The following is a 230686-nucleotide window of genomic DNA, read 5'->3' as shown; positions in this document are numbered from 1 at the left end:
ACATGTTCAACTGGATCAGATACAGTCACACGTGTAGCAGGTAAACCACGACTCAATAAACCGCCAATTAAGGCTTGAGCCATATTACCACCACCAATGAAACAAATATTACAATTTAAAGCAGTATTCATGAATCACACTCGACCTAAAATCTTTTTATAACGAAGAGATTAACTTTGGTTGCCATCCGCCCACTTCACAATATTCGGATTGAGCCAACCAAAACCCTTTTGGCGTAAAAACACCAAGCATAACATTATCTATGCTTAATATTTGAATTGTATGACGAGTCCAAGGAAAAATTTGTGCTTCTTGAATCGCTTTTTTCAACGGCCATGCGCCGACTCGACCATAGAGATGAATTTTTTCCCCACCTTGTCGCAGGGTTAAAGTCAGCTGTTGATTTAACAATGCAAAATTCAAACCCATTGCAGCACTTTCAATTTGAAAATTACCACTCTCAACCTTTATAGATTGATTTAAACTGAATTGAATCTGTTGATTCAGTTTTAAATTGTGCTGATCTGCTAAATATGTTGCGTTGTCTAATCGATATAAGACGTTCTGAAATCTGACATAGTAAAATCCATTCCAATGCAATGCAGATTGCGCATCCTTTTTAGACTCAATAACTTCATCCACAAGACGTTGTACCATTTCAAATGCAGGACGGTAACTAGACTCACCTCGCATCCATGAAGAAAGTAACTGACGTTGACGTGCTTTGGACAATTGATTTAAAGCATCTATTTTAAGATTTTGCGCATTTCCGCATTGGGATAAATCTTGTGCTAAGACTTCATTTAAGATTTCATCCGCATCCTGCATCAAATAACTGGTTCGACTGACAGCCTGCTGCATTTTTGGGAAACGACTTTGCAAAATATGCCAAAGTTCTTCTCGGCACCAAGCTCGGTCATAGTGCGTATCGGAATTGGTTGGATCATCCACATAGGGAATATGAGCCTGCTCCACCCATTGGCAAATCTGCTCACGTGACACGTCTAAAAGTGGTCGCCAGAGCGTCAAATGATCACGCTGATCAATTTTCTTCATGGCACTTAAACCTTGCACTCCAGCACCTGAAAATAGACGAAGCAACACGGTTTCAGCTTGATCTTGTTGATGATGCGCAAGCACTAAAATTTCATGCGATTGAATATGTTGCTGATAAGCTTGGTAGCGGGACGTTCTGGCTTGATTTTCGACATTCCCCTCAGCCACATTCACTTTTTGAATCACGAAAGGAATATTAAGAAGTTTGCATTGCTGAGCAATAAACCCAGCCCAATCATCACTTACAGCTTGAAGCTGATGATTGACGTATATGGCTCTAATTTTTTGAGGGAAAATTTCAGACATCAGATATAACAACAGCATGGAATCCATGCCGCCGCTACATCCAATCAGGAAGGTTGTATCTTCACTAAATTGTGAACTTTGTTTTAAGAAGCTAGCCCTAAATTGTCGCTGCCAAACTTCATTAAACGCTGGTAACGTGCTTCGCATCGCTCGCTAGCATCCATTGGAGTTAATTCATCAAGTGCTTGTTGTAAAACATCTTTCAATTGTTCCATCACTTCATATGGATGTAAATGTGCGCCTTCGCCTTCATCCACTACATATTCCACGATTCCCATTGCTTTCAGCTTGTCAGCAGTCAAAGCCAATGCTTCACTCGCTTGCTCAGCCTTTTCAGCGGTTTTCCACAAAATGGAAGCACAGCCTTCAGGTGAAATCACAGAGTAAATACTGTGAGACAACATGATCACACGGTCAGCAACACCGATACCGAGTGCACCACCAGAACCACCTTCACCCAATACTGTTGTAATCACAGGTACTTTTAAACGTGAAAGTTGTGCCAAGCTTGTTGCAATCGCTTCAGCTTGACCACGTTCCTCGGCACCTACACCTGGATAAGCACCCATCGTGTCAATGAAAGTAAATACCGGCAAATTGAATCGTTCAGCCATATCCAATAGACGTTGTGATTTACGATAACCTTCAGGATTACTCATCCCAAAGTTATGTTGAAGTTTTTCACGTGTACTGCGTCCGCGATGCTGACCAACCACCATCACAGCTTGACCATTGAAACGTGCTAAACCACCAACCATTGCACCGTCGTCACCATAGAGACGGTCACCATGTAAGGCATCAAATTCAGTAAAAATTTCACCGACATAGTCCAAAAATTGTGGACGTTCTGGATGACGTGCAATTTGAACCGTTTTCCATGCTTTAGACTGAGCAGCTTTATTTTTCATAAGTCGATGAATATCCCTAAATTAACTCATGGAGTTAGGAGTTAACCAATAAAATTCTGTTTTTATCGATGCAATTAAGCATCAATAAATTTTTCCGACTGAATATTTAAAACAATATCCCAGTTTTTAAATTGCACTTGCTCATCATGCAAATCTGCAACCAACAAAGGCCATTGTTTCGAATCTCCGGAAACACTAAGTTGCCATTGTTGCTCATTCTCAATGGTTAATTCAATGGCAGGAAGCATCTCATCGCTACGGCTATGATTGAGTAAAATTGCGAGACGAAGTAATAAACTTAAGTGTACAAGCTTAATTCCACCGACTTTTTGCACATCTGTTTTAGCTTCAGAACGTAATTTTCGACGATGATGAGCGACCAAATGTGACAAATAATTCTGATCAATTTGAGAGAAACCTGGAATATCGGAGTGCTGTAATAAATAAGCACCATGACGATGATAACCCGAGTGACTAATAGCCAATCCAATCTCATGTAAATAAGCAGCGCGACGTAATAAATCACTATCATCACTGTTCATCTTTAAAGATTCGGCAACGCTATCAAACAATTTCTGAGCTGTTTCAACTACACGTTCAGCTTGTTTAGGATCAGCACCATAGCGTCCCATTAAGGCATGTACACTGCGATCACGTACATCTTCATGTTGGAAACGACCCAGTAAGTCGTACATCACGCCTTCACGCAACGCTCCATCTGAGTACACTAATTTATCAATATTCAGTAATTCAAATACAGCATAAAGAATTGCAACCCCTGCTGGTAGTACAGCACGACGATCTTCTTTTAGACCATCAAATTCAATTTCTGCAATGTGCTTATACTTAAGAAGTTTATCTTTTAGTTTCTCGAGACCTTCGCGTGTCAAGTTTTCTTGATCATCACTCCAGCCCATATTCACTGCAATTTGGCGGCAAGCCTTAATGGTTCCACTAGATCCAACAACAGTGTCCCAACCTGCTGACTTGTAAGTATTCACTAGGCCAGACATTTCTTTGCGAGCAGCAGTGAGTGCTTTATCAAAAGCTTTTGCGCTAATTTCACCGTCTGCAAAATAAGCTTTGGTGAACGCTACACAGCCCATTTGAACCGACTCAGTATGGATCGGCTCAAATTCCTCACCGATAATCAACTCTGTTGATCCACCACCAATATCAATCACCAAACGACGACCGCTATTCGCCATCGTATGTGAAACGCCTAAATAAATCAGACGTGCTTCTTCACGACCCGCAATAATTTCAATAGGCTTCGGTAAAATTTCAGCCGCTTTTTGAATAAATTCATGACCATTCTTTGCTTGGCGTAAGGCATTGGTTGCCACAATACGTAAACGATTACTTTGAACTGAACTCAAACGCCCCACAAAACGAGCTAAACACGCCAGTCCACGCTGTTGCGCAGCTTCGGTTAAATTTTTATTTTCATCTAGCCCTGCAGCCAGTTGAACTTTTTCTGACATTGAAGCAACTTTTTTTACTTCACCATGATCAACACGTGCAATCGCCAAATGGAAGCTATTCGACCCCATATCAATGGCAGCAAGTAATTCTTCATCAATCAAAAAATCTGACATTATCTTCGACAAGTTCAACCGGAATTGTTGCTTAGATTAATTCACACGCTCCTTTTTTAAAAGCCATTTGTTCTGACAAATGATGCAAATTGAGTTTTTTAGTCATTCTGATCATGTTTAAGCCTCCGATTGTGAATATCGTGAGCTTCAATTGGACAATTGCATAAATTAGGATGAAAATTTATGCATTCCCCTACTTTGTTAAAGTGGTCTATGTAATACTTATATTCATAGATAGACCATCTTTAAAATATTTGGAGCAGATTCCATGTCAGCTAACATCGTAAACACAACTGATGCTAACTTTGAAGCAGATGTTTTAAACTCAGATACACCTGTACTTGTCGATTTTTGGGCAGGCTGGTGCGCGCCTTGTAAGGCAATTGCACCTGTACTAGAAGTCCTTTCTAACGAATATGAAGGTAAAGTTAAAATCGTTAAAGTTGATGTGACTGCTTGTGAACAAACAGCTGTGAACTATAACATTCGTAACATTCCAGCATTGTTAATGTTCAAAAATGGTGAAGTTGTAGCAACTCAAGTGGGTGCTGCTCCAAAATCTAAATTAACTGCATTTATTGAAGAAAATATCTAAGCAATTATTAGATTTAAACCCTAAAGCGCTATAAATTTATAGCGCTTTTTTTCAAGCTTAAATTGACAAAGACAGCGCTGTCACTTATATTGCTAAATCAAGAAACCCTTGGGCAATTTATCCTCGTTTCTTACAAAGACACAAAACATAAGATCGCCGCTCGGCTCAAGAAATTGTTCATACATTTCTCCTCGAAAGAACTAACTAGATTTAGAGTTTGTTATTGTGCAAGTTCAATTGCGATTCTTTTCTTGCATTGCGGATATCTTTTGCTTCTATTTTATCTGTACACCACACACCTTTATTCAATCTGACCATTTATGAACTTAACTGAACTCAAGAAAAAACCGATAGGCGAACTCATCAAAATTGCTGAGTTTATGGGCCTTGAAGGAATGGCGCGTAACCGCAAACAAGATATTATTTTTGCCATTTTGAAACGCCATGCTATGAATGGTGAAGAAATTTTTGGTGACGGTGTTCTTGAAATTCTTTCTGACGGTTTCGGCTTTTTACGCTCTGCTGCGGGTTCTTACCTTGCAGGTCCAGATGACATTTACATTAGCCCATCTCAAATTCGTCGTTTTAACCTACGTACAGGTGATACGATTACAGGTACGATTCGCCCACCAAAAGAAGGTGAACGTTACTTTGCACTTCTTAAAGTGAACCAAATTAACTACGACACACCAGAAAACTCACGTAACAAAATCCTTTTTGAAAACCTCACTCCACTTTTCCCGACTGAACAGCTTATCATGGAATTGGGTAACGGTTCTTCGGAAGATTTGACTGCACGTGTTGTCGATCTCATTGCTCCAATTGGTAAAGGTCAGCGCTCAATTATTGTTGCTCCGCCTAAAGCGGGTAAAACAATGTTGATCCAAAACATTGCACAATCGATTGTTCGTAATAATCCTGAAGTCTTCCTCATCGTTCTTCTTATTGACGAACGTCCAGAAGAAGTAACGGAAATGGAACGCACTGTACGTGGTGAAGTTATTGCATCAACATTTGATGAAGCACCTGCACGACACGTTCAAGTTGCTGAAATGGTGATTGAAAAAGCGAAACGCCTTGTTGAACATAAAAAAGATGTTGTCATCTTATTAGACTCAATTACACGTTTAGCTCGCGCCTACAACACCGTTATCCCTACCTCTGGTAAGGTATTAACAGGTGGTTTAGATGCCCATGCATTAGAACGTCCAAAACGTTTCTTCGGTGCTGCCCGTAATATCGAAGAAGGTGGTTCATTGACCATCATTTCTACTGCTCTGATTGAAACAGGCAGTAAAATGGATGAAGTCATTTACGAAGAATTCAAAGGTACAGGTAACCAAGAAATTACGCTTGATCGCCGTATTGCTGAAAAACGTGTATTCCCTTCTATGAACATTAAGAAGTCTGGTACACGTCGTGAAGAACGTTTAATGTCCGAAGACAATCTACGTAAGGTATGGATTTTACGTAAGTTATTACATCCTATGGATGAACTTGCTGCGATGGAATTCTTACTTGATCGCATGAAAGAAACCAAAACAAATGATGATTTCTTTGACCAAATGAAACGTAAAGCGTCAAACTAATTATTCTTTTTTGCAAAAAAAGCCATCTATTAAGATGGCTTTTTTATGTGCGTTGACAATATTTACATAAAAATACAATTGATGATTTTTTGTGTAAACTTAAATGTAAGTTTGTGATTTATTTCAATTAATATTCAAAAAACCTTTTTAATTTAAAAGCTTACCCTACCTTTACCAATATAAAATCGAAAATCAATTGTAAATATCTGTTAAAAAACCCCCTTTTTTTCACTAAATTAAGCACTTTTTTTTATCCACCCAGTAGTATTTCAAAAAGCGCAGTGATAGCATGTCCGCATACCAGTTAGGCTGCTCCATGCGTTATTTACCTTTCTAACGTTAGGAACAATAAAAGCACACAACAGACTAACCGGGTTTTTTGTCTCTATATATTTTAATGAGAGTGATGCCATGTTATTCAAAAAAATCGCTATTGCTGCTGCCGTTGCTACTACTTTAGCTTTCGTTGGTTGTGCTAAAAAAACTGAAGAAGCTGCTGCTGACGCTACTGCTGCTGCATCTGAAGCTGTTGAAGCTGCATCTGAAGCTGTTGTAGCTGCTGATGCTGCTGCTGTTGAAGCTACTTCTGAAGTTGCTGTTGCTGCTGACGCTGCTGCTGCTGACGCTACTGCTGCTGCTTCTGTAGCTGTTGAAGCTGCTGCTGACGCTACTGCTGCTGCATCTGCTGCTCAATAATAATCGATTCGATTATTATCTGAAAAAAAGAGAACCTTTGGTTCTCTTTTTTATGTCTGCATTTCTTAGCAGTTGATCCCTATATAAAATTCGCAATACTTAGATTCTATTGGTTCATCTACAACATTAAAAATAACATATAACTCACAGCCATAAAAAAACCCCGAATAGTCAACTACTCGAGGCTCTTTAATCAAAAATGATTAATCAACTTGTTCTGTTCCAACACGTTGTCTAAATTTCTGACCTGCACGGAATGTTACAACACGGCGTGCTGAAATTGGAATTTCTTCACCAGTTTTAGGATTTCGACCTGGACGTTGACGCTTGTCACGTAGTTCAAAATTACCAAAACCAGAAAGTTTAACATGTTCGCCTGCAATTAATGCTTGGCTAATTTCATCAAAAAACAACTCAACCATTTGCTTAGCTTCACGACGGTTTAAACTCGTAAGCTCGCTCAAATGATCAGCCATTTCTGCTTTTGTTAATGCTGTCATGAGGCCCTCAATGTCGCTTGGTAAGTGTCTTGCAACACTTGAATAATGTGATCCATACCGGATTTGATTTCAGCATCTTCAAGTGTTCGTGATGGATGTTGCCAAAGAATTGCAAACGCTAAAGAACGCTTACCCTCTTCAACACCTTGACCCGTGTACACATCGAACAACCAAGTAGAGTCTAAAAGCTCACCACCCGTTTTTTCGATAAGTTGCTGAATTTCACTAACATTAATCTTATCATTAATTAAAAGCGCAATATCACGTCTAACTGATGGAAATCGTGATAATTCTGTAAAATTAGATACATAAGTTTGCAAAACAATCGATTGATCGACTTCTACCACCCAAGTTGGGGTCAAATCGAGACTTTCTTCAAGTGAAGGATGTAGACGACCTAGATAACCTACTGATTCACCATTAACTAAAATTTCAGCAGACTGCCCAGGATGCAACCAAGTACGCTCCGAACGCACATATTCAACATCAACACGTGCAGAAGCAAATATTTCTTCAACCTCACCTTTCAGATCAAAGAAATCCATCGGTTGTGATTTGCCATGCCACGACTCAGTGGTTTTTCCACCCGTTGCGATCATTGCCAAAGTTGGAATTTGCTTCAAATCATGAATATTCGCCGCATCTTGATAATCAAAACGCAAACCCAACTCAAAGAACCGCACACGGCTTTGCTGACGATTAATGTTGTATTGAACACATGGAATTAGGCTTGAAAGTAATGTTGAACGCATCACTGCTAAATCACTTGAGATTGGGTTTGCCAATGCCAAAGGATTTACAGCTGAGTTTAATTGCTTTTCAAGCTTCAAGTCTGCAAAACTAAAACTGATTGCTTCTTGATAACCCAAAGTCACCAAAGTTTGACGTAACTGTGGTAATTCAAACTGGTCTTGATGTTTTGCCAATTTCACATCAATCACAGGCAAGCTGATTTGAATATTGTCATAGCCGTGAATACGTGCAACTTCTTCGATCAGGTCTTGGTAGATTGCCATATCATAACGATGTGATGGAGGAACAACAGACCACTCACCTACTGCTTTCACAGTCACCGCACAACCTAAGCGTTGTAGTGCATCAGTAATGAAATCTGATTCAACCTGATAACCCAACAACTGATCGACTTGAGCCTGATTCAATTCAATTGCTTCACGCGTAGGAAGCACTGTTTGATTTTCAGCAATCGTAATCGGACCAAATTCACCGCCCGCAAGTTCTTGAATCAACTGTGATGCACGGTGCATCGCAATGATTGGTAATTCAAAGTCCACACCACGTTCATAACGCTGAGAAGCATCTGTGTGTAAACCAAACTTGCGCGCACGACCCGCAATTGTAAGCGGTGCAAAGAATGCTGACTCTAAGAAGATTTCCGTAGTTTCATCGGTTACAGATGACGATAAACCACCCATGATCCCTGCGATTGCTAGCGCTTTTTTATCATCTGCAATAACCATCACATCTTCAGAAAGCTCAACGTCTTGTTCATTCAATAACGTTAGTTTTTCAGCAGCCGTTGCTTGACGAACCTGTACTGAGCCTTCAACTTTTCCACCATCAAATGCATGCAGTGGTTGACCAAGCTCCATTAGTACATAGTTGGTAATATCAACCAAAATACTGTGCTGGCGGATACCTGAACGAGCTAAAGCACGCTCCATCCATACAGGCGTAGGGGCTTTGGTATTTACATTTTTAATTACACGACCTAAGTACCGCGGGCAACCTTCTGTTGAAACAACAACTTTCTTTTCATCAGAGATTGTTGCTGCAACTTCTTTAATTTCAGGCGCTGTTACAGGCAATTGGTTAATCACACCAATTTCACGGGCAATACCGCGGATACTGAAACAGTCACCACGGTTCGGTGTAATACTGATGTCAATTACATTGTCATCAAGTTCTAAGTATTCACGGATATTCATGCCTACAGGTGCATCCGCAGGCAATTCTAATAAGCCATCAATCTTATCTTCTAAATCAATTTCAGAAGCACCGCACAGCATCCCTTGTGATTCGATACCACGAAGTTTGCCTTTTTTAATTTTAAAATCACCTGGTAATACAGCACCAATGGTCGCAACAGGCGCTTTCATGCCAACACGTACATTTGGTGCGCCACATACAATTTGTAATGGCTCACCTGAACCAATATTCACTGTTGTTACACGTAAACGATCCGCATCTGGATGTTGTTCAACTGTGAGTACTTCACCAACAACCACACCTGTAAATGCTTTTGCAGCAGGTGCAAGCTCATCGACTTCAAGACCTAACATCGTCAATTGATCAGACAGAGTATCGCTATCAATTGCAGGGTTTACCCATGTACGTAGCCAATTTTCGCTAATTTTCATTAATAAAAACCTATATATCTAAATTCTTAAATTCCTCTGCTCCGCCTTTAATAAGGAAGATAACCCTGTGTCCTGTAGTGACGCCCACCTTCGTTTAGAAGAGGTCAGGGAGAGGTTTTATAAATAAATTCTTTAAGCAAACTGGCGTAAGAAACGCACATCGTTTTGGTAGAACATACGCAGATCATTGATGCCGTAACGTAACATTGCAAAACGCTCTACACCTAAACCGAATGCAAAGCCTTTGTATTTCTCAGGATCAATGCCAGCAGCTTGAAGTACGTTTGGATGTACCATACCGCAACCCAATACTTCTAACCATTTGCCACGCTCATCCATAATATCGACTTCAGCACTTGGCTCAGTGAATGGGAAGTAAGATGGACGGAAACGTACTTTCAAATCTTTTTCAAAGAATTCATTCAACAAGTTAACCAACAAACCTTTCAGTTCTGCGAAGCTGGTGTTTTCAGCAACATACAAACCTTCAATTTGATGGAACATTGGTGAATGTGTCTGATCTGAGTCACAACGATATACGCGACCCGGACATACGATACGAATCGGCGGTTGAGTTGTTTCCATAGTACGTACTTGAACACCAGATGTATGCGTACGAAGTAAATGGTTCGCATCAAAATAGAAGGTGTCATGCATTGCACGTGCAGGGTGATGCCCCGGAATATTCAATGCTTCAAAGTTATGATAGTCATCTTCAACTTCTGGACCAGTTGCAACGGTAAAACCCGCTTTAGTAAAGAACTGACAGATACGCTCTTGAACTTGAGTAACTGGATGAATACTTCCCACAGTCTGACCACGACCAGGTAACGTAATATCAATTTGTTCGCTTGCCAATTTTTGTTCTAAGGCAGCTTTTTGTAATGCTGTTTGACGCTCGGTCAAAGCTGCTGTAATCGCTTCACGTACAGCATGAATTTGAGCACCGAAAACTTTACGTTCTTCAGGGTCCATTTTACCCAGTGCTTTCGATTGTTCAGCAAGCTGGCTTTTCTTACCCGTAAACTGCACTCGTACTTGATCGAGTGTAGCAAGGTCTTGAGCTGCTGCAATGGCAGCGAGCGCTTCAGTGGTCAGGGCTTCCAGTGACATAGTAACTCTCAAAGCAACAATATAAGAAAAATAATATAACTGCACATTCTAACAGTTTTTATGCAGTAGGATGAAGCCTACTCTTCAGTAAATCTACAGGAAAAATAGATAGTGAATTTGATTAGTAATTTGATTTATAAAAAGGATAAGATAAACGTATTGTCACCAAGAAGATGAATAATGGCACTTGATCCAATTTGGAAGCAACAGCTCACACTTGTCACTTATGGGAATGAGTTCCTCAGTCAAAAGTTGAATTTTAACCAATGGGTGAATCACTCGATTTTCAATCAGCACTATTTGGCATTTCGTGACCTAAATTCACAACATTTACTTGCACAGCATTTTCAAGTCTGGCTCGAAGGTTTAAAACATCAAGGGGTTACTCAACTGAGCTTGCACAACTCTAGCTTGCTTTTAGATGAGAAAAATCCAAATCCAAATGTTGAACTATTGCCTTATGCACATTTCATCGTAAGTCATGTTAGTAGTAATCACAAAACAGCATGGATTTGCGGTAAAGAGTTAGCATCTTGGTACACCGCAGACAATGATTATGATGTTCCATCTACTCAAAAGATCCCAACACGTGTCGAAACCATGTGGCGTCATGAACTGAATGCAAGCCATGCTAAACGTGTGGAGACTGATTTAGTCCAACCGAATTGGGAAGATATTCACGTCTATACGGACAATGAACTCTTTGATCGTCCTCTCGCTCAAGGACTGATTCCACCTGTAGAACTTGGACAATCTTACTTTGGCTATCACAAACAAACAGAATTACTCGATTCTTCATCTAAAAGTTTAGATCTACCATTATTGCCTGATGCATATAATGCCACCTATGCACATGAAACACTGATTCGCTTAGAAGCACTAGATCAAGCTTTAGAGAAAAAGCTGAAACAACCGTTTAATGATCTTGGTGAGGCTATGACTTCTGAAGAGATTCTGAATATCCGCCATTTCCGTCAAAAACTTGAAGATTTAACTGCCAAATTTGTGACTAAAGTTGCCAATCATTATAAAACTGCACGACTCACACCGATTGCCGTTACTTCACCTTTTGATACTCCTACTGAAACAAGTAATCAAAAACGTTTCTTTCAAAATGAAGCTGAGAACTCAAGTCAAAAAAATGCAGCTCCCTCAACACCTAAAGCAGGCAAAACGGGCGTGCTTACTCTGATTATCATCACTGCAATCATTTGTATATGTGCATATTATTTTGGGCTTTAAAGGGATTTTAGAAAATTTTTAATTTCTGAACGAGAACATAATCGAATCCAGTGAATATGAGCGTATTCATTGGATTGCATCATTTGTAGATATTTGTGTTGATTTTTCTTATGGGTTTTAATCATCCACCAAATAATAGAATCTTTCGTCAATATCATCCTCAAACTTTCCCGATTATTTGAATTTGGCCATAATTTCTGCTTTGAAATTACACGAAGAAGCGCCCTTTTAACTGAACGAAACAAATTGATATGAAAGGGTAAATCTAGCCAAATAACAGCATCAATCTCTTTCCATTTAATGACATGCGAACGAGTATCATAGTTTCCATCGATAACATAACCTCCCACCGCCCGATCCATTTCTTTTTGTATTTTCTCAAGAAATAGTTCGTCTGTAGACTCAACCCAATCATCTAACCAAAATAAATCATCGAGTTCGATATAACTTAGACCTAATTTCTGAGCAAGTGCTTTAGAAAAAGTACTTTTCCCTGATGCAGATGTTCCGACTACATTAATTCTTTTCACACCATCCTCTACACATGAGTCTTCTTTTTTATTGAATTGCTCACACTACTTCAATCGTAAGATAAGTCATCTTCATCAACATTGATAAAATCTGGTTCTGGCATCACTTCAAATCTCACCGCTTTTACTGCATTCAAATTCGTCATTTTTGCTTTCGCCACTCGATGCATTCCATCCATAATCCGCCCTTCAGGACAGAGAATAATGGGATAACTTAGATCAGCTTGTTGTACCAATTGGAAGTGATTTATCAAGTCCTGCGTCGTTGGATAATGATTTGGAAACCAATAGGGTTCATGCAACTCTTTAATTTCATCTAAGCAAACTTGGATTACTGGCAAATTTGAGCTTTGAAGAATGAGCTGATCTACATCCCAAATATAAGTATCTTCACCGACCTTTCTAAAATGATACTGTTTTCGCATTTACAATACCCTCAATTTAATTTGAAGATTTTTTATTTAAATAACTATTGTTTGGTGCAGCAAATATAAACCACAAAAAATAAAAAAGACCGCTAAAAAGCGGTCTTTTTTAAGTCATAAAGACTTATGCAGCTAACGCATCTTTAGCTTTAGAAGCTAAAGCTGTGAATGCAACTGCATCATGCATAGCGATGTCAGCAAGAACGCGACGATCGATAATTACTTGAGCTTTTTTCAAGCCAGCAATCATACGGCTGTATGACAAACCGTTTAAACGAGCACCAGCATTGATACGTGCAATCCACAAAGCGCGGAATTGACGTTTCTTTTGACGGCGGTCACGGTAAGCATATTGACCTGCTTTGATTACAGCTTGGAACGCTACGCGATATACGCGTGAACGAGCGCCATAGTAACCTTTAGCACGAGCAAGAATTTTTTTATGACGACGATGCGCCTGTACACCACGTTTTACACGAGCCATTTATAAATCTCCTTAGATGTATGGGCACATACGGCGAACTGAAGCAACGTCACTTACGTGAACCATTACACAGCCGCGTAATTGACGAATACGCTTAGCAGATTTTTTGGTCAAAATGTGGCGTTTGAACGCTTGTTTACGCTTAAAACCGTTAGCAGTCGCTTTAAAGCGTTTAGCTGCACCACGGCGAGTTTTCATCTTAGGCATAACAACCTCTTTTGAACACCTGTTCGGAACGTCTGCACCATTGCAAAACGACCTGCAGGTAAGGGAACGAATATTCTAAAGCATATTTGTTTAAAACAAAAGCACAAACACCACTTTCTCTCATGCATCGGACAGAAGACTTAAAGGCTACTTGATCATCACTTTTATTCAATTTTCAAATTAAGCTTTCATGCAAGTAATCAATAATTGCATCTAGACTCTCACTCTTTCCACGGTTTACGTTAAAATGCATCACAACTTAAAATCATTCACATCTAGCTGTACACACAGAAGACTTAAAACTATGAAATCACTTGCCTGCATCACCTTTGCTCTACTGTGTGCAAATACTATAGCTCATAGCCAAACAGCAGAAACAGTTGCAAAACTGGGTGTGCAAACCATGATGGCTGAGCCTGCTCATTTAACCACGCGTATAGAATGGGTTAAATTTCCCAAAGTCGATTTCCAAGACTCAGATCTATCAGGTCGTGATCGTGTTGCGATCGTTCGTGTAAAGGCCAATGAGTCAGGTAAAGTTGTTGAGGCTTCCATTAAAGAAAGTACAGGTTTAGCTAAACTTGATCAAAAACTTGTAAATGCGGTATTTAAAAGTAAAACAAAACCTTTTGTAAAAGAAGGCAATGAGCTTGCCATTATCGGTTATCAAGTCTTTAGCTTAAACTTAAGTGAAAATGATGGATCAGCATGTATCTATACATTTGATTCAAAAGTATGGAATGCCCAACAAGCAGATCAAAAAGTTCCTTTTCAATACCTGACTCAACCCAAGTTAAAGATCAATACTGATGATTTAAATGACCACAATCGCAAAGTTAAATTCAGCTTCAAAGTCAATAAACATGGTGAAGTGAAAAGCTCGAAGATTACAAAAGGCTCAGGGCTATATCGTTTAGATCAACAGATACTTTCTGCTGTGAATCAAGCAAAAGTGGATGTTCCTAGAAAATACTGGATTTATAAAAAATCTAAACTTAAAGATGAAATTATTTTCGACATCAGTCATTGTAATTAAAATGGTCAAACAAGGTTTTGTTATAAATTTCTATTTCAATGCAAAACCTTTTATATCTTAGGTTAATAATTAACTACTCAACTTAAAGCACTTAGAACAATGAATAAAATTTTAATTTTCACTTTAGGCTTATCTTTGACACCTGTGGTGATGGCAGAAAAAACAACTAAAGATTTAACAACTATAGATCAATACAGTGGAATAAGTTGGGTCAGAAAACCTCAGGTGAGAGTCACAGATCGGGAACTTGAGGGTAAAAGTCGTCAAATTATAGTACGCGTTCATGTCAATACTTTCGGTAACATCGAAAGAACAGAAATTACTAAAAGCTCAGGTCTTGTTTCTTTAGATCATAAAGTTGAACGTGCAGTGATGAATTCTAAATTTAGACCCTATAAAAAAAAATGGGATTGCAATGCCTTTTATTGCAAAGCAACCTTTTCAATTTAGCGTAACTGAAAGTCCTCGAGCTTCAGCTTCCAAGAGTGAGACACCTTCATGTACAGTTGGCTTTAACTCCGATCAATGGCAAGCGCAGCAAAAATCTGAAAAATTTGCATTTCGCTATATATCAAAGCCACAAATTTATTTCCTCCTCTCAGAACTAGGACATCAAAATCGTTCTGTTCATGTGGCTTTTAAACTATCTAAGAAGAATAAAGTCTCAGACTTACAAATCATCGAGAGTTCTGGAAAAACACATCTAGATACTCAGGTTTTAAAATCTCTTCAAAATGCAAAATTTGATGCACAAAGAAAATTTTATCAATTTTACAAATTAAAATTTACAGATCGAGTTTATTTTAATATCGAAGATTGCGTATAAACACAGCGCTGACAACCCTTCAAAAAACACCTTTAAAGATCAAATATACACACATATATCTTCCGATTTTTGCAATGGACACAACCCATAAAAATCGGATGAAATTTTCCTTCATCAATCCTGCAATCAAAGTAATTGGATCACCAATGATTGGCACCCAACTCAATAGCAAAGACCAAAATCCATATTTATGATAAATATTCTGCGCTTGATTCAGCTTAACTTCAGAGACAGGAAACCATTTCTTATCTTTGAACTGCTCGACCTTCAATCCAAGATACCAATTCACGCAAGAGCCTAAGATATTCCCCAGACTTGCGACAGCAATCAGGATGAGCGCAGAGTGTTCAGCCTGAATCAACAATCCAACAAGAACCGCCTCAGACTGTAGAGGCAGCAATGTTGCCGCCCCAAAAGCAGAAAGAAAAAGAAAAAATAAACTCAGCATTAAAGCCCTAGCTTTTTCTTGGTGGCTTTATATTCATAGATCGACCATGCAATTGCCACAATCAGAAGTAAGTAGCGACTAAAATCATAACGCTGTGTCAAAGGACGAATCACCTCTCGTAACATTGCCTGATCTTCGGTCGCTAAACGCGTAACGACAGATTGAATATGAACTGCCTCAGCAATCAACAGTACTAAACATCCGACCAATCCCACAATAATTCCCGCATAAATTCGTGGATTGGTCTCGATCATCTTCGTGAGATTTAAAATAAATGTTTTCATAACCAATTTACTCAATAAAAAACCACCATGGCGGTGGTTTGATTCTTCACTTTTATCTTATCACAACTCTATGCACACTGTTATTTCACACTGATGTTCGATAATGCTTTATGAACTGCTGGGCGTTGTTGTAATCGTTCCATGTATTTTTGAACATTTGGAAATTCATCAAGTTTAACCCCCTGCCATTCGTAGCGCATTAACCAAGGGAAAATCGCCATATCTGCAATTGAATAATCACCTGCAACATAATCCTGCCCAATCAACTGACGATCAAGCACGCCATATAAACGCTTCGTCTCAGCTTGATAACGCTCAATCGCATACGGAATTTTTTCAGGCGCAAACTGACTAAAGTGATGGTTTTGTCCCAACATTGGTCCTAAACCACCCATTTGCCACATCAACCATTGTTCCACTTCGACACGCTGTTGCTCATCTTGAGGATAAAACTGTCCAGTCTTACGTCCTAAATATTGAAGGATTGCACCTGATTCAAAGATAGAGATCGCTTCACCGCGAGGACCTTGCTGATCGACAATTGCAGGAATTTTATTATTGGGAGAGATTCTTAAAAAGTCTGCTTGAAATTGATCATTCTCTAAAATATTGATTGGAAAAATTTGATAGTCCAATCCCATTTCTTCTAATGCAATCGTAATTTTAAGTCCATTGGGCGTACCCCAATAATATAAATCGATCATATGATTTTTATACTCCGCTCACCATTTCGGTGCTTTGCTACACAACATAATAGAACTCCACCTAAACAACAAGATCGTTTTATATGCATATTCTTAAATCAGTCATGTTTTTTATTTCTTAATTTTAAATACTGACCAAAACCATATTTTTTATTTTAAATATGCTTATGCGCAATTGATCTATAGTTTATGGAATAACATACCCATCCGTGACTCCAAATGTGTTGCTCTTAAAGAAAAAATAACTCCATGAATTGTTATTAAGAGATTTTTTCGAAAGAAGCTGAGCAGACTAAAAACACTTCAAGCCAGTTCATTTGAACATAATAATGAATTCAAACTATCTTCTTCTCCATAAAAAAAGCCCTGCAATCGCAGGGCTTTTTTTATGTCAGCAACGTATGTTATTTTTTCTTTTTCGGTCCAATTAACATACCCATTTGACGACCTTCCATTTTTGGCGCTTGTTCAATGACACCGAATTCAGCAACGTCAGCTTCAATTTTTTGTAATTGAGCTAAACCTAACTGTTGGTGAGCCATTTCACGACCACGGAAACGTAGAGTAATTTTAACTTTGTTACCTTCTTCTAAGAAACGAAGAATGGCACGCAGCTTGATGTTGTAATCACCAACGTCTGTACCAGGACGTAACTTAATTTCTTTCACCTGAACTTGATGCTGCTTTTTCTTCGCATCTTTTTGCTTTTGCTTCAGATCAAATAAATGTTTGTTAAAGTCCATGATTTTACAAACAGGTGGCTCTGCATTCGCTACGATCTCTACAAGATCAAGCTCAACTTCTTCCGCAGCACGCAATGCTTCAGCTAAAGAAACGATGCCCTTTTGCTCTCCTTCAGCACCAACGAGACGTACTTCTTTTGCACGGATCTCGTCGTTTAATGCAGGACGATTGCTTTTAGCACCTTGTTGTTGGTTACGGTCAGGCTGTTTAATCTTTCTTACTCCACAATATACCGGCCACGTTCGGCTACGGCTGCTTTCACTAGGTCAACGAAGGCATCAATTGACATAGTACCTAAATTTGTTCCAGAGCGAGTACGTACGTTTACTGTACCTTCCTCAACTTCACGGTCTCCAAGAACCAATAAGTAAGGAATACGCTCTAATGTACGCTCACGAATCTTAAAGCCGATCTTCTCATTTCTCAAGTCTGAAATCGCTCGAATGCCATTTTCTTGCAGTTTAGCGACCACTGACCCACATGCTTCCGCTTGAGAATCGGTAATGTTCATGACGCATGCTTGGACTGGAGCCAACCATGGTGGCATAAAGCCTGCGTAGTGTTCAATTAGTATACCAATAAAACGTTCGAAACTGCCAAGAATCGCACGATGTAACATCACAGGATGATCACGATCGTTATCTTCAGTGACAAATGACGCATCTAGACGCACTGGTAAGTTAAAGTCACACTGTATTGTACCGCACTGCCAGATACGACCTAAACAATCTTTTAAAGAAAATTCAATTTTCGGACCGTAGAATGCACCTTCACCTGGTTGAAGATCCCATTCAAGACCTGCAGCATCAAGAGCATCTGCCAAAGATTTTTCAGCAACATCCCAAAGTTTATCATCACCCACGCGTTTTTCAGGACGTGTAGACAATTTCATTTGAACTTCTTCAAAGCCAAAGTCTTTATAAACATCTAAAGTCAGTTTAATGAAGTCTGCAACTTCTTGACCAATCTGTTCAGTGGTACAGAAAATATGTGCATCATCTTGAGTAAAGCCACGAACACGCATAATACCGTGTAAAGAACCCGATGGTTCGTTACGGTGGCATGAACCAAACTCAGCCAAACGAATCGGAAGATCACGGTAAGATTTTAAACCTTGGTTGAACACTTGCACGTGACAAGGACAGTTCATTGGTTTGATTGCGTAGTTACGGTTTTCAGAATGCGTCGTAAACATGCCATCGGCATAGTTTGCAGCATGACCTGACTTTTCCCAAAGTGTAAAATCTACAACCTGTGGTGTACGAATTTCTTGGTAACCATTGTTTTGCTGAATTTTACGCATGTATTGTTCTAATACTTGGTAAATCGTCCAACCATTTGGATGCCAAAACACCATACCCGGTGCTTCTTCTTGCATATGGAACAAGTCTAAAGCTTTACCAATTTTACGGTGGTCACGCTTTTCAGCTTCTTCAATACGTTTTACATAAGCAGCAAGTTGCTTCTTGTCTGCCCAAGCAGTACCGTAAATACGTTGTAGCTGTTCATTTTTCGCATCACCACGCCAGTAAGCACCTGACATCTTAGTAAGCTTGAATGATTTTAAGAATTTAGTATTGGGTACGTGTGGACCACGACACATATCTACATATTCTTGATGATAGTAAAGACCCATTTGAGTCTCATTCGGCATATCATCAATTAAACGTAATTTATAATCTTCGCCACGTGATTTAAACACTTCAATCACTTCAGCGCGTGGTGTCATTTTTTTAATAACATCATAATCTTCATCGATCAGCTTTTTCATGCGTGCTTCGATGGCTGCGAAATCATCTAATGTAAATGGTTTTTCGCTGAAGATATCGTAATAGAAACCTTCCTCAATAACAGGACCAATGACCATTTTTGCTTCAGGGAACAATTGTTTAACAGCATGACCCACTAAATGCGCGCAAGAGTGGCGAATGATTTCGACACCTTCATCATCTTTAGGTGTGATGATTTGAACTGTTGAATCTTCTGTAATTAAGTCAGAAGCATCAACAAGACGATCATTAACACGACCTGCGACTGTATTTTTTGCAAGACCTGGTCCGATGCTGAGCGCAACGTCCATAACTGAAACCGCTTGATCAAATTGCTTTTGATCACCGTTCGGCAAAGTAATAATTGGCATAAAAAATCCTTAAGGAGTGATGCCCCGTACCATAGGGCATGTCACCGCGAGATTATGATCGAGGAAACCCTCAAAAGATAAAATCGGTGCAACCAAAATAATGTGCGAAAATTTTACACCCTTATTTAATTTTTATAAACCATTCACCAAAATTTAACAGCGATCTTATTAAAAATGTGACAAAATTCTCAAAATTTCATTTTTTATAACAATAACTTTTTTGAGATTAACATGAGAATTAAAGCAAAAATTCGATCGAATGTACTGATTACATCTGTTGTAACAGCATCTGTATTACTGAGTGCATGTGGCGGTGGTGGGGATGGTCTTTCCATTACCGATAATATTGATCAAAACCAAGCAATTCAATGTTTGAATGGTATCCCTAAAAATTTAAAAACGAAGGGCGACGGCGTTCTTTCACAGGAACTGTTTGGGCTTGAAACTGATATTCAAAACAACCAATCCATTCTATTCTTTACCTCAAACGTTCTTGAACAAGGCGTGTGGTATGAAAGAATCAGTCAACTCATTCCGAATAATGTGCCAAGCAGTTTTAGTGAGTTTGATTCAGGCTACCAAATTTCACCAAAGTTACTCACAACTCAGTTTAAACAGCAAGTTGGATCAACCGGTTTTCCTGCTGGATACGTTTTATCGCAAAATCAAGAAGCGTTTCAATTTGTTTCTTTTAGCGATAATTGCAATATGCAATCGGAACGTCAAATTGCTACGCATTTGAAGACGATTGATCTTAGTGGTAAAAAAATCTCTGATTTGATTGCTTACTATGAACTCAATGCGACTCAAAAAGATCGCTTAATTCCTTCATTTCTTTATCAAAACATCGTATCAAATCAAGTGCTTTATCAAAAACTTTCTACAAGCACAGCAACATTCCCTGTCAACTCTAAAATTTACTATGTTAATCAGATGATTTACACACAACCCATCATCGACTTTTTTGATAAGAAACTTACTTCATTTAATAATTTAGATGCATATAGTAGCCATCCAGATAATACACTTCCAAGCGGTTATAGCTGGAAGAGGGATCAATTCGCAGGTCAAAATGTCGTGTATCCAGTAGATATTAAAACTGGGAAATATGCTTATTTGCAAAACAAAGGTATATATCCAGCAATTCAATACAACGGAAAGATTTATGAAGGTGAAGGTGTGATTCCGGGTGATTTCATGGAATACAGTAAAAATGATCCTGCTGATGACTTTGAAATGGACACTACATATTTTAATAAAATAGCAGCTCAAACTTTCGCTGAAGTGATTCGTTGAAGTAAAAAATAAAATTTAGTTTTAGTTTTATCTAGTGAATGACATTCCAATATGACTTTGAAATGGCTCATGAGATGTTTAACCATGTCATGAGCCACATACGTTGAAGTACTCTCGACTTATTTTACGTTTAAGGTTTTAACTCAAGTAGTAAATTTTTAAGGTTATAAGCTCAATTATCTCACACATAGAATTCTGCAAACCATAATTTTAACAACTGTCGATTATGCTTATGTCATACTATTTCAAAGATTTTATTTGAACGATTTAAAACAAAAAATCATTAAAACTTCAATTCATTAACCCACCCAAAATATATAGGCAGGTGACATGCAATCTCATCCATTACTTTCGTTTAGCCAACTTGAACCGTTAAAACCAACTTATGCACTCGCAGCCAATGTCGATCTCGTTGTTTTAAGACTTGAAGAAAATGATCCCGAGAAAGTTGTAGTCATGTATGGGCGGTGTCAACATCGTGGCGCATTGATGTCAGATGCCCACATTCAAGGTGATAAAATCGTCTGTGGTCTACATGGCTCACATTACAATTATAAGACTGGGATTAACCCTCGCTATATCACCCATAATCTTCAAAAATTTAAAGCATGGATTGAAAATGATACGGTTCATGTTGATCTTGAAGAAATTGCAGCTTGGGAAGAAAAGCATCCACAAAACTTTAAACGAGATCAATATCAAGGACTTTATGCAGACTCACAAAGTGCACCTGAAGAGCCACATAATAAATTTATTTTAGATTTAGCTAAAAATGGTTTAACTAAGTTTGGACATCATGGTCCAAGTGCTGCAATGGGTGTTCCTTTTGATAAGTTACCAAAATGGGAAGATATCCAAATGGTCACGGCTCAATTGTGGAAAATTCCCTTGTTAGATGATGCTCATGTATCTACCGAAGTCATTATTGGACCCAATGCTAAAAAACCACTGAAATTAGATATTCCTCTGTTTGTATCTGACATGAGTTTTGGTGCATTGTCTCAAGAGGCAAAAGTTGCATTGTCTCGTGGCGCTGAGCTCGCTGGCACAGGAATCTGTTCAGGTGAAGGTGGCATGTTGGATGATGAACAAGCTTCGAATTCTAAATACTTTTATGAACTGGCTTCAGGTCGTTTCGGCTATGACATTGAAAAAGTTAAAAAGTGTCAGGCTTTCCATTTTAAAGGCGGGCAAGCAGCGAAAACAGGTACAGGTGGTCACTTACCTGGTCATAAAGTCGTCGGTAAGATCGCTGAAGTTCGTGGCTTGCCTGAAGGTCAAGCTGCGATCTCTCCTGCAACATTCCCAGACTGGACTGATCTTTCTCAATATAAAGCTTTTGTAGACTATGTCCGTGAAGAAACAGGTGGTATTCCTATCGGTTTTAAACTTTCAGCTCAGCATATTGAACGTGATATTGATGCAGCTTTAAGTATAGGTGTGGACTACATCATTCTAGATGGCCGTGGTGGTGGTACAGGTGCTGCTCCTACATTGTTCCGTGACAATATCTCTGTACCCACTATTCCAGCTTTAGCACGAGCACGTCGTCATTTAGATCGCTTAGGTCGTCGTGACATTAGCCTAGTCATTACAGGTGGGCTTCGTGTTCCAGCCGATTTCATTAAAGCCTTGGCACTTGGAGCAGATGCAATTGCCGTTTCAAACTCAGCGATGCAAGCCATCGGTTGCCTAGGTATGCGTGCATGCCAAACCAATGACTGCCCTGTCGGTGTTGCGACTCAGCAAGACCATTTACGTCGTCGCTTAGAAATTGAAAAATCAGCACAACAATTGGCAAATTTCTTTAATGCATCAACCGAACTTATGAAAGTCATGGCACGTGCATGTGGTCATGATCATTTAAATCAGTTCAATCTCAGCGATCTGACCACTTGGAAAAGAGAAATCAGTGAATTAGCAGGGATTGAATACGGTGGTATTCGATAAAATTACTTTTAAAAACTAAAATTAAAAAAGCCTATTCATCAATATGAGTAGGCTTTTTTAGTTTGGGATGTTCAATCTCCTGAACTCATCCATGCATTTATGAATGGCTGATACAGAACCTCACTAAAAAATACAATTGATGAAATAACACACGACTAAAGCCTAAAGGACTTTTTCAGAAAAAATTCTTATCTTGTAGTGAGGAAGAATAATTATAGTTTTGGAGAAAGACCATGGTCAGTGCTTATGATGAATTACCGCGCACACCTGCAAATTTTGTTGCTTTATCGCCTTTGCGTTATTTAGAACGTGCTGCATACATCTACCCTGACCAAGCTGCCATTATTCATGGACAACGTCATATTACATGGCGTGAAAAATACAATCGTTGTCGCCAATTTGCTCACCAACTGCAAAATCTTGGCATTAAAAAGAATGATACAGTCTCCGTACTTCTTCCAAACGTCCCTGCCATGTTGGAAGCGCACTTTGCTGTTCCAATGTCAGGCGCTGTTCTCAATACATTAAATACACGATTAGATGCTAAAACCTTAGCATTCATGCTCGAACATGCAGAATCAAAAGTTCTGTTGGTTGATCCTGAATTTTCCGGACTTGCACAAGAAGCTTTGGCACTACTAGATCAAGATATTTATGTGATTGACGTTGCTGATACTGAATATGAAAATCATGCAACTACCGCTTTAATTGGTCAAATCGAATATGAAGAATGGCTCAAAGGTGGTGACGCTAATTTTGAATGGCATCTTCCACAAGATGAGTGGGATGCAATCAGTCTAAGCTACACTTCAGGTACAACAGGCAACCCTAAGGGTGTGGTTTATCACCACCGTGGCGCTTATATCAATGCAGCCAGTAATATCATTGCCTGTGGCATGACACCTCGTGCAACTTACCTCTGGACGCTCCCATTATTCCACTGTAATGGCTGGTGCTTTGGCTGGACGATGGCTGCTAATGGTGGTACTAACATTTGTTTACGTAAAGTTGACCCTGAATTAATTTTCAAATTGATTGCCGAACATAAAGTTGATTATTTCTGTGGTGCGCCTATTGTCCTTTCTATGATGATCAATGCACCGAAAGAAAAACAGATTCCAATTGAGCATCGTGTAGAAGTCATGGTTGCAGGTGCTGCACCTCCAGCAGCAATCATTGAAGGTATGCGCAATCTTGGTGTCAACGTGACTCACGTTTACGGTTTGACTGAAACCTATGGTCCATCTGCACTGTGTGCTTCTCAAGCAGGCTGGAGTGAGCTTTCTATTCAAGAGCAAGCTCAACTACATTCACGCCAAGGTGTACCTTATCCTCTTCAAGATGGCATGAAAGTCCTTGATCCAGAAACGATGCAACCTGTACCAAATGATGGCTCAACCATGGGCGAAATTATGTTCCGTGGCAACATTGTCATGAAAGGCTATTTAAAAAATAAACAAGCCACTGAAGAAGCATTTGCGGGTGGATGGTTCCATACAGGTGACTTAGCAGTATCTCAACCTGATGGTTATGCAAAAATCACTGACCGCTCTAAAGATGTGATTATTTCAGGTGGTGAAAATATTTCCTCTCTTGAAGTTGAAGAAATCCTTTATCAACACCCTGCCGTGATGACCGCAGCTGTGGTTGCAAAACCTGATCCACGTTGGCAAGAAGTACCATGCGCATTTATTGAACTCAAACATGGTGCTGAGGCAACACCTGAAGAGATTATTGAGTACTGCAAACAACATCTTGCACGCTTCAAAGTACCTAAAGATATTGTCATTACTGAAATTCCAAAAACATCGACAGGAAAATTACAAAAATTCGTACTTCGTGAATGGGCAAAAGAGCGTGCTGTCGGTGAATTCACCTAAGTATTAAAAAGCTTTCAGCTATAGACTTCCTGAGATATAAAATAAAAAAGCGATCCAATTGGTCGCTTTTTTATTTTAAAATTTTGCATGCATTTGTTTACGAATAAATAACCGATTCAACTTCAAAATGAGCATGTGGTCTAATTACAATCGCCTGACGACAAATACCCTCTTCCGCACGTTGCCGTTCAAAAATATCAGCCGGCATCGCTTCAAAAGAATCAAAAAATTGAACTTCAAACTCATCTATATCATAGATCAATGAGTGGTTACCGACTCCGTCCAAAGTGTCGTAATAGACAATGACCCATGCACCTTGTTGAACTTCATTGACAAGTTCTGCATAACTGAGTGCAGACTGAACTTGTATATTTAGGCTTTGTGCAGCTTGATACAGTGCGGGTTCATTTTCATGTTGATCTAAATCTTCATCCGTATGAAATGCCACATCAAAACCCAATCGTTTCAATCCTACAGCCAATCCTATACCAAAGGTTCCAACCTCTATTTCATAGCCTAAAATCTCAAGTAGTTGATCTAAGGCGATATTAATTTCACAATGCTGTAGCACCATCCATACAGCAAATACACCACAATTTGACTCAAGATTCTGCAATTCTTCAGGTACGACTAAACTCATGTGAGGACTCATATGGACGATGTAACATCATTACTTAGTCCAAGTATTTAATAATCATTGGATTTAGCTTAGACACAGATCCAAATCAACATCTTTAAACTAGGCTTGATAAAGCTTTAAATACACAAAAATGTGATATCTAAAATGTAAAAAAGCGACCAAGGTCGCTGAATTACAGTGCTCAAAATGCTTAAAACTTTAAGCATTTCAGCTCTATTAACACATTATGAATTTTCAGAAATCAATGCAACTTGCTGAACATAATTGGTTAAATTCAATTTTGATTGTGCAACTGCTTCTTCGCCCAACTGCTGCTTAATATCACGTTCAATACGCAAAATATGTTGGCGAATAGGGTGATGTTCGGCTGCATTATACATCTTCATGAATTCTTTAATCGCAGGATCACCTTGAGCAATCATACGATCAACCCAACGATGTAATTGTGCGGTCTTCTTTAAACCTTGTTGAGGTGTTAAATAAGACAAGATCACCGTTTCATCTTCATTACGCAATAATTTACCAATACGTAAAAATTGACGACGGCGAGCCTCACCCGAAGTGATCAATTGCACATCCAAAAGCGCTTCAATTAAACGCTCTTCCACGGGCAGACTCATGATTTTCTTTTTTGGCAACTCAGCGAGTTGCGCACCTAAAGCAGCCATACGTTGTACAGCTTTCTTTTGTTCAGTTTTACTTGCACGCCCTTCTAAAGACTCAAAATCATCTTCAGTAAAACGTTGCGATCGACGTGCCACGATTATTCAGCCTCGTAAAATTTTGCTGCGAATAGTGCTTGAACCTCAGACAAAGCTTTTTCTTCGTCTGCCCCATCAACCACTAATCGTAAAGTTGTACCTTTGCCTGCACCAAGCATCAGCAATGACATGATATTTTTGGCATCAACTAATTTATCGCCCTTACCAATTTGAATCGAACTACGAAACTTGGTAGTAACTTCGATGAGCTTGCCAGATGCACGCGCATGTAATCCTAATTTGTTAATAACGTCAACAGTTGTGTCAATCATGACCAGTGCTTCATTTCTCTATGCAAGACTTGAATAGACCATTTTGCCTCAAGAGCCTTTTTCAGTCTATCAACAATATATACAGAACGATGTTGACCGCCCGTACACCCAATAGAAACCGTAATATAATGACGATGCCCTTCTGCAAAGGCAGGTAACCATTTATTTAAAAATTGATGTAGATCATTGTACATTTCATTGGTTTGCTCAAATGAGTCCAAGAAGATTTGCACCGGCTCATCTAAACCAGAATATTTTCTTAACTCATTATCCCAATGCGGATTTGGCAAATGACGCACATCAAAAATAAAATCTGCGTCTAAAGGAATGCCATGCTTATATCCAAATGATTGTAAAATCACGATCAGATTATCAACCTGACCTAATTTGGATAATAAAGTATCTTTCAGGTCATGAACACTTTTATCTGAAGTATCGATCTGAACCGTTGCTTTATGCTGAATCGGGCGCAACAATGTTTTTTCTTCTTGAATACACTCATTCAAACTTTTAAAACGACTGGCTAAAGGATGTGGACGGCGAGATGCACTAAAACGTGCAATCAACTCCTGATCCTTGGTTGTTAAATAAATAACATCGACCGCACCATGTTTTTGTAACTGTTCAAAAACCTGATCGAATTCTTGCAAATCAGCACGAGTACTCCGGACATCGACACCTAAAGCCAATTGTTCTAGATTATTTTCTTGATCTAACTTACCAACAATTTCAGGGAGTAGAGCCAAAGGCAAATTATCAATACAGTAATATCCAAGGTCTTCAAGTACCTGCAAAGCAGATGACTTACCTGAACCCGACTGTCCTGTAACAATAAGAATGCGCTTCATGAAATCTCCATAAATGATGCCTTAGGCTTTAAAGTTCACCTGTAAATTATCAATCAAACGTGTTTTACCAATTTTAGCAGCAACAAAAAGCACTACATTTTGGTCAAAATTTTCAACTGTTTGAAGCATCGGTGTACGTGCTTCAACATAATCAACAACAAAACCTGCGGTTGTTAACTCTGCTTTGATTTTAGCCAAAACATGATTAAGGTCTTCGCCCGCACGAAGATTTGCTTCAGCCGCTTTTAATGATTGATAAATCACGGGTGCTGTTTGACGATGTTCATCAGACAAATAACCGTTGCGCGAACTCAATGCCAAACCATCTTCCGCACGCGCAATCGGCACACCGATAACTTCAATTGGCATGTTCAAGTCTTGAACCATTTGCTTAATCACAGCCAATTGTTGGAAGTCTTTTTGCCCAAAGAATGCAAAGTTAGGTTGAACAATATTAAATAACTTGGTCACAACGACAGCAACGCCATCAAAGTGCCCTGGGCGCTGTGCACCACACAAATCATCAGTAATCGTACTCACGCTAATGGTGGTTAAGCGAGGTTGCCCTGTACCATACATTTGTTCAACTGAGGGCGCAAAAACAATATCACACCCTACATCAGCTAAAAGATTACTGTCTTGTTCCAAAGTTCGAGGGTAACTATCAAAATCTTCATTTGGACCAAACTGAATGGGATTAACAAAAATACTCACCACAACAACATCACATAATTTACGTGCCTCACGAACAAGGTTCAAATGCCCCTGATGTAAGTTACCCATCGTGGGTACAAACCCAATGGTTTTACGCGCTTGACGAGCACTACTGAGTGATGCAGTTAATCCATGTATTGTTGTTTCAGTTTTCATTCTTTACAGCTCAACTTCTTAGCATTAGACGACTTAGAGTTCGACTTGAAATGTATGTTCTTTCGCAGGGAAAGACTGATCTTGTACGGCAACATGATACGCTTTAATCGCATCTAAAATCGCCATTTCACCTGATTGTTCTTTCATAAAGTTGCGAACAAAACGTGCCACTTTACCAAAGTTCAATCCCAACATATCTTGTACAACCAACACCTGACCATCTGTTTCAGCACCAGCGCCGATACCGATTACAGGCACATTTGGAAACAGTTCAGTGATTTCTTTACCCATTTGTGCAGGTACACATTCAAGTAAAAGTACGGCTGCGCCTGCTTCAACGACAGCTTTACAATCTGCAATTAATTGATCCGCAGCATCGCGTGTCTTCGCTTGTAATTTATAGCCACCAAATACATGAACAGATTGAGGCGTTAAACCCAAATGAACACATACAGGAATGCCATTACGTGTCAAGGTTTGAACGGTTTCACTTAACCAAGCACCACCTTCAATTTTCACCATTTGAGCGCCAGCTTGCATCACCGTTTTTGCATTGATTAATGCATCATTCAATGTTGCATAACTCATAAATGGTAAATCAGTCATGATAAATGAATGTTGATTAGTACGTCGCACTGCAGCCGTATGGTATGCCATATCTGCAACATTCACAGGTAGCGTTGAGTCATGACCTTGAATGGTCATACCCAAAGAATCACCAATTAAAATCGAGTCAATTTCAGCAAGTTCCATTGCCTTTGCCATGCTTGCGTCATAACACGTTAGACATGAAAATCTGCGACCTTGCTGTTTGAATTGTCTTAAATCGCTTAGACTAATCATGACGATGTCCTCTAAAAGTGTTCTTTCGAACATTTGAAAATTAAATATTTACCCAAGATTCATTTGCAAGCACAGTTAAATCACTCTGCTGCACAACATCTAAATCTTTGATCAATTGATCATTTACAACCAAATTTGGATCAAGGTCTAACAACGGAATCAAAACAAAATCACGCTCTAAAACACCAACATGAGGAACGGTTAAACGTTCATTCTGAATCTGCTGTTGACTATATATCAACAAATCTAAATCTAAAGTTCTTTCCCCCCAATGACGTAGGCGTACTCGACCTGATTCTTGTTCAAATTGCTGTAATTTATCAAGCAACTCAAGTGGTGCTAATGCTGTGGTTAAGGCAACCACAGCATTATGATAATTGGGTTGATCCTGCGGTCCCATAGGTGAACTTTGATAAAGCTTCGATGCCTTAACCGTTCCTAAGGTAGCAAGTTTATGGTAAGCCTCAGCCAAAATTTGCTGAGAGTCTCCCAAATTACTGCCTAAACCAATGTACGTAAGCTGACTCATTGTGTCGGACCAAAAACCACTTCTTTCAAATCACGTTGAACACGACGACGCTTTAAAATTGGGTGATCTGCATGAATCGTCCCTGGTGCAACAGCCGCTTGTAGTGCTGAACGTCCTTGCCCATTACGATTATTTTCATAAGGTTGATTTGCGGGCTTACGCGGACGACGAGTTCTAGACTCAGACTCTTTCACCAAAGGTTCAATACGTGCAGAAACATGCTCTTCAGGAACCTGTTCTACAGTCGATGCTTTGCGACGACTCTTAGTACGTTGACGATTATATTGTGCAATCACACGCTCTTTTTCATCACGTGACATGACCTGATAAGCATCCCACCAAGATCCCATGCCTTGCGTCGAATCATCACCTGATTTTTCACGTAGTAACATAAAGTCAAAACCCGCACGGAATCGTGCATGACTTGATAATGCTTCGATTTGCTGTGGTTTTGGATTCAATAAACGGGTTTGCATTTCCCAGACTTCACGAATAAAAGTTTCCGCGAAGCGCGGAATAATAGTGCGAGTCGCTTGTAGCTTCAAGACGTCTAATCCCGCTTGGGCTCTAGCTTCAGCTGCGACCATACCTTTGCTTAAATTCGCGGTACAACGTTCTAAGAAAGGTTGCCATAACAGCACTGCATAGAAAAATGCAGGGTTAATGGTTTTACCCACTTGAATACGTTGATCGGTATTTTTAGCTGCACGTTCGATAAATTGATTGGTTTTCGGAGGTAATTCCGCAAACAACTGCTTCCAAATACCAAACTCAATCAACATCGCTAATACACGATGTAAATGCCCCATCGTGAATAATTTTTGTGACTCATCGTACAAACGGTGTGGTGAAACATCACGTAAAAGTTGAGTCAACTCAGGTGTAAAGACTTTAAGAATTTCAGGTGCAATTTTAAAATTCAATTTTGCTGCAAATCTTAAAGTACGCAACATACGTACTGGATCTTCTTCAAAACGCAGTAAAGGATCACCTAATAATCGTAAAGTACGAGATTGAATATCTTCTATTGCATTACAAAAATCGAGCACAATGCCTTTACGTGGTTGGTAATACATTGCATTAATAGAAAAATCACGGCGAACAAAATCTTGCTCAATCGTACCCCAATTATTATCGCGTAAAATCATCCCTGCGGCTGAAGTCACTGCTTTCTTAGGAGGTGCACGAAATGTCGCAACTTCAATCAGTTCACGTCCAGAATAGACATGTGCCAATTCAAAACGACGACCAATAATACGGCAACGACGTCCAAAGACTTCTTTAATTTGTGAAGGAGTTGCGTTGGTTACTGCATCAAAATCCTTAGGTTCAAGCCCAAGCATTAAGTCACGCACGCCACCACCGACTATATAAGCGTCATAGCCAGCTTTCGTTAATGAGTCGATGACATCTAAAATGGAAGAAGGTAATTGGGTGGTGGATAATCCACACTTTGACGCGTGCAAAGTTTGCAAAAGACGCTGTCTCCTACGTCAGGACGTAAAAATCATAATTGTGCTAATCATATCTCTAACACAATCAAAGGGCAATTTGATTATCCCGATCTATAGTATATTCTTCAATCGCAAGCTGAAAAATATATGGCGTAAATTACAATGTTTTACCTTATAAACTTAAACGCGCTTTATTCTTTTCTAAAAGCTTAGGCCCTATTCCTTTGACATTTTTAAGATCATCAATACTCTTAAATCCTCCATTTTTTTGTCGATACTCAATGATCGCCAATGCTTTTTTCTCACCTACGCCATGAAGTTGTTGAAGCTCCATCACTGGTGCAGAATTCAAACGCACTTTCCCACCCACTGCATATTGCGCAGAGCTTGAAGAAGAACCTTTACTTGAAGTCGTGGGTCTGGATAAATAATGATTCGGCTGGCTTTTAGCGAGTTTAGCATCCTTCGCTTCTTGCTCCGCTTTCCACTGTAAATATTGGCGATCAAATTGCTGGGCATGCCCAAATACCGGAATACTCAAAGCCACAATAATAGAAAAAAGCGTCAATAATTTAAGTTGGAAGATTCTCATAAGATGCCTGTAAAGGATTGTGTTTATTTTTAAGTTCAGCTTGTTGTTTTAAATATAGTTTCGCTTGATCCCAAAGTTGATCCATTTCTTCCAAACTCATCTGTTCTAAGTTTTTATTTTGCTGGATCGCTTGATCTTCAATATAACCAAATCGGGATTTAAACTTGTGAATTGTGCTTAATAACGACATCTCACTGGATACATTAAGTTTACGACCAACATTAATTAAAGAAAATAAACAATCACCAAATTCATCCTGTATTTCATCGGAATTATTTTTCAGCACAGCTTCACGAAGCTCACTCAACTCTTCTTCTAATTTTTGATAAGCATCATCAACACTCTCAAAATCAAAACCAATCTTTGCGACATTTTTTTGAATCTGTTCAGCTTGCGTCACAGCAGGTCCATGCTTCACTTCATCCAATCGAGATTGAGGCTGATCCTTTTTTTCATCTGCTTTAATTTTCTTCCAAAGCTCAGCAACATCAGTCTCATTAAGCTGATCAAATTTTTCAGACTGAAATACATGAGGATGTCGACGAATCAATTTTTCAGAAATGCTTTCAACCACATCATTAAAATCAAATACACCTTGCTCACTATACATTTGTGCCTGAAAAACCACTTGTAATAATAAATCACCTAACTCTTCTTTAACGTGTTGTGCATCGCCTGATCGCACAGCATCTTCAACCTCATAAGCCTCCTCAATCGCATAGCGGGTTAAACTCATCGGCGTTTGAGCTTGATCCCATGGACATTTTGCTCTTAATATTTGCATGATACTTAATAACTTTTCCATGGAAAAAACCTCGAATAAAACCAATAAATACAGTGTTTAAATCATTTGCTTAAAGCCAGTGCTCGTTTTATGCTCAGAAGAACAATTTAAAAAAACAGTGTAATAACAAAGGATCTTTTAAATGACACAGAGTATTTTCATAAGTGGATCAGCACAAGGTATCGGTGCGGCTGTAGCAAAATTATTTTATGCGAAAGGTTATAAAGTTGGTATTTATGACATCAATGCGGTTCAAGCACAAAAGTTAGCATCTGAACTCGGTGTGAATGCAAAAGCTGGATTACTTGATGTCGCCAATTATGAAAACTGGCAAAAATCTTTAAAAGAATTCAGCGATTGGGCTGGTGAAATTAATATTCTCGTCAATAATGCAGGGATTCTCTATTCAGGTGCTTTTGAAAACACTGATATTCAAGCACACCACCGAACTATTAACATCAATGTAAATGGCGTTCTCAATGGATGTCACGCTGCTTTTCCTTATCTTAAAAATGCGTCTTTTGCTCGAGTGATTAATCTTTCTTCCGCTTCGGCAATATATGGTCAAGCAGATTTAATTTCTTATTCAGCGAGTAAGTTTGCTGTACGTTCGATCACAGAAGGTTTAGATGTCGAATGGGAGAAATATGGAATCCGTGTTTTAGATGTGATGCCACTATTTGTTCAAACAGCAATGGTGACAGATATGGATGCAGGAACGATTCAAAATATGGGGGTCAATCTCACACCTGATGATGTTGCTGAGCAAATTTTTAAAACTGTCACACTTAAAGATTCAATTTTCACAGCAACACACCATACCGTTGGTCTGAAAGCTGAAGTTATGTTTCACCTATCTCGTATGAGCCCACAATTTATAAACAGATTAAGTAATTTATTTCTAAGTAAAAAGAAATGACAACTTCGTCACATTTATGTAATATTCTCTTGCCCTCCAGGGCTTTTAATAACAATGCGTTACTTATGAGAATATAAAATGAAAAAAATGATTACTTTGGCTCTAGCTACAGCGCTTACATCTACAGCATTTGCAAACTCTACGAGCGAAACACAAAGTTTGACAAAACAACTTACCACTGCTGAACTTAAGGCAATGGACTGTGCAACACTTGCAGTTGAAAAAGCAAATGCAAAACGTAGTCTAGAATCTGCGGATAAAAACATTGCTGCTGCTGCGACTCAAACTCCAGGTAAGTCTTTAAGCAAATGGGCTGGCATGGCAGGTAGTGCTTTATCAACTTTTGGCGGTAACTCTGAAAAAGCAACAAAAATGGGGCAAGTTGCGAACAGTGTAGCAGGTGAGAAAGATACTTCTGAAGCAGGTAATGTTCAATTGCAACAGCAAATCAAAGCTGCATCTCAAGCGAACTTTGACAATATTGGTATTTACCAAGGTTCTAAGAAGTGCAAAATCTAAGTCTCAATTCAATTTTTTGAATTAGATGAGAATTAAAAAAGCCTGCAATTGTAGGCTTTTTTAATTTCATTTTTTGATTTAGCGCAAAGAAATTAAAATTAATTACCCTGAACTAACCGTCGAGCACTAATAATCCCAGGCTGTTGCTCCAAACGAGCTAACAAACGAGATAATTGCGCTAAGCCTTTTACTTCAATCAACAATTTCATATTCGCAATACCATCCATTTCTGAAATCGTATTCACCTGACGAATATTAATTTGATCGGAGAAAATCACCTGCGTTAAATCTTTAAGCAAACCACGTCGATCATATGCTTCAACCACAATTTGAACACTTTGACCACGAGTGGGCTGCATTTCCCAGTCTGCCTCAACTGCACGCTCAGGCTCTTGTGAAATCATGCGTACATAATCAGGGCATGCAACTTTATGAATACTGACACCACGATTCAAGGTGATATACCCTGCAATAGATTCACCATGCACTGGTTGGCAACATTGTGCTATGTGCAATTCAACGTTATCTAAACCATCAATTAAAATTCCATGTGCCGACAAGGTATGACTTGCACGTGGGTTTAAGGTTGGTTTCAACACCAGCTCAGGTTCATCCTGATCCAAGTGCATGTGACGATTCACTTGATTCATCAGAGCATGCAAACTAATGTCGCCACTCACCAATGAAACCAGAATATCTTCACCAGTTTTGACATTGAAATGATTACAGTAATCATTCAAATCAATACTTTTCGGATGAATTGCAAGGCGAGAAAGTTCTTTTGCGAGCAACTCGCGCCCTACTTCTAGGTTCTTACTACGATCTTGTTGTCTGAACCAATGACGTAATTTATCTCTCGCACGAGCAGTTTTGATATAACCTAAAGAATTTACCAACCAATCACGATTCGGCTCACGATCCTTCTTGGTTAAAATTTCGACCTGCTCGCCCGTTTTCAGGGTATATGTGAGCGGTACATAGCGTTGGTTCACTCGTGCCGCGTAGCACTTATTCCCAACTTCAGTATGTACGTGATAAGCAAAATCTAGAACGGTCGAATTACGTGGTAATTCCTTAATATCACCATCACGACTAAACACATAAATTTTTTCAAAATCTTCAAAATCTTGAAGCTGATCAAAACTTTCTGTTTCATCTTCATTCGGATGACCACTTGATTCATTACGCTCTTGATAATGTTCAAGCACTGAACGTAAAGAATGTAAGCGATGATTAAATGAATAATCGGTTGCTTTAGAACCTTCTTTATAATTGAAATGTGAACACACACCAAGCTCAGCTTCGTTATGCATTTCATGCGTACGAATTTGAATCTCTAAGGATTTATTTTCTGCAATCACAGCTGTATGCAATGAACGATAGCCATTGGCTTTCGGATTGGTAATGTAATCATCAAATTGATGTGGAATATGACGCCAAATCTGATGAACAATACCGAGTGTGTGATAACACTCAGGGACTTGTTTGACCAATACACGTAAAGCTCGAATATCATAAAGCTGATCAAAGCTTAAATTCTTGCTTTTCATTTTTCGATAAATCGAATAAATGTGCTTCACTCGACCAGAGATTTCAGCTTCGATACCGTGATCTAAAAGCTCACTCTTGAGACGATCAACCACAAACTGAATATATTGTTCGCGTTCTAAGCGCTTTTCATTCAGTAATGATGCAATTTCTTTATAACGTTCTGGCGCAAGATAACGAAATGCTAAATCTTCAAGCTCCCACTTTAACTGAGCAATGCCCAAGCGATGAGCCAAAGGTGAATAGATCGTCAGAATCTCACGAGCAACACGCTCTTGGCGTTCACGAGATGCATCTGCAAGCTCACGAAGTGCTAAAGTACGTTCAGCCAACTTAATCAATACAACGCGAACATCTTCAGTCACTGAAATCAGCATCTTATAGATACCGGTCAAATGTTCACGTTGGTTGTTATTAAAATGATCTTCTAAACGTTTATTTTTCTCAATTAACTCCGACAGTTTACCCATCGCCAATGTACCTTTGACGAGGTTATAAACATTTTCACCAAATGACTTTTTAATCTCTTCGAGCGAGGTGATGCCTTCACGCACACTACGATAAAGCATCGCAGCCGACAGCGTGTCTTCATCTACGTGTAAATGCGCAAGAATATCCGCCATACCTAAGCCTGTGGCAAAGGTATTCGTCTTGTGATTCAGCGTCGACTCAAGTTCCTTTTGTAGTACCGACTGAGCTACTTTTTCTAGTTGTTTAAGTTCTATACCGTCCAAAATAACACGCGCACGGTCTAGCCAAGTTGCTAGTCCCAATTGCGCTTCAGCGGCATGTTCTACAGACGTTTCCTCAGACAACTCAGTGAGTCGTCCAGGCAACTGTTCACGTACTGTGACCATACCCTTCTCCTATCAATCTACTCTTCATTATTCTCAATCAAATACTTAACTTTTTTCAAATAAAGCAATAGATTCAACATGTCCCGTATGGGTAAACATATCCATCACACCCGCTTTCTTTAGTTCATATCCATATTGAACCAAAATACCCGCGTCTCTTGCTAATGTAGCAGGATTACAAGAAACATAAACTATTCTTTTTGCACCAAAATTTGGCACATAGTTCATAATTTCTTCTGCCCCAGCACGCGGAGGGTCAATTAATAGTGCATCAAAGCCTTGATTCGCCCAAGAATGTTGCGAAAAATCTTGTGTTAAATCTTGCGAATAGAATTTAACATGGGTGATGCCGTTTTTCAGTGCATTTTCTGTACCGCGACTCACCATTTCTTCGCTACCCTCAACCCCGACTACAAGCCCTTCCGCACCGACTTTACGTGCCAATGGTAGTGAAAAATTACCCAACCCACAGAACAAGTCTAGAACTCTTTCGCCCTGTTTTAACTGTAGCAATTCACATGCCACCTTTATCATTTGAGCATTAACTGTTGGATTAACTTGAGTAAAGTCTGTTGGCTTAAAAGAAAATTTAACGTCAAATTCATGTAATTGATAATGCAAACGCATCTCTGCTTGTGCATCATCTACACGATGTAAACTATCTATACCTTTAGGTTGCAAATACAATTGCCACTGTTTATCTAACGCGAATTTCTTTAAACGGTTGACATCATCTTGGTTCAATTTATTGATGTGTCGAACCAAAAGTGCAATATCTTGATCGCCTTTTGCTAATTCTATATGACCAATGTCCGATTTGCCTTTTAGACTTTCGAGTAATAAGTGAATTTCTGGTAAGGCCTGATCAAGCTGCGGATCTAAGATTTTGCAGGTTCTAATCTCTGTTAAACGGTTGCTCTGTGCTTCACGAAAGCCCATTAAAAGCTGATTTTTATTTGGTAAATAACGAATACCGATACGGGCTTTATGACGATAATCTGAACGTAATGAAAGAATTGGCGCTAACCATTCAAGTGGTTGAATTCCAGCAAAATGCTCTAAATGTGATTTAAGCACATCTTGCTTGACACGAATTTGCTCATCCGCATGAATATGTTGCATGCTACAACCACCACATGTTCCAAAATGCGGGCAAATTGGCTCTACGCGATGTGGACTAGGATCACCCACCAACTGAACGCAATCTGCTTCTTCTAATTTTTTGGCTTGATGCGTAATTTGAGCTTCGACAGTTTCACCAGGCAACGCGTAACGGATAAATACTTTTTTACCTTGCTTATCCTTTGGATGATCCGTTCCTTCGGTATAGTGTGCGATCCCTCGCCCCTCATGTGAGATTCTCTCAACTTGAAAGGTATAACGTGGAAGTTGAGATGGGCGAGATGGAGCTCTATGTTTCAAAGGATTACCTAATGCTGATCAGTGGACTGAGTCGAAAAATCTGATGATGTAAAATCAGTATGGAGTGAGTTAGTCTTCCAAATTTGCAAGAACTCTGCTTGCTGTGGTTGACCCTGTAAATAATGAATCGTGGCTTGAATCCATAAACGATGATCTTCAGGCGACATTTGCCCTTTTAATAAAAGATAGCGTAAATAAACCAACCAAGTATTGAGTACATCGCCTTCACAATAACTGGTCATATCCTGCCACTGTTGATTGCGTACATACTCTGGAATCAAATAACCTGATGGTCCACGTTTACCCGGAAAACCAAGTAAATGTGCAATATCATCTAGCTTTTGAAAATGACGACCGTTAAACATCGCCATAATGTCCATCAGATCAATATGACGGTGGTGATAACGGTTCTGATAGTTATTATAACGCTTTTGCGTATCAATTTCGCCTTGATCGAACAGACTTGGCGCAGATAAGCCGTGATACATAGCACGAAACAAAATCACAGGTAAATCAAACTGTGATCCATTCCAACTCACCAAAGTTGGGTTTCGCTTATCAAAGATGGACAAAAACTTTTTCAAGATTTCAGCTTCAGTGAGATTTTCTCGGCTAAATGAAAATAGCTTCATTGCTCCATTTTCATCAATCCAAAGCCCAGAAATACAGACAATCTCATGCAAAGGCAAACGCTGAAAATCCATGCCTGAATCTTGACGGCGCAGTTTCGTTAGCGCACTTTCAAGATCTGCTTCAGGTAAATCTAAGCCGTATAAATGCGCTCCCGATTTTAAATCAGTCAAGGTTTCTATATCGAACACTAAAACTGGAAGACGCATATATACTCTCTTTTTAATCGTTTCGATTAATCTTCATCAACAACAGAGAATAACCCTGTTGAAAGGTAACGGTCACCACGATCACACACAATACACACAATCACAGCATCTGGGTTCTGTTCCGCAATTTTAATCGATGCCCAAACTGCTCCACCAGAAGAAGTCCCAGCACTAATTCCTTCCTGACGTGCAAGACGGCGTGCTGTTTTTTCTGCTTCAATTTGTGGAATATCCATGATTTGATCAACACGTTTCGCATCAAAAATCGTTGGAAGATATTCTTGAGGCCAACGGCGAATTCCAGCAATATTCGAACCTTCAGAAGGTTGTAATCCAATAATTTGAATGTCTGGATTTTGCTCTTTTAGGTATTTTGAAATCCCCATAATCGTGCCTGTCGTTCCCATAGAACTCACGAAATGAGTGATTTTCCCACCTGTTTGATTCCAAATCTCTGGACCCGTAGTCAAGTAGTGCGCCTCAACATTATCAGGATTACCAAATTGGTTTAAGACTAAGCCTAAGCCATCTTTTTCCATTTGTAGCGCCATATCACGCGCTTGTTCCATATTTTCAGCGTCAATCAATTCAGCCCCATAAGCACGCATTGCATCTTTACGCTCTTGGCTTGAACTCGCAGGCATAATGAGTTTCATATTGTAGCCATGCATTGCAGCCACCATTGCCAAAGCAATGCCTGTATTTCCGCTCGTCGCTTCAATCAACGTATCGCCCGGTTTAATTTGTCCACGCTTTTCAGCTTGCATGATCATATTGTATGCAGGACGATCCTTCACAGAACCTGCCGGGTTGTTGCCTTCCAATTTAGCTAAGACTGTCGCTTGAGTATGATTCGCAAGACGTTGCAACCTCACCAGTGGGGTTTTTCCAACATAGTGGTCTAACAAAAATTCGTCTGCTAAGAAATCAGGTTGTGTATTACTCATTATTCGCACCTAGATCGAGGTGCGGCTATTGTATGAAAAAATGAATGCAACTGCATTAACTTCACAGGCTTTTTATCGAAAGTGATTAAAGCTCAAGCATTTTTGTTAAAGCGTGCTAATATCCTGTGCATGGGGAATGAGCCGCTCAATACATGTCGAATTTCAACAACAAACTCTTCAAACGCCTAAAACTCAACCATGCTTATGGTCAACTAATCGCACTGATTTTTGTACCTATTGCGGTACTTGCCAGTGTCGGCTCTGCTTTGGTTTTATCTGAAACCAATAACTCAGCCAAATCAGAACAAAAGTTCGCTGCCAATGCGATTTTAAGTCGTTATAAATATACGGCTGAACAGGTTGTTGTGGTACTCGAATCCTCTCCATCCATACAGCAACAAGATCGTGCGAAAACCATTTTGCAGAATATGTTCAATGAAAAATATTTATTGAGCGTTTCCATTATTGATCAGTATCAAAAAAACTATTTGGGTCTCGGCTATCAAAATCAAAGGACTTGGCCGAAACCTCCGTCCAAAGGCAGTTTTTTCGGACCCATCAGATCAGACAACAGTAATCTCTATGGCCTTCAACTCAATGGTACACATCCTGACAAAAAATGGTTAGTAATTGAACTGGATAATCAACCACTTGCGATCTCTCAATACCGTGTTTTTATTGTGTTGATCACAACAGGTTTATTAACTCTACTCTTGTTATTGCTATGCCTTAATTTCTATTCAAGACGTTGGATCGCTCCAATGTACGAAATTCGCATGCAATTACAACGCTTGAATGCTGATACGCTTGATCAACACATGGTGATTAACAGTACAGGTGAGTTAAGACTGTTACAGCGCGATATTGCCAACGTTGTAAAACGATTACATTTCAGCTTCTTAGAACTTAAAGAACATACAGAACAGACTGAAGATGATTTACGTCGCACACTCGACACACTTGAAGTACAAAACATCACCTATAAACAAGCACGTGACCAAGCGATTTCATCGAATCAGGCTAAATCTGTGTTTTTGGCCAATATCAGTCATGAGTTAAGAACACCCCTCAACAGTATTGATGGCTTTATTCATTTGTTATTGCGTCAAGATAATTTAAGCAATGATCAAAGCCTGTATTTGCAAACCATTCGTAAATCCTCTGCACACCTATTGGCATTGATTAATGATGTGCTGGATTTCAGTAAAATTGATGCAGGCAAGCTTGAACTGGATAAAGCTTCTTTTGATTTAGAAGAAGCCATCTTTGATGTGATGGACATGTTGTCGCCTTTAGCAGCACAAAAGCATATCAATATGGCTTTTTATTTTGCTGACAATGTCCCACCACAAGTCATTGGTGATGCCTTACGCTTTAAACAAATTTTGACCAATCTGATTTCTAATGCCATTAAATTCACTCCAGATGGCGAAATTATTGTTCGTGCGCGAATGGAACATGATGACATCGGACAATGTCATCTACATTTCAGTGTGCAAGACAGCGGCATTGGTTTAAGCGGTACAGACCGTAAGCGCTTATTCGAATCCTTCTCACAAGGAGATGCATCAGTAACACGTCAATTTGGTGGTACAGGTTTAGGCTTAGCCATTTCCAAGCAATTGGTCAGCTTAATGCATGGTCAAATTGGTTTTGAAGACAATCAAGAACGTGCACCTACAGAAAAAGGTTCAACTTTCTGGTTTACTGCACAATTTGAAGTGGATGAAGAAGAGATTATCCACCCACAATATCCTGAATTAAAAGTCATTTCGTATTTAGCACACCCTGCAACAGCCAATGTATTACGCCATTATCTTGAAAATTATCAAGTTGAGCATGTTGAGTCGGCATCTATTTTAGATCTATTTAGCCGTCTCAATTCATCAGACATTGATATCGACAACACCTGGCTGATTGTCGATCATAGTGGTGATACACAAGCTTTATTACGTGAAATCCGTGGTCGCTATCAAGGACATATTGCCATCTACGGCTATCAAATGTCGCTCGATTTAAATATGTTAAATGAATATAAAGCACGTCCTTTGTATCAGCCTCTGAGCCGTTCTTCGCTGATTCAACTCTTAGAAAACAAGCCAATCTTTGAAGCTGAAAAACATGATGATTTCAAAGCCCTTGATTTGAATATTTTGGCCGTGGATGATCATTTACCAAACCTGATCGTACTTGAAGCACTTTTAGGCGATATCAATGTCAAAACGACCAAAGCGCAAAGTGGACAAGAAGCATTACAAATTATTCAAGATCGCATCCAACAAGGCGCTGAACCATTTGATTTGATCTTTATGGATATTCAAATGCCAGTCATGTCTGGTATTGATACCACACGTGCTATTCGCTCTTTGGAATCCACCATTGAGGGCATGAAGATGCCGATCATTGCGCTCACCGCACATGCCCTGGCCGATGAAAAAGAAAAATTACTCAAAGTCGGTATGGATGACTATGTAACAAAGCCAATTCAGATGGATCAAATTATTCAAATCTTGACCCACTGGACCAGTGATAATTTTGTTAAACCGTCAAAATCACAAGAGAAGACCAGTCGTTTAGACACACTTGATCCCAATATTTTAGATTGGAAACAATGTATTCAATTGGCAGCCAATAAAGAAGATTTAGCACAAGATTTATTAAAAATGTTAGTAGATAGCTTTCCAACGGAGCTCAATGAGATTGAACAACTGATTGAAATGGAAGACTACCCACAACTAGAACATGTATTACATCGTTTATATGGTGCAACACGTTATGTAGGTACGCCTCAATTACAAGTGATCACTGGTGAGTTTGAACAATTCGTTTCTACCTTGAGAAAAGAACGACGTAAAGCCGATGAAAAATTTATCGCTGAAACTATGCAACGCTTAGAAAAAATGAAACATGCGATCCATGCTGTTGAAATGGCTTATAAACAGATTTTCTAAACACTTTAAAACTAAGACTGAAATGAGTTTGAAAGTCGCTGATCTTGTTGTTTTATAAAAGGCTAATACACGCTAAAAATGAGATGACTCTGCTGTCATGTATGCCAATCAGACACATGCTATGCTTGAGCAATAACACAATAATCACGAGTAGAGATCATGGATTTATTACGTATTGAAAAAAATAATGGTATTGCGACGGTTTATTTAAACCGTCCGGAAAAACGTAACGCAATGAGCTTTGCCTTACTTCAAGCATTGGTCGATAGCGCTAAAAAGATCAAAAAAGATCGTACTATTCGCTGTGTAATTCTTACAGGTGAGGCTTCAGTATTCAGCGCAGGCATTGACCTTGCTGACCTCAACAATCCTAAAAATCGTGCTTATGCCGCTTGGGAGTTAATTAAACCCGGTCAAAGTTTATTCCAAAAAGCATTTCTCATTTGGCAAGAACTTCCTGTACCTGTGATTGCAGCGATTGAAGGCTATTGCTTTGGCGCTGGCATGCAATTGGCACTGGCAGCAGATATTCGTATAGTGCACCCTAAAACGCAAATGTCGATTATGGAAACTCGTTGGGGACTTGTACCTGATATGGGATTAACACGTTCAATTAAGGGCGTGATCGGTATTGATCTAGCTAAAGAACTGTCATTAACTGCTCGTATTTTCGATGGCAACTATGCAAAAGAAATTGGACTAGTGACACATCTAGATGAGCAACCACTGGTTAAAGCTCAATGTATCGCAGAAGAAATGCTACAACGTTCTCCAGATGCATTAGCAGCGGTAAAACAAGTACTCGATGCGATGGAACATCAGCCTAAAAAATCACTGCGTTTAGAAAAAATTTGGCAACTCAAATTACTTTTAGGTAAGAACAGCCAAATTGCACGTAAGAAGGATAAAAATCCGGATGTTCAATTTTTACCACGCCAATTTAAATAAAATGGCTAGAATATTTAATATTCTTTAACCCAATATCACTCAGCTAGAATCAGATAAGAGTTGCTATGAGCTATACCAAACAGACTAAAATCGCATTTCTAGGCATGGGCTTAATGGGAAGTCGTATGACAACTCGATTGCTTCAAGCAGGTTTTGAGGTTGCCGTGTGGAATCGAACAGCAAAAGCATGTGACTCACTTTTAGCTCAAGGTGCCAAACTCCTTAATTTGGAAGCAATTAGCGACTACCCTATTGTGCTGATTTGCTTATCTGATGATGATGCTGTGCAAAATGTATTTGATTTCATCAAGCTCAATTTAGCTACACATCAAGTGATTGTGGATTTCTCAAGTTTATCTGTGGATAAAACCAAAAGCTTAGCTGAAGAATCCAAATCTAAAAATGTCATTTGGATTGACTCCCCTGTTTCAGGTGGAACAGCAGGTGCTGAAAATGGTTCTTTGGTAATTTTCGCTGGTGGTGATGCAGATGTGATTGAAAGTTTAAGCAACATCTATGCTGTACTCTCGCAACGTGTGACCCGTATGGGCGATACAGGTACAGGACAGGCAACTAAAATCTGTAATCAATTGATCGTTGCGGCAAACAGCACATTGATCGCTGAAGCTGTAGCACTCGCAGGTCAAGCAGGTGTCGATACACGTTTACTTGCTCCAGCACTTGCCGATGGATTTGCTGACTCAAAACCTTTTCAGATACTTGCCCCACGTATGGCAACACATCTTTTTGAACCAGTGCAATGGAAAGTCAAAACTTTATCTAAAGATTTAAACAATGCTTTGAAATTGGCTGAACAGTTTGACTTAGACATTCCTGTTGCCAAACAAGCATTTTCGCAGTTGTCAGCACATCAACAACTTGGTCATGCTGAAGAAGATTTGGCAACAGTGATTCAACACGTTGAAAAATAGGCACAGCCTCCATCCATTACTTATTGCTTTTATGATTTTAATGCTTTGATATAGAAATAACGAAAGGAACGCTTCCATGATGCAACTGGCTGTAAATTTGTCGATGATATTTACTGAAGTTCCTTTGGTTGAACGTTTTGCTTTGGCAAAAAAACATGGTTTTCAAAATATCGAAATTCAATTTCCTTATGAATTAGATATTGCCACCATTCAACAACAATTAGATGAACACCAGCTGAGACTCTGCTTGATCAATGTTCCCGCAGGTGATCTGATGCAAGGTGGAAATGGAATCGCTGGGATCCCTGGGCAGGAAGTTGCATTTGCACAAGCTGTAGAACTTGCGATTGAGTACGCAAGTGCTTTAAAAGTATCTACGGTGAATATCCTTGCAGGAAAACAGCCAGAAGATGCAGATCTCCTCCCTTGCTTGACGACTTTGGCTGAAAATTTAAAATTTGCTGCAATCAGACTTTCTGATAACAGTATTCAGCCTGTTTTTGAAATGATTAATGGCATAGATATGCCACAGTTTTTAATTCAAAATATTGCACAAGCTCAAGAAATGTTAGAAGCCGTGAATCATCCTTTCCTAAAAATGCAATTTGATTGCTACCACATGGCAATGATGAATGAGAATATTCTCGAGGCTTTACATGAAAATATTCAAGATATTGGTCATATCCAATTTGCTGATTGCCCTCATCGTCATCAACCAGATACAGGGAATATCAACTATGCGGAGATTTTTGATTATTTAAATCAAAGCAACTACAAGGGTTTTGTGGCGGCTGAATATAAACCCCAACCCTCATCTGAAACTTCGTTTGATTGGAAAGATAAATACTTTTCAATTTAAGTGAGTAACTGAATGGCTTGATTGTTTTATCCACTAAATTTGAAATTTTAGCGTAAAAGCGCTATAGTGAAAGATGAGTTATAGTCAGGACAAAACACTTCTCATGAATTTAGAACCATCGCCCGGCGCTTCTAATTCTCACGAACTCTCAATGAATTCTCAAAATCAATCTGTTCAACAATGTTTGGCTGTTGTTAAAGAAGCATTGCTAGACGTTAAAGCGAAAGAAATTACTACGATTGATGTTTCAGCAATTAGTAACGTTGCTGATGCTATCGTGATTGCATCAGGTACTTCTACACGTCATGTGAAGTCTCTAGCAAATAACGTGGCTGATGAAGCACGTAAAGCTGGCTTCCGTCCGATCGGTATCGAAGGTGAAAGCGATGCAGAATGGATCCTTGTGGATTTAGGTCTGGTTGTTGTTCATGTCATGCTTCCGACAGCGCGTAAATTCTACGACTTAGAAAGCTTATGGCGCAATGCCGCTGCAGAACCTGTAGCATAAATAAAAAAGCGACTTTTAAGTCGCTTTTTTATTGGATAAATTTTTAAAAATAAATTTAATACCCCCCTGTATTACATTAAATGAGTTGGTGTAAATCTACCTGAGGAAATTCATTCTTGACCTCATTTTTTAATCTTGCATACAACGAGTCTGCTTTGGCAGGTCCATAATAAATACAATAATTTTCATAAAGCACCGTGATTAAAACAGGATAATTTAGAGCAGTAATCACATCTAAAAACTCGAAATCTTGTAGATTCCGATCCGCCCTTACCCTTAAGCCTTTTGAACTCAATTGCTGTTTTACATCACTGCTAAAATCATAACGATCTGGAGCAGGAATATTCGCGACCACAGCCCTCACAAAGTAGAAAAAAGCATTCGATAAGTTGGTTTTTAGCTCAATATTTTCAATCAAGTCTTGTTCTATAACTTGTTCTACGGAATGGCTTTTGATTTGCTTTTCAACTTTAGACATTTCATTCAAGACTGTTTTTAAAATGTCTTTACGATGCGTCTTTAATTCCTCTGTATCGCAAATTTCATGTATGAAACGATTTAAAACAAATGAAGGTAAATCTCCATACTTACTCTCCCAATTTTCAAGTGCTTGTTCAATATGTCGATGATTGAGATAACCCCTCAGACCACGTTCAATCGCCTCACGTTTTTGCAGAATACTTAATGTTTCATTCGTCATATCCAGTCCTCAATGACGTTTAGTTAAATCATCAGTTTCAAAAGTAATGTCCTTTTGAAACTCTGGATAAGACAACTCTGCATGTTCTGTATAATCCAAACCACGCTGTTCATGTTGAGCACTGACACGTAAACCACCTAAAACAACGTGTAAAACTTTAAACACGATAAATGCAATCCCAAAGCCCCAAACGAAGCCCATGACTACACCAATTGCTTGCACTCCCACAATTTCAGCATTGAACATATTGGTTTCATAAAACAACCCTGCCGCAATTGTTCCCCACGCACCACAAAATCCATGTACAGTTACGGCGTCCACCACATCATCAATCCGCATTTTTTCAATCAAACTTGGTAAAATACTGACAATCAGACCTGCCATTAAACCTGTAAACACCGCAAATACAGGACTCATCGTTGCACAACCCGCAGTGATACCCACCAAGCCACCTAAAGAAGCATTAATCGTGGTACGGATCAAAATGGCTTTTCGCATAAGCAACGCAAATAAGAAATAAGCAACAGCTGCTGAACAAGCTGCCAAATGCGTATTCAGTGCAATACGACCAATGCTGACATTTGCATTCACTGTGGATGCGGCATTGAATCCAAACCACGCCAACCACAGGATGAAACCACCTAAAGCCACCAATGATAAATTATGTCCAGCAATATAGTGTGGCTCACCATTGCGTCCGAAACGCCCTAAACGAGGCCCAAGTACAATAATCCCTGCTAATGCAACCCAACCACCAATCGAATGCACGACAGTTGAACCAGCAAAATCAATAAAGCCTAATGCTTTTAACCAACCTTCTCCATCGAATAGACTGCCCCATGCCCAACTACCAAAGATCGGATAAATCAAACCACTGACCACCGCCGCACTCACCACATAAGCCACAAAATGGATACGCTCTGCCATCGCGCCACTTGCAATGGTGGTTGCAGTTGCTGCAAACATCATTTGGAAGAACAGCAGATTCCAATTCCAGCTTTCCATATCATTCGGTGCAAAATGACTCCAACCGAACCACCCTGTGGTATTCAAACCAAACATCAACCCAAAACCAACTAACCAAAATACCAACCCACCCAAGCAGGCATCCATATAGTTCTTCATGAGTACATTGATGGTATTTTTGCTTCTCACAGAACCACTTTCGACCAATGCAAAACCTGCTTGCATAAAGAACACCAAGATGCCCCCCATAACCACCCACACACTATCGAGTGAAATACGGATTTCCTGAATATTCTTTATAGCAGTGGCTTGTTCATTTGCATACACAGGCAAACTAACCCATGTAAATAACAACCCTACCATCAACCAAAACGTTTTACTTATTTTCATACTTCCCCCAAATTTCACTCAGGGTTTGCAAAAATAGTGCCATCTTGTTTATTATTTTCAATCTATCTGATTCATTTTTATCACTTAATAATAAAATATTAGAACTTTAATCTAAATTCTATAATCAGCCATGCGCTACGAATAAGATCGAAAAATCTAGGACGAGCCATTTGGATGATTAAGAGATCCATAGGAGATAAAAAACCACCCGAAGGTGGTTTCTTATCACTTTGCAAAATCGTGAATTAGTGACCTGTACCATTAATGGCTTTAGTCATATCCTCCACCACTTTTTTCGCATCACCAAAGATCATCATGGTCTTGTCGTTATAGAACAAATCGTTGTCCAAACCTGCATAACCTGTTGCCATTGAACGCTTGATCACCATGATCGTACGTGCTTTGTGCGCTTCAAGAATTGGCATCCCATAGATTGGAGAACTTGGATCATCTTTTGCAGCTGGGTTCACCACGTCATTTGCACCAATCACTAAAACCACATCTGTTGCTGGGAAATCAGAGTTGATCTCATCCATTTCCAGAATATCTTCATAAGCAACATCCGCTTCAGCAAGGAGCACGTTCATGTGACCAGGCATACGACCCGCAACAGGGTGAATTGCAAAACGAACCGTTACACCTTGTTCTTTAAGCATATTTGCGAGCTCTTTCACTGCATTCTGTGCACGACCTTGCGCCATACCATAGCCCGGTACAATCACAACGCTGTCCGCATTTGACATCAAGAAGCCTGCATCATCCGCAGAACCTGAACGATGATTACGTTGAACTTTATCACCACTATCTGCTGCTGCAACTGCTGTTCCGCCCATCGCACCACCAAACAAAACGTTGATGATTGAGCGGTTCATTGCTTTACACATGATATAAGACAGAATCGCACCAGATGAACCCACTAGAGAACCTGCAACAATCAACATATTGTTTTCTAAAGTGAAACCAATACCTGCCGCAGCCCAACCTGAAAATGAGTTAAGGAGCGAAACGACCACTGGCATGTCACCACCACCCACAGGTGCAATCCAAACCCAACCGAATGCAAGTGCAAGACCTGTCATCGCCCAGAAAGAATTCATGTTACCTGTCAGGAAGAAATGAGCGCCGAAACCTAACATCGCAATAAAGATAATCGCTTGAACAGGTTTTACCCATCCACCTGAAATGGTTTTCGCCCATTTCTTAGCGGCTAACTTACCATAGGCAAAGACTGATGCTGTAAAGGTAATCGCACCGACAAAACAGCCAACAAACAGTTCAAATAAATGAACTCGACTCATTTCATGGAAATTTACACCATTTGCAGCCAGCAGGTCTGGGCCTAATTCGATGAGTTTGTTGTTGTGAATAATTGCAGCAATCGCAATCAATACTGCAGCCAAACCGACCAATGAGTGCATCAATGCTACCGTTTCTGGCATTTGCGTCATTGGTACTGTACGTGCACGTGCAATACCAACAATTGCACCCAACACCATTGCACCTACAATCATCCAAACGACAGGTTTATCTGCAACAAAGAAAGTCGTCAATACAGCAATCGCCATTGCGATCATACCGTAGCGGTTACCTTGAATTGCAGTTTTAGGACCTGACAAACCACGCAAAGTTAAGATAAAAAGTACGGCACCGATCAGGTAGAACCAATCCGCATATTCTCGAATCATTTCCATGAATTAACCCTCTTTTTTCTTTTGCTTAGGTTTAAACATTTCTAGCATTCGAGCAGTTACTGCAAAGCCACCAAAAATATTAATACTTGCCAAGAACACAGCAATCGCACCTAGGACGCTAACCACATTGATGGTTTGGAAATCGACACTGCCTTCAACGCCCATGATTGGAAGTCCGACAGTTTGAATCATCGCACCGACAATAATGATTGAAGAAAGTGCATTGGTCACAGCCATAAGCGGTGTATGAAGTGCAGGTGTAACGCCCCAAACCACGTAATATCCTACGAAGATTGCGAGCACAAAAATTGTAATTGTTTCAACCATGATCAGTCTCCTTAACCACGTTTTAACAGCACTTGGCCGCCGTGCGTGACAAGCAATGCTTTTTGAATTTCATCTTCTTGATTGATTTTGAAGTTTTTATCTTGATCAAAAAGTGTTTCAACGAAATTGAATACGTTACGTGCATAGAGCGCGGAAGCTTCTGTAGCAACAGTGGCTGGAATATTGGGAATACCCAAAATCTTCACGCCATTTTCAGTGACAACATTTTCACCATTCACAGAGCCTTCTACATTACCGCCAGACTCAACCGCCATATCTAAAATGACAGAACCTGGTTTCATCTTGGCAACTGTTGCAGCACTGATTAAACGTGGTGCATTACGACCTGGTAACAAAGCAGTCGTAATCACGATATCGGCATTCGATACAGCTTTATCCACAATTACAGCTTGATCTTGAATGTACTGTTCACCCGGCATCCAGCCATAACCATTTTTAGCAGCATCAGCAGCTTTTTGTTTTTCTTCGTCAGACATTGGCACGTCTAACCATTTACCACCCAGTGATTCTACTTGATCACGCGCAGTTGGACGTAAGTCTGTTGCTTCAACAATTGCACCAAGACGCTTCGCCGTTGCAATTGCTTGAAGTCCCGCCACACCAACACCCATGATCACCACACGTGCAGGTTTTACAGTACCCGCAGCCGTCATGAGCATTGGGAACATACGTTGATATTCAGCAGCAGCAAGTAATACTGATTTATAACCAGATAAGTTTGCTTGAGAGGACAATACATCCATGTTTTGCGCACGAGATAAAGTACGAGGCAAAAGCTCCAATGCAAATGCAGAGATCTGTTTAGTCGCAAACTGATCTAAATCAGGATTACGATAGGGATCAAACATTGCAACAACAGATGTATTCGCTGATAATTTATCAATTTCAGACGCTTGTGGCGCGCGAACTTTCAAAATTAATTGGCTACCTGTATATGCATCGTCGGTCATTGTTGCACCAACTTGTTCAAAAGCACTGTCAATATAAGCAGCTTTTACACCTGCTCCTCGTTCAATAACGACACTATGACCTGCGCCAATTAATTTTTTTACTGTTTCTGGCGTCGCAGCAATACGAGTTTCACCGACGACAGTTTCAGTAGGGATTCCGATCTGCATGAGCATTCCTCAAGCTAATTTTTCTTAAGTAAACATCACAACCTGTGATGCTCCCCTCTGGATACAATTCATACGAATTTTTTGATTCTAATTGAACTTTTTTAAAATACCACCCAATATTTATTTAATAAATGGGGATATTTCGAACGATGAGTTCACACTTTTTTATCTATAAAAATATTTATTAATAGATTAAAGTCGAAAAAATTGTCTCAAATCGACTTAAATTTGATTGTTTTTCACACAAAGTAAAATCAATGCACATTTTTATAGAAAGAATATTTAAATTTCGAATGCCGAATTGATCTTTCTGACATTTTTTTCGATTTTTTCGACAAAAATACCAATTCTAAAAAATGACCTAAAATCATATGTACTCGAGCTTTCAAATTCAGTCAAACTATCCATTTGCTTTAATGACATTTCTTTGATCATTGTGAGTATTTCGCATGACCTTTAATTAATTTTTTCGTTGTCAATTCGGTCAATACTTTTATTCATATATATTTAAAATGCACTTCGCATAAGAAAAATGCTTAAAACGCACAACAAACAAGCATTTTAATTAATCACAAATATCACAATTTGATGCATTTAATTTGTATCTGCATTTTGTTTGATGATGTCTTAACACTAAAATTCTAATTTTGAACCAAATTGGTGCACAAAACCAATAGCGATTGAAATGAGTTGATCTACTCGAATGCTAAAACCTTTATTCTTAAACTGACAATATTTAAACGACTTAAATGTACAAGATTCAGATTTGAAAGAGATGCCTGGTTGCTATCGACTAAATCAACTTTTATTATTTTATTCATTGGTCAAAATTCCATATACTGAACAGCCACTCTGCGGGTAATCATTTCATTCCACGCTTAAAAATTTTATATAGAGAAACTGTAGATCCAAATGAAAGTCACCTTATCAGGCACTCAACTGGGCTCGGTCTTCGCTCTATCTGCCGCATTCCTTTTTAGTACCAAAGCTATTTTCATTAAACAGGCTTATGAGTTATCAAGTTTAGTTGATGGCACAGTCCTGATGGCTTTACGAATGCTGAGTGCTTTACCCTTTTTTTTATTGATTGCATGGTTCTATCGGCATCATAATAAAAATTTAAGCAGTCAAGATTGGCTACTTCTCATCTTTGCAGGCTTACTCGGTTTCTATATTTCGAGTTGGTTGGACTTTGCAGGCTTGATGTATATCAGTGCTTCATTAGAAAGAATTATTCTATTTCTCTATCCAACCTTAACGGTCTTAGCATCAAGCTTTATTTATAAACAAGCATTAAGCTTAAAAAGTATGATTGCGATTGCACTCAGTTACGGCGGAACCGTGATTGTGATGTGGCAAGAGCAAAGCAATGTACCGCATGAAAGTAATTTTTGGCTCGGTGCAAGTTTGGTTTTTGCAAGCGCGGTGTGTTTTGCGATTTACCTCCTATTCACACCTAAACTGATTCAAAAATTTGGCTCTTGGAACTTCACAGGTTTGGCGTTAAGTGTTGCTTGTATCGGAACACTGGCTCATTACGTCATTGCAACACCCAACCCTGTACAACTTCTCATGCAACTTCCCGATGTCGTGATTTGGTATGGCATTGCTTTAGGTATTGGCGTGACCGTGATTCCAACCTTACTGGTGGCTCAAAGTATTGCGCGAATTGGAGCTTCACAAACAGCCATGATTGGTTCTATCGGACCGATCCTAACGATTATTTTAGCTACTTTATTTTTGGGTGAATCGATGAATATCATCCAATGGTTTGGTTGTGCACTGAATATTGTTGGCGTGATGATCATCTCGTTGTCAAAAAGTAGATTAGGTCGTTAAAAGCTCGACTTAAATACACTCTTATTTTAATCAAACTATTCGCCGCATAATGTTGAGCATTTATTTAATGATCAAGTGCTTGTTATCAAACTCAAATAATATTTGATTAAAATGTGCTCCTGCGGATTGCTCTCCTAGCTGATCATTTGGATTACGGAGCGGACATTCATTCATAGATAAACAGCCACATCCAATACACCAATCCAATTGCTGACGCAGTTGTAGTAATTTGATAATTTTTTCATCTAATAGCGCATGCCAGCTCTTCGACATTTTCTGCCAATCTTTTTGACCAGTCACACCTTGTCTCGGTAAATTTTCAAACTCTTGTTTGATATCAGCAAGGCTAATTCCAACTTGCTGGGCAACTTTTATAATCGCAATTCGACGTAACATCGATCGCTGATAGCGTCTTTGATTGCCTTCAGTTCGTGTACTCCAAATAAGCTCCTTATCTTCGTAGAACCTTAGTGTTGCGACTGAAACGCCACTACGTTGTGCTAATGCACCAATACTTAACCACTGCCCTAAATTTTCTACCACAGCACTTGACCTCAAGTTAACTAGAGCTTTGATAATCCCTCATAATCTTTTAAATGTCACCTTGTCATGTCAAATTCTAATCACAATACACAAGATCCCATTCTGAATATTTACAACCCATCGGCTTTATATGACCCTATTCCTTATGGCTACAGCCATATTGCAGAAGTAAAGAATTTCTCACGGATTATTCATATCGCAGGTCAAGGTGGTGAGAATATTCATGGTGTTTGTCCCGTTGATTTCAATCAACAACTCATTAATGCATTTCATCATATTGAAATTGCATTGAAGCATAGAACAGCGCAATTCTCAGATATCGCAATTTTGCGAATACTGATCGTGAAGCATGATTCACAAAAACATCAGCTTTTAATTCACGAAATGAATAGAATATGGAAAGATAAGAAATTTCCTGCTTGTACTCTCATACCTGTTCCTTGTTTAGCAACTACAGATATGCTGATTGAGATTGAAGCAACAGCTTATTGTGCTTAAGGTGATCACAAGGATGTTAAAAAATGCAGTATGACCTCGACCATCTGAATCAGAAGGATATTAGTCAGGACAAAGCACTGTTGTTATTAATGGCAATTGCATGTGGTATTTGCGCAGGTGCAAATTACTACTCACAACCCTTAATTAATTCTATTCAACTTTACTTTCAAGCACCTGCTTCTGATGTAGCATTGAATGTGACATTTGCCCAAGTATCTTATGCACTGGGTTTATTGTTCATCGTCCCGATGGGCGACATTCTCAATAAAACTAAATTTATTCCCTTGCTGATGTTTTTGGCATCTGTAGGATTATTTATTTGTGCTTTTTCAGTCAATCTTGAAATGCTTTGGATAGGAACAATCATCACAGGTTTGTTTTCTGTTGCGGCTCAGATTCTGATTCCTTTTGCGACCATGGCAGTGAAACCTGAAAAAACTGGTGAAGTGGTTGGTTTACTCATGAGTGGATTACTTGTCGGTATTCTCATCTCAACAAGTCTAGCTGGCTTACTGTCAAATTTATTCAATTGGAAACTGATTTATATTGTGAGTGGCATACTCATGCTCATGGTAGCCGTGGTTCTGAACCTTCGACTGCCTTATATCAAAAGCAGTAAAATGAGTTATGCCAGTATCTTCCGTTCGATGGGGCAATTACTCAAAGATGAACCGCGTTTGATCTTTCGCTCATGCATAGGTGCTTTTGCATTTGCCACGATGAGTATTTTGTTTTCCACTATCGCGATACTACTCAGCTCATCTTTCCAACTGTCCGATGTCATGATCGGTCTACTCACCTTAGTCGGTATCTTCGGTGCATTATCAACTAAAAAAATTGGACAATTTGCAGATCGCGGTTATACCCAAACCATCACTTGGAGTGGGATTGGTATTCTAGCGACCAGCTGGATCTTCTTATATTTTGGTCAGGTGTATCTAATCAGTTACATCATTGGTTTTGGTCTGATCAATCTCGGGCTCGCTTCAGTACATAGCAGTAATCAAAATATTATTTTCAGACTTAGTCCAGATGCGAAATCTCGAATCAACTCGATTTATATGACCTCTTATTTTATCGGTGGTGCTGCAGGTTCTGCTTTAGGGATCTATGCGTGGCATCATGGTGGCTGGGCAATGTCATGCCTCGTCGGCGTAGGCTTAGTGATATGTGCTGCTTTTTTTGCATTACTTGATTTACGTTTTATCCGTCGTCAAAATATCGCATAACAACCTAGATTTACTCAAAAATATCACAAATAGAAAAGCCCCTCTTAGGGGCTTTTTGCAGTTACTTTTATAGAAAGATATTTGATACAGAATCTTGCACTATGAAACTTGTACCACAGGATAGTGTGGTTTTAAGAAGTGCCATTTTTGTGCATTGTTAATTAACAATTCTAAAATTGCAGGGATCAATGCGATTAATATTTCACAACACTGACTGATCAAAGGTCGGTTAATACTGCTGTTATAGCTTGAACCGCCTTGTAAAATTTGATGTTCAATCGTCAACATTCGATTCAATACTACAGACAGGATTTCATTCAAATTTTTAGTCTCGAATACATCGTGAATAAGCTTTTTCTCATGTTCAAAGCTTTCCTTCCATGTCACTTGAGACACAACCTGATTGCGATAGTCCCAATAGGCTTGATAAGAATAAGGGTTAGCGAGTATTTTTTGAATCGGCTCGAATAACTTCCCCCAAACCATTTGAGATAAATGCTGTGTTTGGTCTTGTCGTGAGATTAGCGCTAAAAATTGACTGATATGATCTTTTTGCTGATTTTTACGCTCTACATCTTCTGCATAGATTGCATTAAAAGAAACCCTCAAGCTTAAAAACTGAAGATCTTTATCTTGTTCCATCAATACTGCTTTCTTAAGCCAACTCAGTGAACGCTGAACCCTCAAGTTGAATCGTTCAGAATTATTATTTTTACTGCTTTTAAAAATTTCTTCGAGTACATAGATCATCACGACCTCTTATTTTTACATCTTATTGAATCAACATACTTAAATTTTAAAGATTTCACAATTTTGATTTTGTTATGTCGCTTACATTCAATGTATGTCTTTTTCTAAGACTGTCGATTTCTGTCGAAAACTCGTATAATTCTGCGCTCTTTATGTTCTTCGCCTCGGATCTCGTCTATGTCATCAATCCAATCTTTAACGCCTCGTATTTCGGTCGCACCGATGATGGATTGGACGACACGTGACTATCGTTTCTTTGCTCGTCTATTTAACCCGAACATTATCATGTATACCGAAATGGTCACGACAGGCGCGATTATCCATGGCGGGGCAAATCGTCATTTAGACTATAACAACGAAGAACATCCCATTGTTTTACAGCTTGGTGGTTCTAATCCGAAAGACCTTGCGACCTGTACTCGAATGGCACAGGACTGGGGCTATGATGAAGTCAACCTCAATGTTGGTTGCCCGAGTGATCGTGTACAAAACAATAAAATCGGCGCTTGCTTGATGGCAGAACCAGATTTAGTTGCTGAATGTATCGCAGAAATGCGAAATGTGGTTGATATTCCTGTGACGGTAAAACATCGTATCGGTATTGATGACATGCATTCCTATGAAGAAATGCTACATTTTGTCGATACGGTAGCAAAGACAGGCTGTGATAACTTTATCGTCCATGCACGTATTGCATTACTTCAAGGCTTGTCACCAAAAGAAAACCGTGATGTTCCGCCTTTACGTTATGAAGATGTATATCGCTTAAAACTAGACCGCCCAAATCTTTTGATTGAAATCAATGGTGGCATAAAAACCTTTGCCGAAACTCAAGAACATTTAAAGCATGTTGATGGTGTGATGATTGGTCGTGAGGCTTATCACAATCCTTACCTTTTAGCAGAGTTGGGGCAGTTGTGGAATTTAGACATGCCAAATCGCTTTGATATTATGGATCAAATGATGCCGTATATTGCGAAACGTATGCAAGAAGGCGCACCACTTTCAATTATCACACGTCATATTTTAGGGTTATTCCAAAATCTACCCGGTGCTCGTAAATGGCGTCAGGCTTTAAGTGGTGGTAATGCCAAAACATTTGCTGATGTTGAAAATGCAATTACCAATATCAAAGAAGCGATGCAACGTACTGAAGACTATTTAAAAGAGAATGAACTTAAAACAAGTGAACTGAAAGCAAATCAAACCGAAGCTTAAATGTAAAAAGCCCCGATTAAATAGGGGCTTTTTTATGAAATTGAATTGATCAACTCATTTTAAACATTTTGATTGCTGTGCTTTTTTCTGATCTAGCTTTTTCAATACTTCTGAAACTGCCACCATAGCAAAGCTCGACGTAACCACAACTGCTGAGCCATAACCTCCACAGCGCAATCCTGCACTTGGGCAGACTTCAGCACTTGAGAATGGATTATCAATCGAGTACACGCAAGTAATACCAAACTTTTCCTTCGGTTTTTTACAAATCCCTTTGCTACGTAATTGTGTACGAAGCTTTGCAAGCATGGGGTCTTGTTCAGTTTTAGATAAATCTGCTACGCGAATTTTCAACGGATCAAGTTTGCCCCCAGCGCCTCCAGAGACAATCAAAGGAATCTTGTTAAAACGACAATGTAACATCAATGCAAATTTTGCTTTCACATCATCAATACAATCTAAAATCAAATCAGGGGTATTCGCTAGAACATCTTGAATATTGTCAGGTGTGAGGTAGTCATCGATCAAATTAATTTTAATTCTTGGATTGATAGCACGGCAACGCTCTGCCATCACTTCAATTTTTTCATGACCCAACGTTGTGGTCATGGCAGGTAATTGACGATTAATATTTGATGCAGCAATGACATCCATATCAACTAATGTCAACTCACCTAGTCCTGTACGAGCCAAGGCTTCGACAGCCCAAGACCCTACACCACCAATGCCGATGACCATGACATGACTCTGCTCATAATGATTAAAACTGTCTTCTCCATAAATTTTGGCTACACCTGCAAAACGGCGCTCATATTCATCATTTTGGAGAACTTCAGTCATAACTCAAATCGATCTTAAAAATACAAATTTCATTTTAACAAATTCAGCCACGAAAAATGCATTTTCGATCTGATGATCGTATCTGAATAAATGGATCAATAAATCACAGTTAAAAAAAAGCCCCACTGCTTTTGGTGTGAGGCTTGGAGAACTGAGTATTTTTTAGAAATAGTTTTAGCAATAGATTTGGAATTAAATAAATTCATTAGAGCTACATTTCATTCTGACATTAACATATGTCAGTTCGATTAAACATTCAAGCAAACATAACACTTTGAAACGAAGCAACTCACTATTTGGTTAATCTAAGTACATTTCGATCTGTCTTGTTTGTTCAATTCGAGCTTTACCCTAAGGCTTCAAATGCAATGCCTCTATGGAATTCACCCATAACTGATTTGCCATTTGCTCACGATCACCACCTAACACGTCAACCAATCCATCCAAAACAAAGGGTAAATTGACAGGTGTATTACGCGTACGATGTTCCGTTGAAAGCTGACAACACAATGGCGTCATATCCGGGCAATCCGTTTCCAAGACCAAATGCTCAATACCTACTTCTTGAACCACAGTATGTAATTTTTTAGATTGAGGATTCGTGATTTGGCCTGTGACTCCCAATTTAAATCCCAATTTGATAAAGGCTTTCGCCTCTTCCACACCACCACCAAAAGCATGCGCAATTCCACCCTGCTTAAACTGATGCTTTTTGAGTATCGCTAACGTTTCAGCATGCGCCTTGCGAATATGCAGTAAAATGGGTTTATCGAAATGTTGTGCCATTTCAATTTGTCGTGAAAAGTAGCGTTTTTGCTTCTCCAGCATATCAGCTTGCTTATGTTGCTTTAAAAAGGTGTCTAAACCAATTTCACCAATAGCAACGCAATCATTTTCCATTAATACCTTTTCTAATGCATCCAAATGTTGAGTTTGATGTTGCTCAATATAAAAAGGGTGAAGCCCAGGGGCTAAATAACTTTTCGGCGCATCTTTCAATTGATTCAATGCAAGATGCGTTTGAATTAAGGTATCAAAACGCTCTTGCAGAAAACCTATTAAGATAAGTGCATCCACCCCTGCCTGTTTTGCTTTGAGGGCAAGCTCTTCTCGATCGGCATCAAAATCTGATACATCAAAATGTGTATGCGTATCAAACAAAGGAACAGGACTTAAAAAACTCATCAGGGCTATTTCGTAGTCTGAGCAGTTGCGGGTTGCGTTGATGACGTTTGATTAGCCACGACTTCTGAACTTGCCTGCTGCTCTTTAAACGCCTCAGGAAGATATTGTGGTTTCAAAACCCCTTTAAGCTGATCATAAGGAATGGTTAAACGAGGCAAACCCACGACATAAGGACCAATTTCATATTCTTGGTATTGTAAAATCAAACCTTGTTTACCCAAGTAATAGTTTTGACTCAGCTCAAACTTCCAAGCTTGTTCATAGTCTTGAACATTTTCCGCCAATTTATTATCCATCACCCATGCTTTAAATTGATCATGCGCCAATTGTTTAAGCTCAACCAATTTATTTGCTTCAAGTAATTGATTCAACTCAACCAACTTTTTCGCTTTTAAATCATAATTGTAATAATGCTGTGCTGAAGAACCATGTGCACCACCTAAATAGTGGCTTGAATTGATCACGACAGTGGCTAAAGGCTCTTGAGAGTTTAAAATTTTCGGACTCACACTAAATGTAATTTCGTGATTGACACCCAGTTTTTTCAGCTCATCATCTAATTTTAAAAAGTTATTTACATAAGGTTGTATTTGCTGTGCCAAGGTCTGAGCAGCAGTACTCTGTGGCTTCGCTTCACTTACAGACGTTTGCGCATTTGCCTCAGATACACTACTTAAATCAGGCAATGCTTTTTCTTCTTTGGTATCGACTTCAATGGTGGTTTTAAGAATTTGTATAATCGCTGCATCAATGACTTTGTCTAATTCAGGCTGATTGGTACTTAAACGATCAATACGGATTTGTGGACAACCATTACCACGACAGGGTTCAATTTCCACAGGAATCATTTGCGTCGAACCAATGAGTTTAATTTGCTCGACTACAGGTTCGGATACTGAGCCTTGGTCAATCGGCGACTTATTGGCATCTTTGTCTTTATCGACTGGCTGACAGGCACTCATCAATGCCACTACGCTAAGCATCGGCATTAAACTTAATTTATTAATTTTCAACATCTCTTGATCCCAATCAGGCAATCGCTTTATCTAAAATCCTAGCCTAGCGCTGTCACTTTGCATGCTCAAGCTTCATTTGTATAGGTTTAGATACCTTTGTTTTAAATCTGTCTGAATATTTTTTATAGAATATTACAGTGCCTATCTTTATAAAAAGTTAAAACATTTTTTCAAGCACTTCTGGGCGCAACACCTGTGCAGTTTGTTCTTTGGTCAGATAAATATCCAACTGAGTTCCATCTTTTACAATTTCATTGGCACGATAATGTAGCCCAACACCTTCACCATCAAAGAACCAATCGCTTTGTCCCCAATACAGTTTTTTAGGCGCTGCTTTCTGCACATCTGAACTTTGATCCGCTTGCCACTCAGTATATTTCACTTGAATCATTTCATTTAATGCATTTTGTTGATTGTTTTGAATTACATCCAGTAGGCTCAATTTCTTTTGTAGCTTACGATCAGCCACAAAAAAATAACCCCGGTCTTTAACCGTAATACTCTGCTGTTTGCTATTCACAATCACCTGTAATAATACATATTGATTCCGTTGCGAAGCAATCCGAGTATTCAAATGCAATTCATAAGCATGATTGGTTTTAAACTCAGCTTGCCAAGCATCTGATTTTTTCACATATGCATTGATCGCTTGTTGTAATGTCATCGCCTGATTCAAACCAATCTGATTTTGAATGACGTGTGACTGACTTTCTGCAATCCATTGATTCATCCATGCATCTTGTGTCTGAATGGTCTGAATATCCATCTCAATACAATTTTTCTTTTCACAAAAAGGCAGCGCATATTTAGCAGGTTGTTCTTGAATATTTAAAAATGGAAGAATCTCTGTTTGCTGCTGTTTTTCCGAATCAATATTAGATGAGGCATCGTGCTGTTCTTTATTTTTAGAATCACAAGCCACCAGACTCGAAACGCATAAGCTGAATAAACATACTTTAAAAAATGTAGCTATAAATTTTGAATTGTTCATTTCCATTTTCACAGCAGACGGTCCTTGAATACATCCCAAAGATCATAAGCTATTTTGAAATAAAAACAGCTTCCTAAAGAAGCTGTTTTTATGAATATACGTATTTAAACTGTATTAGTGTTCACGTGTTGCACGGAAATTGATATCAGGATAACGTTCTTGCATCAACTGTAAATTCACACGACTTGGCGCAAGATAAGTCAAATGACCACCACCATCTAAAGACAGTTGATCATGTGCTTTTTTCTTAAATTCGTTAAACTTTTTCTCATCATCACAAGAAACCCAACGAACCGTATTGATACTGATCGGCTCGTAAATACAATCCACTTTGTATTCTTCTTTCAAGCGATATGCAACCACTTCAAACTGGAGCACACCAACAGCACCCACGATTAAATCATTGCTGTTCTGTGGCATGAATACTTGCGTTGCACCTTCTTCAGAAAGCTCTTTCAAGCCTTTTTGAAGCTGTTTTGATTTCAATGGATCTTTTAAACGTACACGGCGGAACATTTCGGGTGCGAAGTGAGGAATACCTGTGAACTGAAGTTTTTCACCAGAAGTAAAGGTATCACCAATCTGAATCGTACCGTGGTTATGCAAACCAATGATATCACCAGGCCAAGCTTCTTCTAAGTGCTGACGATCACCCGCAAGGAAGGTTAATGCATCACTGATACGTACATCTTTATCTAGACGTACATGTTTCATTTTCAAGCCCTTTTCATAGCGACCTGAACAAATACGCATAAACGCAATACGGTCACGATGCTTAGGATCCATATTCGCTTGGATTTTAAAGACAAAGCCTGTAAAACCTTCTTCAGTTGCTTCAACTTTACGGGCTTCAGTTGGATGTGCTTTTGGCTCTGGTGCATACAAACTAAATGCATCAAGTACATGATCAACACCAAAGTTACCTAAAGCAGTACCAAACAATACAGGTGTTTGGCGACCAGCAAGAAACTCTTCAGCATTTAACGGCTCATTCGCCATTTCAACCAGCTCAAGTGATTCTTCAAATGCAGCCCAAGCCAAGTCACCTACTTTTTCACGTAGATCTGGATAATCATAACCATCACGAACTTCAATATCTGTAATCGTTGAACCAAAACCCGCTTTATAAACATAAAATTTCTTTTCGATGATGTTGTAAACACCTGCGAAATCACGCCCTGTACCTAAAGGCCAAGTCAAAGGTACGCATTTGATTTTGAGGACGTTTTCAATTTCATCTAATAATTCAAGCGGTTCACGAATCTCGCGGTCCATTTTGTTAACGAATGAAATGATTGGCGTGTCGCGCATACGACATACTTCCATCAATTTAATCGTACGATCCTCGACACCTTTCGCACCATCGATCACCATCAACGCAGAGTCTACAGCCGTCAAGGTACGATACGTATCTTCCGAGAAGTCTTCATGTCCCGGTGTATCGAGTAGGTTGATCATTTTGTCTTTAAATGGAAATTGCATCACCGAGGTCGTAATCGAGATACCACGTTCTTTTTCCATTTCCATCCAGTCAGATGTTGCTGCACGGTCAGACTTACGGCTTTTTACCATACCAGCAACCTGAATCGCTTGCCCCCATAACAGTAATTTTTCTGTCATGGTGGTCTTACCAGCATCGGGGTGGGAAATAATAGCGAATGTACGTCGTTGAGCGACTTGCGCCGCTAATTCATCTGTAAAGCTCATGGTTAATACCTGCCGCAGAAGAGCAGCTTCAAGATCAAGTGCTGATCAAATTTAAAAATTGGCAGTATTGTATCAGATTTATCATTATTATTTTCTGATCATCATCGGCAAATTGTGATGCTGAATATTAAAAAATAATGGTTGAGAATATGGGTATGAGGAGTCTTTTTTTTGAGGTGTTAACTATCTATAGATAAGTACTATAAATATTTGATTGAGATTTAATTTTAGAAAAAATAAAAGGTTTATTCGAAGGTAAGAATTTATAAGCAAATTATTGAAATGATAGCTTTACACATTTTCAAAAGTACTTTCTAGACGATCCACTGGCAATGGCATCCCCAATAAATACCCTTGGAACTGTTGGCAACCCAATGACTTAAGAATATCAGCTTGTTGTTGCGTCTCCACTCCTTCTGCAGTAACCACTAAACCTAATCGCTTCGCCAATTCAATAATACTGCGAAGGATAATCTCATCCTTCGAACCAACCGATAAATTGCGAATAAACTCACGGTCAATTTTTAGTTCATCTACAGGTAAATCTTTCAAATACAAGAAACTTGAATGCCCTGTACCAAAGTCATCAATCGCAAGAGAAATACCTAAATTACGTAAATTTTCAAAAGTACGAATACTGACATCAATATGATGCATGGCTGTAGATTCAGTAATTTCAATAATTAAATGATTTGGATCGACATTATATTTTTTAATCAGATTGGCTAAGGTATCAATCAGTTGCTTATGTTCAAATTGAACTGCTGACAAGTTGACAGCAATCGGGGCAAATGCACGCCCTTGTGCTGTCCAAAGCTGTAATTGCTTACAAGCTTGTTCAAGTGCCCAATAACCCATTTTAATAATAAGCCCAGTCTGCTCAGCCCCTTCAATAAACATATTCGGTGCAAGTAAACCTAGACTTGGATGCTTCCAGCGAATCAATGCTTCTACACCACAGATTTTAAGATCCGCAGTAAATTTGGGCTGATAAAATAGGACAAATTGTTGTTCTTCTACAGCTTTGTACAGATCATTGATTAACTTAGATTGGCTTCGAGCAATCTCTTGCTGATCAAGTGAGTAATTGAAAATGCTGAACGTATTACGACCTTGCTCTTTCGACTGCAACATCGCTGCATCTGCGTTGATCAATAGGTCATGTAAATTGGTGCCGTGATCTGGATAATAAACCACACCCAAACTAGCAGATACATTGATATCTTTACCCGCAACATTAAAACCGTCTTGGATATTTTTTAAAATTTCATCAGCAACAGCTTCAATTCGCTCTGATTTAAAATCCTCAAGAACCATTAGAAACTCATCACCACCAATGCGAATCAACTTTTGATCAGGCTCTAATAATGCATGCAACCGCTGAGCGAGCTTCACCAACAATTCATCACCAATGTGATGTCCAAACGCATCATTTACCGCTTTAAAACGATCTAGATCGATATAGATAAATGCGATTTTTTTATTGGAAAATTTATACAGAGAAAAAAGCGATGTGGTGTAATCAATCAAGAATAAACGATTTGGAAGTTTGGTCAGATTATCTTGTAAGGCTAAGCTTTCGAGTTCTTTATTGACGCGTAGAAGTTGTAAATTTCGGTCTTCTAATCTTAATTCCAAAATCGCTACTGCAAATGATGCAACCAAAATCAGACAAGTAATGGCAATAATCACAAAGAGCATTAGCCCTGGACCTTCTTGCACTGCCATTGCACTAATACTTTCTTGAATGGTATGGAAGCTTGCAGCCGCCATGCCTGTGTAATGCATTCCCACAATACTAATCGCCAACAATGCGGCAACCGTAAGTTTTAAGATGAAATGATTCGAATTTGTTTGTTTAACTTTAAAATACAACCAGAAGGTTAGACCTGTACCGCAGATTGCAATCAAGACTGAAAGTATGACTAATATTGTATTGTAATGAATCACATGGCCTGGAATGATTAATCCCACCATTCCTGTGTAATGCATTCCCGATATACCAATACCCATCACAAAAGAGCCAAGCACCAAACGACTTAAAGGCAATGTTTCTCGTGTCGTGAGCCAAACGGCAAAGATAGAAGCAGCAGCACCAATGACATAAGAAAAGAAAGTCACACTTGGAGAGAATTTATAGCCTTCAGGTAAATGACAGGCAAGCATGCCGACAAAATGCATCACCCAGATGGCAAAACCTAGAACTAGACCACTAAAGAATAAGAGCGTTTTTTTACGTGATAAATTAGAATTTGAGAATATGAGTTCTTGTAATGAAATAGCAACATAACAGGTAATTACTGCCGCCACGACAGAACCTGTTACAAGTGCGTAATCATAACTCATATGAATCATATAAAGACTATTCCATTCCTGAACCTAATTATTCTTTTATTTAAACCCCAAAAATACAGCCTATAAATGTAAGAAGGTTCAACTTTTTAATGAGCGTTTATCGCTTACAACAATATCACCATCTCATTGAAGGTCAAGTTCTTTTTATGAGATCGCATAAAAAATGGCATATAAAAATATGCCATTTTTTAACTAAACTAAAGAGCAAATTTAGTTATTTTTTCAAGTGATTTAAGTCCAATAAAACATTTGCGGCTTCCGTCACAAAAGTTTCTTCCTCTGGAAGTGCAGGTCTTTGATTTGCTTTGATTTTAGATCTTGATTCAACCAATGCATCCATTGAAGCCTGATAACTTTCCCAGTTCGGATAAGGCTTTTTACCTGTTTCCGTACGTCGCTTATTTTCAGCATCTAAAGTTTTCTGTTCAAGTGCAATCAGTTCAGCCTTCCGTTTGTCTATATCTAGAACAATTTTCTTTTGTTCCTTCGCCACTTGAGCGATCATTTTACGTGCTTCTAAGTATTCGAACTGTGCATCTGCATCAACACGCTGCTTAGATTTTGCGCTTAGACTAGGAATATAGCTTTCAATTTCACCTTCACGCTTAAATGGTGTTGTTGCAATAGTATCCCATACCAATGCATTTTTAGCCTTACGCTCACCAAACTCCTCATCATAAATATCGACGAGTTTGATGTCTGGAATCACCCCTTTATTTTGAGTACTGCCACCAGTCACACGATAAAATTTACGCTGTGTGAGCGTTGCTTGCCCATGAGCTAGAGTATCAAGCTGAACTTGAGCTGTTCCCTTACCTGTCGTCGTACTACCAATCACAATTCCACGACCATAGTCTTGAATCGCAGCAGAGTAAATTTCACTTGCAGATGCTGATGCCAAATTGATCATCACAGCTAGAGGGCCAGCGTATGTCTGTTTGCCACCATCGGTATCTTCAAACACACTTACATTACCATTACCATCACGGATCTGTACTACAGGCCCAGACTTAATGACTTGTCCTAGCATTTTGGCCACTTCTTCCAGTGAACCGCCCGGATTATTTCGAAGATCAATAATAATGCCTTCGACATTTTTATTGGCCAAAGCCTGTAATGCTTTGTTGGTATCTTCAGACACAGAACGATAATCTGCCCCTGCTCTACGCGCACGATAGTTCAAATAGAACGATGGGATTTCCACCACACCAAAAACATGCTTTTTACCATCACGGGTAATTTCAACGGTACGTGAACGCACACCAGCATCTTCTTCTTGAATCACGTCTCTAACGATAGTCACTGATCGTGCTTGGCTCATGGCAGCACCTGCACCAAGCAATTTAACCGTCACTTTAGTACCACGTTTACCACGAATAAGCCCTACAATTTCAGAACTTGGCCAACCGATGACATCGACCATTTTCTCGCCATCTTGTGCAACGCCAATGATGCGATCACCTGATTTAACCTGTCCTGTTTTACTTGCAGGACCGCCATCAACGATCGTTTCAATTTTGGTGTAGTCTTCATTACCACGATCAGGGCGAATCGAAACACCAATACCTTCTAACTGTAGCGTTGTTTGGCGGTTCAATTCCATTGCATCTACGGGTGGAAAATAGTTGCTGTGCGGATCATAAGTCGCCAACATTGCATTTAATGTTTTATCTAAGACATCATCACTTTTAATACGCGCCATACGTTCAAGTTGACGTGTATAGCGCTTTGTTAAGGTTTGGACAGGCGTCAAATCTTCTGCCGCGGTTAAGTCTTGCCCATCAGCCAAACTTGGATCATTTTTTAAAGCCAACTGTTTAGCCGCTTCTTCTTCTTTGGTGATGGTCAAGTTAATCAGCTGAGACACCAACATTTTACGCCATTGTGCTTCTTGTTCAGTGCGCTTATCGAAATACGGTGCTTTTTCACGATCAGTTTCAATATAAACATCAGTTTGTTTTAAGTTCTGAGGTTTTTTCAACTCAGCCAGCATAAATTCGTAGAATTGTTTCAGGCGCTCACGATATTGCTCATGAATGGTATATGGACCTGACAAATCCCCAGCTTTTAAAGCTGCTCCAAAAGTTGAGCCATACTTCTTTTTATATTTATTAACTTCATCTGCGAGAAATAAACTGTGATCTGGATCTAGACTATCCAAATACATATCTAAAATACGATTCGATGTATTAGCATCGAGGCGCATATTTAAATAGTGTTGGCGATCAACCAGTGTTGCAAGCTGACGTGAAACTAAGGCTTGCTCTCTAGATGGCTGAATACTTTGAGCTGTCGAAGTTGCAGGCTCACTCGCCGCAATCGCATCATTCATCGCATGAGTAAAGAATAAACCACCTGTTGCAATCGCAACTGCGCAAGCTAATGTTTGTAGTTTCATAAATACTTTGTGTTTCCTTGGATTAACCAATTTCAATACTGTTTTTCTGATATGAATGCTTGATATTCAAAATCTTAAACAATTTTTTATGTATATGCCGTGTATTTTTATCATACTCTCTAATGAGAAAATGTAGCAAATCATTGCAGAATTCGGGTATTGTTTTCTCTTTTAAAAATACAATGACGGACTCTACGATGATTGGCGCATTGATGCTCGATATTGCGGGCACAGAACTAAATCAAGAAGATATTCAACTCTTACAAGCTCCGCAAGTCGGTGGCATGATTCTATTTAGCAGAAATATTGAATCACCTCAACAAGTTCGCGCACTCACCGATCACATGCGTCAAGTTCGACCAGATATTTTAATTGCCGTTGACCAAGAAGGTGGTCGAGTTCAACGTCTCAAAAATGGTTTTACCTTACTTCCAGCAATGGGTAAGTTTGGAGAACTTTACTTAAAAGATGCTGAAAAAGCTATTGAACTTGCTGAAAAATGTGGCTGGCTCATGGCGACTGAAGTTCTTGCTGTCGGTATTGATTTTAGCTTTGCACCTGTTTTAGACATTAATGATGTCAGTGATGTGATTGGCGACCGAGCTTTTGCCAAAAATGTAAAGGATATCGTCCCTCTAGCTCGTGCATTTATGCAAGGAATGAAACGTGCAGGCATGGCGAATACAGGAAAACATTTCCCAGGTCACGGCTCGGTTAAAGCTGACTCGCATGTAGCAGCTGCAATTGATCACCGTCGTTATGACGAAATCTATAATAATGATATGCAGAGCTTCATTCAGCTCCAACCTCAACTTGATGCACTCATGCCTGCGCATGTGATTTATCCAAATATCGACCCAAATCCAGCAGGCTTCTCGCCATACTGGATTCAAAAAGTACTCCGCGAAGAACTTCAATATGATGGCGTTCTGTTTTCAGATGACCTTACCATGCAAGCGGCATGTGTTGCTGGTGGTGCTGATGCACGAATTCTAGCTGCATTGAATGCAGGCTGTGATATGGGCTTGGTCTGCAATCAGCGAGAAGCTGCATGCTTAGCGCTGGATGCGATTACTGAGCTTCCGTTACCAAATCAAGAGCGATTGGAACGTATGCGCGGTCGTATTCCTGAAATCAGCATTGGAGAGCAACTCGACTTAGGTGATGAATGGCAAGCGGTCAAAAAAGTCATAGAAGAATTTAAAAATTCTATCTAAACAAAAAAAGGAACATCAACAATGTTCCTTTTTTTTTATACGATAAACATGATAGAAATAAGACAACTAGAATAAAGAATCACATAACAAGGATAACTATGTCTAATTTAAAGTCTAATTCACGATCCAAATCTAACTTATCTAAACATCGACATATTTCATTTACTGCACATTATACAGGTTATATCTGGTTTCAAATGGGCATATCACATCCTGCCCTTGCGACAGCCAAAGGTAAGTCTTTGGCAATGATTGCCAATCCAGTGGAAACACTTGCGGAGAAATATATTGGTGGAAGTATGCGTACCACTTTAAAAACCCGCCACACCTTACTTGATGAACATCTAACTCAACTCATCGAAAAACATCCAGACCTTCAAGTCTTAGAAATCGCAGCAGGACTATCACCACGCGGTTGGTGGTTTAGACAACATTTCCCACAGATTGATTATCGCGAACTCGACTTACCTGATATGGCTGCAACCAAACAAGCTGCCTTGACACAAATAGATTCTCTCAGTCCTGCAATGTTATCTGCTGATTTATTTACAGAAGATTTTCAAAATGCATTTGCTGTTTTTGATCCACAACGACCATTAGTAATTATCAGTGAGGGTTTGATTAACTACTTTGATAAAAAATTATTACAACAGTTACTTAAATCAATTGTGCAATATGGTTCGCCTTTTAAAGCATTACATTATTTGACCGACATCTACCCAGAACCCGTTAAAAACAAACTGGCTAAAGTGATTTGGTCGAGTAGTAAATTACTGAAATTAATGTCTCGAAGTGCTTTTAGCTTTCATTTTATTGATCCAGTTGAAGTCAGATCATTCTTTCAAAATGCCGGTTTCACGCAGATTAATGTCGTTCAGCCAACACCTTACTTTAATCAAGAAAGTAAAAGACCTGATCAAATCGAGTCAAATGAGCATTTAGGTGATTTAGTCTGGATGATTCATGCACAATTGGCTTAATGAAAAGCCACTGTTTTTACACCTCATTATTTTTAGCGCGGAAATAGAATCTTTTAGCGTTTAGAAGTGGCTTAAACCACTTCTGCGATACGATTCTTTTGATGTGTAATAAATTTGAGTAATCGATCTGCCACTTCAAAATATCCATGCTTAAATAAAGCACGCACACCTTGATTAGTCGCTTCAAAGATTAAACATTCGACTTTAAATTCACCGTCTTCATCTTCTAAATGAAGTGCCAAATCACGAGCATGTTGATTGATATATTCAATTTCAGAGGATGATGCATTGAATAGCACTCCGAAATAGTTAATATCAACAACTTCAACATCAATCACTTTATTTAAAAGACGATGCGACATACGTGTTTTCGGATGTGATACCAGAATTCGCTCTTCACCACGTCGTTCTAAATCTTGCATTTGTTGACGATTAAGTGGAATAATCCCATCAATATCTTGAATCGACTGTTCTTTTAAAAATGCCGTAAACAGATTCATGGTTTCTTTGCGACGTTGCAGTTGCGGTACATGATCTGCATTAGCAATCATGGCAAATTCAACATCTGGACATTGCAACGCAAAGTTGGCATTTTCATAGGGCAATGTAAAACTATCAAACTGCCCACATGCCACCAATGTTTTGCATGTCGGAATCGGAACATCATCTAGTCGAAGTAAACGATTGCAGTTAATTTCATAACGCTCTTGCTCAGTATTACTAAACTCAGCCATTTGTTTAAAGAAAAGACGCTTTGCCGTGGGTGACATTCGAGTTCGATCCAATTTAGCGTGATTCACTAAATACAAAATCACAGCTTGTCCAAACTCATCCATACGCTGTTCTTTCATCAACATGAGCGATTCTTCTAACAGCATGCGCCAACTTTTACGGGTCTTTTGCATCACCCCCATCAAAATCATACGATCCATCAGTTCTGGACGTTGAGCCGCAAAGCAAGATGCAACCACGGAGCCTAAGGACATTCCCATAACCGATACTTTTGAAATTTCGACAATATCTAACCAAGTACCGAGCATGGTTGAAAGTTGTGAAATTTCCAAACTTCCTGCCGATAGACCTGTATCACGATTATGAATTTGCTGATTTGAACCCAAAGATGGCAAATCAATTAAAATCACAGGTCCTTTTTCAAAAAGCTGTTCCACACAATATTTATAAGAACTAAAGGTTTGAAATGCACCACCAACAATCAAAATCGGGGTGTTGTGTATCGTTGCAGGATCAGCAATCGCCATATACTCAACTTTCCAACCATCAATCCAAGTGATACGTGGTGGTTGTTTGAAGCTATTTTTATTGTATATATCGAAAAAATTAAACCCTGATGTATTCGGGTACATTTCCGAGTCCATTTGTATAATGGAATTCATTTCCCTATCTCCATTTGGCCTTATAGTTTTAATTTGCAAGCCACATATTTAGACGACGTTCTCAAATATCTTTTATTGTGCAACTTATTCAGCATTCACTATTCATTCTATACAAATGAATGAATAGTGCGCAATCATCGGATCAACCATTTATCTTTTTTACACAACCTTGCCACCACAAAATGGTTACAAGTTTTATCCATTGCCGATTTTTATGGAATAAACATAGATTGTTATACCATCGACTGCTACTATTTAAGTGAGATTTTTAAGTAACCATACCGCTATGCACGAGTCTATCGAACAGTATATGCAAATGTTGGGTCAAAATGCTCGAGAGGCTTCTCGCTTCTTGGCTGCTGCTTCTACATTTGAAAAAAATCATGCTTTATCTGCTATTTACACTGCTTTGCAAAATAGCGAATCGCAAATTTTAGCTGCCAACACTATCGACATGACCAAAGGTCGTGACAACAATTTGGACAGCGCATTACTGGATCGCTTAGAACTTACCCCCACACGCTTTCAAGGGATGCTTGACGGTTTAAAAGACGTCATGAATTTGGTCGATCCGATTGGCGAGATTACGGATTTGGCTTACCGTCCATCAGGCATTCAATTGGGTAAAATGCGTGTACCACTGGGTGTGGTTGGCATGATCTACGAATCACGTCCAAACGTGACATTAGAAGCTGCATCATTAGCGATTAAATCGGGCAATGCCATTATCCTACGTGGTGGTTCTGAAGCATTAGAATCAAATAAAGCTTTAGCTGCTGCGATTCAGCATGGCTTAGAAGCAGCAGGCATGCCTGAAAATGCAGTGCAAGTGATCAATACATCTGATCGTGCTGCTGTGGGACAACTGATCACCATGTCTGAATATGTAGACGTGATCATTCCACGTGGCGGTAAAGGCTTAATTGAACGTATTACCAATGAAGCGACGATTCCTGTGATTAAACATCTAGATGGTAATTGCCACGTATTTGTTGAAGCGCAGGCCGATTTACAAAAAGCCCTTCCAATTGCACTAAATGCTAAAACTCATCGCTATGGCGTATGTAATGCGATGGAAACGCTTTTGGTCGATGTCAAAGTTGCGGATGAGTTTTTACCGCTGGTTGCTGAGCTGTATGCTGAGAAGCAAGTTGAGTTACGTGGTTGCCTCGACGTACAACGTATTTTAGGTAATTCAGTTACCGCAGCGACAGAAGAAGACTGGTATGAAGAATACTTAGGTCCAATTCTGGCGGTCAAAATTGTCAGTGGTTTGGAAGAGGCTATTCTTCACATTAACAAATATGGCTCACACCATACCGATTCTATTATTACTGAAAATTTCACTACGGCGCGTAAGTTCTTAACCCGTGTCGATTCAAGTTCAGTGATGGTGAATGCATCAACACGCTTTGCAGATGGTTTTGAATATGGTTTAGGTGCTGAGATTGGTATTTCTACCGATAAAATCCATGCTCGTGGTCCAGTTGGTTTAGAAGGATTAACGTCTCAAAAATGGATCGTATTGGGTGATGGACAAATTCGCCAATAAATAAACCATTAGCACTATACAAGCATGAAATGCGTCATAACTAAATTTATGGCGCATTTTTCATTTAAGCTTAAACAGTTCATATACACAGCTATCCGCAGTTCGATGTAACATTCTGCTTATAGTATCCTCAAGCTCTATAGCACCACCCAATAACCATAATTAGCAACGATTATATTAGTAATAACAATATTAGGATGTCTGTATGTTCTACTACCTCATTATTACCACTTTTGTTTTAGCACTTAGTGTCTCACTCTTGGTCATGTGGCTGTTTTCAGGCTCGATCAATAGTATTCTTGCACGTATTATCCATGATCCGATTCATAATGCGTGGGCGAAATACACCAAGTTTGCAGGTATGGTGGTCGGAACATCATCAGGTATTCGTATTTATGACATGGAAAAATACATTAGTCCGCTAACCTATACAGGGACAGGTGAAAATCAAAAAAGTGTGATTATCGAGTTAACTCAAGAGCGTTGGGTTTTAGAAATTTATCGAACCATCATCGAAACTTTACAGGGTCTGGCTTGGATGATGTTATTGTTTTTTATGGTGTCTTTATTTGCTTATGTGATCGTACGCTGGTCTGAAATAAAATATAAAAAAGAATAATTTGATCTGTACTATTTGTTCAAAAAACAACAAGCATGTTATGTTGTACGCGCTATAAAAAACATGCCATACAAAAATTGAGTCGCAGATAAAATTTAACCTAGGTAGACACCCAGTATTTAGATAATAAATGAAAACTGTTAGCCGATAAATTCTAATTATTATTATGATTTGGGTCGATAATGCTTAAGTCTAATCACCTAAAGTCTATCTAGGACAAAAAAATACTGCGTGATACAAATGCAACCAGATCAAGAATACAGCATTTATGATCATTGGTACGACAACAAGCTAATACTAAAATCGCCAGTCAAGGAATACGCCATGCCTAACTCAGTTCTTATCATCAATTGCGGATCTTCTTCAATTAAGTTTGCTTTATTACTCAAAGATCAAAACTTCCGCATTCATGGACTTGCTGAAAATTTAGGTACGCCAAATGCACGTATTAAAGGTGTGACTTTAGGCAATGAGCCTGTCGATATTCATATCCCAAATGCTGATCATAAAGAAGCATTAGAAGTTGGTTTATCTCGTTTAGCGAATCATAAACCAGATGCAATCGGTCATCGTATCGTACATGGTGGCACACTGACTCAAGCTGAACTGATCACTGAAGATATTATTGATATTATTCGTGATGCAACACCACTTGCACCACTGCATAACCCTGCACACTTAGTGGGTATTGAAGCAACGCGTCGTTTATTCCCAGACCTGCCTCAAGTTGCTGTTTTTGATACCGCATTTCATCAAACCATGCCTGCTCATGCTTATCGCTATGCAGTACCTAAATTCCTGTATACAGAACATAACGTACGTCGTTATGGCTTCCACGGTACAAGTCATGCCTATGTATCTGAACGCGGTTCAGAACTTGCTGGCAGCTACAAACAAGGTGGTTGGTTAACAGCTCACTTAGGCAACGGTAGCTCGACTTGTGCAATTTGGAATGGTCAAAGTGTAGATACCTCTATGGGCTTAACGCCATTAGAAGGTTTAGTCATGGGTACACGTAGTGGTGATGTAGATCCAAGTCTTCATAGCTTCCTTGCGAAAAACTTAGGCTGGGATATCTATAAAATTGATAAAATGCTGAATAGCCAATCAGGCTTACTGGGTTTATCTGACCTATCAAATGACATGCGTACTTTAATCGAAGCATCAGAGCAAGGCAATGAAGATGCAGCATTGGCAATTGAGGTATTCTGCTACCGTTTAGCTAAATCTCTTTCTGCTTTAAGTTGTGGTTTACCACGTTTAGATGGTTTGTTCTTCACTGGCGGTATTGGTGAAAACTCAGCATTCATCCGTGAAAAAACCATGTCTTACTTACCGCATTTCGGTTTCAACTTCAGTAAAGAAAAAAATGACAACTTGAAACGTGGTACAGAAGGCCGAATTGATGCAGGTACTGGACCACAAATTTGGGTAGTTCCAACAGATGAAGAAGGTCGTATCGCGCAAGAAACCTCAAATGTTGTAGCACGTGGGGTTGAAAATTCAACGACAAAAAAGCCTGAAGCAGCAACTGTATAAGTTGCCTTCAATTCAGCATTCCTCTCATTTAAACTTTTGAAATAGATGTTATGAAAACGATTGTACTTGTACCGACTGGAGAAGGCGTAGGACTTACGTCAGCATGCTTAGGTTTAATCTTTGCGCTAGAAAGCCAAGGAATCAAAGCAGGATTTTTAAAACCCTTTTCTCAAGAACAGTACGATACAACGGCTGATCGTACAACCGCATTATTTCGCCATGTTTCAAAAAACGAAACAGTAGAGCCAATTGCTTACAGCAAGATCATTCAGCAGATTAATGCTGATCAAAGTGATGAGTTACTTGAAGCTGCTGTACATCTACACCGTCAAATCGCCAAAAATCATGATGTGATTATTGTTGAGGGATTAGTTCCAAACGGTCGTGATGCTTTCGCTTCAGAGCTCAATGCTCAATTGGCTCAAGCATTAGATGCTAAAGTCGTTATTGTGAGTAATGCTGATATTCAAAATCCTGTTGCAGCTGCTGAAAAAGTAGAAGGACAATTGCGTCATTTGGGCGGTGCATCGAATAGCCGAACTGCTGGCGTATTGTTCATGCGTACTAAAGGGTTATCTGAAGAGTCAGCTCAGATTCCTGTCACCATGGATCCGAATTTACGTTTAGTGGATGACACCAGTAACTTTGTACAGGCGATTCAAAAAACACATCCTCAAATTGGTTCTGAAAAGCTCCCTGTGATTGGTCTAGTACCATTCAGCAACACTCTCAGCGTACCGCGCATGTCTGATATTGCTCAGCATATTCAAGCTGAATGGATTAACTTAGGTGAAGCACAACAGCGCCGTGTTTTACACAGCAGTTTAATTGCATCAAACATTGCACACGAGTTGCATAAGTTTGTTGCAGGTGAATTGATCATTAGTGCTTCAGATCGTATTGATGTATTACTCGCAGGTAGTCTCGCAAGTAGCAATGGCATTCCACTGGCTGGTTTAGTATTGACTGAGCAATATGCGCCAAATCCACAAGTCATGGATTTCTGCCAAACTGCGATCAAACAAGGTTTACCGATCTTACATACACAACTGAGTACATTTGATACTGCTCAAAAGCTATCAAACCTCAGCAATGAAATTCCTGTTGATGATACTGAACGCGCTGAACAAGTGACTCGTTTTGTATCAAGCCATATTAATCTGGATTGGATTGCCCAACTCATTAATGGTTCATATCAACCTCGTTTATCCCCTTCTGCGTTCCGTCACGAATTGGTTCAAAAATCAATTGCTGCGAAAAAACGTATTGTTTTACCTGAAGGTGATGAACCACGTACCATTGAAGCAGCATCGATTTGTCAGTCTCGTGGCATTGCACACTGTATTTTGCTTGCTAAACCAGAAGCTGTCATTGAAGTTGCTAAAGCGCGGAACATCACCCTTCCTGACAGTTTAGAGATTATTGATCCCGACAGTATTCGTGAGCAATATGTCGAAAAAATGGTTGAGCTACGCAAAGGTAAACTCTCCGATATTCAAGCACGTGAACAGCTACAAGACACAGTTGTCCTTGGCACAATGATGCTTGCATTAGATCAAGTTGATGGCTTAGTTTCAGGTGCAGTTCACACCACAGCAAATACTGTTCGTCCTGCATTCCAGTTGATTAAAACAGCCCCTGACTACTCATTGGTTTCTTCAGTATTCTTTATGCTGTTACCTGATGAAGTCTATGTTTACGGTGACTGTGCAATTAACCCTGATCCAAATGCAGAACAACTGGCTGAAATTGCGATTCAATCTGCTGACTCAGCAAAAGCATTCGGTATTGATCCACGTATCGCAATGATTTCATATTCTACGGGTACTTCAGGTGCAGGCGCAGAAGTTGAAAAAGTGGCTGAAGCGACTCGTATTGCAAAAGAACGCCGTCCTGATCTATTGATTGATGGTCCATTACAATATGATGCAGCATCGGTTGAAAGCGTTGGTCGCTCTAAAGCTCCAGACTCTAAAGTCGCTGGTCGTGCCAATGTGTTTATCTTCCCTGATTTAAATACAGGAAACACAACCTATAAAGCAGTTCAACGTTCTGCCAATGTGGTGAGTGTTGGTCCAATGCTTCAAGGTCTAAATAAACCAGTAAATGACTTATCTCGTGGTGCTTTGGTAGATGACATTGTGTTTACCATTGCTTTAACAGCGATTCAGTCTGAACAACAATCTGCATAAAAACGTTCATCGCTTGAAAAAACCACCTTTCAAGGTGGTTTTTTATTTTATAAAATTCAATTAAACTTTTAATTTTAATCATTTTTTATTTTAATTTAGCACAACAAATACTATACTTTTCAATTTTTAAATCCTTTCCATTTTAACGGTTCTATACGCGCGATGATTTTAAAATTAATCGGTTTTCTTTCTATTTTCACAGCATCATCTTTTGCAGTTTCAGCTCCAATCGATCCTTTGATCGGCACTTGGCAAATTATTGATCAACGTACAGGCTACTACGTTTCAGATATTATTATTCGTAAAGAGAGCAGCTCACAACAGTACTTGGGTGTCATTAATAAGGCGTATCCACGCCCTAATACACAATCGTCTGACCTTTGTGTTGCATGTGAGGGAGCATTTAAAAATCAGCCGTTGTTTGGCATGCAAACACTAAAAGCGCTTAAAAAAACCAAACAAGCTCGTCAATATTCTCATGGCGTTTGGTTGAATCCTCAGAATGGAATAGTGTATGAAATTGATGCCACACTCAATTCCAATCAAGATCAAATGAGAGTCAATGCGAAGTCTCAATCAGGTCAAAATTCAACGTCACTGATTTGGAAAAAATTATAATGTGAAAAATGATAGCCACCTTTGAAAATTGATGGCTATCAAATTAAATATTTCAATTGCATTACATCGCTGTTCCCCTCCAATAAGCTTGAGTGGAAATGTAGAACATTAAACTTTCGCCCAAATCCTCAGCAAAAAAACCACAATTGAATCATTTTGTCTTATAATTTAGCCCGCTAGCTATCAGCCCGCTCAAGAGATATTTGTATGACAACTATTATCAAGCAAGATGACTTGATCACATCGGTTAAAGATGCGCTTCAGTTCATTTCTTACTATCACCCACAAGACTTCATCCAAGCGATGAGCCGTGCATACGATCGTGAAGAGAACAAAGCAGCGAAAGATGCGATCGCGCAAATCTTAATTAACTCACGTATGTGTGCCGAGGGTCACCGCCCTATCTGTCAAGATACTGGTATCGTAAACGTATTCGTTGAAGTGGGTATGGACGTTAAATTTGATTTAACGATGGGCTTAGACGATGCAATTAACGAAGGTGTTCGCCAAGGTTACTTAGAGAACTCAAACGTGCTTCGTGCATCTGTATTAGCTGACCCTGCATTTGGTCGTAAAAATACAAAAGACAATACCCCTGCTGTGATCTATCACAAACTGGTTCCTGGTAACAAAGTAGATATTACTGTTGCAGCGAAGGGTGGTGGTTCAGAAAACAAATCTAAACTTGCTATGCTTAACCCATCTGACTCAATCGTGGATTGGGTACTTAAAACTGTACCAACTATGGGTGCAGGCTGGTGTCCGCCTGGTATGTTAGGTATCGGTATTGGTGGTACTGCTGAAAAAGCCATGATGCTTGCGAAAGAAGCATTGATGGAAGAAATCAACATGGACGAACTCCTTCGTCGTGGTCCTCAAAGCAAAATGGAAGAGCTTCGTATCGAAATCTTCGAAAAAGTAAATGCTTTAGGTATCGGTGCACAAGGTCTTGGTGGTTTAACGACTGTTTTAGACATCAAAATCAAAGATTATCCATGTCATGCAGCTGGTAAACCAGTAGGTATGATTCCTAACTGTGCTGCAACTCGTCATGCACACTTCACATTAGATGGTTCAGGCGTTGCAAATATTATTGCGCCTAAACTTGAAGATTATCCTGAAGTAACTTGGGATTCTTCAACTTCTAAACGTGTTGACTTAGACAACATTACTCAAGAAGAAATGAATGCTTGGCAACCGGGCGATACATTATTGCTTAACGGTACAATCTATACAGGTCGTGACGCTGCGCACAAACGTATGGTTGACATGTTAAACAATGGTGAAGAGCTTCCTGTAGATCTTAAAGGTAAGTTTATTTACTACGTAGGTCCTGTAGATCCTGTTGGTGATGAAGTGGTTGGCCCTGCTGGCCCGACAACAGCAACGCGCATGGATAAGTTCACTCGCCAAGTCTTAGAAGCAACTGGCCTTTATGGCATGATCGGTAAAGCTGAACGTGGCCCTACGGCAATTGAAGCGATTAAAGACAATAAAACAACCTATTTAATGGCTGTTGGTGGTGCTGCTTACTTAGTATCTAAAGCGATTCGTGAAGCTGAAGTTGTTGCTTTTGCTGATTTAGGTATGGAAGCGATCTACAAATTCGTTGTAAAAGATATGCCTGTATCTGTTGCTGTTGATGTAAACGGAACTTCTGTTCACGCAACTGCACCAAAAATCTGGCAAGCGAAGATTGGTAAAATTCCAGTTGTGGATGCCGCTGCCAACTAATTTAAAAGCTATCTGAAGTATAAAAAGCACTCTATGATTAGGGTGCTTTTTTATGAGAATAATTCGTATTTATACGTGTTTCGATATAATATGAGATGGTTTTAGCAACCGTTACAATTCTTTATATCTATACAAATTATTAAATTCCATAAGAGAAAATACAATGAGAAATCGCCTACATAACTTTATAGGTTCAACTTTACTGATAACAACAAGTTTATTTACAATCTGTACAACTCACGCAGCTCCAGCTCAAGATAAAACCATTGAACGCTTAATGCTACTTTCCGATGTAAAGGGTGTTATTTCAGCAACCAATAAAGAAATGAAGCCTATGTTTGATGAACAAGCAAAAATGATATTGAAAGATGCTTTTGGTTCAGAACAGCTCAATGCTAAACAATTAGTGGCAGCTGATAAAATTTCAGCATTAATGGCAAAGATGACCAGTGATATTACTGAAGATCCCAAATTCTATGACATGCTTAAATCAAGTTTTCAAAACACTTTTACTGAAGAAGAAGCGCTTGCCAATATTGCATTTCTAGATACACCTCTTGGACAATCTATAAATAAAAAAAGTGTTCAAGTCATGTCAGATGTCATGAAACAATCACAAGTTTTAGCTGAACAAATGCTACAAGATCCGAAGAAAAAAGCGCAATTTATGGAAGACTTCAAAAAAGTCATGGAGCCTCTTATTGAAGAAGAAAATAAATAATCTAACTATCTCTTAATCATTAAATAACTGAATCACCATGTCCGTGGATCATAAATCTTAAAGGGTTGTGTTAAACGGACATCATCACTGGCTTTGTATTTACCAATGTCAATTTTTTCACTGGTTTTAATCACTTTACCAGCTGGACTCACTTGAGCGACATAATTAAGACCCGGAGATTTTAGCTGAGTCATGCCAATTTCTTTGAGTGCTTGACGCGTAGGCATTTGCATCAAAGGCCCCACTCTTAATAAATCTGCATCGCCATTTGGTCCACCACGGAACTGCTCTTCTTCATATTTGAGAAAGTATTGCTCACCAGCTTTAACCGTAAAATTTGCTGCCAATGGCTTTTGAAAATGCACAACAGTTAAAGGACGGCTAATACTCAGGCGATAATCGCCTTCAGCCAACTCAATCCAATAATGGTGGTTACTAATCAAACTTGGAATTTTCTTTCCATTTAAAAAGAAACTTGGCGCAACGATTTCTTGACGGTTCCATTTACTGTCTGGACGGTACAAATACAACACAGCAGCATTTTCATTTTGCGGTTTAATTAATTTAAAATACTGTCCCGGCTCCTGATTAACCCAAGAACCTAATGAAAATCCAGCAACTTTATATTGATCTAATTTTGAAGCAATAAAACTGGGTTTTTCTGCAAAATTTACAGGATCTAAAGTCGAAATAATCTGAGTTTCAACAACTGTATCTTGACTTGGTGAATGACTACACGCAGTTAAGCCACTGCTTGCCAGAAGTATAAATGCCAAATAACGCATGATTTTCCCTCATCACGTATTTCTTATTTTGTTTGATTGTAAATTATTTTATGTTTTGAGCTTAACATTTAGACTCGAGATAAAAAATAAAAAAGGTGGAAAACGTCGCACTTTTTCCACCTTTCAGATGAAATACATTTGATCCTTAGATCATAAACAGCACTTATGCTGATTTACTGTCTAAAATTTTCAAATCTACTTTTTCTTCAACAACTTGTTCAGTCTTAGGTTGACGCTCTGCTTTGTATTCAGGTTCTGCGTTATCATTGATAACTGCATCATTAATAACAACAGTCCCGATATCAGTACGACTTGGCAGGTCATACATGGTTTCAAGCAGTACATTTTCCAAAATTGAACGCAAGCCACGAGCACCTGTATTACGCTCTAATGCCTTCTTCGCAATGGCACGCAATGCAGAGTCTTCAAACACCAAATCAACATCTTCCATTTCGAAAAGGTATTGATATTGACGTGTTAATGCATTTTTAGGCTCAGTCAGAATCTGCATCAACGCTTCTTCATCCAACTCTTCAAGCGTTGCGATTACAGGCAAACGACCAATGAATTCTGGAATCAAACCAAATTTCACTAAGTCTGCAGCTTCAACTTGACGGAACAATTCTGATACTTTCTTGGTATCGTCTTTGCTCTTCACATCAGCTGTGAAACCAATACCGCCTTTCTCTTGACGCTGTTGTACTACACGCTCAAGACCTGAGAATGCACCACCACAAATGAACAGGATATTCGAAGTATCAATTTGAATGAACTCTTGTTGCGGATGCTTACGACCACCTTGTGGTGGAATAGATGCAACCGTACCTTCGATCATTTTAAGCAACGCTTGCTGAACACCCTCACCTGACACATCACGTGTAATAGAAGGGTTTTCAGACTTACGTGTGATCTTGTCGATCTCATCGATATAGATAATGCCTTTTTGAGCTTTCTCTACATCATAATCTGCTTTTTGCAGTAACTTTTGAACGATGTTTTCAACGTCTTCACCTACATAACCAGCTTCAGTTAATGTAGTTGCATCCGCCATCGCAAAAGGCACATCAAGTAGACGAGCAAGTGTTTGTGCAAGTAAGGTTTTACCTGAACCTGTTGGTCCAATCAGCAAAATATTACTTTTCGCAAGCTCTACACGCTCTTCTGATTTATTTTCAGATTGAGTCACTTTCAGACGTTTGTAATGGTTATATACCGCAACAGAAAGCGTTTTCTTTGCAGTATCTTGACCAATCACATACTGATCGAGTGCAGCACGAATTTCATGTGGTTTAGGAAGTGGACGCGTTGCCCACTCACCTGTTTCAACTTGTTGACTCGTCTGAACCAAATCTAAGCATACATCTACGCATTCATTACAAATGTAAGCGTCCTCGCCTGCAATGAGCTTACCCACTTCAGACTGCGTTTTACCGCAAAATGAACAATGCTTTTGTCCTTGAGGATTTTCAGACATTTTCACTCCAAATTTCTTAATCTATGCTTTTAAAGCTTAATTTTGTGGACGTTTTGACAGAACTTCATCAACCAAACCGTATTCTTTCGCAGCTTGAGCTGTCATGAAATTATCACGATCTGTATCACGTGCAACAGTTTCATAGTCTTGACCGCTGTGTTCTGCCATCAAACGGTTTAAACGTTCTTTGATGAAAATAATCTCACGTGCATGGATTTCAATATCAGATGCTTGACCACGGAAACCACCTAGTGGCTGGTGAATCATCACACGAGCATTTTCCAAGCAATAACGCTTACCTTTAGCGCCGGCATTTAATAGGAATGCACCCATTGATGCTGCTTGCCCCATACAGTAAGTCACCACATCTGGTTTGATAAATTGCATGGTATCGTAAATTGCCATACCTGCAGTCACAGATCCACCTGGTGAGTTGATATATAAATGAATATCTTTTTCAGGATTTTCAGCTTCTAAAAATAACATTTGCGCGACAATCAAATTCGCCATGTTATCTTCAACTTCACCTGTTAGAAAAATCACACGTTCACGTAAAAGACGTGAAAAAATATCGAAAGAACGCTCGCCACGAGAAGACTGTTCAACCACCATTGGCACGAGTGCGTTATCAATTTGTGGAACATACATACGTTATTTATTCCTGAATTCTTGTTACTCAACACATAATCACAATATGAGGGATAATGAGTGAAAATGCAAAATATTCCCCATTAATTATCAGAATTATTTTGCATATACTATGTGATTAAAGGACATCTTATCGATCATCAAGATATAAAAAAAGGCGCTTGTTAGCGCCTTTTTCACAACGAAGAGGAATTAACCTTGTTGTTGACGAGCTTGTTGCTCTTTTAACAATTCTTCATAGCTTACAGTTGTATCAGATACTTTAGCTGAAGCTAAAATGAAATCAACAACCTGATCTTCTAACACAACGCCTTCGATTTGAGCACGTTGCTTTTCATCATTTTTGAAGTATTCGATCACTTCAGTTGGATCTTCGTAAGAAGAAGCCATATCTTCGATGTACGCTTCAACACGAGTCGCGTCAACTTCAAGCTTAGCATCAGTTAATACTTTGCTTACTAGCACGCCTAATTTAACTGATTTTTCAGCTTGTTCTTTGAACAATTCATCTGGAAGCATGCTTGAATCAAATGCTTTAGCACCTTGAGCACCAAACTGTTGAGTGAACTGTTGAATCATTTGTTGACGTTGACGGTCAATTTCTTGAGACAACATAGATTCTGGAACTTCGATTTCATTTGCAGCTACAAGCGCATCAAAAGTTGCACCTTTCACTTGGTTACGAAGACCATTTTTCACTTCACGTTCCATGTTTTTACGAACGTCAGCTTTTAATTTCTCAACGCCTTCTTCTTCAGTTAGACCGAAGATTTTAAGGAATTCAGCATCAATTTCTGGAAGTTTTTGCTTTTCAACAAGTTTCACAGTGATTTTGAATTGAGCAGCTTTACCTGCTAAGTTTTCAGCTTGGTAGTCTTCTGGGAAAGTTACATCAATAACTTTCTCTTCGCCTTTCTTCATACCAACGATGCCGTCTTCGAAGCCAGGGATCATACGACCTGAACCAAGTACCAGTTTGAAGTCTTCAGAAGAACCGCCTTCAAATTTTTCGCCATCAACTGAACCTTCGAAATCGAAAGTAACTTGCATGTCTTTTTTAGCCATGCCTTTAGTTTCAGCCCAACCTGCACGTTGCTTTTGAAGATTTTCGATCATTTGATCCACATCTTTATCGCCAACTTCAGCAGTTTTACGTTCTACTTCTAAACCTTCGAACTTAACTTCAACTTCTGGATAAACTTCAACAGTCGCTTCAAATACTAGAGTGTCGTCTTTGTTTTCAACTTTATCAATGTTTGGCATACCAACAGCATTGATTTTTTCTTGTTGAATCGCTTGGAATACTGAGTCACGAATAACATCATTCACAACTTCGTTGTAGATACCAGCACCGTACTCACGACGTACAACGTCTAGTGGCACTTTACCTGGACGGAAGCCGTTGATCTTAACAGTTTTAGATGTGCGTTTTAAACGAGCTTCAAACTGCTCATTCACACGGCTCGTCGGTACAGTTACAGTTAAACGACGGGCAACGCCCGAAACCGCTTCAGAAGTTACTTGCATGGCTTCCTCGATATAGAAATAGTGATTGCAATTTTTTAAGTGCCACATTATATGACAACAATCAAAGATATACAAAATACCTTTTTTTAACCACTGTTTTATTAGCTTTGAGCCTGATTAGCCATAAAATAAGTTTCTTATTCTATTCATACTTAGTTAATTTTGTATTATTTTTATTGCAAATGATAAACTTTATCATTAATATTTGCATCAAATTTAATCAGCTCTCTCAAAGCTTACTCATACCTTTAGGATCGAATCTATGAGTCATTTCAAGTTGCAGCCTCTAACACTTGCTCTTTTAGCAGTGACAAGTACTTCTGTTATTGCCAATACAACAGAATCAGAAGTAAAAAATGCACAACAGCTTTCTACAATTGTTGTTTCTGCGGCAGGTTTTGAACAAGATATTAAAAATGCACCTGCTTCGATTAGTGTTGTTACAACAGAAGATATTGAAAAGAAAAATGCGACCAGCATTGCAGATCTTTTAGCTGATGTTCCAGGTATTGATGTCAGAAACGGAGTTGGTAAAACTGGTGGCTTGAACGTCAGCATGCGAGGGATGAAAGCTGATGACACGATGATTCTAATTGATGGTCGTCGCCAAACAACTGCTTCTGAAAATATTATGCCAAATGGCTTTGCAGAAGCATCTACTAGTTTTATGCCTCCACTTTCGGCAATTGAGAGAATTGAAGTTATTCGTGGTCCGATGTCTACACTATATGGTGCAGATGCTATGGGCGGTGTCATTAATATCATCACCAAAAAAGTAAGTGATGAATGGAATGGTAATATAACCATCAGCGGCAATCTGATGGAAGATAAAAGTGAGTCTGACTCATGGAAAACCAGTTTTCTTCTCAATGGCCCAATTGTTAGTGAGAAAGTAGGCCTACAACTTCGTGGTAGCTATTATGACCGTAACCGCTCTGAGCGAATTAATGATGGTACAAGCCGAGATCCACGCCCGACAGAGGCTGAAAACTATGATCTTGGTGGAAAGTTAACCTTCAACCTTAACGATGAAAATTCACTCTGGTTAGATAGCTTCACATCAAAGCAAAGCTACTCAAATGATGATAATCGCTTGGGTAACAAGGATACTCCTGCAAAAGCAAATGGCTATAAAGATGAGTTAGAGTTTTCACGTACACAATTTGCTATAGGTCATGATGGTGACTATGACTTTGGTGTATGGAAATCATATGTAAGTCATTCCGAAACCGAAACTGATGGTCGTACTTTGCCAACTGAAGCTTTTCCTAAAGGCAGTATTAATCCACTGATTGGTACTGACCGTACTTTAAAAAGTACAGACTTAATTGCAGACAGTCATATCATTTCAGAAATTGGTGCACATAAGCTAACGCTTGGGGCAGAATTTAAAAAAATGGAAATTGAAGACAATATTGCTGAACATATTACTGGTAAAAATACCTTTGATAAAAACTCTTGGTCAATTTACGCTGAAGACGAATGGCGTCTTACAGAAAGTTTAGGACTGACATTTGGTGGACGCTACGAAGACCATTCAGGCTTTGGCGGTCATTTTAGCCCGCGCGCATACTTAGTATGGAATACCAATGATATCCTCACCATCAAAGGTGGAGTAAGCACAGGTTATAAAGCGCCAACACCTAAAGACCTTGAAAATGGTTTAGTCGATATGAGTGGCCAAGGTTCAACTTATATCTTTGGCAATCCCGATTTAAAGCCTGAAACGTCTACAAACTACGAGCTTGGTTTCAACCTTCAACCTACTGATCAAATCAACTTTACAGCAACTGGTTTTTACAATCAGATTGAAGACGCGATTATTAGTAATGATCTTTCTGGACAAGCGATTTGTCCTGTTGCCGACTGTTCACAAGATATAAATGCTCAAGAAGCGAAAGTTTACGGCGTAGAAACTTCACTTCAATATAACGTTTTACCTGAATGGGATATTAAAGCGTCTTATACCTATACGAAAAGTGAAGTCACCGATGGTGAAAATGAAGGGTTGTACTACAACAACAATCCACGTGATGCCTTTAACTTAACATCCACTTGGCATGTGAACCCTGATCTTGATCTATGGTTGCAACACGAATACAAATCTAGTCGTACTCGCTTCACAAGCACACCGACTTCTGGCGATAACTTAGAAATTTACAAGATGTACGGTAACCAATTTGCAGGATATAACCTGTTTAACTTTGGCGCTAGTTATACGATGAATGACCAAGTACGTGTCAATATGGCTGTAAATAATTTATTGGATAAAGACTTTACAGAAAATACGACTTTAAATGATGTTACAGGCTATAAATACCTTTCTACTGGCCGTAGTACAACAGGTACATACCTACCTGGACGCAATTACTGGTTATCAATTTCTTACGATTTCTAATTAAACAAGTTAGAGCTTTTAAAACCCTGCTTCGGTAGGGTTTTTTATTTTCTCATTTAATAAATTACTAAACAAAAAATCCTTTTAAATCCATATTAAAAATAGCCATACAAAATCATCAAAACAATGCTTTTTCCTATATGTAGGAAATTCATTCACTTAAATATATTCTGTTACACCATTACATTCATAGAAACTTTTCATTTAAGACAAAGAATCGAGATTACCAATATCCCTCTCAACAAATATCAAATAAGAATCATTATTATTCTGATCCTCTTCTCTCGATAACTTCAGGTTCGAAATGGACTTTATCAAAACTCGTAAAAAAATCGTTTCTTCCGCGATTGTTACCTCCTTAACAGCCATTTCTGGACATACGATTGCACAAGATCAAGTAACCCAACTGGACACCATTAAAAGCCAAGCTCAAACCGAAAAAAGTTTAAAAGTAAACCAATCTTCTAATAAAAAATTTGTTGCCCCCCTGCTCGATACCCCTAAATCCGTTTCTGTTATTTCAAAACAACTTATTCAAGACACTCAAGTAACGACACTAAGCGATGCATTACGTAGTGTTCCTGGGATTACGCTTGGTGCAGGTGAAGGTGGCAACCCAAATGGTGACCGTCCATTTATTCGGGGTTATAACTCTGAAAGTTCGATGTATGTTGATGGCATTCGTAATGCAACTTCACAAAACCGTGAAATGTTTGCCGTAGAACAAGTTGAAGTGACCAAAGGTTCTGCTTCTGCAATGGGTGGTGCGGGTACTTCTGGTGGTAGCATCAACATGATTTCTAAAGTTGCCAAATCAGGTGACTTTTTAGAAGGTTCAGTTGCAGGTGGTACTGATGCTTACGCACGTATCACTTTAGATGGCAACAAAGATTTCGGAAATGGTGTTGCTGCGCGTGTCGCAGTACTGGGCCATCAAAATGAAAAAGCAGGCCAAAAAGATGGTGCTGAATATAAACGTGCAGGTATTGCACCAAGTATTAGTTTTGGTTTAGACACCCCTACTCGTGCCACGCTAGCTTATTACTATTTAAAAACAGATGACATTCCAGATTCAGGTGTGCCGTATAACAATCCTTTTTCGAAGCCAAGCAAAGCAACAGACCCTGATTACACTAGTTTAAATGGCAATGGAAAACCGATTGATGTTGAACAAGGGGTTTACTATGGTTGGAAAGATCGTGATTTCCAAAAACAAGAAAATCAATCAGGTACGATTAAATTAGAACATGATTTAACAGAAAACCTGACTATTTCAAATACTGCCGTTTATAACAAATCTAAAAATGATTATCTGTGGACCAATCCAGATGATTCAAAAGGGAATATCTACGACAAGGTTTCAGGAGCATTAACAGGTAATGTTTGGGCTCGTGCTAACTCTCGTATAGCAGACACGGATACATTTACCGATCAGCTTGCATTAACAGGAAAGCTGAATACGGGTAATTTAAAACACAGTTTTAATCTAGGCGCTGAATATTCAAATCAAGAAACTGATCGCACGCAATACATCATCAATGGTAAAGATGCGACAGGCACAGCATATGCATGTTCTAGTGCTACAAGTTCAATAGGTCCAGGCTGTATTGCTGTAAACAATCCAAATCAATATCCGTTTACAGGTACATTAAGCACTCAAGGCGCTGACCAATACAATATTGAGTCTAAGTCTACTTCGGTCTACTTCCTAGATAGCATTGAATTCAATCCACAATGGATACTTGATCTAGGCGTACGTTGGGATAAATTTGAAACCGACCAAGTCATGACTTATGGTGCATTAAATTCAAATGTGACAAGTAATAAAGTTCAAGCAGGCGACACGCTTAAACTTGACAGCGATACAGACTTTTTCAACTACCAAGCAGGCTTAACGTTCAAACCTGTTGAAAATGGTTCAATTTATGCAAGCTTTGCAACATCTGCCAACCCTGTCGGTGTAGATGGTGGTGATGGTTCAGAAGGTATTGGTGCTCCAGGGCGTAATACAACAGAAGAACAAGCACGTGCTATGAACAACCTGAAGCCTGAAGAAGTAAAAACTTATGAAATCGGGACAAAATGGGATGTATTGAACGATAAATTAAACCTAACCGCTGCAATCTTCCGCACTGAAAAAGAAAATACCCGTGCTGTTACGACTGATGGCTTTACCCGCAATATCGGTGAAACCAGTGTTGATGGTCTTGAGCTGGGCGTGAACGGTAACATTAACGAGAAATGGGCAGTTTCAGCGGGATATACCTATTTAGACAGTGAATTGGTTGATGATGGTCCAAAAGAAACAAATGAAGGTAATCAAGTTCAAAACGTTGCTAAAAACTCTGCAACACTTTGGACAACTTATGCATTAACTCCGACATTTACCTTAGGCGCAGGTGCAGTGGCGATGGATAAAGTTTATGGAAATGCTGCAAATACCAAATTTGTTCCAGGCTATGTTCGCTATGATGCAATGGCACGTTACAACGTGAATAAGAATGTTGATCTACAACTTAATGTAAACAACCTCTCAGATGTACGTTATTTTAATAAAGCGTATTCTTCTCACTATGCAACAGAAGCTGAAGGTCGTAGTGCTGTACTTTCTGCAAACTTTAAATTCTAAAGTTTAAAGTCAAACTACAAAGCTAAAAGCAAAACCATAATATATTTATGGTTTTGCTTGAATAGCCTCAAATTTGAGGCTAGTTTTATCTTAAATAAATGACAAACCATTGAAAGGCTGTAGATCGTGATTCATCATATTCCGAATGTCCTGACCAAAGAACAAGTTCAATATTTCCGTCATGAAATGGATCAGGTCTCTTGGATCAATGGTAAAGTCACCGCAGGCACACTTTCTGCGAACGTCAAACAAAACCAACAATTACCCGAAGATCATCCGCTTACGCAACATTTAAGTACGATTATTTTGGAATCGCTCGGGCAACACCCTCTATTTTTATCTGCCGCTATTCCACTCGATATCATTCCGCCTCTTTTCAATCGCTACGAACAACAAGAATCATTCGGCTTTCATGTCGATAATTCGATTCGACGTATTCGGGGCACCAATGAAAGGCTTCGTACTGACTTATCGTGCACTGTATTTTTAAGTGAACCTGAGGAATATGACGGTGGTGATTTGGTCATTGAGGACACTTATGGGTATCACGAAGTCAAACTCCCTGCAGGCGATATGATTCTCTACCCATCAACCAGCTTACATGAAGTCACTGCAGTGACCGCTGGCTGTCGCATTGCTTCATTCTTTTGGGTGCAAAGCATGATTCGGGATGAAGCCAATCGTCATATGCTGTTTAACCTCGATCAAAGCATTCAAAATTTACGAATAGAATTAGGTGATCAACATCAAGAAGTCATGAAATTGACCAATCTCTACCATAACCTCATGCGTAAATGGGCGGAGTTATAATCGCCATATTTTCAATTATCTTGAAATTCGATATTCTTGATTGCTGCAATTTTTGGATTCCAGTTTAGTTCTGTGATCTGTCAACTAAACTTACTTAAATCTCTTTCGTCGTTTCTTGGTAGATTAGATCAAATTAGAAAATTAATGGCATACACATTACAAATCTGAAAAATATTTTCACATCTGTATTTATATAAGAAAATCTTTATTGTTATACGACTAAAATCCATAGAAATAGGGAAAACATTTCGAAGGATCTCGATTAAACTTTAAGTTATAGATTTACAAGGTTTTGAGAATATATCGAGTCAGTAAATACAAAAATATTTTACGAATTCATATATTTATTTATATAAGACCCTTGTGAAAAACATATATAGACACAATCTATTTAGTAGAACGATTGCCTTTTATAAAAGAGTTGAGCAATCCACCCTACGCAAGGAGTTACCTCATGATGTTGGCTGATCCAAGTAAAAAATATCGTCGCATGTATCAACGTGTTGACTTGCCAGACCGTCAATGGCCGAATAATGAAATCAATAAAGCGCCGATTTGGATGAGTACCGACCTCCGTGATGGTAACCAAGCGATTTTTGAACCGATGGATATCGATCAAAAATTCAAAATGTTCCAAATGTTGGTAAAGATTGGTTTTAAACATATTGAAATTGGCTTTCCTTCTGCATCTCAAGTGGATTTCGATTTCACACGTAAATTGATTGAAGAAAATCACATTCCTGATGATGTTTATATTGAAGTATTGGTTCAAGCACGTGATCATTTGATTCAACGTACGTTTGAATCTTTGGCGGGTGCAAAACGTGCCATCGTGCATATTTACAACTCAAACTCTCCAACATTCCGCCAAAAAGTATTGAATGTAGATGTGGCAGGTGCGAAAAAACTAGCCATCAATGCTGCTGAGAAAGTCAAAGAATATGCTGCTCAATATCCTGAGACAGACTGGATTTTCCAGTACAGCCCTGAATGTTTTACTGCCACTGAATTAGAAGTTGCGAAAGACGTTTGTGATGCTGTGACTGAAATTTGGGAAGCATCTCCGACCAATAAAGTGATTTTAAACTTGCCTGCAACGGTTGAAGTTTCAGGCCCACACGTGTATGCCGATCAAATTGAATGGATGCACCGTAATATTCAACGTCGTGATGGTGTGATCATTTCTGTTCACTGTCACAATGACCGTGGCTGTGGTATTGCTGCTTCTGAGTTGGCAATCATGGCGGGTGCTGACCGTGTCGAAGGTTGTGTGTTTGGTAATGGTGAACGTACAGGTAACGTCGACGTTGCAGCAATTGCCTTGAACATGTACACCCAAGGTGTTGCTCCTGAATTAGATTTCTCGAACATCAACGAAATCATTGCAACGATTGAAGAGTGCACAGGCTTGCCTGTACACCCTCGCCATCCATACGCAGGTGATTTGGTCTTCACAGCATTCTCAGGTTCACACCAAGATGCGATCAAAAAAGGTTTCGAGTTCCAAAAGAACGAAGAAATTTGGGATATGCCTTACTTACCAATCGATCCTAAAGATTTAGGACGTGATTATGACGCGGTAATTCGTGTGAACTCACAATCAGGTAAAGGCGGTATCGCTTATTTGTTAGAATCGAACTACAACGTCGTTTTACCACGTCGTTTACAAATCGAATTCTCACAAGTGGTTCAGCAAGTTGCAGATGACGAAGGCGTTGAAGTGTCAGCTCAACAAATTTGGGATCTATTCAAAACCACTTATGTTGAAGCAAAAGATACCCATTATTCTGCGAAAAACTATCGTTTATCCGATGAAAATGGTAATCAAGTCATTGAGCTTGAAATGGATTTAGATGGCCAAATCCAACAACTTCGTGGTGAAGGAAATGGCCCGATCTCTGCCATCTTAGACGCACTTCAGTTACCAATTGATGTTGTGAACTATGAAGAGCGTAGCATCGGTTCAGGTGCAAATGCAAAAGCATTGGCATTGATTGAACTTCAAGTGAAAGGTACAGGCAAATCTGTATTTGGTGCAGGCATCCATGACAACATCGTGACCTCTTCAATCGAAGCGATTCTTGCAAGTACCAACCGTTTGATCGATCAAGGTTTGTTAAGTGCTGATCAAGTGATTGCTGCTGCAGTATAAGTTTTCACACTATCAATTAACATTAAAATGACTTTAGAAGGATACCCTCAAGTGGTATCCTTTTACTATTCAATATAAAGATTTAAGGCGAATTGCTCCGGTGTCTTTTCCAGCTGATTCAGTGGGTATCGTTACCCCAGAAAAATTCCAATTTGAAGAACCTCTCTCCTTAGAATGTGGACGTATTCTTCCTCGCTTTGAGTTGATGGTCGAAACTTACGGTACTTTAAACGCCGATAAATCCAATGCGATTCTGATTTGTCATGCATTGTCAGGTCATCACCATGCCGCAGGTTATCATCATGAAGATGATAAAAAAGCCGGTTGGTGGGATGCATGTATCGGTCCAAACAAAGCGATTGATACCTCTAAATTCTTCGTGGTCGCATTGAATAATATCGGTGGCTGCAATGGCTCAACAGGTCCAACATCTCCGAACCCTGAAAATGAAAACCGCCCTTATGGTCCAGACTTCCCACTTGTCACTGTTCGTGACTGGGTGAAGACTCAAGCGATGCTTTCGGATCGTTTGGGTATTGATGTTTGGTATTCGGTGATTGGTGGATCATTGGGTGGGATGCAAGCTTTACAATGGTCGGTAGATTACCCTGATCGCTTAAAAAATTGTGTCATCATCGCCAGTGCGCCAAAGCTTTCCGCGCAGAACATTGCGTTTAACGAAGTAGCACGTCAGTCGATTTTATCTGATCCTGATTTCCATCATGGTCGTTACTTAGAGCAAGATAGCTATCCTAAACGTGGCTTAATCTTGGCACGTATGGTAGGTCATATCACCTATCTGTCTGAAGAAGCGATGAAACAAAAATTTGGTCGTGACTTAAAGTCTGGCAAATTTATGTATGGTTTCGATGTCGAATTTCAGGTTGAGAGCTATTTGCGCTATCAAGGTGAACAATTTAGCCGTAACTTCGATGCCAATACGTATTTGATCATGACCAAGGCATTGGACTATTTCGATCCTTCACGTGAATATGAGTTATCACTCAATAAAGCGATGATGAATACCAAGTGTCGTTTCTTAGTCGTTTCATTTACCACGGATTGGCGTTTTACGCCGCAACGTTCTCAAGAGATTGTTGATTCATTGATTACGTGTCAAAAGCCTGTCAGCTATATTGATGTCGATGCGGAACAAGGTCACGACTCGTTCTTATTCCCTATCCCATTGTATGTCAAAACATTAAGAGCTTTCTTGGGTGGCCCTGACCATCTTGCTTCAACACCTAAGGAGACTGTGTAATGCGTATTGATCAACAATTGGCAGATAAATGGATCAAACCGGGTTCAAGCGTGCTCGACCTCGGTTGTGGTGATGGCGAATTGTTATCACAAATGGGCAAAAAACACCAAATTCGTGCTTACGGCCTCGAAATTGATCAGGAAAAGATTGCAATTGCCGTCAGTCGCGGGTTAAATATCATCCAACAAGACTTAAACCTTGGTTTGGGACGCTTTGCCGACCAGTCTTTTGACTATGTCGTTATGGCACAAGCTTTGCAAGCTGTTGATGCGCCTGATGTTCTTTTAAGAGACATGGTGCGTGTAGGTAAACAAGCGATTATTACCTTTCCCAACTTTGCACATTGGAAGACCCGTTCTTTCTTAGCTTTGAAAGGAAAGATGCCTGTTTCGGAAGCATTACCGTATATGTGGTATAACACACCAAATATCCACTTATGCACATTTAAAGATTTTGAAGCACTCTGTGCTGAAAATCAGATAAAAATTATTGATCGACTTGCCGTAAATGGTGATCAACAAGGCACTATGCTGAGTAAGCATTTGCCTAATTTGTTCGGTGAAGTCGCTATATATAGAGTGAGCGCTATATGAAAAATTTCTTCTTAGGTAGTACATTATTTTTGGGGATGCTGAGTGTTCAAGCTCATGCTGATTATGTACCTCAACAACAATCAACATCTGCTCTTGCAGCGCAATATGCCCACATGAATGTGGCAGATCTACAAAAAGCAGCAAAAGCAGGTCAAGCTGCTGCTCAGTTTTACTTAGCAACCCATTATCAAAAAGGTACGACAGTTGCTAAAGATGCGAAGCAAGCATTTACTTGGTTTAAAGCAGCTGCTGACCAAGGTATTGCTGCAGCTCAGCTAAATGTGGGTCGTATGCTCGCAGACGGTACAGGTACTGCTAAAAATGAAACTTTAGCGCGTTCATATTTTGAGAAAGCAGCAAGTCATGGTGATAACCGTGCCAGCTTCAATCTTGCCATGATGGAAGAGAAGAAGAAAAACTATATGGGTGCATACCAATGGTATGAACTCTCTACTCGTGATGGCATGTTAGACAACCGTGTTGTGAATATGTCTGAAACCAAGAAAACAGCCTTGGCTGCAAACTTGACGCCAGATCAAATTCGTACTGCGCGTGACCGTGCAGATCAATGGATTCAAGCACAGTAATCACAATAAAAAAGCACCTTCGGGTGCTTTTTTAAAATCTGTCTAAAGTAAAAATTTAGTCTTCATCTATACCATAGGGATGCCAGCTTTTTTGCAATCTTGATCCTCAATGATTTTCCATTTGTCTGCTTCAGTTTGATTATTCGCCTGAGTATAAGCAGCGGTCACCATACCTGCATAAACACAAATTTCAATTTTATCATCAGTTTTTTTGATATTTTCATACTGAGCAATCGCATCTTTAATCACTTGCTGATGAATATCTTGCAGCTCTTTTTCTTCAGGACTGGTACACCCAGTTAGCATCACTACTGAGACCATAAGACTTAAATAAATTTTCACGTAATAACCTATAATTCTTGTAATCAATTAATTGTAATCAATCCGTATCATAAATTCGGAATAACTATTTTTTCTAAATTTTTATCTCTTTAAATCATACCGATTTGAATCATAATGATCTAAACGGCACTCATTTTATTGAACATTATTCTTGGTATTCAGCATACATCAAATTAGCTAGGCTAATCCTAAATTGCTGAAAATAAATACTGAAAGATACCGCTTCAATCTAAAAGTTTAAATATCAAAAGATAAAAGAATTAAAACTGAATTCGATTAATGAATTAGAACATCGATAATCGGCTGATAAATACGCTTATCCCAATAGGTTTCATCGCGTTGTTCTAAACATTGCAATAAATACTGCTTCGCTTCAGAGCTCACTACCAGCTGACAAATGACTTGTGATTGCTGTTTTAGCTCTTGCTGAGATAATGCTGAATCACAAGCAAGCTCAATTAATAATTGCTCTACATGCTCAATAATATAAAGCTGATTACGGTCCATCAGGTGGGTATCATTCATATCCATAAAATCGACCTATTTTCTCATCATTATTGAAGCACTGCCCATAGTTAAATCTACCAAATATATTTAATTTTCAGCAGTCTATTTTAATTTATTTTTGAGAATTGCAACCCATTATTCTCAATCTTTAAAGTCGTAATCGTCATATTCAGAAAGCTCGAAATTCAGTTAGAATGAACTTTTAAAATTTTAGAGTTTTCAACATGTCTGCACAAGATTGGCTGTCTCAAGGCACATTGGTTTTAGCCAGTAATAACAAAGGTAAAATCGCCGAATTCGAAAAGCTTTTTGCAGAGTTCAACCTTCCTGTAGATGTGATTCCACAAGGTCAGTTGAACATTGAAGATGCGATTGAAGATGGTTTAAGTTTTGTTGAAAATGCCATTATTAAAGCACGCCATGCCTCTAAAATTTCAGGTAAACCAGCAATTGCTGATGACTCTGGCATTTGCGTGCCTGCTCTAGGTGGAGCGCCGGGTATTTATTCAGCACGTTATGCAGGTGAACACGGAGATGATGCTGCGAATAATCAAAAGCTATTGGCAGATTTAAAACCTTTACGCAAGAATGGTGAACCGATTGAAGGTATGTTCGTCTGTGTTCTTGCGCTTGTTGAACACGCTAAAGATCCACTCCCACAAATTTTCCAAGGCATTTGGACAGGCGAAGTTTTAGAACAGGCTCGTGGTGAAAATGGCTTTGGCTATGATCCTTTGTTTTGGCTTCCTGAGCTGAATATTTCCAGTGCTGAAATGTCAAAAGAAGAGAAAAACAAAATTAGCCATCGTGGACAAGCTATGCAGTTGTTCAAAGCAAGTTTAGCGAAATAATGTGCTTTTAAAGCTTTTCTATATGCTAAATATGGAAGAACTTAAAACTTGAATATGGCATTGACTACAATGCCATATAAACCAATAAAGAGAATACTCACCACCGTACCAGAAGCAATATATCGAGCCGACTCCCCTGTGCCTCGATAATGCGTCTCAAGGGCTACAATATTTGCAGCAGGCGGCAATAAGAAAAACATCAGCATCACTGCAAAAGTCATGAGATCTTTCGGTATAGGAAATAGATAAATAGCAATGATGCAAAAGGCAGTGCCCAAACACAGTTTTTGAATGGTAGTCGATACACTTTGAATTAAGTCAGCTCGTTTAATTTTTACATGACTGAGCCACATGCCCAAAATACACATGCCGGTGAACGTCATCAGCCACTTATCCCATTGATAAACAGACTGAACGATTACATGATTTTGATAAGCTGAAAAATCCCACAATGAAAGTACAGCAGCAATACCAAGCGCAACCACAGGTGGTGATAAACTCACTTTTTTTATTATTTCTTGTAGCGATTGAGGATTAGGACTCAGCGCTGTCACCGCACAAATATTACCAAATATAGAGCCTCCGATATAAAGCGCAACCATCACACTACTTGCTTGCGAACCAAAGATTGCTAATGCAAAAGGAAATCCTAGCCAAGCCATATTGAGATAACTTAAACAAAGTGCTGTTAATTTATTTTTATAGAAATATTTGAAGATAAGATACATCAACAAGGAGCAACTAAAACTAAAAAAGATCAGCCAAATGCTTCCCTGCTGATAAAAAACCATATTGTAAATAATCACAAATGGAATCAGAACTTTCGCAAGAATCATCGCGAAAAATGCTCGGAATCGAGTGAGCTTTCGAACAGCGAAAAAGCCAATCAAAAAAGAGATTAAAGGAAGTAGAAGTACCATGCTAATGATGCGATTCGCAATCAAAGTTGAAAAGTATGCTAACACAGCCTAATAAAAAGCACCCCAAAATGATGGCACCAAATATGCAAAAATTAAATTACACTAAACATACAATATCGTTAAATTGAAATATTAACTTCAACTGAATGTCACATTTAGCTGTTCAAATCAATGATTATAAATTTTATGAGTAATTGATCATGGCTGGACTTTCAATTTGGCACGTTCTAATTTTTGCGATCGTTGTGTTACTTCTTTTTGGTACAGCTAAACTTAAAAACTTAGGCAAAGATGTCGGTGGTGCAGTGAAAGACTTTAAAAAGTCAATTAAAGATGATGATGCCCCCCCTACAGCGCAGCTGAAAGAACCACGTACGCTTGATCATGACCAAACGCGCACTGATCAGCAAACCACGATCAAAAGCTAAGAGACGGACATGCTCAATATTGGAATGACTGAGCTATTGATCTTCGGGATCATAGCACTCTTAGTTTTAGGACCAGATAAGCTACCTGAAGCTGTACGCTTCGTTGGCAAATGGTATGGCAAAGTCACTAGGACTGTGAGCAATCTTCAAAATGACTTTGACCGTGAGTTACGTCTCTCAGAACTGCGAGAACAAATGCAATCTGAGATGAAACGTATCCAAGAACTTGAAGCCAAAATGCAAGCACAGATGTCAAATTTGCAGAAACCAATAGAAACAATGCCCTCTGATTTGCCCCCAAAGCAGACCTTACAGGCTTTGAACTATCAGCTTATTCAGGTATCTCATCCCAAAAACTATGTCATGCATCCAAATAAAATTACCATGCCGACTCCACAACCATATTTAGATAATAAATATACAGAAATGAAGGTGGCAGTATGAGTTCATTGCCAACAACGCAATCATCGAATGATACTGATCCCATTCAACTCGATGAGATGCCAATCACCAAACATTTGGTGATTTTACGTAAGCACTTGTTCAAAATAGTCGGCATTTTGATTGCACTATTCTTCTGTTTACTACCCTTTGCCAATCAAACCTATCAGTTATTGTCTGCACCACTTAGAGCCCAACTTCCCGCTGCATCGACCATGATCGCAACGGATGTGACTGCCACTTTTATGGCACCATTTAAGTTAAACTTTTTTGTAGCACTGATGATCGCAATGCCGTTTATTCTTTATCAGCTTTGGTCTTTTGTAAAACCAGCTTTATATGAAAAAGAAAAGAATCTTGCGATGCCATTATTAATTGGCAGTATTGTGCTGTTCTATACAGGCATCAGCTTTGCATATTTTGTAGCACTGCCATCAATTCTACATTTCTTTATCAGCGTAGCGCCTGAAACTGTTGCACCAATGACCGATATTAATAGCTATCTCAGTTTCTGTTTAAAGCTATTCCTAGTCTTTGGCTTTACCTTTGAAATCCCAATTATTACGTTAGTATTAATTTTGATTGGCGTAGTTTCTACTCAAGCCTTAGTTGAAAAACGTCGCTTTATTATTGTGGGTTGTTTTTTTGTCTCGATGTTTGTAACACCACCCGATGCACTATCAATGATTATGTTAGCCATCCCTATGTGGATGCTATTTGAACTTGGTTTATTTGCAGGAAAAATGATAGAAAAAAGAAGAGCGACTAATAACTAAAATTTAGTTCTCGATAATTTTTTATTACAACTTAATTAGTGACTTACAATCTTTAAATTCAGCAATAAGGGCGATTTTTATCGCCTTTATTTTATTAGATGCATTAAAAATATTATTTAATTTTATTGAAATATTTCCTTCACCTATTTGTCATGCAGACTGATTACTTTGTTATCAACTTTCTAAAAACGACCAAGCAAGAACGCTAGGAAAAGATGATGACTGATTTAACTCCATTCAATGATGATTACGATAGCAACAATTCTGGTAATGCTGAATTTGTAGATATCTTCAATAAAAATATTACACGTCGTGACCTTATTACTAAAACAGCAGGTGGTGCAGCAGCAATTACATTAGCAGCCTCTTTAACAGGCTGTGGAGATGACAATGACTCTCCAAATACTACTCCACCTACGACACCCGATCACAATAAAACACCTGCTTCACTTAAATTTAAAACTGTAGATAAAAATATACGTGACCAATTCACTGTCCCTGAAGGCTATGAAGCTCGTATTCTGTATGCTCTAGGTGATCCGATTTCTGAAGGTTTAAGTGAATGGAATGAGAGTCAAATTCCAACAGGTGCATCTTTTCTGCGTCGTTCAGGTGAATGCCATGATGGCATGACCTATTTTGGTATGACTAACAGTCGATTTGATGCCAATCAGTCTGCTACAGGTTTACTGGTGATGAACCACGAATATGTCGATGACAAGACTGTGCTACATCCCGTTGTTAATACGATAGGCGATGCCGTTCGCTCAGAAGATGAAGCATTACGCGAGATTAACTGTCACGGTGTTTCAATCATTGAAGTGCATAAAAACAATATGACACAGTTGATGAATATCAATAAAGCGTCTGTATTCAACCGAAGAATTACAGCAGCATCTCGTATTCATTTTGCAGGGCCTGTGAAAGGTAATAACCTACTTAAAACCAAGATTAGTCCAAATGGTGATTTTACTTTAGGGACGATCAATAACTGTGGTAATGGTTATACACCTTGGGGCACATACTTAACCACTGAGGAAAATTTTAATCAATATTTCTCACGTGATGATACAAACCGCGATAACAATGCTTTGGAATCTTTGGCACGTTATAAAATCCCTTCAAACAGCTCGTATAAATGGCACACTGTAAAAGCCACTGAAGACTCACGTACCGCTGATATTCAGGGTCTTGCCATTCAAGACGTTTATGACCGTTGGTTAACCAAAGTTTCAGGTGCAACGGGTGCTGAAGACTTCCGTAACTCAACCAATACCTTTGGTTGGATCGTTGAAATTGACCCATTTGATAACCGTGAATATCCTGTTAAACGTACTGCTTTAGGTCGCTTTGCCCACGAAGACTGCCGTGTAAGCCGAGCGATTCCAGGTCAACCTCTTGCCTTCTATATGGGCGATGACTCACAAGGCGAATATATTTACAAATTTGTATCCGATGCAAAATGGGATCCAAAAGATAACAATGCCGGCTACAAAGCAGGTGATAAATATATGAACTCAGGCAAACTCTATGTGGCTAAGTTCAACTTTAACGATGCGACACAAAAGAGTTCGGGTGAATGGATTGAATTGAACATTAACAATCCACAGATCGCAGCTTATGCAAAATACAAATTTGCAGATCAAGGCGATGTACTGATCAATGCACGTCTAGCAGGTGATGCTGTGGGTGCAACCAAAATGGATCGTCCTGAATGGGTTGCAGTCAATCCGAAAAATGGTGAAGTTTATGTCACGTTGACCAATAACTCTCAACGCGGAACAAATCATACGATTGATGCAGCCAATCCACGTAGCTATTTTGACAATGACAAAGGTGGTGCGGATAAAGGCAACATCAACGGTCATATCATTCGCTTCCGTGAAACAGGTGATACCGTTACTGCGCTGAATTTCGTTTGGGATATTTTCCTGTTTGGTGCAGAAGCGGACTCCCTGCCGAACGTTAACTTATCGAGCTTAAGCAATAACAACGACTTCTCAAGCCCAGATGGCATGTGGTTTGACCCACGTGGCGTATTGTGGATTCAAACCGATGATGGCGCCTATACCGATGAGACCAACTGCATGATGCTTGCAGCACTCCCAGGTAGCATTGGTGATGGTAAAATCAATAGTGCAAAAGCTGGTGCTGGGTCTCAATTAACCCCAACGGGTGCTGTGCTTGACGATACAAAATTACGTCGCTTCTTAACAGGTCCTGCAGGATGTGAAATCACGGGCGTGACCATGACACCTGATTACAAAGCGATCTTTGTCAATGTTCAACATCCAGGTGGCGTATGGCCATCGAATCACCCAACAGGGTTGAACTTAAGTAAAGGGATCAGTCCAACCCGTCCACGCTCAGCAACAGTTGTGATTACCCGTAAAGACGGTGGTACGATTGCAGGTGAAGCACTTGAAGAATCAAACCAACCAAAAACAGTTTCATGATTCGACCCTAATCCTGTTTTAAACCCTAAAAAGTTTAAAACCCCAAAAGTGCCGACAATGTTGTCGGCATTTTTTATTGAATGCCTATCTCCATTTCTAGAACTGTACCCTGCACTTCACCTTGTTGCGTTTTTTCAAGCCATGTCCAATTCTCGTTCTTCATCATCAGTAAATTTGAACATCGTGTGCCATAGATGGGACTCTGAATAAAAGTGGAAGACAGCAATTCTTCCATCTCCTCGGCTATACCTGTACTTGGCAGTAAGGCTTTACTTATTTTTCGTTCATCTTGCAAAATATCCCATGCTGCAAATTCAATCTCTTCACGAGATGTTGAACTGATTTGCAACATCGGTAAAAATTCTTGGGTAAAGCGCTTTCTTAAATGTTTGGTTTTTTCCCAATGCTCGGTCATGAGGCCATTTGAGGTGACATACACGCCTTTTGCCAAGACTTGAGGTGCTTCACCACGATTGCTCATATACACCGCTTGATCACGATCCCCAATAAATAAATTAAAACCTGCATAGTCACATTGCGTGGCTTCAATTTTCTGAGCAAAGCGAATCGGTGCTAAATCAGATTCTAAAAACTGTTGAATCAAATGCCCACGTGAAGTGGGATAGCTTTTCTTGTCTTGCCCATCTCTAAAATTAGTCACAACTGCCCAACGACCTGTTTTAGTTACCCCCATCCATGTACCACCCGATTGCAAATCCTGTCCTGCAATAATCGGACTGTGCGCCCATGCATGAATCTGAGATGTTGGTCGTTGGTAAAACTCATCACGATTGGAAATCAAACACAGTGGTATATCATCCAAAACGTGCCACGCCAGCGCTACGATACACATAGTTGATTCTCTTTAAGATTACACACTGAATGTACAACATTTTTTATATCTTTCAGCTAAAATCTGTTCAAAACACAATATCAAGGAACAGGAATGCTGACCTACCCATCTATTGATCCAGTGGCAATATCGCTGGGTCCACTGCAAGTCCATTGGTATGGACTGATGTATTTGCTCGCATTTTTATTTGCTTGGGGACTTGCGACTTACCGTGCTAAACAACGTGGTTGGACGCCTGACATGGTTTCTGACCTGATCTTCTATGGCGCCTTAGGTGTCGTGCTCGGTGGTCGTGTTGGTTATGTATTCTTTTATGGATTTGATCAGTTCCTCGCAAATCCACTGTGGTTGTTCCAAGTATGGACTGGGGGGATGAGTTTCCACGGCGGTTTCTTGGGTGTCATGATTGCCATGTTACTGTGGTGTAAAAAATACAAAATGACCTGGTTCCAAACGCTCGATTTTATCGCACCTTGTGTCCCTACAGGTCTAATGTTTGGACGTATTGGTAACTTTATTGGAGGTGAGTTGTATGGTCGTCAAGTTGCCGATCCTAACTTTGCTTGGGGCATGATTTTCCCGACCGATCCGCTTCAATTGGTTCGCCATCCTTCCCAGCTTTACCAAGCGCTGTGTGAAGGTCTCATTTTATTTATCGTGCTGTGGTGGTTCAGTTCTAAACCGCGTCCACGTTTTGCTGTATCGGCATTGTTCTTAATCGGTTACGGTATCGCACGCTTCGTAGTGGAATTCTTCCGTGAACCAGACAACGGACAACTCTTCATTGGTTGGATGAGTAAAGGTCAATTCTTGACAGTGCCAATGATTCTGATTGGTTTATGGATGCTGTGGTATGCCTACCAAAAGAAAATCTATGATTGGGGTCCGCTTAAAAATAATTCATAAGCAACGTCAAATCATTCTGTGATTTTAATTAAGCGAGGCTCATCCCTCGCTTTTTTTATGTGTTTTAAAATAACAATAAAGCATAAGGTTTAATGCAATACAGTGTCGTTTCCATAGCACTCTCACACTCAAATTACCGCTTCATTTATGCTAAAGTGACTATAAATTTATATCAGCCTCACATCTAATATGCTCGAATTTTGGTTTAATCCTCAAGTTTCTGTTATTCAAAAAGTGGCATTTTTTATTGCTGTGGCTACTGTCACAGCGATCCTGTATTGGATGGATCCTTTAGCACTTGAAGCGATTTTGATGTTTCTGGGCACAGGTGTCATTTTTCTCATTTGTCGTTACTGTAAAATAAACTTTGCAGCAACGCAGCCAACAGGATTACTGTATCGACTCCTGACATGGATTCCAATTGCCTTACTGCTTGCACTGATGTTTATGCATATGAAAAATGGTGAAATTCTTTTACCTGGCGCACAAGGTTTAGGCTTTATGGCATTAGCCATCTGTCTGTTTTCACCACTCTCTTTACTCAATCAAAACAACTCAGAGCATACTCAAAAATGATCTTGGATTTTTGGTATTCAGAACGTTGTACACGACAAATTAAGCTGATTACTTGTATCAGTACCTGTGTCATGATTTATCTCAGCACTCAAGCTGCTGAACTCTCCATCTGGTTTGTCGGTTTTGCACTTTTGATTGGTGTTAGTTTACATTTAACCCGTGAATGCATGCTAAAAATTAAAAGCCAAAATCCAAGTAATAAAGCGATTCAATGGCTCATCGTTGCACCCATTTTTGCACTCTTGCTCCTCATCCTGAGTCTTCCTGAAAGTCATCAGTTTTCTTTAGCACTCCAGAGTATCGGTTTTGCAGCATTAGGATTTTTTATCGTGACGCTTTATGAAAATAGAGCACCACGCTAAATCATTCAATCGCGTAAACAAATGAAAATAAATATGTATTTGTAAATATAGAGCAACGCTTTGCAACACAATTCCATCACTTCATTTCGATTCAAATCTCTATACTCAAATGACGTATCTAATGAAATCAGTTGGAGAAAGTACAATGAGTCAAGATTTAACGACCGTTTCAAATTTTAATTTAGAACAATATTTAGGTACTTGGTACGAAATTGCTCGTTTGCCCATGAAATATCAACCAGAAGACAGCACTGATATTTCGGCTGTATATAGCTTAAATGAAGATGGTAAAGTTCGCGTTCAAAACCGCTGTTTAGATAAAAATCAACAACTCGATGAATCTATTGGAGAAGCATCTATTGTTGATGCTGAAAATGCAAAACTAGAAGTCAGCTTTTTACCAGAAGGTTTCCGTTGGATTCCATTTACCAAAGGCGATTATTGGGTTTTAAAACTTGACTCAAACTATCAAACTGCATTGGTCGGTGAACCCAATCAAAAATATTTATGGATTCTGCACCGTCAACCGACTTTAGATGAAGCCACTAAACAAGAATTTCTAAGCTATGCTCAATCTATTGGTTATGATCTGACAGATTTGATTCATACTGTTCATACAGGTCAACCAACAGCATAATGCAAATTGAATCAAATAATTGAAAGAAAAGCATCCTTATTGGGTGCTTTTTTTATAGAAATTAAGCCTTTGATTATTTAAAAATGAGCGGCTATTCAAAAGCCCGTTCTTCAGACAAATCTCTTTAAACACATGTCTTCAAACCAATGTCTTAAAAATAATGTCAGATTAGTATAAACTGAGCCCAATGAAATTTATGATTGGATCCTTAGTCAAGCTATCCCATCACATCAAATGAATCAGGAAATTTATGAAAACGTATTTAGACCTACTACAACATATCCTCGACAATGGCGGCGATAAATCCGACCGTACAGGTACAGGTACACGTTCGGTATTTGGTCATCAAATGCGTTTTGATTTGTCGAAAGGTTTTCCTTTATTAACCACAAAAAAAGTTCATTTTCGCTCTATCGTGATTGAACTGTTATGGTTTTTAAAAGGTGATACCAATGTTCAGTACCTCAAAGACAATAAAGTCTCGATTTGGGATGAATGGTCTACCGCAGAACAGACCGCTCGTTTTGGACGTCCTGAAGGTGAACTTGGTCCTGTTTATGGTCATCAATGGCGTAACTTCGGTGCAACTAAAAAAGAAAATGGGTTGTATGAACAGGACGGTTTTGACCAAATTCAATGGTTAGTCAACGAAATCAAAACCAATCCGAATTCACGTCGCTTAATTGTGTCTGGTTGGAACCCAAATGAGGCTGGCAATGTTGCATTACCGCCTTGTCATACGCTATTCCAATTCTTTGTCCATAACGGCAAATTATCTTGTCAGCTCTATCAACGTAGTGCGGATGTATTCTTAGGCGTACCCTTTAACATCGCGAGTTATGCCCTTTTAACCCATATGATTGCACAAGTGTGTGGCTTAGAAGTTGGCGATTTTGTGTGGACTGGTGGTGATACTCACCTCTATGCGAACCATTTTGAACAAGCTCAGTTACAACTAAGCCGTGAACCGCTCGCACTGTGCCAACTTAAGCTTAATCCTGAAATTAAAGATTTGTTCGATTTCAAATTTGAAGATATTGAAATCATGGGTTATGAATCACATCCAGGCATCAAAGCACCTGTTGCGGTTTAAAGTCAGCATCTATTTTAAAATCCTCCATCATTGGAGGATTTTTTTAAAGGATTCGCTTGGCTTTCGATACAATAGCTATTGTGCAATTCATTTATTAAAGATCAATATTGAGTAAGTTATGGCATTTCAAAATTTAGAAGTCGTTCACGTGGTTGCAATGGATCAGAACAACTGCATTGGTAAAGGCAATGACTTACCATGGCACATCTCAGCTGATTTAAAACACTTCAAAGAAATCACCCAAGGCGGTGTGGTGATCATGGGACGTAAGACTCTAGAGTCGATGGGTCGTACTCTACCAAAGCGCGTTAACTGGATCATTACACGCGATACCTCTTGGTCATTTGAAGGTACAAAAGTCGCGTACACTATTGAAGATGCACTCACTCAAGCAGTTGCAGATGTAAAAGCATCTGAAAAACCTGAAAGTATTTTCATTATTGGTGGTGGTGAAATTTTTAAACAAACCATTTCAATTGCTGACCGTTTAGAACTCACTCACGTTGAACTCGATGTACAAGGTGATGCACATTACCCTGCTGTACCTGCTGAGTTTAAAAAGGTCGCTTCAGAACAACATTTAGACGACAAAACTGGGATTGCTTTCGAGTTCGCAACTTACCGAAAATAAGGCCTATACAGACTTAATAACAATACCTATGCACAACATTGGAAAGAAAGAATTTTTAACAGCGCTCGGTATGGGGTTACTCCACGTCGTCTTTAGTGCATTTGTGATTCTTTCTTCGATTTGGCTGTGCTTTGCAGTCTGGATTCAAGAACCATTGGGTTGGCTGTTTAGCCGTGTTCTTATTGGAATCTGGATTGCATTTGCCCTGAGTGTCCTCGGGATTTATATCAGCCAACATTTTTTCAGTCGCCGTAAAGACGTCATTATTTATATTATCGCCTTTATTCTGAGTCTATTTTGGTACTTCAGCCTTGAAGCTAAGCAAGACCGCCAATGGAACCCTGAAGTCGCTCAAGCACTGCATTACGAACGCCAAGGCGATGTAATCACCCTACACAATGTGCGTAATTTCAAATGGAATCCTGATGGCAGCTTTCAAGAAAACTGGGAAACTCGTCAATTCAATTTAAATGACATTCAAGGCGTCAATATCATCACTTCGTATTGGATGGGACCTCAAATCGCACACACTTTAGTGAGTTTTGATTTTGCCAATGCGAAACCTCTGACATTTTCAATTGAGATTAGAAAAGAAGCGACTGAAGACTTTTCAGCGATTGGTGGATTCTTTCGTCAGTTCGAACTCAGTTTAATCGCCTCCGATGAAAAAGATATCATTTACACCCGCTCTAATATTCGCGGTGAACAAGTCTATTTCTTCCCCATCAATATGGCGAAACCTGAGATGAAGGCGCTATTTGAAGAATATTTGTCAAAATCAGATGAACTTCGTAAGCAAGCAAAATGGTACAACACACTCACCAGTAACTGTACCACTTTGGTTTTTGACATGGTTCAAGCCGTTTCTAAACAACCTTTACCTTCTGATTATCGCTTATTGGCTTCAGGCTACCTACCGAACTATTTGAATGACTTAGGTGCAATCGATCAAAACTGGGATATGAAAACGTGGTATCAAAAAGCTCATGTGAATCCGAGAACCCAAGAATTTTCTAAATTTGAACATCAAAGCAGTGAAAACTATTCTCAAGTTTTAAGATATGGTTTACCGCAAAGTAACCCTGCTCTTGCACCATAGAGGCTCACAGTCGTTCTTCGATAAAAATGTAGCTAATTTGCAATTAAATGCATCATTATTCTAGAGATTTTTATTAATATTTGTTTATATAGATCAAACGAACACCAACAACATTGGGGAAAATCATGCTAAAAAAATTACTTACAACGAGTCTTATCGCAGTGGCTTTAACTACAGTAGGTTGTGCAACGACTCAGACAACAACAAAACAGCAAGAGACTTTGAATCAGCTCCAAAATAAAACGTGGATTTTGACACATATCGGCGCAACAGAATTTAAAACCGATCCTTCTGCACACAATGTCCCAAGTATCCAATTTGATGCTGCTACACAACGTGTGAGTGGCGCTGATGGCTGTAACCGCTTAATGGGTGCGTATGCCATCAATAAAGATAAAATCAGTTTAAGCCAACTCGCAGCTACACAAATGATGTGTATGAATACGACTGAGCTTGCAAATCAATATAATTCTGCACTTGCCAAAGTTGCAGGCTTCCAAGTGTATGACAAAACTTTACGTCTACTAGATGAACACGGCAATCCCGTACTCCAGTTTGAGAGTGTGATTCAACCGCGTTAATCTAAAGTCACTCCATACTGTTTAGAAGAGCATTTGGCATGCGCATTGCAATCATGCCATTTGCCCCAATATTAGAATGAGAAAATATCATTAGGGTTTAGTCATGCAACAGGCTTTATTTGGCGGTGGATGCTTCTGGTGTGTCGAAGCTGTATTCCTTCAACTCAAAGGCGTAAATAAAGTCGTGAGTGGCTACGCTGGGGGCAATACCTTACAGCCGACTTATGAAGATATTTGTACTGGAGAAACCAATCATGCCGAAGTGATCATGATTGATTTTGATGAATCTCAAATTAGTTTTGAACAATTGCTCAATGTTTTCTTTGCCATTCATGATCCAACGACTTTGAATCGTCAAGGTAACGATGTAGGTACACAATATCGCTCTGTAATTTATTATCTCAATGAAGAACAGCATCAACAATCTTTGAAAATGATTGAAGCATTGAAAGCGGATGGATTGAATATTGTGACTGAGCTTAGCCCTGTCCCGACCTTCTACGAAGCTGAGGAATATCATCAAAATTTCTTTGCACGCAATCCAAATCAAGGTTATTGCAACTTCTCGATTCCACCCAAGCTTAATAAGCTTCGTAGCGTATTTCAAAATCTACTGAAAGATTAAATTCGTTATTCTTAATATAAAAAAGCGACCACAATGGTCGCTTTTTTATATTAGAAACAAATTAATTATCCGTTGCAAAAGCAATGTCTGAGAGCCCGGCTTCGCTCGCACGTGACATGACTTGAGCTACAGTGTCATAACGTGATTCTTTATCTGCTTTTAAAATAATCGTTGGTTGCTGTGCTTGTGTACCCGCTTGATCAAATCGCTTTTTCAATTCATCAAGTGTAATCACTTCTGCATCCCAAGCCACTTCACCATTCGCATTAATACTCACTTGAACAGATTCAACTGGCGGATCAATAATTTCAGCAGTGGTTTTTGGTAAACTTAATGGAATTGATGGGTTAGCAACGGTTGCTGTCACCAAGAAGATGATCATCAATACCAACATAATATCGATCAACGGGATGAGGTTCATCTCCGTCATACCAGTGTCGTTGTCTTCACCCAATTGAAAAGCCATTAAGCTTGACCTCCAACTAAACCTTCTTGATTCACTTTCACTGGTGCAGCTTGAGCAGATGAATCTTGTTGCAACATCGTATCAATCAATAAGCTGTGTGCATGGTCTTGCAAATCATTGCTTAAAGTACGATTGATACGAACACATACGTTGTAAGCAATTACAGCAGGAATCGCAACTGCCAAACCAATACCTGTCATGATCAGTGCTTCACCGACAGGCGTCGCGACTTGAGCCAAACCTGCTTGCCCGCTTTTACCAACAGCGACAAGCGCATGGAAAATACCCCACACTGTACCAAACAAACCCACAAATGGTGCAAGTGATGCAATCGTACCCAATACCGCAATGCCTTTTTCAGCAGATGCTTTTTCAAGTGCAATTTGACGAAGTAATGCTTGTTCAGCAACAGCTTTACGCTGTTCGAAGCCTAAAGGTGCGAGTTTAGCCTTTAAGCCATTGATTGCTTTTGAGAGTTGAGCATAAGCAATTTGTTTAAGCTGACGTGTGCCCATGATGCGTAGAACCACAATCGTCCATGTCGCAATCGACATTGCCAGTAACACAAAATAGAGTGTTTTACTGACTGCATCAGCATGTTGCCAATAAACTGAAAAGTTCATACTCGAACTCCTATAAATAGTTAGCCGTTAGAATTCAACTTAAGTTCAAATGGTTGTTCCGCTTTAAACGGATATGCCACACCATTTTCCTTATAAGGTCTGAATTTTGCATTTTGCACTGCACGTACAACTTTTTGATCCAGCGCAGGAACGCCACTTGATCGAATCACTCTGACATCTGTTACTTTACCCGCTGCATCTGCCGTGATTGAAACCACAACAGTACGGTCTGCACCTTGTAAATCACGGTTGGTATACGCAGGTTTTGGAGAACGTACCCAAGAAATCTGACCTTGTGTCAAATTACGTGGGGTATTTCTTGCTTCTTGCTCACGGCGTTGACGTTCAGCCTGCTCTCTGGCTTGCTGATCACGTTGAGCCTGTTCACGCTGAGCTTGTTCTCGTTTCTGTTGTTCAATACGTTCTTGATTTATTCTTTCTTGAGTCAGACGCTCTTGTTCTAAACGCTCTTGCTCTTTCTTCAATTTGTCTTTGCTGTCATCAACCACAATCGGTTTAGCCGCTTCAACTTTAGGTTTAGGCTTTTCAGCAATAATTTTAGGTTTGACTACAGGGGTTGGCTCAACCACTTTCGGCTCAGGTTTTGGCTGTACTTGAGGTTTAACAGGTTCAGCGGGAGGCGGTGGTGGTGGCGCATCTTCAGTAATTTTAACAAATCGGACTTTAAGTGGTTCTTTCTCAATTTTTTTAAGTTCAGGACTTTGCATGTGACTGACTGCAAATAAAACAGCGACGTGTCCAATGGCAACAGCAATCAATGCTGCAAGGACTTTCTTTTTCATCGCGTTTGGATTTTGCATTGTAGAAACAGGAGACTGACTCATTAAAATTTATGACCTAATAAAAGCGACGACACATCAAAAAGGATGAATCAATCAAGCTCATCGGTTAGCACAATTAAAGCACGCTAATAATAAATGAGAAGTGTTTTCATTTGCAACTATTAATTTGGCGCTTTTAGTAAGTTTTCTTTATCCTACTCTAATCAGAAAATAAAAGGCATACTAAATGTATGCCTTTTATTTAAATTATCCATGATTAACCTTTAAGAGTGATCAATTATTGAAAAACAACCGTTTTATTACCATCTACGATAATACGATCTTCAAGATGCCATTTTACAGCGCGAGCAAGAACATTACGCTCAACATCCTGACCCAAATCACGTAGTTGTTCAACCGTAAAGTCATGACTGACACGCTCTACATCTTGCTCAATGATTGGACCTTGATCTAGATCAGCTGTTACATAATGTGCAGTTGCACCGATCAACTTCACACCTTTCTCATGTGCTTGTTTGTATGGATTCGCACCCACAAATGCAGGTAAGAATGAATGGTGAATATTAATCACTTTCATTTCCCACTTCGCAACGAAGTCTTCATCTAAAATTTGCATATAACGCGCAAGAACCAATAAATCATTGCCTTGCATCAATTCATCGATTTTTGCATAAGCTTCACGTTTATTGTCTTTGTTCACAGGTACAACTTCAAAAGGAATACCGAAGTTCTCAACTGATTCGCGTAAATCTTCATGATTTGACACGACTTTCGTGATTTCACATGGTAAACCACCACGTGCATGACGCCACAATAACTCAAGTAATGCATGGTCAACTTTAGAAACCAAGACACCGACTTTTTTCACATCACTGACCAATGCTAAACGCCACTGCATTTCATAGCGTTCTGCAACATTGGCAGCAAAGGTTTGGGTGATATTTTCTTTACGGCTTTGCAAACTATCAAGTTCAAATTCAACACGCATGAAATAACGTCCGCCCTGAGCTTCAGTCGCGTATTGATCAAGCGCAGTAATGTTCGCCCCTTGATGATACAAAAAGCTCGATACAGCTTGCACGATACCTGGCTTGTCTTCACAAGTAATCAGCAGACGTGCTGTGTTGGCAGTAGTCATGTTCATTTTGATTTATATCACTTAACAGTTAAATTGAAAAACAGCCGAGTATTCTAACGCTTTTTCTAAAGCTTTCAAATTTTCTTGGCTGTTAATTGTTCCACAATTTTTTTAATCAGGACGATCCGCAGATAAACTTGCAAAAAGTTCGGATGTTCCTAAGGTTTCAAGTAGACGCTCATAGGTCTGACGGCTTTCACCTCTCAAATATGGTCCTTCCAAGAACACCATTTGACGCAACGCCTGCCAAGCCCATTTCTGATCCAGATTGTTTGAATCTTTTAAATGTCCTGACATATAAAGGAAGTTGGTCCAGTTGGTCAGCACGATCCATAAATTGATAATCAATGCTTCAATTTCTGAAGGTGTCATTTGCATCAGTCCAGCATCAACAAAGGCTTGATAAATATTCTGCCCCTGTTGCATCACTTTACCTGCGAATCTTGGATAGATTTTACGGAAATCATCGTTATTTTCGACCAAGTGATATACATCACGATGTAAAAAACGATAATCCCACATTTGGCTACTAAGCACTTGGAAATAACGAATTTTATCATTCGCATTGACTGCACGGTCATCAGGTAGAGCCAACAAATTCAGCGTTTCTTGCTGATATTGCTCCATAAGTTCTTTAATAATTTCTTGCTTATTACGAAAGTGATAATACAGATTGCCTGGGCTGATATTCATTTCAGCTGCAATATGATTGGTCGTAACAGTACGTTCGCCACGTTCATTGAAAAGTTGCAAACTGATTTGCAAAATTCGGTCTTTCGTTTTTAACGTTTTGGAATGCGACATCCTAATACCATCTATAACCAATAAAAATGTTAGCAAGTGCTAACACAAAAGAGACTTGACTTTTAGAGTAATTACTCTAAAAATAAATGTACATTAACCCTTACATTAGTGGTACTGGTCATGAACAGTCAAACAAAAACAAATTTTATGACGACTGATACACCAGAAGTTCAACAAATACATGATCTTCTAGCTCTTCAACAGAGTGCCTATCGACGTTATCCCCTACCTACTGCCAATGAGCGTATCGAACGTTTAGCACGTTTGAAGAAAGTACTCATCAAATACCAAGACGATATCGCTGAAGCAATCAATAAAGATTACGGCAACCGCGCTATTTCAGAAACTAAAATTGGCGAATTACTCACGTGTTTAGAACAGATCAAATACTACAGCAAAAATCTGACCACATGGATGAAACCCTCTAAGCGTCATATCGGCATCTTACATCAACCTGCAAAAGCTTGGGTGGATTATCAACCGATGGGCGTGATTGGGATTATCGCCCCTTGGAACTATCCTTTATTACTTGCACTTAGCCCACTCATTTGTGCGCTGGCAGCAGGTAATCATGCCATGATCAAAGTTTCAAGCTCATCCCTTCATTTTGGCTTTGTTCTTAAAGCGGCTTTAGCTGAAGCATTTCCTCAAGAAATCGTTGCAGTAGTCACAGGTGGCGGCATTATTTCTGACACGTTCAGTCATCTTGCTTTTGATAAATTGGTTTTCACTGGCTCGACCAATGTCGGCAAAACAGTGATGAAAGCCGCTGCTGAAAATCTAGTTCCTGTAATTTTAGAACTAGGTGGCAAATCACCTGTCATTGTTCATCCATCGATTAACCTGAAAGATGTCGCTGAGCGTGTCGTGTTTGGTAAATTATGGAATGCAGGTCAAACATGCGTTGCACCTGACTATATATTCCTACCGCGCGGTAAAACCAATGAATTTATTCGTTGCTTTAAAGCCGTAGTGAAATCAATGTACCCAACGCTACGTGACAATCAAGACTACACATCTATTATCAACGATAAACAGAACAAACGTATTAAAGGTTATCTTGAAGATGCATTGCAAAATGGTGCAAAAGCAACTGAGATTAACCCTGCGAATGAAGAGTTAGATTCAGTACGTAAAATTGCACCAACACTGTTAACCAATGTCACAGCTGACATGGAAATCATGAAAAATGAAATCTTTGGACCAGTATTGCCAATCATAGAATATGATCAAATAGACGAAGTTATTGAGTTTATTAATGACCGCCCACGTCCTCTTGCATTATACTACTTCGACTTTAACGATGCTCGCGCAGAATATGTCGCTCACCGTACCCATTCAGGGCACTTTGGGCAAAATGCTGTCGTGACCCACGTTGCACAAGATGACTTACCGTTTGGGGGTGTCGGTGCATCGGGTATGGGACGTTATCATGGTCCTGAAGGATTCTTTAGTCTATCAAATGAACGTTCGGTGATGTCCGTACCTAAGCTATTTAGCTTAAAATACGTACTCCCTCCATTTAATAGACCGATTCCGAGTATCATTCGTAAAGCCTTTCTTCGTTAAATGATCAAGGCATGATCTATCACACTAGTTCATGCCGCGTTTTTATCAATTCCGCTTGTCTTTTAAGCGGAATTTTGGTATAAAACGCCCCTTGAATGAATTCAATCCGTTTTATTTTGACTGGCCATACAGGTTTGCTGTTGGCTGAATCAATGGAGTTACACCATGTCTAAGGTTTGCCAAGTTACCGGCAAGCGTCCAGTCGTTGGTAACAACGTCTCACACGCCAACAACAAAACTAAACGCCGGTTCGAGCCGAACCTGCACCACCACCGTTTCTGGTTAGAAAGCGAAAAACGTTTTGTACGTCTTCGTCTAACTACTAAGGGTATGCGTATTATCGACAAATTGGGTATCGAAAAGGTTGTTGCTGACCTACGTGCTCAAGGTCAAAAGATCTAAGGAGTCTGAACCATGCGTGATAAAATTCGCCTAGTTTCTTCTGCTGGTACAGGTTATTTCTATACCACAACTAAGAACAAACGTACTATGCCGGAAAAAATGGAAATCAAAAAATTTGATCCAAAAATCCGTCAACACGTAATCTTCAAAGAAGCTAAAATTAAATAATTTTAGTTTTCTTGAAAAAACGACCCTTTTGGGTCGTTTTTTTTGCCTTTTTTTTATTCAGCTTGTTAAACTTCTTTGCGGTATTTGGCATTAATCGTGCTTTTTTAAATTTTGTTTGTCTCCTCTTCACAAAAAAAGGAGTTTTTAGTGCCTCATGATGTAGATCTCATTATTTTACTCGCAGTCGGTTTTGGTCTAGCACTGATCTTTGGCTATATTGCTGCGCGTCTACGCCTTCCGCCTTTAATCGGCTATCTTATTGCCGGCATTATCATCAGTCCAAACACCCCTGGTGTGGTCGCTGATCTCGCTCTCGCCAATCAACTTGCTGAACTTGGTGTCATGTTCCTCATGTTTGGCGTGGGCATGCATTTCTCCCTAAAAGACTTATTACAAGTTAAACGTATCGCGTTACCAGGTGCAATTTTACAGATAACTGTTGCAACACTCCTCGGTATGGCAGTTTCATTTTATTGGGGTTGGAGTTTCGGTGCGGCGCTTGTCTTTGGTTTAAGTTTGTCCTGTGCAAGTACTGTCGTCCTGCTTAAAGCACTTGGAGATCAAGGATTACTTGACTCCGTCAACGGGAAAATTGCGGTCGGCTGGCTACTGGTCGAAGACCTCGTCATGGTTTTGGTATTGGTTCTCCTACCCGCAACTGCTGTACTTTTGGGTGGTCATGCGTTAGAAGGTCAAAGTGGCGATCAGAACATTTGGGCAACACTAGGGATTACCTTACTTAAAGTTGCTGGCTTTATTGCCTTCATGCTCATTATTGGTAAACGCCTTGTACCCATGATCATGCAATATGTCGCACGCTTAGGCTCTAGAGAGCTGTTTACGCTGACGGTGGTTGCTGCAGCAGTTTCGATTGCATACGGCTCATACGCGATTTTTGGCGTTTCTATGGCACTCGGCGCATTCTTCGCAGGGATGGTGGTTAAAGAGTCTGATTTCAGTCACCGCGCAGAAGAAGAAACACTACCTCTACGTGAAATCTTCTCGATCTTATTTTTTGTTTCCGTTGGTATGCTATTCGACCCACGGATCATCATTGAAGAGCCACTACATATTCTTGCGGTGATTGGCATCATCATGATTGGTAAGACTATTGCCGCAATGGCATTGGTCTTATTTTTCCGCTACCCACTGAATACAGCATTGACCGTTGGAGCAAGCTTAGCGCAAATCGGTGAATTCTCATTCATCCTAGCAACACTAGGTCTATCCTTAGGATTACTCACACCTGAAGCACAAAACTTAATCTTAGCCGGTGCGCTATTCTCAATTACACTTAATTCATTTTTGTTCTCCGCTATTGAGCCTGTACAAAATTGGATTCGTGAGCGCTCGCATTTAGCACGCTTACTGGAACGTAGTGGTGACCCATTAGCCATGCTTCCAGATGAAGTCTCTCAAGACTATCTACGCGATCAGGTGGTAATTGTTGGTCATGGTGAAGTTGGTCGTCGTATTACCAAAACACTCATGGATGATGGCATTCGAGTCGTCATTGCTGAAGAGAATCGTGAAATCGTTGAAAATCTGCGTGAAAAAGGCATTGCTGCTGTTTCCGGTCGTGCAACTGAACCAAGTGTCTTGATTCAAGCACACATTCAACATGCACGCCTATTGGTGATTTCCCCGATGGATATTTTAGATATTCATAAAATTGTGGATACAGCAAAGATTCTTAACCCACAGATTCAAGTCTTGGTCTGTGCTGAAAATCGACAAGAGGCTGAAATCATTCGTGAAGACAATATTGGCGAGGTGTATTACGCAAAAGAAGAAATGGCAAAAAATATGAGCAATCATATTCTCAACCAAATTCAAATTGCACATCACACGACACCTTCACATTAATGTAAATGGTTTAAAATAAAAAACCGCACATGATGTGCGGTTTTTTATTTTCAGAATTCATTAACTCATATATTTTGGTTTTTCATCAACCACTTCTGCTTCCCATTCACTGGTTTGCTTTTCCATTAATGCAAACAGTGCAGCTTGAACCATGTGCTGTGCAACCACAGGAAGTTGATCACCAATCAATGCTTTAATTTGATCATTGAATTGAATTTTCACCAAAGGGTCATTTTCAGAGTCAGCATTACGCAAAGCCAGCTCACCACCTTCTAGCTGAACCAATTCAAGAATGGATTCTTGAGTTCCAAAAATTTCTTTTAACTGCTCTATAGACATATACCCTCCATGATTCACATGGTCACAAAATGCGAATGCACTTTGCTTCGCTTAGACTATCTTATATGTGATCGATGAACCACTATTTCAAGTCCTATAACGCACCATCACAATTTAAACTGACACGGTTAGACTTAAAACTCAACCATTTCATTGCGAAAGCCATCAATCAGATGCGTTAAATCACGATGCCATTCACGCAATATCTGAGTATCAGGCAACCATGCTTGTGGCGTCTGCGTTACTTTAATAATCAGGTTTGAAGATGTTTCATCTTCAGGTTCAGGCGCACTTGGCTCTGGTGCGTACTGACACATACGATAAGCACGTTTTAACTCAGCGATAAAACCATGCTTTGCAAGCTGTTGTAGCACATTGACCTCAGGTGAAACCTGCCCTTTCGCCGCCATCAAATCTTCAATTGACTTCAGTGTCGGTGCAGTATCATTCAACCGATAGTAACGAACGAGTTCTTGCAAAAATGCCAATACAGCACCATGCAAATGAAATACCGCAGCTTCACGATGAGACTGCGCCTGCTGAATATGCTCTGTTTGTTCTGATTGCTGGCACGATAGACGTGCAAAATATAATTTTTGATTGGTGCGATCAGCATGAAAACGAGCAACGCGGGACATGAGAGATTTCCTAAATAAAAATATGAGTCTTGGCTGTTATAAGTTAAAACGTGTTGTTTGTTTACGCAATCCACAATTTTCATAAATCCAAGGTTTCTACAGATCACCATAACTAAAAACCATTAAATAAGCGTTTCAATCCAACTCTGAAATCACTATCTAAGCTAACGTAAATTACTTGAATGCAATTCAATATGCAGATTACCTAATACATCTCTTAAAACTTATTCATCCCAATAAAATCTAAATTTTTGCTCAACCCCTAAAATTCAAAAACTCTCTAGCTAAGAGTAATCAGAAATTATTAAGTTTTAATTAACAATAGTTACTTAACATCTAACACCTCTTAATCAATCCACTTATATACTTTTAAATTAATAATCAGAACAAAAAGATCAATCCAAAGCAAACCCCCATAAACAAAAAAATCAGTTATGCCAAAGACATAACTGACTCTTCAATCATTAAATAAGATTTTATTTCATCAGAAACCACATCTGAATCATAAACACCTCATACTTAATGTTGAATTAACGCTTAGACAATGCGCCTAAGAAACCAGCTGGATTATATACACCATTGGCTTTTTCTTCTTGATAGTGGAATTTCACTTGTTCTTGTGAACCACCTAAAGCCTTACCAAGACCATAAGCACCTTCAGCACCAGCTAAAAACAACATATCAACAGCATTGTGCACTGCACCCATACCTGGGATCACACTTAATGGTGTCCAGATCGGTGCCATAGCATTAATTGCAGATGAAAATGTGTTTGCACCCATCTGGAATATATCACCGATGAACGCACCAGATACTTCTTCAGCTTCTACTTGTGTAAGTTCTTGAATAGCCATTCTTATTTTTCCTCATAATTTTTGGTTAAGTATGGAAACATAATGATAACTGCGTCACACTTTTAAAAGCAACCTATTGTTAATTTATTCTTAATAGTTCATCTGAAAAATCATTTTTAATGATTCAATTTAAAATGAGACCCATCGATAAGACTTGATAATGGAGAACTAAGTCATTGCACAGACAATACGCTCACGGAAAAAAATCAAATAAAAAGGAGCTTTACGCTCCTTTAAATTCTATTGCTTTAAAAATGATGTTTTCCCATCAAATTTTAAACATTCATTATTTAGCTTCAGACTTGTCTTCTGGCTTGTCTTCAGCTTGTTTTACACGAATCCCTTGACCGTGTAAGCGTAAAGTATTTAAACCTTTAATCGCTTTGACAGCTTCACGACCATGAGGCATTTCTACAAAAGCAAAACCTTTCGATTTTTTAGTAACTTCATCCATCACTAAAGTACACGAATCAACAGTGCCATATGCTTGAAATAGTTTAAGTAATTCAGCTTGTGGGACAGTACGATCTAAATTACGAACTAAAATTTTCATCTTAAAACCTTAAAATAGGCAAATTCATCAAAAAGCGCTCGCCTAATCGACTTTTTGAATTTCGCAAATAAATATAAACAGCGCAATCATTCTAGTTTAATCGAGATCGATACCAAAATCTAAATTAATCGTCTTTCGTTCGATTAACGCACTTTTTACGGTCTGCTGACGGGTTTTATAATGAGTTTCGGTGGTACATAAATTTCGGGTTAAATCATTTAAGAAGTAACTTTCGATCTTACGACCTTGCTCATCCACTTGATCACGCGCCCAAATACTTAGATTTTGTTTCGTCAAAATCAATTCATTTTTGGCACGTGTCAAAGCCACATACAAGACACGGCGCTCTTCTTCTACTTCATCAAAGTTACCTTGAGCACGTGCATGTGGATATTGCCCTGCTGTTACATTTGCCACATAACATACTTTTTGCTCTGTACCTTTCGCAGAGTGAATGGTAATGAGGGTCACCACATCATCTTCAGACTGACGCTCTATCTCTGAAATAGAGACTGGATCTAGGACATACTCTTCTAAAAACTCACTCAGCTGATCATGTTTGGCTGCCAATTGTTTGACCAAATCAAAATCACCAATCCGTTTTGACCAATCCTTTTTGGCATAGTTTTCTTCAAGCTGAGCGATTAAGGCTTCCACACCCAAAGTCACACAGGCTTGCACCTCTGTTTTCAGCACCAACATTTGCTTCATGATCAGCAAAGTATTTTCAGGAATACGCCCAAATTTTTCTAACTTATCAAAAATCTCAGCTTCAGTAGGTTCAACCAATAACTGTTGCGCGAGCTTGCTTGCACCAACATCACCAACGCCATTCCAAAGCGTGAGGAAGCGCATCCAAGCAATATCATCCAATGGATTGGCAATCACGCGCAATAAGCTCAATAAGTCTTTCACATGCGCTGTTTCAAGCAGTTTCATCCCACCAATAAAACGGTACGGTACATTGGCTTGAATGAAGGCTGCTTCAATGTGACGTGCTGCAAAACTTGAACGCACCAATACCATATGTTCATGCCATGCTGAACCTTCTAAAAAATGACGCTCTTTAATATCAATGGCAATCCATTTGGCTTCATCAAACTCATTTGGGAAAATGTGCATTTTGGGTTTAATGCCATCCCCACGATATGCCTCAAGTTTTTTATCATACTGAATTGCACTTTGATCAAGTAACCAATTCGACAGGTTTAAAATTTCCTGAGTAGAACGATAATTTTTTTCCAGTTTGAAAATCTGTGCATCTGGTACACGATCTTTAAAGTGATGAATATTTTCAAAATCTGCACCACGGAAACCGTAAATCGACTGTGCATCATCACCTACACAAAACAGTGAGGTTTTATCTTTTAAGGGTTCAAGTAAAGCCCATTGTAGTGGATTAGTATCTTGCATTTCATCAACGAGCATATGCTGACAAAGCGATGCAACATAATCTGTGAGTCCTTCGGACTGTGCTAATCCCGAAGCCACTACAGCTAAAATATCGTCATAATCAAGAAAAGTACGCGCACGTTTACGCGCTTCATACTCTTTCATGATCTCTGCAATTTGATCTTTGTATTCTAAAAATTCAGGGAGCTGTTTTTCTAAAGCCAAGCTCAATTTCTGACGCGTATTTCGAGCAAATGAATATAAATCACATAGCTGTTGAGGTTTAGGCAATGAATTGGGATTTTTCTTATCATCTTTGCCGCGAATCAAACGAAACATCATCAATTGATCATCACGATCAATAATTGAAAATTGCTCTAAGCCAAATGCTTTGGGTACACGGCGTAAAAGGTACATACAGAACGTATGGAAAGTCGATGCACGTAGTCCTTTGGCTTGATCCCCAAGTGCTAATTCTACACGTGCCACAATTTCACTAGCTGAACGACGGGTAAAGGTCAAAATTTGAATTTGATTGGCAGGAACACCTTGATCGATGAGATAGGCAGCACGAGCCACAATGGTTTTGGTTTTACCACAACCAGCCCCTGCTAAAACCAAACTGTGCTTGGATTCAGTTGTCGCAGCTTGTTTTTGTTGAGGGTTTAGTTCATCAATGAGCTGTGCAAGTGACATACCAATTCATATCTCGAAAAATCAAACTGCGATATTATCACAAGCACATCATGAACATAAAAATTAGACTATTTGTAGACTCTGATCGTTTTAGGATCAAGCACTTCATATCTCAAATTAAGCCTCTTTGTTATGAACTCTAAAAACTAAACCCAATAGATATTTTTTCACATCTTCCACATTTTAAATTATCAATTTTAATAAATGATTTCTAACCTAATCATATGAAGTAATACCGTTATTTTTTCAATGAACATACAACTTGCTCAACGGTATTGGCTAAATTGATTTCCGCATTTTTTAGAGCAGTACTCAAATCAGTGTTAGGTGGATTGATCGAAATAATCTGATTAAAACCCTCATCATACAAAACATCAATATCATCTCCAACTCGCCCTGCAAAGGCAATCACAGGTTTATTGAAACGCTTTGCAACTTGTGCCACAGCCCAAGGCGTCTTCCCAAACTTAGTCTGAAAATCAATACTGCCTTCACCTGTAAACACATAATCTGCTTGAGCAATTTTTTCAGCCAATCCTGTTTCTTTAATAATTAACTCAGCACCTGATTGTATGGTTGCACCAGTGAAAGCCATCAGTCCAAAACCTAAACCGCCAGCAGCCCCGGCACCTGCTTGATGTTTCACGTGAATCCCTAGAGTTGACTCAACCAAATCTGAAAAATGATTCAGGTTCGCATCTAAGATTTCCACCATTTCCGCAGATGCTCCTTTTTGTGGTCCAAATACGGCTGAAGCACCATTTTCACCGCATAAAGGATTGCTGACATCACTGGCAATGATCATCTTCGTCTGCACTAAACGTGAATCAAGTTGAGAAAAGTCAATGCTTTTGACTTGATTGAGTTGACCACCACCCAAACCAACTTCATTTTTATTTTCATCTAAAAAGTGAACACCCAATGCTTGAGCCATGCCTGCGCCTGCATCATTGGTCACACTCCCACCTAAACCGATGATGATTTTCTCTGCATTTAAATTTAATGCAGCTCGAATCATTTCACCTGTACCAAAAGTTGACGTGTTTAATGGATTCCTTAAGTGAGGCTGCAACAGTTGAATACCATTGGCTTTTGCCATTTCAATGATTGCGGTTCGACTCCGTTCTACCCATCCAAAATAAGTGTGAATCTTTTGATGTGAAAGAGGTCCTGTTACTTCACATTCAATACGTACACCGCCTAATGCTGCAATCAAAGCATCTACTGTACCCTCACCACCATCTGCCATGGGCACATGAATACAAGTCGCATCTGGCATGGACTGGCGTATTCCTTTCTCCATTGCCTGACATGCTTGTTTTGCTGTCATACTTTCTTTAAATGAATCAGGTGCAAGAATAAAAGTCTTTGTCATACCATCTCTATTCAGGTAAGTTTTAAATACAACATAACCATAATTTCTCTTTCTATAAATACCTCTCTAGTATTCTCAAAAGTGGATCAAACTATGCAACGCATTAACCTTGGAAAAACAGCGCCTGATCTTTATAAAAAAGTTGCAGAACTTGATCAGATTGCGACAGCAAAAGTGTATCAATCTGGAATTGATGAAGGATTTTCACACCTCCTTAAATTACGTGCGTCACAAATTAACCAATGTGCTTTCTGTATTCGAATGCATACTCAAGATGCACTTAAGACAGGTGAAAGCATAGATCGGATAACCCTACTCAATGCATGGCGTGAAACTGAATATTTTAAAGATGATGAACGTGCTGCTTTGACCTTAATTGAAGAGCTTACCCTCATTTCTAATCAACAAATCTCTGATGAAGTGTATGCAGAAGCTCAAAAATATTATTCAGAGGAGCAATTAAGTGCCATTGAGTGGCTGGGTATTGTCATCAATGCATGGAATCGTATTGCAATTAGCAGTCGCTATGTAGTGAAACCTTAAATAAGGCAATAAAAAAGAGCATTCTAAATGCTCTTTTTATACTTACGAGACCTATGTTTTTCAGATTTTAAAATAATCTTGATTTATACATCTGCTGAACTTTTAGGGAGTTGGTACTTAATATAAGATGCCAAAGTCAGATAATTAATCCCTTGGAATAAAATATCAATTGCAAGAAATAAACCTAAGACCCAAAACGGTGCATCTGGTGTCGTTAGGATTAAGACACCTGCAACCAGAGTCAAAATACCCGAAAGCAATGTCCAGACCCATCCACCAAACTTACGAAATAAGATTGAATTAAAGATTCGAATCGCCCCTGCAATGACCAATACAATACCCAGTAAATGCGTCAAAACAATTGCCGTACTTGCAGGTGTTGTAAAAGCATAGTATCCCGCAACGAGATACAGCACACCAAATAAAGCCCATAACCACCGAATCATGCCATCAAATATTTTAAAGGCAGCAATGAAATGCAAAACGCCACCGATCATCATTAAAACACCAAAGATGAATACCACAGACAAGGTGGCAAGTTGCAACGATGCCAACAAAATCAATCCAAAAATCACCAATAAGATGCCAAGACCCAAATACCATTTACGATTTTCATGTAATTGATGGCGGACTAAATCATTCCCTACCGTTCTCATATTCTTCTCAAGTGATTGATCGTTTCTCTCATTATGACCAAAAAATGGCTTTTATGTGTATTAAATCTAAGCATCATTTTTTTATACACATATAATGACTGTGGATAAATTCACCTTTATCCACAGTTATTATAAAAAGGAATAATTAAGCTCAACGTGATTTTTTAACATAAGTTTTAAGACCCTTAATCCACCTGATTTAAAGTTAAATCTTAAATTTCACAGATAAAAAATGCCGACTTAAGTCAGCATTTATATTCACGTTCAACCACTATTTTTCCCAACCCAGCTCTTCGGCTGTTTTTGGGTTAATCACGGTCTGATTTAAGAATTCGGGCATTACTGATTTGGTTTGAGAATATGCAATATGCCCACCCATCAACTCTGCTTTAAGCTGAGGATACAATGGTTTCTGATTAGGATTAGCATAACCATCTGGATATTTAGGTAAACCTGTCAACAAGTCATACTTATCACTTGCACCTAATGCATGTAATAACTCATGAACCAAAATAATTCGGTTCTGTTCAGATTGTCGTTTGGATGCAAACACATTAATTGAACCAATTCGACCATTTTGCAAAGCTGTGGAATGCTTTAATGATGAGGTGGTTTTAGGATCATAATAATTCAGAAATAGCGTGACCGATGGTGCACCATCCTGTCTAGTTTGTTGTTTCCAAGCATAGTAACGGAATTTTAAACTCCAAATGATCGTCTGCAACACGGAATCTGTTTCAGGGACTTTAGGAGGCGCTTGCGTAAGTTCACGACCTAACTGAAAATACACAGAGACAGGCTGATGACGGTACATCGCAGACATGTCACGGATATAATCTTGAGCATAACTAAGATCTTGGCTTGAAAGGCTTTGGATATAGTTTTGAGTCGATTGTTGCCCATCCGCATTAATCGGATGTAAAAGTACAATAATCGGCTTATCCCAATTTGGATTATAGTCACGCCAAACATTGATACTTACGATAGCAAGTACAATCAGTAGTATGAAGACTCTCAGCTTTTTCCACATCGCCATTTATCTCTTGAGTGTATTTTTCTTTAGATCAATTAGAATGATCCACCCTCGGCATCACGCAAATAAAATGATAACTGGTTCACATTATTTCACAGTGCAAATATAAATACTCTATATTTTCCTATTTAGTTACAATTATTTAGAGCAATCATTTTATTTAATCGATTATTAATAAAACAAACTTAACAACTGTTTATTTTTTTAAACTTAGATTAAATAATCATCATTTTCATAACGAATTTTTTAATTGCTTGATATCGGTATTTGATAGTTTCGTCTCTATAAAATTTGAGCAAAAAAAATGCCGACCGAAGTCAGCATTTTAAAAAATTTTAAGTCTTAAGCTTCAGCCCATTTTCCATCTTGATAAACCAAAGACCATTTGGTTTGTTTACCTTCAGGCGTTTCTGAACCAATGTATTGCGCTTGGTTCTTACGACTGAATTTAACCAATGTTGGATTACCATCAGGGTCTTGATCTGGTGCATTTAAAATAAATTGATACTTAGGATCCAGTTGTTCTGCAACCGAACGTAATTCCGCAACTTTTGGTGCACGTGTTTCACGTACTTTCGGGAACTTACTTGCAGCTAAGAATAACCCTGCAGCGCCATCACGAAGTACAAAGAAATCATCATGCTTTGTAGAGCGCAGATGTTCCATCTTAATCGGATCTACACGTGGTGGTGCAGGCTGACCGCTCTTTAACACTTTACGTGTATTATCACAGCTATTACATGCGAAGTAAGGACCAAAACGACCGGTCTTCAACTGCATTTCACCATCACACTTGTCGCATGGAATAGTTGGGCCGTCATAACCTTTGATTTTGAACTCACCTTCTTCAAGTTCAAAACCAGCACAGTCTGGGTTATTACCACAAATATGTAATTTGCGACCACCATCAATGACATAGCTGTCCATTGCCGTTTCACAAATAGGGCAACGTTTTTTCGACATCAAATCTGCTGTTTCAGCTGAATCATCATCTGATAATGCAGCCAACGACTCGACTGGTGTTAAGTTCAGTGTGCCTTTGCAACGCTCTTTTGGCGGTAAGTTATAGCCTGAACACCCTAAGAATACGCCTGTCGTCCCTGTGCGAATCTGCATTGGACGGTTACATTCTTTACAGTGAACTGCATCGACTTCTACAGGTTGATTACGGCGCATGCCATTTTCACCCTGAGCTGTCGTTAGACGTTTCTTGAAGTCACCATAGAAATTATCAAGTAACTCTTTCCAATTACGTTCGCCGTCAGCGACTTTATCGAGCTGGCTTTCAAGGTCAGCAGTGAACGCATAGTTCATCAAGTTATTGAAATTTTCATCGAGACGATCTGTCACGATTTCCCCCATCTTCTCTGCAAAGAGACGACGGTTATCAATTTTCACATAACCACGATCTTGAATGGTTGAGATAATCGCAGCATAAGTCGATGGACGACCAATACCCTTCTTCTCAAGTTCTTTGACCAAAGATGCTTCAGTAAAACGTGCAGGCGGTTTCGTGAAATGCTGTGATGGATCAAGCTTCTCAAGTTTAAGTACTTCACCGACCTTTAGCGCGGGCAATAGCACATCGTCATCCGCTTTATTGGCACCACGAACTTTGGTAAAACCATCAAAAACTAAAGTACGACCTTTGGCTTTGAGTTCAACACCATTGGCATCCACTAAAATCGTTGAAGATAAATATTCTGCTGGTGTCATTTGACATGCAACAAACTGACGCCAAATCAATTCATACAAACGCTGAGCATCACGGTCTACACCCACCAATTGATCGCCACTCAGTGTCACACTTGATGGACGAATGGCCTCATGGGCTTCTTGCGCACCTGCTTTATTGCCGTAACGATTTGGTTTCGCTGGAATGTATTTTTCACCAAACTCAAGCTCAACGTAATTGCGCGCCATATTGACCGCATCATCACTTAAGAAAGTTGAGTCTGTACGCATGTAGGTAATATAACCCGCTTCATACAAACGCTGAGCCATGGTCATGGTTTTCTTCACAGAAAAACCTAAACGCGTACTTGCCGCTTGTTGGAGCGTTGAAGTGATATATGGCGCGCTTGGATTAACCTTGGTTGGCTTATCTTCACGAACTGAAACCTTATATTCAGCATCATTTAAAACATTCAATAAAGCATCCGTTTGTGCTTTATTTTGAAGTTTTAAAGTCTTACCGCCTTGCTTAACGGCTTCTAAGCGAATCTTATCTTTTTTAGATTGCGTGTCTGCAAATACTTGCCAATATTCTTCTGGAATAAATGCACGAATTTCACGTTCACGCTCAACCACAAGTTTTGCAGCAACAGATTGCACACGACCTGCTGATAGACCACGCGCAATTTTTTCCCATAATAAAGGGGAAATCATAAAGCCCACAATGCGGTCTAAAAACCGACGTGCTTGTTGTGCATTCACTTTATCGGTATCTAGGCGAGAAGGTTGTTTAAAAGCTTCTTGAATGGCATTTTTGGTAATTTCGTTGAAGACTACACGTTGATAACGTGAATCATCACCGCCAATCACTTCTTTTAAATGCCAAGCAATCGCTTCCCCTTCTCTGTCCATATCCGTTGCCAGATAGACTTCATCGACTTGCGATGCCAGTTTTTTCAGCTCAGCAACGACACCTTCTTTACCTGGAAGTACTTCATATTTTGCTTTCCAGTCATGTTCAGGGTCGACACCCATACGATTAACCAATGCATTTTGTGCTTTTTCAGCTTTTTGTTCATCGGTTAATTTGGTACGGGTTGCAGGCTTCTTTTCTGTAGATTTTGATGAACCACCTGTAGGTAAGTCTCGTACATGACCGACAGATGATTTAACGATGTAATTAGAGCCTAAGTACTTATTGATTGTTTTCGCTTTTGCAGGCGACTCCACAATCACTAAGGCACGTTTTTTCCCAGCGTCAGGAGAGGTCGCTGTGGTGCTTTTGGATGTGGACCGAGGAGCGTTCGCCATAATGAACCGTTATTCCTATTAGATTGGTGTGTATATTAAAGTTCAGCTAATGAATGCAAATAGGCTTTCATGTCTTCTAACTGCGTCGCTCTAAGGTCTGTTTCTTCGTTCCAATAGAGTCCTACACAGTTTGACTGCATATCAATAGCATAAATGCCCTTTAATGTAATCGGTAAATTATTAAATTTTTCATCGCCATGAATGACTTTTAACTTTTCATCTTCGACGATGGCACGCATCAATAACAAGCGTCCTTCAGGGATGATTACACTATAGTAGGCAACCATACTGGCACGGCTTTCGGTTGCTTTTGGAATTTTTGTCCAGTCAGGTGCAACCACAAGTCGTGGATGTAACGACATCTTTCTTGCTTTTTCACGCATGATGCCCAGTGCTTTTTCACGTGGATTCACACGTAGTCCAAAAATAGAGCCCAGCACGAAAATCACAATAACAACTGTGACCCAAATTCCAACATTATCCATAGTTCAACCTTTTTGTTCCTATATTAGAGTTGCATAAGCGCAATATAAAACGCAAGTCTCAAAAAAGAAATTAATTACCTAATAAGGTTGGACTATAAATAACTTGTCGTTTATCGATCTGAATCAAGTCGTATTTTTGCAGTAAAAATAATGCCTCTTCAATTTGTGCTTTAGGAAGGCATCGTTCGAGCAAAACAGTAAAACCTGCCAAATATTTAGGCCGTGCATAATTAGTGGTATTTAAAAACGGCATTAATCTTAAGCGTAAAGCTGTCAATTTTTTCTCTATTTCAGCAGTTTCAGCAGTTTCAGCAGTTTCAGCAGTTTCAGCAGTTTCAGCAGTTTCAGCAGTTTCAGCAGTTTCAGCAGTTTCAGCAGTTTCAGCAGTTTCAGCAGTTTCAGCAGTTTCAGCAGTTTCAGCAGTTTCAGCAGTTTCAGCAGTTTCAGCAGTTAATATCTTGATTGCTTTTATAATTGAAGGATTATTATAAGAAATTTTATTTTCATTAACTCTGATAGCCTTAACGACCTTTAGCTCATCAATAACTACTTTTGCCACATCATTTTCAATTTTAAGATTTGCCTTTACTGAATTAATTAAAGAATCTAATTTGGCTGGTCTACTAAACGTTTCTTTAGCTAGGTTCTGGCAATAATTTAACACCAATAATTTAACATCAATTTCAAGCTTTATATCCTTAGCTATCTGCTTAGATACCAAGGGTTTTTCATTGATAATTTTTGCTTCAAATTGAGCAATTTTCAACAAATCAACCACATATTCCATTGAATGATCATTTGACATTACCTCAAATGAATACTCTTTCGCTTTTACTTGCGTTGAGAGTTGTCCAGCTATAAACGTTAATCCAAAATCAGCTGCATCTTTCCCAATCTTTGGCATTTTAAGAACTTTTAATTTGCCATTTACAATATATGGGGAAATTTTAACCAAACCATCTAATGAAAAATTCACAGGTGATTTAGCATAAACTAAATAGATAAAATGATAATGACTTAAGTATTTTAATAATTCATTTTCGCTTTTATGTACATTTTCTATATCTAGCAATAATATTTTTTTCATATTTTCCCCCACAAAAATATTTAAAAACTCAATTCAAGAACATTTCATGACTATAGATAACATCGTGACCATTCCAATAAATATATCCCTTATCAATCATCTCTTTAAGTAACAATCGAACATCAGATTTAGGAAATAATTGCTCCAATAAATCTCTCAAAGCATAGATATCTTTAGGTTTTCGAGATTTCATTTGATTCAATTTACGAATCACTTCCATTTGTACAGGATCAATTTTTTCAAAGTTTTTGTGCAAATCACTTTGTACATCATTCACAACGTCGCTTTGCTGAAGTTGCGCAAGCTCTTCAATCATCTGTGCAGGATTAATCTGTAATTTTGACAAAAGTGCATCCACTTCAGCCAATTTGCTACTGCCTAAAATCGAATGATTTTGCTGATCCGCATCACTTTGGTCGAGATCAATCTGCTGCCATTGCTTTAATATTTTTTTGCGAAATGAGATTTGATCATCTTCCGATTTAACTATTTTCAAATTAATCAACATACCAATCAATTGCTTGGTTTTCGCTACATCGACTTGCAAAATATTCATGATGGAATTTTTGAGCTTCGCCATAGAGCTTGGTTTACCCGATGCAATTGCGATCACATCACAATATTTCTTAATCAAATGCAAATCTGGATTAGCCAAAATAGTGTGCAATGGCGGTAAGCCTTTTTTAGTAGTCGTCGTATTTTTTTCAGTTTCGACTTGAATAAGACGGCATGGAAAGCCCGATGCAGCTAACATATCTGCCAAAATCTGACTGCCGCTAGCAGCAGAAACCACTTCAACATGTGACTCTGGTTCAATCAAAGCTAAAAGCTGTCCAACCACCACTGCATATTCATACTCTTGTTCTTTGGCTTGCAAAGTATCTAAAATCACGATTTGACCACTGCTGACCCAACTTGAAAATTCAGTTAAATCTGTGAGTGGGAATTCAAATTTGTTTTCTCTGCTGAAAATATACAAAGTTGCATAATGCTCAAGAATATCGCGATAGAATTTTACTGTCGGAATATTGCGCTCAAGATCCAAAAGTACAACTTTATTGTTCATAGTCATTTTTCAAAAAAATAGATTTAGAATGAAGCTATTACATCGATCTTTACAAAAAAGGTCAAATATAATGCGGTGTCTGCTCAAAATAGCAGTTTAATAGCGGCTGTTTCAGTTTAGCTTTTGCTTAAATGCAGTTAAATCAATGAATCATTAACTCAGTAATGCGGCGGACGATCACTATTTGGATCGAATGGCTCTACGCCATCGGTTAAATGAGATACCTCAAAACGTTGGTACAAAATTTTCATTTGTTTCTTTAAATCAGTGATTTCACGGTCTTGTATCGCAATTTGAGTATTCAGTTGATCAACTAATTCATCTAAAAATGCAATTCGGACTTGCAAATCTTCTATGGGTGCGGAAAATGGCGCCTGCTCATCTAGATTTTTTTGATTCGACATTATAAGTCCTCATTGGGGGATTTCAGGAAACATTATGGCCTATATTACTTTAAGGGACGTCCAGCTTGCATTTGGTGGACCCTTCCTACTCGACGGTGCCAATTTCAGTTTAGAACGTGGCGAACGAGTGTGTTTGATCGGCCGTAATGGTGAAGGTAAGTCTACTTTACTCAAGCTGATTGATGGAAGCCTCTTACCTGACACAGGTGAAGTCTCTTTGCAAAATGGCATTACCATTTCCATGCTTGCTCAAGATGTACCGATGGACTCGGGTCGTGTTGCAGATATCGTGGCAGATGGCGCAGGTGAAGCAGCAACGGTGATGCGAGCTTATCACGAAGCAAGTGAAGCTTGTGTACTCGGTGATATGGATGCATGTGACCGCATGGGCGAGTTACAACACAAAATGGATCAATTGGATGGTTGGGCACTTGAAACTAAAGTGAACTCTATCCTCAGTAAAATGGGCTTAGACCCTGATGCTGATTTGGCTGATCTGTCTGGTGGTCGTAAACGTCGTGTACTACTTGCTCGTGCCTTACTCACTCAGCCTGACGTTTTACTACTAGACGAACCAACCAACCATTTGGACGTTGAAAGTATTGAATGGTTAGAAAAATTCTTACTTGACCAAAACAACTTAACGCTTCTTTTCATTTCGCATGATCGTTCATTTGTAGACAGTATTGCAACGCGTATTGTTGAGCTTGATCGTGGTATTTTGCGCAGTTACGACGGTAACTATTCACGTTATCTTGAGCTGAAAGCCATGCAAATGGAAGCTGAAGAAAAGCAAAATGCTTTATTCGATAAAAAATTGGCTGAAGAAGAAGTTTGGATTCGCCAAGGCATCAAAGCACGCCGTACCCGTAATGAAGGCCGTGTACGTGAATTAAAAGCGTTACGTGAAGAATCAAAAGCACGTCGCTCACAACAAGGTAAAGTGAGCATGGCAACTCAAGATGCCAACCGCTCTGGTAAGCTTGTCTTTGATATTGAAAATCTAAGCGTAGCCTTTGGTGACAATGCTCCTATTATTAAAGATTTCTCTACCCTTGTTCTTCGTGGCGATCGTATTGGTTTAGTCGGTGACAATGGTGTAGGTAAAACTACGTTGATCAAAGCCATTTTAGGTGAGCTTGAACACGGCGGCACGGTTAAAACAGGTACTCAGTTGGAAGTTGCTTACTTCGACCAACTCCGTAATGCACTTGACCTTGAAAAATCAGTAAAAGATAACGTTTCTGAAGGTTCAGATTTTGTTGATATCAATGGCGGACGTCGTCACATCTACAGCTATTTACAAGACTTCCTGTTCTCTCCTGAACGTGCTCGTACGCCTGTAAAAGCACTTTCTGGTGGTGAACGTAACCGTATCTTATTGGCGAAATTATTGCTTAAACCATCGAACTTAATCGTGATGGATGAGCCGACAAACGACTTGGATATGGTGACTTTAGAGTTGCTTGAAGAAATGCTTGGCGGTTACAAAGGCACATTACTTTTGATCTCACATGACCGTGCATTTATGGACAACGTCGTGACATCGACTTGGGTATTTGATGGTAAAGGTCATATCGATGAATACATCGGTGGTTACCAAGACTACCTAGAACAACGCCCAGATCAGACTGCTGTTGATCAAAAAAGTGATGTGAAAAAAGCATTAGCCAAAGCTGAAGCAAGTGCTGCCGCAGCTGCGCCTAAAAAAGCAAAATTAAGCTACAAAGATCAACGTGCTTTAGAGCAACTTCCTGCTGAAATGGAAGCGTTAGAGAAAGAACAAGCTGAAATTAATGCCAAACTGGCTGATGGTTCACTTTTTGTTTCAAACAATGATCAAGCGATGAAACTATCTGCTCGTCTTGCTGAAATTGATGAGCAATTGCTTGAAAAATTAGAGCGCTGGGAAAGCTTAGAAAATTTGTCTAAAGGCTAATTTTCATTATTCCAATAAAAAACTCCGCATTACGTTATTCATAGTGCGGAGTTTTTTTACATATGTCACTCAAAAGCTTAAGCTAAACCAATACATGCCACGACAGCGGCAATCGTACCAATGATCTTCTTCCCATGCGGTACGTACTTAGAGATCAATTTACCTAAAGCTAAACCTGCACCATAAATCACAGCCATAGCTGAAATCATCCCTAGAATTTGCACAGCAACATTGCCATTCATTGCCAGCTCAGTGCCGTGTGCAACGCCATGGAAGGTCGCCAACAACGTCGCTGCCACAGGTAGAACTTGATTGGACTTCGTCCATAGTGCCACAGCCAAAACCAATAACGATGCCACAATGCCATATTCAGCAATACTATTGTTCAACAAGCCTTGAGCACCCAATGCAAAACCCGCGACCAATGCCGTCACTAAACCCAAGGCACCGATCACTTTCCATTGCTTGGTCATGGTCCACATCAACACACCAAAACTGATCGCCATGATCAAATGATCTAGCCCTGTAAATGGATGAACAAACCCCGTCCAAAAACTAGCTTCATGGTGATGATGACCTGGATGTGCCATGGTCAAAACTGGTGCTAATGCAGCTATGAATATGCCTATTATTTTCATCATTCGCATTTTAATTCTTCCCAATATTAAGCTTTGAATAAACCTTGTTTTTCAATGAATGAAATAATTTCGCTCAAACCATCTTCCGTTTTCATATTGGAAAAGATAAACGGTTTTTCGCCACGCATACGTTTTGCATCTTGATCCATCACATCAAGATTTGCTCCGACCATCGGTGCCAAATCTGTTTTATTAATAATGAGCAAATCCGACTTAGTAATACCTGGTCCACCTTTACGCGGGATCTTTTCGCCACCTGCAACATCAATCACATATAACGTTAAATCTGACAATTCAGGGCTAAACGTTGCAGCCAAATTATCACCACCACTTTCAATAATAATTAACTCTAAGCCTTCAAACTTTTCACACAGATCATCAATCGCAGCAAGATTAATCGAAGCATCTTCACGAATAGCGGTATGTGGACACCCCCCTGTTTCCACACCGACAATGCGGTCTGGACTCATCGCTTCATGACGCGTTAAAAAGTTAGAGTCTTCTTTGGTATAGATGTCATTTGTGACCACGGCCATATTGTATTTATTGCGTAGTTCACGACATAAATTTAAGGTCAATGCTGTTTTACCTGAACCCACAGGCCCACCGATTCCAACACGTAAGGGAGAACGCTCTGTCATAACAACTTCCTATTTTTCAATAATTTTTTAAGATCTAAATAATCGTGAATATTGTGTTTCATGTGACATGCTAAGCATGGCGTACTGGGGCAATGCGCTACTGAGCTGATGATCCTCAAGCATTAATGCTTTTTCGATGGCTTGAGGGATGAGTCCATGTAGGTGCCATAAAATTCGCTGTCCGCTCATTTGACCTAGGGGGACTGTTTTGACCGCGCCGAGCACCTGATTTTCCAATACTGTGAAGGTATATGCCGTCAGCACATCGGCTTCGTTCAGTTCTAAACGTCCACAAAGCTGTGCATAAACTGGAACAAAACCGAGCTGCTTTTTGACGATAACATCCATTTTCAGCACATCACGAATCCAAGCATTCATAGAAAATGCCAACTGCTGTGCTTCTGCCAAAAGCTCACGACTTTCTCGGCTGGCACGATAGATATTTGCCCACTCATTAAACTGAGCTTCATCATCATGAAATTGCATCAGGCGTTTTAACACGGGTAATTCAAAGCGTACCAACAGCATTTCCAAGACTTCTTCAAAATATGCCATGCTAGATGTTTCATCATGAATCAAGCCTTGCTCAATCGCACTCTCCACACCTTGCGAATAACAATAAGCCCCGACAGGCAATGCCGTTGAAGACAGTGTCAGTAGCTTAAGTAAATGCGTTGCATTAGTGATGGGCATGCGCATGAATCGCTTTGATTGGACTGAGGCGATGATCGTGGTTGTGCTGTGCATAAGCGCCACTTTCAGGCTCAAAAGGATGATTCACTTCATCAACACGCAGTCCTAGCCCTTCGACCATTTCAGCCAATACATGATCCGGTTCAAAATATAGAGCAGTTGGTGTCAGCATCAGTGGAACATGGCGATTACCCAAGTGATAGGCTGCTTTTAATAAATCAAAATCAGTTTCTGCACACACGCGCATTAAGCGCTCTGGCTTCGCATCAACTCGTAAAACGTCGCCCTGCGCTGTAGCAATAAACGACCCACTACGCAATATTCCAGTACGCGGTAAGTCTGCACCAATATCTGTACCTGAGTTTAATGTTGCACGAAATCGGCTCTTTTGACGGGTATCGAAGCTCAGTTCTACCGTATCAAAATCGCGTCCCTCTGAAATGTGTTCTATTCTTTGAGTGTAGATTTTCATGCTGTTCCTTTTGTCACGATTCAATTTAAAGTTGAATAAATTTACGCATCAAAAGTAAGCATTTTTCATGCCAAAGTAGTGTTTTATTGGTGCACTTTTCTTATTATAAAAGGTTTAAATCTTGAAAATAATCAATCACTTTTTAGATTTTATCTTAAGCCCAAATTACGAGAATCGCAGCAATCACGACCAATCCCAAGCCCCAATGTTCTGCCTTTGCCAACTTTTCTTTAAAGAAATAAGCGGAGATTAATAGACTAAATAGGATCTCAATCTGCCCTAAAGTTTTTACCACAGGCACGCTCATCATACTCATAGCGGTAAACCAGCCCAGTGATGCCATAAAACTACAGACACTGACTTTAAATGTAAGTCCTACTCTTTGCCACATCGCGATCAAAGTCTGTCGGCTAAACAAGCTGAGATAAATCAACATACTGATGCATTGAAATCCAATCACTGACACCAAGACCCATGCCGCACGGTGAATGGTGGGAAGCATGGTGAGTTCTAAACTCGCTTCACGAACCAACAATGAGGTAATTGCAAAGCACAATCCACTGCCGATACCAATCGCGAGCGTTTTCGGTGAAAAGTCTGTAAAGCCATGCCCACGACTGAGTAGAAATACTGCAAATGCACCCAGTAATACCCCAAACCATGCCAATAATGACAAATGATCAGCGAGAAATACCACACCAATAATGGCAGCGAGAATCGCTTCACTTTTAGCAAGCCCCACCCCAACGGCATAGTTTTTTTGCTTAAACAGCTTCACCATTAATGCCGTTGCTAAAATCTGACTGATCCCTGCAATCAAAATATAGATCCAATATTTTGTCGTAAAAGTCACAGTCTCAGTGACAGGTGAAAAGTGATACAAACTACTCAGATAGATCACTGCAAATGGTAATGCAAAGATAAAGCGCGCAAGGGTGACACCCCAAACATCAACAGTCGTGCTCAGTTGTTTTTGAAATGCATTACGCCATGCCTGCATAAAGGCAGCCATGAGGGTAAAGAGAATCCAACTGAACGCCATACGAGTTTCGCTTTAATTTGGAAAAGAGCTTTATTTTATGCCTTTGAAAATAGGATGACTAATCAAAAAACGATTCAAGATAGATAGCAGAAAGTTTGTTGAAACAGTCATCCATCTAAAACAATTTATATATTTTAAAAAATCATTTTAAGAAATAGGCTTTCTCAACCGCTCTGCGATTGACCAGCCCTTGCAAGGTTTGACCGCCTGCTTTAATCCATACATCGAACTGCTGACTCGCTCCTGCATAATCGCCTTGATTGAGGAGTCTGAGTAAAGTCGAATTTTTAAATGCACCTGCCCCGATGTTATAGGTCAATGACACTAGAGCATCGAATTGGTTTTGTGTCAGTGCAACTTTGACCGCTGAGCTGACTGCTTTTTCAAAACGTGCTAAGTCATGATGCATATAGCGTTTAGCTTGCTCGACGGAACATTGATCATCACTTTGAACTGGGACACCATTCGGATATATCGTTGTTCCAAACCCTATGGTACATACGCCTGCTTGATCATAATAGGCTTCGAGTTTAAGCCCTTCAAAATTGCTGATCAGGTCGATGCCTGCTGGACTGAGTTTTGTGATTTGGTCTGATGCAAAACCGTAGTTTTGATGAGATGCGTCTTGATCGACCGCAACCCCAATGTTTGAGTCAGATGGATTGTTATTGTCACGAGCACCCTTCGCTTTTGAAAATTCTTTCAGAAATGAGGTGATGAAATTTTTCAAGAAAGAGTTCATTATTAATTCAAAATATTTAGGCAAAACATTGTAAACAACTTAGGCCATTTAAATAAATTAAGGTTTAGTATCATTGCTTTCTAAATTCACTTACTAATATTGCCAGTTGTTCAACTCCATCAAATGTTCTGGATATTTTGTCACATGTTTAAACTAAGGGTGTTAAAAAACATGTCCTAGAAAAATTGATATAAATTATTTCAGATTAAATACGTATTAATCTTATGCCTTTACAGATAAGATGACTAATTAAAAAAGGTTAGTAATTGATAGAAGAAAGGTTAAGATTTATCTACTTATTGAAAATATATTTTTAATAAAAAAGACATCCTGAAGGATGCCTTATTCTAAGAGTAAGATCTATTTTAAGTTTCGATCCATATACTTCAGCAGTCTTGGATCGTTAGCTTTTAATACCATGATGTCTATTGGATCAAACCAATAAACATACTCATATGTTACCTTACCAACACCTGAAGTAGTTGTTCGAGACTTTTGCTTCAGGTAATTCTGCCAATTGTATTTGATCCTGATTTTACTCATTACTGCTGCGGCATGAGGACAATCTATATAGTCCATCATTTCAGCATTTGTAATATGCGCCCCGCTTAGCAATTTTGCCAAGATTTTAGATGCATAAGAATCAGATTCAGGAAGCTTATACGAATAAGCAGGTACTGTTTTTGACATACGTTTAACTCCTCTAGTTTGTCGAATTAACGGTTCAAACAGTGGAGTAGTCACTTCATCAAACTGATCAGTCATCGCTCAAGTGCGTCACTGTTACACTTTTTTCATTGCGTAAAGCAAACTTTACTATTACAATTCCATACCAGATTAAAGAAGTCGGCTAGCTTATGTGAGAGTTTGCTATCCATAAAAGACTACTTTCATCCACCTTATTAGTTTGCTTAGTTAGCTCTAAGTTTTTCAAAATTGCTCTAGAATATATTCTGGGGCTTTTTTGCGTCTACTATAAAAGCTAGTTCACAGTCTTCAATAATATATACACAAAAAAACATTGTCAAGACAAACATGCTCTTATTTTTAATTCTAAGGCGTTTTCAGCTGCTTTTTCTGTTTGATACCAAATCATACCCAACAACACCTAATGAGCCGAAATAATCGAAATGGATGCACTTTGATAGCATATTATTAGCATATGCTAACTTTAGTTAAATTTTGAGCTTTAGAACATCATGTCATCTAATTTTAAAACACTATATATAGTGTTTAGGTAGAAAACCATACACAAGTCAAAGAAGCGCGTTAAATACTGTCGCGCTAAATCATCTAACTTTAAAAATTTACATTATTTTTTAAAGCTACCTTTACAGCATTAAATTAATTAGGAACTTTCTATATAGAGCTATATAAATTATTTTAGTTCTAAAATATAGCTAATAATTCTAAATTTATGGAGAAGATACCAAAACCTCCCTTTTAAAAGAGAGGTTAGCCTTTTAGATACACTTAGGTGAATTGTTAAAACAAAAAATACCGCTGCGCCATGGGCAATACTTCCGCAGGCTCACAGGTCAAATGTACTCCATCCGCTCGCACTTCATAGATCTCAGGATCAACCTCCATCACAGGACAGTAGGTATTGAGCTTCATATCCGCTTTAGAAATATTGCGGGTATTTTTTACAGCTGAAATGAGCTTTTTCAAACCGAGTTTTTCAGCCACACCATTGTCAATCCCCGCTTGCGACAAGAACGTAATACAGGTGTTATGCACACCACGCGCATTTGCCCCAAACATCGGACGATAATGCACAGGCTGAGGTGTTGGAATTGAAGCATTAATATCACCCATAGGTGCAGCCGCAATCATCCCACCTTTAATAATCATCGATGGTTTCACGCCAAAAAAGGCAGGCTTCCACAACACCAAATCAGCAAGTTTACCCTCTTCCACCGAACCAATTTCATGGCTTAAACCATGTGTAATTGCAGGGTTAATCGTATATTTGGCGATATAACGCTTCACACGATTATTATCATGACTTGGGTTATCTCCCTCTAAAGGCCCACGTTGTATTTTCATCTTATGTGCCGTTTGCCATGTACGAATCACCACTTCACCGACACGCCCCATCGCTTGCGAGTCCGATGACATCATCGCAATTGCGCCCAAGTCCTGCAAAATATCTTCCGCAGCAATGGTTTCACGGCGAATACGACTTTCGGCAAATGCTACATCTTCTGAAATTGCAGGGTCTAAATGGTGACAGACCATCAGCATATCCAAATGCTCATCAATGGTATTGACCGTATATGGACGGGTTGGATTGGTTGAGGATGGCAATACATTCGGTTGACCAATCGCTTTTAAAATATCAGGTGCATGTCCACCACCCGCACCTTCAGTATGGTAAGTGTGAATGGTACGGTTTTTAAATGCCGCCAAGGTTTCTTCCAAAAAACCGCTTTCATTTAATGTGTCAGTATGAATCGCCACTTGAACATCAAACTGATCTGCCACGGTTAAACAATTATCAATAACTGCTGGAGTTGAGCCCCAATCTTCATGCAGTTTTAAACCGACCACGCCTGCTCGAATTTGTTCGGCAATTGGTTCAGGCTGACTCAGATTCCCTTTACCCAATAAACCAATATTCATCGGCAAATCATCAATCGCTTGAAGCATCGTCGAAATATGCCAAGGGCCTGGTGTCACTGTTGTTGCCGATGTTCCTGCCGCAGGACCTGTACCGCCACCGATCATCGTGGTGACCCCAGACATTAGTGCCGTTTCCACTTGCTGTGGGCAAATCCAATGAATATGAGTATCAACACCGCCTGCCGTTAAAATCTGCCCTTCGCCCGCAATCACTTCAGTCGCAGCACCGAGTGGAATGGTAATATTCGGTTGAATATCAGGATTGCCTGCTTTACCAATTTTCCAAATACGTCCGTTTTTTAAACCGATATCTGCTTTGATAATGCCCCACCAATCGACAATTAAAGCATTGGTAATCACCGTATCGGCAACGTCTTCCGCTAAAAGTTGCGATTGCCCCATTCCATCACGGATCACTTTACCACCACCAAACTTTACTTCTTCTCCATAGGTAGTGAGGTCTTGTTCCACTTCAATAAACAGCTCAGTATCGGCTAAACGAACACGGTCACCCACAGTTGGACCAAACATTTCCGCATAGGCACGGCGTGACATTTTCATAATTATTCGACCCTATACAATGTACTTATGCATTTTGATAAAACGTAAACCATATGCTTCGATAACTTCACTCACCGATTCAAAGCCCATTTTTTTATAAATTTTTTCTGCATAACAACTTGAATTAACCGTGATCAATTTAATTCCACTAGATTTCATCATCGATTCAACATGTTGCCAAAGGCATCTTCCAATCCCTTTCCCTTGATGATTTTTACTCACAAAAAAATGTACGATATGGGCTGGCTCTCTATATGCAATAACACCAACAATTTGATTCGATTGTTGATATGCAAAATAATGAATATCTGGATTTTCAATCAGACTCTTAAGCATTTGGGTACTGAACTTTTCACGACCAGTATTATCAACTGCGAAATCATCGACATAAGGATCAATCAAATCAACAATATGTATTAAATCTTCAGTGACTACCTTTCTAATCATTATTTTAGTCCAACTTACCCATGACACGCCCTGCAAAGCCATAAACTTCACGCTTACCTGCAAGTGCCACCAATTCAATATCACGACGTTGACCTGGTTCAAAACGCACTGCCGTACCTGCTGCAATATTCAATCTATAACCACGCGCCAGTTCACGGTCAAATAGCAATGCATCATTGGCTTCGGCAAAATGAAAATGCGAACCCACTTGAATTGGGCGATCTCCTGTATTTGCAACGTTCATCTTTAAAAAAGTACGCCCAACATTCATTTCAATATCAGTTTCAGGAGTAATCACTTCACCTGGAATCATAAGATGCTCCTATACGATGGGCTGATGTACGGTGACCAATTTAGAACCATCTGGAAAAGTCGCTTCTACCTGAACCTCAGCAATCATTTCAGCAATGCCATCCATCACATCTTCACGTTTTAACAAAGTCGTGCCGAAGTGCATCAGCTCACTCACACTCATGCCATCACGTGCGCCCTCAAGCAAAGCAGCAGAAATATAGGCAATAGATTCTGGATAATTCAGCTTTAAACCACGTGCTTTACGGCGTTCAGCAACCAAGCCAGCAGTGAAAATTAACATTTTGTCTTTTTCTGTCGGATTAAGTTCCATATCGCTTTCCTAATATTCTTCAATGTATGTCATGCAAGATGTGTGCAAGATCGCTCTAATAAAAGTTCCCCCTCCCTTTGGATGAGGAATATCGTTCCACAGAGAGGGAAATTAGAAATAAATAGCCTCTCTCTAACCTTCTCCTAAAAGGAGAGGAAAGTTGAGCTACGTCCGCCAAATTCGTGGAAATTCTTCTTCTAATTCAAACCATAAACGACGTAATTTGGCACGGATCGCAGCGAAGGCATCATGACATTCACGCACATCATCTCCGAGATAACGTGCACAAACCACATGATCGAGCAAGGTCAAAGTGACGTTGACTTTCATTCGCATGATCAACTCACGAATTTGATCAATCTGCTGATCTAAAAAGTGATTAGAGCGAAATGCCTCAGGTGCAACTGCCCAAAAGCTTGCCATCACAGCATGACCTCGCATACCTAGACATGAAGTCAACCAACGATCATTACCTTCAAAGCGTAAAACATCAGTGACTAGTAGTCTGTCATTCTGATATAGCTGAAATAAATTTTGATACACGCCTTCGACAAATCTCTCTTCACACGCTTGTCGCCCAATGACCAACATATCCCAACCGATGAAGCTTGAAGACACATCCAGTATCACAGTCGTTTCAGAACTTGCATTCGCACCATTAAAGAGCATTGTTTCTTGTGGAAGCCACTCAAATATAGATTGATCTTTAACTGTGATATCAATATGTTGAAACGCTTTTTTCTGATTGGTTTTATACCATTTACCCGCACCCGGCGTAGTGACTAAGGCATGTGCCTTTTGACTTGCAGTCATACTAAAGGTCAAGTGATCCCCCCCTGCAATGCCTGCGGGTGGATGCACGATAATCGCATGACAAACACCTGTTTTTTCAGGCCAAAGCATCTTTTGCACTCGAACAGGACCATGATGCTTTCTGTGCGCTAAAATTGTGCGCACTTCATTTCCAATAAAGCCCAATTCAAGCTGAGCAAACCAGTATTTCTGCGCTTGATCGACTGATTTCATCACGATTTGATTCATTTTCTATCAATCTGTAGTCATTATTTTCTCTTATAATCATGGTTGCAAAAATTGCACCAATTTTTTGCATCTTTTATTTTCTATTTTTTGCTTAGATGAGTTGGGCAAAACCTGATTGCTTGTTATCGTACTTCACTATTACTTATGGAAATGATGCGATGCAAATTCGTGAACAAATCATCTTAGTTACAGGTGGGGCACGTGGACTCGGTTTAGCAATTACCCAAGCTTTAGTTGCTGAAGGCGCACGTGTCGTAGTGAATTATTTTTCAAGCGAACAACCTGCACTACAATTACAAAAACAGCATCCTGATCAGATTTTCACTTTTCAAGCAGATGTTCGTGAGCGTGATCAAATCCAAGCGCTCTTTGACGCTGTAAAAGCTCATTTTGGTAGCGCCATCACGTCTGTGGTAAATAATGCCTTAATCAATTTTGAGTTTAATGGCGATGCCCGACCTCAAATCGAAGAGTTAACTGCAACCACGATGCAGCAACAATTTGATGGGGCTGTGATTGCATCTTTAAATACGACACAAGCAGCTCTAGCGGATATGAAACAAGCGCAGTTCGGTCGGATCGTAAATATCGGAACCAACTTGGTTCAAAACCCGGTCGTGCCTTATCACGACTACACTTCCGCAAAAGCAGCGCTACTGGCATTTACTCGCACTGCTGCACATGACTTAGGTCAGTACGGTATTAATGTAAATATGCTGTCTGGTGGATTATTACAAAAAACCGATGCCAGTAAAGCTACACCTGATTTTGTATTTGATCTCATTGCTTCATCAACACCATTGCGTCGTGTCACTACACCTGAAGAGTTTGCAGATGCGATTTTAATGTTTCTCTCGCCATATTCACGTGCAGTCACAGGACAAAACTTGATTGTAGATGGTGGCTTAGTCAAAGGCTAAGATACATAAGACTCATTAAAATCAATGCTGTGGAGACAAATATGCTCTCCACAGCCTCTAGCTTAAATGGGTTTAACGCTTTGAAGTCATTTTTAAATAAGGCGTCATCAACCACTGTGAAAGTAGCCTTAAGCCTTGATCGAACACTTTTAATTGTAGAATTGCACAGGTCGTAATCGCTAAAAATAAAGACAATAAGATCATATTAAATGGTGACAAATTTAAAGCACTAGAATAAATTTTCATGATATGCGCGACACCCATCACCACCAATCCATGTAAAAGATAAACGGGTAATGTATATGTCCCTAGTGCTGTCCAGCGGTTTCCAAGTCGTTTGATTACACCCAATAAAGCATAGATTCCCAAACTCGCTAAGCAAATACATAACAGCCTTAACCCCACGCCAACCCATGGTTCGACCTTCAGTTGCTGATAACTTAAACTGCCATAGAACCAATATTGCGAAAGATCAATTTTGATTAATACCCCAAGTATCAGAAAGAGTATTCCTATTCCAATCAGCGTTAAAAAGCGTTGTTTTTTAATCACCATGATCCATGCTTTACCATAGACCGCTCCCGCCACAAAGAAAGGTAGAAAAACCAAGATTCGCCCAATTGAGTAATTGTAGTTATTCCACGGTGAGAACCCGATCAAGAGCGATAACCCAAGTGCGATCCACACAGGAAATTTTGTTTTTATCAAAATATGGGTCAGTACTGTCCATGCCACCATGCCCATCAGATACCATAAAATCCAATAAGGACGCTGAAATACATTGAATCCACTCCACTTCATCTCACCCGACAAAAAAGATGTAAATAAGGGATAAATAATTTGAAAAGGCAGATAAAGAGATAAAAAGAAAACAATATTTTTAATATAGTTTTGATCCTTGAATAACATCCCCGAAATAAAGATGAAAGCAGGCATATGAATCAAATAAATGAGGCTCAGTAATGATCTACTCGTCTCAAACTGCCACCCAACAAGACGCTCAAGAAAGTGACCGAATACCACAAGGAAAATCAAAACCGCTTTACTGGTGTCCAGATAATGATCACGCATGGTAAGAACTGAGTTAAAGATTCAATTCTATCTTAAACCAGACTTCATTCGATGATAAAACTAGACCACTGATTTTGAATTTGATCTAATCATTGAGATCTGTTTTATATCAAAAACAGCTTCATGCTAAACTCAGCCACTACATATTTCTAGATTTTTAAACGATATGAGTCAAGAGCACACCTATACGCCTGGTGAATTTCAATGGTCATTTCTATTGCCAAAGTATTGGGGCGTTTGGATTGGCATTATTTCTCTCATGTTGTTGGCAATTCTACCGTGGGCGATTCAGCATCGTTTAGCACGTGCATTGGGCAATACTGCTTTTAAATCGTTAAAGTCACGTCGTAAAACGACTGTACGTAATTTAGAAGTGTGTTTTCCTGAATGGTCTGCTGAACAAGTTCAGGACAATGCTCGCTTGGTATTTGTCGATCAAATGCTTGGTGTTTTTGAAACCCTTAATGCATGGTATAGCCCGAAATGGTTTAAAGGTCGTGTCAGTATTGAAGGACTTGAACATCTCCAGAAAGCACAAGCTGAAGGTCGTGGTGCATTACTCCTTGGTACACATTCAACATTACTCGATGCGGGTGGTTATGCCTGTGCTCAATTCTTTGATCCAGATGTGGTTTATCGTCCGCAAAATAATCCTTTACTGGATATGCTGATTTATCGTTGCCGTGCCACGATCTATACCCATCAGATTGATCATGATGATATGCGTGGCTTGATCCGTCATTTAAAGAATGGACGGGCGATTTGGTACAGCCCTGATCAAGACTTCGGCTTAAAACAAGGTGTGATGGCACCCTTCTTTGGCACTCCTGCTGCTACAGTTACAGCTCATCGACGTTTATTAAAAATGACTAAAGCCGCAGCGATTCCTTTGTATTTTTATCGTGATGGTGACATTTCAAATCCACAATACAAAATATTGGTAGAACCAGAATTAGACAATATGCCGAGCGATGATGAGCTTGCGGATGCAACGCGCACCAATTTAATTATTGAACGTCAACTTCGCATCGCACCTACACAATATATGTGGTTTCATCGTCGTTTTAAAACGCGACCTGAAGGTTATGACAAAATTTATTGATGCTGTATTTCAAAATCAATCTAGAATAAATCATACAAAAATATAAAAGCTAAAATCATAAAAGCCCACGCAAGTGGGCTTTTTTTTATCACAATCAATTTGAGTCAAAGTCTCTTTCTAAACGAGAACGGACTGAGTTACTTTATAAAATATTTTCTATAGCTAACATCATTTTCAATACTACAAATAAGTTTAACCCGAGTTCTACTCCCTGTAAAACTCGGGTCAATGGGGTTGTGCTTTTCAAAACATATTGTTATTTTTGGCTTTCCATTCCTGCATCATATCCATGATGACTCTTCCATCGGCTTCGTCTTCCATATTGGGATTTTCCTTTCCCACTCCTTGTGCCGATGATTAAAGATTAGCCTCATTTCCATTTTAGCTCTAGCCGTCAGAGCCTAAATCCATGTGAGCATATGCTTACAACACTCTTTATTTGAACTAAACACCTCAATAAGATGATTTGCATTTTTGAAGTCTTGATTAAGTTTTCTTATAGTCTTGTGCAATTTCATCCGTCACGATTTTTTCTTCACGCTCTGCTTTTTCAATACCTTCTTGAATCGCCTCTTGAGCTTTTTGTTCATCCTCTTCAGTCTGTTCAAGTTCTTCCTGTATTTGCTCAAACACACGTCCAGTTTGCAGTACAACATAGACAGGGAAATGGTCTGATCCCATATGTGGTAAACGCTTCATCTCCACCAAAGCAAAATCAGTACTGTGGAAAACATGATCTAGCGACCATCTTAAAAGTGGATAGTCTGCATGAAATGTATTCACATAATGACGACCTACGCGTGGATCGAGTAAACCACTAATGCGTTGAAATAAGCGTGTTGTCCGTGACCATGCGACATCATTGAGATCGCCCATGACAATACAACTTTCATCCAAATCCTTAATTTGATCACCTACGATGAGAAGCTCAGCATCACGTAATGTTGAATCTTTAGCTTCAGTTGGACTTGGTGGTTTCGGGTGTAAGCAATACAGCTGCACAGATTGCCCTGAGCGCAAGGTGACTGTCGTATGAATCGAAGGAATTTCATCACTGAGAATGAATTTGACCTCAGTATCTTGCAACTTCAACTTACTATAGAGATGCATACCGTAGAGATTATCTAATGGTACAGGGACACGGTATGGATACTCTTTTTCAATCACAGAAAGTTCATTTTGCCATGTTTGATCGGTTTCTAAGGTCAGCACCAAATCAGGTTGATACTTCTCAATTTCATCAATCAGCAAATGATATTTTTCATTTGGTGTAAGCACGTTGGATACAATTAAAGAAATCTGTTTATTTGGATCTAACTGTTCAGGTTTAACCTGCTTGACTTGCTTTTTCCAGATCAAGGTATAAGGCAAAACCATTTTGAGTTGATATGCCAATGCGCCAATCAATAAAATGAAGATAATCTGACGTCCTAAATCCCAAGGCTCTTGCCAGAAAATCATCAATATAAAAGCGACAATCCCCAAAGCCAGAATTTGTAAGCGTGGAAAATCTGCACCACGGAACCACCATTCATCTCGTGGTATTAACGACCAAAAACTGAGCCAAATCACCAACCCTGCTAGAATTTCCACCCAAATCATATTATCTACTCATCTTTATCTTTTTAATTTTCTATCAGGTGTAACATAACTTTATCAATTTTGTATGTATCATAAACAAGTTATTTCGCTCAATAATATTGATGTTTTGATTATGTAGCTATTGCAGTAAATTGCTCTTTTGGTACACTCGAACCCCCTTTTGATTTTTTAACGCACCGAGGCAAAGTGACATGAAAGTAGGTCTGGTCGGTTGGCGCGGGATGGTTGGTTCCGTCCTTATGCAACGTATGGTTGAAGAAAATGATTTCGCTCACTTTGAGCCATTCTATTTCTCTACCAGTAATGCAGGTGGCGAAGCGCCTGCGTTTGGCGGTAAGACTGCTCCTGCACTTATGGATGCATCAGACATTAGCAGTCTGAAGCAAATGGATGTCATTATTACCTGTCAAGGTGGCGACTATACTTCTGAAGTTTTCCCTAAACTGAAAGCTGAAGGTTGGAATGGTTACTGGATTGATGCTGCATCGACATTACGTATGGATGATGAAGCAATTATCGTACTTGATCCAGTCAACATGAACGTGATCAAAGACGGCTTAGTGAAAGGTACTAAAACTTTCGTCGGCGGTAACTGTACAGTATCATTGATGCTGATGGGCTTAGGTTCTCTATTCCAAAACAATTTGGTGGAATGGGCAACTTCAATGACTTATCAAGCAGCTTCTGGTGCTGGCGCGCAAAACATGCGTGAATTGATCACAGGTATGGGTTATTTATATAACAATACTAAAGATTTACTTGATGATCCGAAATCTCCAATTTTAGATATTGATTCTAAAATCGCAGCGCTTCAACGTGGCGAAGGTTTCCCATCTTCAAACTTTGGTGTGCCTTTAGCGGGTTCTCTCATTCCGTACATCGACAAACAGCTCGAAAGCGGTCAATCGAAAGAAGAGTGGAAAGGTCAAGTTGAAACCAACAAGATCTTAGCCAACCAACAAATCGTGCCAATTGATGGTCACTGTGTGCGTATCGGCGCAATGCGTTGCCACTCACAAGCGATTACATTGAAACTGAAGAAAGATGTTCCTTTGAATGAAATCGAAGACATGATTCGTCAGTCTAGCCAATGGGCGAAAGTTGTTCCGAACACACGTGAAGCATCTATGACGGATCTTACACCTGTAGCGGTTACTGGTACATTAACTGTACCTGTCGGTCGTTTACGTAAAATGAACATGGGTAAAGAGTATCTTGGCGCTTTCACTGTAGGTGATCAATTGCTATGGGGTGCTGCTGAGCCTTTACGTCGTATGTTACGTATTTTGATTGAATATAAAAATGCTTAATTTTTAGAAGTCAGCTTCTAAAAACTGAAAAGCCGATCACATTTGATTGGCTTTTTTTTGTAACCCTAATGTTAAGATTTTACATTCTTATTACAACTAGGTATTGTATAACATATTGCCCTGAAATCTTGTCAGAACAATGGATCGAGATGCCTGTATATAACAAACTAAAAATTGCCATTCTAGCTATTATAACAACTCCTACTGCTTATGCTTTAACCCTTGATCCGATTGAAGTCCAATCAGGAGCGGGTAATTTACTTTATGCAGAAATGAAATTTCATAATGCTGACCCAAATGCTCGTATAGAAGCAAGTCTAGCTGAATCTAATGACCTCATTCGTCTTGGAATCGGTCATCAACCACCTGGTCATCTTAATTTTTTTACACGTAAATCCAGCGATGGTTCTGGGGTCATTGTTATTACGTCCTCTCGACCAATGGTGGAATCTGAACTCAATATTCTGGTCAAGATTAAGGAAGGCAGTGCAACGCATATTCAACAAATTAAAACCAGATTGAATCGTCCAGCAGTTGCTGCGCAAAAACCACAAATGACCAATAAAGAAACGTCATTGATTCCACAGACCGTTGTCAGTGATAAAGATATTGCGCTCAATTTACCCATGAGTACGCAATACAATGTGACACCAAATACCTCTCAAGCAAGAGTAGCCACTGATTCAACTCCAAAATCAGCACCACAAGTCTCTTACTCTTCAGCGAATACGATGAGTGTTCCGCTTGCGATCAATGTTTCACCTGCACCGCCTTTAAATAACCAAACGTCAACGCAGGTCATGCCTGCGCCAGTCAATACTGTTCAACCCGCTAATCATCAAACACCTGATCCTGTAAATAGTGCAGTTGCACAATCATATGAACAACCGTCGATCGCGATGGTTCAATCACTCCCTTCGACGCTGACTATCTCGGAAACATTAAGACCTGCTTCAACGCAACCTACTCCTGCGATTTCAGTACCCAAACAAGCGTTATCTGCACAGCAGAACCTATCTAAGCCGGTAGACTCTCCATCAAAAGTGGAAGTTAAAGCTCCAGTACCTGAGACAGCGAAAACATCTGCTAAAGTTCGTCCGGAACCTAAACCAATGCATGGTCCTGCTTTAGAAAAAGCACATGTGGTTCAAAACAATGAATCTTTATGGAAAATTGCTTCGCGTGTTGCAACCCAAACCAATCAAAGCATTCCTGAAGTAATGCAACAAATTAAGGCCAATAATGAACATGCTTTCATTGGTGGCAATATCAATCGTATTCGTCGTGGGGTAGCATTAAATTTAGCAGCTGCAAACAGCATGCCTGCACCTAAAGCTGCTAAAGCTCGCCCAATGAATACAACCGCTGGTCAACCTCAGTCGGGTAAAGAGAAGTATAAATTGAGCCAAGCAGAAATGAAGCTTGTCACTGGAACTAAACAAGATTCAGCTCAAGGCGCTGCTAAAGAAAAAACGTCTAAAAATCAGACAACTCCAGAATTATCTTCAAAAGTTATGACAGCTCGACAAAAAACAGTTAAATTACAGCAGAATGTCTCTCAACTCAGCTTGGCTATTCAGCAGAAAGATCAGAGAATTCAACTATTAAATGCGAGACTTGCTCAATTACAGCAACAATTGCAAAAAAAGAATCAAGCAAATAAGCCAGCTCACTAAATTTAATTTAAAGGAATAATTTTCATTGGTTTCAATGAAGGGGTAAAAATATGTTGTATATACTAATTCCTTGTTTGTTATTGCTTATTGTTGCAGTCGTTTTAAAAAAACGTGAAAGTGCGAACAATGAGTCATCATCTGATAATGGCAAGAAGACGGCAAACAAAAAGGTCAGTAAAACTGCTACGACCCGAACCAGCCGTGCTTCAACCACTCCAACCAAAGTTGCTACTACCCCTGTAGCAACAGAAGCAGCTCCGACAACACTAGATACTGAAGTTCGCACAAGTATTGAAAATCTAATCAAAGCTGAAAATTATTTTGCTGCTGAGGCAAAAATCAACCAAGCATTGAATCAAGATAATTCACAACACGAACTTTATTTATACTTGCTTGAAATTCATGTTGCGCAAAAAGATGATTTTGCAATTAAGCAATTAATCAACTATTTACGCTCTCTAGGCCTACATGATATTGCGGATCAAGCTGAAGCTAAACAACAACGTGCTCAAGCAAATGCGCCGACGGTTTCAGAAGCTGTCCTTCCAACACCATCACCAATGAGCACTCCTGTACAAACTCAAAGTTTGAAATCAGATGCGGCATTTGATGAACTGATCAGCACACCAGTACGTGATAGCAATGCTGTAAAAGCATCTTTTGACAGTCTACAACCTGATTTCAATACAACTCAGGCTGAGAAAAAAGATCTAGAACCGATTGAATATTCTTTTGAGCCTAAAAAACCTGTTGAAGCACCTCAAACTGTTGAATTTGAATTGAATTCTGACACTGTTAGCAACAGTGTAGATTCCGCTCCAAATACAGTAGAAAAACCGCTAGAAGATACCTCAAAAGTAGATGTTGCTCCTCTCGAATTTGACTTTTCAGCACCTGTTGAAAATAAAATCAAAGAAGAACCTGCAACACCTGTAGAAGACTTTGTTTTTAGCACACCTGCGACTTCTAAAGAAACAAGCACACAACCTGCTGCTGAGTTTAAATTAGATAATGAACTGCCAATCAGCCCGGCGACTGATTTTCACTTTAGCTTAGATACTCCAATTTCAGCTGACCCAACGTCACTTGCTTTTGAAACTCAAAAAATTGAAATTGCACCAGCGTTTGTTGAACCAGAAGTCGATACGAGTACCTTAGCAGACTTAAATGATCCATTGGCTCAATCATTCCCTGAATTGTTAAAGGTGAATGAAATCCAACTTAATTTAGATCTTGCTAGTCGTTATATTGAACTAGGTGCTTATGATGCCGCTAAAAAACTACTGAGTGCGGATGAAAATACTTTCTCTGCTGAACAGCGTGACCGTTCGCAACAGTTACTCAAGCAAATAGCTTCTTAAGCAAATTGCGCTTAACATAAGCAGTCATTCATGGCTGCTTTTTTATGGGCATTACTTTATGAAAAAAATTGCACTCATTTATATGGGCGGGACTTTTGGCTGCGTAGGCGAGCCTTTGAGCCCAATGCCAGAAATTGATTTTAGACCACAGTTAAAACGAATTCTGCCACAGCATGTCCACATTGATTTTTTCACCGCACATACGATAAAAGACAGTAGTGCCTGTACAGCATCTGACTGGTTACAGCTGACCCAACAGATTCAGGATCTACAAACTCAAGAATATCAGCATTTCATCATCATTCATGGCACAGACACCTTAAGCTATGCTGCTGCGACGTTAAGCCAATTTTTACAGCACAGCACCCATGTGATATTCACTGCAAGTCAATACCCTTTACTGAATGTTGAGGGTAATGATCTACGGACATTTACCGATGCATTAGAAAACCTTAATACAGCAATTGAGGGAATCGTTCACGTCAATCCTGGCGTATATGTCGCTTTTCACCATAAGATTATGCATGCAAACTCAGTGCAGAAAATCCATACCACTGAACTTGATGCTTTTTCAGGTATAGATTATCAGCAACATTCCTTGCAATTTGAACAAGATCCTTTTTTAATTGAAAATCAACATATCCAGAAAATTCAAAAACTCAATTTAATCAATTGGACAATGCAGCCGATTGAACTTGAACAATTCTCAAAAAACTTAAATTTACTCATTGATCAAGCACCTCATATTCTGATTTTACAAGGATATGGCACAGGTAACATTGCAGTAAATGATGAAATTATTCAAAAACTGTTCGAGCTTCAAAATCATAATTGTGCTGTCATTTTAGATACCCAAGTACCCTTTGGTGGTCTAGATCAACGCTATGCGGTAAGCCAATGGGTAAAGCAAGCCAATATTCTGATCAACAATACACAAAGTCATGCTGATCTTTATGCCAAAATTTTAAAAATGTATTTACAATACCCCTCCGCGCATCAATGGCATGACCATTGGTATCAACATTGAAGATAGAGGTCGTTATGCAGCGTTTGGCAGTCGGTATTGAGTTTAACGGTATGAATTATCGTGGCTGGCAAACTCAACAAGCGGGCGTGATTTGTCTTCAAGAAACCATTGAACATGCGCTATCAAAAGTTGCCAATCAACCGATTCAACTACAAGGTGCGGGTCGTACTGATGCAGGGGTGCATGCAACTAATATGGTGGCACATTTTGATACTGCGGCAATCCGTCCAATTGATGGCTGGTTACTCGGCTCAAATAGTCTATTGCCCAAAGATATTTCGATTCAATGGGTTCGACCAATGGATCCTGAATTTCATGCACGCCATAAAGCACAAGCGAGACGCTATCGCTATGTGGTATATAACCACCAAGTACGCCCTGCTTTATTGCATAAGCAAGTGACTCACTTCTACGCGCCTCTCAACATTGAAAAAATGATTCAAGCAGCTTCAAAGTTTGAGGGTACTCATAACTTCGAAAGTTTCCGTGCAGCCGCATGTCAGTCTAACCAGCCCGTTAGAACGGTGTCGCATTGCAAACTGATTCAACACGGAGCGTATTTAGTTTTAGATATTCAAGCAGATGGTTTTTTACACCACATGGTGCGCAACATCATGGGATGTTTACTTGAAATCGGGCAAGAGATGTACGAAATCGACCATATTGACGCTATATTCGCCGCTGAAGATCGAAAAGCAGCAGGTGTGACTGCACCACCAGATGGACTGTATTTTATCCATGCTGACTATCCTGAGCGATTTGAGCTACCTAAGCGACCTTTGGGTCCACATTGGCTCAATATGCCCGAATAAGCTTTTTGAATAAGCTCTGTAAATTAGTTCTGAAAATTAGACATAAAAAATCCCTCATTGAGAGGGATTTTTAATTTGTTCTAACGCTGTTTACGTTTTCGATATTCAACTGGGGTCTCATTGGTCCAGCGTTTAAATGCACGATAGAACGTACTCGGCTCTGAGAATCCTGTTAAATACACAATGCGCTCAACGCTTTCATTGGTATTTGCCAATAATTTTTTCGCCAAACGACAACGATAATCTGAAAGAATCTGCTGAAAGCTAGTGTTCGCTTCTGACAACTGAGTACGCAAACGACGTGGGGTAATGCTCAATTGAGCAGCCACCGTTTCTAAAGTCGTTTCACCACTTTCTAAAGTCGATCCAATCGCACGGCGAACTTCACCAACTAAATCATAACGCGCTAATTCTTGCAGCTTTTCAATTGCTAACTGCTCATGAAGTTGCAACAACTCAGGTTCAGCTTGCCAAAGTGGATAGTCCAGAATCGCAGGATCAAAATATAAACGTGTTTCTTTTTGACCTAAACTCACTGGACATTCGTAAACGCGTAGATACTCATCATCAGGCGCACCCTCTTGGAAATTAAAGTCGATATAAATCGGCTCAAAACGCCCTTCTGTAATAAATTTAAAGAATCTTAAAATTCCTGACAGTGCACATTCTGAAAAATGTCGATTGACCAAGCTGTCTGCCCAAGGCTGAACGCCATTGGTCAAATAGCATCGATCATCTTCAACAACCAACTTGGCATGCAATGCATCAGAGATCAGACGTTGATAAGCCAAAGCACGCTTAAGCCCTTCGCCAAAATTTTCAGATGAAATAAATAGATGTTCAATCACCTGCCCACGATAGAGTGGCAAGTGTTCGCCAAGGTGTAAACCAATGTCTGGATCTTTACTGACTTCTTCTGCGGCAACCCAAAACGCATACTGTGCGCCCAAAGGTGTACGTGCATTTTGATCAATTTGATTCAAGGCAACACCGGCTTTTGTTAATATTTCTTCGGTCGGCAATCCAGCACGACGAATCGCTTGATAGCCTAATCGCAAAACAACCGAAGCATCAGTTAGCTGACTCACGCAGTGCCCTTCCTTGTATGTTATTAATATTTACTTAAAACTTTTAATTTAGATTACAGTCGATTGACCAAACTGACAACATAGTTAAGCATATTTTTGTTTAATTATTTTATTTGTTTGTTCGTCTATTTTGACTACAGATACATTCACCAAACCGCGTTTAACCTTGTATTTTTCCATTTTTTTGCCTATAATTTGCGCCTTTCCAATTTGATCTATCAGGTAGGCTATGGCCAATAAAGAGGAACTTATCGAGTTCGAAGGCGTTGTCACCGAAACGCTTCCTAATACTATGTTCCGTGTACGTTTAGAAAACGGTCACGAAGTAATTGCACACATTTCTGGTAAAATGCGTAAACACTATATTCGTATTTTGACTGGCGACAGTGTTAAAGTAGAAATGACTCCTTACGATTTGTCTAAGGGTCGCATTACTTACCGTGCACGCTAAGTGTTAGTAAGCGAAAAGCCACTTTAAGTGGCTTTTTTTGTATCTAAATTTTCTCAACGTAATGCTGATGTTTTACATCCAATCGTTGTACATTCCCTCACGCGTTCACGCAACCAATGATTACGCTCTTGTGTTGTTCTTAAACGACAACCGACATCTACTCCTGTTGACGTCGTGCATTCATTATCACGATCACGAATCCAGCTCAGTTGTGACGTCTTCAGAATGGCTTTTTGATTACTGTTGAGCTTCGTACGTAAGAGTTGATAATTCTTATTCAATTCAGCATCTGCACTTGCATAGACTTTATTGGTACAGTAAATATCATCATAAGTATTACGTGCCTGATCACAATTGTCGGCATGCGTGACACTTGACCAAAGCATAGTCCCAAATACAGCAACCACCAAAAAACGTATTTTTTTCATATTTTTTACTCACTACTTATTATTCATTTTTATATGCGTATGCGATAACTTTATGTATTATGACTAAATAATAGAATGAAGAATCATAAATTTTGTATCTATCATGACTGAATCACGCTTAAAAAGCTGAAAGGCCTGCCACTAAAAACGATTAAAAAGGTATTTCAAATGAAGCTATACCGCACAATACCCTCAAAATCTTTTTGGTACAGTTACAGTCGATTCGCTCTCATTACTTGCATCGGGCTTACACTCAGTGCTTGTCAAACGATTCATCAGCAAAATAAACAGGCTATTACTCCGTATCTCAATCAATATATAGGTCAAGGGACTGATCAACTGGAACAAAAATTCAATCTTGATACTTTCAATATTCAACTTAATCCAAATCCAATCATTACATCTGATCGTGCAATTTTCAGTTTTGATCGTCTACTGAGTCTTCCCATTCCTGCTGGAAATATAGTCATGGATAGCCGTGGAGTGATGATCCCTGTAAAGATTGCTTCAGTTGACAATAATTACAAAACCAAACAACCGTGTAATATCATCTTTGTCTTGAAAAATCATAAAGTGCAATCTGTTTCAATGAAAGGTAAAGCTTGTTGAAATACGGTGTGAGTAAGCTAAAAGAATCACCATAAAAAAAACGCAGCCCAAGCTGCGTTTTTAAATTTTTAAATAGCTATTGAATTAGCTCAATGCAGCAACCACTGCTTGACCCATTTCAATTGTACCGACTTTATTCATACCTTCAGACATGATATCTGCAGTACGTAAACCTTGATCTAACACATTACCCACTGCATCTTCAATCGCTTTCGCAGCAGCTTCTTCACGGAAGGTATAACGAAGCATCATTGCAACAGATAAAATAGTCGCTAATGGGTTTGCAATGTTTTGACCTGCGATATCTGGTGCTGAACCATGACAAGGCTCATACATCCCTTTACCATTTTCATCTAAAGATGCAGATGGCAACATACCGATTGAACCCGTCAACATTGCAGCTTCATCTGACAAGATATCACCGAACAAGTTCGACGTAACAATCACATCAAATTGCTTAGGCGCACGTACCAACTGCATTGCAGCATTATCGACATACATATGTGACAAATTGATCTCTGGATATTCTGCTTCTTTTAATGCGGTAACTGTTTGCTTCCAAAGTTCAGTCACTTCAAGTACATTCGCTTTATCAACAGAACATACTTTGCCACCGCGAAGTTGGGCCATCTCAAATGCAACTTTGGCAATACGATTAATTTCAGACTCTGAATATACGTCAGTGTTAAAGCCTTGCTTTTCACCATTTTCAAGTTCACGAATACCACGTGGTTGACCGAAGTAAATACCACCTGTTAATTCGCGTACGATTAAAATATCTAAACCTGCAACGATTTCAGGTTTCAAACTTGAAGCATCTGCCAATTGTGGATAAAGAATCGCAGGACGCAAGTTTGCGAAAAGGTTAAGTTCACTACGTAATTTCAATAATCCGCGTTCTGGACGAATTGAGCGCTCAATCGTATCCCATTTTGGACCACCCACAGCACCCAATAAAAGTGCATCTGCTTTTTGTGCTTGAGCAGAAGTTACTTCAGGGTAAGGTGAACCATGTGCATCAATCGCTGCACCACCTAAAAGACCTTGTTCCCATGTTAAACCTAAATTGAATTTATCATTCACACTTGTAAGAACCTGCTCAGCAGCTTTTACAATCTCTGGACCAATACCATCACCAGCTAAAATCAAAATATGTTTAGACATGAGTTATTCCATTTTTAGTGTTAGTTCAAAGACTAACGGGATTTAAAATTTTTCTTTTCTACAAACTCACCCAAACCATTGAGTACATTATACGGTTTGCAGAAACGACGTATGGTTCGCTTTTCTTGCTTCAAATCAACACAGAGTGGATCTGGTGCTGAAACGTTGAGCAAGCTTCCTCTATGTTTGCTTCGCTCACGGAACATATGTAGCGTGTATTTGGTTTCCGCATTAAATCGGTGAATAATATGAAGTGTTTCCGCTTTATCTTTTGAAATCGGATAGAAACGAACAACAACTTCATGTTGTCCAGCAGGTACTGAAAGATATAAAGCATTTGAATTATTTAAAGAATCTGCCTGTAAACGCACAATCCCTTCTTTCACTGCCTTCCTATCTAATCGCTGAGTTTTTGAATCAATCACAGGGATCTGATCCAAACGCTCAAACTCACAATCTGCTGTACCAGAACAATAAATTAATGCATTTAACTTGGTTTGTTCTGTTTCTTTCACGTGTTTAATGCGTGCTGTATCAATACTTTGACAACCGACTAAAGTTGACGCAGTAAGTCCAACTACAGCTAAGTATTTAAAAACTTTCGCCATGACGTGGGCCCAACCTCGCTCATTCTTGAAAATATTGAAATTATTTTCGAATGATATTAGCAAGAGTTAAGCCCTACGACTAGGGCATAAAGTATTAGCCACGAATCTCTTGAAATACCCACGGACGTGATTGCTTGGTTTTTTCTTCATAAGCACGAATATCATCGCCTGCTTGTAAAGTTAAACCAATGTCATCTAAACCATTCAATAAGCAATGCTTACGGAATGGATCGACTTCAAATTTAAAGCTTTCACCCGATGGTGTACGTACTTCTTGCGCTTCTAAATCAATGGTCAACTGATAACCTTCAGTTGCAAAACATTCTTTAAACAACTGATCGACAATCTCTTCAGACAAAATCACAGGCAACATGCCGTTTTTAAAGCTGTTATTAAAGAAAATATCTGCATAACTTGGCGCGATCACGGTACGGAAACCATACTCTTCCAATGCCCACGGCGCATGTTCACGGCTAGAACCACAACCGAAGTTGGCACGTGAAATCAAGATAGATGCACCTTGATAACGTGGTTGGTTCAAAGCAAAATCAGGATTTTTAGGACGTTTTGAGTTATCTAAACCTAAATAACCTTCATCCAAATAACGCAATTCATCAAATAAGTTTTCACCAAAACCAGTACGTTTGATTGATTTCAAAAACTGTTTTGGAATGATTAAATCTGTATCGACATTGGCACGGTCTAATGGTGCAACGATACCTTGTTCAACGGTATATTTCTTCATGTTGTTTGCTCCTATTAGCCGAACTTAAAATGTACGTACATCAACAAAGTGACCTGCAATTGCAGCAGCAGCAGCCATCGCTGGACTTACTAAATGCGTACGACCACCATTACCTTGACGACCTTCGAAGTTACGATTTGAGGTTGATGCACAGTGCTCGCCCGGTTGTAATTTGTCAGCATTCATCGCCAAACACATCGAACAACCTGGCTCACGCCATTCAAAACCTGCTTCAACTAAAATTTTGTCTAAACCTTCAGCTTCAGCTTGTGCTTTCACTAAACCAGAACCCGGAACAACCATAGCTTGCTTAATTGTACCTGCAACTTTTTTGCCTTTGGCAACTTCAGCCGCTGCACGAATATCTTCAATACGAGAGTTGGTACAAGAACCGATAAATACACGATCTAACTGAATATCAGCCAAAGCTTGACCGCCATTTAAGCCCATGTAGCTATAAGCACGTGTCCAGTCATTGCGCTGAACCTCATCTTTCGCTTGATCTAAAGTAGGAACGGCTTGAGATACTGGAATTACCATTTCAGGCGATGTACCCCAAGACACTTGTGGCTCTATCTCTTCACCTTGCAATACAACAACGGTATCAAAATGCGCGCCTTCATCAGAATGCAAAGTATTCCAATATTCTACTGCTGCATCCCACTGTTCACCTTTAGGTGCATATGGACGATCTTTTACGTATGCAATGGTTTTATCATCAACAGCGACCATACCCACACGCGCACCACCTTCGATTGCCATGTTGCAGACCGTCATACGACCTTCAATTGACATATCACGGAACACTTGACCACCGAATTCAATCGCATGACCTGTACCGCCCGCTGTACCGATCTTGCCGATAATTGCCAATACAACGTCTTTAGATGTCACGCCTTGACCTAACTTACCGTCAACACGTACCAACATGTTTTTCATTTTCTTTTGAACTAAGCATTGGGTTGCCAATACATGTTCAACTTCTGACGTACCAATACCATGTGCCAAACAACCGAATGCACCATGCGTTGCCGTATGTGAATCACCACACACAACAGTCATACCCGGCAATGTTAAACCTTGCTCAGGTCCAACGACATGTGCGATCCCTTGGCGTACATCGTTAATATCAAATTGTACGACATTAAACGTTTTACAGTTGTCATCTAAAGTCTGGACTTGGATACGTGAAGTATCATCTTCAATCCCTGCAATCCCTTCCGAGCGTTCTTTAGTTGAAGTCGGTACGTTATGATCAGGCGTTGCTACGTTTGCACTTAAGCGCCAAGGTTTACGACCTGCGAGTTGTAAGCCTTCAAATGCTTGTGGAGATGTTACTTCGTGTAATAAATGACGGTCTATATAAAGTAATGCTGAACCATCATCACGTTGGGTAACCAAATGATCATCCCATAATTTGTCATACAATGTTTTTGCAGTTTCTGTTTTTGCTTTTTGGTTTTCGCCTGCCATGTCGATGTGCTCCACTGGACTGGGTAAATTCTGTCATTAAATTGATTATAACCACGAATTAACATAAATCTAATTTATCATTTTTATTAGTTTATAAACTTTTTGGAATGCAAATCATCTCAGTTCAACACTAAAAACTTCGAATAAAATTTAATCTAAAAATCCGATTATTGTATTCAAAATATTCGACTTTACATTAATAATGAGAATCATTATTATTTAAATCACAAAGACATTTTATTTGAGGAACATCACATGATTCACGTTCAAAAGTTTGTTAACAACAATCAACGTATGTTTAAAAAGACTTTAAGTTATTACATTATGCATTTAGTTGTTGCGATGGCTGTTGGTTATTTAGTTACAGGGAGTTGGGCTATGGCTGTTGCATTCAGCTTATTAGAACCGACCGTTCAAGCAGTGGCTTTCTTTTTCCACGAAAAAGTATGGGAACGTAAAAATTCAAAGCAGAATGAAGAAGCAACCGTTTAAACCATAAATGTCGATGTTCCTCTGAAACCACCCTTCTCGGGTGGTTTTTTATTCTCTTTTTTCAACTGATATAACGCTGATCATTAATATTGAATTAGGGATTTCATTTCAAAATAAACTCTAGGCTATGCAAGAATTGATGATTCAAGAAATAAAATGATTCAATCAAATACATGCAAGTTTTCATTCACACTATTGAACGTCCAGTTTTAAATCAATAGATACAACTTTCTCTTTGATTTATTCTCTAAATAACATAACAATACAATTATACATAAAAATTTTTTATAGGTATCTATAATGAATCTCGCTGCCTTTGAAGCATTTGTGAAAGTCATGGAAACAGGTTCAATTTCTATGGCAGCAGATCAATTGTTTATTACCCAACCCGCTGTTACCAAACGTATTCATAGTCTTGAAGATTACTTTGGTGTGAAGTTATTTGAATCTGCAGGACGTGGTGTTCAAGCGACGCATGCTGCGCATTCTCTATTACCTAAAGTCAAAAATTGGTTGAATGAGTTAGGTGATATTCACCATACCTTAAGTCATGATCAAACTCAGATTAAAGGTAAATTAAAAGTCGGCACCAGTCACCATATTGGACTACACCATCTTCCTGAACATTTAAAAGCGTATGTTCAGCAATACCCTGACGTGACGCTAGATGTTCACTTTGTTGATTCAGAACAAGCGCATGAAAAAGTGCTCGCGGGTGATTTGGAATTGGCTTTTTTAACCTTACCTCCAACTCTAGATGATCGTCTCAGTTATGTTCCATTGTGGAATGATCCTTTGGTATTTGTAGCAGCAGCATTTCATCCACTTGCAGCCAAAGCGAATTTAAGTCTTGAAGATTTGATTCAGTATCCAAGCTTATTACCTGCTTCTCATACCTACACGTCTCAAATCACGCTTGCTGAATTTGAAAAGAAAGGACTAAAACCTAAAATCACCATGAGTAACAATCCTTTAGAATCTATCCGTATGTTGGCTTCAATCGGTCTAGGATGGTCTGTACTGCCACAAACGATGGTAAGTAAAGATTTAGTCACGCTGGATTTAGATTTAGAAATGAAACGCCAACTCGGTATGGTCTGGCACCCTGCACGTACACAATCTAAAGCTGCGAAAGCACTTGTGGATTTAATGACTCATTAAGTTTTAAAGCATTACGTTTGGAAATAAAAAATGCCGTCATTAAGATGGCATTTTTTTATTTCTATGATTTTTAAATCTACATGTGAAATGATTGAATACAGCTAAACATGTGTAGTCGCTGCATCCAATGCCGCTTGTCCTGCTTCTGTGGGGGTAGGCACATATAATTCTGCTTCACCCTCAATCACCCGTTCGCCATTGATATTACAAATGGTGTCAAAGTAAACCCGTTTACATCCATGATCTACATTGCTGACTGTGGCAATAATATCAACTGTGTCCCCCACGAAAACTGGTTTTAAAAAACGCAAATTATGATTGACGTAAATTGCACCTGGGCCAGGCAAATGCAAGCCAAAGATCGGAGAGAAAAAACTAGCGGTTAAAAATCCATGCGCTATCGGTCGTTTAAATTGGGTTTGTGCAGCATATGTTTCATCATGATGGATAGGATTTTCATCACCACATAATTCCATAAATTGAGCAACTTTTTCAGCATCTATCGTACGAGTTAAAGTGTGTGATAAACCGACATGGAAGTCATCAATATGAGCCAATTTCATGTTTAGTCCTTTTTCACATTTAGTTCTTTAAAAGGATGGAAGGATGTTTAAAGCACCCTATTATTAGAATGAGCCGAACAAAGTACCTAAAGTAATGGCTACAGTAACCGATACCATTGGAATCAATACGGTACACATTGCCACGTGACCATATGATTGTTTATGCGTCATGCCACAAATGGACAATAAGGTAATCACCGCACCTGAGTGAGGTAAGGTATCCAAACAGCCAGCTGCCAAAGCTGCAATACGGTGCAGTAACTCAGGGCTGATGCCTGCCGCATTCGCCATAGCTAAGTAATCAGCACCCAAAGTCGATAATGCGATTGACATACCGCCAGAAGAAGAACCTGTGATCCCTGCCAAAATATTCATGGCGATGGCTTCTGAAATTAATGGATTGCTTGATACATTTAACACCATGTCACGAATAATCACGAAGCCTGCTAATGATGCAATGACTGCGCCATAACCTACTTCAGAGGCAGTATTGAAAATGGGTAACATTGAACCCAAAGCACCTTTGTTGACGGTTTCTTTGAGGTTATTCCATTTGCCTAGGCGTAACAAAATTAAGCTTAAACATGCAACCACCAAAGCAATCACCAATGCCCACAAGCCTGTTTGTTTACTCGGATCTAATTTTGGATACAGTTCTTTTAACGAACTAAAGTCCATGCCTGGAAAAATAATATAGGTGAATAACGCATTTACACCAATGACCAACAATAAGGGTAAAAACGCCAAAAATACTGGCATTTCACCTTTAGATGTCACGCCATCTTCTAACTTTTCACCTTCTTCGGTATCAACACCGTATCCTTCGCCATTACTACGGGCTTTATTGGCACGGCTTTGCAACCATATACTGCCTAAACCAAACATGATTAAACCCGAAATGATGCCAATACCAGGAGCAGCAAACACATTGGTGCCAAAAAAAGGAATCGGTATTGCATTTTGAATGGAAGGCGAACCTGGTAGAGCAGTCATAGTGAAGGTAAATGAGCCTAGAGCGATAGCGCCTGGAATTAAGCGCTTTGGAATGTTCGCCGCTTGGAACATGGACTTGGCAATGGGGTAAATCGCAAAAGCCACTACAAATAACGACACACCACCGTAAGTCAACACACCACATGCCAATACCACGGTCAAAATGGCACGTTGATGCCCTAATTTATTCATGATCGAATTTGAAATGCTGGATGCAGCACCTGAATCAACCATGAGCTGCCCAAATAAGGCACCCAATAAAAAAATAGGAAAGAATTTTAAAATATAGCCGCCCAAAGCCGACATAAACGTTTCAGTGTACTGCGGCATCATGTATGCCATGTCACCAGAAAGTAAAATGGCAACGGCCGCCATGATGGGTGCCAAAATCAGTACTGAAATGCCCCGATAGGCAAAGAACATCAGTAATGCCAATGAGATGATGATTGCTAATGTACCCATAGTTTCTCCTTGTTCTTTATTTTCCGTTATCCATAACGATTTTTTATAGAACTTGAATCTTGACTGCCTTCTTAAGTGGTTCTTTTAAAATGCAAAGGCATTGAAGCAAGTCAAATTCACCTTAGCATATCGAATTAAAAATGATCAATTTATTTTCATAGATTTATCAATGTATTTATCTACTTATTTATTTTCTAAATTATGCCTAGATTGAAAGTAAAGTAGTCTCCAAGAGTAAAATAAAAAAGCATTTAAAATGGAACTTCACCCTGTACGTAAACAGTCTAGAACTGCGAAAGCACTTGTGAATTTAATGAAATAAAGTCAATAAAAAGCCATCGAATTCGATGGCTTTTTTGATGACCGTTAAGATTAATTTCCCATAAATGCATAAGCGGTTAAACTGACAATAATCAATAATGTAATAGTGCCCGCCCAAATATTAGTACCACCTTCTTTTTGTAATTCTCGTAATACATTGGAACCAGTTGGATTTACTTTTTTGATATCTGCAATTTTCTTCTCCGAAAACTGTTTATACATTCCATTACCATACATTCCCAATATTACAGAAATGATCAGTCCTGTTGAGGTGGTTTGAAATCCCCAATATTCAGATATAAGACCTATCAAAATAATTAAAGCAAGAAAGCTCAATCCGATTAGATACATTTTCCTGTAAAAAAGCCAAGCAAAAGTAAGGAAAAATGCGGCCCAGTTAAAACCACCTATTGGCTTCTTAAGAGTGATCTTTTCGAAATTTTCTTTGTAATACTTTTGGTATTTTTCTCCAATGAATTTTGTCATTTCACGGTCGTAATCATTTGATCTTGAGGATGTATTTAGAGTTTTAGGATTTGACATAAAAGAGCCAGTTTAATTACTAAGCATTAAAAATGCTTACAACTTATTAAATTTATTATTGAATATAATTTATCCTTACCCATGTATTAATCCAAATGGATAAAGATAATATTCTTGAATCTCTTATTTTTTTACAGAATCTTCATGCAGTGACTCATTCAGCTGATCAACCACCAAAGCCCATTCACCATCAGACTTTATTTTTTCAATCAAAAACTGACGTTGACCTTCAGACCAATAGCTCGCATCAGCAATTAAAGTATTCGCATCTAGCTGGTGTGATGCAATAAATTGTTCAATGGACTCTTCACTTGAGTCCAAACCAAGTTGCTCAAATAAGTTAGTCATTCTTGGACGAGCTTGAGTCATTTATACATTCTCTCTATTGATGATTTATTGTTAATTAAAGACAACATACCATCTTTTCAGTCATCTAAAAACACTCAAACTCGAACATTTTTAAATCGACCAATCTTGAATATCCCAACCCTGATCTTTCGCTAAAGCCTCTAAACGATCATCTGGATTCACAGCAATCGCATGATCAGCATATTCCAATAAAAAGCGATCATTGATTGAATCTGAATATGCCCATGACTCAGTCACATCACGCCCTTCAAGCCATTGATCCAAACGCACCAATTTACCTTGTTGATAACACGGTGTATTGATCACTTTACCTGTGTATTTTCCATCTACGACTTCGGCATTGGTCGCAATAATTTCAGTAATCCCAAATTCACGGAAAATCGGTGCCGTAATAAAATCACAAGTAGCAGTAATACCCACCAATTGATGTCCCGCCTCTTTATGATGTTGAATCGCTTTAAAACCTTCAGGTCGCATTTGAGGACGAATGACTTTTTTCATAAATAACTGATGTAACTCAGTTAAATATTCATTGTCGTGTTGTGTTAAAAATTCAAATACAAATTCGTTATAAGCGATAGGATCGAGCTGTCCAGCTTTATAATCATCATAAAATTTGTCATTCATAGCGCGGTGTCGAACTGGATCAACCAAGCCTTCATTGACTAAAAACTCGCCCCAAGAGTGGTCAGAGTCGGTATTTAATAAGGTGTGATCTAAATCAAACAACGCCAATTTCATGAAAATACTCGTTCAAACTGAAATTTAAGAAAAAAAATGTAAATCTATCACCGCTAACCGATAGAAATTCGTTAAGATCATAGCAATTTTAAAACATTATTACTTTGAACTTTTCGAGTTGGGCATAGAGAGTGGATGCCCCCGAATCCAAAGTCAACGAATTTAATAAATTTTTAGGTAGCCAAATGATCGACTCAGAAGGTTTCCGACCCAATGTCGGGATCATTTTGGCAAATGATATTGGTCAAGTTTTATGGGCAAAGCGCATTGGTCACAATGCATGGCAATTTCCACAAGGAGGCATCCATTTTGGAGAGACTCCTGAGCAGGCACTTTTCAGAGAACTCAGAGAAGAAGTCGGGTTATTACCAGAGCATGTCCAAATCATAGCGCAAACCGAAGGTTGGCTGCATTATCGTTTGCCGCTTCGATACATCAGGTCTGACTCAGATCCTGTCTGTATCGGACAAAAGCAAAAATGGTTTTTACTCAAATTAGTAGCTTCAACGAATCACATTCAGTTGAATCTCAACGACCCGCCAGAGTTTGATCAATGGCAGTGGGTCAGTTATTGGTATCCGCTTGGTCAAGTGGTGAACTTCAAACGTGATGTTTACCGTCGAGCCATGCTAGAACTGTGTATGCAATTACCACAGCCTCATTTTGAAAGTTAGGTTGAAATAGCCCCTTTCAAAACGCTGTGCTTGATGAGCGACTCAATCATAATTGAGCGCATTGAACTGTTATATTTTGAATAATTAAACACTTTAATCGATTAAAGGAGCACATTTCATGTCGAACATGCAACTAGACTCATTGAGACGCATCGTCCAAGAGATTAATGCGTCCGTGAGTTTGCATGAATCTTTAGAAATTATGGTCAATCAAATTTCTAAAGCGATGCATGTTGATGTGTGCTCTATTTATTTACTAGATGAAAGAAATCAGCGCTTTGTGCTCATGGCAACCAAAGGCTTAAACCCAGATTCAGTTGGTAATGTATCTTTGCAACTGGGCGAAGGTTTAGTGGGTTTAGTCGGTCAACGTGAAGAAATTGTCAATATCGAAAATGCCTTCAAGCATGAGCGATTTGCCTATTTCCCTGAAACTGGTGAAGAAATCTATAACTCATTCCTTGGCGTTCCAGTGATGTATCGCCGAAAAGTCATGGGTGTACTCGTGGTCCAAAATACTGAACCACAAGATTTTAGTGAAGCAGCTGAGTCTTTCCTTGTAACACTGTGTGCTCAGCTTTCAGGAGTCATTGCGCATGCGCATGCCGTAGGCAATATTGATGTCTTCCGCAAGCCTTCTAATTCTCCAACCTATAAAACTTTTCAAGGCTCATCAGGTGCAGGTGGTATTGCACTAGGTCGTGCATTAATTCTTTATCCACCTGCCGATTTAGCTGCTGTTCCAGATCGTGAAGCAGAAGATATCAGTGAAGAACTCGAACTTCTCGATCAAGCTGTGGACTCGGTACGTGAAGAAATTCGCTCTCTTGATGAAAAGATGCAAGATTCACTCATGTCAGAAGAACGCGCACTATTTAGTGTGTTCCTTCGTATGCTCGATGAAAATGCTCTGCCTGCTGAAATCAAAGATATCATCCGTGATGGCAATTGGGCACAAGGCGCGGTCAAACATGTGATTGATCGTCATATCGCCCTTTTTGCACAAATGGAAGATGACTACTTACGTGAACGTGTTGCTGATTTAAAGGATTTGGGGCGCCGTATCCTTGCATCACTTCAAGAAGCAGACTCCAGTCATCGTGAATTGAGTGCCGATAGTATCTTGGTCGGTGAAGAGATCAGCACCGCCGCTTTGGTTGAACTTCCTGTCGATAAGATCGCAGCGATTGTCACCACGGAAGGTGCTGCTAACTCACATATGGTGATTGTTGCTCGTGCATTAGGTATTCCAACAGTTGTCGGTGTGACTGAACTTCCTGTGAACTCACTTGATGATGCTGAAATGATTGTCGATGCTTATCAAGGACGTGTATTCGTCAATCCACCACGCCGTTTACGCCAACGTTATAAAGAGATCCAAAAAGAAGAAGAACAAATTGCTAAAGATTTAAAGCAATACGAAACCAAAGATGCCATTACACCCGATGGTGTCGCGGTTAAGCTCTACGTTAATACTGGTCTAATGATTGACGTAGTCCGTGGTGTACAACGTGGTGCAAAAGGTGTGGGGTTATATCGTTCTGAAATCCCTTTCATGCTGCGTGACCGCTTCCCTGGTGAAGAAGAGCAACGCGCGATTTATCGTCAGCAACTCAGTCACTTTGCGAATAAACCTGTCGTGATGCGAACTCTCGATATTGGTGCAGATAAAGACTTACCGTATTTCCAAATCGAGGAAGAGAACTCAGCATTGGGATGGCGCGGTATTCGATTTACTCTGGATCATCCTGAAATTTTTTCTTCACAAATCCGTGCCATGCTCAAAGCCAGTATTGGGCTGAATAACCTGCATATTTTGTTACCTATGGTGACCAGTGTTAGTGAAGTAGAAGAAGCTTTATATTTACTTGAACGTGACTGGATTGCCGTTCAAGAAGAAGAACAGGTTAAAATCAATAAGCCTAAAATTGGCATCATGGTTGAAGTCCCGAGTGTACTTTTACAAATTGGCGAATTCGCTGAATTGGTTGATTTTTTCTCGGTCGGCTCAAACGATTTAATTCAATATTTATTGGCTGTTGATCGTAATAATCCACGTGTATCTAGCGTCTATTCTCACTTCCATCCGTCTGTATTACGAGTATTACAGCGTTTGGTTCAAGAATGCCATAAGTATGAAAAGCCAATCAGTATTTGTGGCGAAATGGCAGGCGATCCACTTTCAGCGATCTTATTGATGGCGATGGGATTCAATACACTCTCAATGAGTTCGAGTAATATTTTGCGTGTAAGAAAAGCCATTTGTCATGTGCCAATGACCGATGCAGAAAAACTATTAGAAGAAGTGGTTCAGATGAATAATCCACTGATTGTAAAAAGCTGGATGGAATACTATTTTAAACATCATGGTTTAGCAGATATGGTCAAATCAAATCGTATGTTGAGTGTTTAATCTAGATTAAACATCAGAATTTTTAGTTCATGAGAATTCAAAATAAATAGCTCAAAAATACAGGCATTAAAAAAGGGAGATAGTCATTTGAATATCTCCCTTTTCTGTGTTTGCTATAACCTCGTTTTGCATCTTTCTTTCGATCTACAAACACTTGGCTTTTATTCACTTCATGCATGTGTTTCGCCACAAAGTTGTGAACTACAACTTCTGGCAATACTTTTTTCTTTGCCATTTTCAATCACCTTTTTTGAATTACCATCCTTACAGATAGCATGATGATCTTACGCCGATTTGTACAATTTACAAGCATCATCTTTCAGAAAAAAACCGTCTAAAAGACGTGTTGCTATTTAAGGGTGGAATCACATTTTTCAAGGTTTTCCAGTGCCATTAAGACAACCTATCATGAGTTATATATAAGCTAATTGCACTGGTCTGCATATATATTCCCCAAACCACCTTTAAATCTACTTGCAATCATCAATAACTTAATAAAATCAGGTTTGTTTCAACGCAAATTCTCTGTTGCTTGTTTTAACCAATCCAATAGATGCCTTACCGCAGGACGCATACCTCTTTGTCCCAAATGTACCGCGTGAATCAAACTTTGTGCAGGTTCAGCTTCTACGTCCAACTGTATTAAACGCCCCAATGCTAAATCTTCATACACATACACTTCTGGAATCACAGCAATGCCTAATCCTTTCAGAATCGCTTCTCGCATCATATCCATATCATCCACAATCAACTTAGGCTGAGTCTTATACTGCATCGATTGCCCTGTAATCTTATGAATCAACTGCCAATAGGCATATTCACCATTGCCTTTCCATGCGATCACAGGTACTTGACCTAATATCTCATCTAAACTGCCATGAAGTTGATCTTTCCATTTTGGATGTGCCACAAGCAACAAATTCATTTTTGCCAATAACACAGGTACATAATCCAAAGGATAATCAAGATTGGTTCTAGCACGTATAACAAAGTCGACATTTTCATTATGTACATCTACGGCACGGTTAGATGCCTCTATATGAATGTTCACCTTAGGGTACATTTCCATATAACGTAAAATCTCTTCACCCAATAAATGAAAATGTAATAGCGAAGGTGGAATAGCAATACGAACCAAACCATTCGGTTCATGTTGCAAATGTTCAACCATCACTAATGCATCATCAACTTGTGCAAAGATTTCTATACAACGGTCATACAAAATTTGACCTTGCTCAGTCAGTCTAAAACTTCGTGTACTGCGCTCAATCAACCGTGAAGAAAGCGTTTCTTCTAAATCCGTAATATGACGGCTTAATGTCGCCCTAGACTGCCCTGTTTGACGATGCGCCGCAGAATATCCACCCGCACTGACGACATCTCTAAACACTTTTAAGCTATTCAAATCCATCTTTCAACATCCAGATATGTATCGTTTTTGGAATAATAATGCTTACTTTTAGCTCTTCTCAATAAATTTGTACAGAATACAATTCAAATATTCCCACAAGATTTTAAATATAAAAGGTAGAACATCATGAAAAGTAAAATTCTAATCGCACGTAGTTATGGACAGGCTGATGTCTTAGAAACGGTTGAAACAGAGCTCCCTCCGCTGGGGGCAGGCATGGCTCGTATTCAAGTGAAAGCCGCAGGAATTAACCCGATTGATGCACGCCGTATGACTGGTGAATTCAAGCATGCAGAAATGCCTCAAGCTTTCGGTACTGAATATGCAGGTGTCATCATCGATATAGATGGGCAACAAACTCAATGGAAAGTGGGTGATGAAGTATTAGGTTCAGGTGGCGGTTTTACCCATGCCTCAGTGATCGATGTTCCTGTGAGTTTTCTTGTTGCAAAACCGAAAAATCTCGATTGGGCGACTGCAGGAACTTTAGCTGGAGTTGCACAAACAGCCATGACTATTTTAGATGAAATGGGTCCTGTTAAATCACTACTGATTCACGGCGCTTCAGGTGGTGTAGGTTCAATTACGATTCAATTGGCGAAAGAAAAAGGGATTGATGTTTTCGCAACTGCTTCTGCAAAAAATCAGGATTATTTAAAACAGCTTGGCGCAACGCCTATTGTTTACGGTGAAGGATTAATTGAGCGCTTAAAAGAAGTTCACCCTGCTCCGTTCGATGCATCTATTGACCTCGTCGGTAATGATGATGCTACTCAAGCATCATTAGCAACTGTTAAAGCCAATGGCTTTATGGGATCAACTGCAGGTAAAAAACTTACTTCTGCAAAAATCCAAGCCGTTTGGGTAAAGAAAAAACCATCGAATTTAAAATACGTGGTCGATCGTGTTGCAGATGGTCGTTTCAGTTGGGTCATCAGCCGAGAATACCCATTTAGCGAAGCTGCTAAAGCTTATGACGACATTCTGAATGGTCACACTCGTGGCAAAAGCGTTTTAGTCTTTGATGAAAAATCACAATAAAAAAAACTCACTTCGCTGAGTACACCATACAAAAATGTACTCAGCGAACACATGAGAATATCTACATAGGAGATCAACATGGAATTCAAAGTATTTGCTGAGCATTTAAACTTCCCAGAAGGTCCAGTTGCTTTAGAAGATGGCTCTGTCCTTGTTGTAGAACTGAAAAGCCAACAACTTAAAAGACTTTATCCTAATGGCGAACAAAAAGTCATCGCTACCGTTCAAGGCGCACCCAACGGTGCAGCACTCGGTCCAAACAACACCATTTACATCGCCAACAATGGTGGCATGTCATGGGAAGAGCACAAAGGTCTGATTGCTCCGGGTCCGCAACCTGACAGTTTTATTGGTGGACGAATTCAGACTATTTCAGCTGATGGACAAGTAAAAGATTTATATACCCACTACGAAGATGGTCCAATCCTCGCGCCCAATGATCTGATCATGGATGGTCAAGGTGGCTTTTATTTCACAGATCATGGTCAACGACGTGAGCATGATATGGATTTAGGTGCACTGAGCTACGGTCGACTTGACGGTAGTCTAGTAAAACGCTTAGTCAGCCCACTCTTTACACCGAATGGTGTCGGGCTTTCGCCTGATGGCAAACGTGTTTACATCTCAGAAACCATTACTGGACGTATTTGGTGGTGGGAAATTAAAGGTACAGGTGAATTGCATCTTGATCAAGGTGCACAACTCCTCATTGGGCTAGGAGGCTTCACTTTCTTAGATTCACTTGCTGTTGACGCTGAGGGTAATGTCAGTGTCGCAACCATGCCTAAAGGTGGCATCACCACGATTTCACCACAAGGTGAAGTGATTGATTTCTTCGAAGTTCCACTGAAAGACCCGACTGTCACCAACATCTGCTTTGGTGGCTCAGACTTAACAACTGCTTATATCACTGCTTCAGCCACAGGTCGCTTATATGAAGTTGAATGGCCAAGAAAAGGTTTAAAACTTCCATTCTCTAATAGTTTAATAGGACAATAAAAATGAATACTCAACAATTTGAAAATAAAATCGTTTTGGTCACTGGTGCAAGCTCAGGTATTGGTAAAGCAGCCGCTTTAGAATATGCCAAACGTGGTGCAACAGTAATTGGTGTTGCCCGAAATGAAAAAGCAGGCGCAGCACTTGAGCAAGAAGCTCAAGCAGAGCAACTTAAAGTTGATTTTTTTAAAGCGGATGTCAGTGATGAACAGGAAGTAGACGCATTACTTGCCTATATTGAAGATAAATATGGTCGCTTAGACATTGCCTTTAACAATGCAGGTATTTCAGGTGTACACGCCCCGATTGTCAATGCAGAAAAGAAAGACTGGGATCATATTATTTCAGTGAATTTAACCAGTAACTTTTTATTGATGCGTGCAGAAGTGCGGTTAATGCTGAAAAAAGGCAATCAAGGCTCAATCGTCAATACCTCATCAATTGGTGGTTTGACAGGTGCTTCAAATCTTGCTGCCTATGCTGCGTCTAAATCAGGTTTGATTGGTTTAAGTAAAGTCGTTGCAATGGAATATGCCCGTTTAGGGATACGTGTCAATGTCGTGGTGCCAGGTTATACCATTACGCCAATGACCGATAAAACTGCAACCATTATCTCGAATTTTGAAGAACATTCTCGTGAGGCCACACCGATGCATCGTGGTGCAGAACCCTTAGAAGTCGCACAACTTGCCCTCTGGTTAAGTTCTGATGAAGCCTCATTTGTGACAGGTCAAGTTGTTGCAGCAGATGGCGGTTACCTACTCAATGGTATGCCACTGGCTGAAAAACCAACCGTCTCTTAACTATTAACTCTTAACAAACAAAACACCTTAGGAATTAAGGTTCAGCCCGCTATTGGCTGGGCCCTCTCTCCACTCATACCTAAAAAGAAGGAAAAATGCATGAGTAACATAGAAAATACTGTTTTTGCAGATCACTTTATTTCAGGACCTTATGAGCGTGTATTTTTAGGCCCAGGTCAAGAACAGCAATACATTCGCAACTACATCGACTATTTTAACGGTGAAGTTGAATATGTATTCCGTTTAGAGGAATACCATAATTTAATGGTCGTCGGCTTAAAATCAATTTTAGGGCATGTTTCATTGGTAGTGATTGAGCCTGAACAATTGGCAACTTTGCCTGATTTTATTCAAGACACCAAAATCATGTTTGTGGTAGATGATATTGAAGCGGTTTACCGTAAAGCAGAAAAAAATAACATTCCCATTTTACAAAAACGCACTGCAAATATCATGGGCGCTCAAGGGCGTTTGGAGCTCGCACCGGGTTATATCATCGAACTTGCTGAGGCAACCAATGAATCATTATTTCACCCTGAATTAGTAACTCTAGGTTTAGGCGCAAAACAGCCTGTGAAATAAACGATTTTTGTGAATATATACCTACCCTAATCTCAAAATCATTGAATCTATCTCAATTGAGATTAGGGCTTTTTTCATCGCAATTTTTAGTATTCAATCTCAACTCAAATCTCTCTTTCTTTAAGAAAACTCAAGATTCATTCTAAAAATCATCTTAAAAATGTGCTTTTACATTTAACTTGCCAATACTCGATCTAAAATACGGCTCACTTCGATATTCTCACCATGAAGCATCCCTACGACTTGACCATGAAACGATTGATAGCGAGTTTGAATAAATGCATTTGATACAAAGTCAGGTGCGTATTGCTTCAACAAAACTGCCTGTGCCAAAACGACCAAACGCGAAACGAGACTGCGAGCATTAAACTGCAACGCATCACCGCTGAGCGAACTCAACATTTTAAAAAGTGATTGCAATTCTTCCTGTAAAATCGGTTCTTGAGAGGCAACTTCGGCAAATGATTTAAACAAAACTTCTATAGATTCACGATCGCGCTGAATGGCACGAAGTACATCCAAACACATGACATTGCCTGAACCTTCCCAAATCGTATTCACAGGTGCTTCTTTAAATATACGTGCCATAATGCCGTTATCGACATAGCCATTGCCACCGAAAACTTCCATCATTTCACCTGTCAATTCCACAGTGCGCTTACACACCCAAAACTTTGCAGCTGGCGTCATAATTCTTTTCCATGCAAGACATAATTCATCATTATTTTCATAACAATGTGCAAGGTGAAAACTTAACTGAACAGAGGCTTCCGTTTCCAAAGCCAAATCTGTTAAGACCGCTTGCATCAGCGGTTGCTCCGCCAATACATGGCCAAAAGCTTTACGTTGTCGTGTGTAGGATAGACACTGCACCAAAGCCTGACGTTGCATTGCACTTGAGCCGACCACACAGGTTAAACGAGTATAATTTGCCATTTCGATAATGGTCGGAATTCCTCTACCCGCCTCGCCAATCATAATGCCCCAAGCATCTTTAAATTCCACTTCTGAGCTTGAATTACTCTTATTACCTACTTTGTCTTTTAAACGCTGGATATGAATAGTGTTTTTAGTGCCATCTTCTAACCAACGCGGGACAAAGAAACATGCCAAACCATCTTGTTCTGTTTTAGCCACCACCAAATGTGCATCACACATCGGTGCTGAGAAAAACCATTTATGACCTGTCAACAAATAAGCTCGTCCACGACCCGATTCATTGATTGGAACAGCGAAGGTTTCATTGGCACGCACATCTGACCCCCCCTGTTTTTCAGTCATGCCCATCCCGATCCAAATCGATTTCTTTTGCGCGATTGGCAGATCCCTTTCATCATATTCAGTCGACAATAATTTAGCGCCCAATTTTTGCCAAAGTTCAGGTTCTTTTTGAATAAGCGGAATACTGCCTAAAGTCATTGAGTTTGGGCACAGGTTTCCACACTCGACCTGACCGCTTAAATAAAACTTAGCTGCCCAATCGACCCAGCCAGTTTGCTGAGTAAAGTTGAGAAATGGATGGGCATGTACTGCATATTTTCGATTGAGTGCCATCCATTTATGCCATGAAGGATGAAACTCAATAAAATCTTTACGGCGACCCCGTGCATCAAAGGTATGTAAAATTGGTGTATGTTTATTGGCTAAATCAGCATGTAAATAGTATTCGGTTGTTCCAACAGCATGTCCAAATTCAGAGAGATGTGCTTCATTTCGACTGTTATACCGTTTCATCACCTCTTGAAGAACTTGATCCGTCTCATAAAGATTGTAGTCTTGTAATTCATCTACTTGATTGCTGATTTGATGTGTCATCCATGCATTCATGTTCAGTTCTCTAAATTTATTGTTGCTCTCATAATAGCCAGTATAAGAAAAAAATAAGTTTACTGTATGCGCCTTTAGTGAATAATCAGTATTCAAAGCATGATGTGCTCATATATCAAAAATTATAAAAAGATTTTTAAGAAAATTCCTTCTTATCGTTTTATCTCGTTAAGTTCTTATCGTGAAGTATTTATTGTGAGTTTCTTAACATTGAGTAATAGTTTTTAGAATGATCCGACATTTTGAATACAGATTGAAATATCTTTAAACAACTTTAGAGCGCAAAATTGTGATGATGATTCAAACTAAATAAGAGATCAATGATGCACTTTAACCAAAGAAGAACTAACGATTCTCTTTAAATCCCCATAAAGTTCATCGATCACATTACAGCCCAAAATTATTTTAATTTTAACCAAACAAGCTCTCTAAATAATTTATAAATCATAAACTTGAGTCATTTGTATTCTCTCTTACAACAAAAGCTTTAAGCTATTTGTAAAATGATTGAATAACCATTAAAGTCAAAGTGTAAATCTTTATTTTGATTGAATCTGCTCAATCAGACAATTGTAACAATGTCACTTTAGAATGAATTAACAAAACGGTTAATGTCATGATCAAACAGAAATGATATTTCTTCTATCTGAGAATATATTCTTACTAATAATCATGATCAAAAATAATGGAGATAAACAATGAGTGATCACTCAAAAAAATGCCCTGTTTCCCACCTTACAACTGCTTTTGGCGCACCTGTTGCTGACAACCAAGACAGTTTAACGGCAGGTTCACGCGGTCCACTCCTTGCTCAAGATTTATGGCTCAATGAAAAGCTAGCAAACTTCGTTCGTGAAGTTATTCCTGAGCGCCGTATGCATGCAAAAGGTTCAGGTGCTTTCGGTACCTTTACCGTAACTCAAGATATTACCCAATATACCCGTGCTAAAATTTTCTCTGACATCGGCAAAAAAACTGAAATGTTTGCTCGCTTTACCACTGTAGCTGGTGAGCGTGGTGCTGCAGATGCTGAACGCGATATTCGCGGTTTTGCATTAAAATTCTATACTGAAGAAGGCAACTGGGACATGGTGGGTAATAACACACCTGTGTTCTTCTTACGTGATCCACGTAAATTCCCTGATTTAAACAAAGCTGTAAAACGTGATCCAAAAACAAACCTTCGTAGCGCAACCTACAACTGGGATTTCTGGACACTACTCCCTGAAGCATTCCATCAGGTGACGATTGTCATGTCTGATCGTGGTATTCCTGCCAGCTATCGTCACATGCACGGTTTTGGTAGCCATACTTATAGCTTCATCAATTCAAATAACGAACGTTTTTGGGTGAAATTCCACTTTAAAACGCAGCAAGGCATTAAAAACTTAACCGATGCTGAAGCTGAAGCAATTATCGGTAAAGATCGTGAAAGTCATCAAAAAGACTTATTTGATGCGATTGAACGTGGTGATTTCCCGAAATGGAAAATGTACGTTCAAATCATGCCTGAACTTGATGCTGAAAAAGTACCATATCACCCATTTGACCTTACTAAAGTTTGGCCACATGGTGACTATCCACTCATCGAAGTGGGTGAGTTTGAATTAAATAAAAACTCTGAAAACTTCTACCTTGACGTTGAACAATCAGCATTTGCACCAAGCAATATCGTGCCTGGTATTAGTGTTTCTCCTGACCGTATGCTTCAAGCACGTCTATTCAACTATGCAGATGCTCAACGCTATCGCTTAGGTGTGAACTATCAACAAATTCCAGTGAATGCAGCACGTTGCCCTGTTCACTCGAATCATCGTGATGGTCAAGGTCGTGTAGATGCCAACTATGGTGATTTACCACACTACGAACCAAACAGTTTTGGTCAATGGCAGGAGCAACCTGAATACAAAGAGCCACCGCTCAAGATTTCAGGTGATGCCGATCATTGGGACTTCCGCCATGATGATGACAACTATTTCAGCCAACCACGTGCATTATTCAACTTAATGAATGATCAGCAAAAACAAGCGTTATTTAACAATACCGCTGGTGGTATGGGTGATGCGTTAGACTTCATCAAATACCGTCATATTCGCAACTGTTATGCATGTGATCCTGCATACGGTGAAGGTGTAGCAAAAGCTTTAGGAATGACAGTTGCAGATGCTCAAGCAGCACGTGCTACTGATCCAGGTCGTAACAATTCAGGTTTTCTTTGATTCTAAATAAAATCTTGATATATAAAAACCACCTTTAGAGGTGGTTTTTATATTTTAGTTCAACTCAATTTAAGCTGCTGTAATAAATCAAACAATCAGCCTACGCCCTTCACGAATACAATAGATTGGATTCATCAACTTTGAAGAGTTTTTCATCGCATGATGCAAATCTAACTCAGGTTGTTCACGCGCCTCATCAGTCAACTGAAAAGTACGATAATGAATAGCTAAAGATCTGCGGGCTTGTAAATCTACATGCGCATGAAATGCATCTTGAGGGTTCATGTGCATATGTCGAAGCAACGATCTTGGTTCATACGCTCCGATCGGGAGTAAGGCAATACGCGGACTACCTAAACGCTTTTGAATCTCTTTAAAATGAGGCCCATAACCTGTATCACCCGCAAAGAAACAATGCCCATGCTCTGAAACAATCGAAAAACCACCCCATAGTGCAAGATTCTGATCCCGTGCACCACGCCCTGAGCCATGTTGTGCAGGCGTATAAACGATTCTTAACTGATGTAACAAAGCTGACTGCCACCAATCCATTTCAATCACATGAAATGCTTTAGGCAAGTAATAGCTATTACCTAAACCTGTATAAATCGGCATAGCAAACTTCTTATACAACCACGTCAAGCTTGCTAAATCCATATGATCATAATGATTATGACTCAATAAAACAGCATGAATTTGCGGAAGTTGCTCCAAGGCGATTCCTGCGGGAATCACGCGCTTTGGACCATAACCCTGTTTTGGACTGACATGTTCAGCCCACACTGGATCTGTCAAAAAGTTATATGGGCCGATTTGAATCAGAACCGTCGCATGCCCAATGTACCAAATTTGCCAGTCACTCATCGGAGCAAGTGGGCGCTCTTCAGGCAATGCTTTTTGTGTCGCAAAAAATTCTTTCGTCTCTGCCTCAAAATCACCCGTCCAAGTTTGAGACTTACGCGACATGATCCATTTTAATAAATCCCAGCGACCTAATTTTTCTTGAGCTTTAACCAAATTGGTAAATCGCTGACCATTGTGATGATCAGTCGCAATAAATTTTAAATTGGGCTTAGACCATGTATGAGATACACAGTCCATCGTTTTTATTTGATAGTGTAATGGTGGTGTCTGCTTCAAATTTTTTGTCTTTTCATTCGAAGTTAACAAACGAGAATCCACTGATGGATTTAATTCGCTCTGTTTCGACATTAGTAATTAAACGCCCTATTTTTAACTAAACTCAATGGAAAATACACGATCTCTTGAATCGTTTAACGCGTATCTATGATTTTAAACCGTTATTCATACAGAAAAATTACATCCGCTACTCTTAACCCGATTTGATCTACTTCTGATTTCAAAACTCATTTTAAAGCTCAAATCAGGAATAAAAAGCAACTTATAGATATACATCAATTTAATGCGTATTTTAGCCAATCATTATGCTGTTTTATTGTATTAATTTGTTGTTTTTCTCAATATTTTTAATGTTTTATAAAAAATATATGTATATAAATTAAATACACTCAAGCCATTTTTAAAATACTATATATACCGATGGATGAGTACATTTAGAGGAAATTACTCTTAAATCGCCATTGAAATATATCAATTTAACTATGTATTTTGAGTCTTCATTTATTTTCTAAATACTACAATAAGCTTACGAGATAGTTGTTATTCGTTTATACTCAAGTCAATCGAAGTAATAGATATTTCAGCTTAATACTCGGCTTGATAATCGGACGAATTTTATGGAATTGCGCCATCTTAGATATTTTATTACTGTTGCTGAAGAACTCAATTTTAGTAAGGCAGCACTGCGACTCTATACTGCTCAACCCTCATTAAGTCAGCAAATTAAAGATTTAGAGGATGATGTAGGCGTAAGACTTTTAAATCGTACCAAACGTAAAGTGGAACTGACTGAAGAAGGCGCCGTTTTCCTTGAACAAGCACGCTTAACCTTAGCACAAGCTGATAAAGCGGTTGCTATGGCGCGTCAAGTTTCTCAAGCTAAACAGCAATTACTTCGAATTGGTTTTGTTCCAGTCGCGGAAATGAAAATTTTTCCCTATGTTCTACCCAATCTTCGTGTTCAAAACCCTGATCTAAAAATTGATTTACTCAGCCTAAATAACTTCGATCAGATTCGCGGTATCAAGAAAGGTGAGCTAGACATCAGTTTTACTCGTGATAACTTTCAATCCGATGAAATTGAAAGTAAATTCGTGTTACGCGAACCTTTGATTTTTATATTGCCGAAGGAACATCCTTTAGCAAAATACGAACGTATTCCAGTTCAATCCTTAGATGGAATTGATTTCATTATTCCATCTGATGAACAATCTAAAATGCTACATGATGCCATTTTAAATTTTGCCAAAGACCACGGCATCGAATTCAATATCGTGCAAAAAGCCGATAATATTTTATTCAACATCAACTCTATCGGGATTGGCTTGGGCTGTACCATTCTACCCGGCTATATTGCACCACTCACCATGAATAATACGGTGATTCGCCCGCTTGATGTTGAATTACCCTCGCTTGATTTATTTGTCAGCTACCGCAAAAATTCAAACTCTACAGCCGTACAAAAATTTATGGATCTGCTCTCTAAAGTTTTTTACTTAGACTTTAATCAGAGCTAATTTAGATTAATCATTAAATCCAAATAAAAACAAAAGCCCATTCATATTGAATGGGCTTTTTGATTTAATCTGTTAAAGATATTAAGCACTTTCTTTCAATTTTATCTGATGATTTAACAGCTGATGTAATGCCTTTACATCGGATGCCAAAGCAATTGGGTTAAACTTTTCCAACACATGCGACTCATGAACACCATACGTTACACCAACGCTTGGCATACGAATATTTTGCGCCATTTCCAAGTCATAAGACGTATCACCCACCATAATTGCTTGTTCAGGATGAACGCCAACAACACTCAAAATTTCCGACAGCATTAATGGATCTGGCTTAGACTTGGTTTCACTGGCAGCACGTGTAGCCACAAAGATATCGTGACTTTGAGTCTGCGCTAGAACTCGATCCAAGCCTTTACGACTCTTCCCTGTTGCCACAGCAAGTTGAATCCCTTGCGCGGCTAAATCCTGCAACATCTCTGCAACACCATCAAACCAAACATCATGGATCGAGTGCTCCACATAGTGCTCAGAATAACTTTGCAAAATCGCTTGGTGTAATTCAGGTACCTCAGGAAAAAGTACTTGTGCCACTTCTGGTAAACCTAAACCAATAATACTTTTTGCATCATCATCGGTTAAGGCTTGATTAAACTGTTCAGCAGCAAACTTTAAACTTTTTACAATTTGACTCACTGAATCAAATAAAGTGCCATCCCAATCAAAAACAATCAGTTCAACAGGTTTTTGCATAAAAATATTCCACTATTCGATTCAGTTCGTGCTTCAAACATTTTTGTTCTTTAAACAATAAAGTTTAAGCACCAAGTCAAAATGAATTAATCTTCATCTTTAGTATTAAATGCAGCAGGTTCTTTGTCTTTCTTCTGCGCTCTTAATTGCGCCACAATACTTTGCATATCCTCAGGTAACGGCGCTTCAATTGGCGCATACCCTGGAATATCTAAACGCATGGCGTGTAGACATAAACGGCGTGCTTTCGGTCCTTTATATTCAGTTTCATGACCATATTTTTCATCCCCAATTAAAGGGTGACCAATACTTAAACCATGCACACGAATCTGATGCGTACGACCTGAAAGTGGTGATGCATACACCAATGTCGCATGCATAAAACGCTCTTGCACATTCCACTGAGTCTTAGATTCTTTACCTTCTTTAGACACACGTACTCGACGCTCACCATTGGCTAATTCATAGCGATGTAGAGGTGCATCAATCAGTTGCTTATCAAGGCTCACTTGACCTTTTACAACAGCAGCATAGGTCTTTTTGATTTTGTGTTCACGAAGCATATCTTGAAGGAGTTTCAAGGTGCTACGTTTCTTAGAAATCATCACCAAACCAGATGTATCACGGTCAATTCGATGAATAAGTTCCAAATACTTTTTACCAGAAGCAGCACGTAAGCCTTCAATTAGACCGTAAGCCACTCCACTTCCGCCATGAACCGCAATACCAGCAGGTTTATTGACGACCATCAAGCCTTCATCTTCATAAATCACACGGCTTAATAAACTTTGAGCCACTTTGTCAGATACAGGTACAACAGACTCATCTTTCTGTTCATAACGAATTGGTGCAACGCGAATTTGATCACCAATAGCCAGTTTCGTCTCAGCCTTAATTCGCTTTTTATTCACACGTACTTGGCCTTCACGAATCAAACGATAGATACGACTTTTTGGCACACCCTTTAGACGTGAAAATAAAAAATTGTCGATGCGCTGACCCAATTGGTGCTCATCCACTTCAAACCAAGTGACGTTTTGCCATTCTTGTGTAGAATTCATACAGTTACGTTGACCTAAAAAAATACTAAATTCGATTAAAAACTGATCACTTAGACTGTACTTTTCACTAGAAATGTCAGTCTAGCCCATAGGCAGATGATGTAAGGTTTGCTATAGTCAGCGCACGGATACCGCCGTAAGAGAGCATTAATTTAGAAATTTCAAAAACTTTGAAATTAAAAAACTAAATTTGATCGCTCTATCACACCTCGGAATGGTCCCAAAAGAATACGCCGACGCCGATGGCTTATTATATCGGCAAAAAGACAAACTGTTGCGTTTAATTGTGCTTTTGCACATAAATCAGTTTGTTTAAAAAAATATGTCTCCAACATCATGTTGGATTTTAAACGTAAACTGATACACATCAGAATAGTCGCAACCTGACTTATATTCAGGCTACAGCGTTAGATGCATTGGATCTGCACAGTTTGTAAAGATACGACGATAATTCCGTATCAAGACTCTCTCTAATTGGACGAGCTGATCTTCGAGCAATGTGACAGTGAAAGTAACAAACATCCAATGCACCGCATGTCCGCCAGTGAATACGCAGGTGACTTTGATCAGTGACAAGATTAAAGCCGTATTGCCATCATCAATACGTGAATCAAAAACCGAAGCCTCACCAAAAAGGTCGGTACAAAGGCTCAGACCACAATCTTAATTTGGCGATCTGAGTTTTGATCCATGATGTTTGATGTTCGCGACAAAATAGCGATTGTTTGTTTGTGTATCATCTAGTTAGGTGTTACACCCATGAAACGTATGTTGATCAATGCAACACATGCCGAAGAAGTTCGCGTTGCACTCATCACTGGTCACCGTCTGTACGATTTTGATTTAGAAAATCGTACGCGTGAACAAAAGAAAGCAAATATCTATAAAGGTCACGTAACTCGCGTTGAACCTTCTCTTGAAGCCGTTTTTGTAGAATATGGTGCAGGTCGTCAAGGTTTCTTGTCGATGCGCGAAATTGCCAATTCTTACTACAAAGCAGATCCTCGCCAAACTTCAAATATTCGTGAACTCATTACCGAAGGTACTGAGCTTCTTGTGCAAGTTGAGAAAGAAGAACGTGGCAATAAAGGCGCTGCGCTTTCTACTTTTATTTCGCTTGCAGGTCGTTACCTCGTATTGATGCCAAACAACCCGAAAGGTGGTGGTATCAGCCGTCAAATTTCAGGTTCAGTTCGTGAAGAATTGAAAGAAATGTTGGCCTCTTTAAACGTGCCACGTGGCATGAGCGTTATCGTTCGTACTGCGGGTATCGGCCGTTCTCAAGAAGAATTACAACTTGATTTACAGCACTTATTAGATCTTTGGGCACGTATCCAAGGTCAAGCAAGCTCTGGCCCATCACCTATGTTAGTTCATCAAGAAGCTGGTGTTGTTACACGTGCCATTCGTGACTATTTACGTGATGACGTTGCTGAAATTTTAATTGATTCTGAGCAAGCCTATAACGAAGCTTATAATTTCGTAAAAGCAGTGATGCCGAACCAATTAGACAAGTTAAAAACATATACGTTAAATGAGCCTTTATTTGCTCATTTTGGTATCGAAAGCCAAATCCAAACTGCTTATGAGCGTGAAGTTAAACTTCCTGCTGGCGGTTCAATTGTGATTGACCAAACTGAAGCTTTGGTTTCTATCGATATTAACTCTGCAAAATCGACTCGTGGTCATGATGTTGAAGAAACAGCACTTAACACCAACTTAGAAGCTGCAGAAGAAATTGCTCGCCAACTCCGTTTACGTGATATCGGTGGCTTGGTTGTGATCGACTTCATCGACATGACCAAAGAGCGCAACCAACGTATGGTTGAAGCTAAACTTCGTGAAGCAACTCAAAGTGATCGTGCCCGCATCCAATTCGGTCAGTTGTCTCGCTTTGGTTTAATGGAAATGAGCCGTCAACGCTTACGTCCATCTTTAGAAGAAGCAACAGGATATGTATGCCCTCGCTGTCATGGCACAGGTATGGTTCGTGACCTTCGCTCTTTATCACTTTCGATTATGCGTAAAGTGGAAGAAATTGCACTACGCGAACGTCAAGGTGAAGTTCAAGTCGAAGTGCCTGTAGAAATTGCAGCATTCTTATTAAATGAAAAGCGTCACAGCCTTGTTTATTTAGAACAAACATCAAATGTACGTGTGACAGTATTGCCTCACCCACATTTAGAAACACCACATTACGAAATTTCATTCAACCCTGAAGGTTTTGCACCGACAAGCTATGAGCGTACAGAAGCTACGCGCAATAGCGAAAAAGAATTGGGTTATGAATCTTCTGAGTGGCATTTAGAAGAAGAACAGCATGTTCAACATGCTCCAGCTCCTACACAGCAAGATAAAAATGCGAAACGTAAACCTGGTGCACCAGCTCCACAAAACACAACGCAAAAACCTGCTCAAACAGCCGTAGCAACACCTTCTACTAGCCCGTGCGCTTGGTTAGAAAATCTGTTTGTTCAAAAACAAGCAGCGACTATTGATCAATCACGTACTGCTAATAATGCAGCAGCCGCAATTGAACAAATGGTCAATGGCGGTGCGGTAAGCCGTGGTCAATTTGGTCAAGTGTCGCATACTGCTCCTGTTGCAGTTGAAACGCGTGAAGCACCTGAAACTAATGCGTATATCTCACACAGCCCTGTGGCTAAAAATGATGTTCGTGATGGTACAGATCGTGCTGAAAAAGAAGATCGCCCACAGCGTAGCAACAATAAAAAGCCACGTAACAATAAACAACGTGACAATCGTGAACACGCTCAAGATCAGCATGTCATTGAGGAAGTTGTACAAACAACACGTCAAGAACATCGCCACGAGCAACGTCAAGAGCGTCATGAAGCACCTCGTCAGGATAACCAACGTCAAGACAACCGTCATGACAACGTTCGTCAAGACAGCATGCGTCAAGAAAATCCACGCCAAGACAACCGTCATGAGCAACGCAATGAATCACGTGAGCAGAAGCCACGTAATCCAAAGCGTCCACATCAAAATGAACAACAATTTGATGCGCAAAATGAACAGGCTGTTCCACGTCGTGACCGCAATGCACAACGTCCACCTCGCCCAAATCGCCACCGCGACCAAAGCGTGTTGAATGAGCAACCAGCTCCAGTAATTGTTGATAATACTCAACAACTCAAAGTAGATATGGTTGATGCTCCTCATAACAACAACCTCACTACAGCACTTGTTGTGAACTTAGATCAGGCAAAAAGTGAAATCATCGCTTTAAACCCAGCAGTTCAAACAGCTCCTGTTGAAGTTGTTGCAACTCCAGTTACTCCTGCTCCTGTTGCAGAAGTAGCAAAAGTTGAAGAACCTAAAATTGCTGAAGCTGAAACGACGCAACCAGAGTCGAAACAAGTCGAACAAACGCAACAACCTGTTCGTCGTGCAAGCAATGATCCTCGCCAAAATCGTCGCAATAAACAACGTGACAACAAAGCGAAAGTCGTTGCACCTAAAGTAAATCCTTCACAGGTACCCACTTTAGGTCAATACACAGTGAGTAGCTTAATTCGTCATGTCTATGGTGATGATTGCTCAGTACTGATTGAACAATTTGGTTTAATCCCAACCTTCAATCGCGCACTGCAAAAGTTCACTGAAGCTTACACAGCGACACTAACAGTAGAGTCTACTGATACTACAGAAGAGAAAAAGCCTGTTACACGCGATGTTGTTGTGACCAAAGTTCAAGTTGAAGCTGAACCTGCACCAGTGTTGAACTTAACACCGCCAAAGCCTGCTTCAGACAACCGTGTTGCAAACGATCCACGTGAACGTCGTCGTTTAGCAAAACTTGCTGCTGAACAAGCAAAACAAGCACGTGTTGAGGAAGCTCATGCGGTAGAAGCTCCTGCTGTTGTTCCAGCTGTAGAAGAACCAGTTGTAGCATCTACTGAAGTAGCTCCTACAATTGAAACTGAAGCGGCTGTTGATGTAAGCATCGATGAAAAAGTTGAAGCTGAAGCTACTGTTCCTGTTGAAAATACAGTTACTGAAACGACAACACCTGTTGTAGCTGAAACTGAAACGAAAAAAGAGGAAAAAGCATCAACAACGAATCCGAAAGTTGAGCCATCAAACTCGGAAGAACTAAAAGATGATGCTGAATTATCTGATGAAGATAAACCAGTACGCCCTCGTCGTCCTCGTGGTCGTCCACCTAAAAAGGTCACTCCTCCTACTGAAGAGTAATTTGCCAAATAATTTCAATTAAATGAAACCTAGTCATTACGATGGCTAGGTTTTTTTTGTTACTTTTAACAGGCTTGTTAGACACGTTTAATGAATGAATATTGAATTAGCACGCAACTTAGTTTAAAAAATACTCTGAAAATGACAGCAAAATTATATTGCGACGAATTAAAGATAAACGGAAAAAGAATACAAAATAGGATTCCCATGAGCCAAACAAATAATCATGATCTAATCGGACTCACTGACGTTGCTGTACGCTTACCCAAGTTAATCGGAAAACTTCCTCACATTGCTGTTGGACTGACACAAGCTTATTTTAGGACAGCATCTACTCCAGCGGGCTTAGCACTGGCTTTTGAAAAAGCTGTAAAACGCAACCCTACTGGTCATGCCCTCCTATTTGAAGACCAGAAATATAGCTATACCGCACTAAATGATTGGGCCAATCAAATTGCTCACTTTTACCTCGCTCAAGGGGCAAAAAAAGGTGATGTGATTGCGGTGATTATAGAAAACCGCTCTGAATTACTTGCAACGATCATTGGTCTAGCCAAGATCGGTGTTGTCGCTGCAATGGTAAATACCTCTCAAACAGGTAAAGTCCTGACGCATAGTATTAACCTTGTAAAACCTATTGCGATTATTGTCGGTGAAGAATGCCGTGAAGCAGTCTCAGAGGTACGTGAAACTTTGACAATATCTGAACAACGTTTCTACTGGTTTGCAGATCAAAATACACGACAAAATGTGGGTGAAGCACCCCAAGGCTATAACAACTTAGCTCAAGAAATTTTGTCATTTTCTAAATCAAACTTAAAAGAAACCCATACAGTTACGGGTGCAGATGGCCTATTTTATATTTACACGTCAGGAACAACAGGCTTACCCAAGGCTGTCATCTTTAGTAATAGTCGCTGGATGCTCGCCTATGGCACCTATGGTCATGTACTTAATCTAAACAAAGATGATGTCATGTACTGTACGCTACCGCTGTATCACGCGACGGGCATGGTCGTTTGCTGGTGTGGTGTGATTGCAGGTAGTTCAGCCCTCGCTATACGACGTAAATTCTCGACCTCTCACTTCTGGACTGATGTCAAAAAGTTTAATGCCTCCGCTATTGGCTACGTTGGGGAGCTGTGTCGATACTTAATGGATGCACCCGAATCCAGTGATGAACACTCACACCGTGTCACCAAAATGATTGGCAATGGTATGCGTCCAAACATTTGGAATAAATTTAAACAGCGCTTTGGTATTGAAGAAGTATTTGAACTTTATGCATCGAGTGAAGGTAATGTCGGCTTCTCTAACGTTTTAAACTTTGATAATACAGTAGGCTTCTCGCCAGTACCTTATGCGATTATTCAATACGATAAAGAGAAAGATCAGCCTATTTTGGATAAAAAAGGTCACTGTATTAAAGTTAAAAAAGGTGAAACAGGTCTACTCATCGGTAAAATCACCAATCGCTCACCTTTCGATGGTTATACAGATCCTGAAAAAAATAAATCTTCAATCATGCACAACGTCTTTACTCAAAATGATGCTTACTTCATTACCGGTGATTTAGTGAAGGACATTGGCTACCGCCATGCACAATTTGTAGATCGCTTAGGCGATACTTTCCGTTGGAAGGGTGAAAATGTATCGACGACTCAAGTAGAAAATATCTGTAGTGATTATGAGAAAATCACAGAAGCAGTGGTCTATGGTGTTGAAATACCCAATACGAATGGTCGTGCAGGGATGGCTGCTATCACTTTAAAAGAGGGCGAAACATTGAATGAAGAAGATTTCGCCAATATGGCAACTGAATTCAATAAAAATTTACCTTCTTATGCTGTTCCTGTTTTCCTACGTGTTCAAAAAGCCATCGAAACTACTGGCACCTTCAAATATCAAAAAAGTAAGTTAAAGGAAGAAGGCTTTGATTTAAGCAAAACAGATGAGCAAATCTTGGTGCTTTTACCGCATGAAGACCGCTATTGTGAAATGACTCAAGAGATTTTTGATAACATTCAAGCGTATAAATATCGCTTTTAAAAGTGATAGTTGCCTATTTTCTGATTAGATAAAGCAAATTTGTTGCATTTATAATCAACCATAGGCAACTTTCTTAATTTTTACTTGCGCTCGGTTGAGATCTTGCTACAATACGCTCCATCAAACGAAGTGGTGTAAGAAAAATCCTGTTTTTCTCACACTCTGCATTCAAATTTATTTTTGATTGTGATGTTCAGGGTCGTTAGCTCAGCTGGTAGAGCAGCGGACTTTTAATCCGTTGGTCCCGCGTTCGAATCGCGGACGACCCACCACTTATTTGATACATCCTTGATGGGTCGTTAGCTCAGCTGGTAGAGCAGCGGACTTTTAATCCGTTGGTCCCGCGTTCGAATCGCGGACGACCCACCATCATATCCTTCGGGATAATGCAAAATACCATATCTTGCGCTGTATAAATGATACATATCATTTAAACTCGTCAAGGGTCGTTAGCTCAGCTGGTAGAGCAGCGGACTTTTAATCCGTTGGTCCCGCGTTCGAATCGCGGACGACCCACCATTTAATTTCAAACATTCTAAATTCAATCTACATCGTATAACATGATGTTGGATTTTTTTTTGCATTTGAAATTTGATATTCAATACAAATACTTTATCCATCTTTGTCTAAAATAATCACTCTTATCTTTCAGTGCTGATGTTAGAGATAACATAGAGGCACTTTAAATATTTGTATTCAAAAATGGACTTTATACTCAGTATACGTATAACGGTGACAGATAAGATGTCTCCAACTTAACTGCCCAATAAAATCAAAATCACTCAAATTTCATCTTAAAAGCTGAAGATTAAACAGTAGGAATAATCTCATTGCTCCTGAGAGCATTTCTATTTACCCCAAATTAATCGGTACGTTTAAGCACATAATTTTCTAGCGGAAATGCACCACCCTGTGCAAAAAAATCGATATTTTTTTGGGTGAAATTCCGAATTTTCTCGCGATTCATCACCATGGTATGATGATCTTGCACCGTATAGAAGAACTCCACTCCACTTGCACGGTGTAAAGTAATTTGCTTCAGTTCAGGCTGATATGACCAAGTATCTTGGCGATACTGCTTGTGCGATTCAAAGGTGATTGTACCTAAATAAATAATGGTTCTATGTGCTGTACCATCTGGCAATAGATTCAAAATAAAATCTGCATTTCCACTCTCACAAGAGACCAAAGGATCGGCACAACTGATTGAAGCATAGTATCTGCCGACATAAGGCATGGCTTGTTGATCTATAGTTGATTTTGTCTGCGTTTTTTCTACCACAGGTGCGGTCGCCTTACCTGCAATTTCAGTCAGTGTACGTGCATCTTCACTGACAGTACCTTTTTGACTCTGCATTTCTGCATCATACTTTTCCAACTCTTCTGTGGAAGAGGATTGATTGCATGCGGTCAGTTCGAAAAGAACCAATAAACTTGCAAGGAATAATGCTGATCTATTTATGAGCTTTTTAGATTGGAGCATTCGATCACACCCGGAAGTCGTTTAATCATTCTTTTAATCCACTCATTATAACGCATGCTGATATGAGCAAATGAATGATTTTTCTAAAATTATACTAATTAACCAAATGAAATATTTCAATCACTTAACTCGAGTCATTTATTTTAAACTTACACAATTTAACGATTTATTTTGCATGCTTACTTTAAAAAGCATTTCACCATCTCCATAAAATATACATACAAATAAGCTATGTTTAGTTTATGGAATATGTATCCATTTCTTATGGTTCTTAAAGGAGACCTCAATGGCCAATGTTGGTTTATATCGCTCTAACCGCTCAAATATGATTGCAGGTGTGATGGGTGGTATTGCTGAACGTTTTGGTTGGAATGCGAATTTGCTTCGTATCATCTTCGTCGTTGTATCACTGATGAGTGCCGCTTTCCCAGGTATTTTAGTGTATTTGGTACTTTGGTTAGTGATGCCAAAAAAGCAGTTCAAACATGATCCACTTTCATCGAATTATCAAAATCCAATTCGCACCGTGAATCAGGATTAAGCCTAACAGATTCAACTTAGAGCAACAGATACATATCAAATCATTACCGTATTGATTTGATCCTTTTTCAACTACGCCCCCCCCAAGAGCTCGTAGTTTTTTTGGCTTGAATTAATTTTCATTTTCATTGTAATGAATCAGATTTCAGGCTTAGTTTTTCTGTTGTAAGAGTTGCTGATTTAACACAGCAATCATATCTGCCCGACTAATTATTCCGACCATCTTTTGTTGATCTAGCACAGGAATATAGTTAAATGATCGCTCAACAAAATAAGGAATTAAATCTTGAATCGGCTGACTTACTTTCACTGTGACCACTTGCCGATTCATTATATGTTTGACTTGATGCTGCCATGAAGTTCTAACGTCTACCGCTTGCTTGAACCACTCAACAATCTCATAAAGTGCCAAAGTCCCGACAATTTGATCCTGATCATTAATGACAGGCAGACTCATCAGATTCATGCTTTTAAACTTATCCAATGCATGATGAATATCATCATTTTCATCCAAGCTCAGTACATCTTTAGACATAATGTCTGCGCAAGTATATACATGATTTAAAGCATTACTCGCCCGTGCATTTGCCCTCGCCTGCGCATCTAAAATAATCTTTTGTAAATCGTATTCACTAATATCCAGTAATTGCGTCTGATCATCCAATGCATCTTGAATATCTTGAGGATGAATGGTGACTTTTTGGGTCGGTGTTGGATCTTTTGAACGTGTATTTAACTGTGCAACTTGTGGATATGCTTTACCACAGATTCGATTAAACACGATCGCAATAATGAGCAACAATATTGAATTTAATAAGACTGGATAGAAAACAAAAGAATACCCCAGTTCGTGTACAGCGTTACCACCCAATACCGCAGTAATAGCGACAGCACCACTCGGTGGATGCAAAGAATCAGTTGTCATCATCAAAAAAATGGACAAAGCAACTGCGACACTAAATGCCTCGGTCAAATTAGGAATCAACTGAGAACAAGTCACTCCGATCACAGCCGCAATGGTATTTCCAACTACGATATTCCATGGTTGAGATAAAGGGCTGGCAGAGACTGCAAACAGTAAGACAGATGATGCTCCCATTGGCGCGATGTACCATGCATTGATATCCCCCAAAACCCACCAACTGATCAGCGATGACAGTGCTAATCCAATCAGTGCCCCTAGCCCACAGATCAATCTTTCTTTTAAAGGTAGAATTTTAAAATTAGGTTTAAGCGTATTAAGCCAATTCATGTGAGTCTGCTGCACGGCATACCTGAATTCTTTTTATCGCAATGACAGAATTATAGGACGATTAATTTATAAAATGTATTTGTTTTATATATTCAACTTATAGTTTTAACACTCATTATCAATGATAATTTAAGTAAAAATTATTATTAAATATAAGGCGATGGTCATATTTTTTCTTCATCTTAAAAAAATGATCTGCTTGAGGATATGCTGAGCGCATTTTAAAGCGATCTACGTGTAGACGATAAGGCAAATAATATGTTCCGTTATATTTTAAAGCAACTTCAAGTAATTCTAGCGTCAAAGTTTTCATAGCCAGCTCTTGTTGAGTTGTTTTCTTTTGATTGAATAAGAATACCAGTCCAAATACATCCTCTCTCGCATAATTCAGAAAAGCATCCTCATCTTTTAATATTTCCCGAATAGTGATATTTAAAAGATCTACATCTGAATTTCGCAAAATTGGCTTAACATCCTGAATAAACTTGGCTAAGTTTTTTTTAGGAATAAAATATTCATGTAATAAATCTGTAGAGTTCAAGTCTTTATTTTCGATCAGGGAAGCATCTTCATTCAAAATTTCATTTCGGCTGAACGTCATATGGGGTGATAAAACATTCAACGTTTGCTCTAAATCCCACCTTAAACGCTTACCATACTCACTATCGACAGAACCTCTAAAAACAATTCGTCTAACTTCCGCATTTTTACTCACTTGTTGTTTCAGTTTAAGCGGAGTCTCTTGTACTTTTTCGAAATAATTTAATGTTGCTTGATCAAGAAAATGCTTATCTGAAATGCGTAATCGACCATATGCAAATTCCACATTGGAATCATCACTAATCAGCTCCTGATATCTTTTTGTATAATCTTGAGGATTTAATGCAACTGAATGGAATCGAAGAGCGGTGTTATTAACTACTTTTAACTTAATATCTAAAATAATACCAAAAAGCCCATATCCCCCTGTAACCAACTTAAATAATTCTGCATTTTCATCACGGCTACAGTAAATAATCTGACCGTCAGCGTTCATCAAAGTAAAGCCAATAACTTGAGATGAAATGGGTGGGGCACCTGCTTGCCATCCGTGCCCATTCACACTAAGTGAACCACCAACCGAAAAATTACTAAACGACTGCATGACTCCAATGGATTTTCCGAAACCATCTAAATATTGCAATGCTTTGGACCATGAGGCACCTGAACCAATGGTTAAGATATTGGTGTTTTCATCGAAAGACATATGATCGTAAGGCAACATATCGATAGAGATTCCATCAGGGTAAATCGTGTGTCCCCCCATACTATGCTGAGCTCCCGATATCGATACTTTAAAATTATGTCTATTTGCATACTTTAAAAGCTGTCTTAATTGCTTTTGTATAGCTGTATGTTCTTGCTCTACCGCAACTATTGTATGAACTTTTGTTAAATTCAACTTACTGGCGTCATCACGATAATTCTGATTGACTTTAAAGTCTTGATTCGGCTCACTGATTTTTGCTTTGATCAAATGAATGATTGGTATTGCTATAAATGAACTTGCAATAAGAAATATAATTAAAATTAAGTTTTTTCTAATCGTTCTAAATAGCATTTTATGTTCTATTAATTTTTAATACATAATGTATAAAGGATCACATATAAAAAAGCAAAAATCATTCACCCCTAATTAAGCAGCACCTTTAAATAAAAAATGGATACAAATATTCTTTAAGTTATAGCTCAACTACAACTTAAACTACATAGCCAAAAATTAAAAAGCACGATATTTCGTGCTTTTTAATTTTCTAAATTGAATTAGATCACACCCAACCACGTGAACTGATTCGGCACAGTATTCAGTTGAATGGTTTGTTTAATCGCTCCTGTTTTTAAATCGACCTGAATGATTGATTTATTCTGAATATCATTTAAATAAACTTCATCCGCACGTCCATTAGCCACCAATTGAGTTTTCGTCAAATCAGGTGATTGTGCATCTATGACATTCAGACGTGTTTTCAGTTCCCATGTTTTGCTATCAAAAATATTCAATACACCTTTGCTATCGAGCACCACAAAAAACTTTCCTGATGAACTATAAATCTGTTTCAAGCGTGTTGTACTTGGATCATTCACCCATTGGATTTGATTGGTATTTTTAAGAATCGGATCAATGATAAACAGATCAGGTGTCGTTGATGCCAATGCGACTAAATTCGGTGCTAAATGATGCCCAACCACTGTACCTATACGTACAGGAAGTGAAATTTTAAAGTCTGTAAATTTCTGACCTTGTTGCTCCACCACCAACACCCCATCTTCACAGCCAAATGCTGAAAATTTTTGAATTGATGAAGCTCCGTGTAAACCCGAGCAAGGGTTACTTAAAGTTTGTTGCTCATGAAAATGATCGCCATGTATGCCATAGCTTTTCACGATGCTGACTTTGGACTGACCATCCGCAAGATAGGTACTGAGAACAAGATCACCACGAGGTTCTGCCACACCGTGATGCTTAAAAGGTAAACCTTGGCTTGCAACACTATTATTAAAAATATCTTGGTCTTTAAAAACATCAAATTTTGAACTTTGATCGTTATTGCCATCATAGAAAATCGCAGCTTGATCATTGAAATTTCGGTAATGAGTCGGTGATGCCCCATTGAGTTGATATTTTAATAATTGTGGAGTTTGGCTAGAGATATTACCTTTATTTAAACTTAAGCCACTGTCATAAAAATTGACGATACCCTGTGTGCGGTTCATCAATACACCATAGCGATAGCCTGCACTGGCATGTATTGCACTGGGGTTAAAACTGAGTTGAGCGTTGTGAATGGTTTGTTTCTGTGCCAGATCATAAAGATTTAACTGAGGACGATCTGGGTCTTCAGTCAAAATCAACAAGCGCCCTTGTTGATTTTCTAAGTTTGGTTTTTCATCAGGGATTGGTGGATTACTTGAAGATGAGCCATCACCCCCTCCACAGGCTGTGAGTAAAATACTGGTTAAAATGAGTCCTGAAAAATTGATTATTTTTTTCATATGTTATTTCCATTGATGAACGTGTGACATTAAATTTATGCTTATTTTGAAATGTTATAACATAACACATAAGAGTCACAACAATTATTTGCTTCCTTTTAAGAATTATTTAAGGATTAGTGTTAAGTTTTATACATTCGTTTGTTCAAAAAAATTCATACCAAAAATCAAAGACAATGATTCAATATGCCTAGAAAATATCATTTATCAACCATCATACATGGGCTTTTTGTTGCTCCAATTCCTATATTTGTCTTATATTTCTTATATGTCATTGTTCCAGATTCAACTTTTTTTGATAACTATGAAGGTCATAGTAATTTACTCTTATTGTGTAAAATATTTTTAAGCGCATATTTGATTTACATATTTATATTATTACCTTTCATTTTTGTTTTTTTATGCATTCTCAATAAATATAAACGACTTCAAGTTTTCATCCTTTTATTGAGTGCTTACATATCAACTTTGATCCTTACATTATTGGCAGAATATTTTAGATACTCCAATATTCCTAATACAGCATCAGAATTAAAGGAGTTATTTATTTTTAATCCTTTTTTGATCATCACGCTCAGCACAGCTTTTACTTTTTGGTGTTATATAAAAATTTTTGGATATAAATATGAAAAACAAAAAGAAGGTTAAAGAACAAAAAAATGAGAGTTATGAAATTTGTGAATGTCTAAAAGAACTCTTTGAAGCAGAATTAAGGCTGGGAAATAAAGTTAGAAGCTATAACCCAAATGCAAACTGGCCTCATCCAAATACAACTTTCTTATTCCTCGTAGAGGAACTACAAATTGATCCAAACAGTTTACAGTTCTCTCAAAACATTTCTCATCAAATCTGTAGAGATCTACATTATGGATGGCATGATGAATGTGAATGCCGTGTTCATCATGATTTACTATGTGCAGGTCACACTAAACCGCATCATTAAAATTGATAATAAAATTATGAATATCATTTCAAAAATAAGTAAAATTTTCAGTTTAAGATTGAATGTTAATCGAACCCAAATTCAAAAGAGCTTAATCACTGCCCCTTTATATCTCCTCTTTATTTATTATCTCATAACCATACTGGGAATGCTTATAGGAACTCAATTTGCATTAGAGACTTTAGATATGTTGTTTATGCTATTGCCCTTTGTAGCAGGAGCAATAGTTTTTTATTTTTTCTTCTGTTATATCTTTATTTACTTAATGCAACTTTTTTTACTCAAATATTTTTATATTAATTTTTGGTCCATTCTGTTTTGTGCTTCATTACACACCATCATTTTAATTTCTTTGGGCTATATAATCTTAAAATTAGGATTAGACGATTCGTGGACTCTATGTTTATTTTCAATTCCAACAGCAATAAGTTATTGGATTTTGCTATTTAGAGAATGTGGAAAAGCCTCCATTCAGCCCTCACAGAAATTTATGGACTAACCTTTGCCACTCCTCTGTAAAATCCTTATACTTAGACCCAATTTTTCACTAATTTTAATGGATGCTACATGAGTCGCGCCATATCGCATATTGATACATTTCAAGGCTTAATTCTTGCCTTACAAACCTACTGGGCTGAACAAGGTTGCGTAATCCTACAACCTTACGATATGGAAATGGGCGCAGGTACATTCCACACTGCAACATTCCTACGTGCATTAGGGCCAGAAACTTGGAACGCGGCTTATGTTCAACCTTCACGTCGTCCGAAAGACGGTCGTTATGGCGAAAACCCAAACCGCTTACAACACTACTACCAGTTCCAAGTGGTACTTAAGCCAAATCCAGACAACATCCAACAGTTGTACCTAGACTCGCTTAAAGCGATTGGGATCGATCCACTTGTACATGACATCCGTTTTGTCGAAGACAACTGGGAATCTCCAACGCTTGGCGCATGGGGCTTAGGTTGGGAAGTATGGCTCAACGGTATGGAAGTGACGCAGTTTACTTACTTCCAACAAGTCGGTGGTGTTGAGTGCTACCCTGTTACTGGTGAAATCACTTACGGTTTAGAGCGTCTTGCCATGTATTTGCAAGGTGTTGATTCTGTATATGATCTTGTTTGGACTAAAGGTCAGTTCGGTACTGTGACCTATGGCGACGTATTCCATCAAAATGAAGTGGAACAATCGACGTATAACTTTGAATATGCAAACGTTGAAAAAATGTTTGAACTATTTGATTTCTACGAAGCTGAAGCGACACGTTTAATCGAAGCTGAACTTCCACTTCCTGCATACGAACAAGTAATCAAAGCATCACATAGCTTTAACTTATTAGATGCACGTGGCGCAATTTCAGTGACTGAACGTCAGCGTTATATTTTACGTGTACGTACTTTGGCACGTTCAATTGCACAAAGTTATGTGGCTGCACGTGCGAAATTGGGCTTCCCAATGGCAGAACCTGAACTGCGTGATGAAGTTCTTGCACAGTTAAAAGCACAAGTTGAAGCAGAAGCGCAGAAAGGTTAATACATTGATAAAACAAAAATGATGAGGAAGTAAGATATGCCAAGTGTGACCATTGAAGTAAGACGGGAATATGAAATTGAGCAAGAAATTGCCATCATCGATGCAGTTCAGTCAGCTTTAGTGACACACTTTAAAATTCCTGAAACGGATAGGTTTATTCGCTTCTTTTCTCATTTACCACATCGTTTTGCCTGCCCACCACATCAAGATCAATCAGAGTTATATACTCACATTATTATTGATGCTTTTGCTGGGCGCTCTATTGAGGCAAAACGTGCCCTTTATCAAGGTATTGTAGACAATCTAAAGTTACTTGGTATTCCACCCAATTATGTCACTATTGTGATTCGTGAAATTCCTCAAGAAAATTGGGGCATTCGTGGTGGTCAAGCAGCCTGTGATGTTCCTTTAGGATTTAAAGTTGATGTTTAAATCAACTTCATAGTGATACATCAACATTTAAAGAAGATATTTAAAAATGACACATACAGTTTTATTTGAATTAGGTTGTGAAGAACTTCCACCCAAAAGCCTGAAAAAATTACGTGACGCATTACAAGCAGAAACCGTAAAAGGCTTAAAAGATGCTGGCTTGGCTTTCGATGCGATTGAAGCTTATGCAGCACCACGCCGTTTGGCATTAAAAATTATCAATGTTGATGGCGCTCAAGCAGATACTCAAAAACGTTTTGACGGCCCTGCGAAACAAGCTGCGTTTGATGCTGAAGGTAACCCGACTAAAGCTTTAGAAGGCTTTATGCGTGGTCAAGGCATCACGGTTGATCAAGTCACCACTTTCCAAGCAGGTAAAGTTGAAAAAGTGTGCTACTTGAAAGACGTTAAAGGTCAAAGCCTTGATGTGCTTTTACCGCAAATTTTACAAGCTGCTTTAGACAATCTTCCAATCGCTAAACGTATGCGTTCTGCTGCAAGCCGTACTGAATTCGTACGTCCGGTCAAATGGGTGGTATTGCTGAAAGACAACGATATTGTTGATGCAACCATTCAAGATCATAAAGCAGGTAACGTGACTTATGGTCATCGTTTCCATGCGCCTGAAGCAATTACTTTAACGCACGCTGATGAATATCTTGCGAAGTTAAAAGCCGCTTATGTGGTTGCAAACTTTGAAGAGCGTCAAGCAATTATCGACGGTCAAGTGAAAGCACTTGCTGATGAAGTAAATGCAATTGCAATTGTTCCTGCGGATCTTCGTGATGAAGTAACAGCATTGGTTGAATGGCCTGTTGCGCTACGTGCAAGTTTTGAAGAACGCTTCCTAGCTGTTCCTCAAGAAGCGCTTATCACTACTATGCAGGACAATCAAAAGTACTTCTGCTTAGTGAATGCTGACAATAAACTTCAACCGTACTTCATTACCGTTTCAAACATTGAGTCGAAAGATCCGACTCAAATTATTGAAGGTAATGAGAAAGTTGTACGTCCACGTTTGTCGGATGCTGAATTCTTCTTCCTACAAGATCAAAAGCAACCGCTTGCATCTCGTAAAGAGAAATTAGCAAACATGGTTTTCCAAGCAGAATTGGGTACGCTTTGGAACAAGTCTGAACGTATTGCCAAATTGGCTGTTGCTTTGGCGCCGATTACTGGTGCAAATCCTGCTGATGCTGAAAAAGCGGCACTTCTTGCGAAATGTGACTTAACCTCTGAGCTTGTGGGTGAATTCCCAGAACTTCAAGGGATTGCAGGTACTTACTATGCACGTCTTGAAGGCGAAAATGATGAAGTTGCTGAGTCTTTAGGTGAGCAGTATCTACCTAAATTCGCAGGTGACGTTTTACCAAAAACTAAGACAGGTACTACGATCGCACTTGCAGACCGTTTAGATACTTTGACGGGTATTTTCGGGATTGGTCAAGCGCCTACAGGTTCTAAAGACCCGTTTGCTCTTCGTCGTTCTGCGATTGGTATTTTACGTCTTGTGACTGAAAATGAGCTTGATGTATCGATTGAAGACCTCATCAAACTAGCACTCGCTGCCTATGGCGATGTATTGAAAGATCACGATAAGACTTTGGCGGATGCCGTTGCATTCCTTGAAGGTCGTTACCGTGCGAAATATGAAGACCAAGGCGTTGCTGTTGATGTGATTCAAGCGGTTCAAGCGTTATCACCAAAATCTCCTTTAGATTTTGATAAGCGTGTAAATGCGGTGAATCATTTCCGTGCGCTTCCTGAAGCTGCTGCTCTTGCTGCTGCTAACAAGCGTGTTGCAAACATTCTTGCAAAAGAAGCTGCACCTGAAGGTCAAGTGGTTGAAGCAAACTTAGTCGAAGATGCTGAGAAAGCATTATTCGCTGAACTTGCGAAAATCACGCCTGTGGTTGAGCCATTGTTTGCTGCCAAAGACTACACTGCTGCGTTGTCTGTACTTGCTGCACTTCGTACACCAGTCGATGCTTTCTTTGAAGGTGTAATGGTGATGGCTGATGATGCTGCACTCAAATCAAACCGTTTGTTAATGCTTGCTCAACTTCGTGACTTGTTTACGAAAGTGGCTGATATTTCAGTGTTACAGCACTAATATTAGTCTAAAAAGACCGCATTAGCGGTCTTTTTTTATATATCTAGACTTAAACTTATGATATAAAAATTTATTATTACTTAATGTAATTCAATATGATAGACAATAATTTTACAGAAAATATAGAAAGAGACCCCCAACGATTATCTGAAGGTAAAGTGATTTATCCGTGCTTACTAGATCCAGGTATTCACAAAATACTCTTAGATGATCTAGAAAAAACTGTTTTGTTTCCATTTCAGGAAAAAAGAACTCGCTCACATCTATGTAATCGCTTAAGAGCATTAATCCGAGACCTAAAAATATATCAAGTAGAAATGATCATTTGGATTGATGGCTCACTTTGTTCAAAGAAACCTCATCCTAGTGACATTGATATAGTTCTATTTCTGAATCAAGAAGACCTTAATAAATTATCTGCCGAAAAATATAATGAGTTACTTTCATTTCTAGTAAATCGTAATACAATTCGCGCCCGATATGGCTGTGATCTTTTTTTCAATTACATGAGCGATGAAGATAAATATCACTACTGGCGTAGTCGTTTCAGTTTCAATCAATTATATGAAGCTAAAGGTTTCATTCAAATTCGAGTAAATCCAAATGAACATCTCTACTCTTGAAGAACAAATACATTTAGCAGAAGAAATAGTAAAAAAAGACAGTGAAACATTAGACAAGAATGATCGCTTCAAAGTCGCTTCGCTTAACTCTTTCAAAGAGCATTTAAACAGCCTTAGAAAACAGCTGTACGATCTACAACTCCGTAGAGAAAAAGAAATTTTAGAAGTTCGCTTTATAGGTGACAAAGCTCATAATGGTTCACTCCCTTTAATGTTGCATGCAGCCTTATCGAAAGGCTTAGCTGAAAGCCTTATCACACTTTCCACTAAAGTGAAAAAACCAAAGAAGCATGCTGATTTTGTTAATCAATCTGAGTTAGATCTACGCTTAGCCAATATTGTTTCAGGTTCTACAAAATTCATTATTAGCCTAGAAATCCAACCAGATTTATTTGGATGGAGTCTATCTCAAAATACACTCACTCATTGGTTTTCATTTTTTCAATCATTAGACCACCCTAAAAATAATGAAGAAATTTTCTCAATGATGGGCAATAAAGGTATTTCTAGTATTAAATCCATGTTATCTGCGTTAAAAAGCAATAACTTAGACTTTGAACTTAACTGGAACTCTCATCACAATAAGAAGCTTTATTGGATGGGAAATACACAAAAAATCGAAACTGCCTTAAACTTTTTAAATGAACTAGAAATCCAAAAACCTGTAGTGTGTGAAATTTCTGGCTTCATACAAAACCTCGATAGCTCTGGAAAAATCACTTTGATTGATGAAGATAAAAAAACGTATCGAATACGTTTAGAAAAGTCTTTATTGCCTGAAATTGAAAAGCTACGCATTAATCAATTTATAGTTTTAAAGGTAATGAAACAAATTAGTACTCATCCAACTTTTGAAAAAACTATTGAGAGCTATGATTTGATTGAAATTATGTAGATTTCTTTAAAAAACATTAATCTTATAGGTTTGTATTTTTGAACTTCTTATACTCTTCTGCATAACACATGGAAAAAGATTAAGTTATGAACTACAAAGTATTAACATTAGCATCGCTGAGTATCTTTTTGCTGACAGCTTGCTCGACTGCTCCATTAACTCCCAACGCCCCTATTGTTTTAGAACAACACAAAAACATCGCTGTTGAGCCTGAAACCAAACACAACATGGCACGCCTGATTAAACAAAAAGACAACTGCCTCATCGAGTTCACAGGTAACTTTGCAACAGGTAAAGCAACTGAATATTGGTTATTTAAAAATGATCAACTTATTTCTGCATTCACCAAAGTCGATGCACAAGTCGAAGACCAAGGCACTGTATTTGACCCACAAGACCCTGAAAAAATCAAAAACTTCCATGCACTCAAAAACAACTTCAAAGCATCGAACTTGAAACAATGTGAAAATATCTAAGCGCAGATCTTCAAATCTTGAGTGATATTTAAACAACATCTTCCAAACCATCAGCACAAAGAGATCCGATCTTTTTGTGCTTTTTAATGCTGTCTACAGTCACATCTCGACTGGCAAAATACATCATCTTTAAAGCTAGCTCACCCATTTTAATACAAGAATAATCATTCAAAAAAACCTTATTTATATACAAGTGTATTTTTAATTATTGCTTTAAAAACATCTTTTTTTAATAAAAATAAAAGACTTAATTAATTTTATATCGCTATTCCGACAAACTGCATGCTGAAAGCTTGTTAGTAAAACTAAACAGTGATACAACATTTAAGCCTGATAAAAATTCACATTTTTAATCAAAAACGGCAAATGAAACACATAAAAAATCAGGAATAAAAATACTAAAACTATTCCTTTCTTCATTTAAAGCACTGTTAACAATTAAATCTATACAAGGATTTGTGTAATGAAATTGCTAAACTCTTTCTATGCCGCTTTGGGTATAGGTGTCACGATACTTGCGACATCTATCGGCATAGCAAATAAAACACTCAACCCGACTCAAAACGTGAATTCAGATTTGAGTTATCTGACGCCACAACCAGCGCCAGTAAATCCAACCAATCCGAGTACAACCCTACCAGGTACAACGATTTCGTTGAAAAACACTCAGCTAGGTACACGTAAATCACCAAGTAAAGCGCAAGTACCATCTCTGACCAATGCCAATGCGCAATGGAAATTGTATGACCGCCCTGCGCAATACCCTAAATCGACCACACTCCCTGCTCAATGGGTCACCATGCCTGATGGTACACGTTTGGCTGTATATGTAACGCTACCTGCGGATGCATCTGGTCGTCCTATCAATGAAAAATTCCCAGTCATTCTGATCCAAAGTGCTTATAGCGCAGGCGTTGCAGGTAAAGTATCTGCAATTGCAGGTGGTGCTGATCCTGAAATGGTAAAACGAGGTTATGCGACTGTCGTTGCTGATGTTCGTGGTACAGGTAATTCAACAGGCAAATGGGAAGCTTTTGGTAAAACTGAGCAAAATGATGCTTATCAACTCATTGATTGGTCAAGTAAACAAAGTTTCTCTGACGGTAAAGTCGGCTTATACGGCGTTTCTTATTTAGGAATTACGGCTGTATTGGGTGCAGCGACGCAGCATCCTGCGATTAAAGCAGCATTCCCAATTGTACCTATGGGTGATGCGTATCGTGACATTCTGTTCAATGGTGGTCAGCTGAATACTAACTTCATTCCGCTTTGGATGAGTTTAATTACCATTTTAGGTACATTGCCAATTGATACATTGGTTCACGATCCAATCTCTGGCAAATTGATCGCATTAGATAAACTTAAAAATAGTACCGAATTCCAAATTCCATTGTTTGCCGATGCATTCACTGGTAAAGCCAATTCTTTTGACAATGAGTTTTGGGCAGAGCGTTCATTATTAGAACAAGCTGATAAAATTACTGTACCGACCTTTATTGTGGGTGGTACACGTGATTTGTTCCAACGCAGTGAACCGCTTTGGCATGAAGCATTAAAAGGTCACACCACGGTTAAAACCTTTATTGGTCCTTGGGCGCATATTCAAGCTGCACAATTGTTCCCGAGCTTGCCAAAAGGTAATGTGCCGAGCTTAGACAAGATGCAATTGCAGTGGTTTGACCAATATTTAAAAGGTATCAACACTGGTGCGGAAAGCTTGCCTAACGTAACTCAATGGGTACATGGTTATGATCAATATGTCGTGAGTACAGATTGGCCACATGCTGCAATTGATCCAGATCGTTTGTTCTTAAACAACCGTGGCAACCTTGTGAAAGATCGTCCAACCAATACTTCAGGTGAAAACTACTTACTTCAAGCACCGACCTTTGGTCTATGCTCAAGTACAACTGAACAAGTATTAATTGGTGCGACATCTATCTTGCCATTCCCATGTCTTGAAAACAGCAACATGTCCAATATTCCTGCTTCAGTTTTCAACTCTGTGCCTTTAACAGAGGACTATTACCTCAATGGTCCTATGCAGGCAGATTTATGGATTTCATCAAGCTCTAAAGACAGTGGTTTAGTCGTTCGTGTTTCTGATGTTGACCCACGTACAGGCAATGCGAAGACTTTAAGTACAGGTATCATTACGGCATCTATGCGTAAGGTGGATGAATCACGTTCACGCTACATCAAAGGGCAAATGATTCAACCATGGCACACCTTTAAAGAGTCCGATGTTCAACCTTTAGAGAAGAATAAGCCAGTCTTAGTGAATATTGAAGTTCCAGCAACTGCTGCCTTGATTCCTAAAGGACATCGTATTCAAATCTCTGTGGTTTCAAGCGATGTATGGAAAGGTACTTCTCCATTACCAAGCTTAACATCTTCATTACTTGGTTCAATTTCGATTTACTCAAACTCGAAATACCCATCAAGTGTTGTTCTTCCTAAAGTACCGACTCAATATTTAAAGAACTAACTTGAAGAACTAATTTTTCATTGTTGATGATTTACAGAACCTGAATGCTTTCGAGTGTTCAGGTTTTTTAAGGCTTAAATTAACGTTTATTACAGTTTTAAATACGTATTTTTGATGATAAGAATTGAATTCATAGACTGTAACCAGCCTTTTTGGAGTGTGATTTTCTCACTTACATAGCTTTACTCTGTAAATAAAAAACTAAAGCCATTTTAAAATATTCAATAAAAATAATAATTTAAAAATAAATAAATCAATCCATGAATTCACAATATGTTCATGATTGTTACCACGGCGTTGACTGCCTGTGTATGTTTAATCTCAAATCCAATATTGGCTCAATTTAGCCTTTACTATGCTTTCTGTCTGATCCCTGATGATGATTTTAACCATCCATCAGGAAAACCATATAGGAGACAGATCCATGAACAACATAATGAAAACCACAGTTCTAGCAACAGCTTTAATGACTTCAGCTTCAATCTTTGCGAACACAACTTCGACCACAGGTACTTCTGTTAATGGTCAGGTAAGTACATCGGCTGAAGTACAAACCAACAATAAAAGTGTAATCAGCAGCTTGAATCAAGGTGTACATAATGCCGCTGACAAAGTGGGTCATGGTATCGAAAAAGGTGTCGATAACACCAAAGAATTTACTCAAGATAAATGGCAAGACACTAAAAATTTTACGGCTGATAAGAAAAAAGTCGCTCAGGACAAAACCAAATCTGTAAAAGAAAAAGCCTCTGAAAAATCAAATCAAGCTAAAAAAGCAACTCAAGAGCGTTGGAACAAAACCAAAGCAGCGTTAACACCTGAGTCTAAACAAGCTGATGCCAATACAAACTCTAGCGTAGAGTTAAACACGCCGATTGGTGGTGCCAAAGCCAATGTTCATACGGATGGCAGTCTTAAAACTCAATAAGCCTGCTGATGAACATCAATCATGAATGTTAAAGTGAATCTTTGAGTTGATTCAACTCAAGCTAAATCCTGACTGAGTTCACGTAGGATCACACAAGTGTTCTCCAGCCTTGTAACGATCCATAATAGACCCGCTTTATAGTGGGTCTATTCACATTTGATTTAAATATTTTTATATTTAATCAATGCTTAGCCGAATTAAAGAACATGTTTTTAACATTCCACCTCTAAATTCGATAGGCAAAGTATGCTATGTATAGGTTCATATGGGTGATGCTAACTCATCACTGTACATACAGGACATAACCAAACAATGAAAAAGACGCTATTGGCTGCAATGACAGCAACACTCTGTTTGAGCACTTCTGTTTTTGCTCAACAAAACGAAACGCAAAAAACTGCACCAGCTTATGGTGACAATCCAAACTTGATTAAAGTGCTTGCCGTTAAAGCGCAAGATAAAATTCAAACCGCAGCTGAGAAAGTAGGTGCGGTGACTGAACGTGGTGTTGCGAGCATCAAACCCAATGTCGATCAAACATGGCAAAACACCAAAGAATACACCACTGAACAAGCAGTCATTGCACGTGACAACACTCGCCAAGGTATCGACACCGCAGTCCAAAAAGTGAAACAGACCAAAGAAAACTTAAGAGGTTCAGGTGGTGTCCCAATTGAACGTGGCAGTATGAGTCAAACCTCTACTGTTCCTATGAGTACCCACGCCCCTGTGGTTAATCCAGTGCCGGTTCAGCCCCAGGTGATTGAACCTATTCCAGTTCCACCCTCTACACCTTCAGCAAGCTCGGTGACATCTGATTCGTCTGTACCAAATACACAAAGTAATATCTCAGACAACAACCCTCAGAATAATATCGAATTCTCAGATTCTGAGATTCAGCGTCAATCTATTCCAATTCAAAGTTCAAGTGCATCAACACCAGTGAATGTTGAAACACCATCAACTACACCTTCGGCAGTCCCTCAAAAAGCGCAAGGTGAGGATGATCAAGAAGGTGTACCTCGTTAAGCACACATTTGAAGAAAGGCAAAAAACTTGAATAAAAAAAGCCCTTATGGGCTTTTTTTATTATTCGATGAATCCGTTTAAGTTGATTTAAGCGAGATCATCAATCTATAAATTAACTTGTCGTATCGGCTGACCAGTTTGAAATGCTTTTACATTTTCCATCAGTTGTTGCACGATTCTTTGTCTTGCATCGACGCTGCCCCATGCACTGTGCGGGGTAATGATCAAATTCGGAATATCTATATTCAGTAATACATTGCCCTGTTTCGGAGGTTCAACCGTGAGTACATCCGTTGCAGCCCCTGCAATTTTCTTATGAATAAGTGCATCAGCCAAAGCCTGCTCATTGACAATACCTCCACGCGCGCAATTGATCAGGAAGGCACTGGATTTCATGCGGTCAAAAGCTTTTGCATCGATTAAATCTTTGGTTTCAGCCGTCAATGGACAATGTAAAGACACATAATCAGCTTGGCTCAATAATTCATCTAATTGAACTCGACCTTCACGTTGTGGACGATTCGGCAATGCTCCAACCATAATCTGCATACCAAATGCTTTAGCCAACTGAGCAACAGCCTGTCCAAGCTCACCATAGCCGATGATACCCAGTGTTTTACCTGTAAGTTCCACAATCGGGAAATCAAGCAAACAGAATTGTTGTGCTTTTTGCCATTCACCCTTTTGAACCGCTTGATGATACTGAATCACAGAAGTAGAAAGTGCCAACATCAGCATTAAAGTATGTTGTGCAACAGCAGAAGTTCCATAAGCCTGACAATTACACACCACAATGCCACTTTTCTTTGTCTGAACTAAATCGACATTATTGGTGCCTGTTGCAGAAATCAAAATCAGTTTGAGCTGTGGAAGTTGCTGTATGACTTCAGCTGAAATTCGAACCTTATTGGTAATGACTACACCCACATCTTGAATTCGTTCTAAAACTTGTTCTTCAGTCGATGCTGGATAAAGGGTTAAATTTTCAAAAACAGCATGAAGTTCCGAAAAATCTAAATCATTTTGATCAAGCGATGCGTAATCTAAAAATACAGCTTTCATAAGGTGAGAATCTCATTCCAATCGAATTACCTTTCTCTATCACTATGCTTGATCACCTATGCACACGCAACTCAATCTTGAACTTGTAAACCAATTTTTTTCACTTGATCAAGCTTAAAGACATTGTTCTTTAAAGCCGCAAGATAAGACATTGCAATACGATAAGCTTCTTGGCAAATCTCTTCTGAAATATAACTTTCAGTGTAATAACCATGCTTCATACAGGTGAAAATCAACTCGATTAGAATCGTCATCGTGTCGGGTTTTGCTGGTATGAATTCATCAATATTCAGCATTTTCAGACCTTGGCGCATCGTTGCACTGACTTTTTGCAACTCAACTTGATACTCCAAATACGAGTGCTGAGTCACTGCTCCACCTAGAATCAACATACTCGCAACATCTGAATCATTATAGAACTTAGCTGTGGTTCGAATCATTTCAGCAGTAATTAATGGCCCGTAAATGGTGATGGGTTGATTCGGATGATCCAAAACAACTTGTAGACCAACTGTCTTTAATTCGGCAATTAACACGTGCAAATGTTGTAAAGCAATGTGCCTCAGCAAATCGTATTTCGTCGGAAAAAACTGATAGATACTGGCACGAGGTACGCCTGACTCATTGGCAACCTCTGGAATTGAAATTTTCTCCAAGTCCATATTTATCAACATTTTTTCAGTTGTTTCTACAACTTTTTCCATGCGCTTTTGCGTGCGCTGTTGTTTTGGCAAATTGAGTGGTTTGCTCATTATTTTTGGTACAGCTGTTGACTGAGTTTGACCCATCATATACTCTCTCTAAAAATCCAACATTTGTTGGATTTTTATACACATTCCTTGCTATTCCTAGTTCACAGAGGAAATTGGATATGAATTTACCGCTTTCGGATGTAAATATGTCAAGCCAACAAAAGTTTAAATTGTTTGCTGACCCTGAAGATGAACAACGCAACCATCGCATCCGAAAAGGTATTTTGGAAGCGGGTAATCAATTGCGCGCTCAACATCCTTGGTTAGTCAAATATCAAGACCAAATCGGGATGGGTATTCTCATTACATCCGTGACGGGCATTATTTTTAATATTACCCAATATGCACGTGGAAAAATGCCTTGGTATGTGGCAGTTTCACTTTCTGCATTTTGGATGTCTATTTTGCATGAATTAGAGCATGATTTGATACATCAAATGTATTATCGCAAAAATAAAAAAATCAACAATGCGATGCTAGCGACTGTTTATGCCTTTAGACCCAGTACGATTAGCCCTTGGATTCGTCGTGACATTCATTTACATCATCATAAATCTTCAGGTACGCCATCTGATATTGAAGAACGCGGCATCAATAATGGTGACAAATGGGGCTTAAAACGCCTGATCATGACAGGCGACAACATGCTTGCCATCGCGTTGCGTCCATTTACGATGTTGAATGCCACCAATGAATATGCCAATGCGCAAAAAAATCTTACTCTCAAAGACAAACTCAAACTGAAAGCGAAAATGGCGCTTGGCTATACCCCCTTCGGCAATATTCATTATGGTCTTTGGTATAGCTTTTTGTTTATGAGCATCACCAAAATTGGGATTAAAGCTTTAAATATGAAGCAACCGACCAATCGCATTTGGCGTTTCATCGACAAATCAACCAAGTTCTATGCTGTGGCAATTGCAGCACCAAACTATTTACGAACTCTGAGTCTGCATTTCACCAGCTCAAATATTCATTATTATGGTGATGTGGAAAATGGCAATGTGGTTCAACAATGTCAAATTTGGACAGATTGGCGTATGAAGCCTTTACAAGCATTTTGCTTCAACTTTGGCGGCACACATGCGATCCATCATTTCGTAGTACGAGATACTTTTTATATTCGCCAAGCGATTGCCAAAGATTGCTATCCAATCATGAAAGAAAATGGTGTGCGCTTTAATGACTTTGGTACATTTAAACGTGCGAATCGACGTCTTGAACGTATGACGACCATGTAAAAACCAACATTGATTTCAAGCAACACACATCAAAAAAGGGACGAAAGTTCCTTTTTTTACACCAAAATCAATACGATAAAAAATACATTTGGTCTTTAAAACTAAGCTATTGGATAAAATAAATTAAAGTTCATTCTCTTTAAAAAAAAGCATACATTTAATATGAATTGCAATTCACTTTCTTAAAGTAATCCATATAAAATAAAAACTCATTATTTAGTTTTTCTTAACAATATAGGATATAAAAATGAGCTTACAACAATTAAACTCTACAGAAATCGAACAAGTTAGTGGTGGTACTTTCCTCATCAAAGCTTTTTTAATCAACCGCCTTTTTAATCCACAAGGCTCTGGATGTAATACATGCGGTCCTATCAACCCAGCTCCAGTTCAACCAAAACCACCTGTAATTGACGAAAGCCCATGTGGATCTTTTCAACCAAAACCACCTGTAATTGACAATTCATGTTCATCTGGTGATTTAGGTTTTAACAAATGGTTTAAAAATTTTAAATTTTAATCATGTGATTTAATCATCAAAAGGTACATCAGTGTTCAACTGATGTACTTATTCTTAACAATCAGATTAAAGCACTACTTTATAAAGTATCTAAAAACTTGTGATATTTCTACACGGCTCCCATCCTCTCAACTTCAGTACTCAGGTGTAAATACCACTTAGAAATGAGACAAACGAAATTTAATTGAGCGTTCAGGCTTTATACCAATAGAGCTTTAGCTGTTCATTATTGACTTACCACTGATTCAATTTACGAAATAAAAAAAAAGGACTTTATACATTATAAAGCCCTTTTTCCTCAATCAGCACTCTCGCAATGTTGAGCTAATCAACTCACCACGAACTGTTCTGTTTCACCGACCGTTTCAGCATCAAATATACAGTTCCCAGCTTCATCAGAACGCATATATAGCGCCTTATAACTCAAGCTATAAAACCCTGAACCTTTCTTCACCACCAAAGGTTGCATGTCTGAACTGAGTTCATCATCCAACTTAAACAGTTTAGTCACTCTTCGATCATTCATACAAATGAGATAGTCTTGCTTTTTAACTTCAAGTGTTGCCAAACCACTGTTTTCCACATGTAATGGAATAATGTATTTACCATTCACATCAATCACTTGCTGATCATAACTTTCAAGTTTTTGCGTAATCACATTGAATACCAAAACTTTGCCAAAGCTGTCTTGAAGCTGTGTTTTATTTTCAAAGGGTAAATTCACTGAGATACCGAGTTTCTGTAAATCTTGCTCATCCACACGTTTATTGGTCAATAAAATACGGGTAATGGTTTGCTTTAAACTGGCATCAAAAAAAGCACTGTCCAGTTGTAAATCAATGGTTTTAAGAATTTTACCTAAAGCTTCATTATGATTACCGAGTAGATGTGCGATCACACTGCGATAATAGAATTTACTGTTCTTTTTGACATCACGAATTTGCTTATAAAAATAAGTAGGCTCAAACGGATGTTCAATAAAGTCGTGTAATAGTGCGGAATTGGCCAATACCGCAATCGCATCATGTCCGGTATAGGGCAGATGTAAAGTATGCAACTGGGGAATCAGAGGTTTGATTTTACGATAATGCTCACGATCCAAATCAAAATAAGGATCATAGACAATGATGTATTCACATTCAGCGACTATATCATCCGCTTGAATACGCATATCCCCATTGACTTCAGCATCATAAAAATCGGTATAGCGACGGTCTGCGACTTCTTCTGGATTGATCGAATACTGAGGCACCATCGCCACGACACGATTCATTTTGAATGCTTTGGCATACTTAATCGCAGCATAACCACCCATTGAGCCACCATAGGACACAATGTTTTTGTATTCTGCCAAAATGCCTTGAATCGCATCTAAAGCCCCCATCATACTGGCATGCGGGAACCATGACTTTTGCTTTGGCATAAAGCCAATCACACTATATTCATACTTACTTAAGGATTTTTCTGCATTGATGGATGTTCCCTTGGCACGTGTGATTAAATCGCCAAAAGAAAGAACCAACGTTTCAGTTGAACCTTTTAAATAAATTGCTGTGATGTGTTCATCTTCAAATACTATTTGCTTATCCATTGCAATTCCAAAAAAGGCACTCAATCTGTTGTTTGCAAAATGAATCAATCATTCACTTGCCTAAACATTCCACCAAATGTCATATTTTATAGATACTGCACAGATAAAAAAGCGCAAAATATGACACATTCATTACATCCTGCTGCTCAAACTGGGTTCAGTTCTGCTGCTGAACTTTATCAAAGCGTACGTCCTAATTATCCTCAAGAATTGGTCAATTGGCTTGCAGAAGACCTATTGCTCAATCAAGAATCCACCGCAATTGACCTCGGTTCAGGCACTGGAAAATTCTTAGATTATTTAAAACAAACTACGCCCAACATCATTGCAGTTGAACCCATTTCAGAAATGCTGGAACAGTTGAAAATAGTACATCCTGAGGTACAAACTCAACAAGCCTCAAGTCATGATATTCCACTAAAAACCAACAGTATTGATGCGATTTTGTGCGCTCAATCCTTTCATTGGTTTGCAAATATTGAAACTCTGCAAGAAATGCATCGCTTACTGAAAGATTCAGGTCATTTGGGTTTAGTCTGGAATCAACGGGATGAAACCGTGGATTGGGTTAAGGCACTGGCTGATTTTTTAAAAGACTATGAAGGTGATACCCCACGCTTTCACAGCAATGAGTGGCAAAAAGTATTTCAGAACCAATCCCTGTTTGGTTTTGAAAGTAAAAAGGTCTTTGTGCAACATCAACTTGGCACTGTGGAAGATGTGGTCAGTCGTCGCTTATTATCAACCAGTTTCATTGCAGCCATGTCACCACAACAGCAAAATGAAATGAAGAAAAATTTTGAAAGCATTGTTTTTGAATACACCTCGAAAAGACCTCAAGATCAAATCGAATTTCCTTATGTGACTTATGCTTACCATTTCAAAAAAACTGAATAAGAAAATAACTACAACATTGCATCCATAAAATCGCAGTATATTACTGCGATAGAGCTGTTTCACTTACATATAAATTTGCATAACCATTTAAATAACTGACTTTAAACTTCAACACAAAATAAGGAGTGCTTTGATGCAAATGTCCAAGCTACATATCGCGCTACTCTCCCTCATGCTCGGCGGCAGTATCATGATGACTGCGTGTACGCCCAAAGATGCAACGTCAGAGCATGAAGCCGAATCTTCGAGTTTAGACTCAAAGGACGGTTCAGATTTAAAGGATAAAACTGAAGCCAAAGCCATTAAAAACTTTCCTGCCACACCTGATGATGCGCATGATATTGGACTACTCACCACCTATCAAACCCAGTTCGACAGTTTAAGTCATGACTTAGAGAGCGAGCTTCAAACTTTAGAAAAAGATAATAATCTCACCGAAGATATGAAGAGTCAGCGCAAACATGATTTGATCAAATCATCATTGAATATGTTAAAAGAACTGGATTTAAAAACTGAACAAGGCCGCTATATCCAAGGCTTGTATTATCAGTATTGGGAGAATCAAGCCAAAGTCTACCAAGAATTAAAACAGTCTACCGACAATGAGTTAGCAAACCCAACCGATGCAATTGAAGGCATGAGTGACTACTACACAGCTCAAGCACAGCTCGAACATTGGCAGCAACAAACTGCTCAATAGATTGACTGAAATTTATTTAAAATAGATTATCGACTCATCATAAAAAAGGATTTCAGATCCTTTTTTATGAAATTCGAACTCGACATTGCCACTGTTGTTCAGGCTGTTGACTGCTTTCCCATGCTCGAACATGAACCAGCTCAATCAACTCTTGCCCAACTTTTTCAGCTTTAAAGTGAAAATTCTTTTCGCCACCTACACCAACTATACCTTCCTCAACCTCTTTCTGTTGAAAAATCTCTTCAGTCTTCAAGAGTTTTAATGGCTGTAACAGTTTCCATTGATAGCCTGTCGTCGGGTTTTCAGGTGCATGAAAATGTAAGGTTTCACCAATCTTCATATCGAGTAAAGTTGGACACTTTTGATTCAATGAATAATGATGTGTTTCTAATTTCACCGTGGTACTCGGACTTTGGCAAGCCACCAAGCCCAGACTCGTAATGAGTATAGAAATGGTCGCTGCGATAAATTTTTTCGGTCGTGTCTTCCATGTGTTCATAAGGTCTAACCTACTTTTCTTTTACTACTTTTCTTTTACTACTATTCTTTTTTACTACTTTTCAGTGTTACTACTTACCAACTTTTAAGATCAATCATTTTTCAATCTCCGCCCATTCTATTCAAAGTCAGAACCTAAACCTCAAATTAGATATTTTGCTTTTCAACCCATTTGATCGAATCGACACGAATCAATTTACATGCGCCATCGCCAATTCCATTCCAATCCAATGCTGATTTCCATCTTAAATCTTTAGCATCAATTTGTACTAAATCCCCTTCCAAACGCACTAAGTCACCACGTTTGACTTGGGTAATTTGTTTCGCAATTTCAGGGTTTGCTGGAATAATGTGCATATTACTGACTAACTGCATAGCCAATTTCGGTGGAATCGGAGGTTTTGCCATTTTCCAATTTAAGTAACGGTCGTATTGATTAATCGAAATCTGTCGAGCAATCTCTGGATCTGTGAATAATCCACGCGTCACGGCGTAGTCAATTGGAGAATATTTGGCTTGTTCATCATCATGGTACTGTTTTGATCCTAAGATACGAAACTCACCTGAAAATGGCTCAAGTAATGAAATTTTTTGATCCTTTAAAACCGGCGCTAAACCATTGGCAATATTGAACTCACTATCTAAACCAGCTTGGACATTTTGATCAAATGTACTCATCTGAGCCTGTACATTGAGTGCAAACAATGCAATAAATGCCGCAAATACGATAGGTTTAGCCATGATCAAACTCCTGTTTCATTACTCATCTTACGTTACGGCTGTTTCATATTAATCCTTCATAAATGACAGAATTCCTAATTATAGGAATTAAAATGCATCATGATTTAAAGTTAAGCAAAGCTTGAATATGAAAGAACCTGCAACGGTATAGCTTGAATATAACCCTTAAAAATTAAATGAAAATTGAGAATAAGTAACAATTGTGAATGCTTTAGTCAGTTTTTTGTCTTTTGTTATCAGATGAAATCTGATTAAAATCAAAGTACCACCTCATATCAAGGCATTTTCTAATGCTTTATAAACTGTATCAAAAACGTATTTTTCCGCATTTGCTTAATCAAGTGATGCAAACACCCAGTCTAATGGACAGTCGACGTGAGTTATTGCTCCCCATTCAAGGTGATGTTTTAGAGATTGGTTTTGGTACAGGCTTGAACCTGCCTTTTTATCAAGGGGTTAGTACCTTATACGCACTAGAACCCAATGACGATATTTTCACATTGGCAGAACAGCGCGTTTTAGAAGCTCCGTTTCATGTGGAACATATACAAGCCAGCGCAGAGAAATTACCTTTTGAGGATGAGTCACTAGACAACATTGTCAGCACTTGGACCTTTTGTAGTATTCCTGATTTAAATGCAGCATTACATGAAATTCATCGTGTGCTGAAACCCAATGGCACATTACATTTGGTTGAGCATGTGCTCTACCATGACCATGCCCTGTTAAAACATCTGCAAAATCTGCTAACACCGATTCAAAAAGTGGTTGCCGATGGTTGTCATCTCAATCGTGATATTGAACTCAGCTTAGTCAATGCTCAGTTTATTTTAACTGAGAAGCATTATTTTGATGCTGTAGGTATTCCAAAAGTTGGACAACGAATGTTATTGGCACGTGCTCAAAAACTAAAATAATCTAGTTTGCTTTTGTTCTATGAAAGAAACTTCACTATTCATCTGCAAAATCAATGCGTATCGTTTCAAATCGAACTTTGCCATCCCGAATCGCTTGTGCAATTGCCATTTGACCTTTGGTTAATCGAGCCCCACCACTTTTAATATCAATCAACACGACTTCTATATCTTCTGCACGTCCATCACCATCTCGAAAGTCGGTATAACCATCAAACACAACATAATCAACTGGATCACCTAAGAACTTGGCATCACTGGGTAAATATTGAAACTCAGGCATGATCGGTGCCATTTGCTCAGCCATTTTGCCTTTTAATACGGCTCGACTGGTATTTACACTGCGTTTTTGTGCCTTAAGTAATGCTTCTTGGTGTTCTAATTCAAGTTCTGCAATATATTGTTCATATTCAGCCTTTATTCTTCCATTTCTTGTGCCTGATAAAATGATTGTGGTGAGCACAATCCCGATACATGCACCGATTAACATCGCCATCCAAATGGACATGGTATTTCTCATCAACTGAATTATGCACAATGTAAACAAGATCTAGACTTTTGTCATGTAGACGCGCACTTACCAAAATTAATGCTAAGCTACAAATAGACCTCACTTGCTTACATATTAGATTTTATAAATCATGAAAACGATACTTATTGCAAATCAAAAAGGCGGCTGTGGCAAAACGATTACAGCAATTACTCTAGCAACAGCACTGGCTCAAAAAGGCTATAAAGTTGCTTTAGCGGATGCAGACAACCAAAAATCTGCACTGCAATGGTTAAAACAGCGACCAGAGACTGCGACAGCTATTCAAAGTCTTGATTGGCGTCATGAAAAATCAATTGGGGAAGCACCCAAAAAAACAGATTATTTAATTATTGATGCACCTGGTGCATTGACTGGTGAGCACGCTGAGCAATTGATTAGTGAATGCCATGCGATTGTGACTCCCCTTCAACCCTCTTTCTTTGATATTGACAGTACCAAACGTTTTTTAAAACATATTCAAGAAATCAAACGCATTCGTAAAGGCAAAGTCCAAGTTCATTTATTGGCAAATCGTGTTAAACCTACGGGTGCAAGTGCTAAAGATATTCAACAGTTTTTTGCCAAGATTGATCAAGAGCCTGTGGCGTGGATTGCAGAACGTGCGGCTTATGGTACTTTAGCCATGCAAGGCTTAAGTGTTTTTGATAAAAATCAAAAGCTTTACTTAGCAATTCAACAACAATGGCAACCGTTATTAGATGTTTTAATCGAAGATCAAGGTGATTGGTTTTAATTAGATCAACTATTTATTTACTTCTTTTTATCAATTTTCAGAGTAATATGAATTAAAACTTGAGTGCGGTGTATCGTGCTCTTTTTAAATCCCGCTGCATAGCTAAAGTAGATTAGAGACATCAGTGCAAGATTTTAATCCGACATTACAACGCGCCTTATTGTTTGGTTTGTTTTTTATACTCCTATATTTAGGTTTTGACATCCTTAAGTACTTCATTGTACCTGTACTTTGGGCATGTATTATTGCGTATATGACATGGCCAATCTATAAAAGCATTCAACGTGTTTGTGGTGAAAATCGTCCATCTTTGAGCGCCATGCTCATGACAACACTCTTAACTCTGGTTGTCGGTCTTCCCTTCACTTTTGCTGTATTTTTATTGCAACATGAGGGTCGTAACTTATTCTTTGATTTACAACGTCAATTGGCTTCAGGTCATTTATCTGTTCCAGAAGTCATTCGTGAATTACCTATTATTGGAAAAGAATTAGCGCGGATTATCAAAGAAATTAATGCTGATCCAAATGCCCTATTTAACAATATTAGTGTATGGGTTCAAGGACATCTCAATTACGGTAAATTCGTTTTGGGCGAAATTACTCGCAACTTAGTTAAACTGGGTTTTGCGATCCTCTCTTTATTTTTCTTTTATCGTGATGGTCCAACCATTGTGCATCAAGTCAGTAAAGCAATGGAAAAAGTGATTGGTCCTCGTATTCAGCATTATATGGACACGATTTCTGAAACTACACGTGCCGTTGTGTATGGTGTTGGTTTAACAGCCGTTGCCCAAGCCTTACTTGCAGGGTTAAGTTACTACTTTGCTGGGGTGCCAAATCCAATGTTATTGACCATGCTGACGTTCATCATGGCACTGATTCCATTTGGCCCTCCACTTGCTTACGGTGCAGTATCACTTTGGTTATTCTCTCAAGGTCAAACAGTAGAAGCCATTGGTGTGTTTGCATGGGGCGTGTGTGTGGTCAGTACCGCAGATAACGTGATTCGCCCATTGGTAATCTCAGGTGCAACACAAATTCCATTCTTATTGATTATGTTTGGTGTCTTGGGTGGCTTAGCGAGCTTTGGTTTAGTCGGTCTATTCATCGGCCCTGTGATTTTGGCGATTTTATTGGCAATTTGGCGCGAATGGCTACATGAAACCATTGAACCTGAACCAGTTCCGAAAGCCACGATGGTTTATGATCATGACGATGAGCCTGAATTAAAATAACCGCATCGTTAATAAACTTATACATTCAAATACTTAATCAAAGTTGTATAACCCTCCTTATTTTGTTTCACTAAAGAAGTATATAAAACAAAATAAGGATGGATCATGTCGCTTCATAACGTTAAAAAAACTTCTTTTAAACTGACGGTACTCAGCACTCTTCTTGGTGTTTTCATGGTTGGGTGTAGTTCAAATCCAACAGTGACTGCTCAACCTGAAGAAAGACCCAATGGTCAAGTTACTACAACGCATTCAGTCGATGTACATGCTGTTTCTGCCTCAGGTATCGGTGAAAAAATCGGTACGATTGAATTTAAAGACAGCGATCAAGGGCTTGTTCTAAATACCGATCTACAAAAACTCAGCCCAGGTTTTCATGGTTTCCATATCCATGAAAAAGGTTCATGTGAGCCTGCTGAAAAAGATGGGAAAATGGGTGCAGCTTTAGCAGCAGGTGGTCATTTCAACCCACAACAAGCACCTCATCATGGCACACCCAATGACGGGCATTTAGGTGACTTACCTGTGTTGAATGTAGACAGCCAAGGCGTAGCAAAAACTACAGTGGTTGCCCCTCGTTTAAAACTTGCTGATGTAAAAGGTTTAGCCATCATGGTTCATGCTGGCGGTGACAACTATTCAGACTCACCTAAACCATTAGGTGGTGGTGGTGATCGTGTTGCTTGTGGTGTGATTAACTAATTGGTTATGTAATCCATGCATCAAATAAAACTTTAATCAAGGCTTGTGGATAATACTAATTCTATCCACAAGCTCATTATTTTTTACTGAGATCCTTACTTTAATCATTGTCTTTCGGATGATCTGTCCTTATTCATCTAACGTTCAAAATAATAACAGCACTCAAAAATCAGAATTCGAGCTTTTAAAATGCAGCCACTTGATTCTCATAAACATCGAATTACAGCATTGAGTGATATTGAGCAACAGTGTCATCAAATATATCAACTCTTCAAAAACAACATACAAAATAGCCTCAATTGTAGTGACTTTTTACAAGTTCAAGCTGCTGTCGTACAGCACCTTAAAGAAGCAATTAACTACATCAATCGATGCATCAGCAGTATTTCCAAGCAACACCCCCAATCGAATTTTCCGAAATTAGAATTCCACAGTTTGATTGACAAAATAAATCCTAACAGCCTTTCTGCTGATATTCGTCAGACAATCGATCAAGTCGAATTTCAACTTCGAGATTTAAGTACCGCAATTGATCAATGGAGTTTCATTATTCGCGATTGTCCCTATGTTGAAACTAAACCAAACGTTCTGCTACTTGCCAAAGCTATGTCTGAAATTTTCGAAATTCAGCATGTTTACATTTATCCTTATTACGCTGATTTGATTCCTAGTTTTTTGCAAAAGTCAGATTTTAATCAACTCAAATCCCCAAATAAGCATTAAATCATCGAATAGCTGTAAATTTTTCATTTGATAAAAATTGACAGTTAAACAAAAAAAGAACAGTCTACAAAGACCTACAATCATGCACTTAGACATTATTGTGAACCCTATAAAAGAACTATTCCTAAGCTTCAAATCTAATTCAACATTGGTCTACTGCTTACAAATTTGCATTGTGTTGTCTGGAACAACATTGGGACTTTTATTTGCAGGCTATGAATCCTTAATTGTACCGATCACATTGGGTGCTATCGCTGCCGCCCTCACCGACTTTGATGACCGTTTAACAATACGATTACGTAATCTGATCTACGTCTGTATCCTCTTTTTTAGTGTCAGTAGCATTTTAGAATTTCTCTATCCTTACAAATTTTTATTCATCCTATATTTATCACTGTCTAGTGGCACTTTGATGCTCATGGGGGCTTTAGGTCAACGCTATGCCACCATTTCATTTGGTACGGTTCTTCTGTCGATTTACACCATGTTTGGACTGGGTGAGTACGAGGCATGGTATTTACAGCCCAGCTATTTTGTTCTCGGTGCGCTGTGGTATGGCATCACCTCGATTTTGTTTTACTTACTTAAACCCACACAAGCGGTACAAGACAATCTCGCATTATGTTTTAATCAAATTGCTGCCTTGCTGAATGCAAAAGCTCGGTTGTTTGATCCAGATAATAAAGACAATGTCGAACAACTGCTGTATGAACTATCCTTACAAAACAGTCAGGTCGTGCAAAGCCTAAATACCACCAAAGCGACTTTACTCACTCGACTCAAAGCATCTCGCGCCAATAAAAAAACCATCTATTGGCTGAATCTGTATTTTTTTGCACAAGATATTCATGAACAAGCAACCTCCAATTATTTACACTATGAAAATATCCAACAGAATTTTAGTCGTACCGATCTGATCTACCGCTTTCAAAAAAATATTCGCATACAGGCCTTACACTGTGAGCGATTGGCAGACTCGATCTTAAAACAACGTGCATTTCAACTATCACATCCACATAACAAAAATTTAGAGCATTTACGTGATTCACTTCAGGATTGGGTTACACAGAACCCTCACAATATTGAAGTTAAAAATTTGGTTTTAGTTCTGAATAATCTAGACAAAGTACAAGAACAATTTTTAAATCTATCTGTGGAACAACAGCATTTTCAACAACATTACTCCAATTCATCAGGACAAAACTCAATTTCACAGCCACATGATAATTTTGATCTTTTAGATGATGATATTCATGGTTTAAATGACTTATGGCTAAAACTAAAACAGCATTTAAGTCCTGAGTCTGCATTATTTAGGCATGCGGTTCGCATCGCTTTTGTTTTCGCAGTCGGCTATGCAATCTCTCTGCTTCCTTTTGCCAAAAATGGTTACTGGATTTTGCTCACCAGTTTGTTTGTCTGCCAAATCAGTTATTTCGCCACTAAAAGTCGTCTTAAGTTACGAACACTCGGCACGCTATTAGGTGTAGTTTTAGGCATTCCTGTGCTTTATTTTGTACCAAGTATTGAAGGACAATTACTGCTCACGATTATTTTTGGGGTCTGTTTTTTCTATCTACGTTCAAAAAAATATGCCATGGCAACACTGATGGCAACTTTAATGGTGTTATTAATTTTCAACCTTAAAGGAGCTGGTTTTGCCATTATTTTACCAAGAATTATTGATACCTTGATTGGATGTGGTTTAGCTTGGTTTGCTGTCAGTTTTATCTGGCCAGATTGGAATTTTAGAAATATTTCGAAGACAATTTTACGCAGCAATCATGCCTCATTCCACTACCTAAAAGCAGTGATTGAACAATACCAATATGGCAAAAATAATAGCATGGCGTACCGTATGGCACGGCGTGATGCACACAATGCCCATATTGAATTATCCACTATGATTTCAAGCCTGAGTACAGAACCAAATCCGGATCAAAACCTGATTCATCATGCCTTTCGCTATCTGGTCTATAGCCACAGTCAACTCAGTTATATTTCCGCTTTAGGAAGTCATCGCGATACTGTGCATCACCTGATTCAGCGTCAGACTGATCAGTCTCAACTTGCCTCTGAAAAACAGAAGCAAGAACAACAAATTTTGGCTTTAATGCAATGGTTCGAACAAATATTAGAACAAGCACTCGATCAAAACATCGAGCTCAACCAAACCGATTTAAATCAGCACTTGAAAGAAATTAAAACGTTCAATGAGCAACAGCAATTACCTGAACATTTACTTTTGGTACTCAAGCAAATCAGTTTACTGATTGAAACTTTGCCTGAATTACTAAAATTACGTCAAACGTTGTTGAGTTTAGAAATTCAATAATCGGTGCATGCTTTGGTTCGCAAATTTGATCATAATTTTAAAGGTTTCAGAAAAAATCAGCGACGCTAAATAGAGATTTTTAAAGTGAAAAATCTCTTATTCAACTCGACCATAAAATCAGAATCCCTAGCGAACCGATTGGATTTAAATATTTTAAATACAAACACTTATTCATATTTAATTTGTAATTGGTGCTGTAAATATGATTCCATTCGGGTACACTTTAAGCCACATTTATCTGCTACAAGTGAATCATGAATATCAAAACTTTACGCTGGGTTGGTTTACTCGAAGGTATTTCATTTTTACTCTTACTCTTTATTGCGATGCCAATGAAGTACATCTGGGGCAATCCGATCTTGGTTAAATATGTCGGTATGGGGCACGGTGTACTGTTTATTGCATTTCTGGCTGTTCTTTTTATCGTATGTGAAAAACAAAAATGGTCAATCCAAATTTTTATTTTAGGATTGATTGCTTCAATTCTTCCTTTTGGACCATTTATTTTCGATAAAAAGATTAAAAAGTTAGAACAAGAAAAATTGGCTTAAATATTCAGTGAATGAGCGATTAGCGCGCCCTGTTTAAAACAAAAAAGGTTGGAAAAATCATCTATTTTCCAACCTTTTTTATATTCACTTTTTAAAAACTAAATCTTTAAAGCTGCGCCCATTCAGAGCTAGACAATTAAAACTGTCCACTCATCGCGCGTTCTTGCATAATACTTTTGACCACTGATCTTGGCACGGTGAACCACACTGCGATTAAAGCAAAACATGCCAATGCATATGCCCACATATCAAAATGACCATATAAAATACGAACAATTTCGATCACGACAAAAAATGCCACCATCATGATCATCCCGACTGCCGCTGCTACGGTCCCCTTCGACACTTCTGAAGCACTCAGTGAGAAACGGTAAAGTACGGAAAAACTACAGCCTTCGCCAAAGCTAATCAGGGTCATGCCTAAGACCAGACACCACAGCATGTATTCTTGCCAGATCACCCCTGCCAAGACAATCAAAGTACCTATAAGCATCAATGGCAATGCCAACATCACCGTCCGTCCAAGTGCCAACCGATCAATCACCCGAATCAATACAATATTCCCGAGTATCAAAGCACCAAGTACAGGAACCTGAGCTAAGCCATATTGCATATTGGTCAGTCCCAATTGCTCCACCAATATCACAGGTGACATCGCAATCCACAGAATCAACGGAATCGAAACCAAGGGTAATGACAGCGACAGAGCCATAAATCGCTTATTACTAAACACGGCTTTAAAGTCATCCCATACATAACTCAAAGGTTGTTTTGGAATGCTGACATGCTGTTCAGGCATCTTGGCTTTGAGCCCAAACAAGCTCAATGTTGCCAATAATGCAATACCGATAAAGCCCCAATGCCATGACACATGATCAATCATAAATGCGCCAACCACAGGACCAATTAACGGCGCAATGAGAGAAATATTTGCCATCAACGCCATGACTTTAATCGCATCGCGTTCTTCAAAAATTTCTTGAATGGCAGCATAACCAACGGCTGAAATGATGGTTAAGCCAATCCCTTGTAGAAAACGTAGTGCCAAAAATTGTTCAATGGTTTGTGTCATTAAAATCAACAAACAGCAAATTACAAAAAAGACTACGCCACCGAGCAGCACTTTTTTACGTCCTAAGCGATCGGACAATGGACCTAGAAACCACGCCAAGCACGCACCACCGAGAAGGAAGAACGACATGGAAGATGGTGCCCATGCACTACTCACACCAAACTCTTGAGTAATGGTGAGCATCGCAGGTTGAACTAAATCATTACAGATATAGACTGAAAATTCGAAGAGTACCAATGCCAACGGAAACATCATGGTGGCACGGCTTAATGTTGCTTTTGAAGCAGTTTGCATTATGTTCTACATTTAATTTGAGCAAAGTAAAACTGATATAGGTATTAAATGATCTACAAACAGATTCATTTCCATCAGTTTCTTTAAGGCTTTATTTTAAAATAAATATGCCTGCAACATAGCATTTAATTGTTTCATGTTGATAAAAGCAGCGTTTTCTTCTTTTCTTTGTATTTTTGAAACAGATCAATGCTGTATGAACGTGTTGTTCTTCAAATCTTCATAGGCTTGCATCACTTCTGAAAATTGATTCATCACAAAATAACCACGTGCATAGATCGGTTCATTCAAAGGTTGACCTGATAAATATAAGAAAGTCGTGTTTTGTAAAGCGATCAGTTCAACATGTTCACCTTGATTCGACATCACTGCCATTTGATGTGATTCAACGACATCTTTTGAACCTGCTATGCGTAATCGACCAGAACGCAGATAAATCATGGTGGTGTCCTGATGATCTGCTGGCAATATCAGTGTTTCACCCGCTTTGAGGCTGACATCGAATACTCGAATTGGCGTATGCGTTCGTGCAGGACCGATAGCATCGACATATTGCCCTGCGATGACTCTAACAAATGAGTCATTCTCTAAACTGATCTTCGGGATCGTTGCATTAGACAAACTTTGATAGCGCGCTGGATTCATTTTGTCTTTAGCAGGTAGGTTGACCCACAATTGTAAAAACTCAAAACTTCCACCTGAGTTTGAAAATGCTTCACTAAAGACTTCTTCATGTAATACGCCAGAGGCTGCTGTCATCCATTGCACGTCACCCGATTGGATCACCCCACCGCCACCTGTAGAGTCTCGATGTTCAATCTCGCCTTTATAGACAATGGTGACCGTTTCAAAACCTCGATGTGGATGTTCAGACACCCCTTTTCTTAAACGTGTTGGAGACAAGTTTCCAGGACCTAGATGATCCAACAATAAAAATGGTGATGTAGTATTGCCCAGTTGATAATGGGAGAACACAGAAGTCACAGGTGAAAAATCCCCTACTGCACCACTCGAGTCAGGTTCATGTATAAAAGCTAATGTTTTCATCTTATTTATAGTGTTTGATTTGGTTTCATCTTAATCAATCAGGGCGACTTCGACTACAACATTCTCTCTATTTATCTTGAGCGATTTATGGCTTGGATTGATTTTTATAAAAGAGTCATGCCTTAAAAATAGCAATACCTCAGAGAGTCAGTACACATCAGTCATTTTTTCAATTTGAAAGATCTAATTATTTAGTTAAACTACATAATCTAAAAAATGATAAATGCATAATAATATGAAAAATTTAAATCCTAAAACGTCTTTAATCATTGGTATTGTGCTGCTTATTCTCAGTGCATTTATGTATTGGAAATCGAATACACCAAATATCAGTACGGCTGATCAAGTACTGTGTGAACAGCAACTTCAGCAAAAATATAACAATCAAGCAGATGCACAACTTTTAGAAATGTGTAAAACCTCGGTGGGTATGATCGCACAAACTAAAGCTGAGGCTAGTGGTGCGACTTCTGCTGAGGAAATGGCGAAAGCGATTAGCCAAGCCAATCAAGGTGAAACAGGTGGCACCATGTTTATGATGTTCTTTGTGGGTCTGTTCTTGATTATTGGTGGGGTTTTAACAATTCGTGGGGTGCAAGGCATTCTTGCAAAGAAATAAAAGCTTAAAAAGAAAAGCATACCAATGGGTATGCTTTTTAAATTTTCCTGCAATACATTTATTAAGTTAGATAAATATTATTTATAACTCTTTAACTTTAAAAGAAAGATTTTCAAATTTAAAATTCATTTCCGTTAAGCTAGAAAACTCACCTCTTAGAGATTTATTAAATAGTTTCTCAATTTTAAATTTTTCAGAAGCATCTAAACCTTCAATATAATCATGAGAAAAATAAATATTTTCAGTATATTGAAGCATCATGTTAGTAACTATATTTACTTGCTCCACTATTGAAAATTTCTTAAATTCATCAATGAACTTGTTTATTAAATTATCATTTTCAAACCAATTAATAACAATCCAACAACTACCATCTTTAGCGTAAAAAATATTTAGTGAGAGATACTCTATTTCTGGTAGATGATAGTCATAAATATTTTGTAAAATGTTATTTGAAAGATCTTTATATAAAGCGAATAGACCTGTACATACAAATGGAAATTCACCTATAACATTAATTGCATAAGTTTTTATAGAATTTCCAGCATCACCATTAAAGCAATCAACTATTTTTTTCCTTATTTTTAGATTGTCCTCGAGATCAAGATTTGCCCTTTTCAAATTTGCGACTATTATCTCAGGACGTAAATCTAATTTATTCTTATGTGTATTTTTAAGTAGTGGCTGAAAAGTCTTTCGTGCATTTTCTAAAGCATTATTTTTCTTATAATACTCCAATGAAAAGGAACGATAAAATAAAGCTAATATTTGCTCTACACTTAATACAAAATCGTCTTTTTCAATTGAGCTAAATAAATAATCATCGTGATAGGAGCAGAATCCTTTAAAAGTTGATGCTGTTCGAATACCAAGTTTTCTAAGTTTTATAAAACCATCACTTTTAAAAAACGAAAATAAATCTTTATTTTTAAATCCGTATACATGTCCTTTTTCGGCAATCCTCTCTAAGCTTAAAGATTTCGTTAGACTATGTGCATTAATAATTTTATCGGTACAATTTCTTGGTGTATCTAAGTCTTTAGCTACACAAATTTCTTTATGTAGAGTTTCATCAAAAATTTTCTGTAATTCATACATTTCTAATTTTTTTACTTGTCCAGTATTTACGTGTTGTTCAATAAGTAAATGACACTTTTTGTATTTTTGACCTGACCCGCAATGACAAGGTTTATTTCTATCACGACCACTCATAATTCCTCTAAGAACTCAAAAAAGCGCATCAAAATTGATACGCTTTTTATGAGGCATAACTGACTAATTTACAATCGTTATTTGCCTAAATAGACCAATTGATCAAGGACATCTTGCCGCTTGAAAACCTTTATTCTTACCCCGTGCACATTGATACGCTTTTTGGGTATCAATCAATTTCCAATCATCATTCACATTTTTAAAACGATAAATGGTACGAATAGACTTTACCGAGTCATCCAATAAACCTGTTTCAGTCACCTTGACTTCCGCCGCAGTTGGATTCTCAACCTGATTAAAATATTGACGAATTTCAACAGTCGATAAATCTTTACGTAAGTCAGAACGCTCACTCAACACTTGAGCCAAAGGTGTACCTGAATTACTCACCTTATTGACAATATTCTGAGTGGTCGCACACCCCGATAAAATTCCCAAACACATTGCAGATGCAGCAATTAAACGAATCATTCTTTCATTATCCATATATACATTTTTAATAAATTTTGAGCTTATTTGGCATTTAACAATAGTGACGCTTTGTTACATGAGTGAGACACCTCATTGCCGAAAACAAATTTCCAAATAAAAAAGCGCATTCATTAGAATACGCTTTTTTAACATCACTTTTATATGTTCATAAATCTTATAGATCGAACAATTTACCTGGGTTCATGATGCCGTTTGGATCGAACACTTGTTTCAACGCTTTCATGTATTCAATTTCTTCTGGCGTACGTGTGTAGTCCAAATATGGCTTCTTGGTCATACCGACACCATGTTCAGCAGAAATCGAACCATCATATTTTTTCACAGTTTCAAAGACGTACTTATTCACCACCTGACATTTCGCAAAGAATTCATCTTTATCTAAATCAGCAGGTTTCAAGATATTTAAATGCAAGTTACCGTCACCAATATGACCGAACCAGCAGATTTCAAAATCAGGATAGTTATCAGACACGATTGCATCAATTTCTTTAATAAATGCAGGAACATGCGTAATTAATACTGAAATATCATTTTTGTAAGGTGTAAATGGTGCGATAGACTCAGAGATGTCTTCACGCAAACGCCATAAGCTTTCCACTTGGTCTAGGCTTTGGCTTAACACGCCATCATGTACCCAACCTTGTTCCATACAATGTTCAAAAATTTCCATCGCCTTGTCCATAATTGGTTCAAACGGCGCTTCAAACTCAAGCAATACATAGAATGGACATTCAGTTTCAAATGGACGTTGAACATGACCATTTGCCAATACTTTTTGCATCGCAAGTTCACCAAAGAACTCAAATGCAGTTAAATCAATTTTCGCTTGGAATGCATGAAGCACAGGCATGATTGCATCAAAATCAGGTACACCCAGTACCATCACTTGAAGGTCTTGCGGTTGACGTTCAAGTTTGATTTCAGCTTCTGTGACTAAACCTAAAGTCCCTTCACCACCAATGAATAAATGCTGAAGTGCATAACCTGTCGCGTTCTTGATCATGCCTTTGTTTAAACGAAGCACATCGCCTTTACCCGTCACCACAGTCAGACCCAACACCCAATTACGTGTCATGCCGTATTTGATAACTTTAATACCGCCCGCATTTGTGCCAATGTTACCGCCAATTTGCGATGACCCCGCAGAAGCGAAATCTACTGGATAGTACATGCCTTGATCGGAAGCATAGTTCTGAAGTTGTTCAGTCACCACACCTGCTTGAACACGGACCATACGGTCTGCTGGGAAGAATTCCAAGATTTGGTTCATCTTGTCCATGCTCACCACGATCTCACCGTTCGCAGCAACAGCACCCGCAGATAAACCTGTACGACCACCCGATGGTGTAATCGCAACATTATATTGGTTTGCTAATTTAACAACTTCTTGCACTTGTTCAGTGGTCGATGGAAATACGACAACAGATGGATTTGGATCAAAGTGTTTGGTATGGTCTCGCCCCCAATTTTGTAGACTGTCCGCATCGGTTTTAATGCGATTTTCGCCAACAATAGCGGTCAATTGGGTTAATAACTCTGGGGTTAAAGCGATTGGAGCATTCATCGTTTTCAGACCTTGCAAGAAGTAAAACAAGTAGTTTTGAGGGTCTAGAACTGAATATGATTAAATGGCAAATCAGTGCCATTTAAAGCACACAAATTCTAAGACAAGACATGATCAAAAAGCCGATTTGGACGATGGCTTAGATTTCATGAGCCCATATTATATGTCATTTTTATCAAACACGCTGAAAAACGTGTTTCACGAATCTCACCTTGTAAATTACACAGTTAATTAGACCAGTAATGTTATGTTAGTACATATCACTGGCAAAAATATTAGAATCGAATGTCATAAAGGAAATGTATATCAAGCGATCTCCTATGATATGATACTGCCACTAAATTTGGCCTTGTAGCGGAGCCGTAATGAGCCAACATCTCTCTTTGCCTAAAGATAAAATTCGTTTCTTGCTGTTAGAAGGCGTTCACCAAAACGCTATCGACACTCTAAATGCTGCTGGATATACCAACATCGATTATCGTAAAACTGCGCTTGAAGGTGAAGCGTTGAAAGAAGCGGTTAAAGATGCTCACTTCATCGGTATTCGTTCGCGTACTCAATTGACTGAAGAAGTCTTTGAATCAGCGAATAAATTGATTGCTGTCGGTTGTTTCTGTATTGGTACGAACCAAGTGAACTTAAATGCAGCGATGGAACGTGGTATTCCTGTATTTAACGCACCGTACTCAAACACACGTTCAGTTGCTGAACTTGTTTTGGCTGAAGCAATTCTTCTTCTACGTCGTGTGCCAGAGAAATCTGCAGATACACATACAGGCGGTTGGAACAAATCTGCTGTGGGTTCTTTCGAAACTCGTGGTAAGACTTTAGGTATCGTTGGTTACGGTTCAATCGGTTCTCAACTTTCAGTTTTAGCTGAAAGCTTGGGTATGAAAGTGATTTATTTTGATACAGTGACAAAATTACCATTAGGTAATGCACGTCAAGTCGGTAGCTTAGGTGAATTACTTGCCAATGCTGACGTTGTGTCTTTACACGTGCCAGATGTTCCATCTACACGTAACTTCATGACTAAAGACCAATTTGCTCAAATGAAAGAAGGCGCGATCTTCATCAATGCTGCACGTGGTACATGTGTTGTGATTGAAGACTTAGCTGATGCGCTTAAATCTGGTCACTTAGGTGGTGCGGCTGTAGACGTATTCCCTAAAGAACCTAAAGCGAACGGTGAAGAATTTGTTTCTGCACTTCGTAACTTACCAAACGTGATTTTAACACCGCACGTGGGTGGTTCTACGATGGAAGCTCAAGCAAACATCGGTCTTGAAGTTGGCGAAAAATTTGTTGCTTACTCAGATAAAGGGATGACTTTATCTGCTGTGAACTTCCCAGAAATCGCACTTCCATTGACTGAAGGTAAACACCGTTTACTTCACATTCATAAAAACGTGCCAGGTGTGTTGTCTAAAATCAACAACTTGTTCGCTGAACACGGTATCAACATCTCTGGTCAGTCTTTAATGACCAAAGGCGATGTGGGTTACTTAGTGATGGATGTTGACGCAACTGCATCTTCTGAAGCTTTAGATACACTTCATAACGTTGAAGGTACAATCCGCGCTCGCGTATTGTTCTAATCTATTTAGAGTTTTGAAAACCACAGCTTTCAAGCTGTGGTTTTTTATTTTTCAAAACCTTGCATGTTCGATGGCTCAGACATGCAAGGTTTTTAGTTTTAAAATGCATAACGCTACTTCTCACAACAGCTTATAAATTGCCGTTGAATAACAATCTCACATTAAACAACACGCTCAAAAATAGTCATGCTTTAAATGGTTTCCAATGCTTAATTTGAAAAATCTACCTCATATTCAAGCTTTACTTTTGCTCCTCATCGCTATGGTGAGTCTGCAAAGTAGTGGTTCATTGGCAAAAATATTGTTCGATCAATTTCCAATATTGACTGTATCAGCCATGCGCCTTTTACTCAGTGCACTCATCCTGGCGATTATTTTTAAAATTTGGCAAATTCAATTTCAGCAAATCAAATGGAAAGCCATTATTAGCTATGGTGCTGCACTTGCAGGCATGAATTTACTATTCTATTTATCCATTGATCGTCTTCCTTTAGGTATTGCAGTTTCATTTGAGTTTATTGGTCCGCTCAGTGTCGCCTTATATTATGCACGTCAAAAGTTTGACTTCATTTGGGTGGGGTTAGCTATTTTAGGTTTAGTTTTACTGTTCCCATTTGATCAAGCCAGTCAACCACTTGATCCTATTGGCATCGCTTTTGCGCTTGGGGCAGGTGCATGCTGGGCACTGTACATTATTGCAGGGCAGCGGCCTTCGGGTGTTTCAGGCAACCATACTGTGTGCTTAGGGATGTTTGTCGGTACAAGTTTACTGCTTCCCTTAGCGCTGTTTTTTGGTGTCCCTAGTGCCGTGTTTGAACCGTCTAATTTCATTTATTTTATTGCACTCGCCATCCTTGCCAGTGCCCTACCATTTACCTTGGAAATGATTGCGCTACGTAATTTAACTGCGCTGAGTTTTGGAACACTGATGAGTGTTGAACCGGCTGTTGCAGCACTTTCAGGTTTTGTATTTCTAGGTGAAGC

At 39.1% G+C, this 230686-nt stretch carries 219 protein-coding genes, 3 tRNA genes and 2 pseudogenes (2 of these 224 cut by a window edge); 106 read left to right on the top strand and 118 right to left on the bottom strand.

The window, feature by feature from the left end:
* From proC to ppx, 4 genes are all read right to left on the bottom strand, one after another.
* Positions 1–131, bottom strand: the 5' portion of a protein-coding gene (gene proC / locus AC5YDM_RS06130) for a pyrroline-5-carboxylate reductase (protein ID WP_496151223.1). It extends 700 nt beyond the left edge of the window; 131 of the gene's 831 nt are visible here — the first part of the coding sequence; its start codon is at positions 129–131; its stop codon lies off the left edge, out of view.
* A gap of 25 nt (positions 132–156) precedes the next feature.
* Complete coding sequence (gene tilS / locus AC5YDM_RS06125) at positions 157–1509, bottom strand: tRNA lysidine(34) synthetase TilS (RefSeq protein WP_496151222.1); 1353 nt, start codon at positions 1507–1509, stop codon at positions 157–159.
* On the bottom strand, positions 1446–2270 hold the full coding sequence (locus AC5YDM_RS06120) for an acetyl-CoA carboxylase carboxyltransferase subunit alpha (protein ID WP_496151221.1): 825 nt from the start codon (positions 2268–2270) through the stop codon (positions 1446–1448). Before AC5YDM_RS06120 ends, tilS begins: the two co-directional genes overlap by 64 nt.
* A gap of 74 nt (positions 2271–2344) precedes the next feature.
* Positions 2345–3868, bottom strand: coding sequence for an exopolyphosphatase (ppx, locus tag AC5YDM_RS06115; protein ID WP_496151220.1), 1524 nt, complete (start codon positions 3866–3868; stop codon positions 2345–2347).
* 268 nt (positions 3869–4136) lie between these two features.
* Between ppx and trxA the strand changes: the two genes are divergently transcribed.
* The 3 genes from trxA (at position 4137) to AC5YDM_RS06100 (ending at position 6748) form a co-directional block, all read left to right on the top strand.
* A complete protein-coding gene (gene trxA / locus AC5YDM_RS06110; RefSeq protein WP_496151219.1) occupies positions 4137–4463 on the top strand; it encodes a thioredoxin in 327 nt (108 codons plus the stop codon).
* A 320-nt stretch (positions 4464–4783) separates the two neighbouring features.
* Positions 4784–6052: a transcription termination factor Rho gene (gene rho / locus AC5YDM_RS06105; protein WP_496151218.1), complete on the top strand. Its 1269-nt coding sequence runs from the start codon at positions 4784–4786 to the stop codon at positions 6050–6052.
* A gap of 411 nt (positions 6053–6463) precedes the next feature.
* Entirely contained in the window at positions 6464–6748 is a 285-nt protein-coding gene (locus AC5YDM_RS06100; protein WP_496151217.1) for a hypothetical protein, read from the top strand.
* A gap of 203 nt (positions 6749–6951) precedes the next feature.
* On the opposite strand, the gene AC5YDM_RS06095 is transcribed toward AC5YDM_RS06100, so the two are convergent.
* The 3 genes from AC5YDM_RS06095 to pheS all read right to left on the bottom strand — a co-directional run bounded on the left by AC5YDM_RS06095 (position 6952) and on the right by pheS (position 10739).
* The gene (locus AC5YDM_RS06095; protein ID WP_035265376.1) at positions 6952–7248 is read right to left on the bottom strand and encodes an integration host factor subunit alpha; all 297 of its coding nucleotides are present in this window, start codon (positions 7246–7248) and stop codon (positions 6952–6954) included.
* Positions 7245–9626, bottom strand: a complete 2382-nt coding sequence (pheT, locus tag AC5YDM_RS06090; RefSeq protein ID WP_496151216.1) for a phenylalanine--tRNA ligase subunit beta — start codon at positions 9624–9626, stop codon at positions 7245–7247. The genes AC5YDM_RS06095 and pheT overlap by 4 nt, the downstream gene beginning before the upstream one ends.
* Positions 9627–9758: 132 nt before the next feature.
* Positions 9759–10739, bottom strand: a complete 981-nt coding sequence (gene pheS / locus AC5YDM_RS06085; protein ID WP_496151215.1) for a phenylalanine--tRNA ligase subunit alpha — start codon at positions 10737–10739, stop codon at positions 9759–9761.
* Positions 10740–10919: 180 nt separating this feature from the next.
* On the opposite strand from pheS, the gene AC5YDM_RS06080 reads away from it, so the two are divergent.
* On the top strand, positions 10920–11981 hold the full coding sequence (locus AC5YDM_RS06080) for a hypothetical protein (RefSeq protein WP_496151214.1): 1062 nt from the start codon (positions 10920–10922) through the stop codon (positions 11979–11981).
* Here AC5YDM_RS06080 and AC5YDM_RS06075 read toward each other — a convergent pair.
* The 4 genes from AC5YDM_RS06075 to rpmI form a co-directional block, all read right to left on the bottom strand.
* On the bottom strand, positions 11978–12511 hold the full coding sequence (locus AC5YDM_RS06075) for an AAA family ATPase (protein WP_496151213.1): 534 nt from the start codon (positions 12509–12511) through the stop codon (positions 11978–11980). The two genes, AC5YDM_RS06080 and AC5YDM_RS06075, sit on opposite strands and share 4 nt — an antisense overlap.
* Before the next feature lie 50 nt (positions 12512–12561).
* Positions 12562–12936 carry a hypothetical protein gene (locus tag AC5YDM_RS06070; protein ID WP_496151212.1) on the bottom strand — a complete coding sequence of 125 codons (375 nt, stop codon included), beginning with the start codon at positions 12934–12936 and terminating at the stop codon, positions 12562–12564.
* 124 nt (positions 12937–13060) lie between these two features.
* Entirely contained in the window at positions 13061–13420 is a 360-nt protein-coding gene (gene rplT, locus AC5YDM_RS06065; RefSeq protein ID WP_496151211.1) for a 50S ribosomal protein L20, read from the bottom strand.
* A 12-nt stretch (positions 13421–13432) separates the two neighbouring features.
* Positions 13433–13627 carry a 50S ribosomal protein L35 gene (rpmI, locus tag AC5YDM_RS06060; RefSeq protein ID WP_004278281.1) on the bottom strand — a complete coding sequence of 65 codons (195 nt, stop codon included), beginning with the start codon at positions 13625–13627 and terminating at the stop codon, positions 13433–13435.
* 304 nt (positions 13628–13931) lie between these two features.
* On the opposite strand from rpmI, the gene AC5YDM_RS06055 reads away from it, so the two are divergent.
* From AC5YDM_RS06055 to AC5YDM_RS06045, 3 genes are all read left to right on the top strand, one after another.
* Positions 13932–14663, top strand: a complete 732-nt coding sequence (locus tag AC5YDM_RS06055; RefSeq protein WP_496151210.1) for an energy transducer TonB — start codon at positions 13932–13934, stop codon at positions 14661–14663.
* Between the two features lie 99 nt (positions 14664–14762).
* A complete protein-coding gene (locus AC5YDM_RS06050) occupies positions 14763–15113 on the top strand; it encodes an energy transducer TonB (RefSeq protein WP_496151209.1) in 351 nt (116 codons plus the stop codon).
* Positions 15079–15489, top strand: a complete 411-nt coding sequence (locus AC5YDM_RS06045; protein WP_496151208.1) for an energy transducer TonB family protein — start codon at positions 15079–15081, stop codon at positions 15487–15489. The genes AC5YDM_RS06050 and AC5YDM_RS06045 overlap by 35 nt, the downstream gene beginning before the upstream one ends.
* Before the next feature lie 19 nt (positions 15490–15508).
* Here the strand turns inward: AC5YDM_RS06045 and AC5YDM_RS06040 are convergent, their stop codons facing one another.
* From AC5YDM_RS06040 to thrS, 5 genes are all read right to left on the bottom strand, one after another.
* Positions 15509–15934, bottom strand: a complete 426-nt coding sequence (locus AC5YDM_RS06040) for a YqaA family protein (RefSeq protein ID WP_496151253.1) — start codon at positions 15932–15934, stop codon at positions 15509–15511.
* 2 nt (positions 15935–15936) lie between these two features.
* Entirely contained in the window at positions 15937–16221 is a 285-nt protein-coding gene (locus AC5YDM_RS06035) for a hypothetical protein (RefSeq protein ID WP_496151207.1), read from the bottom strand.
* Positions 16222–16301: 80 nt separating this feature from the next.
* A complete protein-coding gene (locus AC5YDM_RS06030) occupies positions 16302–16925 on the bottom strand; it encodes a glutathione S-transferase family protein (protein ID WP_496151206.1) in 624 nt (207 codons plus the stop codon).
* Positions 16926–17329: 404 nt separating this feature from the next.
* Complete coding sequence (gene infC, locus AC5YDM_RS06025; RefSeq protein ID WP_496151252.1) at positions 17330–17881, bottom strand: translation initiation factor IF-3; 552 nt, start codon at positions 17879–17881, stop codon at positions 17330–17332.
* Positions 17882–17886: 5 nt separating this feature from the next.
* Complete coding sequence (gene thrS, locus AC5YDM_RS06020) at positions 17887–19809, bottom strand: threonine--tRNA ligase (protein WP_496151205.1); 1923 nt, start codon at positions 19807–19809, stop codon at positions 17887–17889.
* Positions 19810–20040: 231 nt separating this feature from the next.
* Between thrS and AC5YDM_RS06015 the strand changes: the two genes are divergently transcribed.
* From AC5YDM_RS06015 to AC5YDM_RS06005, 3 genes are all read left to right on the top strand, one after another.
* Positions 20041–21105 (top strand): hypothetical protein, encoded by a 1065-nt coding sequence (locus tag AC5YDM_RS06015; RefSeq protein ID WP_496151204.1) that lies wholly within the window; start codon positions 20041–20043, stop codon positions 21103–21105.
* A 330-nt stretch (positions 21106–21435) separates the two neighbouring features.
* Positions 21436–23055: a glutamate synthase-related protein gene (locus AC5YDM_RS06010; RefSeq protein WP_496151203.1), complete on the top strand. Its 1620-nt coding sequence runs from the start codon at positions 21436–21438 to the stop codon at positions 23053–23055.
* Positions 23056–23288: 233 nt separating this feature from the next.
* Positions 23289–24935 carry an acyl-CoA synthetase gene (locus AC5YDM_RS06005; RefSeq protein WP_496151202.1) on the top strand — a complete coding sequence of 549 codons (1647 nt, stop codon included), beginning with the start codon at positions 23289–23291 and terminating at the stop codon, positions 24933–24935.
* Positions 24936–25032: 97 nt separating this feature from the next.
* Here AC5YDM_RS06005 and AC5YDM_RS06000 read toward each other — a convergent pair whose 3' ends face one another.
* The 10 genes from AC5YDM_RS06000 to mazG all read right to left on the bottom strand — a co-directional run bounded on the left by AC5YDM_RS06000 (position 25033) and on the right by mazG (position 32549).
* Complete coding sequence (locus tag AC5YDM_RS06000) at positions 25033–25575, bottom strand: cysteine peptidase family C39 domain-containing protein (protein ID WP_496151201.1); 543 nt, start codon at positions 25573–25575, stop codon at positions 25033–25035.
* A gap of 224 nt (positions 25576–25799) precedes the next feature.
* Positions 25800–26336: a ribosome biogenesis factor YjgA gene (yjgA, locus tag AC5YDM_RS05995; protein ID WP_496151200.1), complete on the bottom strand. Its 537-nt coding sequence runs from the start codon at positions 26334–26336 to the stop codon at positions 25800–25802.
* A gap of 2 nt (positions 26337–26338) precedes the next feature.
* The gene (locus AC5YDM_RS05990; protein ID WP_496151199.1) at positions 26339–26608 is read right to left on the bottom strand and encodes an HPr family phosphocarrier protein; all 270 of its coding nucleotides are present in this window, start codon (positions 26606–26608) and stop codon (positions 26339–26341) included.
* Complete coding sequence (gene rapZ / locus AC5YDM_RS05985; RefSeq protein ID WP_496151198.1) at positions 26605–27456, bottom strand: RNase adapter RapZ; 852 nt, start codon at positions 27454–27456, stop codon at positions 26605–26607. Before rapZ ends, AC5YDM_RS05990 begins: the two co-directional genes overlap by 4 nt.
* Before the next feature lie 21 nt (positions 27457–27477).
* Positions 27478–28326: a pantoate--beta-alanine ligase gene (panC, locus tag AC5YDM_RS05980; protein WP_496151197.1), complete on the bottom strand. Its 849-nt coding sequence runs from the start codon at positions 28324–28326 to the stop codon at positions 27478–27480.
* Positions 28327–28359: 33 nt separating this feature from the next.
* Entirely contained in the window at positions 28360–29169 is an 810-nt protein-coding gene (gene panB / locus AC5YDM_RS05975) for a 3-methyl-2-oxobutanoate hydroxymethyltransferase (RefSeq protein WP_496151196.1), read from the bottom strand.
* Positions 29170–29209: 40 nt separating this feature from the next.
* On the bottom strand, positions 29210–29698 hold the full coding sequence (gene folK, locus AC5YDM_RS05970; protein ID WP_496151195.1) for a 2-amino-4-hydroxy-6-hydroxymethyldihydropteridine diphosphokinase: 489 nt from the start codon (positions 29696–29698) through the stop codon (positions 29210–29212).
* Positions 29695–31173, bottom strand: coding sequence for a polynucleotide adenylyltransferase PcnB (gene pcnB, locus AC5YDM_RS05965; RefSeq protein WP_496151194.1), 1479 nt, complete (start codon positions 31171–31173; stop codon positions 29695–29697). Before pcnB ends, folK begins: the two co-directional genes overlap by 4 nt.
* A gap of 151 nt (positions 31174–31324) precedes the next feature.
* The gene (locus tag AC5YDM_RS05960; protein ID WP_496151193.1) at positions 31325–31744 is read right to left on the bottom strand and encodes a helix-hairpin-helix domain-containing protein; all 420 of its coding nucleotides are present in this window, start codon (positions 31742–31744) and stop codon (positions 31325–31327) included.
* Entirely contained in the window at positions 31725–32549 is an 825-nt protein-coding gene (gene mazG / locus AC5YDM_RS05955; protein WP_496151192.1) for a nucleoside triphosphate pyrophosphohydrolase, read from the bottom strand. Before mazG ends, AC5YDM_RS05960 begins: the two co-directional genes overlap by 20 nt.
* A gap of 121 nt (positions 32550–32670) precedes the next feature.
* Between mazG and AC5YDM_RS05950 the strand changes: the two genes are divergently transcribed.
* The gene (locus AC5YDM_RS05950; RefSeq protein ID WP_496151191.1) at positions 32671–33447 is read left to right on the top strand and encodes an SDR family oxidoreductase; all 777 of its coding nucleotides are present in this window, start codon (positions 32671–32673) and stop codon (positions 33445–33447) included.
* 78 nt (positions 33448–33525) lie between these two features.
* On the top strand, positions 33526–33966 hold the full coding sequence (locus AC5YDM_RS05945; RefSeq protein WP_496151190.1) for a hypothetical protein: 441 nt from the start codon (positions 33526–33528) through the stop codon (positions 33964–33966).
* 98 nt (positions 33967–34064) lie between these two features.
* On the opposite strand, the gene AC5YDM_RS05940 is transcribed toward AC5YDM_RS05945, so the two are convergent.
* The 4 genes from AC5YDM_RS05940 to cysM are packed head-to-tail and all read right to left on the bottom strand — an operon-like array spanning position 34065 to position 39579.
* A complete protein-coding gene (locus tag AC5YDM_RS05940; RefSeq protein WP_496151189.1) occupies positions 34065–36371 on the bottom strand; it encodes a RelA/SpoT family protein in 2307 nt (768 codons plus the stop codon).
* A gap of 45 nt (positions 36372–36416) precedes the next feature.
* On the bottom strand, positions 36417–37793 hold the full coding sequence (rlmD, locus tag AC5YDM_RS05935) for a 23S rRNA (uracil(1939)-C(5))-methyltransferase RlmD (RefSeq protein WP_496151188.1): 1377 nt from the start codon (positions 37791–37793) through the stop codon (positions 36417–36419).
* A gap of 8 nt (positions 37794–37801) precedes the next feature.
* Complete coding sequence (locus tag AC5YDM_RS05930; protein WP_496151187.1) at positions 37802–38632, bottom strand: 3'-5' exonuclease; 831 nt, start codon at positions 38630–38632, stop codon at positions 37802–37804.
* A gap of 26 nt (positions 38633–38658) precedes the next feature.
* Entirely contained in the window at positions 38659–39579 is a 921-nt protein-coding gene (gene cysM, locus AC5YDM_RS05925; protein ID WP_496151186.1) for a cysteine synthase CysM, read from the bottom strand.
* 152 nt (positions 39580–39731) lie between these two features.
* On the opposite strand from cysM, the gene AC5YDM_RS05920 reads away from it, so the two are divergent.
* From AC5YDM_RS05920 to rsfS, 5 genes are all read left to right on the top strand, one after another.
* On the top strand, positions 39732–42530 hold the full coding sequence (locus AC5YDM_RS05920; RefSeq protein ID WP_496151185.1) for a GacS-like sensor histidine kinase: 2799 nt from the start codon (positions 39732–39734) through the stop codon (positions 42528–42530).
* 159 nt (positions 42531–42689) lie between these two features.
* The gene (locus tag AC5YDM_RS05915) at positions 42690–43478 is read left to right on the top strand and encodes a crotonase/enoyl-CoA hydratase family protein (protein WP_496151184.1); all 789 of its coding nucleotides are present in this window, start codon (positions 42690–42692) and stop codon (positions 43476–43478) included.
* Between the two features lie 65 nt (positions 43479–43543).
* Positions 43544–44410: an NAD(P)-dependent oxidoreductase gene (locus tag AC5YDM_RS05910; RefSeq protein WP_496151183.1), complete on the top strand. Its 867-nt coding sequence runs from the start codon at positions 43544–43546 to the stop codon at positions 44408–44410.
* Between the two features lie 76 nt (positions 44411–44486).
* Positions 44487–45269 carry a hydroxypyruvate isomerase family protein gene (locus AC5YDM_RS05905; RefSeq protein ID WP_496151182.1) on the top strand — a complete coding sequence of 261 codons (783 nt, stop codon included), beginning with the start codon at positions 44487–44489 and terminating at the stop codon, positions 45267–45269.
* A 103-nt stretch (positions 45270–45372) separates the two neighbouring features.
* Positions 45373–45777: a ribosome silencing factor gene (rsfS, locus tag AC5YDM_RS05900; protein ID WP_496151181.1), complete on the top strand. Its 405-nt coding sequence runs from the start codon at positions 45373–45375 to the stop codon at positions 45775–45777.
* 76 nt (positions 45778–45853) lie between these two features.
* On the opposite strand, the gene AC5YDM_RS05895 is transcribed toward rsfS, so the two are convergent.
* The 5 genes from AC5YDM_RS05895 to AC5YDM_RS05875 form a co-directional block, all read right to left on the bottom strand.
* The gene (locus AC5YDM_RS05895; protein ID WP_496151180.1) at positions 45854–46477 is read right to left on the bottom strand and encodes a hypothetical protein; all 624 of its coding nucleotides are present in this window, start codon (positions 46475–46477) and stop codon (positions 45854–45856) included.
* Positions 46478–46486: 9 nt separating this feature from the next.
* Complete coding sequence (locus AC5YDM_RS05890; protein WP_496151251.1) at positions 46487–47806, bottom strand: ammonium transporter; 1320 nt, start codon at positions 47804–47806, stop codon at positions 46487–46489.
* A gap of 272 nt (positions 47807–48078) precedes the next feature.
* Entirely contained in the window at positions 48079–49524 is a 1446-nt protein-coding gene (locus AC5YDM_RS05885; protein WP_496151179.1) for an NAD(P)(+) transhydrogenase (Re/Si-specific) subunit beta, read from the bottom strand.
* A 3-nt stretch (positions 49525–49527) separates the two neighbouring features.
* Positions 49528–49851 carry a proton-translocating transhydrogenase family protein gene (locus AC5YDM_RS05880; protein WP_496151178.1) on the bottom strand — a complete coding sequence of 108 codons (324 nt, stop codon included), beginning with the start codon at positions 49849–49851 and terminating at the stop codon, positions 49528–49530.
* Positions 49852–49862: 11 nt separating this feature from the next.
* Entirely contained in the window at positions 49863–50990 is a 1128-nt protein-coding gene (locus AC5YDM_RS05875; protein WP_496151177.1) for a Re/Si-specific NAD(P)(+) transhydrogenase subunit alpha, read from the bottom strand.
* A 912-nt stretch (positions 50991–51902) separates the two neighbouring features.
* Between AC5YDM_RS05875 and AC5YDM_RS05870 the strand changes: the two genes are divergently transcribed.
* Positions 51903–52829 carry a DMT family transporter gene (locus AC5YDM_RS05870; protein ID WP_496151176.1) on the top strand — a complete coding sequence of 309 codons (927 nt, stop codon included), beginning with the start codon at positions 51903–51905 and terminating at the stop codon, positions 52827–52829.
* A 60-nt stretch (positions 52830–52889) separates the two neighbouring features.
* Here AC5YDM_RS05870 and soxR read toward each other — a convergent pair whose 3' ends face one another.
* Positions 52890–53372 (bottom strand): redox-sensitive transcriptional activator SoxR, encoded by a 483-nt coding sequence (gene soxR / locus AC5YDM_RS05865; protein WP_496151175.1) that lies wholly within the window; start codon positions 53370–53372, stop codon positions 52890–52892.
* 66 nt (positions 53373–53438) lie between these two features.
* Here soxR and AC5YDM_RS05860 point away from each other — a divergent pair, with 66 nt between their 5' ends.
* Both AC5YDM_RS05860 and AC5YDM_RS05855 read left to right on the top strand, forming a co-directional pair.
* The gene (locus AC5YDM_RS05860; RefSeq protein ID WP_496151174.1) at positions 53439–53870 is read left to right on the top strand and encodes a RidA family protein; all 432 of its coding nucleotides are present in this window, start codon (positions 53439–53441) and stop codon (positions 53868–53870) included.
* Between the two features lie 23 nt (positions 53871–53893).
* Complete coding sequence (locus AC5YDM_RS05855; RefSeq protein ID WP_496151173.1) at positions 53894–55099, top strand: MFS transporter; 1206 nt, start codon at positions 53894–53896, stop codon at positions 55097–55099.
* Positions 55100–55198: 99 nt separating this feature from the next.
* Here the strand turns inward: AC5YDM_RS05855 and AC5YDM_RS05850 are convergent, their stop codons facing one another.
* Positions 55199–55849 (bottom strand): hypothetical protein, encoded by a 651-nt coding sequence (locus AC5YDM_RS05850; protein WP_496151172.1) that lies wholly within the window; start codon positions 55847–55849, stop codon positions 55199–55201.
* Between the two features lie 177 nt (positions 55850–56026).
* Between AC5YDM_RS05850 and dusA the strand changes: the two genes are divergently transcribed.
* On the top strand, positions 56027–57067 hold the full coding sequence (gene dusA, locus AC5YDM_RS05845) for a tRNA dihydrouridine(20/20a) synthase DusA (protein WP_496151171.1): 1041 nt from the start codon (positions 56027–56029) through the stop codon (positions 57065–57067).
* Positions 57068–57121: 54 nt separating this feature from the next.
* Here dusA and AC5YDM_RS05840 read toward each other — a convergent pair whose 3' ends face one another.
* From AC5YDM_RS05840 to AC5YDM_RS05810, 7 genes are all read right to left on the bottom strand, one after another.
* Positions 57122–57907, bottom strand: a complete 786-nt coding sequence (locus AC5YDM_RS05840) for a tRNA threonylcarbamoyladenosine dehydratase (protein ID WP_496151170.1) — start codon at positions 57905–57907, stop codon at positions 57122–57124.
* Between the two features lie 351 nt (positions 57908–58258).
* Entirely contained in the window at positions 58259–59092 is an 834-nt protein-coding gene (locus AC5YDM_RS05835) for a TatD family hydrolase (protein WP_496151169.1), read from the bottom strand.
* Between the two features lie 5 nt (positions 59093–59097).
* On the bottom strand, positions 59098–60108 hold the full coding sequence (locus AC5YDM_RS05830; protein ID WP_496151168.1) for an RsiV family protein: 1011 nt from the start codon (positions 60106–60108) through the stop codon (positions 59098–59100).
* Between the two features lie 157 nt (positions 60109–60265).
* A complete protein-coding gene (locus tag AC5YDM_RS05825) occupies positions 60266–61105 on the bottom strand; it encodes a hypothetical protein (protein ID WP_496151167.1) in 840 nt (279 codons plus the stop codon).
* A 108-nt stretch (positions 61106–61213) separates the two neighbouring features.
* Positions 61214–62806, bottom strand: a complete 1593-nt coding sequence (locus tag AC5YDM_RS05820; RefSeq protein ID WP_496151166.1) for a peptide chain release factor 3 — start codon at positions 62804–62806, stop codon at positions 61214–61216.
* 291 nt (positions 62807–63097) lie between these two features.
* Positions 63098–65161 (bottom strand): bifunctional diguanylate cyclase/phosphodiesterase, encoded by a 2064-nt coding sequence (locus AC5YDM_RS05815; RefSeq protein WP_496151165.1) that lies wholly within the window; start codon positions 65159–65161, stop codon positions 63098–63100.
* Between the two features lie 214 nt (positions 65162–65375).
* Entirely contained in the window at positions 65376–67559 is a 2184-nt protein-coding gene (locus AC5YDM_RS05810) for a carboxy terminal-processing peptidase (RefSeq protein ID WP_496151164.1), read from the bottom strand.
* Between the two features lie 197 nt (positions 67560–67756).
* Here AC5YDM_RS05810 and nagZ point away from each other — a divergent pair, with 197 nt between their 5' ends.
* Positions 67757–68776: a beta-N-acetylhexosaminidase gene (gene nagZ, locus AC5YDM_RS05805; protein WP_496151250.1), complete on the top strand. Its 1020-nt coding sequence runs from the start codon at positions 67757–67759 to the stop codon at positions 68774–68776.
* A gap of 98 nt (positions 68777–68874) precedes the next feature.
* Positions 68875–69756, top strand: a complete 882-nt coding sequence (locus AC5YDM_RS05800) for a class I SAM-dependent methyltransferase (protein WP_496151163.1) — start codon at positions 68875–68877, stop codon at positions 69754–69756.
* 71 nt (positions 69757–69827) lie between these two features.
* Here AC5YDM_RS05800 and AC5YDM_RS05795 read toward each other — a convergent pair.
* Both AC5YDM_RS05795 and AC5YDM_RS05790 read right to left on the bottom strand, forming a co-directional pair.
* Positions 69828–70016 (bottom strand): annotated as a pseudogene (locus AC5YDM_RS05795) (alpha/beta fold hydrolase); the annotation flags it as partial.
* Between the two features lie 86 nt (positions 70017–70102).
* Positions 70103–71150 (bottom strand): annotated as a pseudogene (locus tag AC5YDM_RS05790) (alpha/beta fold hydrolase); the annotation flags it as partial.
* A 286-nt stretch (positions 71151–71436) separates the two neighbouring features.
* Here AC5YDM_RS05790 and AC5YDM_RS05785 point away from each other — a divergent pair.
* The 7 genes from AC5YDM_RS05785 (at position 71437) to AC5YDM_RS05755 (ending at position 80125) form a co-directional block, all read left to right on the top strand.
* Positions 71437–72702, top strand: a complete 1266-nt coding sequence (locus AC5YDM_RS05785; RefSeq protein WP_496151162.1) for a glutamate-5-semialdehyde dehydrogenase — start codon at positions 71437–71439, stop codon at positions 72700–72702.
* Positions 72703–72907: 205 nt separating this feature from the next.
* A complete protein-coding gene (locus tag AC5YDM_RS05780; RefSeq protein WP_496151161.1) occupies positions 72908–73321 on the top strand; it encodes a hypothetical protein in 414 nt (137 codons plus the stop codon).
* Positions 73322–73645: 324 nt separating this feature from the next.
* On the top strand, positions 73646–74860 hold the full coding sequence (locus AC5YDM_RS05775) for an acetate/propionate family kinase (RefSeq protein WP_496151160.1): 1215 nt from the start codon (positions 73646–73648) through the stop codon (positions 74858–74860).
* A 50-nt stretch (positions 74861–74910) separates the two neighbouring features.
* Positions 74911–77052, top strand: coding sequence for a phosphate acetyltransferase (gene pta / locus AC5YDM_RS05770; RefSeq protein ID WP_496151159.1), 2142 nt, complete (start codon positions 74911–74913; stop codon positions 77050–77052).
* Between the two features lie 162 nt (positions 77053–77214).
* Complete coding sequence (locus AC5YDM_RS05765) at positions 77215–77670, top strand: DUF2147 domain-containing protein (RefSeq protein WP_496151158.1); 456 nt, start codon at positions 77215–77217, stop codon at positions 77668–77670.
* A 207-nt stretch (positions 77671–77877) separates the two neighbouring features.
* Complete coding sequence (locus AC5YDM_RS05760; protein ID WP_496151157.1) at positions 77878–79404, top strand: fumarate hydratase; 1527 nt, start codon at positions 77878–77880, stop codon at positions 79402–79404.
* A 163-nt stretch (positions 79405–79567) separates the two neighbouring features.
* Positions 79568–80125 carry a DUF2059 domain-containing protein gene (locus AC5YDM_RS05755; protein ID WP_496151156.1) on the top strand — a complete coding sequence of 186 codons (558 nt, stop codon included), beginning with the start codon at positions 79568–79570 and terminating at the stop codon, positions 80123–80125.
* 32 nt (positions 80126–80157) lie between these two features.
* On the opposite strand, the gene AC5YDM_RS05750 is transcribed toward AC5YDM_RS05755, so the two are convergent.
* The 4 genes from AC5YDM_RS05750 to tig all read right to left on the bottom strand — a co-directional run bounded on the left by AC5YDM_RS05750 (position 80158) and on the right by tig (position 84559).
* Positions 80158–80910 (bottom strand): DUF2846 domain-containing protein, encoded by a 753-nt coding sequence (locus AC5YDM_RS05750; RefSeq protein WP_496151155.1) that lies wholly within the window; start codon positions 80908–80910, stop codon positions 80158–80160.
* Between the two features lie 163 nt (positions 80911–81073).
* Complete coding sequence (clpX, locus tag AC5YDM_RS05745) at positions 81074–82384, bottom strand: ATP-dependent protease ATP-binding subunit ClpX (protein WP_496151154.1); 1311 nt, start codon at positions 82382–82384, stop codon at positions 81074–81076.
* A gap of 36 nt (positions 82385–82420) precedes the next feature.
* On the bottom strand, positions 82421–83032 hold the full coding sequence (gene clpP / locus AC5YDM_RS05740; RefSeq protein ID WP_496151153.1) for an ATP-dependent Clp endopeptidase proteolytic subunit ClpP: 612 nt from the start codon (positions 83030–83032) through the stop codon (positions 82421–82423).
* A 192-nt stretch (positions 83033–83224) separates the two neighbouring features.
* Positions 83225–84559, bottom strand: coding sequence for a trigger factor (gene tig / locus AC5YDM_RS05735; protein WP_496151152.1), 1335 nt, complete (start codon positions 84557–84559; stop codon positions 83225–83227).
* 262 nt (positions 84560–84821) lie between these two features.
* Between tig and AC5YDM_RS05730 the strand changes: the two genes are divergently transcribed.
* The 7 genes from AC5YDM_RS05730 (at position 84822) to AC5YDM_RS05700 (ending at position 94989) form a co-directional block, all read left to right on the top strand.
* On the top strand, positions 84822–86957 hold the full coding sequence (locus AC5YDM_RS05730; RefSeq protein WP_496151151.1) for a TonB-dependent receptor domain-containing protein: 2136 nt from the start codon (positions 84822–84824) through the stop codon (positions 86955–86957).
* A 304-nt stretch (positions 86958–87261) separates the two neighbouring features.
* Positions 87262–89586, top strand: coding sequence for a TonB-dependent receptor (locus AC5YDM_RS05725; protein ID WP_496151150.1), 2325 nt, complete (start codon positions 87262–87264; stop codon positions 89584–89586).
* Between the two features lie 126 nt (positions 89587–89712).
* On the top strand, positions 89713–90396 hold the full coding sequence (locus AC5YDM_RS05720) for a Fe2+-dependent dioxygenase (protein WP_496151149.1): 684 nt from the start codon (positions 89713–89715) through the stop codon (positions 90394–90396).
* 454 nt (positions 90397–90850) lie between these two features.
* The gene (leuA, locus tag AC5YDM_RS05715) at positions 90851–92548 is read left to right on the top strand and encodes a 2-isopropylmalate synthase (protein WP_496151148.1); all 1698 of its coding nucleotides are present in this window, start codon (positions 90851–90853) and stop codon (positions 92546–92548) included.
* 100 nt (positions 92549–92648) lie between these two features.
* Positions 92649–93809 carry a homoserine O-succinyltransferase MetX gene (gene metX, locus AC5YDM_RS05710; protein ID WP_496151147.1) on the top strand — a complete coding sequence of 387 codons (1161 nt, stop codon included), beginning with the start codon at positions 92649–92651 and terminating at the stop codon, positions 93807–93809.
* Positions 93809–94402, top strand: coding sequence for a methionine biosynthesis protein MetW (metW, locus tag AC5YDM_RS05705; protein WP_496151146.1), 594 nt, complete (start codon positions 93809–93811; stop codon positions 94400–94402). Before metX ends, metW begins: the two co-directional genes overlap by 1 nt.
* A complete protein-coding gene (locus tag AC5YDM_RS05700) occupies positions 94399–94989 on the top strand; it encodes a tetratricopeptide repeat protein (RefSeq protein ID WP_496151145.1) in 591 nt (196 codons plus the stop codon). The genes metW and AC5YDM_RS05700 overlap by 4 nt, the downstream gene beginning before the upstream one ends.
* Before the next feature lie 66 nt (positions 94990–95055).
* On the opposite strand, the gene AC5YDM_RS05695 is transcribed toward AC5YDM_RS05700, so the two are convergent.
* The gene (locus AC5YDM_RS05695) at positions 95056–95331 is read right to left on the bottom strand and encodes a hypothetical protein (protein WP_496151144.1); all 276 of its coding nucleotides are present in this window, start codon (positions 95329–95331) and stop codon (positions 95056–95058) included.
* Between the two features lie 276 nt (positions 95332–95607).
* Positions 95608–95862 carry a hypothetical protein gene (locus AC5YDM_RS05690; RefSeq protein ID WP_496151143.1) on the bottom strand — a complete coding sequence of 85 codons (255 nt, stop codon included), beginning with the start codon at positions 95860–95862 and terminating at the stop codon, positions 95608–95610.
* A 200-nt stretch (positions 95863–96062) separates the two neighbouring features.
* Between AC5YDM_RS05690 and rdgB the strand changes: the two genes are divergently transcribed.
* Positions 96063–96689 carry an RdgB/HAM1 family non-canonical purine NTP pyrophosphatase gene (gene rdgB / locus AC5YDM_RS05685; protein ID WP_496151142.1) on the top strand — a complete coding sequence of 209 codons (627 nt, stop codon included), beginning with the start codon at positions 96063–96065 and terminating at the stop codon, positions 96687–96689.
* 41 nt (positions 96690–96730) lie between these two features.
* Here rdgB and AC5YDM_RS05680 read toward each other — a convergent pair whose 3' ends face one another.
* Complete coding sequence (locus AC5YDM_RS05680) at positions 96731–97609, bottom strand: AEC family transporter (RefSeq protein ID WP_496151249.1); 879 nt, start codon at positions 97607–97609, stop codon at positions 96731–96733.
* A 200-nt stretch (positions 97610–97809) separates the two neighbouring features.
* Between AC5YDM_RS05680 and AC5YDM_RS05675 the strand changes: the two genes are divergently transcribed.
* The 4 genes from AC5YDM_RS05675 to AC5YDM_RS05660 all read left to right on the top strand — a co-directional run bounded on the left by AC5YDM_RS05675 (position 97810) and on the right by AC5YDM_RS05660 (position 101710).
* The gene (locus AC5YDM_RS05675) at positions 97810–98037 is read left to right on the top strand and encodes a Sec-independent protein translocase subunit TatA (RefSeq protein ID WP_496151141.1); all 228 of its coding nucleotides are present in this window, start codon (positions 97810–97812) and stop codon (positions 98035–98037) included.
* 9 nt (positions 98038–98046) lie between these two features.
* Positions 98047–98481: a Sec-independent protein translocase protein TatB gene (gene tatB, locus AC5YDM_RS05670; protein ID WP_496151140.1), complete on the top strand. Its 435-nt coding sequence runs from the start codon at positions 98047–98049 to the stop codon at positions 98479–98481.
* Positions 98478–99254: a twin-arginine translocase subunit TatC gene (tatC, locus tag AC5YDM_RS05665; RefSeq protein ID WP_496151139.1), complete on the top strand. Its 777-nt coding sequence runs from the start codon at positions 98478–98480 to the stop codon at positions 99252–99254. The genes tatB and tatC overlap by 4 nt, the downstream gene beginning before the upstream one ends.
* A 218-nt stretch (positions 99255–99472) precedes the next feature.
* Positions 99473–101710, top strand: a complete 2238-nt coding sequence (locus AC5YDM_RS05660) for a PhoX family protein (protein ID WP_496151138.1) — start codon at positions 99473–99475, stop codon at positions 101708–101710.
* A gap of 73 nt (positions 101711–101783) precedes the next feature.
* Here the strand turns inward: AC5YDM_RS05660 and AC5YDM_RS05655 are convergent, their stop codons facing one another.
* Positions 101784–102563: an NRDE family protein gene (locus AC5YDM_RS05655; RefSeq protein WP_496151137.1), complete on the bottom strand. Its 780-nt coding sequence runs from the start codon at positions 102561–102563 to the stop codon at positions 101784–101786.
* 93 nt (positions 102564–102656) lie between these two features.
* On the opposite strand from AC5YDM_RS05655, the gene lgt reads away from it, so the two are divergent.
* The 9 genes from lgt (at position 102657) to msrA (ending at position 109073) form a co-directional block, all read left to right on the top strand.
* Positions 102657–103469 carry a prolipoprotein diacylglyceryl transferase gene (lgt, locus tag AC5YDM_RS05650; protein ID WP_496151136.1) on the top strand — a complete coding sequence of 271 codons (813 nt, stop codon included), beginning with the start codon at positions 102657–102659 and terminating at the stop codon, positions 103467–103469.
* Positions 103470–103658: 189 nt separating this feature from the next.
* The gene (locus AC5YDM_RS05645) at positions 103659–104045 is read left to right on the top strand and encodes a hypothetical protein (protein ID WP_496151135.1); all 387 of its coding nucleotides are present in this window, start codon (positions 103659–103661) and stop codon (positions 104043–104045) included.
* Positions 104042–104407, top strand: coding sequence for a hypothetical protein (locus AC5YDM_RS05640; RefSeq protein WP_496151134.1), 366 nt, complete (start codon positions 104042–104044; stop codon positions 104405–104407). Before AC5YDM_RS05645 ends, AC5YDM_RS05640 begins: the two co-directional genes overlap by 4 nt.
* A gap of 145 nt (positions 104408–104552) precedes the next feature.
* Positions 104553–105044, top strand: coding sequence for a lipocalin family protein (locus tag AC5YDM_RS05635; protein WP_496151133.1), 492 nt, complete (start codon positions 104553–104555; stop codon positions 105042–105044).
* 250 nt (positions 105045–105294) lie between these two features.
* On the top strand, positions 105295–106137 hold the full coding sequence (gene thyA, locus AC5YDM_RS05630; protein WP_496151132.1) for a thymidylate synthase: 843 nt from the start codon (positions 105295–105297) through the stop codon (positions 106135–106137).
* Between the two features lie 118 nt (positions 106138–106255).
* Positions 106256–106768, top strand: a complete 513-nt coding sequence (locus tag AC5YDM_RS05625; RefSeq protein WP_496151131.1) for a dihydrofolate reductase — start codon at positions 106256–106258, stop codon at positions 106766–106768.
* 28 nt (positions 106769–106796) lie between these two features.
* Positions 106797–107867, top strand: a complete 1071-nt coding sequence (locus AC5YDM_RS05620; RefSeq protein WP_496151130.1) for an Lnb N-terminal periplasmic domain-containing protein — start codon at positions 106797–106799, stop codon at positions 107865–107867.
* A 125-nt stretch (positions 107868–107992) separates the two neighbouring features.
* The gene (locus tag AC5YDM_RS05615; RefSeq protein ID WP_496151129.1) at positions 107993–108448 is read left to right on the top strand and encodes an META domain-containing protein; all 456 of its coding nucleotides are present in this window, start codon (positions 107993–107995) and stop codon (positions 108446–108448) included.
* Positions 108449–108551: 103 nt separating this feature from the next.
* The gene (gene msrA / locus AC5YDM_RS05610) at positions 108552–109073 is read left to right on the top strand and encodes a peptide-methionine (S)-S-oxide reductase MsrA (protein WP_496151128.1); all 522 of its coding nucleotides are present in this window, start codon (positions 108552–108554) and stop codon (positions 109071–109073) included.
* Between the two features lie 61 nt (positions 109074–109134).
* Here msrA and AC5YDM_RS05605 read toward each other — a convergent pair whose 3' ends face one another.
* From AC5YDM_RS05605 to AC5YDM_RS05585, 5 genes are all read right to left on the bottom strand, one after another.
* Complete coding sequence (locus tag AC5YDM_RS05605; RefSeq protein ID WP_496151127.1) at positions 109135–109539, bottom strand: ExbD/TolR family protein; 405 nt, start codon at positions 109537–109539, stop codon at positions 109135–109137.
* Positions 109539–110162 carry a MotA/TolQ/ExbB proton channel family protein gene (locus AC5YDM_RS05600; protein WP_496151126.1) on the bottom strand — a complete coding sequence of 208 codons (624 nt, stop codon included), beginning with the start codon at positions 110160–110162 and terminating at the stop codon, positions 109539–109541. The genes AC5YDM_RS05605 and AC5YDM_RS05600 overlap by 1 nt, the downstream gene beginning before the upstream one ends.
* 20 nt (positions 110163–110182) lie before the next feature.
* Positions 110183–111007, bottom strand: a complete 825-nt coding sequence (locus AC5YDM_RS05595) for an energy transducer TonB (RefSeq protein ID WP_496151125.1) — start codon at positions 111005–111007, stop codon at positions 110183–110185.
* Positions 111008–111242: 235 nt separating this feature from the next.
* Positions 111243–112109, bottom strand: a complete 867-nt coding sequence (gene purU / locus AC5YDM_RS05590) for a formyltetrahydrofolate deformylase (RefSeq protein ID WP_496151124.1) — start codon at positions 112107–112109, stop codon at positions 111243–111245.
* 105 nt (positions 112110–112214) lie between these two features.
* Entirely contained in the window at positions 112215–112907 is a 693-nt protein-coding gene (locus AC5YDM_RS05585) for a TetR/AcrR family transcriptional regulator (RefSeq protein ID WP_496151123.1), read from the bottom strand.
* A gap of 120 nt (positions 112908–113027) precedes the next feature.
* Between AC5YDM_RS05585 and AC5YDM_RS05580 the strand changes: the two genes are divergently transcribed.
* The 4 genes from AC5YDM_RS05580 (at position 113028) to AC5YDM_RS05565 (ending at position 116912) form a co-directional block, all read left to right on the top strand.
* Entirely contained in the window at positions 113028–114476 is a 1449-nt protein-coding gene (locus AC5YDM_RS05580; protein ID WP_496151122.1) for a coniferyl aldehyde dehydrogenase, read from the top strand.
* Between the two features lie 165 nt (positions 114477–114641).
* Positions 114642–114878, top strand: coding sequence for a 50S ribosomal protein L28 (gene rpmB / locus AC5YDM_RS05575; RefSeq protein ID WP_000048256.1), 237 nt, complete (start codon positions 114642–114644; stop codon positions 114876–114878).
* Between the two features lie 12 nt (positions 114879–114890).
* Complete coding sequence (gene rpmG / locus AC5YDM_RS05570) at positions 114891–115046, top strand: 50S ribosomal protein L33 (RefSeq protein ID WP_001205031.1); 156 nt, start codon at positions 114891–114893, stop codon at positions 115044–115046.
* A 147-nt stretch (positions 115047–115193) separates the two neighbouring features.
* On the top strand, positions 115194–116912 hold the full coding sequence (locus tag AC5YDM_RS05565) for a cation:proton antiporter (RefSeq protein WP_496151121.1): 1719 nt from the start codon (positions 115194–115196) through the stop codon (positions 116910–116912).
* Positions 116913–116972: 60 nt separating this feature from the next.
* On the opposite strand, the gene AC5YDM_RS05560 is transcribed toward AC5YDM_RS05565, so the two are convergent.
* The 6 genes from AC5YDM_RS05560 to AC5YDM_RS05535 all read right to left on the bottom strand — a co-directional run bounded on the left by AC5YDM_RS05560 (position 116973) and on the right by AC5YDM_RS05535 (position 122759).
* Positions 116973–117251 (bottom strand): hypothetical protein, encoded by a 279-nt coding sequence (locus tag AC5YDM_RS05560; protein ID WP_496151120.1) that lies wholly within the window; start codon positions 117249–117251, stop codon positions 116973–116975.
* 134 nt (positions 117252–117385) lie between these two features.
* Positions 117386–117889: a DUF6586 family protein gene (locus AC5YDM_RS05555; protein ID WP_496151119.1), complete on the bottom strand. Its 504-nt coding sequence runs from the start codon at positions 117887–117889 to the stop codon at positions 117386–117388.
* Between the two features lie 530 nt (positions 117890–118419).
* Positions 118420–118743 (bottom strand): hypothetical protein, encoded by a 324-nt coding sequence (locus tag AC5YDM_RS05550; RefSeq protein WP_496151118.1) that lies wholly within the window; start codon positions 118741–118743, stop codon positions 118420–118422.
* Positions 118744–119029: 286 nt separating this feature from the next.
* A complete protein-coding gene (locus AC5YDM_RS05545) occupies positions 119030–119296 on the bottom strand; it encodes an RNA recognition motif domain-containing protein (protein WP_496151117.1) in 267 nt (88 codons plus the stop codon).
* Between the two features lie 96 nt (positions 119297–119392).
* A complete protein-coding gene (locus AC5YDM_RS05540; protein WP_496151116.1) occupies positions 119393–121384 on the bottom strand; it encodes an ATP-dependent helicase in 1992 nt (663 codons plus the stop codon).
* A gap of 238 nt (positions 121385–121622) precedes the next feature.
* Positions 121623–122759 (bottom strand): glycerate kinase family protein, encoded by a 1137-nt coding sequence (locus AC5YDM_RS05535; protein WP_496151115.1) that lies wholly within the window; start codon positions 122757–122759, stop codon positions 121623–121625.
* Between the two features lie 93 nt (positions 122760–122852).
* Between AC5YDM_RS05535 and AC5YDM_RS05530 the strand changes: the two genes are divergently transcribed.
* On the top strand, positions 122853–123302 hold the full coding sequence (locus AC5YDM_RS05530) for a carboxymuconolactone decarboxylase family protein (RefSeq protein ID WP_496151114.1): 450 nt from the start codon (positions 122853–122855) through the stop codon (positions 123300–123302).
* 83 nt (positions 123303–123385) lie between these two features.
* On the opposite strand, the gene AC5YDM_RS05525 is transcribed toward AC5YDM_RS05530, so the two are convergent.
* From AC5YDM_RS05525 to AC5YDM_RS05495, 7 genes are all read right to left on the bottom strand, one after another.
* A complete protein-coding gene (locus AC5YDM_RS05525) occupies positions 123386–123958 on the bottom strand; it encodes an HdeD family acid-resistance protein (protein ID WP_496151113.1) in 573 nt (190 codons plus the stop codon).
* 271 nt (positions 123959–124229) lie between these two features.
* Positions 124230–124988, bottom strand: a complete 759-nt coding sequence (locus tag AC5YDM_RS05520; protein WP_496151248.1) for a hypothetical protein — start codon at positions 124986–124988, stop codon at positions 124230–124232.
* Between the two features lie 345 nt (positions 124989–125333).
* The gene (gene topA / locus AC5YDM_RS05515; RefSeq protein ID WP_496151112.1) at positions 125334–127976 is read right to left on the bottom strand and encodes a type I DNA topoisomerase; all 2643 of its coding nucleotides are present in this window, start codon (positions 127974–127976) and stop codon (positions 125334–125336) included.
* 35 nt (positions 127977–128011) lie between these two features.
* On the bottom strand, positions 128012–128461 hold the full coding sequence (locus AC5YDM_RS05510; protein WP_496151111.1) for an ammonium transporter: 450 nt from the start codon (positions 128459–128461) through the stop codon (positions 128012–128014).
* Positions 128462–128531: 70 nt separating this feature from the next.
* On the bottom strand, positions 128532–129548 hold the full coding sequence (locus AC5YDM_RS05505) for a PIN domain-containing protein (protein ID WP_496151110.1): 1017 nt from the start codon (positions 129546–129548) through the stop codon (positions 128532–128534).
* A gap of 28 nt (positions 129549–129576) precedes the next feature.
* On the bottom strand, positions 129577–130614 hold the full coding sequence (locus tag AC5YDM_RS05500; protein WP_496151109.1) for a hypothetical protein: 1038 nt from the start codon (positions 130612–130614) through the stop codon (positions 129577–129579).
* A gap of 158 nt (positions 130615–130772) precedes the next feature.
* The gene (locus AC5YDM_RS05495) at positions 130773–131018 is read right to left on the bottom strand and encodes a SlyX family protein (protein WP_496151108.1); all 246 of its coding nucleotides are present in this window, start codon (positions 131016–131018) and stop codon (positions 130773–130775) included.
* A gap of 34 nt (positions 131019–131052) precedes the next feature.
* On the opposite strand from AC5YDM_RS05495, the gene AC5YDM_RS05490 reads away from it, so the two are divergent.
* Positions 131053–132957 carry an ATP-binding cassette domain-containing protein gene (locus AC5YDM_RS05490; RefSeq protein WP_496151107.1) on the top strand — a complete coding sequence of 635 codons (1905 nt, stop codon included), beginning with the start codon at positions 131053–131055 and terminating at the stop codon, positions 132955–132957.
* Between the two features lie 77 nt (positions 132958–133034).
* On the opposite strand, the gene AC5YDM_RS05485 is transcribed toward AC5YDM_RS05490, so the two are convergent.
* The 12 genes from AC5YDM_RS05485 to AC5YDM_RS05430 all read right to left on the bottom strand — a co-directional run bounded on the left by AC5YDM_RS05485 (position 133035) and on the right by AC5YDM_RS05430 (position 142484).
* Positions 133035–133604 (bottom strand): HupE/UreJ family protein, encoded by a 570-nt coding sequence (locus tag AC5YDM_RS05485; RefSeq protein ID WP_496151106.1) that lies wholly within the window; start codon positions 133602–133604, stop codon positions 133035–133037.
* Positions 133605–133621: 17 nt separating this feature from the next.
* Entirely contained in the window at positions 133622–134236 is a 615-nt protein-coding gene (ureG, locus tag AC5YDM_RS05480) for an urease accessory protein UreG (protein ID WP_496151105.1), read from the bottom strand.
* 27 nt (positions 134237–134263) lie between these two features.
* The gene (locus tag AC5YDM_RS05475; RefSeq protein ID WP_496151104.1) at positions 134264–134929 is read right to left on the bottom strand and encodes an urease accessory protein UreF; all 666 of its coding nucleotides are present in this window, start codon (positions 134927–134929) and stop codon (positions 134264–134266) included.
* Complete coding sequence (ureE, locus tag AC5YDM_RS05470) at positions 134916–135401, bottom strand: urease accessory protein UreE (protein ID WP_496151103.1); 486 nt, start codon at positions 135399–135401, stop codon at positions 134916–134918. The genes AC5YDM_RS05475 and ureE overlap by 14 nt, the downstream gene beginning before the upstream one ends.
* A 154-nt stretch (positions 135402–135555) precedes the next feature.
* Entirely contained in the window at positions 135556–136443 is an 888-nt protein-coding gene (locus tag AC5YDM_RS05465) for an EamA family transporter (RefSeq protein WP_496151102.1), read from the bottom strand.
* Positions 136444–136585: 142 nt separating this feature from the next.
* Positions 136586–137185, bottom strand: a complete 600-nt coding sequence (locus tag AC5YDM_RS05460; RefSeq protein WP_496151101.1) for a lysozyme — start codon at positions 137183–137185, stop codon at positions 136586–136588.
* Between the two features lie 360 nt (positions 137186–137545).
* Complete coding sequence (locus AC5YDM_RS05455; protein ID WP_496151100.1) at positions 137546–137950, bottom strand: hypothetical protein; 405 nt, start codon at positions 137948–137950, stop codon at positions 137546–137548.
* Between the two features lie 720 nt (positions 137951–138670).
* A complete protein-coding gene (gene ureC, locus AC5YDM_RS05450; protein ID WP_496151099.1) occupies positions 138671–140371 on the bottom strand; it encodes an urease subunit alpha in 1701 nt (566 codons plus the stop codon).
* A gap of 12 nt (positions 140372–140383) precedes the next feature.
* A complete protein-coding gene (locus AC5YDM_RS05445; protein WP_496151098.1) occupies positions 140384–140818 on the bottom strand; it encodes a GNAT family N-acetyltransferase in 435 nt (144 codons plus the stop codon).
* A 4-nt stretch (positions 140819–140822) separates the two neighbouring features.
* Entirely contained in the window at positions 140823–141131 is a 309-nt protein-coding gene (locus AC5YDM_RS05440) for an urease subunit beta (RefSeq protein ID WP_496151097.1), read from the bottom strand.
* Positions 141132–141140: 9 nt separating this feature from the next.
* Positions 141141–141443: an urease subunit gamma gene (ureA, locus tag AC5YDM_RS05435; RefSeq protein WP_496151096.1), complete on the bottom strand. Its 303-nt coding sequence runs from the start codon at positions 141441–141443 to the stop codon at positions 141141–141143.
* 165 nt (positions 141444–141608) lie between these two features.
* The gene (locus AC5YDM_RS05430) at positions 141609–142484 is read right to left on the bottom strand and encodes an urease accessory protein UreD (RefSeq protein WP_496151095.1); all 876 of its coding nucleotides are present in this window, start codon (positions 142482–142484) and stop codon (positions 141609–141611) included.
* 158 nt (positions 142485–142642) lie between these two features.
* On the opposite strand from AC5YDM_RS05430, the gene AC5YDM_RS05425 reads away from it, so the two are divergent.
* Complete coding sequence (locus AC5YDM_RS05425) at positions 142643–143404, top strand: 3-oxoacyl-ACP reductase (protein ID WP_496151094.1); 762 nt, start codon at positions 142643–142645, stop codon at positions 143402–143404.
* Positions 143405–143476: 72 nt separating this feature from the next.
* On the opposite strand, the gene AC5YDM_RS05420 is transcribed toward AC5YDM_RS05425, so the two are convergent.
* Positions 143477–144475 (bottom strand): acyltransferase family protein, encoded by a 999-nt coding sequence (locus AC5YDM_RS05420; RefSeq protein WP_496151093.1) that lies wholly within the window; start codon positions 144473–144475, stop codon positions 143477–143479.
* A 166-nt stretch (positions 144476–144641) separates the two neighbouring features.
* Here AC5YDM_RS05420 and AC5YDM_RS05415 point away from each other — a divergent pair, with 166 nt between their 5' ends.
* On the top strand, positions 144642–145577 hold the full coding sequence (locus tag AC5YDM_RS05415; RefSeq protein WP_496151092.1) for an LpxL/LpxP family acyltransferase: 936 nt from the start codon (positions 144642–144644) through the stop codon (positions 145575–145577).
* A gap of 486 nt (positions 145578–146063) precedes the next feature.
* On the opposite strand, the gene AC5YDM_RS05410 is transcribed toward AC5YDM_RS05415, so the two are convergent.
* Positions 146064–147179: an endonuclease/exonuclease/phosphatase family protein gene (locus tag AC5YDM_RS05410; RefSeq protein WP_496151091.1), complete on the bottom strand. Its 1116-nt coding sequence runs from the start codon at positions 147177–147179 to the stop codon at positions 146064–146066.
* Positions 147180–147370: 191 nt separating this feature from the next.
* Here AC5YDM_RS05410 and asd point away from each other — a divergent pair, with 191 nt between their 5' ends.
* The 5 genes from asd to truA all read left to right on the top strand — a co-directional run bounded on the left by asd (position 147371) and on the right by truA (position 153365).
* Positions 147371–148489 carry an aspartate-semialdehyde dehydrogenase gene (gene asd, locus AC5YDM_RS05405; protein WP_496151090.1) on the top strand — a complete coding sequence of 373 codons (1119 nt, stop codon included), beginning with the start codon at positions 147371–147373 and terminating at the stop codon, positions 148487–148489.
* Positions 148490–148638: 149 nt separating this feature from the next.
* Positions 148639–150165, top strand: coding sequence for a FimV/HubP family polar landmark protein (locus AC5YDM_RS05400; protein ID WP_496151089.1), 1527 nt, complete (start codon positions 148639–148641; stop codon positions 150163–150165).
* 50 nt (positions 150166–150215) lie between these two features.
* On the top strand, positions 150216–151526 hold the full coding sequence (gene fimV, locus AC5YDM_RS05395) for a T4P machinery localization factor FimV (protein WP_496151088.1): 1311 nt from the start codon (positions 150216–150218) through the stop codon (positions 151524–151526).
* A 58-nt stretch (positions 151527–151584) separates the two neighbouring features.
* Complete coding sequence (locus tag AC5YDM_RS05390; protein WP_496151087.1) at positions 151585–152553, top strand: asparaginase; 969 nt, start codon at positions 151585–151587, stop codon at positions 152551–152553.
* Between the two features lie 14 nt (positions 152554–152567).
* On the top strand, positions 152568–153365 hold the full coding sequence (gene truA, locus AC5YDM_RS05385) for a tRNA pseudouridine(38-40) synthase TruA (RefSeq protein WP_496151086.1): 798 nt from the start codon (positions 152568–152570) through the stop codon (positions 153363–153365).
* 80 nt (positions 153366–153445) lie between these two features.
* Here the strand turns inward: truA and AC5YDM_RS05380 are convergent, their stop codons facing one another.
* Positions 153446–154453 (bottom strand): AraC family transcriptional regulator, encoded by a 1008-nt coding sequence (locus tag AC5YDM_RS05380; protein ID WP_496151085.1) that lies wholly within the window; start codon positions 154451–154453, stop codon positions 153446–153448.
* A gap of 229 nt (positions 154454–154682) precedes the next feature.
* Between AC5YDM_RS05380 and infA the strand changes: the two genes are divergently transcribed.
* Positions 154683–154904: a translation initiation factor IF-1 gene (gene infA, locus AC5YDM_RS05375; protein WP_004692529.1), complete on the top strand. Its 222-nt coding sequence runs from the start codon at positions 154683–154685 to the stop codon at positions 154902–154904.
* Positions 154905–154957: 53 nt separating this feature from the next.
* Here the strand turns inward: infA and AC5YDM_RS05370 are convergent, their stop codons facing one another.
* Positions 154958–155290 carry a lysozyme inhibitor LprI family protein gene (locus tag AC5YDM_RS05370; protein ID WP_496151247.1) on the bottom strand — a complete coding sequence of 111 codons (333 nt, stop codon included), beginning with the start codon at positions 155288–155290 and terminating at the stop codon, positions 154958–154960.
* A gap of 210 nt (positions 155291–155500) precedes the next feature.
* Here AC5YDM_RS05370 and AC5YDM_RS05365 point away from each other — a divergent pair, with 210 nt between their 5' ends.
* Positions 155501–155941, top strand: a complete 441-nt coding sequence (locus tag AC5YDM_RS05365; protein WP_496151084.1) for a hypothetical protein — start codon at positions 155501–155503, stop codon at positions 155939–155941.
* Between the two features lie 84 nt (positions 155942–156025).
* Here the strand turns inward: AC5YDM_RS05365 and leuB are convergent, their stop codons facing one another.
* From leuB to leuC, 4 genes are all read right to left on the bottom strand, one after another.
* On the bottom strand, positions 156026–157105 hold the full coding sequence (leuB, locus tag AC5YDM_RS05360; RefSeq protein ID WP_496151083.1) for a 3-isopropylmalate dehydrogenase: 1080 nt from the start codon (positions 157103–157105) through the stop codon (positions 156026–156028).
* Positions 157106–157137: 32 nt separating this feature from the next.
* A complete protein-coding gene (locus tag AC5YDM_RS05355; RefSeq protein ID WP_496151082.1) occupies positions 157138–157713 on the bottom strand; it encodes a hypothetical protein in 576 nt (191 codons plus the stop codon).
* Between the two features lie 94 nt (positions 157714–157807).
* Complete coding sequence (gene leuD / locus AC5YDM_RS05350) at positions 157808–158458, bottom strand: 3-isopropylmalate dehydratase small subunit (protein ID WP_496151081.1); 651 nt, start codon at positions 158456–158458, stop codon at positions 157808–157810.
* 24 nt (positions 158459–158482) lie between these two features.
* A complete protein-coding gene (gene leuC, locus AC5YDM_RS05345) occupies positions 158483–159931 on the bottom strand; it encodes a 3-isopropylmalate dehydratase large subunit (protein WP_496151080.1) in 1449 nt (482 codons plus the stop codon).
* 255 nt (positions 159932–160186) lie between these two features.
* Here leuC and AC5YDM_RS05340 point away from each other — a divergent pair, with 255 nt between their 5' ends.
* Positions 160187–160423 (top strand): DUF2061 domain-containing protein, encoded by a 237-nt coding sequence (locus tag AC5YDM_RS05340; RefSeq protein WP_496151079.1) that lies wholly within the window; start codon positions 160187–160189, stop codon positions 160421–160423.
* A 300-nt stretch (positions 160424–160723) separates the two neighbouring features.
* Positions 160724–161584: a LysR family transcriptional regulator gene (locus tag AC5YDM_RS05335; RefSeq protein ID WP_496151078.1), complete on the top strand. Its 861-nt coding sequence runs from the start codon at positions 160724–160726 to the stop codon at positions 161582–161584.
* Between the two features lie 101 nt (positions 161585–161685).
* Here AC5YDM_RS05335 and AC5YDM_RS05330 read toward each other — a convergent pair whose 3' ends face one another.
* The 5 genes from AC5YDM_RS05330 to AC5YDM_RS05310 form a co-directional block, all read right to left on the bottom strand.
* On the bottom strand, positions 161686–162147 hold the full coding sequence (locus AC5YDM_RS05330; protein WP_496151077.1) for a MaoC family dehydratase: 462 nt from the start codon (positions 162145–162147) through the stop codon (positions 161686–161688).
* A gap of 63 nt (positions 162148–162210) precedes the next feature.
* The gene (locus AC5YDM_RS05325; protein ID WP_496151076.1) at positions 162211–163602 is read right to left on the bottom strand and encodes a GntP family permease; all 1392 of its coding nucleotides are present in this window, start codon (positions 163600–163602) and stop codon (positions 162211–162213) included.
* A 372-nt stretch (positions 163603–163974) separates the two neighbouring features.
* Positions 163975–164466, bottom strand: a complete 492-nt coding sequence (locus AC5YDM_RS05320) for a DUF2628 domain-containing protein (RefSeq protein WP_496151075.1) — start codon at positions 164464–164466, stop codon at positions 163975–163977.
* A gap of 123 nt (positions 164467–164589) precedes the next feature.
* Entirely contained in the window at positions 164590–164835 is a 246-nt protein-coding gene (locus tag AC5YDM_RS05315; protein WP_496151074.1) for a DUF2789 domain-containing protein, read from the bottom strand.
* Between the two features lie 90 nt (positions 164836–164925).
* The gene (locus AC5YDM_RS05310; protein WP_496151073.1) at positions 164926–165576 is read right to left on the bottom strand and encodes an HAD family hydrolase; all 651 of its coding nucleotides are present in this window, start codon (positions 165574–165576) and stop codon (positions 164926–164928) included.
* A gap of 185 nt (positions 165577–165761) precedes the next feature.
* Here AC5YDM_RS05310 and AC5YDM_RS05305 point away from each other — a divergent pair, with 185 nt between their 5' ends.
* Together AC5YDM_RS05305 and ptsP are read left to right on the top strand one after the other, a co-directional pair.
* The gene (locus AC5YDM_RS05305) at positions 165762–166250 is read left to right on the top strand and encodes an RNA pyrophosphohydrolase (RefSeq protein ID WP_496151072.1); all 489 of its coding nucleotides are present in this window, start codon (positions 165762–165764) and stop codon (positions 166248–166250) included.
* Positions 166251–166368: 118 nt separating this feature from the next.
* Entirely contained in the window at positions 166369–168663 is a 2295-nt protein-coding gene (gene ptsP / locus AC5YDM_RS05300) for a phosphoenolpyruvate--protein phosphotransferase (RefSeq protein WP_496151071.1), read from the top strand.
* 37 nt (positions 168664–168700) lie between these two features.
* On the opposite strand, the gene AC5YDM_RS05295 is transcribed toward ptsP, so the two are convergent.
* Positions 168701–168898: a DUF7230 family protein gene (locus AC5YDM_RS05295; RefSeq protein ID WP_496151070.1), complete on the bottom strand. Its 198-nt coding sequence runs from the start codon at positions 168896–168898 to the stop codon at positions 168701–168703.
* Between the two features lie 276 nt (positions 168899–169174).
* The gene (locus AC5YDM_RS05290; protein WP_496151069.1) at positions 169175–170074 is read right to left on the bottom strand and encodes a LysR substrate-binding domain-containing protein; all 900 of its coding nucleotides are present in this window, start codon (positions 170072–170074) and stop codon (positions 169175–169177) included.
* A gap of 126 nt (positions 170075–170200) precedes the next feature.
* Here AC5YDM_RS05290 and AC5YDM_RS05285 point away from each other — a divergent pair, with 126 nt between their 5' ends.
* From AC5YDM_RS05285 to AC5YDM_RS05270, 4 genes are all read left to right on the top strand, one after another.
* Complete coding sequence (locus AC5YDM_RS05285) at positions 170201–171115, top strand: NADP-dependent oxidoreductase (protein WP_496151068.1); 915 nt, start codon at positions 170201–170203, stop codon at positions 171113–171115.
* 78 nt (positions 171116–171193) lie between these two features.
* Entirely contained in the window at positions 171194–172114 is a 921-nt protein-coding gene (locus tag AC5YDM_RS05280) for an SMP-30/gluconolactonase/LRE family protein (protein WP_496151067.1), read from the top strand.
* Between the two features lie 2 nt (positions 172115–172116).
* Complete coding sequence (locus tag AC5YDM_RS05275; protein ID WP_496151066.1) at positions 172117–172917, top strand: SDR family NAD(P)-dependent oxidoreductase; 801 nt, start codon at positions 172117–172119, stop codon at positions 172915–172917.
* A gap of 99 nt (positions 172918–173016) precedes the next feature.
* Positions 173017–173499, top strand: a complete 483-nt coding sequence (locus AC5YDM_RS05270) for a hypothetical protein (RefSeq protein ID WP_496151065.1) — start codon at positions 173017–173019, stop codon at positions 173497–173499.
* A 174-nt stretch (positions 173500–173673) separates the two neighbouring features.
* Here AC5YDM_RS05270 and AC5YDM_RS05265 read toward each other — a convergent pair whose 3' ends face one another.
* Positions 173674–175326: an acyl-CoA dehydrogenase family protein gene (locus AC5YDM_RS05265; RefSeq protein ID WP_496151064.1), complete on the bottom strand. Its 1653-nt coding sequence runs from the start codon at positions 175324–175326 to the stop codon at positions 173674–173676.
* Positions 175327–176024: 698 nt separating this feature from the next.
* Here AC5YDM_RS05265 and AC5YDM_RS05260 point away from each other — a divergent pair.
* Complete coding sequence (locus AC5YDM_RS05260) at positions 176025–177545, top strand: catalase (protein ID WP_496151063.1); 1521 nt, start codon at positions 176025–176027, stop codon at positions 177543–177545.
* A gap of 87 nt (positions 177546–177632) precedes the next feature.
* On the opposite strand, the gene AC5YDM_RS05255 is transcribed toward AC5YDM_RS05260, so the two are convergent.
* Positions 177633–178757 carry an MBL fold metallo-hydrolase gene (locus tag AC5YDM_RS05255; protein ID WP_496151062.1) on the bottom strand — a complete coding sequence of 375 codons (1125 nt, stop codon included), beginning with the start codon at positions 178755–178757 and terminating at the stop codon, positions 177633–177635.
* Between the two features lie 545 nt (positions 178758–179302).
* On the opposite strand from AC5YDM_RS05255, the gene hcaR reads away from it, so the two are divergent.
* Positions 179303–180202, top strand: coding sequence for a DNA-binding transcriptional regulator HcaR (gene hcaR, locus AC5YDM_RS05250; protein ID WP_496151061.1), 900 nt, complete (start codon positions 179303–179305; stop codon positions 180200–180202).
* An 81-nt stretch (positions 180203–180283) separates the two neighbouring features.
* Here the strand turns inward: hcaR and AC5YDM_RS05245 are convergent, their stop codons facing one another.
* Both AC5YDM_RS05245 and AC5YDM_RS05240 read right to left on the bottom strand, forming a co-directional pair.
* The gene (locus AC5YDM_RS05245; RefSeq protein WP_496151060.1) at positions 180284–180952 is read right to left on the bottom strand and encodes an HAD family hydrolase; all 669 of its coding nucleotides are present in this window, start codon (positions 180950–180952) and stop codon (positions 180284–180286) included.
* Between the two features lie 86 nt (positions 180953–181038).
* Positions 181039–182013 (bottom strand): RluA family pseudouridine synthase, encoded by a 975-nt coding sequence (locus AC5YDM_RS05240; RefSeq protein WP_496151059.1) that lies wholly within the window; start codon positions 182011–182013, stop codon positions 181039–181041.
* A gap of 759 nt (positions 182014–182772) precedes the next feature.
* On the opposite strand from AC5YDM_RS05240, the gene AC5YDM_RS05235 reads away from it, so the two are divergent.
* The 5 genes from AC5YDM_RS05235 to AC5YDM_RS05215 all read left to right on the top strand — a co-directional run bounded on the left by AC5YDM_RS05235 (position 182773) and on the right by AC5YDM_RS05215 (position 188802).
* Complete coding sequence (locus tag AC5YDM_RS05235) at positions 182773–186234, top strand: Rne/Rng family ribonuclease (protein ID WP_496151058.1); 3462 nt, start codon at positions 182773–182775, stop codon at positions 186232–186234.
* A 207-nt stretch (positions 186235–186441) separates the two neighbouring features.
* Complete coding sequence (locus tag AC5YDM_RS05230; protein WP_496151057.1) at positions 186442–188283, top strand: long-chain-acyl-CoA synthetase; 1842 nt, start codon at positions 186442–186444, stop codon at positions 188281–188283.
* Positions 188284–188479: 196 nt separating this feature from the next.
* Positions 188480–188555, top strand: a tRNA-Lys gene (locus tag AC5YDM_RS05225).
* A 21-nt stretch (positions 188556–188576) separates the two neighbouring features.
* Positions 188577–188652: transfer RNA gene (locus AC5YDM_RS05220), tRNA-Lys, on the top strand.
* Positions 188653–188726: 74 nt separating this feature from the next.
* Positions 188727–188802 (top strand) — tRNA-Lys (locus AC5YDM_RS05215).
* 343 nt (positions 188803–189145) lie between these two features.
* Here the strand turns inward: AC5YDM_RS05215 and AC5YDM_RS05210 are convergent.
* Positions 189146–189766, bottom strand: a complete 621-nt coding sequence (locus AC5YDM_RS05210) for a hypothetical protein (RefSeq protein ID WP_496151056.1) — start codon at positions 189764–189766, stop codon at positions 189146–189148.
* Between the two features lie 286 nt (positions 189767–190052).
* Between AC5YDM_RS05210 and AC5YDM_RS05205 the strand changes: the two genes are divergently transcribed.
* Positions 190053–190307 carry a PspC domain-containing protein gene (locus tag AC5YDM_RS05205; RefSeq protein WP_496151055.1) on the top strand — a complete coding sequence of 85 codons (255 nt, stop codon included), beginning with the start codon at positions 190053–190055 and terminating at the stop codon, positions 190305–190307.
* A 150-nt stretch (positions 190308–190457) separates the two neighbouring features.
* Here AC5YDM_RS05205 and AC5YDM_RS05200 read toward each other — a convergent pair whose 3' ends face one another.
* The 3 genes from AC5YDM_RS05200 to AC5YDM_RS05190 form a co-directional block, all read right to left on the bottom strand.
* Complete coding sequence (locus AC5YDM_RS05200) at positions 190458–191558, bottom strand: HPP family protein (protein ID WP_496151054.1); 1101 nt, start codon at positions 191556–191558, stop codon at positions 190458–190460.
* Between the two features lie 118 nt (positions 191559–191676).
* Entirely contained in the window at positions 191677–193158 is a 1482-nt protein-coding gene (locus AC5YDM_RS05195) for an FAD-binding protein (RefSeq protein WP_496151053.1), read from the bottom strand.
* 203 nt (positions 193159–193361) lie between these two features.
* On the bottom strand, positions 193362–194591 hold the full coding sequence (locus AC5YDM_RS05190) for a hypothetical protein (RefSeq protein WP_496151052.1): 1230 nt from the start codon (positions 194589–194591) through the stop codon (positions 193362–193364).
* Between the two features lie 625 nt (positions 194592–195216).
* Between AC5YDM_RS05190 and AC5YDM_RS05185 the strand changes: the two genes are divergently transcribed.
* From AC5YDM_RS05185 to AC5YDM_RS05140, 10 genes are all read left to right on the top strand, one after another.
* A complete protein-coding gene (locus tag AC5YDM_RS05185) occupies positions 195217–195534 on the top strand; it encodes a hypothetical protein (protein ID WP_496151051.1) in 318 nt (105 codons plus the stop codon).
* Positions 195535–196101: 567 nt separating this feature from the next.
* Positions 196102–197070: a glycine--tRNA ligase subunit alpha gene (gene glyQ / locus AC5YDM_RS05180; RefSeq protein WP_496151050.1), complete on the top strand. Its 969-nt coding sequence runs from the start codon at positions 196102–196104 to the stop codon at positions 197068–197070.
* Positions 197071–197106: 36 nt separating this feature from the next.
* A complete protein-coding gene (locus tag AC5YDM_RS05175) occupies positions 197107–197502 on the top strand; it encodes a tautomerase family protein (RefSeq protein WP_496151049.1) in 396 nt (131 codons plus the stop codon).
* A gap of 46 nt (positions 197503–197548) precedes the next feature.
* Positions 197549–199615 (top strand): glycine--tRNA ligase subunit beta, encoded by a 2067-nt coding sequence (gene glyS, locus AC5YDM_RS05170; RefSeq protein ID WP_496151048.1) that lies wholly within the window; start codon positions 197549–197551, stop codon positions 199613–199615.
* Between the two features lie 95 nt (positions 199616–199710).
* Positions 199711–200238: a DUF6932 family protein gene (locus AC5YDM_RS05165; RefSeq protein ID WP_496151047.1), complete on the top strand. Its 528-nt coding sequence runs from the start codon at positions 199711–199713 to the stop codon at positions 200236–200238.
* Positions 200219–201133 (top strand): hypothetical protein, encoded by a 915-nt coding sequence (locus AC5YDM_RS05160; RefSeq protein WP_496151046.1) that lies wholly within the window; start codon positions 200219–200221, stop codon positions 201131–201133. The genes AC5YDM_RS05165 and AC5YDM_RS05160 overlap by 20 nt, the downstream gene beginning before the upstream one ends.
* An 86-nt stretch (positions 201134–201219) precedes the next feature.
* Positions 201220–201609, top strand: coding sequence for a hypothetical protein (locus tag AC5YDM_RS05155; RefSeq protein WP_496151045.1), 390 nt, complete (start codon positions 201220–201222; stop codon positions 201607–201609).
* 463 nt (positions 201610–202072) lie between these two features.
* A complete protein-coding gene (locus tag AC5YDM_RS05150) occupies positions 202073–204097 on the top strand; it encodes a CocE/NonD family hydrolase (protein WP_496151044.1) in 2025 nt (674 codons plus the stop codon).
* A gap of 424 nt (positions 204098–204521) precedes the next feature.
* A complete protein-coding gene (locus AC5YDM_RS05145; RefSeq protein ID WP_496151043.1) occupies positions 204522–205025 on the top strand; it encodes a hypothetical protein in 504 nt (167 codons plus the stop codon).
* Between the two features lie 312 nt (positions 205026–205337).
* Positions 205338–206054 carry a hypothetical protein gene (locus tag AC5YDM_RS05140; RefSeq protein WP_496151042.1) on the top strand — a complete coding sequence of 239 codons (717 nt, stop codon included), beginning with the start codon at positions 205338–205340 and terminating at the stop codon, positions 206052–206054.
* Positions 206055–206159: 105 nt separating this feature from the next.
* Here the strand turns inward: AC5YDM_RS05140 and AC5YDM_RS05135 are convergent, their stop codons facing one another.
* Positions 206160–207116 carry a 2-hydroxyacid dehydrogenase gene (locus AC5YDM_RS05135; RefSeq protein ID WP_496151041.1) on the bottom strand — a complete coding sequence of 319 codons (957 nt, stop codon included), beginning with the start codon at positions 207114–207116 and terminating at the stop codon, positions 206160–206162.
* Between the two features lie 71 nt (positions 207117–207187).
* Positions 207188–207907: a TetR/AcrR family transcriptional regulator gene (locus AC5YDM_RS05130; protein WP_496151040.1), complete on the bottom strand. Its 720-nt coding sequence runs from the start codon at positions 207905–207907 to the stop codon at positions 207188–207190.
* 80 nt (positions 207908–207987) lie between these two features.
* Here AC5YDM_RS05130 and AC5YDM_RS05125 point away from each other — a divergent pair, with 80 nt between their 5' ends.
* Both AC5YDM_RS05125 and AC5YDM_RS05120 read left to right on the top strand, forming a co-directional pair.
* Complete coding sequence (locus AC5YDM_RS05125) at positions 207988–209109, top strand: fatty acid desaturase (protein WP_496151039.1); 1122 nt, start codon at positions 207988–207990, stop codon at positions 209107–209109.
* Positions 209110–209356: 247 nt separating this feature from the next.
* On the top strand, positions 209357–209629 hold the full coding sequence (locus AC5YDM_RS05120) for a hypothetical protein (protein WP_496151038.1): 273 nt from the start codon (positions 209357–209359) through the stop codon (positions 209627–209629).
* 328 nt (positions 209630–209957) lie between these two features.
* On the opposite strand, the gene AC5YDM_RS05115 is transcribed toward AC5YDM_RS05120, so the two are convergent.
* A complete protein-coding gene (locus AC5YDM_RS05115) occupies positions 209958–211220 on the bottom strand; it encodes a hypothetical protein (RefSeq protein ID WP_496151037.1) in 1263 nt (420 codons plus the stop codon).
* A gap of 120 nt (positions 211221–211340) precedes the next feature.
* On the opposite strand from AC5YDM_RS05115, the gene AC5YDM_RS05110 reads away from it, so the two are divergent.
* Positions 211341–212117, top strand: a complete 777-nt coding sequence (locus AC5YDM_RS05110) for a class I SAM-dependent methyltransferase (protein WP_496151036.1) — start codon at positions 211341–211343, stop codon at positions 212115–212117.
* Positions 212118–212250: 133 nt separating this feature from the next.
* Complete coding sequence (locus tag AC5YDM_RS05105) at positions 212251–212817, top strand: hypothetical protein (RefSeq protein WP_496151035.1); 567 nt, start codon at positions 212251–212253, stop codon at positions 212815–212817.
* Between the two features lie 64 nt (positions 212818–212881).
* Here AC5YDM_RS05105 and AC5YDM_RS05100 read toward each other — a convergent pair whose 3' ends face one another.
* Together AC5YDM_RS05100 and AC5YDM_RS05095 are read right to left on the bottom strand one after the other, a co-directional pair.
* Positions 212882–213316, bottom strand: a complete 435-nt coding sequence (locus tag AC5YDM_RS05100; RefSeq protein ID WP_496151034.1) for a protease inhibitor I42 family protein — start codon at positions 213314–213316, stop codon at positions 212882–212884.
* A 146-nt stretch (positions 213317–213462) separates the two neighbouring features.
* Entirely contained in the window at positions 213463–213993 is a 531-nt protein-coding gene (locus AC5YDM_RS05095) for a hypothetical protein (protein ID WP_496151246.1), read from the bottom strand.
* 353 nt (positions 213994–214346) lie between these two features.
* Here AC5YDM_RS05095 and AC5YDM_RS05090 point away from each other — a divergent pair, with 353 nt between their 5' ends.
* Positions 214347–214973 carry a class I SAM-dependent methyltransferase gene (locus tag AC5YDM_RS05090; RefSeq protein ID WP_496151033.1) on the top strand — a complete coding sequence of 209 codons (627 nt, stop codon included), beginning with the start codon at positions 214347–214349 and terminating at the stop codon, positions 214971–214973.
* A gap of 34 nt (positions 214974–215007) precedes the next feature.
* Here the strand turns inward: AC5YDM_RS05090 and AC5YDM_RS05085 are convergent, their stop codons facing one another.
* Positions 215008–215478: a Holliday junction resolvase-like protein gene (locus tag AC5YDM_RS05085; RefSeq protein ID WP_496151032.1), complete on the bottom strand. Its 471-nt coding sequence runs from the start codon at positions 215476–215478 to the stop codon at positions 215008–215010.
* A 133-nt stretch (positions 215479–215611) separates the two neighbouring features.
* Here AC5YDM_RS05085 and AC5YDM_RS05080 point away from each other — a divergent pair, with 133 nt between their 5' ends.
* The 6 genes from AC5YDM_RS05080 to AC5YDM_RS05055 all read left to right on the top strand — a co-directional run bounded on the left by AC5YDM_RS05080 (position 215612) and on the right by AC5YDM_RS05055 (position 221804).
* Positions 215612–216256, top strand: a complete 645-nt coding sequence (locus tag AC5YDM_RS05080) for an AAA family ATPase (RefSeq protein ID WP_496126684.1) — start codon at positions 215612–215614, stop codon at positions 216254–216256.
* Positions 216257–216380: 124 nt separating this feature from the next.
* Entirely contained in the window at positions 216381–217493 is a 1113-nt protein-coding gene (locus tag AC5YDM_RS05075) for an AI-2E family transporter (protein WP_496151031.1), read from the top strand.
* 105 nt (positions 217494–217598) lie between these two features.
* Positions 217599–218195, top strand: a complete 597-nt coding sequence (gene sodC / locus AC5YDM_RS05070) for a superoxide dismutase [Cu-Zn] SodC (RefSeq protein WP_496151030.1) — start codon at positions 217599–217601, stop codon at positions 218193–218195.
* 189 nt (positions 218196–218384) lie between these two features.
* Positions 218385–218918 carry a hypothetical protein gene (locus tag AC5YDM_RS05065; RefSeq protein ID WP_496151029.1) on the top strand — a complete coding sequence of 178 codons (534 nt, stop codon included), beginning with the start codon at positions 218385–218387 and terminating at the stop codon, positions 218916–218918.
* Between the two features lie 100 nt (positions 218919–219018).
* Positions 219019–221253 (top strand): YccS family putative transporter, encoded by a 2235-nt coding sequence (yccS, locus tag AC5YDM_RS05060; RefSeq protein WP_496151245.1) that lies wholly within the window; start codon positions 219019–219021, stop codon positions 221251–221253.
* A gap of 254 nt (positions 221254–221507) precedes the next feature.
* Complete coding sequence (locus AC5YDM_RS05055; protein WP_496151028.1) at positions 221508–221804, top strand: DUF3817 domain-containing protein; 297 nt, start codon at positions 221508–221510, stop codon at positions 221802–221804.
* Positions 221805–221940: 136 nt separating this feature from the next.
* Here the strand turns inward: AC5YDM_RS05055 and craA are convergent, their stop codons facing one another.
* Together craA and AC5YDM_RS05045 are read right to left on the bottom strand one after the other, a co-directional pair.
* Positions 221941–223170 carry a chloramphenicol efflux MFS transporter CraA gene (gene craA, locus AC5YDM_RS05050; RefSeq protein WP_496151027.1) on the bottom strand — a complete coding sequence of 410 codons (1230 nt, stop codon included), beginning with the start codon at positions 223168–223170 and terminating at the stop codon, positions 221941–221943.
* A gap of 186 nt (positions 223171–223356) precedes the next feature.
* Positions 223357–224217, bottom strand: a complete 861-nt coding sequence (locus tag AC5YDM_RS05045; protein ID WP_496151026.1) for a pirin family protein — start codon at positions 224215–224217, stop codon at positions 223357–223359.
* 235 nt (positions 224218–224452) lie between these two features.
* Between AC5YDM_RS05045 and AC5YDM_RS05040 the strand changes: the two genes are divergently transcribed.
* Positions 224453–224836 carry a hypothetical protein gene (locus AC5YDM_RS05040; protein ID WP_496151025.1) on the top strand — a complete coding sequence of 128 codons (384 nt, stop codon included), beginning with the start codon at positions 224453–224455 and terminating at the stop codon, positions 224834–224836.
* 81 nt (positions 224837–224917) lie between these two features.
* On the opposite strand, the gene AC5YDM_RS05035 is transcribed toward AC5YDM_RS05040, so the two are convergent.
* The 3 genes from AC5YDM_RS05035 to AC5YDM_RS05025 all read right to left on the bottom strand — a co-directional run bounded on the left by AC5YDM_RS05035 (position 224918) and on the right by AC5YDM_RS05025 (position 228104).
* Positions 224918–226048, bottom strand: coding sequence for an SEC-C domain-containing protein (locus AC5YDM_RS05035; protein WP_496151024.1), 1131 nt, complete (start codon positions 226046–226048; stop codon positions 224918–224920).
* Positions 226049–226150: 102 nt separating this feature from the next.
* Positions 226151–226519: a hypothetical protein gene (locus AC5YDM_RS05030; protein ID WP_496151023.1), complete on the bottom strand. Its 369-nt coding sequence runs from the start codon at positions 226517–226519 to the stop codon at positions 226151–226153.
* Between the two features lie 175 nt (positions 226520–226694).
* Positions 226695–228104: a D-2-hydroxyglutarate dehydrogenase gene (locus tag AC5YDM_RS05025; RefSeq protein WP_496151022.1), complete on the bottom strand. Its 1410-nt coding sequence runs from the start codon at positions 228102–228104 to the stop codon at positions 226695–226697.
* Between the two features lie 365 nt (positions 228105–228469).
* Here AC5YDM_RS05025 and serA point away from each other — a divergent pair, with 365 nt between their 5' ends.
* Together serA and AC5YDM_RS05015 are read left to right on the top strand one after the other, a co-directional pair.
* Positions 228470–229702, top strand: coding sequence for a phosphoglycerate dehydrogenase (gene serA / locus AC5YDM_RS05020; protein WP_496151021.1), 1233 nt, complete (start codon positions 228470–228472; stop codon positions 229700–229702).
* A 205-nt stretch (positions 229703–229907) separates the two neighbouring features.
* A protein-coding gene (locus AC5YDM_RS05015) for an EamA family transporter (protein ID WP_496151020.1) crosses the window boundary here: on the top strand, positions 229908–230686 show its 5' portion. The gene runs 97 nt beyond the window's last position; 779 of the gene's 876 nt are visible here — the first part of the coding sequence; it begins with the start codon at positions 229908–229910; its stop codon lies off the right edge, out of view.

The organism is Acinetobacter sp. CY81 (assembly GCF_059515925.1).
The sequence above is the reverse complement of the archived record's forward strand: the minus strand, read 5'-3'. Positions and strand labels throughout refer to the sequence as shown.

Excerpts from the sequence above, each read along its gene's own strand:
- tilS (WP_496151222.1), bottom strand. The coding sequence starts at position 1,509 with ATGCGAAGCACGTTACCAGCGTTTAATGAAGTTTGGCAGCGACAATTT.
- AC5YDM_RS06120 (WP_496151221.1), bottom strand. The coding sequence starts at position 2,270 with ATGAAAAATAAAGCTGCTCAGTCTAAAGCATGGAAAACGGTTCAAATT.
- ppx (WP_496151220.1), bottom strand. The coding sequence starts at position 3,868 with ATGTCAGATTTTTTGATTGATGAAGAATTACTTGCTGCCATTGATATG.
- trxA (WP_496151219.1), top strand. The coding sequence starts at position 4,137 with ATGTCAGCTAACATCGTAAACACAACTGATGCTAACTTTGAAGCAGAT.
- rho (WP_496151218.1), top strand. The coding sequence starts at position 4,784 with ATGAACTTAACTGAACTCAAGAAAAAACCGATAGGCGAACTCATCAAA.
- AC5YDM_RS06100 (WP_496151217.1), top strand. The coding sequence starts at position 6,464 with ATGTTATTCAAAAAAATCGCTATTGCTGCTGCCGTTGCTACTACTTTA.
- AC5YDM_RS06095 (WP_035265376.1), bottom strand. The coding sequence starts at position 7,248 with ATGACAGCATTAACAAAAGCAGAAATGGCTGATCATTTGAGCGAGCTT.
- pheT (WP_496151216.1), bottom strand. The coding sequence starts at position 9,626 with ATGAAAATTAGCGAAAATTGGCTACGTACATGGGTAAACCCTGCAATT.
- pheS (WP_496151215.1), bottom strand. The coding sequence starts at position 10,739 with ATGTCACTGGAAGCCCTGACCACTGAAGCGCTCGCTGCCATTGCAGCA.
- AC5YDM_RS06080 (WP_496151214.1), top strand. The coding sequence starts at position 10,920 with ATGGCACTTGATCCAATTTGGAAGCAACAGCTCACACTTGTCACTTAT.
- AC5YDM_RS06070 (WP_496151212.1), bottom strand. The coding sequence starts at position 12,936 with ATGCGAAAACAGTATCATTTTAGAAAGGTCGGTGAAGATACTTATATT.
- rplT (WP_496151211.1), bottom strand. The coding sequence starts at position 13,420 with ATGGCTCGTGTAAAACGTGGTGTACAGGCGCATCGTCGTCATAAAAAA.
- rpmI (WP_004278281.1), bottom strand. The coding sequence starts at position 13,627 with ATGCCTAAGATGAAAACTCGCCGTGGTGCAGCTAAACGCTTTAAAGCG.
- AC5YDM_RS06055 (WP_496151210.1), top strand. The coding sequence starts at position 13,932 with ATGAAATCACTTGCCTGCATCACCTTTGCTCTACTGTGTGCAAATACT.
- AC5YDM_RS06050 (WP_496151209.1), top strand. The coding sequence starts at position 14,763 with ATGAATAAAATTTTAATTTTCACTTTAGGCTTATCTTTGACACCTGTG.
- AC5YDM_RS06045 (WP_496151208.1), top strand. The coding sequence starts at position 15,079 with ATGCCTTTTATTGCAAAGCAACCTTTTCAATTTAGCGTAACTGAAAGT.
- AC5YDM_RS06035 (WP_496151207.1), bottom strand. The coding sequence starts at position 16,221 with ATGAAAACATTTATTTTAAATCTCACGAAGATGATCGAGACCAATCCA.
- AC5YDM_RS06030 (WP_496151206.1), bottom strand. The coding sequence starts at position 16,925 with ATGATCGATTTATATTATTGGGGTACGCCCAATGGACTTAAAATTACG.
- thrS (WP_496151205.1), bottom strand. The coding sequence starts at position 19,809 with ATGCCAATTATTACTTTGCCGAACGGTGATCAAAAGCAATTTGATCAA.
- AC5YDM_RS06015 (WP_496151204.1), top strand. The coding sequence starts at position 20,041 with ATGAGAATTAAAGCAAAAATTCGATCGAATGTACTGATTACATCTGTT.
- AC5YDM_RS06010 (WP_496151203.1), top strand. The coding sequence starts at position 21,436 with ATGCAATCTCATCCATTACTTTCGTTTAGCCAACTTGAACCGTTAAAA.
- AC5YDM_RS06005 (WP_496151202.1), top strand. The coding sequence starts at position 23,289 with ATGGTCAGTGCTTATGATGAATTACCGCGCACACCTGCAAATTTTGTT.
- AC5YDM_RS06000 (WP_496151201.1), bottom strand. The coding sequence starts at position 25,575 with ATGAGTTTAGTCGTACCTGAAGAATTGCAGAATCTTGAGTCAAATTGT.
- AC5YDM_RS05990 (WP_496151199.1), bottom strand. The coding sequence starts at position 26,608 with ATGATTGACACAACTGTTGACGTTATTAACAAATTAGGATTACATGCG.
- rapZ (WP_496151198.1), bottom strand. The coding sequence starts at position 27,456 with ATGAAGCGCATTCTTATTGTTACAGGACAGTCGGGTTCAGGTAAGTCA.
- panC (WP_496151197.1), bottom strand. The coding sequence starts at position 28,326 with ATGAAAACTGAAACAACAATACATGGATTAACTGCATCACTCAGTAGT.
- panB (WP_496151196.1), bottom strand. The coding sequence starts at position 29,169 with ATGATTAGTCTAAGCGATTTAAGACAATTCAAACAGCAAGGTCGCAGA.
- folK (WP_496151195.1), bottom strand. The coding sequence starts at position 29,698 with ATGAGTCAGCTTACGTACATTGGTTTAGGCAGTAATTTGGGAGACTCT.
- AC5YDM_RS05960 (WP_496151193.1), bottom strand. The coding sequence starts at position 31,744 with ATGAGAATCTTCCAACTTAAATTATTGACGCTTTTTTCTATTATTGTG.
- mazG (WP_496151192.1), bottom strand. The coding sequence starts at position 32,549 with ATGGAAAAGTTATTAAGTATCATGCAAATATTAAGAGCAAAATGTCCA.
- AC5YDM_RS05950 (WP_496151191.1), top strand. The coding sequence starts at position 32,671 with ATGACACAGAGTATTTTCATAAGTGGATCAGCACAAGGTATCGGTGCG.
- AC5YDM_RS05945 (WP_496151190.1), top strand. The coding sequence starts at position 33,526 with ATGAAAAAAATGATTACTTTGGCTCTAGCTACAGCGCTTACATCTACA.
- AC5YDM_RS05940 (WP_496151189.1), bottom strand. The coding sequence starts at position 36,371 with ATGGTCACAGTACGTGAACAGTTGCCTGGACGACTCACTGAGTTGTCT.
- AC5YDM_RS05930 (WP_496151187.1), bottom strand. The coding sequence starts at position 38,632 with ATGCGTCTTCCAGTTTTAGTGTTCGATATAGAAACCTTGACTGATTTA.
- cysM (WP_496151186.1), bottom strand. The coding sequence starts at position 39,579 with ATGAGTAATACACAACCTGATTTCTTAGCAGACGAATTTTTGTTAGAC.
- AC5YDM_RS05920 (WP_496151185.1), top strand. The coding sequence starts at position 39,732 with ATGTCGAATTTCAACAACAAACTCTTCAAACGCCTAAAACTCAACCAT.
- AC5YDM_RS05915 (WP_496151184.1), top strand. The coding sequence starts at position 42,690 with ATGGATTTATTACGTATTGAAAAAAATAATGGTATTGCGACGGTTTAT.
- AC5YDM_RS05910 (WP_496151183.1), top strand. The coding sequence starts at position 43,544 with ATGAGCTATACCAAACAGACTAAAATCGCATTTCTAGGCATGGGCTTA.
- AC5YDM_RS05905 (WP_496151182.1), top strand. The coding sequence starts at position 44,487 with ATGATGCAACTGGCTGTAAATTTGTCGATGATATTTACTGAAGTTCCT.
- rsfS (WP_496151181.1), top strand. The coding sequence starts at position 45,373 with ATGAATTTAGAACCATCGCCCGGCGCTTCTAATTCTCACGAACTCTCA.
- AC5YDM_RS05895 (WP_496151180.1), bottom strand. The coding sequence starts at position 46,477 with ATGACGAATGAAACATTAAGTATTCTGCAAAAACGTGAGGCGATTGAA.
- AC5YDM_RS05890 (WP_496151251.1), bottom strand. The coding sequence starts at position 47,806 with ATGGTAGGGTTGTTATTTACATGGGTTAGTTTGCCTGTGTATGCAAAT.
- AC5YDM_RS05885 (WP_496151179.1), bottom strand. The coding sequence starts at position 49,524 with ATGGAAATGATTCGAGAATATGCGGATTGGTTCTACCTGATCGGTGCC.
- AC5YDM_RS05880 (WP_496151178.1), bottom strand. The coding sequence starts at position 49,851 with ATGGTTGAAACAATTACAATTTTTGTGCTCGCAATCTTCGTAGGATAT.
- AC5YDM_RS05875 (WP_496151177.1), bottom strand. The coding sequence starts at position 50,990 with ATGCAGATCGGAATCCCTACTGAAACTGTCGTCGGTGAAACTCGTATT.
- AC5YDM_RS05870 (WP_496151176.1), top strand. The coding sequence starts at position 51,903 with ATGAAAGTCACCTTATCAGGCACTCAACTGGGCTCGGTCTTCGCTCTA.
- AC5YDM_RS05860 (WP_496151174.1), top strand. The coding sequence starts at position 53,439 with ATGTCAAATTCTAATCACAATACACAAGATCCCATTCTGAATATTTAC.
- AC5YDM_RS05855 (WP_496151173.1), top strand. The coding sequence starts at position 53,894 with ATGCAGTATGACCTCGACCATCTGAATCAGAAGGATATTAGTCAGGAC.
- AC5YDM_RS05850 (WP_496151172.1), bottom strand. The coding sequence starts at position 55,849 with ATGATCTATGTACTCGAAGAAATTTTTAAAAGCAGTAAAAATAATAAT.
- dusA (WP_496151171.1), top strand. The coding sequence starts at position 56,027 with ATGTCATCAATCCAATCTTTAACGCCTCGTATTTCGGTCGCACCGATG.
- AC5YDM_RS05840 (WP_496151170.1), bottom strand. The coding sequence starts at position 57,907 with ATGACTGAAGTTCTCCAAAATGATGAATATGAGCGCCGTTTTGCAGGT.
- AC5YDM_RS05835 (WP_496151169.1), bottom strand. The coding sequence starts at position 59,092 with ATGAGTTTTTTAAGTCCTGTTCCTTTGTTTGATACGCATACACATTTT.
- AC5YDM_RS05830 (WP_496151168.1), bottom strand. The coding sequence starts at position 60,108 with ATGTTGAAAATTAATAAATTAAGTTTAATGCCGATGCTTAGCGTAGTG.
- AC5YDM_RS05825 (WP_496151167.1), bottom strand. The coding sequence starts at position 61,105 with ATGGAAATGAACAATTCAAAATTTATAGCTACATTTTTTAAAGTATGT.
- AC5YDM_RS05820 (WP_496151166.1), bottom strand. The coding sequence starts at position 62,806 with ATGAGCTTTACAGATGAATTAGCGGCGCAAGTCGCTCAACGACGTACA.
- AC5YDM_RS05815 (WP_496151165.1), bottom strand. The coding sequence starts at position 65,161 with ATGATTCATATGAGTTATGATTACGCACTTGTAACAGGTTCTGTCGTG.
- AC5YDM_RS05810 (WP_496151164.1), bottom strand. The coding sequence starts at position 67,559 with ATGAAACTACAAACATTAGCTTGCGCAGTTGCGATTGCAACAGGTGGT.
- nagZ (WP_496151250.1), top strand. The coding sequence starts at position 67,757 with ATGATTGGCGCATTGATGCTCGATATTGCGGGCACAGAACTAAATCAA.
- AC5YDM_RS05800 (WP_496151163.1), top strand. The coding sequence starts at position 68,875 with ATGTCTAATTTAAAGTCTAATTCACGATCCAAATCTAACTTATCTAAA.
- AC5YDM_RS05785 (WP_496151162.1), top strand. The coding sequence starts at position 71,437 with ATGCACGAGTCTATCGAACAGTATATGCAAATGTTGGGTCAAAATGCT.
- AC5YDM_RS05780 (WP_496151161.1), top strand. The coding sequence starts at position 72,908 with ATGTTCTACTACCTCATTATTACCACTTTTGTTTTAGCACTTAGTGTC.
- AC5YDM_RS05775 (WP_496151160.1), top strand. The coding sequence starts at position 73,646 with ATGCCTAACTCAGTTCTTATCATCAATTGCGGATCTTCTTCAATTAAG.
- pta (WP_496151159.1), top strand. The coding sequence starts at position 74,911 with ATGAAAACGATTGTACTTGTACCGACTGGAGAAGGCGTAGGACTTACG.
- AC5YDM_RS05765 (WP_496151158.1), top strand. The coding sequence starts at position 77,215 with ATGATTTTAAAATTAATCGGTTTTCTTTCTATTTTCACAGCATCATCT.
- AC5YDM_RS05760 (WP_496151157.1), top strand. The coding sequence starts at position 77,878 with ATGACAACTATTATCAAGCAAGATGACTTGATCACATCGGTTAAAGAT.
- AC5YDM_RS05755 (WP_496151156.1), top strand. The coding sequence starts at position 79,568 with ATGAGAAATCGCCTACATAACTTTATAGGTTCAACTTTACTGATAACA.
- AC5YDM_RS05750 (WP_496151155.1), bottom strand. The coding sequence starts at position 80,910 with ATGCGTTATTTGGCATTTATACTTCTGGCAAGCAGTGGCTTAACTGCG.
- clpX (WP_496151154.1), bottom strand. The coding sequence starts at position 82,384 with ATGTCTGAAAATCCTCAAGGACAAAAGCATTGTTCATTTTGCGGTAAA.
- clpP (WP_496151153.1), bottom strand. The coding sequence starts at position 83,032 with ATGTATGTTCCACAAATTGATAACGCACTCGTGCCAATGGTGGTTGAA.
- tig (WP_496151152.1), bottom strand. The coding sequence starts at position 84,559 with ATGCAAGTAACTTCTGAAGCGGTTTCGGGCGTTGCCCGTCGTTTAACT.
- AC5YDM_RS05730 (WP_496151151.1), top strand. The coding sequence starts at position 84,822 with ATGAGTCATTTCAAGTTGCAGCCTCTAACACTTGCTCTTTTAGCAGTG.
- AC5YDM_RS05725 (WP_496151150.1), top strand. The coding sequence starts at position 87,262 with ATGGACTTTATCAAAACTCGTAAAAAAATCGTTTCTTCCGCGATTGTT.
- leuA (WP_496151148.1), top strand. The coding sequence starts at position 90,851 with ATGATGTTGGCTGATCCAAGTAAAAAATATCGTCGCATGTATCAACGT.
- metW (WP_496151146.1), top strand. The coding sequence starts at position 93,809 with ATGCGTATTGATCAACAATTGGCAGATAAATGGATCAAACCGGGTTCA.
- AC5YDM_RS05700 (WP_496151145.1), top strand. The coding sequence starts at position 94,399 with ATGAAAAATTTCTTCTTAGGTAGTACATTATTTTTGGGGATGCTGAGT.
- AC5YDM_RS05690 (WP_496151143.1), bottom strand. The coding sequence starts at position 95,862 with ATGGATATGAATGATACCCACCTGATGGACCGTAATCAGCTTTATATT.
- rdgB (WP_496151142.1), top strand. The coding sequence starts at position 96,063 with ATGTCTGCACAAGATTGGCTGTCTCAAGGCACATTGGTTTTAGCCAGT.
- AC5YDM_RS05680 (WP_496151249.1), bottom strand. The coding sequence starts at position 97,609 with ATGGTACTTCTACTTCCTTTAATCTCTTTTTTGATTGGCTTTTTCGCT.
- AC5YDM_RS05675 (WP_496151141.1), top strand. The coding sequence starts at position 97,810 with ATGGCTGGACTTTCAATTTGGCACGTTCTAATTTTTGCGATCGTTGTG.
- tatB (WP_496151140.1), top strand. The coding sequence starts at position 98,047 with ATGCTCAATATTGGAATGACTGAGCTATTGATCTTCGGGATCATAGCA.
- tatC (WP_496151139.1), top strand. The coding sequence starts at position 98,478 with ATGAGTTCATTGCCAACAACGCAATCATCGAATGATACTGATCCCATT.
- AC5YDM_RS05660 (WP_496151138.1), top strand. The coding sequence starts at position 99,473 with ATGACTGATTTAACTCCATTCAATGATGATTACGATAGCAACAATTCT.
- AC5YDM_RS05655 (WP_496151137.1), bottom strand. The coding sequence starts at position 102,563 with ATGTGTATCGTAGCGCTGGCGTGGCACGTTTTGGATGATATACCACTG.
- lgt (WP_496151136.1), top strand. The coding sequence starts at position 102,657 with ATGCTGACCTACCCATCTATTGATCCAGTGGCAATATCGCTGGGTCCA.
- AC5YDM_RS05645 (WP_496151135.1), top strand. The coding sequence starts at position 103,659 with ATGCTCGAATTTTGGTTTAATCCTCAAGTTTCTGTTATTCAAAAAGTG.
- AC5YDM_RS05640 (WP_496151134.1), top strand. The coding sequence starts at position 104,042 with ATGATCTTGGATTTTTGGTATTCAGAACGTTGTACACGACAAATTAAG.
- AC5YDM_RS05635 (WP_496151133.1), top strand. The coding sequence starts at position 104,553 with ATGAGTCAAGATTTAACGACCGTTTCAAATTTTAATTTAGAACAATAT.
- thyA (WP_496151132.1), top strand. The coding sequence starts at position 105,295 with ATGAAAACGTATTTAGACCTACTACAACATATCCTCGACAATGGCGGC.
- AC5YDM_RS05625 (WP_496151131.1), top strand. The coding sequence starts at position 106,256 with ATGGCATTTCAAAATTTAGAAGTCGTTCACGTGGTTGCAATGGATCAG.
- AC5YDM_RS05620 (WP_496151130.1), top strand. The coding sequence starts at position 106,797 with ATGCACAACATTGGAAAGAAAGAATTTTTAACAGCGCTCGGTATGGGG.
- AC5YDM_RS05615 (WP_496151129.1), top strand. The coding sequence starts at position 107,993 with ATGCTAAAAAAATTACTTACAACGAGTCTTATCGCAGTGGCTTTAACT.
- msrA (WP_496151128.1), top strand. The coding sequence starts at position 108,552 with ATGCAACAGGCTTTATTTGGCGGTGGATGCTTCTGGTGTGTCGAAGCT.
- AC5YDM_RS05605 (WP_496151127.1), bottom strand. The coding sequence starts at position 109,539 with ATGGCTTTTCAATTGGGTGAAGACAACGACACTGGTATGACGGAGATG.
- AC5YDM_RS05600 (WP_496151126.1), bottom strand. The coding sequence starts at position 110,162 with ATGAACTTTTCAGTTTATTGGCAACATGCTGATGCAGTCAGTAAAACA.
- AC5YDM_RS05595 (WP_496151125.1), bottom strand. The coding sequence starts at position 111,007 with ATGAGTCAGTCTCCTGTTTCTACAATGCAAAATCCAAACGCGATGAAA.
- purU (WP_496151124.1), bottom strand. The coding sequence starts at position 112,109 with ATGAACATGACTACTGCCAACACAGCACGTCTGCTGATTACTTGTGAA.
- AC5YDM_RS05585 (WP_496151123.1), bottom strand. The coding sequence starts at position 112,907 with ATGTCGCATTCCAAAACGTTAAAAACGAAAGACCGAATTTTGCAAATC.
- AC5YDM_RS05580 (WP_496151122.1), top strand. The coding sequence starts at position 113,028 with ATGAACAGTCAAACAAAAACAAATTTTATGACGACTGATACACCAGAA.
- rpmB (WP_000048256.1), top strand. The coding sequence starts at position 114,642 with ATGTCTAAGGTTTGCCAAGTTACCGGCAAGCGTCCAGTCGTTGGTAAC.
- rpmG (WP_001205031.1), top strand. The coding sequence starts at position 114,891 with ATGCGTGATAAAATTCGCCTAGTTTCTTCTGCTGGTACAGGTTATTTC.
- AC5YDM_RS05560 (WP_496151120.1), bottom strand. The coding sequence starts at position 117,251 with ATGTCTATAGAGCAGTTAAAAGAAATTTTTGGAACTCAAGAATCCATT.
- AC5YDM_RS05555 (WP_496151119.1), bottom strand. The coding sequence starts at position 117,889 with ATGTCCCGCGTTGCTCGTTTTCATGCTGATCGCACCAATCAAAAATTA.
- AC5YDM_RS05550 (WP_496151118.1), bottom strand. The coding sequence starts at position 118,743 with ATGGCTATTCAAGAACTTACACAAGTAGAAGCTGAAGAAGTATCTGGT.
- AC5YDM_RS05545 (WP_496151117.1), bottom strand. The coding sequence starts at position 119,296 with ATGAAAATTTTAGTTCGTAATTTAGATCGTACTGTCCCACAAGCTGAA.
- AC5YDM_RS05540 (WP_496151116.1), bottom strand. The coding sequence starts at position 121,384 with ATGTCACTTGCACAGCTCATTGATGAACTAAACCCTCAACAAAAACAA.
- AC5YDM_RS05535 (WP_496151115.1), bottom strand. The coding sequence starts at position 122,759 with ATGACAAAGACTTTTATTCTTGCACCTGATTCATTTAAAGAAAGTATG.
- AC5YDM_RS05530 (WP_496151114.1), top strand. The coding sequence starts at position 122,853 with ATGCAACGCATTAACCTTGGAAAAACAGCGCCTGATCTTTATAAAAAA.
- AC5YDM_RS05525 (WP_496151113.1), bottom strand. The coding sequence starts at position 123,958 with ATGAGAACGGTAGGGAATGATTTAGTCCGCCATCAATTACATGAAAAT.
- AC5YDM_RS05520 (WP_496151248.1), bottom strand. The coding sequence starts at position 124,988 with ATGTGGAAAAAGCTGAGAGTCTTCATACTACTGATTGTACTTGCTATC.
- topA (WP_496151112.1), bottom strand. The coding sequence starts at position 127,976 with ATGGCGAACGCTCCTCGGTCCACATCCAAAAGCACCACAGCGACCTCT.
- AC5YDM_RS05510 (WP_496151111.1), bottom strand. The coding sequence starts at position 128,461 with ATGGATAATGTTGGAATTTGGGTCACAGTTGTTATTGTGATTTTCGTG.
- AC5YDM_RS05505 (WP_496151110.1), bottom strand. The coding sequence starts at position 129,548 with ATGAAAAAAATATTATTGCTAGATATAGAAAATGTACATAAAAGCGAA.
- AC5YDM_RS05500 (WP_496151109.1), bottom strand. The coding sequence starts at position 130,614 with ATGAACAATAAAGTTGTACTTTTGGATCTTGAGCGCAATATTCCGACA.
- AC5YDM_RS05495 (WP_496151108.1), bottom strand. The coding sequence starts at position 131,018 with ATGTCGAATCAAAAAAATCTAGATGAGCAGGCGCCATTTTCCGCACCC.
- AC5YDM_RS05490 (WP_496151107.1), top strand. The coding sequence starts at position 131,053 with ATGGCCTATATTACTTTAAGGGACGTCCAGCTTGCATTTGGTGGACCC.
- AC5YDM_RS05485 (WP_496151106.1), bottom strand. The coding sequence starts at position 133,604 with ATGCGAATGATGAAAATAATAGGCATATTCATAGCTGCATTAGCACCA.
- ureG (WP_496151105.1), bottom strand. The coding sequence starts at position 134,236 with ATGACAGAGCGTTCTCCCTTACGTGTTGGAATCGGTGGGCCTGTGGGT.
- AC5YDM_RS05475 (WP_496151104.1), bottom strand. The coding sequence starts at position 134,929 with ATGCCCATCACTAATGCAACGCATTTACTTAAGCTACTGACACTGTCT.
- ureE (WP_496151103.1), bottom strand. The coding sequence starts at position 135,401 with ATGAAAATCTACACTCAAAGAATAGAACACATTTCAGAGGGACGCGAT.
- AC5YDM_RS05465 (WP_496151102.1), bottom strand. The coding sequence starts at position 136,443 with ATGGCGTTCAGTTGGATTCTCTTTACCCTCATGGCTGCCTTTATGCAG.
- AC5YDM_RS05460 (WP_496151101.1), bottom strand. The coding sequence starts at position 137,185 with ATGAACTCTTTCTTGAAAAATTTCATCACCTCATTTCTGAAAGAATTT.
- AC5YDM_RS05455 (WP_496151100.1), bottom strand. The coding sequence starts at position 137,950 with ATGACTGATCAGTTTGATGAAGTGACTACTCCACTGTTTGAACCGTTA.
- ureC (WP_496151099.1), bottom strand. The coding sequence starts at position 140,371 with ATGAAAATGTCACGCCGTGCCTATGCGGAAATGTTTGGTCCAACTGTG.
- AC5YDM_RS05445 (WP_496151098.1), bottom strand. The coding sequence starts at position 140,818 with ATGATTAGAAAGGTAGTCACTGAAGATTTAATACATATTGTTGATTTG.
- AC5YDM_RS05440 (WP_496151097.1), bottom strand. The coding sequence starts at position 141,131 with ATGATTCCAGGTGAAGTGATTACTCCTGAAACTGATATTGAAATGAAT.
- ureA (WP_496151096.1), bottom strand. The coding sequence starts at position 141,443 with ATGGAACTTAATCCGACAGAAAAAGACAAAATGTTAATTTTCACTGCT.
- AC5YDM_RS05430 (WP_496151095.1), bottom strand. The coding sequence starts at position 142,484 with ATGAATCAAATCGTGATGAAATCAGTCGATCAAGCGCAGAAATACTGG.
- AC5YDM_RS05425 (WP_496151094.1), top strand. The coding sequence starts at position 142,643 with ATGCAAATTCGTGAACAAATCATCTTAGTTACAGGTGGGGCACGTGGA.
- AC5YDM_RS05420 (WP_496151093.1), bottom strand. The coding sequence starts at position 144,475 with ATGCGTGATCATTATCTGGACACCAGTAAAGCGGTTTTGATTTTCCTT.
- AC5YDM_RS05415 (WP_496151092.1), top strand. The coding sequence starts at position 144,642 with ATGAGTCAAGAGCACACCTATACGCCTGGTGAATTTCAATGGTCATTT.
- AC5YDM_RS05410 (WP_496151091.1), bottom strand. The coding sequence starts at position 147,179 with ATGATTTGGGTGGAAATTCTAGCAGGGTTGGTGATTTGGCTCAGTTTT.
- asd (WP_496151090.1), top strand. The coding sequence starts at position 147,371 with ATGAAAGTAGGTCTGGTCGGTTGGCGCGGGATGGTTGGTTCCGTCCTT.
- AC5YDM_RS05400 (WP_496151089.1), top strand. The coding sequence starts at position 148,639 with ATGCCTGTATATAACAAACTAAAAATTGCCATTCTAGCTATTATAACA.
- fimV (WP_496151088.1), top strand. The coding sequence starts at position 150,216 with ATGTTGTATATACTAATTCCTTGTTTGTTATTGCTTATTGTTGCAGTC.
- AC5YDM_RS05390 (WP_496151087.1), top strand. The coding sequence starts at position 151,585 with ATGAAAAAAATTGCACTCATTTATATGGGCGGGACTTTTGGCTGCGTA.
- truA (WP_496151086.1), top strand. The coding sequence starts at position 152,568 with ATGCAGCGTTTGGCAGTCGGTATTGAGTTTAACGGTATGAATTATCGT.
- infA (WP_004692529.1), top strand. The coding sequence starts at position 154,683 with ATGGCCAATAAAGAGGAACTTATCGAGTTCGAAGGCGTTGTCACCGAA.
- AC5YDM_RS05370 (WP_496151247.1), bottom strand. The coding sequence starts at position 155,290 with ATGCTTTGGTCAAGTGTCACGCATGCCGACAATTGTGATCAGGCACGT.
- AC5YDM_RS05365 (WP_496151084.1), top strand. The coding sequence starts at position 155,501 with ATGAAGCTATACCGCACAATACCCTCAAAATCTTTTTGGTACAGTTAC.
- leuB (WP_496151083.1), bottom strand. The coding sequence starts at position 157,105 with ATGTCTAAACATATTTTGATTTTAGCTGGTGATGGTATTGGTCCAGAG.
- AC5YDM_RS05355 (WP_496151082.1), bottom strand. The coding sequence starts at position 157,713 with ATGGCGAAAGTTTTTAAATACTTAGCTGTAGTTGGACTTACTGCGTCA.
- leuD (WP_496151081.1), bottom strand. The coding sequence starts at position 158,458 with ATGAAGAAATATACCGTTGAACAAGGTATCGTTGCACCATTAGACCGT.
- leuC (WP_496151080.1), bottom strand. The coding sequence starts at position 159,931 with ATGGCAGGCGAAAACCAAAAAGCAAAAACAGAAACTGCAAAAACATTG.
- AC5YDM_RS05340 (WP_496151079.1), top strand. The coding sequence starts at position 160,187 with ATGATTCACGTTCAAAAGTTTGTTAACAACAATCAACGTATGTTTAAA.
- AC5YDM_RS05335 (WP_496151078.1), top strand. The coding sequence starts at position 160,724 with ATGAATCTCGCTGCCTTTGAAGCATTTGTGAAAGTCATGGAAACAGGT.
- AC5YDM_RS05330 (WP_496151077.1), bottom strand. The coding sequence starts at position 162,147 with ATGAAATTGGCTCATATTGATGACTTCCATGTCGGTTTATCACACACT.
- AC5YDM_RS05325 (WP_496151076.1), bottom strand. The coding sequence starts at position 163,602 with ATGGGTACATTAGCAATCATCATCTCATTGGCATTACTGATGTTCTTT.
- AC5YDM_RS05320 (WP_496151075.1), bottom strand. The coding sequence starts at position 164,466 with ATGTCAAATCCTAAAACTCTAAATACATCCTCAAGATCAAATGATTAC.
- AC5YDM_RS05315 (WP_496151074.1), bottom strand. The coding sequence starts at position 164,835 with ATGACTCAAGCTCGTCCAAGAATGACTAACTTATTTGAGCAACTTGGT.
- AC5YDM_RS05310 (WP_496151073.1), bottom strand. The coding sequence starts at position 165,576 with ATGAAATTGGCGTTGTTTGATTTAGATCACACCTTATTAAATACCGAC.
- AC5YDM_RS05305 (WP_496151072.1), top strand. The coding sequence starts at position 165,762 with ATGATCGACTCAGAAGGTTTCCGACCCAATGTCGGGATCATTTTGGCA.
- ptsP (WP_496151071.1), top strand. The coding sequence starts at position 166,369 with ATGTCGAACATGCAACTAGACTCATTGAGACGCATCGTCCAAGAGATT.
- AC5YDM_RS05295 (WP_496151070.1), bottom strand. The coding sequence starts at position 168,898 with ATGGCAAAGAAAAAAGTATTGCCAGAAGTTGTAGTTCACAACTTTGTG.
- AC5YDM_RS05290 (WP_496151069.1), bottom strand. The coding sequence starts at position 170,074 with ATGGATTTGAATAGCTTAAAAGTGTTTAGAGATGTCGTCAGTGCGGGT.
- AC5YDM_RS05285 (WP_496151068.1), top strand. The coding sequence starts at position 170,201 with ATGAAAAGTAAAATTCTAATCGCACGTAGTTATGGACAGGCTGATGTC.
- AC5YDM_RS05280 (WP_496151067.1), top strand. The coding sequence starts at position 171,194 with ATGGAATTCAAAGTATTTGCTGAGCATTTAAACTTCCCAGAAGGTCCA.
- AC5YDM_RS05275 (WP_496151066.1), top strand. The coding sequence starts at position 172,117 with ATGAATACTCAACAATTTGAAAATAAAATCGTTTTGGTCACTGGTGCA.
- AC5YDM_RS05270 (WP_496151065.1), top strand. The coding sequence starts at position 173,017 with ATGAGTAACATAGAAAATACTGTTTTTGCAGATCACTTTATTTCAGGA.
- AC5YDM_RS05265 (WP_496151064.1), bottom strand. The coding sequence starts at position 175,326 with ATGAATGCATGGATGACACATCAAATCAGCAATCAAGTAGATGAATTA.
- AC5YDM_RS05260 (WP_496151063.1), top strand. The coding sequence starts at position 176,025 with ATGAGTGATCACTCAAAAAAATGCCCTGTTTCCCACCTTACAACTGCT.
- AC5YDM_RS05255 (WP_496151062.1), bottom strand. The coding sequence starts at position 178,757 with ATGTCGAAACAGAGCGAATTAAATCCATCAGTGGATTCTCGTTTGTTA.
- hcaR (WP_496151061.1), top strand. The coding sequence starts at position 179,303 with ATGGAATTGCGCCATCTTAGATATTTTATTACTGTTGCTGAAGAACTC.
- AC5YDM_RS05245 (WP_496151060.1), bottom strand. The coding sequence starts at position 180,952 with ATGCAAAAACCTGTTGAACTGATTGTTTTTGATTGGGATGGCACTTTA.
- AC5YDM_RS05240 (WP_496151059.1), bottom strand. The coding sequence starts at position 182,013 with ATGAATTCTACACAAGAATGGCAAAACGTCACTTGGTTTGAAGTGGAT.
- AC5YDM_RS05235 (WP_496151058.1), top strand. The coding sequence starts at position 182,773 with ATGAAACGTATGTTGATCAATGCAACACATGCCGAAGAAGTTCGCGTT.
- AC5YDM_RS05230 (WP_496151057.1), top strand. The coding sequence starts at position 186,442 with ATGAGCCAAACAAATAATCATGATCTAATCGGACTCACTGACGTTGCT.
- AC5YDM_RS05210 (WP_496151056.1), bottom strand. The coding sequence starts at position 189,766 with ATGCTCCAATCTAAAAAGCTCATAAATAGATCAGCATTATTCCTTGCA.
- AC5YDM_RS05205 (WP_496151055.1), top strand. The coding sequence starts at position 190,053 with ATGGCCAATGTTGGTTTATATCGCTCTAACCGCTCAAATATGATTGCA.
- AC5YDM_RS05200 (WP_496151054.1), bottom strand. The coding sequence starts at position 191,558 with ATGAATTGGCTTAATACGCTTAAACCTAATTTTAAAATTCTACCTTTA.
- AC5YDM_RS05195 (WP_496151053.1), bottom strand. The coding sequence starts at position 193,158 with ATGCTATTTAGAACGATTAGAAAAAACTTAATTTTAATTATATTTCTT.
- AC5YDM_RS05190 (WP_496151052.1), bottom strand. The coding sequence starts at position 194,591 with ATGAAAAAAATAATCAATTTTTCAGGACTCATTTTAACCAGTATTTTA.
- AC5YDM_RS05185 (WP_496151051.1), top strand. The coding sequence starts at position 195,217 with ATGAAAAACAAAAAGAAGGTTAAAGAACAAAAAAATGAGAGTTATGAA.
- glyQ (WP_496151050.1), top strand. The coding sequence starts at position 196,102 with ATGAGTCGCGCCATATCGCATATTGATACATTTCAAGGCTTAATTCTT.
- AC5YDM_RS05175 (WP_496151049.1), top strand. The coding sequence starts at position 197,107 with ATGCCAAGTGTGACCATTGAAGTAAGACGGGAATATGAAATTGAGCAA.
- glyS (WP_496151048.1), top strand. The coding sequence starts at position 197,549 with ATGACACATACAGTTTTATTTGAATTAGGTTGTGAAGAACTTCCACCC.
- AC5YDM_RS05165 (WP_496151047.1), top strand. The coding sequence starts at position 199,711 with ATGATAGACAATAATTTTACAGAAAATATAGAAAGAGACCCCCAACGA.
- AC5YDM_RS05160 (WP_496151046.1), top strand. The coding sequence starts at position 200,219 with ATGAACATCTCTACTCTTGAAGAACAAATACATTTAGCAGAAGAAATA.
- AC5YDM_RS05155 (WP_496151045.1), top strand. The coding sequence starts at position 201,220 with ATGAACTACAAAGTATTAACATTAGCATCGCTGAGTATCTTTTTGCTG.
- AC5YDM_RS05150 (WP_496151044.1), top strand. The coding sequence starts at position 202,073 with ATGAAATTGCTAAACTCTTTCTATGCCGCTTTGGGTATAGGTGTCACG.
- AC5YDM_RS05145 (WP_496151043.1), top strand. The coding sequence starts at position 204,522 with ATGAACAACATAATGAAAACCACAGTTCTAGCAACAGCTTTAATGACT.
- AC5YDM_RS05140 (WP_496151042.1), top strand. The coding sequence starts at position 205,338 with ATGAAAAAGACGCTATTGGCTGCAATGACAGCAACACTCTGTTTGAGC.
- AC5YDM_RS05135 (WP_496151041.1), bottom strand. The coding sequence starts at position 207,116 with ATGAAAGCTGTATTTTTAGATTACGCATCGCTTGATCAAAATGATTTA.
- AC5YDM_RS05130 (WP_496151040.1), bottom strand. The coding sequence starts at position 207,907 with ATGATGGGTCAAACTCAGTCAACAGCTGTACCAAAAATAATGAGCAAA.
- AC5YDM_RS05125 (WP_496151039.1), top strand. The coding sequence starts at position 207,988 with ATGAATTTACCGCTTTCGGATGTAAATATGTCAAGCCAACAAAAGTTT.
- AC5YDM_RS05120 (WP_496151038.1), top strand. The coding sequence starts at position 209,357 with ATGAGCTTACAACAATTAAACTCTACAGAAATCGAACAAGTTAGTGGT.
- AC5YDM_RS05115 (WP_496151037.1), bottom strand. The coding sequence starts at position 211,220 with ATGGATAAGCAAATAGTATTTGAAGATGAACACATCACAGCAATTTAT.
- AC5YDM_RS05110 (WP_496151036.1), top strand. The coding sequence starts at position 211,341 with ATGACACATTCATTACATCCTGCTGCTCAAACTGGGTTCAGTTCTGCT.
- AC5YDM_RS05105 (WP_496151035.1), top strand. The coding sequence starts at position 212,251 with ATGCAAATGTCCAAGCTACATATCGCGCTACTCTCCCTCATGCTCGGC.
- AC5YDM_RS05100 (WP_496151034.1), bottom strand. The coding sequence starts at position 213,316 with ATGAACACATGGAAGACACGACCGAAAAAATTTATCGCAGCGACCATT.
- AC5YDM_RS05095 (WP_496151246.1), bottom strand. The coding sequence starts at position 213,993 with ATGAGTACATTTGATCAAAATGTCCAAGCTGGTTTAGATAGTGAGTTC.
- AC5YDM_RS05090 (WP_496151033.1), top strand. The coding sequence starts at position 214,347 with ATGCTTTATAAACTGTATCAAAAACGTATTTTTCCGCATTTGCTTAAT.
- AC5YDM_RS05085 (WP_496151032.1), bottom strand. The coding sequence starts at position 215,478 with ATGTCCATTTGGATGGCGATGTTAATCGGTGCATGTATCGGGATTGTG.
- AC5YDM_RS05080 (WP_496126684.1), top strand. The coding sequence starts at position 215,612 with ATGAAAACGATACTTATTGCAAATCAAAAAGGCGGCTGTGGCAAAACG.
- sodC (WP_496151030.1), top strand. The coding sequence starts at position 217,599 with ATGTCGCTTCATAACGTTAAAAAAACTTCTTTTAAACTGACGGTACTC.
- AC5YDM_RS05065 (WP_496151029.1), top strand. The coding sequence starts at position 218,385 with ATGCAGCCACTTGATTCTCATAAACATCGAATTACAGCATTGAGTGAT.
- AC5YDM_RS05055 (WP_496151028.1), top strand. The coding sequence starts at position 221,508 with ATGAATATCAAAACTTTACGCTGGGTTGGTTTACTCGAAGGTATTTCA.
- craA (WP_496151027.1), bottom strand. The coding sequence starts at position 223,170 with ATGCAAACTGCTTCAAAAGCAACATTAAGCCGTGCCACCATGATGTTT.
- AC5YDM_RS05045 (WP_496151026.1), bottom strand. The coding sequence starts at position 224,217 with ATGAAAACATTAGCTTTTATACATGAACCTGACTCGAGTGGTGCAGTA.
- AC5YDM_RS05040 (WP_496151025.1), top strand. The coding sequence starts at position 224,453 with ATGAAAAATTTAAATCCTAAAACGTCTTTAATCATTGGTATTGTGCTG.
- AC5YDM_RS05035 (WP_496151024.1), bottom strand. The coding sequence starts at position 226,048 with ATGAGTGGTCGTGATAGAAATAAACCTTGTCATTGCGGGTCAGGTCAA.
- AC5YDM_RS05030 (WP_496151023.1), bottom strand. The coding sequence starts at position 226,519 with ATGATTCGTTTAATTGCTGCATCTGCAATGTGTTTGGGAATTTTATCG.
- AC5YDM_RS05025 (WP_496151022.1), bottom strand. The coding sequence starts at position 228,104 with ATGAATGCTCCAATCGCTTTAACCCCAGAGTTATTAACCCAATTGACC.
- serA (WP_496151021.1), top strand. The coding sequence starts at position 228,470 with ATGAGCCAACATCTCTCTTTGCCTAAAGATAAAATTCGTTTCTTGCTG.